Origin of the sequence: Echinicola vietnamensis DSM 17526 (genome assembly GCF_000325705.1) — a bacterium.
Classification (GTDB): domain Bacteria; phylum Bacteroidota; class Bacteroidia; order Cytophagales; family Cyclobacteriaceae; genus Echinicola; species Echinicola vietnamensis.
The window spans coordinates 1,048,242-1,278,927 of the sequence record NC_019904.1 but is presented as its reverse complement, the minus strand read 5'-3'; the positions used below and the strand labels follow the sequence as shown (position 1 = coordinate 1,278,927).

The window sequence follows — 230,686 nt, the reverse complement described above, 5'->3', positions numbered from 1 at the left end:
CCTATAATTTCATAGATCAATTTCATGGTGCTGGTAGCAACTAAACTGGCAAAAGGCGCCACAACAGCATCCGCTGCTACATCCAAAAATGTTTGATTGTCCTGATCTTCATCTCCTGATTGCTGGGAATATTCCACTTGCACAGCCTCAGCAGTACAATCCTCAGCACCCAAAAAATATTGCGAATTGGAAATGATAAAGCAGCAAATAGCCACCAAAAGGACAGCCATCCTTTCGCGAATTATATTTCTATTTGTGCCTTTCTTACCATTCATAGACAGCAAATGTAGGTATTTTTTAAAACAAAAGCATTTTTTACAAAAAAATGTTGTGCCGTCAGCTCCATCAAACCAGATGGGAAAATGGCCTGCGATAATCAGTGCCTTGGGACTACTCCGCTGACTTGGATGGGTTTTAGCGGGAATCTGTGGGGAATAGAAAAGCCCATGCCGCTAAAACAGGAACCCTTGGACCCATGATTTAACCATGGGATTCCCCCATGGCTATTGTCATGACGCCCCGCCGAGGCTGGTGTAAGCAATCTGTGGAAACAATCAATCGACACGAAAAGACATTGGGCACAACCCTTTCATGCCAGGACATGCACTTGGTGACTTTTCGTCTTTGTGGCGTTTTAATGTAGCCGTGGTCTTACCATGAAGCATATTGGCTGTACCAGCCGGATCCGCATGCCGACATTTTAATACCTTCATATCTGTATTCTTCCTTTTTCTCCGCTGACTTGGATGGGTTTTAGCGGGAATCTATGGGGAATAGAAAAGCCCATGCCGCTAAAACAGCAACCCTTGGCCCCATGATTTAACCATGGGATTCCCCCATGGCTATTGTCATGACGCCCCGCCGGGGCTGGTGTATGCAATCTGTCGAGACAATCATACGACACGAAAAGACATTGGGCACAACCCTTTCATGCCAGACCAGGACATACACTTGGTGACTTTGTGCCTTGGTGGCACTTTTATTTAGCCGTGGTTTTACCATGGGGCATGCGGGCTTACCAAACCGTCAGCAAAAGGTGAAAAGATTCCATTCTTCCATCCATGGTTTCCGCATCAGATCACTTACTTTTGGACTATGATTGATTTTGATTTTACACCAAAGAGCTACTTTGATGGCACGGGGCCTTCGGCGCTGCTGGCGAAACTATCCTATCCGGAAAGCCAATGGGGAGAGGAAATCAGCATATATGCCGCTCCACTCGATGGAAAAATCTATTTTGAGGTGGTCGATTTTTATGGGAATGATTTTGCCGTAAAGCCAGAAGAATCCGACCATCCACTAAGCCTTCAGGAGTTTATATTTCTGATCGAGACCTTGGAAGTAATTGACCATGGTGCTAAAGGAGACATGAACATCACCCTTTCTGGAATTCCTGAAGCAAAAAGTAACGTTTACCCCCAATTGCAGGGATATTTTATAGAAAAACGTAAAAACTTTGGAATGCTCTAGGCGCTATACATCCCAAATGGTGGACGTGGTACCGTTTTGTACATGGTTGGTCTGGCACCAATACTCATAGGTCTCAAAATCAATACAGTCCTGAAGTTCCATGCCTTGATAGCTTATTTGCTTGATACTGGAGCCGGGCAAAAAACTTCTCAGGTCATTGGCCTGGTCGATGGTCAGTTGGGAAAGTTGCACGATACGCTTGTTATCGATCAGAATAGGTACAAGTTTCATCATGGTAAGCCGAATTCTTTCCATAAAGAAACAATATAAAATCAAAATATTGATTAACAACAAATTACATTACTGTTAATTTAACCAAAAACTTTTCTTAAACGTTGCTTCATGACCAACCTAATCCTCGTCATTCTTTGCCTCACCATCGGAATACTGCTCCAACGGGTCAAGGAAATGCCCGATAATGCCCCAAAGACCTTAAATACCTACCTTATTTATATTGTACTTCCGGCGCTGGCATTGCTTCATATTCCGGAGACGGCGCTCTCCTTTGAGCTGTTGCTGCCCGTCCTGACCGCTTGGATAAGTTTTGGGCTTTCTTGGCTGATTTTTGGAACCTTGGGCCGGAAGTTTTCCTGGAGCAAAACCACCACGGGATGTCTCATCATCGTCCCCGGACTGGCCAACACCTCATTTATCGGCTTTCCCATCATCGAAGCCCTTTATGGATCAGAAGGGCTAAAGATCGCTTTACTCGTAGACCAAGCAGGTTCATTTATCATCGTGAGCAGCATCGCCATCATTGTGGCATCCATCTACGGTCATGGTAAGCAGCGCAAGCGGGACGTTACCAAAAAAATACTGACCTTTCCGCCCTTCTTGTTTTTCTTGATCGCTATTGCCATGAATATCGACCAAGTAACACTAACGGGAATTCCTCATGAAATTCTGAAAGCATTTGCCGCCACCCTTACCCCCATTGCCCTGATTGCCGTAGGCCTTCAAGTAAAGATCAACGCCCAGACCCTTTCCTTGAAAGCCCTTTGGTATGGCTTAGGCTATAAATTGATCCTTATGCCGGTATTGATTTTCATATCCTACCGCTGGATCTTTAACCCTGATGATATACTCTATAAAGTCAGCGTCATGGAAACCGCCATGGCTCCCATGATTACGGGCTCCATCATCGCCATTAACCACGACCTCAACCCCAAACTGGCCTCATTACTGGTCGGAATCGGGATTCCGCTTTCCTTTGGGACGTTACTGGGTTGGTACTATTTGGTAGGATGATTTTTTTCATCATCCAGCAACGTGGATCATGCGGTTCGGTTGATTTGGATATTGGATAACTGCCAGGCCGCTTGGAATGCCTTAAGCAAAAGAAAGTAAGGCAGCCATACGCCACGTCAAGCGGTTTGGTGAATGGCCGTTAGCAAACAATCAATCGCCCCCTTTTTCACCCCTCACCAATGATCCTTTTGCCCATGGCAACTATCAGAAAAATTGTGTTAGGAGTCCTTCCAAAGAATATTCCATCAATGGATAAAAATTGTCGGATTTTTTCTATTTATTTTTTTACAAACGTTGATTCGCATTCAAAATTGTTTGTATCTTTGACGGGCAAATAGGGTTCCTTAACCAAATTTGCCATGAATCTAAACACCGATAAATTCCTCTTTGAAGCACTTACCTACGATGATGTGCTTCTGGTGCCGGGATACTCAGAAGTATTGCCGCGAGACACCAACACTTCCACTCAACTTACCAAAAAAATCCGGCTGAACATTCCCTTGGTTTCTGCAGCTATGGATACCGTCACTGAAGCGGAGCTGGCCATTGCCATTGCGCTGGAAGGTGGATTGGGTTTTGTCCATAAAAACATGACCATCGATCAGCAAGCCGCTCAGGTGCGCAAGGTGAAGCGTTCCCAAAGTGGGATGATTTTGGACCCAATTACCCTGCAAGTGGATGCCAAAGTAAAAGACGCTGAGGCCATCATGCGGGAGTACCATATTGGTGGCATCCCTGTGGTGGACAAGGATAGAAACCTGAAAGGTATCATTACCAACAGGGACTTGCGTTTTATCAAGGACCAACAAAAGCCTGTAAAGGAGATCATGACGGTGCAAAACCTGATCACTGCCAAAGCTGGCATCACCCTAGAACAGGCTGAGGAAATTCTCCAAGAGCACAAAATCGAAAAACTTCCCATTGTGGATGAGGAAAACAGGTTAACTGGCCTCATCACCTACAAGGATATCCTGAAAAGAAAGGATAAACCGAATGCCTGTAAAGATGAATACGGCAGGTTAAGAGTGGGTGCAGCAGTGGGCGTTACCGCAGATATTGTAGAGCGTGTCCAGGCCCTTAAGGACGCAGGTGTGGACGTGGTATCGATCGATACTGCCCATGGCCACTCCAAAGGCGTAATCGATACGTGCAAAAAAATAAAAGAAACCTTCCCAGACTTGGAAGTAATCGTTGGGAACATCGCTACTCCGGAAGCAGCACTTGCCCTGGCCGAGGCTGGAGCCGATGCCGTGAAAGTAGGTGTGGGCCCAGGAAGTATCTGTACCACGAGGGTCATTGCCGGTGTAGGCGTACCTCAGCTGTCCGCGGTCTTTGAATGTGCCAAAGCGCTAAAAGGTTCTGGTGTACCGGTCATTGCCGATGGTGGAATCCGCTATTCCGGTGATTTGGTAAAAGCAGTTGCTGCAGGTGCCAGCTCCATCATGATCGGATCATTGCTGGCTGGAACCGAAGAAGCACCCGGTGAAATGATCATTTACCAAGGTCGTAAGTTCAAAACCTATCGGGGCATGGGCTCTTTGGAAGCCATGGAATCAGGTTCCAAAGACCGCTATTTCCAAGATGCCGAAGACAATATCAAAAAGCTGGTTCCCGAAGGCATCGTAGGCCGGGTAGCCTTCAAAGGACTCGTATCCGAAGTGCTTTATCAGCTAGTCGGTGGTCTCCAAGCAGGTATGGGCTATTGTGGCACCAGCACGGTGGAAGACTTACAGGAAAATGGCAAATTCGTAAAAATCACTGCTGCAGGTGTGCATGAATCCCATCCTCACGACATCAATGTCACCCGAGAAGCTCCAAACTACAGCTTGAAAGGATAATAAAATTAAGATATTATGGCAAAGAGGCTATCCAAAATTGGATAGCCTTTTTACTTTTTGCTAGCCTTGTTGATCCGTGCTCGTAACGAGGGATCCAGCAGGGAAAATGGGTATGGATAAATGTTTCATTGACGAGGTCACCATAGGTTTCCCCTTTGGCCAAAGATGCCATCCTTTCCTGTGTTGGCTCAGCACATCCCATGCTCAATACTTCTGGGGATGATTTTCGACATGTCTTATGAAAGAAAATTTCACACCGCTAAAACGATGCTTTTCCTCCATCCGCTCGAATGCGGCTAAAACGGAAAACGTTGAATGGGTTAATTCACCATGGGCTTCACCTATGGCTATGAATGTGCCGCCCCTTTGGGGCTAACTTTCGAGTTTACATTATACACAATGCCATGGATTTGCTACGCCTTAAGCATCCTATCTGTGATTATCAATGTTCATCCGTGGCCAAACAGCAGCCAAAGGTAGCAAAGAACATATTTACCCATCGAAATAGGCTACCCCCCATCTTTTCTGCTTGATCTACTTCTACCGCCAACTTCTTACTTGAAACCCCGATATTCCTGCAAGCATCCCTTCGTTTTCACGGATTTTTGACGTTATTTCGAGGCATGGATTGGCAATGGATTATCGATGGTTTTGTCGCAGGGCTTCAGCAAATGACTTGGCTAGAGGCATTTGCAGTGGTTTTTGGCATTGCCAGTGTCTTTTTTTCCATGAAAGAAAATATTTGGGTCTATCCCACAGGCATTATCAGCACGTTGATTTATGTGTGGATTTGTTTGCAGGTGAAGCTTTATGCCGACATGGGCATCAATGCCTATTACTTTTCCATGTCCATTTATGGCTGGTACGTTTGGACCCACCCTAAGCCCGGAAACGCCGTATTGCCGGTCACCTGGCTCAAATGGAAAGGCTGGATCTCCGCCATACTGCTATTGATCGTTTCCTATGGCATCCTCTACCTTGTCCTTTCCACTTATACCGACAGTGATGTGCCGTATTGGGATTCGTTTACGACATCCTCTGCGTTCGTCGGCATGTACCTGATGGCCAAAAAGAAAGTGGAAAACTGGATTGCTTGGATCATTACGGACTTGGTGTCTGTACCCCTCTATTTTTACAAAGGACTGGTGCTTACCTCGTTTCAATTTTTGTTTTTTACGGTACTGGCCGTTATTGGCCTAATCGCGTGGATTAAATCAGCAAAAGCCTATGCCAAAGCAGCCTAAAAAGATTGTCGTCATTGGTCCGGAATCTACCGGCAAGAGCACTCTTTCGGAGGCATTAGCGGCACATTATGGCGTGCCATGGGTTGCAGAATATGCGCGGGAATACATTGAGCAGCTGGACAGGGAATACCGGTACGAAGACCTCTTGGAAATAGCCAAAGGCCAAATCAACCGGGAAGAGCAAAAGTTAAAGCAAGCCAAGTCCTTGCTGTTTTGTGATACCGACCTCCACGTAATCCATGTTTGGAGTGAATACAAATACCACAAAACTGCCGATTGGATCATGGAGCAAATTGCACAGCGACACTATGATCTTTACCTGCTGACGGATATCGACATCCCTTGGGAAGAAGATCCACAGCGTGAATACCCCGATCCCGAAATGAGACGATTTTTCTACGATTGGTATGAGCGCTTGATGAGCACTGCCAATGCTCCCGTGGTCAACATCTCCGGTAACTTGGATCAGCGGCTCAGCAAAGCAATAACCGCCATCCAACATCACCTGGGCAAAGGGGTATGACCTTTCGCGTCCTGTGAAGAAGTCAGGGTTCCATCTGCAAATGCTTCAAAAAATTGACCAATGCCGTCTGCCCATTGGGATCGGCATCCCATTTTGGGCCAATATACAGCTCGTTTCTTACCAAGAATTTGATGTAATATTTAACGACAATCCTGTCCGGATTTTGGAGGCCTGAGGGGTTCAGCCCCATGCTCTCCATCAAGTCGGCTTCCCGGCCTTCCACACGTGTCAGGACAAATTGGACGCGATCATCGATCAACTGTTCATCAGAACGGATTTCTGTAAGAAATTCCGTCTGATGGGGATAATATTGCTCAAAAATACGGGTCAAATTTGCCTTTTCTGCTTTTTGGGCCGCAAGGGCTTCCTCCTCGGACTTACCATAGAGGTCATAGCGGTATTTGGTGAGCAAGGCCGTCTCCCCACTGGCTCCTGATAGCGGAATCCCCAATTTAAAGATGTCCAGGTTTAAGGGATTTTTGGCCACAAAACGTGCCGAAACAGGGATGTTGCTGGATGCGGTATTGCTCGCCGCCTGTCCACCTCCGACGAGAGGAGGCAAGAAAGTGGGCACATCCAATGGCATCAGGTTTTTACTGCGTACGCCCTTTCCTGCTGCGACAAGGCGTTCTTGGAGCGTCTCCAGGTCAGAGGAATGGATGCTCCAAGGGCTCGCTGAAGGGATAATGGTTTCATTTCCGGAATATTCCAGCATGTTCAAGTAAAAATCACCATTCCCGACGCGCGTCAGGATAACGATATTTTTGATCAGGCGCTGGCTGAAGGTCTTGGCATAGGCGCGCTGGATTTCCTCGGAGAGGGTTACTTCTTCCAGTTCATAATAGGCCACTGGATCCCCACCTGCTTCCACCAAGGCGGGATGAATTTCTTTGGCAATGCCCTCCCACTGCATGATAGGCCGCGCACCAGGCGCAGTGGATACAAACACGATGGCCTTTCCATCCAAAAAATAATCAGGCAGTTGACTTTGGCAAAAAATTTGAAATGACACCATAAAAAATGAAATCAGGAGCAAAAGTGATTTTAAGCCGAAAGGCAATAATTCGCTATATTGCATGAAACTTATCCTTGATTTTTTGAGCATATTTGTCAGCAAATGTTCGTTTGGAAAATTCACGGAGGCTTCGCCAGCGTTAGACCTTACCAAAAGACTAAATTAGTATTTTCATTGATATACTTTATCTCTAGCCATGCATAATCCCATGAGAATGCCAAAAATCATCGTTTTGATGCTCTTTATCCTCAGCCCTTTGTGCGTTTCCGGCCAGCGGATCAATCGCGCCCAACTGATGGAGGATTTTCAATTCCTGGCTTCTGATGCCCTGGAAGGCCGGGCACCTTTGACCGAAGGCAGTAAGAAAGCGCAAAAGCTGATCAAAAGTCGGTTTGCTGCCCTTGGGCTGACCAGCCAATACGATGATTTTACCCAGCTCTTTAGCTTTGGGAAAGGAACAAAAGTAGAAAATGCCGCCAATATCGTGGGCTTTGTCCCTGGCACGGAATCGGATAAAATCATCGTGGTCACGGCTCACTACGACCATTTGGGCAAAAAGGACGGTAAAATCTATAACGGTGCAGATGACAATGCTTCCGGAACGGCGGCCTTGATAGCCATGGCCACTTATTTTGCAGAAAACCGCCCGACACATTCCATGATCTTTGCAGCCTTGGATGCAGAGGAGATGGGCCTCCAAGGCGCCAAAGCCTTGGTCCGTGATTTTCCGTTTCCACTGGAACAAGTCATCCTAAATATCAATATGGATATGATAAGTAGAAGTGATAAAAATGAGATTTATGCCTGTGGAACCCATCATTATCCACAGCTAAAACCCATTTTGGAAGAAGCAGCAAAAGGCTCCAAGGTAACACTTAAGCTTGGGCATGACCTCCCCGGATCGGGACATGACGACTGGACGAGTGCTTCTGACCATGCCCCCTTCCATGCAAAAGGCATCCCGTTTGTGTATTTTGGAGTGGAAGATCACCCTGATTACCACCGCGACACGGACACCTTCGATAAGGTAAACCAAGATTTCTATTATCACGTGGTCCAGTTGATCCTCAACAGCGTAATGGATTTTGATCAGGAGATAAATTAAAATTTTTAGTATTTAATATAACTTAAATCAATATATTAACGATTAGTTTACCACTAATCGTTTTTTTATGCCCAAACAGCGGATTCTAGCCCTCGACGTCTTTCGGGGAATCACCATATTTGCCATGATCCTGGTCAATAATCCCGGCTCATGGTCACATGTTTATGCGCCCTTGTTACACGCCAAATGGCACGGCTGTACTCCCACAGACCTGATATTTCCTTTTTTCTTGTTTATCGTCGGAGTGGCCATAGAACTCTCGCTTGGGGGCCAACTAAAAAAAGGGACTCCAAAAGGTTTCCTGCTCAGGAAGTCATTGATCAGGGCACTGAAGTTAATCGGCTTGGGCTTACTGCTGACAGCCATTCCCTATTTTGACTTGGCACATCTTCGGTTTCCCGGAGTCCTTCAGCGAATTGGCCTGGTGTATTTTATCAGTACGGTGATGTATTTGTATTGGTCGCCAAAGGCATTGGTATTTTCCTCTGGCATCCTTCTGATCGGCTATTGGCTATGCATGACCTTTATTCCGGTACCGGGCATAGGTCCTGCCAACCTTGAACCGGGCACCAACCTCGCGGCATGGATAGACCAACAGGTACTTACCGGGCACATGTGGTCCCAGACCAAAACGTGGGATCCGGAAGGCTTGTTTTCTACGTTACCTGCCATTGTCACTTGCCTGCTGGGAGTGGCTTGTGGAAAGATCCTCACCGGAAATTCTTCCCACAAAGCGCGCCTGACCAAATGGGGAATTGCCGGAGTGACCTTGGTCTTTGGGGGCCTCGCTTGGTCGCTGTTTTTCCCCTTGAACAAAGCCCTCTGGACCAGCTCCTTCGTGCTCTATACTGCTGGATGGGCATTTTTGGGATTGGCAGCTTGTTATTGGATCTTAGATGTCAAGGGCTGGAAAAAATGGTCCCTGCCTTTTGTTATTTATGGAATGAATGCCATCACGGTGTTTTTCCTGTCGGGTGTGATCGCCAAACTGTTTGGATTGATAAAAGTGAATTGGGAAGGAACACGCGTCAGTTTGAAGCTCTTCTTACAAGAAGCGCTTTTCAATGGATGGCTCGCGCCAAAAGATGCTTCTCTCTGTGGGGCTATTCTAATGATGATCATCCTGTTTATCCCTGCCTATTTTATGTGGAAAAGAAATATTATCATCAAGGTGTAGTGGATTGGAAGGCTTAAAAGCCAGCTCGGATCATGATAACAGTCCCTGACTTCCCGACTCGAAATCAGGAACGCCTAAGATCGGGATGCTTACTTATGCCAATCCCGCCTCCTGAAAACCAGAACCGCTAATACCGCCAAACAGCCCTATCACTCCGTCCAACTCATAGGATAACGCTTATCCACATATTGGAGGGCTTCTTGGGTCAGCTGCAAGGGCCTAAACGTATCGAGCATCACCGCAGTTTCCTCGGTCTTGGTAGCACCAATGCTCTTTTCCACCATGCCTGGATGTGGGCCATGCGGAAGGCCGCCCATGTGAAGGGTAAAGGATCCCTTTTGAATGCCCTTTCTGCTCATAAATTCCCCATCCACGTAATACAGCACCTCGTCGGAATCTATATTGGAATGATTGTAAGGGGCAGGAATGGATTGAGGGTGATAATCAAATAGCCGGGGCACAAAGGAGCAAATCACAAACCCTGCCGATTGGAAGGTTTGGTGCACGGGTGGTGGCTGGTGAATGCGGCCAGTTATAGGCTCAAAATCGTGAATGCTGAGGGCATATGGATACAAATAACCATCCCAGCCTACTACATCCAAAGGGCTATGTTCGTAATGATACGGATAAAGATGCCCGTTCTTTTTGATCTGAATGAGGTAATCACCCTTTTCTTCCTCCACCACCAACCTATCCGGCACACGAATGTCCCGCTCACAATAGGGAGAATGCTCCAGCAGCTGCCCCACATCATTTCGGTACCTGCGGACAGTTTCTATGGGATTGGAAGCCTCAATGATCAGGAGGCGAACCTTTCCCTTTTCCCATTCAAACCGGTAAATGGTGGTCCTGGGAATTACCACATAATCACCCGCCTTCACGGCTAATCGGCCAAACTGTGAAAAAAGCACTCCGCTACCTTCATGAATAAAAATCACTTCATCTCCATCGGCGTTTTTGAAGTAATGGTCCATTTGTGGATGTTCAGGGATGCAGATTCCCATCATCACATCGTGATTTCTGAGCAGGATCTTGCGGGCACTCAGGTAATCTGCGCCCGTCACGGCCACTGCTGAGGTATCGAGGTGCGTTTGTTGGAGGCCATAGTCGCTTGCAATTTCCCATGAAAAGGGAAAGGGCTGTCCCATCGCCGTCACCCGGTTGGGGTTGTGGATATGGTACAGGGTGGCATAAATACCCGAAAAGCCTTTTGAGCTTACAAGTTCCTCCTTGTAGAGGCTGCCGTCCGGTTGACGAAATTGCGTGTGTCTTTTTGGAGGGATTTCACCTAGTCGATGATAAAATGCCATAGTTTATTTGGGTTTATAGCGCTATTACAATTTACAAAATTCTCACCATCTCTTGCTACCCTCTCTCCAATTTTGTCCATCTATAACCGCTGGTATAATAAATCGAACAAAATCCTTTTACCGCTGAACAAAACCTACATCAAAATGAATTGTTTAACTATAAAGCCATTATGGCACCACCGATTCCAGATGCATCTTTACATGAACCGTCTTGAACCTTTTATACAAATTATACAAAAAAATCAATCCCGCAGGAATTGGCCTCCATGGGCCAAGGTTACACCACCAAATTACCTTGGTGAAAATAGACCATTCCTGAACAGATTGCCTTGCGGAACCTGTTCCATTACTTATCCGTTGGTATTCACCAAGATCCTTCAAATTTCCATTTCACTATTAGCGCCAATCTTAAATAACTGGTTAATTTTACTTTTATGAAACGCTTACCCTATTGCCTATTCCTATTTTTGCTAAGTGCTTTTCCCCTAGCCTTAATGGGCCAAACGTCCCTTACGCTTATCGATGCGGAAAGTGGCGAAGCCATCCCTTCGGCAATCGCCAACTTGGATAATGGAACCAAACACATCTCGGATGAAAGGGGGCAGATCTCACTGGATTTGGCCGAGAAAACCAATGCCTTGTTTACGCATATTTCCTACGAGCCCTTTCGGGGCATCATTATTCCAGACAGTGCTGCCACCATCAAGTTGATCAAAAAGACCAACAGCCTATCAGCGGTCACCGTCACCTCCTTCGAATCAGAACGGGGATTGATGGAACAGGCGGCGGCTGTCAGCAAAGTGGACCAAGCCGAACTATACCGCTTTAATGAAACTGCCATCGTCCATGCATTGAACACCAAGCCTGGCATTCGTCTGGAACAGCGGGCTCCCGGCAGCTATCGCGTTTCCATTCGAGGTAGTTCGCTGAGGGCACCATTTGGCGTTCGCAATGTAAAAATCTACTGGGATGGAATTCCCTTTACCGCACCCGATGGCACGACGGCCCTAAATCTCCTGGACCTTACCAACATCCAGGGCGCTGAGATCATCAAAGGCCCCGCAGGAAGCATCTATGGCGCTGGAAATGGCGGGGTGATTTCCTTTACTCCTGGAAGTGTCACCCAAAATAAAGCGGAAGTTTCCACCATGGGTGGGAGCTACGGCCTGCTAAAATACCGGGTCGGGGTGGACCAAATGCTGGAAAGCGGAAGCCTTTCGGCCAGCTATGTAACACAACAATCAGACGGATATCGGGATCACAGTGCGCTGGACAGGAGCGTGTTTCAGCTGCAGGGAAGGTTTGAGCCATCCGACCACCAACGCCTTACCACACAGCTCCTTTACGCGGATCTGTTTTATGAAATTCCCGGAGGGTTGACAGCAGACCAAGTGGCCGAAAATCCACGACAAGCCCGACCGGGTGCTGCAGAACAAAATGCTTCTATCAAGCAAAAAACCCTTTATGGCACCCTCTCCCATCATTATGAATTTAACGATCACTGGAGCAATCACACCACCTTATACCTTCAGACCACTGACTTCGAAAATCCCTTCAACTTGGATTACAAAAGGGAAACCCAATACGGGTATGGTGCCAGGACCCGGTTTACGCTGGATGACCAGTGGGGTGCATTCCCGGTGCGGGTACTTTTTGGTGGAGAATATCAATTTGCCAATACCAGTGCACAGAACTTTGGCAATCGCAATGGCCAAGCGGACACGATCCGGTTTGCGGATGACCTGATCACCACACAGGGCTTCCTTTTTCAGCAAATTGAGATCAATTGGACGAGTTCCTTGCTGATGACAATTGGTCTAAGTGAAAACTTTTCCCGCTACGATATCACCAGAACGGTAGATGCCAGCCCATCAGGCAATCCGTATGCGGCCGCACGGACATTTGATCCAGTGGTGGTGCCGAGAATCGGGCTGTCTGGGCAGCTGACGGCCAATGCTGCGGTATACGGCAGCATCAGTTCGGGCTTTTCGCCACCTACCATCGATGAAGTCCGCACCAATGAAGGCAGCATCAACCTCGACCTGCAAGCAGAAAAGGGAATCAATTATGAAATTGGCTACCGTGGGGAATACTTGAACGGCAAGGTACAGTTGGATGCCAGTGCCTTTTTCTTCCAGCTGGACGAGACCATCACCACTTATACCAATTCCCAAGGAGTGGTCTTGTTCCGCAATGCCGGCGCCACTGATCAGAAAGGCATCGAGGCGCAGCTGGACTATTACCTGCTCCAGCATCCCATGGGCTTTATCCAAGAACTGAAGTTGGGCCATTCCTATTCCTTTCATCACTTTCGTTTCAAAGATTACGTCAATGATGGGGAAGATTTTTCCGGAAATGCCCTCACAGGGGTGCCCCCACACAATCTGGTCAATAAGTTAGACCTTATTTCCAGAAATGGCCTTTACCTGAATGTGACGTACCAGTGGGTAGATGAAATTCCACTGACCGATGACAACACCGTCATGCAAGATCCCTACCAGCTGATGAATGCTCGGCTGGGATGGCGCAAAAACTTCGGAAGTGCCTGGCAAGTGGAACTCTTCGGTGGGGTGGACAACCTGCTCAACGAACAATACAGCCTTGGAAATGACCTCAATGCCTATGGTGGGCGCTATTTTCAACCTGCTGCAGCCCGCAATTATTACGGAGGGGTAAAAGTAAAAATGAGGTACTAACGTGATCTTGCACATGGCCGCCACACCCATCCACCCTGGAGAATGCGGGTTTTGAATGGAAACGGGTGTGGCGGTCTTATCAACTGAGGAAAACACAATGCCTTGCCATCGCGCCTCCACATTTCTACAGGATTGACCATTCCTAATACCCCATTACCAGAAGGCCATTCCTTGACCGTTTCAGGTTAATAATTGTCTGAATATGGTTATTTTTAACTGTAGTATTGGAAGGCCTTTGGACTAAAAGGCTCAACACCACCATCATCAATCATAACACCACTATGAAGAAGTTAACCTTTATCGCATATTGTACCGCCTTGATGCTGCTTGGTCATCTTGGCCAAGCGCAAGATTCCCTATTGGACATCGACCGGATATATTCTGGAGAATTTCAGCAGGAAGGGATGAGCGCTTACCAGTGGATTGACAATGGAGACGCCTATGCCGTGGTCGAGCGGGCCGCAGATGGCAACCCGCAAATTGCGAAGTACCAAACCTCTTCAGGTGAAAAAAGTCTTTTGGTAACGGGAGAGCAGCTGGTGCCCGATGGTGCCGATGGCTCCATCGGTGTGGAGCGCTTTTCCTTTTCGCCCGACAAGACCAAGCTCTTGATTTTTACCAATAGCTCCCGCGTATGGCGGGCAAATACAAAGGGTGATTACTGGATATTGGATTTGGAGACGGAAGAACTCCGTCAGGTAGGCCGTAAATTTCCAGCGTCCTCCTTGATGTTTGCCAAATTCTCTGCCGATCAACAGCATGTCGGTTACGTTCAGGATTTTAACCTTTATGTGGAAAACATTGCCAGTGGAGAGGTGACGCAGCTCACCAAGCGGGCTAATGAGGCCATCATCAACGGTACCTTTGACTGGGCATATGAAGAGGAATTTGGGGCACGGGACGGCTTTCGCTGGAGTCCTTCCAGTGAGCATTTGGCCTTCTGGAATTTTGATATCTCCGGTGTCGGAACCTTCTATATGATTGATAATATCGATTCCATTTATTCCAAACCCCTTCCCATCCAATACCCCAAAGTAGGCCAGGATCCTTCTGCAGTCAAGCTGGGCATCGCTGACCTGAAAGGAGAAAATATCCACTGGGTGCCGATTCCGGGCACTGCAAACCAAAATTACCTTCCGGGCATGCAGTGGGTGGATGAAGAAACACTGCTCATCCAACAGCTCAACCGCCATCAGAATAAACTAACCGTATGGAAATACGATTTGGGTACCGCTGCCCTGGAGCAGCTTTATGTCGAAACTGAGGACACTTGGGTGGATATCTACTATCCGGATGTTTCGGCAGGAGGATGGGAAGAAAATGACCTAAAGCTAATAGACGATAACAAGGCTTTCTTGCGGATGACGGAAGACGATGACTGGCGTCATGTTTACCGAGTGAATATTGCTACTGGAGAAAAAACACTGCTGACACCTACTGATTTTGATGTAGCCTCTATCGCAGGAGTAACGGATAAGGCCATCTATTTTCATGCCTCTCCGGAGAATACCGCCCAGCGATTTCTCTATCAAGCCAACTGGAAAGGAAAGGTCAAGCGGGTAACGCCAGCCGAAATGGCTGGGATAAACCTGTACAACTGCGCTCCCAATGGGAAATTTGCGATCCAGCAACACGATGAGGCGTTGGCTCCTACGCGATACTCCTTAATCAGCTTGCCAGATCATAAGCCCATTCGGCCATTGGTAACCAATACCCCCTATGCGCAACAGCTGCAAGACCTGGCCCTTCCAGAAGTAACCTTTTTCCAAGTCACCACCGAAGAAGGTGTCCCCATCGATGGGAGAATGATCAAGCCGGTGGATTTTGACCCGGAAAAGGAATATCCTGTGCTTTTTCATGTGTACGGTGAACCTTGGGGTGCGGTGGCGACGGACAATTTTATTGGCCTATGGAACATCATGTTGGCCCAAAAAGGCTATATCATCATCGATATGGACAACCGCGGAACTCCTTGCCTGAAAGGCAGTGAATGGCGCAAAAGTATCTATCGAAAAGTAGGCCGGATCAATGCAAAGGACCAAGCTTTGGCAGCCAAAGCAGTCTTCCAGCAGTTTCCTTTTGTAGACGCTAGCCGTGTCGCCGTCTGGGGATGGAGTGGTGGTGGCTCCATGACGCAAAACCTGCTCTTTAAGTATCCAGAAATCTACCATACCGGCATGGCGGTGGCAGGAGTATCCCTGCAGCTGATCTATGACAATATCTACCAGGAACGGTATATGGGGCTACCCAAAGAAAACATAGCAGATTTTATCGAAGGCTCTCCCATTTCCCACGCCAAAGGCCTGGAAGGTAACCTCCTCTTGGTCCACGGCACCAATGACGACAATGTCCATTACCAAAGTCAGGAATTATTGGTCAATGAGCTGATCCGTCAGAACAAGCAATTTGACATGATTGCCTATCCAAACCGATCCCACGGCATTTATGAGGGCATGAATACGCGTCGCCATCTTTACACACTCTTGACCAATTACCTGATGGAAAAGGTACCGATAAATCAATGATCACAGGGAAATGCGCTTCCGGATCCGGCTGAGGGCTTGGGGAGTAATGCCAATATAACTCGCAATATACTTCAGGGGTATTTTACGAATCAATTCGGGCCGTTCCGAGAAGAGGTTAAGGTATCGTTGTTCTGGAGCATCCTCCAAGAGGGCCAGTTCCCGCTTGGCTTTCTTCAAAAACAACCCTTCGGCTGCATGCCTTCCGATACGCTCTCCTACATCGGTATTCGCATAAACCGCTTGCAAATCAGCATGGGTAATGCTCCAAACGGTGGTTTCTTCAAGCGTTTCAATCGTATAGTTACTTGGCGAATGGGTCAAAAATGCATCGTAGGCACTCATGAATTCTCCGGCAAACGAAAAACCAAATGTCAGTTCCTGTTCTCCCGGAATATAGTACCGCACCATTCCTGTTTGGATAAAGGAAAGGTATTCCTCAGGTTTACCAGCAGCGGTGATGGGGGATTTGGCAGGAAAATGCCTTTCCTTTAGTTTTTGGGCAAAATACAGCCAGTCCTTATCGTTCAAGGGCACTTGTGCTTCGAAAAATCTTCTGATGGCTTCCATGGGACTGGGTAAAATCCAAAGGGCTATGCGATAAGTATGCTATTCTAAAAATGCTTTTTCCACTCGATAATTCACGAGCTCGAGGCCATTGACGACTTTGGTGTTTTCCTGGACCATTCGAAAACCCATCTTTTCAAAAAAAGGCACGGCCGTCTTACTGGCATCTGCTATGATCTCCGCTGAATGATTCTTTTTTGCCTGATGCTCCAATGCTTTTAATAGTCTTTCGGCCAAACCCAAACGCTGATATTCATGCTGGATATACATAAAATCAATGTAATTGTCATCCTTCAATGCACCAAAACCTACGATCTTTTCATCATATTCGGCTACTAGAAAAAACTCTTCTTTGAGGGCTTGCTGCCACCTTGCCTCATTGATGACAGAGGATATCCAAGCTGCAATCTGCTCCTCGGAATAATCGTTCTTACAGGAATTTTGGATCGTTTCCACGTACAATTGCTGGACTTTTATCATATCATTTAGTTCAGCTTGTCGAATAATTATGTCGTAAGCATTCATATCGGGGTGATTTTATGGCTCATGAAAGACATTTACCTGTAGATTATTAGTAAATAATTTCAACATTTTTCCGGTATAAAACCACAAAACCTGGACATTTTTCTCCAACAGGCCAATTATTCACGCTCCATCCCTTTGATTTCCACACTACTTACGGTATTCTAAATAAAAATACGTATATTTACGTATAAATAGTGAGAATATGGAAACGCACAACCCACATTGCTATACGTGTACCAATACCTCTTGCATCATCAAGCGAAACTGTCATCTTCAGGAAATGGCTGTATTTTTGGAGCATAAGAGCACCATTCGCTGTAAGAAAGGGCAAAACTTTATCATCGAGGGAGCGCCCATTCACGGCTTGTATTTTATCAATCATGGGAAGGTAAAAGTGGCAAAAACAGGCTTGAACGGCAAAGAGCAAATTGTCCGGCTTACCAAAGATGGAGACATCATCGGCCACCGGGGATTTGGAGCAGGACAAGCCTACCACATCTCGGCCACGGCACTGGAGGACACGACCCTTTGCAATTTCTCCACCGAAAAGATGAAAGAGATGTTACAGCAGTTGCCGTCATTAAGCTATGATTTGATGACCTTTTACGCAGAAGAACTCAGTAGAAGCGAAACCAAAGTCAAGAAATTTGCTCAAATGACTGTTCGTGAGAAAGTTATTGATGCTTTTTTGTATATTAATAGAAAATTTGGCCAGAAAGATGGCTTTTTCGATGTAAAGTTATCCAGAAAAGAGATAGCTGATTTTGCCGGCACCACGGATGAACAGGTCATCCGAATCATTTCCTCACTGAAAAAAGAAGGACTCATTCAGGCATCAGGAAGAAATTTAGGAATAAAAAACGTAGAATTACTTAGAAAAGAGATTTCGGAACACAATTACTTTATTGATAGCTAAATCCTTTTAAAGTAGTTTATGATGCTTTTATGAATGAAAACCTGCGAAATTGCAGGTTTTTTTATGGTATAAAAAGGGACGACAACCTGCATTTATGCATAGAACCTCTCCACTACGTAGCTTAAGTTTGCATAAACAATACGTAATAATACTTATTCATTTTCATACCACGACAACACAACCCATGAAGAAGATTTATCTCCTAACCATCATTTTATGCAGCTTTTTGGTGACCAATACCATTGCTCAGGTCCGTATTTCGGCCGAAGTACGACCAAGGTCGGAATTTAGAAATGGTTTTAAAACCTTAACAGATGATAGCAAGGATCCTGCTTTTTTTACGGAGCAACGCTCTAGACTTTACCTGGACTATACCAACAGCGACTTTGTATTTAAGTTGGCCTTTCAGGATATTCGTATCTGGGGCGAAACCACGCAAATCTTCAAAAAAGAACCCGGTAACACTTTCATCAGTGAAGCTTGGGGCCAGTATTTCTTCAATCCCAAATTTTCCGTCAAGGTGGGTCGCCAGATCCTGTCCTATGATAACCAGCGCTTCCTCGGTGGCCTGGAATGGGCGCAGCAAGGAAGACGGCACGATGCCCTTCTTTTTATCTACGAAAGTGAAGAAAAAGATACCCAGCTGCATGTAGGACTGGCCTATAATCAAGATGATGATGTGCCAGAGCCAACCTTCCTACAAGGCGATGGAGCCAATTTTTATAGTGTAGCCGGCAACTATAAAACCATGCAATACGCTTGGTTCCATAAGGATTTCAACACTGGGGGTTTCTCGCTTTTGGCCCATAACGCGGGGTACCAAAATGCAGACAGTACCGTATCCAACAAGCAAACCTTTGGCTTCATCCCGAATGTAACCATCGGGCAGGTAACCCTAAAAGGGGATTTCTACTATCAATCTGGCAAACAAGGCACCAATGATGTCAGTGCTTTTTTGGCAGGCATTAATGCGACCATTCCCACCGCAGTCACTCCCTTGACCTTTGGTGTGGAATACATCTCCGGTGACGATGATCTTACAGATGGCAAGAACACAAACTTCAACCCTGACTTTGGCACCAACCATGCCTTTAACGGGTTCATGGATTACTTCTACGTAGGCCCTGCCAATGGCGCTATAGGTGTCAACGACATTTACCTCAAAACCAAATGGAAAATCGGCAAAGGAAGTCTTCAAGGGCACCTGCATCAGTTTTTTACAGGCTCCAGTCAGTATGACACAACGGGTGAATCCCTCTCCAAGGCCATGGGAACAGAAATAGACTTGGTATATGCCATCAAGCTTGCGGAAGCCGTCACCTGGAACATTGGCTATTCCCAGATGTTTGCCACGGACACCATGGAATCCCTTCGCGGTGGAGACCGCACCCACATCCAAAACTGGGCCTGGACCATGATCACTTTCAAACCTACCTTATTCACCTCATCAAAGTAAGTTAACTTAAAAACATAGCAACATTATGAAATATCTACAATCAAAATGGATTGTGGCCAGTATCCTAGTGCCTTTTCTGTCGGCCTCTCTGGCCAGCTGTGGCGGTGGAAATTCGTCCGCATCCAATGAACAAACAACTGATGAATCCTCCAACAGCAATAAACTTGCGATAGAAAAGCCCCAACTGACCTTTGGTTTTATCAAACTGACCGATATGGCTCCACTGGCCATTGCCAAAGAAATGGGCTTCTTCGAAGACGAAGGGCTTTACGTCACCATCGAAGCCCAGTCCAATTGGAAAAATGTCCTCGACCGGGTCATTGACGGCCAACTGGACGGTTCTCACATGCTTGCCGGGCAGCCTATCGCCGCGGGAGCGGGCTTTGGACGCCAGGCCGAACTGGTCACTCCCTTTTCCATGGATCTCAACGGAAACGGCATTACGGTCTCTAACGAAGTGTGGTCAGCAATGGAGCCAAACATTCCTAAAGATGCCGATGGGCGACCTCAACACCCCATCAAAGCGGATGCCTTGGCCCCTGTCATCCAAGACTATAAAACCAGTGGAAGGCCTTTTAAAATGGGAATGGTCTTTCCGGTATCCACACACAACTACGAGATCCGTTACTGGTTGGCAGCAGCGGGGATCAACCCTGGCTTTTATACCGCTGACAACTCCCAAGGCCAGGTGGATGCGGATGTTTTGCTATCCGTAACGCCTCCGCCACAGATGCCTGCTACCCTGGAAGCAGGAACCATTTATGGCTATTGCGTAGGAGAACCATGGAACCAGCAAGCCGTCTTCAAAGGCATTGGTGTACCGGTAACCACCAATTACGACATATGGAAAAACAATCCTGAAAAGGTCTTCGTGATGTCCAAAAAGTTTGTGGACGAAAATCCAAACACGGCCATTGCGGTCACCAAAGCCCTTATCAGAGCAGGAAAATGGCTGGACACTCCAGGAAATCGTCCAGAAGCTGTAGGCATCCTTTCCCGTCCAGAGTATGTGGGAGCAGACTCGGTGGTCATCGCCAATTCCATGACCGGGACGTTTGAATTTGAAAAAGGGGACAAGCGATCCATGCCGGACTTTAACGTCTTCTTCCGTCACCATGCCACTTATCCCTATTATTCAGACGGTATTTGGTTTCTTACCCAGATGCGCCGATGGGGCCAGATTCCTGAAAGCAAATCGGAAGAGTGGTACCACGAAACCATTAAGGACATTTATCGCCCTGATATTTGGGAAAAAGCTGCAGAAATGCTCTTAGCAGAAAGAAACTTGGACGCAGAAGATATCCCAGAAACGGATGGTTACAAACCCGCCACCGATGAATTTATCGACGGCACCATGTACGATGGAAAAGACCCCATCCAATACATCAACAGCTTTAAGATTGGAAATAAGGACTAACACCAAAAAACCAATATGCCATGAAAGATAAAACAATCCACACCATGCGCACCCTAGGCCTTGGCTTTTTGGAGCCACTGGTACGGTTATTTGCAGGAGAAGAACCGAAGAAAAACGGACTGGCATTAGTCAGGGGAACATTGCTTCCCCTGCTTTCCATCCTGGTATTTATCCTGGTATGGCACCTGGGTGCTACGGCACTTTATAATAAAGAAGCCGAAGCTCGGATCGAAAAAGCCAGAACGGAGCAAGGCGATGAAGCTGCCGCAGCCATGGCCGACTGTATCGCATCGGGTGATATCAGCTGCCAGCCAAACACGCTTCCTTCTCCCAAACAGGTATATGCCGCTTACATTTCCCTTTGGAAGGATCACTTGAACATTACGGACAAGAAAAGGGAGTTCCGTGAAAAAGTAGCCGATACCAATGCTGAGCGAGCGGAACAAGGACTCGATCCCATTACTTACACCGGCAGGCCCTCCTTTGTCGATCAAATTGGTACCAGCTTAAAAACCGTCGCGGCTGGCTTTTTACTGGCCTTGGTCATCGCTGTCCCCATCGGGATCATCATCGGCCTAAGTGACGTTTTACGAAATTCCTTCAATTGGCTGATCCAAATCCTCAAGCCGGTTTCTCCGGTGGTCTGGCTGCTATTGGTATTCATGGTGGTCAAAACCCTCATCACCGATCCGCAAATGGACAAGTCATTCATCATTTCGGCCATCAGTGTAGGGCTTTGTGCCATGTGGGCCACTTTGGTAAATACCAGCTTGGGCGTTTCCTCTGTGGACAAAGACTATATTAATGTCGCCAAGGTACTCAAGCTCGGTGTGGGCAAAAAGATTTTCAAAATCATCCTACCGGCTTCCTTTCCTTTGATCTTCACTGGTTTGCGGATTACGGTTTCCGTGGCCTGGATGGTACTCATTGCCATTGAGCTACTGGCCCAAAGTCCCGGCTTGGGAAGCTTCGTTTGGGAAGAATTCCAAAACGGCGCCAGCGACTCCAATGCCAAAATCATTGTGGCCATGTTTATCATCGGCATCATCGGCTTTCTCTTGGACCGCATCATGCTTACCGTCCAGCAACTAATGACTTTCCAAAAAGCATAATCTTATGGCAATCATAGAACTGAACAACGTATCCAAATCCTTTGGCATGGGAGCTTCCCGGGTAGACGTCCTTTCGGATATCAACCTCCAGGTGGCAGAAGGTGAATTTGTGGCCATTGTGGGATTTTCTGGATCCGGCAAAACCACGCTGATCAATCTCCTGAATGGGCTGGCTTTTCCTGATCAAGGAGAAGTGCTCCTGCACGGGCAGCCCGTCACAGGGCCAGGCCCCGACCGAGGTGTGATTTTCCAAAACTACTCCTTGCTCCCTTGGCTTTCTGTTTACAACAACGTCAAGCTGGCAGTGGATGAAGTATTTCCACAGCTGTCCTCCAAAGAAAAAGCAAGCCATATCAAAAAGTACATTGGCATGGTAAACCTCACCCCTGCCATGGACAAACTGCCCAAAGAACTTTCTGGTGGAATGCGCCAGCGGGTATCGGTGGCGCGTGCACTGGCGATGAATCCGGAAATTTTACTGATGGATGAACCGCTAAGTGCCCTGGATGCCCTCACCCGAGGAAGCCTACAGGAAGAAATCATCCGTATCTGGAGTCAGGACAAGAAAACCGCCATTCTCATTACCAATGATGTGGATGAAGGCATCCTGATGGCCGATCGCATTATCCCGCTAACACCTGGCCCCAAGGCCACTTTGGGTCCTGAATTTACCATTGACATCGAACGTCCCCGAGACCTCTCCGCCATCAATCAAAACGATGATTATAAAAAACTCCGAAATGAAATCATCGAATACCTGATAGAAGTAGGAGCCAGTAGGAAAAAATCCGGAGACCAACACTACATTCTCCCCGACCTAAAACCCGTCCTGCCGGGCAGGGTATTTCCTGGAATCAAACGAAAAAGCGAAAAAGTCAAATACTTCTAAATTCCCTCACCATGCAAGCCTTAATAGAACGAAAGCACCAAACCGTCCAACACCTGAAAGATCAACCTGAAATGCTCGTTTGCGATCAGCTCAAAAAGGTCTATCCTACCCCAAAAGGAGACTATGTGGTACTGGATGACCTTAACCTAAGTATTCGCAAAGGAGAATTCGTTTCGATCATCGGCCATTCCGGCTGTGGAAAATCAACCCTCCTCACCATGATCGCTGGCCTAAACGACATTTCAGGTGGGAAAATCAAGGTAGATGGCACCCCTGTCATCGAGGCAGGACCGGATCGGGCAGTCGTCTTCCAGTCCCCTAGCCTATTGCCGTGGCTTTCTGCCTTGGATAATGTCATGATCGGTGTCAAACAAGTATTTCCCCATGCCAGTCGCGCACAGAAACAGGACATCTGTAAATATTACCTCGACAAGGTTGGTCTTGGAGCTGATTTTGACAAAAAGGCCCATTCCCTCTCCCAAGGCATGCAGCAACGTGTGGGTATCGCCAGAGCATTTGCGCTGAAGCCAAAATTACTGCTATTGGATGAACCTTTCGGGATGCTGGACTCCTTGACCAGGGGGGAATTGCAGGATGTCCTGCTGGAAATTTGGCAGCGGGAGAAAATCACGGCCGTGGCCATTACCCATGACGTGGACGAATCCATCTTTTTGGCCGATCGCGTCATCATGATGACCAGTGGCCCCTATGCCAAAATAGGCGATGAACTCATCATTCCATTTGAGCGGCCGCGGGTACGGAAAGCAGTCTTGGAGCATCCCGAATATTACGACTATCGGGGCTATCTCATGAATTTTCTAAACCACTGATTTTTATTCGTACATTCGAGCCAGCAAAAGTTTAAAGAGATCCGCTATGGAAAATCACTGGCTCACGCCCTTAACCCTGAAAGGAGAAAAAGTCACCCTCGTTCCACTACAACAGGCACATCGTGATGGGCTGATCGAGGCGGCTGCTGACGGAAAGCTTTGGGAGCTTTGGTATACGTCTGTTCCTTCACCAGAAACCATGGACCAATACATAGAGCAAGCCCTTCAACAACAAGCTGCCTCCACAAGCTTGCCCTTTGTGATTATTGACAACGCATCAGAAAAAGTCGTGGGCTGCACCCGGTACTGCAACGCCGAAGCCAAGCACAAACGCCTTGAGATCGGCTTTACCTGGTACGCCAAAAGCGTCCAAAGAACCGGCCTTAACCGTGAATGCAAATACCTGCTGCTCCAGCATGCCTTCGAAAAACTGGATTTCATTTGTGTTCAGTTCAAGACCGATTGGTTTAACCTTCCCTCTCGCAATGCGATTGCTAAACTTGGAGCCAAGCAAGACGGCATCCTCCGCAATGACCGGCTGAATGCTGATGGCACCTACCGGGACACGGTTGTTTTTTCCATTATCCAGCAAGAATGGCATGGCGTCAAAAAAAACCTGAGCTACCGAATGAACCATTTTATTGGTTAATTATTGGGCAAATGGATCAGTAAAATGACAGTCGGTGCACACCTCCCAGTTCTGCTGCCTGGTTCGACTTGCCTGCGCTAGCCAACCTTTTTGCTTCCTTGCCGTAATTTCTATTTATTGTCTTAAACAATCTTATGAAGCCTTATACATTTCTTTTCATCATCGCCCTTTTTTGCCATATGAATTTTGTAAATGCACAAGAAACTCGGCCACTTCCATTTGCTGATATCAGCACCTACCCCGACTCTTTTAGCCCAGGTACCGTAGCGGCCAGAATGGTAGAAAGCTTAGGCTTCCGGTACCGCTATGCGACACAGGGCCTGCAGGATGAAAACATGGACTTTAAGGCATCAGATGACGCCAGGTCCATTGGGAAGACCTTGCTCCACATTTATGATTTGAGCATCGTGATCCATAATGCTGTCTTGGAAACACCATACACCAAACTAGCGGAAACGAGCCCCATGGAAGCTCGGGAGGAAAGCCTCCACTTGCTAAAAGCCGTCTATGACCGCCTAGTAAGCATGGATGACGCTGAAATAGCCGCCGTAAAAGTCCGTGGAGAGCACCCCTTGTGGATCCTGATCAATGGCCCATTGGCAGATGCACTGTGGCATAGCGGACAAGTGGCTACCCTTAGGCGAGCAGCCGGCAACCCCATGCCAAAAGGGGTCAATGTCTTCTTGGGCAAATACAGCGGCGAAGTGAAAGAATAGCCATTTACCGAACCGTAATATCGTATTTATCCAATAACCCCGTGACAGTGGCCAAGGAAAATTTGGCCTTTTTGAGCTGGTTTCGTTCTGGATCAATGGAGAAATTCTCCGCTGTCCTAAAATCCGCCTTTTCCAATAGAGCCCGATCAAAGACCGCCTGACGTAAATCACACTGGTCAAATACTGATCCTGTCAGATCAGTCTCCACAAACTCCACTTCTTGCATCTTGCAGGACCTAAACGTCGTCTGCTTCATTTTCAAGCCATAAAAAGAAGCATAATCAAGCTGGCTCTCCACAAAAGTAGCGGTCAGCAGAAATGGATTGCACTTGTCAAATCGCAAGCCCAATAGTTTACAACTGGAAAACTCAACATCCCTGAGGCTGGTATTTTGAAGCTGGGCATTGCTAAGGTTACAATGTTCAAACGTACATTCCGAAAAAACGACGTCACGAAGGTTCACTTCCGCAAAATTGCAGCGCACAAACCTGCATTCCTCGTATTCTCCCGTGGGAAAACCTGTGCTAAAATCTTCTTCAAAAAACTCCTTGGCTTCAAAATAGGCTGTTTTCATGCTTGAATTTAATGAAATTAAATGACCTTTTCCCCTATCATTCCTACCATAAAACCCAAGCAAGCGCCCATGGCGCCCCATTGGTGGTTTTTCATCTGGCTGCTTGGAGCGATATCCTGAAAGAGCAAATATAAAATGCCACCACTGGCAAACACCATCAGGTGGGCTGTAATATCCGGATAATCCCTGAGCAGATAATGACCGATCATGGCGCCTCCTATTCCTGCAAAACTCAAGAAAAACATCATGATCAGCGTCTTGTTCACGGTAAATCCGCTCAGGACCATGTCCCGATAAGAATTAAACGCTTCGGGTAAATTCTGAAGACCAATAAATATGGCCAACAAGGTTCCCGTGGATGGATCACTCGCAAACAAAGCACCCAAGGCGATGGACTCAGGAACGAAATCCATTAGCATCGCCAACAGCTGGGCCATTTTTCCACCTTTTTGTTCCAGGTAGCGATCGATCAAAAAGAAGGTTACGGAGCCAAGTCCAAAAGAAAACAGCATCGGCCATAAAGGCAACTCTTCCAGGCCCTTTGGCACCAAGACCAGTGCTACAGCAGACAAAATTATCCCACCTCCAAAGGCCATGGCAGTATGTGAAATTTCATACTTTACGGTCCGTTTATGAACGTGGTGGTTAAAGGCCTTGCCCAGGAGTGCCCCAATAAAAACGGTAATCCCTGAAAAACCGGCATACACCAAAATCTTACTTATCGTATCCATGAGAATGAAATAGTTAATGTTACTCTAATTAGTGGACCATTAAATATAATGATATATCGGGATTTATCGCTGAATGGATGATTGCCGCTCATCAAGAATCAAGTGGGCGGATGGTAATCCCACGAAATAATTCCCTGCCTGCATTCAGGATTCTTCCCGCTGTTCATTGCCACGACGGGTTTCTTACGTCATTGCGAGTAGAAACGATCTGGCAGTCACCACTTTCAGCGGAACAGCCAATAGAACAATAGCAGCCTGTTTTATGCGCTTGCCTTGCGCTATTTGCCATCAATTCCCGCTAATTAGCTTGTTTCGGCATTACTTAACCTAAGTTCATTGATCGCAACGGTATGGTTTAGGAAATTTGCCAAAAACCTAAAGATGCGATGTTACCGCTATTTGTCTTGCTAATAAGTTTTGGAATGGCAGCAGGAGTGCTGCGGCTGCTGCGGAAAGCGATCCACTGGCCCTTGGTTGGGAGAATTGCCCTCAGTACCATGCTGGTCTTTACCGCCATGGGCCATGTGATGTTTACCGCTGGAATGGCCAAAATGATCCCAGACTTTATACCCTTCAAAATCGCCATGGTCTATTTCACCGGTTTGGTAGAAATCATTGCCGCAGTGGGCATCCACCTGCGCCCTGTCCGGAAGATTACCGGCCTACTGCTGATGATATTCTTCATTTTGATGCTTCCTGCCAATATAAAAGCCGCCGTGGAACAATTAAACTATAAAACTGGCCAATTCGATGGGCCAGGTCTTAACTACCTTTGGTTCAGAATTCCCTTTCAAATCCTGCTTATCGCTTGGACGTATTGGTGGGTACTGGTGAATAAAAAATCAAGTTTACAAAAAACACCAACGGCTAAGAGAGATACATAATTCATAAATATGCGGCGCAATTCGTCACACAATCTACATAAAAAAACATATAAACTACTTTTAAGTACATTTTTTATAAACTTTATTGCCAATTGATGGTTCCCATTACTTTTGTTTAAAAATACCACTATATTTACATCAATTCACCATTATTAAGACAAGCATTTTTTTAAATAAACTTAAGCTTTAGGGAGTTATGCAATGATGTTTGTCCTATGGAGCATTCCTTCCGTAATGGTGAAGATGTAAACGGATTCATGACATTTATTGGTGTAAGTTAAGTGGACAGTCAGGTATTTAGTAATGCCAGGGATGCTATTTTAGCCTTTGATCTAAGGGGCAATGTGGTGTACAGCAACGCCGCAAGCTATAAGTTATTCGAGTATAATCGCTCTTCCCTTCTGGGGATGGAATATGGGGCGTTGGTTCATGAGGCGAAAATGGACTTTGATCAATTGCGGGAAGCTATTCTCTTCAATGAAACCTTGGATCCTTTTAAATTTAACATCGTTTCGAAAGGCGATAGAAAGAAATTGGTATCCGCTCAATTTTCACCTGTAAAAGATGAGGATGGTAAAATAACCGGGATATCGGTGTTTTTCAGGAAAGTCAACCAGTCTGATAAAGTCGCCAGCAAAGCTCAAGCGCTAGTAGAAACCGCTCCTGATGCCATGGTCATTGTCAATTCGGAAGGGCAGATCGTATTGATAAATGCCCAAACAGAAAACCAATTTGGCTATAACAAGGAAGAGCTTATCGGCAGCGAATTGGAAATTCTCATTCCTGACAAGTACATCAGCAAGCACAAGCAAAACAGGAAAAGCTATGCCAAGCAACCCAAACCTCGAAGCATGGGCCAGGGCATGGAACTGTTCGGAAAGCGGAAAGATGGCTCTGTATTTCCGGTGGAGATTTCCCTCAGCCCGCTGAAAACCGAAGATGGGCTATTTGTCTCCGCTGCAATCCGAAATATTACCGACCGGAAAAAAGCAGAAAATAAATTTAAGGGCTTACTGGAAAGTGCTCCAGATGCCATTATTCTTGCCGATAAGGATGGCAACATCCAACTGGCCAACGAGCAAGTGGTCAACATTTTTGGATACAGTAAAAGTGAACTGATAGGGAATAAAATCGAAATGCTCGTCCCCATGCGCTATCACCATCGCCATACCAACCATCGGGATGAATTTTTCCATACTGCCGAGACCAGGCCAATGGCCTCCGGGCTGGAATTATCCGGTGTGCGCAAGTCCGGTGAGGAATTTCCCGTAGAAATTTCCCTCAGTCCCTTGGAAACCGAAGATGGTGCCTTGGCCATTGCGGTCATCCGTGACACCAGTGAAAAAGCGGCCGTAAAAAAAGAAATGCAGGATTTTAATAAAAAGCTGCAAGTCAAAAACAAGGAGCTCGAGCAATTTGCCTATGTGGCATCCCATGACCTTCAGGAGCCCTTACAGACGGTGATGAGCTTTACGGAATTTTTATCCGAAAACTACGGGGAGCATTTTGACGAAACCGGTAAAAAGAGCATGCAGTACATCATGGAAGCCACCGGAAGAATGCGCCAACTCATCAAAGGATTATTGGATTACAGTAGGATTGGCAGAGAGCGAAAACCGGTCATGGTGGATTGCAATTCCTTGATCAGCGATATCAAAGTGGATCTTAGCTCCCAAATTAAAGCTACGAATGCATCGATCCATGCAGATAATCTGCCGCACATCAAAGGAAATTATACTGAGCTCCGCTTATTATTCCAAAACCTTATCACCAACGGAATCAAATTCCACCAAGAAGGGGTTCCTCCTAAAATCCAGATTGGGGTCACCAAAAAGGCCGATCATTGGTTGTTCTGCATCAAGGACAATGGCATTGGGATAGAAAATAAATTTAAAGAACGTATTTTTATCATTTTCCAACGGCTTCATACCAGAAATACTTACGACGGCACGGGGATAGGGCTTGCCCATTGTCAAAAGATCGTGGAACTCCACGGCGGAAAAATATGGGTGCATTCTGAGCTTGGCAAAGGAAGTTCTTTCTTGTTTACCGTTCCAAACTAATAAACTCAATAATCTAATGAATAAAAAAATTAAGTGTGTTTTGCTAGTAGATGATGATGAACCCACCAACTTCATCAACGAAATTATCCTCAAGCGAACCGGATTAGTCGAAAAAATAGTCCCCGTCCAAAGTGGCATGGCTGCATTGGAGTATATCAATAAAGCAGGAGGAAGTGATTATCCACGGCCAGAACTGATCTTCTTGGATATTAACATGCCAGGCATTAGTGGTTGGGATTTTCTGGAGGAGTATAAAAAGCTTCCCCAACATCTCAAAGCTAAAAATGTAATCGTTATGCTTACCACCAGTCTAAATCCTGATGATGATGCAAAAGCCAAAACCTATCAGGAAATTAGCGAATACCGCAGTAAGCCACTTACCTACGAAAAAATTACCGAAATCATCGAAAAGCACTTCGCAGATTAATAAACGCAAGTAGCAGTTTTACCATGAATTGCTAAATAATCCTGTTTTCTTTGGGTGGAAATGCGATAATAAACGTATTAGAAGTATGACCGAAAAAGAAAAAATGCTCCGTGGCCTATCCTACAATACGCTCGATCCCGCACTGATCGCACAGTACCAAAAGGCTCGGAAGTTACTCAAAACGTTCAATGCCCTGGATGCTGATAAAATGGCTGAAAGGGCGGAACTCCTTTCCAAACTATTGGGTAAGAAAGGAGATAATGTCTGGATTGAAGCGCCATTCTACTGCGACTACGGGGAAAACATTTTCATCGGAGCGGAGACTTTTATAAATATGAACTGCACCTTCCTGGATGATAACTTGATCAAAATCGGCAAAAACGGATTGATTGCACCCGGAGTTCAAATCTACACGGCCACGCATCCGCTGAAGGCATCGGAAAGGATAAAAGATCCGTCCGAGCGCCAAGCAGGGGAACCCATTTACCGTACCTCCAGCAAGCCCGTCACAATCGGGGACAATGTCTGGATCGGCGGCAACGTTTGTATCATGCCGGGTGTGAGCATTGGGGACAATGTGACCATTGGCGCAGGCTCGGTGGTGACCAAGGACATCCCCAGTGATGTCTTGGCTTTTGGTAATCCATGCAGGGTCGTGAAGGAGATCTAAATCCGGTTTTACCAGCAGAAATTACCTATGCTTTAGAACAATCTTGTACTGTGCCAAAATAACAACAAAGTGTATATTTTTGTACGTCAATTGATGATTCGTGTTAGCATTTACTAAAACTGACCGCGCCATTTTTATCTATTATCGGTGTAATGGCTACTATAATTACCTATCAGGGCAGCTAAAGCATATCTATCTGAGGTTGTCTCATAAGTCCTCGTCATTGCGATTCCGATGGATATCGGAAGAAGCAATCTCGTCATACGTGCAATGAAAGCACATTGAGATCACTTCACTCCGTTCGTGATGACGGATTATTTATTTATGAGACAGCCTCCCAACTAGCGCTGGTTTTTAATGAGCGGCTTACCGAACAAAGCATTTGTAATGCGCTTGGAAGTTTATGATGCAAAACGCTACTCAGGATTTGGGATCAAGCCGAAAAGTTGGGTGTAGCCTATTCCGATGGGTAAATATGTTCTTTGCCATCTTTGGTTGCTATTTGGCCACGGATGAACGCTGATAAACACAGATAGAATACTTAAAAAATGGCAAATCCATGTTCATATCTTTTATCCGCGGCTTACATGACTTTAATAGTTTACGATGCCCATGCCTTTGGCTATAAAGAGGACTTCTCGGCAAACCTTGGATTTATCCAGTCCACAATTAAAATAGCATCCTTTTAAATAAAGCTGCCCCCATAAATATTGCTTGATCCAGGATTTGCAATCTTTCTAATACATAAATAGGGTTAAAAATCGATTTGTATACAATATATTTTGTATATTATTGTTTTTGAACAATATTTTTACCGTAATACAACATGAAAAGAAGAATTAAACGTTTTGGAGTGGTCCAGACGGCCGCTATGTTTGCCCTGGTTTATTTTGTATTCATGGCCATTTTGATGATTCCGATTGGGCTGTTCATGACGTTGGCCGGATTAAGTCGCTTTTCGGAGCACTATAGTTTTTTGAATGGCTTTGGGAGTGGTATTTTGTTTCTGTTCTTACCATTTGTCTATGCAGTAATTGTCTTTGTGATGACGGCCATTGCCTGTCTGGTCTATAACCTGATCGCCAAGTGGATCGGGGGAATAGAAGTGGAAATCGCTGATGAAATCGATAGGACAAAAAACCCATTTCAATAAAATGAACGTTCATTATAATGCATCGAGTGATACGATCAGTTTTGATGATGCGGGTACGGTCAATAAACAAATGCCCAGAATCCAACTCCTGCTGATCCTACTGATAGCCGCTTTCAATCTACTCTTTTCGAATCAAACGGGAAGCATCCATCGTATGATTTGGATCTTTTTGGCTGGTCTTTGTGGCATTTTCCTTTTTTGGAGCTTTATAGTGCATAAAAACCATCATCTCTCTTTCTATGCCAAGGACATTCAAAAAGTCTTTGCGACCAAATTTATCGGATTCCGCACCATCAAAGTGCTCACTAAGGATGGCCAAAAAAATCAGTGTTTACCCTCTGGCCCGGACCACAGACGGACAAACTAGCCACTCAATTGGCACACCTAAATGTGCCGACTGATTTTTGAGACAACAACCTTGACCCATCAAAATAAAAATCCAAAGGACATAAAAAACTGACAACAAGCGAGAAATATTGATTTTTATGGTTATTATGGCTGTTTATTCCTAAAAACTTTTTGTCATGAAACTAGAACAACAACTCGCTATTTGTAAAACATGCACCAAACGGAAGATGGATCATGAGATTGGCCTCGTCTGCTCTTTGACCAACGCCAAACCTTCATTTATGGACAAATGTGCCGAATATGAAGTGGACGAAGCCGCTCGAATCCAGCTAAATGATGAGGTGGCCTTGGACAACCAATCGCTCCAAAACAAACTTTCCGCTGATGATTATGAAAAGCTCCGCATGGAGCAAAACCTTCCCATGGCCATTTTCGGTGGATTGCTCGTGGGCATCGCCGGAGCGGTATTGTGGGCTGCGATCACCGTCAGCACAAATTATCAGATCGGCTACATGGCCGTCGCCATCGGGGCCATGGTAGGCTTTTCCATGCGTTATGTGGGAAAAGGGCTGGATCAGGTATTTGGAATTTGCGGTGCAATAATCGCTTTGTTCAGTTGCTTGCTAGGCAATTTCCTGAGTATCATTGCCTACTTGGCCAATACCGAGGGGCTCGGATATGCTGATGCCTTATTTATGTTTGATTATGCTTACCTGATTCCTGTGATGACAGAGACCTTTAGCTTTATGGACCTGCTCTTTTATGGCATAGCAGCTTATGCAGGGTTTAGGTATGCCTTTCGGGTAATTACCCAGAAAGATCTTTCCGATTTGCTGGAAGCATCCTAAGACTCCCCCACCAATTTTCCACTGCCCTCCAGCAGCCCCATTTGCGAGCTTTTGGAGGACTTCATTTTTTGGTATAACTTACCATGATTAACCATTTATCTCATGAAACAGCATTTTCCCCTTATCCTACTTCTTCTACTTGCCTTTGCATGTCATCAGCCAACGGATTTTGATACCATTATCCGAAATGGCCAAGTGGTGGATGGCAGCGGAAAGCCTTCTTATATTGCCGACGTGGGTATCCGAGCCGATACGGTGGCCGCTGTAGGTGACTTAGCGGATAAGACTGCCGACCAAGAAATAGATGCCAAAGGCTTGGTCGTAGCTCCCGGCTTCATCAACATGCTCAGCTGGGCAGTGGAATCCCTGATCGAAGATGGCCGCTCCATGAGTGATATCAAACAAGGCGTCACATTGGAAATCTTTGGGGAAGGCAGCTCTTGGGGGCCACTGACTCCTGCTACCCGTCGGGAAATGAAAGCTGATCAAGGAAAAATCACCTATGATATCCCGTGGACGACGTTGGGCGGATACTTGGAATTTCTCGAAAAAAAAGGTGTGTCCACTAACGTCGCCTCTTTCGTAGGGGCCACCACCCTTCGGGTCAATACCGTCGGGTATGAAGATCGGGCACCCAGTCCGCAGGAGCTCGATTCCATGAAAATGATGGTGAGGCAGGCCATGGAAGAAGGAGCACTGGGCATCGGCTCATCGCTGATCTACGCACCGGCTTTTTATTCCAGCACAGAAGAGCTTATCGCCCTCTGTAAGGTCGCCTCGGAATATGATGGCATGTATATTTCCCACTTGCGAAGCGAGGGAAACAAACTGTTGGAAAGCTTGGATGAATTGATAGAAATCGCCAGTGAAGCGAATATCCGCGCAGAAGTTTACCATCTGAAACAAAGCGGTGAGGCCAATTGGAGCAAGTTTGATGAGGTGGTTCGGAAGGTGGACTCGGCCAGAAACGCCGGCCTCCACATCACCACGGATATGTACACTTATACTGCCGGTGCCACCGGCCTGGATGCTGCCATGCCGCCGTGGGTGCAAGAAGGAGGCTACGAGGCTTGGGCCAAACGGCTTCAGGATCCTGAAATCCGAAAAAAGGTCCTGCAGGAAATGAAAAGTCCTGCCATCACTTGGGAGAGCCTGATGCAAGCGGCAGGGTCGGCAGACAAAATGATCTTGGTAGGTTTTAAAAATGACAGCCTCAAACACCTTACCGGTAAAACCTTGGCAGAGGTGGCCGAGCTGAGAGGCAAATCCCCAGAAGAAACGGCCATGGACTTGGTGGTAGAAGACGGCAGCCGCGTAGGAACGGTTTACTTTCTGATGTCCGAAGAAAATGTCCAAAAGCAACTCCAACTCCCTTGGATGAGCTTTGGCTCGGATGCGCAATCCATGGCGGCGGAAGGGGTATTCCTCCAATCCAGCACCCATCCACGAGCCTACGGTAACTTTGCCCGATTGCTTGGAAAGTACGTCCGGGAAGAAAAGGTCATCCCCCTCGAAGAGGCCATTTATAAACTGACCCATTTGCCTGCTACGAACCTTCGCATTGAAAAGAGAGGATTGCTAAAACCAGGATATTACGCCGATATCGCTATTTTTGATCCAGAAAAAATTGAGGACAAGGCTACCTTTGACCAGCCACACCAGTATGCAACAGGCATGGTACATGTATTGGTAAATGGCCAGCAAGTCCTTCGACAAGGTAAACACACCGGTGCCTTTCCCGGTAGGGCAGTCCGCGGTCCCGGTTGGAAAGGAAGCCGTCCATAATCAACTTATCGCGACAATTATCAAATGGAACCTAATTATAAAATCATCTCCTTACGGCCGGAAGACACATGGGCCCTTCGCCATCGTGTGATGTGGCCAGATCAACCGTTTGATGATGTCAAACTTGAAGTGGATCCACATGGCCGACATTTTGGATTGGTACAAGGAGATCAAATCTGTACGGTGATATCCGTATTTGTAAAAAACGGACAGGCACAGTTCAGGAAATTCGCCACGGAAACCTCACAGCAAGGAAAGGGTTATGGCAGCATTTTGCTCCGCTATATCATTTCCCATTTGGAAGAAGAAGGCATCCATCGCATCTGGTGCAATGCCCGTGCGGACAAAACCGCCTTTTACGAAAAATTTGGGCTTCAAAAAACCCAACAAACCTTTGCCAAAAAAGGCATTGACTATATCATCATGGAGAAAACGACGGTGGAAATAGCAGAACATCGGGATTTTACGCTAGAGCAACTACTGCCACTCTACCAAAAAAACCACTGGAGTTCCGCAAATAAACCTGAGGTGCTCTATAAAGGCCTCACCCACTCGGATAGTTTGGTCACCGCTTGGGAAAACGACCAGTTGGTTGGATTGGGCAATGCCATTTCCGATGGCCATTTGGTGGTGTATTTCCCGCATTTACTGGTTTTGCCCAGTCATCAGGGAAAAGGCATTGGCCGCAAAATCATGGAGAGGATGTTCGAAAAATACGCAGGCTTCCACATGCAAATGCTCACTGCGGAGGTCAAGGCAGTACCCTTTTACAAAAAAATGGGCTTCGAACAGGCCGGAAAAACGGTGCCGATGTGGAAATACGAAGGAAAAGAGCACTGAGGATTAAAAGGAAATTAGAGCATCAAAAATTGTTATTAGACGACAACGACATGAAACTATCCAATCGAATCGCTACAAAAGGGAAACTGATCAGTTTCCTTCTGCTGCTCTTGTGGTGCGGACAAGCCTGTACTTCTGTTCGCTTGATCAGCGAATACGATCCCATTACAGATGAAAAAGTAACTGCCCTTGAAGAAAAAGTGACCGCTTATTTTGTGTCGCTAGAAAGGAACATTGGCACTGATGAGGCAGCTTACGAGCATTATCAGGAATTCTTTGACGAGGCCAAAGTGGACCTGAACACCTTGGCGGTCAGGGCTGCAGCAGTGGACAAAAACCGCATTGTGCAAGAGCAGGTAAAAGAACTGCAAAACATGCTGCGCAACCTTGAGTTTTTGCACCAAATGGGATTTGCCTCTGCCGAGCAATTGCCTCCACTGAAGACTGCTTTCAATTCCGCCTTTACGGCCATCATCCGACTGCAAATGGCCCTAAAACGTGGAGAATCTTACGAAAACTGATAACCCTCTCACCTCATGTCACAAATCAACACAGAAGAACTATTCGAGCAAATGGTCGTGGCCGCGCAAGGCGTGCTGAGCAACCATTGGGAAGAAGCCAAACCCTTTGCGGAAAATGAGCTAAAAGTACTCGCCAACAACCTCAAATTGATCGGTGAACTGAAATTGCAAGGCAAAATCACCGAAGAGCAGGCCAAACATTACTTGGAAATCCAAAAGAGCAGTGCCCGCATCGTCTTACTGACCATAGAAGGATTGGGCATATTGGCCGTAGAAGGGGCCATCAATGCTGCATTTGATGTGGTGAAAGGCACGGTAAATACCGCGCTGGGGTGGAAATTGATATAATATCCAACATGACAAAATATAAAGGCCCCAGGGAAAACGCATTTATAGAAATCATCCGCCATTTTCGGTTCTAAGGCTGAAGGCGCCTTCAAGCTTGTTTTTCCCTAACCAACACCAGAAGCCAAAGGCTGAAGGCCTTACTCACCTTAGCCCAAGGCAACACCTTGGGGTGATATGCCAATACCCATTCCCTCCGCAGGCTGAAAGCCTAGCTGAATACTCCCACTAGGTGTTTTTAACGATTATTATTCTTAATTGCCCTTACAGGCCGTAAGGACTTGTTTGTCCTCACCATACTAGCCCAATGGGCTCCATTGGGCTGAATTAAGTTCCCCTTACAGGGGATAATTTCCCTTGTGCTGCAATTACCGCATACTTGGACACGGCAGATTTGTGGACCGACGTAAACTGGATTTTCTAAATGCGTTTGCCCTGGTAAAGGCGCCGACCAAAGACGAAGTGCTTAGAAAAAGCCGTGTCCGCAGCCTTTTCGAATGGAAAGGCTTCCTGATCCTAAAGATCGCAGTGCTTTTGGTCATCATGACGGTATTGATCATTGGCTTGATGAGTTAAGCAATTCTCAAAAAGCCCCATAAGGATGTCATTTACTTACCAATTTGGCCAAATACTGGAAAAAAAACGATCAAGAACACCTGAAAACTACCTCGAAAAACGCATCACCGTAAACTCCCGCTCTACCTCTTCCATCGCTTTGCTCTTGACCGTTTCGGTGACGTCCGATTGCTCCAAGGGCACCAAGCCTACCGCTGCCATCAGCTCAATAACATTCTCATCATCGTAAAAGGTAAACCCATATTTGGTAAAAGGTAGGTTTTCCATAAACCGCTTCTGCGCAAAGGCAATCACCAAGCTTCCTTCATCAGCCAGCAACCGTTTTAGCTCCATCGTGGTTTTCTTCGGCTCGCTCCAAAAGTAAATGGTGTTGACCGTAAAAATCTTATCAAAGCTTCCCGACTCAAAAGGTGCTTTCTTCCCATCATATTGGTAAAAAGCAGCCTTTCCCTCATCGATCCATGTGGTGTTGTGTTTTTTGGCTTCTTCATGCATCAGCTGGGAAATTTCCAGCCCGGCATATTGGAGACCATCGGCTTCAGCCAACAGCGGTCCCACATGCATCGCACTTCCATGACCGAGTTCCAGCACCCGATCCCCCTTTTCCAAATGAAGCAGCTCGATGGCCTTTTCGGTCATGGAGAGGTTTGATTCATGCATGGTAGCGGCAACATCGATGCCCATTTCCCCTTTTGGGTGGCTCAGCTGGGTAGCAATGGCTTTAAGTTCTTCTTCGGTAAATGACTTTTTCATAGGTGAATAAAGTTAGAAAATAAAGTTTGTTTTAGGGCATGGCACTAGCTCATAAACAGGGAAATCGTTTTTAAACTATTAGTAAAGAGATGTCAGCCTGAGCCCTTCGACAAGCTCAGGATAAACTAAAGGCGAAGGCTAGACGTTGGACCTCGACTCTACCTGGAGGATAGACAGGTCCGCTCGGTCTGACGCTTTTTGCTTAAATAAAATAACTTTAAGGGGTTAAAAGCGATTTCCCTGCATTGCGAACCTGTCTGCCCAGGCAGGCCCTTTTTAGGAGGATGTGGATTGGAAAAAGGCCGTGGCAGCTCGCCGCGGCGAGCTGCCACGGCTTTCACCCCTCTAATCTCCCCCTAAGCCCTGCTTGACTCCAGACAAGCTCGCAGCGACGGTTTTATAATCGAACTAAGGTTATTAAATAAATCAAGAACAGGTTTCTATTTGTCGACATAAAATCAGACTTCCTCGTCATATTATAGTTACTTTGTATCTGATAGGATCGATGCTTTATACGCTTTTTAGCAATGGGAACACGCATTTTTATACTGGTTGTTTTTATGGCCTGCTTGGGCGCTTGCCAGCAGACCAATCCGCCCACTGTCTCCTTTTACTATTGGAAAACGACTTTTGACCTTAAAAAGCCGGAATACGATGCCCTCGAAACCAATCAGGTCGACAAACTCTATGTTCGGTATTTTGATGTCGCGCTAAACGCCGACGGACTGCCATATCCTGTCAGTGAGGCGACCCTCGACCATTTTCCCGATACGTTAGAAATCGTCCCGGTGGTATACATCAAGAATGAAGTGATGCTGTCTGCTAATTTGGATGTGGCTGAACTGGCAAAAAAAATCAGCAAATACGTCCATTCTATCTCCAAAAGCAACCGACTTTCCTACGGGGAAATCCAAATTGACTGTGACTGGAGCCTCAAAAGCAGGGACAACTTCATGGCCTTTATCGATAGCCTTGACAAGATCTCTGAAAAGCAACTTTCTGCCACCATTCGCCTCCACCAGGTCAAATACGCCCAACAAACCAAAGTACCGAACGTGGCATACGGTGTATTGATGTATTATAATATGGGCGAAATCAATGCAGGTCCTGGCAGTTCCATTTATGACAAGACCATTGCTGATTTATATACGTATACGTTAAAAGATTATCCATTGCCACTGAAAGTAGCCCTGCCGATATTTGGCTGGGCCATCCATCTTAGGAACGGTCAAGTACTGGGACTACGGCCGAAGGTAACGGCTAATGCGCTGAAAACGGAAGCTGCCTTTTCAGCCCAAAAGCCTGACATTTTTGAGGTAAAACGCGATGTCCTTCGTCACGGAACGTACTACCGCAAAGGTGATGTCCTCAAAATCGAATCGGTAAGCCAAGAACAATTGCTGGAAATGGCGCATGATCTTGGAACACACATGAAAGTAGAAGAAGTCATTTTTTATGACCTTGACGCATTGAACTTAAAAAATTATGAAAAAGATATCTTTTCTCAAGTTAGGGCTGCTTTTTAGTGGCAGTTTGCTGTTGACATACCTCGTGGTAAAAGCCTGCGGGGGGTATTACGATGTTCTGACCTCCAATTTTACTCCTGAAATCTATGTGGACAAAGCCTACGAACCGCTGCTTCTGGAAGAAAATTTCTTCTATTATGATGGTGCTGATGAGCAGCACAATGGCCGGTTTAACGATGAAATAGTCGAAGACTGGTCTGAATACCTGGGAACAGCCGTTCCCAAAGCTGTCATAGATTCACTTTTGCTCCAAGGAAACACGGCGCTCATAGATACCCTTATCCAACGCCCCACCCTTACGGATGTGGATTTACCCGTTTGGACAAAATCAATCGATTTTAACGATTCTAAGACGCGAGCATTCCTCACCTTTTTGACCTTGGCAAAACAAGTAGAATCTGCCTCACTGAATGATGGCTATTGGTCATGGAAACCGCAAAAAAGCACCCCGCTATCAGATGAAGGCTTATTTCGCCAGCTTCAGGAAAAATATGAAGAAGTGAGCGACAATTTCCTAAAACAACGGTATTGGTTTCAAGTAATAAAGGCCTATTTCTACAGTGCCTCTGACAAGGCTAAAGTCATTACGTTCTTTGATCGGACGGCTACAACTGTGCCCAAGAACACTTTATACTACAGGGCACTGGCCTACAAAGCCGGGGTATACTACCAGCAGAAAGACTTCAGCCGCTCTAATCTTTATTATGCCCAAGTTTTCAATGCCTGCGCACCCATGCAAAAAGTAGCCATCTACAGTTATCACCCGCAAGATTCAGTGGTCTTTGAAGAAGAGACCCTTCCGCTTGCCCATTCCACAGCGGAAAAAACCACACTGTGGGCCTTGCAGGGCTATTATACCCGGGAGGAAGTGGCCATTAATCAGATCTTTGCCTTGGACCCGAAAAGTTCCCACCTTAATTTTCTCCTGACCAGACTGATCAATCACCAGGAGCGTTACATCAAAGACCCTTTTTACAATACCGAAACCAATCGGGCTTATGAGGATTTTGACCTTTACAAAAAACAGCAGCATGAAGAAATCAGTAGGGAGGCATTGGAACTGGTGGGTAAAATCGCCCAATCAGGAAAGACGGATAATCCTTTCTTATGGAACATTTCACATGGATATTTACTAACGCTCAATGACCGGTTTGATGCTGCCCAAAAGGTTTTTGACCAGGCAGCAGAAACCCTCCCCAATACCCAATTGGCCAAAAACCAGCTTCGGCTATTACGCCTGATCAACCAGCTCAACAAACTGGAAAATGCCAATCCTGCGGAATTGGAAGCGCTGGTCGGTGACCTAAATTGGTTATACTTTGATCTACCCGACCAAAGCTATCCCAACAGCGGGGTATTCCGGTACGAAAATGCCCAACGCTGGAGCAAGCAATACCTTTCCCTGCTTTACGCCAAATCGGGGAATAGGCTGATGAGCGAACTGTTTTCCAACAGCTATGCGGGATACTTTTATCAGTATGACAACCAGTCTACGTTTTTTGACCACCCTAAGAACACTGAAAACCTCAAGCAATTCCTACTTTCTGATCAGCATAGCGGAATAGAGCGAATTGGTGAAAGCCTCTATCCCATCAACTTAGAAGACATCTATTTTTATGAGGTCATTCAAGCACTTTTTGCCAATCACATTGATGAGGCCGTGGAGATTTATGAAGCCAGGGGATTTGAAAAAGAGTTTCCGGCCAATCCTTTCAATGCCCATATCTGGGACAATCACGATGCGGAACATGCCCTTGGCAAAACCTATCCAATGGACAAATTCCTGCGAACCCTAAAATTGATGCAAGAAAAACTGGATAAGAAAGAAGCGGTTTATCAAAACAGCCTGTTACTGGGAAATGCGTTTTATAATATTACGCATTTTGGTAATGTCCGGGCTTACCAATCGGATATTGTGGGTTATTCGTATAGCCCCTATGGGTTCAGCCCGGCCATGCGTCAGATGATCACCGATTGTTCCCTTGCCAAAAAGTACTACCAGATGGCCCTGGATGCGGCCAACACAAAGGAACAAAAAGCGAAATGCACCTATATGCTGGCCAAGTGTGAGCGAAACGACTATTACTACAAAAAGTACTACAGTCAATATGCCAACGAATGGTCAGAAGAAAATGATGATGTGGATTTTATCGCTTGGCAAAGCTTCCAAAAACTAAAGGAGGAATATTCAGACACCCAATATTACCAAGAGGTAATTGAAGAATGCGGGTATTTCAAGACCTACGTGGAAAAGGAATAGCACTGGCTTATGCTTAGATGGGGATTGCAAATCCCCATTATTTTTGATTCAGGATTACAACTACCGAACAATGGGTTGTGATGAAAAGACATGGTTCGTACCTACGGCACTTGGTGCAATGCTGTTTCTTAACCTCATCAGCAGGCTAAAACCTGCTGCTTCTATATCATCCTCCGCCAAGGGCGGATTAGAGGAGGGACATAAAAAATTGGTTTTCAAATTTTTTAAAGTCTTATCGAAATCATCCCATGAAGAATGGAGCTTGGCACGCAAAGACCCAAGTGCCAGCGGCATGCACGATACAGTAACCCATGGATTTAGCCGTGGGCACACAAAAACCACCACAAAACCACTAGTGCCGTAGGTACGATCGATGGTCTGACAAATGTTTCAAAAATAGATAAAGTAACCTTTCTACAGCATATTAAACATACTGACCCTATCATCATCCGTCAAGGAAAAATTGGATCAGGGCTTCTACAATGTCAGGATTCCAGCTGCCTATATATGATCCTCCGCCAAGGGCGGATTAGAGGATGGATGTTAGAAAAATGGTTTCCACCACAGAAAGTCCTTAGCAACACCGCCCAATGGAAAACAAATCTGTTCATCAGCAATTCCCACAAGTGCCAGCGGCACGAACGATACAGTAACCCATGGATTTAGCCGTGGGTACACAAAAACCACCTTAAAATCCAATAGTGCCGTAGGCACGAATGATATAATACCTGATTCAGTCTTATTATAACAAAATTCAGTAAGAAACAATCATCCCCAAGCAATAGTGCAAAATCGGCTTCAATTTCTGAATTGATATGTTTATCTTCTTTACTTCCTCTTTCTTAAGCTAAATTAATAAAATGGCCAATACCTATCATCAAATTTATATCCAAACAATATTTGCAGTAAAATACAGGAAAGCAACTATCCATAAATCTTGGCGACCAAAACTTTTGAAAGTAATCGGAAACTTGATTAATGAAATGGGCAATAGATGCATCATCATAAATGGTGTTGAGGATCATATCCATTGTTTTTTTACCCTAAAACCGAATATGTCTATATCTGAAGTGATGCAAAAAGTAAAATCCAAATCATCAAAATGGATCAACGAATCCAACTTTGTCAATCACAAATTCGAATGGCAAAAAGGGTTCGGGTGTTTTAGTTACGGTAAATCACAAGTACCAAATGTCTATAAATATATCCAAAACCAAGAAGCTCACCATAGACAATGGGACTTTATAAAAGAATACGTTGCATTTTTGAAGAAATTTGAAATTGATTTTGATGAAAACTACATATTTCATAAGCCGATATGATGTTGGCACCAAAGATATGGTTCGTACCTACGGCACTTGGTGCAATGCATGCTCTTACCCTCATCAGCAGGTTAAAACCTGCTGCCTCTATATCATCCTCCGCCAAGGGCGGATTTGAGGATGGATATTAGAAAAATGGTTTTCACCACAGAAAGTCCGTAGCATCGTAGCATCACCGTCTAATGGAAAACAAATCTGGTCATCAGCAATTCCCCAAAGTGCCAGCGGCACGAATGATACAGTAACCCATGGATTTAGCCGTGGGTACACAAAACCACCACAAAACCCAACAGTGCCGTAGGTACGATCGATGGTCTGACAATTGTTTCAAAATTAGATAAAGTAACCTTTCTACAGCATATTAAACATACTGACCCTATCATCATCCGTCAAGGAAAAATTGGATCAGGGCTTCTACAATGTCAGGATTCCAGCTGCCTATATATGATCCTCCGCCAAGGGCGGATTTGAGGATGGATGTTAGAAAAATGGTTTTCAAATTGCTTAAACCCTTTGCGAAATCATCCCATGAAGAATGGAGCTTGGCACACAAAGACCCAAGTGCCAGCGGCATGCACGATACAGTAACCCATGGATTTAGCTGTGGGTACACAAAACCACCACAAAACCCAACAGTGCCGTAGGTACGATCGATGGTCTGACAAATGTTTCAAAAATAGATAAAGTAACCTTTCTACAGCATATTAAACATACTGATCCTGTAATCATCCGTCAAAGAAAAATTGGATCAGGGCTTCTAGAAAGTTGGGATTCCAGTATTGTAAGTCATTAACAAAACCGTCCAATGGATAACAAATCTGGTCATTGGCAATTCCCACAAGTGCCAGCGGCACGAATGATACAGTAACCCATGGATTTATCCGTGGTCACACAAAAACCACCTTAAAATCCAATAGTGCCATAGGCACGAACGATATAGCCAAAGTGCCGCCACGCCGGAGAGGTTTGGCGTGGACGTGACTACACTTTTTTGGGGGAGCGAAATCTTAATTGAAGTATGGGTACTTGCCTTTGTCGATCATGTGATCAGCGATTTGCCTCCTCAGTGCTTTGGTGTTTTCCGGATCCGCCTTGGTAAAGCGCTTGAGGCCCATCAGCATGACCTTTTGCTCATCTCCAGTGGTAAACGAAGCGATTGCCTCTTTACCAGCAGCCTGAATGATATCCACAGCTTCAGTGAGGTAAACTTTTACCATGGCAATTTGCTGCTTACAAGCTTCTTCCCCTTGAAGGGTAACTCTTTTCTCTGTGCGGAGCAACGCCGATTCTGCAGCGTAGATCTCTATCATGATGTCGGCTAAGTTCATCATGATTTCTTGTTCCTCCTCGATTTTGGGGCCGAAGGTCATGGCTGCCTTTCCGCCGATCATCAGAAACACCTTCTTCAGCTTCTTTAGCAGCTCTTTTTCCGCTGCGAAAAGCTGAGAATTATCCACAGCACCAAAAGAAGGAACCGCTGTCAGCTCATCGGCTACGGCTTTGGCAGGCCCGAAGAGGTCAACCTCTCCTTTCATCGCACGCTTGAGCAGCATGCCGATCATGAGCATGCGGTTGATTTCATTGGTGCCTTCATAGATGCGCGAGATCCGTGCATCCCGATAGGCCCGCTCCATGGGCGCATCGGCAGAATAGCCCATGCCACCGTAAATCTGCACCCCTTGGTCCACCACATAGTCCAACACTTCCGAGCCATGGATCTTTGCAATGGCACATTCCATCGCAAACTGCTCTACCCCTTTCAGCTTGGCTTGGTTTGCCTCCATTCCTGATGCCATGAGCGCATCGATGCGGTCCTCGATGTTCTGGCCAAGACGATAGCACAGGGATTCACTGACATACGTCTTGACCGCCATTTCGGCCAATTTCGATTTGATGGCCCCAAAAGTATTGATGCTCACGCCAAACTGCTTTCGTTCGGATGAATATTGCAGGGCATTTTTGATCACTTGCCTACAGCCTCCCAGCACCCCAGCGCCTAATTTCACACGGCCAATATTGAGGATATTGACAGCGATCTTAAAGCCATTTTGACGATCGGAAAGCATGTTTTCGACCGGCACTTTGCAGTCATTGAAAAACACTTGGCGCGTAGATGAGCCTTTGATGCCCATCTTTTTCTCTTCCTCGTTCATGGTGATGCCACCAAAATCCTTTTCCACAATAAAGGCTGTCAGGTTTTTGTCCTCACCAATTTTAGCAAAGACGATAAACAAATCCGCAAAACCGCCATTGGAGATCCACATTTTCTGGCCATTGAGCAGGTAGTGCTTGCCATCCTCGGTGAGGGTGGCCTTGGTCTTCCCGCTATTGGCATCCGAGCCAGCGTCCGGTTCGGTGAGGCAGTAGCAGGCGGCCCATTCACCGGTAGCCAACTTGGGCAGGTACTTTTTCTTTTGTTCCTCGGTGCCATAATACAAAATCGGCAAGGTGCCAATGCCCGTATGGGCGCCATAGGTCGTCGAAAAGGATCCCGCCGCACCAATGATGTCTGCAATCAGCATGGAAGTATTAAAGCTCATGCCCAATCCTTGGTATTCCTCGGGCACCGAAATACCCAATAGTCCTAGCTCACCGGCCTTTTTCAGAATAGCCGGCACCAAATCAGGATTCTTCATACTATCGATTTCCTCGGATTTTGGCAAAATCTCCGTATCGATAAAATCCTGACAGGCCTGCGCCATCATGCGCTGCTCTTCCGTAAATTCTGCAGGAATAAAAATTTCCGTGGCTGCTGTTTCCCGAATGAGAAACTCCCCGCCGTTAATGGTATTGTTTTTTGTTGTCATGTCGTTAGTATTGAGTCGTAAGTAAAGAGTATTGAGCCTTACTATTGTACGTTTGATCGCTATTTCAAACTTTTAATCAACGAATAGCTCATTTTTTGCATTTCATTGATCTCATTTTCCAATGATTTGAATACGGAATCATTCACTAAATCCAATAGTTTTGCAATACATAACTGTGTATCTAATTCACACAGTGAACCATAAGCTATATCCATAAATCGTCGAAATTCTCGGTCGGAACCTCTTCCTGCACCCTCAGCAATATTTGAGGCCACCGAAACAGCAGACCTCCTCATTTGGGTCACAAGACCATATTTCTCATCGTGTGGAAAAGTAGCTGTCAACACGTAAATGTCTTTGGCCAAAAAAATGCCTCTTTTCCATACTTTTAATTCTTTATAATTATTCATGATGTATGTTTTTAGTTTAAAAATCTCTTTAACTACTCAGCGTGCTGCTCGCAGAACAAAGAGAAGACTCTTTTCAGAATAGCATGCTGAAGACTCACTACTCACGTCTCGAGACTCAAATCTCACACCTCATTACTAATCCCTCACATCTACTTCAGCAATTCCACCACACCGGCTACGCCTTGGCCTCCGCCGACGCAAGCCGTTACCATACCGTATTTTTGGTTTCTCCTGCGGAGCTCGTTGATCATTTGCACTGTGAGCTTGGCGCCAGTACAGCCTAGTGGATGGCCAAGGGCTACCGCGCCGCCATTGACATTGACTGTATTGGGATCCATGTCCAACGCTCGGATGACGGCCAAGGCCTGTGCGGCAAAAGCTTCATTCAGCTCCACCAAACTGATATCGCTCATCTTCATACCTGCTTGTTTCAGGGCTTTGGGAACAGCTTCTTTGGGACCGATGCCCATGATCCGCGGATCCACACCCGCTACCGAATAGCTCACCAGACGTGCTACCGGTTCCAAATTCAATTCTTTGACCATTCGCTCGGACATCACCACCGTGAAGGCTGCCCCATCGGAGGTTTGTGATGAATTGCCAGCGGTCACTTGCCCTCCTTGCTTAAAGGCGGGCTTCAATCCTCCCAGGACATCCATGTTGGTTCCGGGACGGGGGCCTTCATCTGTGTCCACGGTAAAGGTTCTTGTCTGCCGCTTTCCGGATGCGTCCACAAAGGTTTCTTCCACTTCTATGGGAACAATCTCTTCCTTGAACCGGCCTTCTTTGATCGCACTGATCGCCCGCTCGTGGGAAGTCACGGCAAACTGATCGGAATCTTCCCGCGAAATATCATAATCCTTGGCCAGCTCCTCTGCGGTCAATCCCATGCTGAGGTAATAATCCGGATGCTCAGAGGCAATCTTCCAGTTGAGGGCCGTTTTATATCCCATCATCGGTACCATGGACATGGATTCGGTGCCTCCTGCGATGATGCAATCAGCCATTCCTGATTTGATTTTGGCTGTGGCCAAGGCGATGGCCTCTAGGCCCGAGCCACAGTATCGGTTAATGATAAAGCCCGGCACCACCTTTCCCAGTGCCATGAGCGAAATCATCCGTCCCATCTGCATGCCCTGCTCAGCCTCGGGTACGGCATTGCCCACGATCAGGTCATCCACCCGCTCCGCTTCCAAACCGGGGGTATCGGCAATCAGCTTTTTGATCACATCTACGGCCAGGTCATCCGGCCGATAAAAGCGGAATCCACCTTTTTTGGCTTTTCCCACTGCTGTCCTATATCCTTTGATGATGTATGCGTCCATATCGTTTTCGTTTAATAGTTTGTTTGTGCTTAAAGAATCAAGAGAAAAGAAAAAAGAGTCAAGACTCGACTTTCGATTTCAGACCGTTAATCATGCGTTGAATCTCTACTAAATCTTCATGCAGTGAACTTGATTTTTCTTCATTCAGCAATCCCACACGTTTACTAATTTCAAGTTGTGTTTCGAGTTCGTAGCTTTCACCCAAGCTTGTTTCCAATGAATTGCTAAAAGCTTTACCAGAAGATTTTGCACTTCCTTCAGCAATGTTAGAAGGGACAGAAACTCCCGCCCTCCTCATTTGGGAAACCATTCCAAATTTCTCCTCACTTGGAAATTCTTTGGTTTCGAAATATATCTTTACAGCAAAATCAACTGATTTTTGCCACACTTTTAGATTTCTGAAATTATGCATGATACAAGGTTTTGGGTTTCTTTACTCTTTTGTCTTACTTCTTTGCTCTAATTTAATTTCGAAGTGGTTTTCCTTTAAAGAGGATGCTCTGGATGCGTTCTAGGGTCTTTTGTTCACCGGTTAGGCTGAGGAAGGCTTCCCGCTCCAGCTCCAAGAGGTATTGCTCGCTGACTTCATTGGCTTGTGAAAGGTCTCCGCCACTCATGACCCAAGCCAGCTTCCTGGCGATCTTGGCATCGTGTTCAGAAATATAGGCACCGTACCGCATTCCGGTGATGCCTGCTTCAAACAGTGCCAAGGACGTTTTGCCCAGCACCTTGATATTGGTCTGCTGCACCGGCTGGGTGTAGCCTTCGTCGAACAATTCGATGACTTTGGCTTTTGCCTCGGCAAACTGCCGCTTGCGGTTGAGGGTGATGTCATCCTTTGCTTGGAGATATCCCAGACCTCGCGCTTCTTCTGCCGAAGTGGATACTTTGGCCGTGGCAATGTTCATAAAATATTCCTGCAGCCGATTGACTTCCACATCACCGCTGTGGATGGCATTGCTAAAACGAAGGATCATCTCTTTGGTGCCCCCACCTGCTGGGATCAGTCCTACTCCAAATTCAACCAAGCCCATGTACAGCTCCGCATGTGCTTGTACCGCATCTGCATGTAAGGACATTTCACAGCCGCCACCAAGGGCCATATTATGCGGAGCCACGACCACCGGTACGCTGCTGTAGCGGACACGCATCATGGTCTTCTGAAACTGGGCAATCATCAGGTTGATCTCATCAAATTCCTGATCTCCGGCAAACATAAAGAGCATGGCCAAATTGGCGCCAGCAGAGAAATTGGCGCCCTCATTTCCGATGACCAAGCCTTTATAATCCTTTTCGGCCATGGTAATGGCCGTGTTGATCCCTTCGATTACTTCCTGACCGAGGGAATTCATCTTCGTGTGAAATTCCAAACCGATGACCTCATCCCCCATGTCATAGATCGTGGCACCGGCATTTCCCCAGATTTTCTTGTTGGCCGCTTTAAGGGTATCCAAAAGGATAAATTCCTGTTGTCCCGGAATGTCTTTGTAGGATTTGGAGGGAATGTCGTAATACTGTCGCCGCCCATCTTCCACACGATAAAAATGCTCATTCCCGGCATCCAGCATTTCATATATCCACTCCGCTGGGCGCTGATCCGCTTCCTCCATTTTCTTGATGGTATCCTTTAGTCCTAGGATGTCCCAGTTTTCGAAAGGGCCATATTCCCAGCCAAATCCGGCACACACGGCCTGATCAATGCGGTAAAGTTCATCTGAAATTTCCGGTATTCGAAACGAACAATAGCGGAACAAATCGTAAAAGGTAGCCCGGTAAAACGCTCCTGCCTCATCGTCAAAATTGACCAAAAACTTGATGCGCTCCTTCAGGTCATTGATTTCTTTTGAAGCTTCCAAGGCTTTGAATTTTGGCTTCTCGGCCGGTTTGTATTCATGGGTCTGCAGGTCGATTTCCTTGAGCTCTTTGCTTCCGTCCTTGTGGCGAATCATATGGAAAAAGCCTTGTCCCGTCTTATCTCCCAGCCATTTTTTCTCCGAGAGATATGCTACGGTTTTAGGCAGTTTGAACTTGTCCTTGGATTCATCATTTTGGAGTGCTTTGCTGAGGTTATTGGCGACATTGACCATGGTGTCCAGTCCTACCACGTCCATCGTGCGGAAAGTAGCTGACTTGGCGCGGCCAATGACCGTTCCGGTCAATTTATCCACCTCGGAAACGCCCATTTTCATGCTTTCAATGATATGCATGCTGGACATCATGGCATACACCCCAATGCGGTTGGCAATAAAGGCCGGAGTATCTTTACACAGCACCGTCTCCTTACCAAGGTGGCGATCACCATAATCCATAAGAAAATCAATGATGGCCGGATCAGTCTTGGGACCAGGGATGATCTCCAGCAATCGCAGGTACCGGGGTGGGTTAAAAAAATGTGTCCCACAGAAATTGGCCTGAAAATCATCACTTCTCCCCTCACAGAGCATTTGCATGGGAATCCCGGAGGTATTGGAAGTAATGAGTGTGCCCGGCTTCCGGTGCTGCTCCACCTTCTCGTACAGGGATTGCTTGATGTCCAATCGCTCTACGACCACCTCGATTACCCAGTCGTAATCCTTGATCTTGGGCAGGTCATCGTCAAAGTTGCCCGTTTGGATGCGGTCGGCAAATGCCCGATCATAGATCGGAGAAGGTTTGGATTTGAGGGTTTTTTCCAGTGCTTCATTGACCAATCGGTTACGGACGGCTTTGTCCTCCAGGCTCAGGCCTTTTTTACTTTCGGCTTCATTGGGTTCTTTGGGCAAAATATCCAGTAAAAGGACCTTCACGCCGATATTGGCAAAGTGACAGGCTATTCTGGATCCCATTACTCCGGAACCTAAAATGGCTACTTTCTGAATGGCTCGTTTCATTTGGTTTACGTTTATTTAAAATGGTCAAATGGAACCCCGCAATGAACATTTGCTCCTAAAAGAAGCAACCTCGTACAGGCGTGGTTTCATATAATGGTTACGATTATCTTAGAAGGATCCGCCAAAGCGGTACCCCAAAGTCTGTTTATTGTTTTTCGATTACCTTGTTGATCTTCTCAAAAACACGAAAGAACATATCCATTTCCCTTTTCGTGACCACCTCCCGGATGGCGTGGTTAAATGCTTGAATCGTTTGGATGGATTTTTCTTTTTTCCGCTTCCCTTCCGGGGTTAAAAAAATGCGGACCGATCGCTTATCTGCAGGGTCTGGCTGGCGACAAATCAAGCCCCGATCTTCCATGGATTTCAGGATCCGTGTAAGGCTTCTGGACTCCAAGCCCATGAGTGGCGCTATCTTAGTAGCAGGAGTGCCTTCATGTGTGTTGATATTGATCAGGACGAAACCGATAGAGGTAGTGAATCCCTCTTCCACAGCCTTCTGATTGTACATGCGTGAGATGGCATGCCAAGCAGTCTTGATGTGGAAATCTACGGTTTCTTCAGGTTTCATTGCCTCAGTTCATTGCTGTATTAGCTTAACGTAAGATACAAATATTTTTGTATGCATGCATACTATTTTTAGTTAAAAATGTGAGAAGTTTGAAATGTTAAAAAAGGGAAAAGTTTAGGAACCTACTGAGCAGTATTTAGCATCTACAACTGGCACCTCACACTTAAAGGAGGTTTGCTAATTTGTGACATCGCTAGCCCATTCAAAACAAGGATAATATTGCCCTATAAGTTTAAGGAAATCGCTTTTAACCCATTAAGTTATTTAATTCAGGCAAAAAGTCAGACCGAGCGTACCTGTCAATCCTCCAGGTAGAGTCGAGGTCCAAGGTCTAGCCTTCGCCTTTAGTTTATCCTGAGCTTGTCGAAGGGCTCAGGCTGACATCTCTTCACTAATAGTTTAAAGGCGATTTCCCTGCCTATGCGTTTTTGATTTTTTCGTATACTTCTCGTTTTGATACCTCGAATAAGGTCCCTCCAAATTCCTCATTGTCCAACGAAATAACGGTGGTGTCTTTTACTCCCATCATGGTGAAAATAAATTTCAAATAGGTCGTTTGGAAATTCATATGTGCATTCTTTTCTCCTTCTCCATAACCTGTATCCCCTCTGGTCGATAGGATGTAAAGTTGCTTGTTTTTCAATAATCCGACATAGTCACCATCGGGTTTTCCTGACCGGAATTTCCAGGTTTCGTTGATCCGCATAATTTGATCAATATAGGCCTTCAGTCCACTTGGAATGGCCCAGTTGTACATGGGCGTGGCAATGACATAAACGTCATGGGCTTTCAATTCCTTAACCAGCTCATCACTTAACCTGACGCCTTTTTGGTTTTCCTTATTCCTTGCTTCCGGCTTGACAAACGCACTTGCAATCCAGGGCTCATCAATGGGTGGAATGTTGTCCAATCCTACCTCCCGATTAGTAAATGAAACATGGGGATAATTTGCTTGCCAATTTTCGATAAAGCCCCTTGCCAACTTTCGGTTTTGGGATTTTTTGTCCCTAACACTGGCGTTGATAATCAGTACCTTTTTCATAAGATTTTTTCTTTTTGTTATACATGCAAAAATCAGCAACCCCTTACCCTAAAAAATTGATCTAGTTCAATTAACCTTGGTTTCTTTTTCTTATGCGACTGATAAATTCTGGGCTGACGCCCAAATAGGAGGCTATCAAATATTGCGGAACTTTGGCAGCAATTTCAGGATATTTCTGGATGAAATCAATATACTTTTGTTCGGCGTTGCTGGCATTGGTGGTGATGATACGCTGCTGGAGGCTTCCAACATAACTCTCCAAAATACTTCTGAAATAGGTTTCTAGTTTTGGAATTTGCTTTAACATTTCCTGAAAGGAATCCCGGTGGATTTGTAACAATAGGGTATCTTCCAGCGCCTGAATATTGTAAACAGAAGGGCTTTGCTTTTGAAAGCTCAAAATATCTGTAGCCCACCAATCGTCATTAGCAAAATACAAAATCTCCTCATCACCCTTATCGGATAGGTAAAATGCCTTGAGTACTCCAGTGACCACATAATTGTCTGTTTTGGCGATGTCTCCGTTCCTCAGCAGATACTCCCCCTTACGGACCACTTTTTCTTTCCAAAAGTCACCACACAGCGCGATTTCTTCGGGTAGAAGCACTATGTGCTTGGCGATATTATTAAGCAATTGGGCGTTCATGTGGATCGCGAAAACATTAGTTTATTTGGGTCACCATCCATATTTTTTGAGGTTTCCCGTCCTAAAAGCCGTATAAGCCAAGAGTACCGACAACACCAACTGGATCACCACCATCGCTGTAGCAAAATCCACCAAAACCTGGCCTTGCAACACACCTGCCATGATCAAACTGCCACGGGTGGTAAAGAGCAACAAGAAAATGGAAGTGATCATCAATACCAAATTGGCCGGTCCACTGCTGAAAGCCGTGGCGATCACTTTTACCAAATACACCAAAAAGAAACAGGAGACAGCAAATGGCCAGAGGAAATACAGACTGCTCATCGCAAAGTAAGTATCAAATACTTCCACGTCAAACTGCGTACCTGGCTGAAAACCTTCCCCACCAAAATGGAAGAAGTGCAGTACGATCACAAGGATCAAGGTCCCTACTAACCAATAAATTTCTTTTTTCATGGAGCTGCTAGACATAATTGACGAAAATTACTGGATTATTATCTATTCTCCCAAGAATTTTGGTTCTACGCCTACTATCACACTCATAAAAGCCGTTGATTATAGTATAAATTAAGCTTGGCTGATATAGCCAAGCTCATCACGGATTAGATTCCTTAGGTTCAGCCCATATTTCTGGGGAGCTTTCCGAAAAAATGGTTATTTCAACCAAACAAAAGTAACGATGAGTTTTAATAAATGTCAGGTATTTATATAAGCTTTTAAATTCTTCTTCCTTCGGCTACGCTCAGGGACCGATTGAACGGCTACGCTCAGTGAGCAGACTCCGGTGGCTGAGCGTAGCCGAAGCCACGGGCCAAACAATTCACTCCTTTTTGCTATTGTAATATTTGAAATTCGAGTTATTCTGACAAGCTGATAACTCGTGTAATCTATCCAAATCACCATTGATCAAAGCTATTTTCTTGCTTCGTCCCCATCTTTGGATTTGTTTCTCTCGATAAAAAGCTTGGTCTATTCTGGCATATTCTTCGAAATAAACCAGTTTTACTGGTAGGTACCTTTTAGTAAAATTTGCTCCATGACCAGCTTGATGCTTTTCCAATCTCCTATCTAAATCGACCGTACTTCCTGTATAAAAGGCTCCATTTGAGCATTCCAAAATATACATGTATCCTTTCATTGTAATGTTTTTTTTAGGTATTATTCGTCCCTTCGGCTACGCTCAGGGACCGATTGAACGGCTACGCTCTGGGACCAAATGAATGGTTACCTCAGGATCCGAGAGAATGGTTACACTCAGGGTTAGAGTGAAACGATAATGTCAACTTCCGGGATGCATCCAACCAGCCCACTGGATCGTAGACTGCTCTTCTACGAACATACTCCAACGAAGCAATATCGGTGGCCTAGATTGGATAATTTTGAAAGCACGAGCTAAGGGTCGGTGGCTGAGATTGGATAATTTTGACTGCGGTAGCTCAAGGTTGGTGGCCGAGCTTTGATAATTTTGACTACGATAGCTCAGGGTTGGTGGCTGAGCGTAGCCGAAGCCACTTTTGCTATTAGACATATTTTGTTCATCAGAAAAATACTAGTAACCAAATCGATAAATCATCTTGCATAGAACATAGGCATTAATTATCCTATTAAGATACCCTAAATTCCACCGAAATGAACATTTATCCGATCCAAAGATTGTGATATTTAACGTATTATCAGTGCAAATTACTTTTTGGCGGTCCTGTCCATTTGCACAAAATGAAATTCTATTTGAGTCGCTCGAATTTGCTATTGAAATACAACAATTGATAAGCGATCGCATTGTGCCAATATGCTCCGTTATGCACACCTGGACGACTGATAAAATCATGAGGAATATTACGCTCTTCCAACTTGTTGTGCAAGCGAACATTGGCATCATAGAAAAAGTCATGACGACCACAGTCGATGATGATATCCAAGGTCTTTCCATCCAGCAGGTGAACCAGGTTGATCACGGTATTTTCCTCCCAAACCTCCTTATTCTCGGCATAAGGGCCCAGTCTTTTGGCGATGTCCCAATTCAACGGGAAAGGTCGAATATCCACGCCCCCACTGGTACTGCCTACAGCTCCCCAAAGGTCCTGGTGACGAAAGCCCAAGTAAAGGCCGCCGTGTCCGCCCATGCTTAACCCCGTTATGGCACGATAAGCTCGGTCTTGCTTCGTCGCATAATGTTCGTCCACCCAATTGATCAGCTCAGAAGTCACGTAAGTCTCATATTGCATTTTAGGGTCGATAGGGCTGTCGAAATACCAACTGGTGACTCCTGCATCAGGACAGATGATGATAAGGCCGTAGCGGTCCGCATAATGCTGTAAATCGGCAATCTTAGACCAAGAGGTGTAATCACCACCAGCTCCATGCAGCAAATATACCGAAGGATACGATGCGGAGTTGGAATAGTCTTGGGGTGTTACGATTAAATTGGGGACGTCCTTGTCCATGGCATTGCTGTGCACTTGCACCGTATCCGTCTTGGCCAATGCAGTCCATTGTAACCCTATCAAGAGGGCCACGAAGCTATAAATTTTTCTCATGATGAAATGTAAAGGTTTTGGGCAGATCAATCGCTTGATTTCTCAAACTTACCAATGGCAAAATTCAATTTCACATAAAAAGCACTGGGATCAAATGCCGGTGCATTAGATATTATCAAGTCCTTGCGGAGGTCCGGACTAAAGTTTCTCCTGAGCTTGGTCACACTGGAATAAATGTTCAGCATATAGCCCACTTGCAGCCCCATTCTAGAGTACACTCCGATTTGGGTCGTGGGTTTTAAAAAGGCTCCTAATAATTTATCCGCATTCAAGCTCAAGTTAAGTCCAAGGTTTCGCTGGTAAAGGAAACTGGTATTCATATTTCCCAGTAAGTTTTCATTGAAATCGGTGTTCAGGTCCTTTGCGATGAGGTCCAAGGACGTGGTACCGTAATAAATCCCTACTTTTGGATAAAATCTCCAATCTTTGGTAAGGCTATTTTTCCAGTGATATTGCAGGCCCGCCGTGACATGGATGGGCAGATAACGATAATTCACAAAATCATTACTGAACCGTTTTTTGTTGAGATTAAAATCCGCTTCTGCAAAAAAGCCCAATCGTGACATCGCTACATAAGATATTCCCGCTCCCAATGTCGCCGTTTGCTTCTCAAATGTTTGGTATCCTTGCCCACTTAGATAATTATTGAGATCGGTATACGGTTGATTTTTATAACCTGCAGAAATATAAAAATCCGTAAAGTAAATTTTTTCCTGGGAACTCGTATCCTGTGCAAATAGTGCTGAGGAGAAAACCAACACAAGGCTACATATCAAAATGGTTATTTTCATTGTTAGCAGATTTACACAATTCCAGCAACAGCCCAAACTTATGGATCATTGGGCATGCTTTTTTCGAAACTTAAAGATATCTATTTTTTTAAGGTTTTGATATCCTTTTTCCAATTAATTGACCAGCGACTTAGCAGTAGTTAAATGTGGTATGGGCCAACATGAAGACTTGTCAGATTGGAGCATGAATTGCTTGACTTATCAACTTTCCACAGGCTATATATTTATATTATATTCTTTTTTTAAATAAAAAACTATTACAGTTATTAAGCTGTGGATTTGTGGGTAAACTCAATGGTTGATGTTACCCACAAGTTACCCAAGCATTATCCATACATAATTCACTTTTCATCCACATGTTATCAACTTGCAACTATTTGATACTAAGTACCGATCCTTATTTATCTTGATTCTGTGTATAACGTCATTGGTTTTGGAGTGTTCATTAAGTGCTGTGTGTATAAATGTGGATAGACGTTTACAAAATTGTGGTTATCCATAGCCCAAAAAAAAGTATCCCAAATGAGCAATGTCATTTGGGATAAGTCTGTATTTGTCCATAAGTTATAGACACTTATTCACATCGTTTTTCAGAGTTATCTACAGCCCTTCTGCCGAGTTTTGCTCTTTTGGAATGGTATCGGTAGGTGTATTATCAGTAGTTACCTGGAGTATTCCTGAGGCTGGGCTAGGGAGAATGTTGATGTTTTGGTTGGTCCATTTTCCTCTTAGAAGAATGTTATACGACATGTTTTCATTATCGAAATAATAGTAAACAGGTTCAGGTTGTCGTCGTTCAATATAGTTTCCTGGATCCCACTGGCCATTCTTATTACGATCGATAATGGCCCTGACCATGTATTCCCCCGCTTTGATTTTCTTAAAACTGTAGGTTTGTTGGTCCTGCTCTAAGACGGTTTCTCTGATAATGGTGCCGTCCTTTGAGAGGAGTTGGACCAAAATAGGCCATTCTTCAGCCATGACTTTTCCCGTGACTTCGTCCGCTAGATTCTCAGGATCTTGTCTGCTAAAGGTAGTTTTGATAGCCTTTTCGTTTATTTGATCTTCTATGTCAATGAAGGTGGAATCCGAAGCATAGAATTGGAAACTGGTCTTTTGGATACTGTCCAATACTGGGATGTCCATGAGGATGGTAGCCCGTAAGCTGCTGTCTTTAAATGATAGGTACTCCGGCTTGATATTGATATAAGAGGCCGAATCATACTGGATAAACAGGGAATCATAGACGATGTCTTTAATGGGCTTGTTAAAGGAAATCGATGTTTTGATATTGGAAATAAACTCCTTGTTTTTGTCCATGGTGGGGGTTAGGTTTTCACTTCTTCTATCACTTGACATAAATGAAGCATAGAAAGTAGTGTCCACTCCAAAGCCTACTGAATCACGCAAGCTTAACGATACTTGGGTACTGTCATCTCTTAACGTAGTGTGATAAAACCGTATGTTTTTTTCATTGATACGGTAGAATAGTGATTTCCCCAGGTCAGGATGTGTAACGGTAAGTTTAGCTGGGTATTTGCTTAACACCACATCAAAAGTGCTTCCAATGGCAGTGGTCCTGTTGATTTTGAATTCTGATAGGTCCCCTTTGTATAAGTTAAAATAACTGCCCGCCACATCTTTCATGATGTTAATGGTGTCTGCAATAAATCCGTAAGGTTCGCTCTTGTCTTCTGCCTTGGAGGTGTTATTGGCATCATGCCAAGCGTACGCCCGGTATTTTCCTGCTTTGATATTGGTGATTTCAAAGTTTCCTGCAGAGTCTGTTTGGGTGAGATAATAGGGAGGATCAGAAAAGACATCCATGGTGTCATCCTCAATACGATATAATCCGACGATGACATCTTCCATGTCTGGTGTTTTCTGAGGAAATATATAAGCTACTTTTCCTATGAACCGTAGGCTATCTATCATATCTCCAGTAGAAAATACCAATTTTAGGTTTTCGGATGGATTGCTTTCCGAAATGTCCTGAATGCTTTTTTGGAAGTTAAAAACATACGTGGTGCTGTCTTCCAGTTCCTGCCCTATTTTGATGCGGAGTTCATTTTTCAGGGCTAGGAATTCCATTTTGCTTTTGTCCAGGCTCGGAGTGATGATGACATTTCGTTGTGGGTTTTCGGTTTTGATATATTCATCAAAAACCAATGTTACGTTTTCAGGCTTCGTATTTAAGCTTTGATCCTTAGGATTTGAAGAAAGTAGCACTGGTGGATCTTCATCCTTTGGGCCGCCCATGGGAGAACTTTGTTTTGCACAGGCATAACAGAAAATAATGCCTATAAGTAAGGAGAATATGGGGATATAGTGATTTCTATTGCTCATTTCTTTTTCAATATAAACAATATGCTGGAATAGTTATTTTTATTGTTTTTAGCTAATTTATTTGATTTAAAACCAGTAATTATTGATTTAATAAGATTTTTCTTATTATACTTTATACTGTTTGATAAAATGGAGACATAATAACTATCAAAAGGCATGGGCTCTTCTGCTACTATTTTAAGGGCATATTGCTTAGCCAATTGGTGCATGGTTTCCTGAGTGAAGTGGTACAGGTGCCTTGGTACATCTAGTGCTGCCCAATCCTCTTTAAATAACGTGGCGTCGTAAGAGGCATTGTTCGGTACTGCTAAATATAGTGTACCCCGTTTTTTCAACTTGCTGAGAAGAAATTCCATGGTTCCCTTTAAGTCATGGATGTGTTCTAAGACATGGAAAAGGGTGATGGCATCGAACTTTTTTTCTGTGGCCAGTTCCGGTAATTCCGAATAGAGTTTCAGGTTAAACTTTGATTTAGCAACGGCTGCTGCTTCTGTGCTGGGTTCGTAGCCAACAACTTCCCACTGCTTGGATTGGGCATATTCTAAAAAGTGTCCTGTGCCACAACCAAAATCCAGGAGCCTATTCGGATGGTTTGTGTATTTATTGATCCAATTGACTTTTTGCTGCAAGGTTATTTTTCTAACCTGCTTGTATATAAAATTGACCAGATTGGTGGATTTATCCGTATGGGAAATATAATCGTTGGATTGGTAATATTGACTGATACTGGATGCATCTGGTCTGGGATTAGTAAAAAGCAATTGACAATTTTTACACTTGCAAATACTAAAAGATTCCTTGGACACACTGTGATCCTTTACCACCATATGATTAATAAAAAGTCCACTTTGACAAAGTGGACATTTGGTTAATCTTTCGTACATGTTATCTTCCTAAATAAACCGTGAGAATGGACAGGTCTGCTGGAGAAACTCCACTGATCCTGGATGCTTGGCCCAATGTTTCTGGCCGTATTTTATGTAATTTTTGTTTTCCTTCTGCGGACAAAGCAGGAATGGTGAGGTAATCAAACTCGCTTGGAATTCTATAATTTTCCATGCTGTTGAGCTTCTCTACCATTTGCTGTTCCTTTTCGATATAGCTATTGTATTTTACTTGTATCTCCGCTTGATCCAGTACCTCTTGAGGGTATTTGGATAAGTATTGATTTATTTCCTGATCTAAGTCTTTGATGGCGGTTAGGCCCAGTTGAGGTCGTTTAAGGAGTTTTTCTACGGTAATTTTCTCTTTGATCGTTGCCGTATCCTTTTCCTCCAGTCCTTCATTGATGCTGTCCGGACTGAGCTTTTTCTGTTTTAGATCATTGATCAGTTTAGCCGTATCATTTTTCTTGTCCAGCATTTTTTCCAGGCGCTTATCAGAAGCGAGGCCTATGGAGTGACCCAATGCCGTTAACCTTAAATCTGCATTATCCTGACGAAGAAGCAATCTGAATTCTGCTCTGGAGGTAAACATTCGATAGGGTTCTTCGGTGCCTTTATTGATAAGATCGTCGATGAGGACACCGATATAGGCGTCAGATCTTTTTAGTAAGAATGGACTTTCTTCCTTCACTTTTCTTGCGGCATTGATCCCTGCGATCAGCCCTTGGCATCCTGCTTCTTCGTAGCCTGTGGTTCCATTGATCTGGCCAGCAAAGAATAGGTTCTCTACGAGCTGCGTTTCTAAGGTAAGTTTAAGTTGTGTAGGTGGGAAGAAGTCGTATTCGATGGCGTATCCTGGACGGAACATTTTGCAATTCTCGAACCCTGCTATTTTACGAATGGCCTTATACTGGACATCTTCTGGAAGTGATGTCGAGAAACCATTGACATATATCTCTACTGTATTCCATCCTTCTGGCTCCACGAATATCTGATGCCGGTCCCTTTCGGCAAATCGGTTTATTTTATCTTCAATGGATGGACAATACCGTGGACCTAAACCTTGAATGCGGCCATTAAACATTGGAGAACGATCAAATCCTGTTTCCAGTGTTTCATGCACTTCCTTGTTGGTATATGTAATCCAGCAGGTACGTTGTTCTTTAAGCGGTGAGGTTTCGTCCGAGAATGAGAATTTCTCTGGCTTTTCATCTCCATGCTGGACTTCCATTTTAGAATAATCCAAAGACCTTCCATCTACCCTAGGCGGTGTTCCGGTCTTCATTCTTCCTGCTTCAAAGCCCAAGTCTACCAATTGCTCGGTAATCCCTTTAGCTGCAACTTCCCCTGTTCGGCCTCCGCCAAACTGTTTTTCTCCGATGTGAATAAGTCCATTTAGGAAGGTTCCATTGGTTAAGACCACTGATTTGGCTTTGATTTCTAAGCCAATGCCAGTTTTGACTCCCACTACCCTATTATCTTTCACCACTAGTCCTGACACCATCTCTTGCCAGAAATCTACACCTGGGGTTCCTTCTAGGGCAAATCTCCACTCCTCTGCAAAACGCATCCGGTCATTTTGAGACCTTGGAGACCACATGGCAGGTCCTTTTGATCTGTTAAGCATCCGGAATTGGATCATGGATTTATCAGAAATGATCCCGGTCATCCCTCCTAACGCATCTATTTCACGTACAATTTGCCCTTTTGCCACCCCGCCAATCGCTGGATTGCAGGACATTTGAGCAATAGTGTTCATGTTCATTGTGCATAGAAGCACAGAACATCCCATTTTGGCTGCTGCATGTGCTGCTTCACATCCTGCGTGCCCACCACCTACTACTATTACATCATATTCTGGAAACATAAGGCATTTTTGTTAAGTGTTCCACGTGGAACCATAATTGATAACTTTACTGTTCCACGTGAAACATTTGATTTTACTTCTGTGTACTGTTCCACGTGGAACAGTGAGATAATGTTATATAAATTCTATTTTTTTATTTCAATCGATAACCTTTGGTATTCCACGTGGAACGTTAAGGTTGTGTAGAGAAAAAGAGCGAAATGGCTTCATCTTCTTTTTCTCTCATGAGTTTTGCTTCTTCTTTGGTTTTGTCTTTATAGCCGCACAAATGGAGAAGTCCATGACTGATGACTCTAATGGTTTCTTTGTGGCTGTCTACGTTTTGATCTTTGGCATTGTCTCTGATGCGTTCGATGCTTACAAAGATGTCTCCTTCTAGGGTGTCTTGTTCTTCAGAATTATCAAACGTGATAATGTCTGTATAGGTGTCGTGGTCTAAGTAGTCAAGGTTGATTTGATAAAGGTATTCATCAGAGCAAAAGATATAATTTAAGTCCGCTATGACGAATCCTTCCTTTTTGGCGATTTCCCGAAGCCAACGCTTCGTGAGATTTTTCTGAGGTAGTTTGAATTGGATGTCTTCTTCAAAGAAATTGATTGCCATGATCAGTTCATGTAGAAGGTTAAGATGGTTTTTTTGCCGTCGTTTTCAAATGCTACTTCGTCGCTCAAGTGTTTCATGATGAATACACCCCTACCACCAGATTTTTCAATGTTTTCAGGTGCTGTAGGATCTTTTAGATTCTCGTAATCAAAACCCTTTCCTTCGTCTTCAATGATGAATTTCAATTGGTTTTCCAGAAAGTTCACCTCAAGGTTTACGGTCTTATTGGCGTCTCCTTCATTTCCATGAACGATGGCGTTGCTGACGCATTCCGTTACTGAAATCATGATGTTACCATAGATGTCGTCATTGATCTGGAATTTTTCCCTCGCATTGTCAATGAAGCTTTCTACGATCTTGATATTCTCAATGAGAGATGGAATGGAGATTTTGATCGATTTCATCAAGTGTTATGGTTAATTATCCTTTAAATTTCATTTATCCTATTTCTACTAAGACCGGGCAATGATCAGAATGGATGGCGTCGGGCATGATGCTTGCACCTTTTACTCTTTCATTCATTGCCGAGCTGGTCATATGGTAATCAATTCGCCAACCTTTATTGTTTGCCCTGGCATTTGCACGATAAGTCCACCACGAATACTGGTGGGGAGATTGGTTGTATAATCGGAAACTGTCGTCAAATCCATTGCTTGTGAGTTTGTCCATCCAGGCCCTTTCATCCGGTAAAAAGCCGGAGGTGTTTTTATTGGCTATGGGATTATGAATATCGATTGCCTTATGGCAAATGTTATAATCTCCACTTAGGATCAAATTGGGACGGGATTTTATCAAGTCTTGGGTGTATCCGTAGACATCGTCCAAGAACGCATATTTAAAATCTTGTCGTATTCCGCCAGTGGTTCCAGAAGGAAAATAGGCGCTGATAAAGGAAAATTCTCCAAAATCAGCCCGGATCATTCTGCCTTCATCGTCATAATCGGAAACCCCCATTCCATAGGTGATTTCAGAAGGCTTTTCCTTGCTTAAAATGGCTACTCCACTGTATCCTTTCTTTACAGCTGGATACCAATAGCAATGATAACCAAGGTCTTCAAATACACTGGTTTCTATTTGTGCTTCAGTGGCTTTTATTTCCTGTAAGCCGATGATATCCGGAGAGGTTTGAGCCAGCCAATCGGCAAAACCCTTTCTCATGGCAGCACGGATACCGTTGACATTATAGGATACGATATTCATGGACAATGGATTTATTATTTTTATTGGCTTGTCATTATAAATTGATTTATAATTCTAACCAATGTTTTTATTCTAAGTAAATTTCTTATTTAATGTCCATTTCAAATTCTTTTTCGAAATATTCTAATACTTGAATCTTTAAGAGTTTTTCTTGCTCTAATAGATCAAAATGGGGTAATTCCTTCACCAGTTTCCAGTGAGGCCAGCCATCTTGGTCTATAAAATCCAAGGCATAGAAGCCTGCCAAACTCAAGACTTTGCACACGGCGATGTGCATGAGGTCTTGTTTTTGTTCCTTGCTGAAGTTTTTCATGCCTTGACCCAGCTCTTGGACGCCAATGATAAAAAGAACACCATTTAGATCAGCAGGTTTTTTTGCGATCAGGTCCTTTAAACCAAATAGCAGTTTACTCCAGCGCTTCTCAAGATCCAAATCCTTTTTAAACATCTTTCTTTGCTTCGTTTTCGAGCTCTTCCCAATATTCAACGGCTTTTCGCAGATGAGGGATGACAATGGTCCCGCCAATTAAGTTGGCAATGGAGAAAACTTCAAAGACCTGCTCTTTGCTGAGGCCTACTTCATGGCATTTGCCCAAGTGATAGCGGACACAATCGTCACAACGTAACACCATGGAACAGGCCAGGCCGATCATTTCCTTTGATTGGATGTCCACGGCTCCTTCTCGGAAGGCATTGGTATCCAGGTTAAAGATTCTTTTGAGGACTTTATTGTCTTCTCCCAGAATCTTATCATTCATCTTCGCGCGATACTCGTTGAATTCGTTGACTAAATTCATTAACTTATAGGATAGTTTTTATCTAATTAGCAAATATAACAGGTATTTTCCTGTCAATTAGAACTAACAACCCTTTTTCCTAATGCGTTTCACTTTTTTCAATGATTTTCTAGCCCTGGTATTCCCGCAGACCTGTGTGGTATGTCGGCGCAGTCTGTTTGATTTTGAACCGTTGATCTGCAGGTCTTGCTTGGTTCAGCTGCCGGTGACTTCGCATCATCTACGCGCTGATGACAATGATTTGACCGCTAAGATCATGGGATTAAGCCCAGTAACACGGGTTATGGCCTTTTTGCGGTTTACAAAAAAGGGTGTCAGCCAAACCTTGCTTCACCAATTAAAATATCGGAACAGGCCAGAAATGGGCCAGTTATTGGGGAAATTATACGGGCAAGAGCTTAAGAGAAATGGCTACCAGAGCTGCTGGGATGCTGTTTTGGCGATTCCCCTCCATCCTGCCAAGGAAAAACGAAGGGGATATAACCAAAGCTTGATGTTTGCGGAGGGGTTGGCGGAAGAATTGGGAATGCCAGTAGCCGATCACTTGGTTCGTGAGCGGTTTACCAGTACACAAACCAATAAGTCTAGGCTGGAGCGGATCGCCAACGTGGAGAACGTTTTTTCTTTGCAATCCGCAGGGGATGTATCCAAAAAAAAGGTACTTTTGGTCGATGATGTCATGACCACTGGCGCCACTTTAGCTTCCGCAGCCAATGTATTGTTTGAAGCAGGCGCTTCCCAAGTAGACTTAGCAGTCATAGCAGCGGGGAAGTGAGTGCGTCGCTTTTTCTTGGATTATTTACCAAACTATTTTATAAGCGTATGTTATTTTATCAATTTTCAGGATACCTATTGCCGGCAATTATCATCATCGATGTCCTCTTGATTTTAATGTTGGTATGGGGAATGAGTGCTGGCCGTAAAGTGCTACTTTGGATCATTTCTCTTACGGCTATCCTGATGTTTGTGGCCCTAGGCATTTTTAAATGGGGATTTTCAAGGCCTGATTTTATGGTATCCAGTCCAGGGGAAATTATCCTCGAAAACCCAGCGGACGGTCCAAAGAGCATTTACTATTTGGAGGCAGACGGAGGCGTATTTTGGAAGCATGAAGTTGATGGAAATACCAGCGAATCGCATTCCTTGGAATTGGAAAGGGCAGATCCAGACAGTCTGATGATCGTCACCCACTTTGATGATGAATGGTATATTCAACCGCTCGATCTTTCAACTTCTGAAACCAGGACCATTGTCCTTCAGAAAGCGGGTTTCGATAAGAAAGATGTTTCCAAAGCGATCAATAGTTATTATTGGACCGTTTTATGTTGGAATTACGTTTCCTATTCCCTTACCATGATTTTTGTAGCGGTTTTTCTTTTTATGCTATGGAGAAGAAATGTGTAAACCTAATGGCAAATTCAGTCATCAGGTTTATCCTGTATAATTTTTTCTGGTAGGAATGGATTCTTGGGAGATCATCATCCAGACAGCTGGAAAGATCCACCTTGGGTGGGGCCATGAGATAGATAAATGACTATTACTGGAACTTTATCGACTATATAGTTTCACTAAATCGATTAAATGAATAGATTGGGGGCAGCAATATCCCTGACCCCGTATAGCTTTCGGTGATGATACTGCTTGAACTGGGCTGTTGGTTGGATATATGCAAGAAGATCAAATTTGTAAAAAAGAAATTTTCAATAATCGACCCAAAAATGAAATACCTGATTTTAGCTTGCATTGTCCTTGTTTTAGGTTCATGTGGTGAGTCTTCTTCCCAAGTTTCCCAAAAGTCCTCCTCTGCCAAACCGAATATCATTATCATTTACACCGATGACATGGGGATTGGTGATCTTTCGTGCTATAACAGCGGTTGGGTCACCACGCCAAACATCGATAAATTAGCGGCTAATGGGCTGAAATTCAACCATTATTATTCTGCAGCCCCGGTCTGTTCTCCATCACGCGTGGGCATCACCACGGGGATGTACCCTACCGAATGGGGCATCAACACGTTTTTGCATAGCCGAAAGGGGAATGCGAATTGTGAGCAATTTGACTTTTTGGATCCCAAAGCACCTTCCATGGCGCGTGTCCTGAAGACCGCCGGATATCAAACCAGTCATATCGGAAAATGGCATATGGGTGGCGGCCGCGATGTAGACGATGCTCCGCAGATTACGGAATACGGTTTTGATGAATATACAACGACCTATGAAGGTCCCGACCCGGATAAGCTTATCACTGCTTCCAACTGGATATGGAGTGAACAGGACAGCATCGAACGGTGGGAGCGGACAGGGTATTTTGTGGATAAGACCTTGGATTTTCTAAAACGTCATCAGGATCAGCCATGCTTTGTTAACTTTTGGCCGGACGATATGCATGATCCATGGATTCCCAATGAAGAATTTTACGATCAGCGGGATACATGGCCAAGTAAACCCAATTTTATTCCTGTTCTTAAGGAGTATGATCGGCAGATTGGCAGGCTGATGGCCGGACTGGAGGAATTGGGCATTGCCGAAAATACCATGATCATCTTTACCAGTGACAATGGCGCCTATCCCACTTACGAACATATCCGCACCAACAGCCAACGAGGGGCCAAAAACAGTCTTTATGAAGGGGGAATTAGAATGCCGTTTATTGTCAGCTGGCCAGCGGCCATCAAAGCTAATCAGACCGATAATGAGACCATCATAGCAGCGGTGGATTTGTTGCCGAGCTTAGCGAGCCTTACCGGCGCCGAATTGCCCAAAGAGTATGCTTTGGCCGGCCAGGATATGAGCCAGGCATTGGTGGGCAAAAATCCCCAGGCCAGAAAAAATGACCTTTTCTGGGATTTTGGAAGAAATGAGCATTTTAACCGCCCAAGGCAGCCTTATCACCAAAGTCCACATTTGGCCGTTCGCCACGAAAATTGGAAATTGCTGGTCAACTCGGACAGCAGCCGTGTAGAGCTCTATGATTTGGAAAAGGATGTCAACGAGACCACCAACATCGCGGAACAGCATCCGGCATTGGCAGGAAAGCTGAGCCATGAAGTGATCCAATGGTACTGGAACAAACGAAAAATCAGGAAAGATTGATGGTAAATCCGTAGTTTTTTGAAAAGCATACTGGATAGGCAAAATGCTATCTTGTTTAGTTGCCGACTAAAAATGCTGGGATAAATTTCTACGTTTCGATGTGTTTGAAAACGCGGAGCATTGGATAGGATGAGACGATCATTTACCCATATTGAGAACATTTAATATCGATGTCAGCAGCAGAAATCATTAAAGCACTGGAGTTAAAACCACATCCTGAAGGTGGCTATTTCAAGGAAGTGTACCGCAGTGATGGTCAAATAAACCAAAGCTGTTTGGGAGAGGATTTTGAGGGAAATCGAAATTATGCTACGGGCATTTATTTCCTGCTGACTTCCGATACTTTTTCGGCCTTTCACCGGATCAAGCAGGATGAGGCGTGGCACTTTTATATGGGGGCTCCCATTCGGTTGCATACCCTTTCTGCTGCGAATGGTCATGAAGAATTCATCATTGGCAATGCCTTGGATAAAGGAGAAGTGCCACAATTGGTCGTTCCTGCTGGGCATTGGTTTGCGGCAGAAGTATTGGCAGAAAATAGCTTTGCCTTGGTGGGCTGTACTGTTTCACCGGGGTTTGACTTCCGGGATTTTGAATTGGCCGATCGTAATAAGCTAATAAACGTTTTTCCTAATCATCTGGAGCTAGTGACCAAGTTTACACGAGCGTAATATTATTTTGAACCCCATTTTCAAGTTTTGCCTAATCAACGTATTTGGGGAAAGAGGAGGAATATATTTGAGGCAAACAGTATTTAATTGCCGTTCATTTTGGGTCCATGTCCATTTATATGGGAGGCGATATTCTCTTTCATATTTTTAGAGATGATAGCGATACCCATATTTTCAGCTGAATCTTGATCCTTTAGTCCAGGATGCTCCGTTGACCTTTGAAAGTGGAAGATTCAAGAAGCTATAGAAAGTATTTTTATCTCATTTCTTCGTAATTTCATGGAGTACCAAATTTACAAACCATGAAACTCGGCGCATTTTCCATTAGCCTATCGGTCAAGGACCTGCAGGCATCTAAGTCCTTCTACGAAAAATTAGGTTTTACCGTTTTTGGCGGGAGTGAAGACCATCACTACTTGATCATGAAAAATCAAAATGCCTTGATTGGGCTTTTTGAAGGGATGTTTGACAAAAATATCCTTACCTTCAATCCAGGCTGGGATGAAAATGCACAAACCCTAAATGATTATACTGATGTCCGCGAAATTCAACAAAAGCTTAAAGAAAATGGCCTACAACTAGACCAAGAGGCCAATCTATCTACTTCAGGACCAGCCAGCATTGTCCTTACAGATCCCGACGGAAATCCCATTTTGATCGACCAGCATGTGTGATGGTTAGATGATGGTACTTTGCCCAAGGGTTTAAGCATAATTTTGTGTTTTCCGCGCTAACACTAAATACCATTTACTCTCTAACTCAATTAACCTCTAAAACGATCTCAACTTAGATACGCAATACGCACCACTAACTCCTCAATACTTTAAACTAACGACCATGAGCAATTACGTTTGGTATGCCAGTTATGGTTCCAATCTCTTGGAGGAAAGGTTTCTATGTTACATCCAAGGTGGAAAGCCTGCTGGAGCGATCAAGACCTATAAAGGCTGTGTGGATAAGTCACTGCCTACGGCGTCAGAAGGCCTGGAGATACCCTATTCCCTTTATTTTGCTAAGCATGCTGGCATTTGGAACGGTGGCGGAGTGGCTTTTATCCACCACGAAACCACCACTCGTGAAAGGACTTTGGCACGTATGTATAGGATTACGAAAGCGCAGTTTTATGATGTGGTGATGCAGGAAAACAGGCTACCGGATCGCCCTCCAATTGAGCTGGATCAGGTAAAGCACCTGGGCAGTGTAGCGCTGCAAAATGCCGGATGGTATGATTTGCTGCTTTACCTGGGAGAGGAAATGGATGAGCCAATTTTTACCTTTACCGCAAAGGAATCGTTTCGGCCTTTTGTGGCCCCCCATGAGTCTTACCTCGGAACGATTATTCGTGGCATAAGGCAAACCCATGGGCTGACGGATGATGCAATGGTTGATTATTTAGCCCAAAAAGAGGGAATTAGGAATGCCATCGCCCCTGATGCCCTTCAGCAATTGATTTGTACACCATAATTAAAAGTAAATTTATAAACGAAAGATTTTACCATGCATATTACCCTAAAAGACCAACGGATACTGGTGACTGGAGCTTCACGGGGAATTGGCCGGGCCATAGCCGAGCAGCTTTCCGCCTCAGGGGCAGAAGTGCTGATCCACTGTCATAAGCATGAAGCAAAGGCCCGTGAATTACAGCGGTCATTGCCCCACAAGGCACATGTGGTTTCATGTGACCTAAGTGATCTGGAGCAAGTGAAGGGCTGGATTACACGGTTGGTGGATAAATATGGGAAGATCGATGCCGTCATCAATAACGCCGGAATAGCCCTTTCCTGCTCTGATGAGGCTCCTACAGAAGATTGGGCCACGGCCTGGCTTCAAACCATGACGGTGAATGTCAATGCCTTGGCCATTATCACCAAGGAGTTTGTTCAGCATGCACGCCTCAACAACCATGGCAGGGTCATCAATATCAGTTCTAGGGCAGCTTTTCGCGGAGATACGCCCGATTATTTGGCTTATGCCGCTTCCAAATCCGCGCTGGTTGGTTTTACCAGGTCCTTGGCAAGGTATTATGGTAAGGAGGGCATCAGGGCATTTATCATTGCACCGGGTTTTGTCCGTACCGATATGGCACAGGATTTTATGGATCAATATGGAGAAGATTTTGCCTTAAACGATATTGCCTTGACCGAATTGACCGAACCAAAGGATATTGCCCCAATGGTATGCCTCCTCGTTTCAGGTTTGGCCGATCATGCGACAGGAACTACGATTGCGATGAATGCTGCATCTTATGTACATTAGCGAGATGGCACAAAGCATCCGGAGACGATCATTCAGGTTGTTTATAGCCAATACTCCCAGCATTTTTAGCATAAATTAATTGCCTTAAACATACATCAGGACAACCATGAATAATTTTAACCAACGTGTATTGCATCATCTACGGTTTCATGGATGCTTTTAAGCGTAAATGAATGGCCGTGACAAGGCAGCTATGGACAGCATTACCATGGCAAACAAGAAATTAACGTGATATCAGTGTGATAATGGATAAACAAGAATTTAGAAAACGCGCGCATCAGGTTGTGGACTGGATGGCCGATTATATGGAGCAGAAAGCGCACTATCGGGTGACACCAGAAGTGCAGCCAGGAGATATCTTTGGGCAATTGCCGAATCAAGCTCCGGAGCAGCCGGAATCCTTTGACGACATTTTTGAAGATTTTAAGGAAGTGATTCTTCCGGGCATGACCCATTGGCAGCATCCGGCATTTTTTGGGTATTTTCCAGCAAACAATTCCGAACCATCCATTTTGGCTGAGATGCTGATGTCCACCTTAGGTGCTCAGTGCATGTCTTGGCTGACTTCTCCGGCGGCCACAGAACTGGAGGAAAAAGTGATCAATTGGCTTCGGGACGCCAAAGGGCTGGATGCATCTTGGAAGGGAGTGATTCAGGATACCGCTTCCACGGCCACGCTGTGTGCACTTTTGGCCGCTAGGGAGCGTGCGAGTGGATTTTCGATCAATGCCGAAGGATTTAGCGGTCAGGAAAATTATCGCGTTTATAGTTCTGAACACGCGCATTCTTCGGTGGACAAAGCCACGCGCATAGCGGGACTTGGTTTGGCCAACTTGGTGAAAATTCCGGTCGACGAAGATTTTAAAATGCTGCCTGAAGCATTGGAAGAGGCTATTTTAGCAGATTTGGAAAATGGATTTACCCCAATTTGTGTGGTTTCGGCATTGGGAACTACCAGCTCGGGAGCAATAGATCCCATTGAGGCGATCGGGAAAATTGCCCATCGCCACAGTTTATGGCATCATATTGATGCTGCTTATGCGGGCACCGCTCTCCTGCTTCCGGAATTTCGTTGGATGATCAAAGGTCATGAACTTGCCGACAGCTATGTCTTCAATCCGCACAAATGGATGTTCACCAATTTTGATTGCTCAGTACTTTTCATCAAAAATGCCGAAGCATTTATCCACACCTTTTCGATGACGCCCGAATACCTGAAAACCACCCAAGATGATCATGTGCATAACTACCGTGATTGGGGAATTCAGTTGGGAAGAAGGTTCCGTGCACTGAAGCTATGGATGGTCATCAGGAGCTTTGGATTGGAGGGAATCCGGGAAAAGCTTAGGCATCATCTTGCCCTTACAAAAATGGCAAAAAAACGGGTTGAAATTGAAGATAATTTAATCATTGAGGCTCCTACTGATTTGAATGTCATTTGCTTCCGTTTTGTGGAAAAATCTTTGTCCACAACTGTTCTGAATGCCCTAAATCAAGCTTGGCTGCAACGCGTAAATCAGACCGGAAGGGTCTTTTTTACCCATACTGTATTGGATGGAAAATATGTGATTCGCTGGGTCATCGGCCAAACAGATGTTTTGCAGGAGCACATTGACCTGGCTTGGACGGTTCTTATGGAGGAGTTGGAAAAGGTAAAAGCGGCACTTTTGTGACTTCGCATGAGCGTACGGGAATAATGTGGATAACATGTTTAAAACTTTAACATATAACTGATAATAGACCGACTATAAAAGTGATTTATCCAAGGAATGATTTATTGATCAAGTATTCAATAAGATATAGTATCTTTTGGTTTATTGCTTGTGTTATGAAGGTTGAGGTTTCCACTGAATCCAAGATCAGTGCTGCTTAGGACCTTTCGATTTTAAGTTTATGGCATCAGTACGAGTGTTATCCTTTGCCATGGACTTATTTTCCCGAGAGAAATCAGTTTATCCTGTGCAGCAGGAAGATTTTCAATCTTTTTATTTAAAATGAGTCTAAATAAAAAGAATTACTTATATTTGCACATGGTTTTTTTTAAGGCTTAGAACCCATTTAGCAAATGACTATTCAGCAATTGGAATATGTTTTGGCAGTGGATAAGCACCGCCACTTTGGACATGCTGCGGAGGCTTGTTTTGTAACGCAGCCTACGCTCAGCGCTCAGATACACAAATTGGAAAGGGAGTTGGACGTGGTGATTTTTGACCGTTCGAAGATGCCGGTGATCCCTACAGAAATAGGCCAGCAGCTTATAGACCAAGCGAGAAAGGTGGTTTCTGAAAGCAAGGGCATTTATGAAATGATTTCCCAGCTAAAAGGAAATATCAGTGGCGTGATCAAGCTGGGCATCATTCCCACGCTGGCACCGTATTTACTGCATTTGTTTATCCGGGATTTTTTGGAAAAATATCCCAATGTCCAGTTGCAGGTGGAAGAACTGATCACCGAAGAGATCATCCGCCGTATCCGCAATGATGAATTGGACATGGGAATTGTGGTTACCCCCTTGCAGGAACAGGGGATTGTGGAAAAGCCGATGTTCTATGAGCGGTTTTATGCCTATTTATCTCAGGGCCACCGGTTGCTGGCCAAGGACTCCATAGACGTAAAAGACCTGATGGCAGATGATTTTTGGGTACTTCAGCAAGGACATTGCTTCCGTGATCAAGTACTGAGCATCTGTGACCAGTCGAAATTTCAACGCATGAATTTTCACTATGAAAGTGGTTCTTTGGAAGGGCTTAAGAACATGGTAAATCGCTATCAGGGAGTCACGCTTCTTCCCGAATTGGCGACTTTTGACCTTAGTGAAGAGGAAAAATCCAGGGTGAGGCCATTTGCAGGAGAAGAACCTACCCGTGAGGTGAGCATCGTCTTGACGAGGAGCTTTCTCAAGAAGCGTTTGGTGGAATTGCTGTACAATGAAATTACGGGATGCATTCCTGAAGAGATGACCTCCAAAGCACACGGAAAAATAGTAAAGTTTAAGTAAGCAAACATCTTATTTTCCATTGTGGAAAACTCAGTTCCTGAGCCTAGCCAAAGGAAATTTGCTACGCTCAGGAGCCGAATTAGCCATTAAAACTATCCGACGAGAAAGTTTTGTGTCTTTGAATTCCCCAACTTTCGGACAGTAGCTGTCCGCTAGCCTTGGTTTTTCAGGGCATGATCTACCGCCCTGGCAGCAAAAACCATATAGGTAAGTGATGGATTTTGGGTGCTGGTAGACGTCATGCAAGCCCCATCCGTCACGTAAACATTTGGGCAAGCATGAAGTTGGTGGTGTTTGTTTAGCAGGGAAGTTTTGGGATCGTGGCCCATGCGGACACCGCCCATTTCGTGAATATCCAACCCTGGTCGGCGCTCGTCATCCCACGTGCGGATGTTTTTAAATCCTGCTGCATCAAACATCTCTGCCAACTGTTCCCGGTAATCTTTGATCATGTCAAGGTCATTTTGGTCATAATCCACATTGACCTTAAGTTGTGGCATATCCCACTCGTCTTTTTGGGCTGTATCCAGCGCGACATAATTGCTTTCTTTTGGAATGGTTTCGCCCATCATATGGGAACCGATTCTCCACGGGCCGTAAGATGGATTCATTATGTTTTTGACCAAATCAGCTCCTGTACCACTGTAGTCTACATCCTTGGACCGGGTACCGTGAATGCCTGCTGCATAGCCCCGCAAAAACTTCGTTTCTTGTTTATCCACATTTCTGAATCGAGGCATATAGCCGCTGGTGGGCCTTTTGCCTTCGGTGGTAAATGATTTGAGCCCTTCATATTCTCCTGAAACTCCACCTCGGTAATTGTGGAAAGCAATGAATTTTCCCATTAGCCCATTGTCATTGCCCAGGCCATGTGGAAAACGTTTGGAGGTCGAGTTCAATAAAATCAAATTGGTGTTCAGCGCACTGGCATTTACAAAAATAATGGGCGCATAGTACTCGGTTACTTCCTTGGTGTTGGCATCGATTACCCGCACGCCGGTAGCTTTCTGTTGGGTATCATCGTATATAATGGAGTGCACCACCGCGTGATTTTTCAGGGTAAGGTTGCCGGTGCGCTGGGCCCATGGTAAGGAAGCGGAATTCGAACTGAAATAGCCACCAAACGGACAGCCACGCTGACAAATGGTGCGGTGTTGGCAGATTCCCCTGCCCTGCTTCGCATAGTATTCCGCATTTCCGGTGATGTGTGCATATCGGCCACTGATGACGTTTCTCCCGGGATATTTTTCTTCCACCACGGATTTGAAGTATTCTTCTGCAGCCGTCAGTTCGATGCCGGGTAAGAATTCTCCGTCCGGAAGGTGTGGAATGCCATCATGAAAGCCTGCGACACCTACAAACTTTTCCACATAGCTGTACCATGGAGCCAAATCCTTGTACCGGATGGGCCAGTCTACGGCAAAGCCATCCCGTGCAGGGCCTTCAAAGTCATGATCACTCCAGCGTTGGACCTGCCTGGCCCAGAGCAGCGATTTTCCTCCTGTTTGGTAACCACGGATCCAGTCAAATGGCTTTTCTTGGATATACGGATGTTCTTGGTCCTTGACAAAAAAATGTGCTGCATCTTCCCGAAAGGCGTAGCATCGGCTCACCACGGGATTTTCCCGTTGGATGTCTTCAGGTATCTGACCCCGGTGCTCAAATTCCCAGGGCATCATATTGGTGGTGGGATAATCCTTATTGTGGACAACACTCCTTCCCCGCTCCAAAACCAAGGTTTTGACACCCTTATCGCATAATTCTTTGGCAGCAAAGCCACCACTCATCCCAGAGCCAATTACAATGGCTCCAAAACTATTCTCTTCTTTACCTTTTATATTCAGATTAGCCATTGATATTCACTTTTTCTCCTGGTACGATTTCTTTTTTTCCGTTAAAATCCGGCCCTGGGACCAATTGGAAGGGCATTAATTCGGTCATTACATATTCTGATTGTAGATAACCTTGGATGGTGTATTTTTTGGTGGTTTGTAAAAAATAGCGAACATCCTCTGCTTCCTTGTCACTGTTAGTGGTTTCCTCTAAAATGGCTTCGACCGTTTTGGCTGCTTTGGGAGCATCCATTTTGGTAAATCGGGTACCTGCTGTTTTTTTGGTATATCCGTCAAATTCGTGAAGGCCGCTGAGGAACTGGCTTTGCTCATCACTGCTCATGCAATCATTGGCCATGACGAGGACAAAATCATGTACCCCAAGTGCTGCAGCCCCTTTGAGCTCAGTTTCTGGAATAAGGGTATCCACCAGCTTTTGGATCAATTGCAGGTGGCTTTCGGTGATTTTTAATTCATCGTAAGCTGCCAGTACTTTTTCCTCACTTAAATCGCAGGAAGGAATCAGTGCCAGCCCACCTGCCGCCAGGGCGAGTTGTTTTAAGGCTAATCTTCTGTTCATAGGTTTGTCATTAGGGGTATTTTGGGTTGTCTAAGATTTTTGTGAAAAGATAAAACGGTTTAGCCAAAATTTCAATGAATTGATGATTTAATCGTAGATAAGAAAGTGTTTTGGAAAGGCAATTGGGTCATAAAACGATAAATTAATGGCCAATCAATTACCCTTCAAAGCTATTCGCTTGATCGGCATGGTGGATAAAATAATTGTTGCGGAGCAGTTAGGGACCAGGGATCAAGCCATGGAGTTTCAAGGGAACCTTTCGCCCACATAAGATGGATGAGAGCTTTTGAGGTATGCAGGTTAACGGTTTGATATATGGCTGGATTATTATACCATGAGGTTTGGAAGCTTGAAAAAAATAGCCGGAAAGCATAACTGCTCTCCGGCCACAAACTAAATCTAAAAAATTAGCGAATATGGTAGGTTTTGGTTCCGTAATGTTTTTTGCCAAACATATCAGTGGCTTCCACTTCGATGGTGTGAACACCCTTTTCTAATTTGGCATCGATCCCTGCTCGCCACAGGTGTGTACTTTTGACTGGATTGGACGGACGTCTGCCATCCAAGAGTTCTTCGGTGGTATCCCACTTATACACATCCATCATGTAGGTAGGGTCGTATTCTTCCATATAGTTCATTTTTTTCCAAGGGCCATCGTCGATTCGGTAGCGCAACTCGTCATTTTCGGTACCCATAAAGAAGTTGACAAAAATGCCCGCCGAAGTACGCTTGTCCTTCTCCAGTACTTTTGGGGCAAAAATGGCCATTTGGTAATCTTCGTTTTGGTCGACCACCTTGTACCTCACTTCATATTGGTTGCCCGTGAAATCCAAAAATGCATATCCTTTGGGCGTACCGTCCCGCATGGTGGACTTAGGAATGCCCTTTTCATTCAGCTCACCGGAGTACCAGTCTCCTGAAGTAGTCCCTACATTATAGTGGTGATGAGGGTTTTTCTGGTTCCAGCCATCCTTTTCAAAAAAGAAATCCTGTCGCTGCAAGTGCGTATGCGCAGAAAGGGAAAGGGTATGTGGATAATCCTTCAACAGGTCAAAAAGTTGTTGACGTTCTTCATCGTTAAAGGGATCCCCGCTGGGCTCGCTTAACGGAATGTGAAAAGCCAAAACGATCAAGTGATCTTTGGGCACATACTTTAGGTCATTTTTTACGAAAGTCAATTGATCTTGACGGAAGCCTCCCCAATATCCTTTACCATCGCGAGGGTCGGGATACATCACATCGTCCAAAACGATAAAATGAACGTTGCCATGGTTAAAGGCATAATTCGCTGGCCCAAAATGAGCTTCAAACGTTTCATCAGACAAGTGATCTTCTTCCGCATCGAAATTCAGGTCATGATTTCCCAGGACGTTGTACCACGGAACCCCGACTTTAGCGGTGGCAGCAATATAAGGATCAAAGAGATCCAGGTCATTCCCCACAAGATCACCTAGAGACAAACCGAAATCAATGTCTTCGATTCCCTCAACTTCCGATACCACACCATTATCAAAGTGATTGACCTCTTCGATCGTGTACGGTTGTGGATCACCAAAGATCAGCGCCGTAAAGTTACTGTTGTTCGCTACGGGGATTAGGCCAAAATCTACTTTTTTGGGTAATTTTCCAGTGGGGGCCAACCCTTCAAAATCCATTGCTGGAGAACCTTCAGGCTTGTGGATATAGAAATACTGCGGAAGGTTTTGCTCATCTACGGGAGCTTGGTAGCCAGCCGGTTTGATGACAAAAATGATCTGATCATCGGTCACAGGGAGCTCATAGCGCCCCTTTTTGTCCGTCAGGACCACATCTATTCCGTTAGAAACGGCCACTTGTGGGAGGCCCTTTTCCTTGCGGTCCTTTTTGCCGTTGTTGTTCAAATCCTCATAAACCGTTCCTTTGGCCGTTTCTTGGGCGATGGCTGCCCAGGAAGATGCCAAGAGTAAACCGGTGAAAAGCAATTTTTTCATGGTGTGCTGTTCGTTTTTAGTAAGATAATTATGTCTAAATTCTCTGATACAAGTTGCGCCATTAACCTTTCTGGCAGTATTTCCTTACAGGAGCACACATTATCGTTTCCCGTTAATACTGCTTTTCCAAAGCTCAGGCTATTCTGATAATATTATTATTCATATAGTAAGTGTCAAAAAAGGGGTGTTACTACTGAAAATTTTGATTAAAGAATTGTTATCAATAATAAAATTTGGTGATGTAGGCTTAATAGTTGTAAGCTGCTAGGTCCTAAAGGGCAGGAAACCAAGGGATAGCAAAAACTAAAGGACTATGATGCATAAAAATACGACGTCTTTGACGAGTCTGGAAAATGGAAGAGTACGCTCGATATAGGCTGATCTATTTATTTTTCCATTCCTTCATATATTTCCAATTGCGTGGTTTTCCCGCTTCCATGTAGGCAATGGCCGTATGGAGGCGTTTGGTTCTTGTCGCGCTGGTTTTGGCTTCGGTTATCCATTCGATGTATTCTTTTTGATGCGTGTAACTGAATTGTTCAAAAGTATTCAGCGAAGCAGGGTTTTGTTCAAGGGCTGCTTTGAGGTCGTCCGGAACGGTGAGGGCTTTTTTGGAGGCAGGGCTCTTTTTGGGAAGTGGAATTCCTTTTTTATTGATCTCCACTGCTTCATGGAGGTAAGCCAGCATTTTTTCATCAGAAGGCAGGTCTTTTAAATGGGTGATTTTCCCCAAATGCCCCATGGCCGTTTCTTCGGCAGCATTTTGCTGCAAGGCAGGATCCTTCATCAGCGCAGCTTTCCAAAATACGAATGCACAGTGGGCCTTAAAGGCGGCCATGCTACATAGAATTTCGCCATTTAGCATGAAATGAGGCATGCCCCATTTGATGGTTTCTTCCACTTCTGGACAGGCTTGGTGGACCAAGGCCCTGCAATGCCGTAAAATGGGCTCAGCAAACTGCTGGGATGTATGAATATAAGCATCTATACGCTCATCGTGAGAAGGATGGAAGTCTGGCATATTATTTTGCTGAAGATGAGTAGGACTAAAATACAAAATAATCCGGATTTACATGGGGATAAAAGCCTGCGTGGGATGGTGTGAAATTATGCGGTAAGCGTTAGTTTTGTAAAGTACTATTGTAAATAATCACATGATGCTCGATACCCGTCCGACTACCGATCCTACCATGCCACGATATACCATGCCAATGCGAGGAATCATCCTGCTTTCGGGAATGCTTACGGTGGCTTGGGGTGCATTTTTTAAGTGGATGGGAGAACCTTTGGTCTCTTGGCTGGCCATGTTTCCCGACGAGCCAGTCGTATTGGACACCAGTGTTTATGGTAGTTTTGTGTTGATTATTGGCTTTTTGTTGTTTTTAAGTGCTTTTTATCCGATTTCATGGATTTACCTGACCATGGTGGGAATTGGTGGAAAACTCATTTCGGCCATTTGGTTTGTGCTCTATTATGTGGATATCATCGGATGGAACAAGCGTACCATCTTTCATTTGGGCTTTAACGAGCTTTTTTGGTTGATTCCGCTTTCTTACGTCCTTTGGAAGGCATTGGTGGTCAAGGGCTACCTGAAAACACTGGAAGATTAGCGAAGGGTAAAACGGTGGGTTCCCACTAAAGGGTGAGTGATGATTTTAAGAGGTACCATTGGCTGTCGTTGCTTTACGGTTTTTTACCTTTTGTATTTTATAGTATATTAGTCGCCTGACCTCAAATCAACCTTCATTTTTTGATAGGGTTTTGAAGTTTTTGTGGCTGGCCACATGATATATTGTTTGCATATCTATCACTTATCAATACACACAAATGGAAGTAGCTAAAGTAGACCTTTTTATGATGATGAACAGTAAGTATTTTGAAGCGCATCATCTTCCTTTTATCCGCGAACGCTTGCACCTGCTGGATGATCCCGCTTGGGAAGGCATTCAGACCCTGCAGTTTTACGATCCCAATTCGGTGCAAGTCATTTCCCTTGTGGGCGGACAATTGGGAATCGATCGCTTTATGGTGGGCGATACGGGACTTGGCATCCTTAAATTGCTTACCTGTGGTGGCTTTGCGATCTGGTCCATCATCGATTGGTTTATGATTCCAGGAGTAGCAAGGGAAAAAAATGGGATGAAGCTGAAAGAAACCCTGGCTGCATTGCACCGCACAGCGCCAACCACAAATGAAATTGGATCCACTGATCGTGAGCAGGAATAAACTCTATACCATTCTATCGATCGGCTTTGGAATGGGCTATGGATGGTTGGTTTACCAGCTCCATGCAGCGATGAGCCACAGTCATGGCCCTACCTTATGCCTGATCAAAAATGTCACGGGTATCCCGTGTCCTTCGTGTGGCATCACCCGAGCGGTAATGGCCATCATACACGGAGACATGAATGGTGCATTTTACAGTAATCCATTGGGTTTTTTGGTGGCAGTGGGATTGGCGGTTGGTCCGGTTTGGTTGTTAATGGACCTATTGCTGAAGAAAGATTCACTGTGGATAAGTTATCAGCGGTTTGAAATCTGGCTCAGAAACCCCGTCAGGGCCATACCCTTGGGTATGTTGGTGTTGATCAATTGGTGTTGGAATATCTATAAAGGATTATGATACATGTCCGTACATTTGAGTACAAGCCCAGCGAGCACGAAGCAGAAAAAGCTTCCAATAGCTACCTGATGTCGTTGGTGGCTTTGATTGCGGGATTACCATTGCCCATAATCAATTTACTGGCCACCCTGATCTTTTATTTGGGCAACCGCAAAGGAACCTATTTTGTGCGTTGGCACTGTACACAAGCCTTGATTTCACAGTTTACCCTATTTGTTATCAACACCGTTGGTTTTTGGTGGACCCTTTCGTTGATTTTCAAAGACACGGAATTGAGCAACACCTATGTCGCCTATATCATAATGGTTTTAGTGGCCAACTTGACGGAATTTATCGCCACGATATACAGTGCGATCCAAATCAGGAAGGGCATTCACATCGAATGGTGGTTTTATGGATTGCTCACGAATCAAATTTGCAAGGAGTCATGGTGAAAAAGGTATACCTCCAAGGATTTGCGGTGCTGGGATCGTTTTTGTTGGGCTGGTTTATGTTGGCTCAAGTAGATTGGCTTTCCCTTTTCAATTGGGAATCTTCCAGTGATCAGCTGGAGGAAAAGCTGGGTGAAGAGCTGTGGAAAGTATATTCCCGCGAGGCCGACGAAGTCACCAATGATACCTTGGTATTGGCCATGGACAGTATCCTTACCGCCGTCTACGAAGCCAATCAACTCGATGTGGAAAACATCAAATTGCGGATCCTGGACAAGGATGAGGTAAATGCATTTGCCATGCCCGATGGATATTTGGTGCTTTACACGGGGCTGATCAGGAATGTGGATAAGCAAGAAGAGCTTACAGGCGTCATTTGCCATGAAATAGCACATATCGAAGAAAACCACGTCATGAAAAAGCTGGCCAAAGAGGTGGGGATATCCATGTTGGTATCACTAACTACGGGCAGCTCTGGTGCTGGCGTAGCAGAGGTGGCAAAATTACTTTCTTCTAGCGCCTTTGATCGGGATCAGGAGCGAGCGGCGGACCTTAAAGCTGCCGAATACATGGAGAATGCCCAGATTGACCCAGAGCACTTGGCCAATTTTCTTTTTAAAATGTCCTTGGACGACCATGAAGCGCTAAGCTATCTTACGTGGATAAGTACCCATCCTGATAGCGAAGCGCGTGCTACAACTATTGTGGATAACTATCAAAAAAACGAATCAGAAAGGGTAAATAAGCCAGTACTGAGTGATAAGACTTGGCAACAAATACAGCAACTTTTGAACCACCTAAAGGCAAAATAAAACAAGAACATTCCCATGCATGTATTCCTAAATTCCTTGCTACCGGTGGTCTCTATTTGGCCACGGATAATTGCAGATAGGATGTTTAAGGTATTGCAAATCCGTGTTTATCCTTTTATCCGTGAATTGAAATGAGGTTAACGTGGATCAAGCCATTTTTCCAGGGTTATGAATTGAGTTATCGGAAAAATGATACGCTTCAAAGGCTCTCCGCAAAGGGAATGCATAAATGTCACGAGTGACCCCTAATGCTAAAGTTGACTTAAAGTGTTTCTTTAACCGGGTAAAGATTTAAATTAGAAATATTATTCAGTGATTTAAAAGTATTGTATATCAACAAGTTATAAAAAAAGGCTGATCATATGATTAGGATCAGCCTTTTTTGTGGATTTCAGCACCTTATCAGGTTACCAAGATCAAAATCAACAAAATGATGATGATGGCACCCACGGAAAGGTAAATGCCTTGCCCCATGGCCTTGGCTTCCTTTTTCATTCCGCGCAACTCGTTTCTGACGTCCTTGATTTCATCTTTGCTCATCTCGGAGAAATCCATGGCTTTGATTTCGTCTACACGTTCATTGATTTCAGCGAGTCTAGCCTCTTCCTCGGGTGATAATTCGGTCTTGTCTTTGTCTTTTTTCTCGGGCGCTGCCATGGCTGCTGGTGAAAAAGCAGCAAAGCAAAATACGACCGCTAAAAAGTAGGCGATTTTTTTCATATTCATTTTTGATTTAGTGATAAACAGTTAACAATATTTCATTTTGAATTTACGAAAATAAAACGCATTGCAAAATCCACAATCCGCTAATGGTAATGTGCTAATCAAATTTTAAACCAAAATAGCATAGCTTGCCAAAAAAAATGAAGGAGTTGTTATTTTTTGGTGTGGATAAGGTAATTGCTTCCATTTGGTGACGGTCTCATTGGCCTTATTTGTGTTTTGAGATGTAAATGCACCATGGTGTGTGAATTGGTGGAAAAGTGGAACGATGAATTTTGCGAACAGGGCTTTATGGAGGTCTTCCTGTGTGAAGGGAGAAAGTAATACCAATTACCGTTTGAAGACTAGGTTTGCTTTCCATTATAATTTGTAATTTAGCCTTCCCTGAGCTGTTCAGCAGAATGGTGAATAGGATAATTTATACATTTTAAGCAGATTAATCCCATGCCCAGTTCCAACAAGAAAAAACTCTTTCTCTTAGACGCCATGGCCCTGATCTATCGGGCCCACTTTGCTTTTAGCAAAAACCCCCGGATCAATTCCAAAGGACTGAATACCGGAATCATGCTTGGTTTTACCAATACCCTTTTGGAAGTAATTGAGAAGCAATCGCCCAGTCATATTGCCGTCGCTTTTGATACGGCTGCCCCTACTTTTCGACATGAGCAGTTTGAAGCGTACAAGGCAAACAGGCAGGAGCAACCGGAAGATATTACGGTGGGCATTCCATGGGTAAAGCAAATTGTGGATGGGTTTAACATTCCGATCTTGGAACTGGATGGCTACGAGGCCGATGATATTATCGGAACGATAGCCAAAAAGGCAGAGTATAAGGATTTTGAGGTATACATGATGACGCCCGACAAGGATTATGGGCAATTGGTAGAAGAGCATATTTTCCTTTATAAGCCTGCTTTTATGGGAAATGCAGTGGACGTCATGGGGCCGAAGGAGGTTTGTGCCAAGTGGGAGATAGAAGATCCCGATCAGGTAAGGGATATCTTGGGCCTCATGGGTGATGCTGTGGATAACATTCCCGGCATTCCCGGGATTGGTGAAAAAACTGCCAAAAAACTCCTGAAGGCCTATGGTACCATCGAAGGATTGCTGGAGCATGTGGGTGACTTGAAGGGCAAGCAAAAGGAAAATGTGGAAAACTTTGGCCAGCAAGGGCTGCTTTCCAAATCCCTGGCCACGATCAAACAAGATGTGCCCATTGAGTTTAATCCTGAAGATTTGACCTATGATGGCCCTGATGAAGAAAAGCTCAAAGCGCTATTTGCAGAAATGGAATTCAGGACATTGACGCAGCGGGTTTTTGGAGAGAAAATGAAAAAGCCTGCCGTCAAAGTGAATGAGCAATTGGGACTTTTTACGGGACCTGCTGAAGATGCGGAGGAGGAAGAAGTGGAGGAAGCCAATCCTATTCCAGTGCCGGATCAGTTGGCCACAGTGACTTCCATGGTGCATGCATATCATAAGGTGGAAGGGTTGGCCGCCATCAAGGAATTGGTCGAGTACTTGGAAATCCAGGATGAATTTTGCTTTGACACTGAAACCACCGATCTCGATCCCAACAAAGCTGAGTTGGTGGGCTTGTCGTTTGCCTATGTGCCGGGAGAGGCGTTCTATATTCCGGTGCCGGCTGATCAGGAGGAAACCAAAAAGCTATTGGAGCCATTGCGAGGGGTTTTTGAAGATGAAAGCATCACCAAAATTGGCCAAAATATCAAATACGATGCGTTGGTGCTTAAAAACTACGGGATAGCGCTGAAGGGTAAACTTTATGATACCATGCTGGCACATTACCTGATCGAGCCAGAGGGAAAGCACAACATGGATTGGCTGGCGGAGCATTATTTGCAGTACCGGCCCGTATCCATCGAAACCCTGATTGGCAAGAAGGGAAAATCCCAGGGAAACATGCGTGATGCCGATGTGGATAAAGTGGTCGAATATGCCTCAGAAGATGCTGACATCACCTTGCAGCTGGCACAAAAGCTAAATCCAGATTTGAAAGAGCGGGGTTTGGAAAAGCTATTCTATGAAGTGGAAACGCCTTTGATTCCTGTGCTGACGGCGATGGAGTATGAGGGTGTCAAGATTGATAAGGAAAGTTTGGCGGAGTTATCCACAGCCCTTGAGAAAGATATTACGGAGATCGAAGCCCGTGTTTATGATTTGGCAGGAGTGAAATTTAACTTGGCTTCTCCGAAGCAATTGGGAGAGGTGCTCTTTGTGAAAATGGAGCTTGATCCAAAAGCCAAGAAGACCAAGACTGGCCAATATGCTACCGGTGAAGAGGTGCTGTCCAAGCTTGCACCCAAGCATGAAATAGCACGGGCCATTTTGGATTATCGGGAGTTGGTAAAGCTAAAGAACACGTATGTGGATACCTTGCCCACTTTGATCAATCCTAAAACTGATCGCATTCATACTACTTATAATCAGGTAGTTGCTGCTACGGGCAGGCTATCGTCTATCAATCCCAACTTACAGAATATCCCCATTAGGACGGAGCGAGGTAGGGAAATCAGAAAGGCTTTTGTGCCGCGTGATGAAGCGCATGTGATTTTAGCGGCGGATTACAGTCAGATCGAATTGCGTATTATGGCGGCTTTTTCCAAGGATGAGTCCATGATGGAAGCATTTAGGGAAGGAAGAGATATCCACAGTACCACGGCTGCCAAGATCTTCCAGGTTCCCCTGGAAGAAGTGACCAGTGAAATGCGGCGAAAGGCCAAGACGGCCAACTTCGGCATCATTTACGGCATTTCTGCTTTTGGCCTGTCGCAGCGGCTTAACATCCCACGGGGAGAGGCCAAGGAGATAATAGATGCCTATTTCAAGGAATTCCCCGCCGTGAGCCAGTACATGAATGACTGCATAGAAAAGGCACGTAAAAATGAATACGTGGAAACCATCCTTGGCCGACGCCGTTACCTTCGGGATATCAACAGCCGAAATGCTACCATGCGCGGCTACTCTGAGCGAAATGCAATCAATGCTCCCATCCAAGGAAGTGCTGCCGATATGATCAAAGTGGCCATGATCCATGTGCATCAATGGATGCTTGAGAAGCAATTGAAGTCCAAGATGATCCTTCAGGTGCATGATGAATTGGTTTTTGATGCCCATAAGGATGAAGTGGACCTGTTGAAAAAGGAAATTCCAAAACTCATGACCAAGGCATTGGAGATCGAAGTACCCATGCAGGTGGAAGTAGGTGTAGGAAAAGATTGGCTGGAAGCCCACTAGAAAATTAAAATTTATAGCCCAGCGGACTGGATGCTATGCGATTGTACCACGATGATCCCATCCATTAGCTGAGGTACATTTATGAAATGGGTGGACTGCTTTTGCACTAGGTAGTTTCACTAGAATATGTGTTAATAATTAAACAACATGCCTAAAATAAAGACGGCTTACTTTTGCCAAAACTGTGGCGCACAAAGTCCAAAATGGGTAGGCAAGTGTCCTGCTTGTGGTGAGTGGAATACGTACGTGGAGGAGGTTATCCACAAGGAAGAAACGGGCCGAGGAAGCTGGAAACAGGGATCTGAAAAAAACACCCGTCATAATTCACCCAGGAAGTTACAGGAGATCAATTATGAAGAGCATCCGCGATTGGTCACGGCAGATGCCGAATTGGACCGTGTGCTTGGCGGAGGAATTGTGCCTGGATCTTTGACCCTCATTGGTGGTGAACCGGGGATTGGCAAATCGACGTTGATGCTTCAGATTGCCTTGGTCTTACATCAAACCAAGGTGCTTTATGTGTCCGGCGAGGAAAGTGAAAGCCAGATCAAAATGCGTGCGGACCGGATGCAATATCACAGTGAGAATTGTTTTGTCCTCTCCGAGACCAATACCCAGGTGATTTTTCAGCAAATAGAAGCACTAAAGCCAGATGTGTTGGTGATCGATTCGATTCAGACATTGCACAGCAAACACGTGGAGTCTGCGGCGGGATCAGTTTCCCAAGTGCGTGAATGTACGGCAGAGCTGATGAAGTTTGCTAAAGAGACAGGAACTCCGGTGTTCTTGATAGGGCATATCACCAAGGATGGTTCCATAGCTGGTCCCAAGATATTGGAGCATATGGTGGATACGGTCTTGCAGTTTGAAGGTGACCGACACCTCTCCTATCGCATACTGCGGACATCCAAAAACCGTTTTGGTTCTACGAACGAACTGGGCATTTATGAGATGCGGGCGGATGGGCTTCGTGGGGTAGCCAATCCCTCCGAGATTCTCCTTAGCCAGCGAGAGGAAGTGCTCAATGGCGTGGCGATTGGCGCCATGCTGGAAGGAAATCGCCCTTTGCTCATCGAGATCCAATCGCTGATCAGTCCAGCCACTTACGGGACCCCCCAGCGAAGCAGCACCGGTCATGATGCCAAGCGCTTGAACATGCTGCTGGCCGTTTTGGAAAAGCGTGGAGGGATGCGTTTGGGACAGCAGGATGTCTTCCTGAATGTGGCGGGAGGCATGCGTGTGGACGATCCGGGTTTGGATTTGGCGGTATGTGCAGCATTGCTTTCTTCTTATGAGGATACACCGGTATCGCCAGATTTGTGTTTTGCGGGGGAAGTAGGCTTAGGTGGGGAAATACGGGCGGTAAACCGCATCGAAAACCGCATTGCTGAGGCGGATAAGCTGGGATTTAAAAAGATCATTGTTTCCAAATATGCCGTAAAGGGAGTTGACTTATCCACATTTAATATTGAAGTCATTCCAGTTACAAAACTCGAGGAGATGTACCAGCGATTGTTTCATTGATGGGTGGCTGTATTATTTGTTGCCACGGATGAACGAGGATTTTCACGGATTGTTTTTGGTTGATGTAGGATTTGATGGGTAGTTTGTCAGTGGCATCTGTGTTTATCATTTGTATCAGTGACTGTATTTTTTGGCCACGGATGCACATGGATGTTCACGGATGTTTTTTTAGTGGATGTTGGATTTGGTGGAGGAGTTTATGAGGTGGCATCTGTGTTTATCATTTGTAACGGTGGCTGTATTATTTGTTGCCACGGATGAACGAGGATTTTCACGGATTGTTTTTGGTTGATGTAGGATTTGATGGGTAGTTTGTCAGTGGCATCTGTGTTTATCATTTGTATCAGTGACTGTATTTTTTGGCCACGGATGCACATGGATTTTCACGGATGTTTTTTTAGTGGATGTAGGATTCGGTGGAGGAGTTTATGAGGTGGGATCTGTGTTTATCATTTGTATCGGTGGCTGTATTATTTATTGCCACTGATGAACGTGGATTTTCACGGATTGTTTTTGGTTGATGTAGGATTTGATGGGTAGTTTGTCAGTGGCATCTGTGTTTATCATTTGTATCAGTGGCTGTATTATTTGGGGCCACGGATGCACATGGATGTTCACGGATTTCTTTTTTGGATGTTGGATTCGGTGGAGGAGTTTATGAAGTAGCATCTGTGTTTATCAATTTATATCGGTGGCTGTATTTTTTTGTGGTGGTGGATGAATATTGTTCCCTCACATGGCGGCCATTGATTCAATTTGCGGAAGTAGAAATATTAACCTGATCGCTTATTTATATTTCATGACAGGATCACTAAGTTTGTGCTAAGATGAAATTTATTCAGAAAAAACTCTCACTTAGACCTTATTCCCGAGGCTTTCACTTGATTACCGGTGAAGTGGAGGCTGGGATACCTGAAATCAAGGATATTCAAGCTGGCCAGTTGCAGGTATTCATCCAGCATACCTCTGCTGGGCTGACCATCAATGAAAATGCGGATCCTACAGTCCGAAAAGACTTTGAGACGTTTATTAATGACATGATTCCGGAAAGTTATCCACGGTTTATCCACACTTATGAAGGGCCTGACGATATGCCTGCCCATATCAAAAGTAGCTTATTTGGCAGCTCTGTGACGATACCTATTTCCAAGGGAAAACTTGCCCTAGGGACTTGGCAGGGCATTTATTTGGGTGAGTTTAGGGATCATGGCGGTTCCAGAAGGTTGGTGATGACGGCCATGGGCGAATAAAAAAATCGTGTGAAAATCTTTTATCCACAGATTTTTCCACACGATTTCGTTTTTTATATACACATAATTGCTTTTGAAATTATTGTAGCAACTTTTGTACTTTTTCCACGGTGATTTCGTTATAATCTTTAATGTAAATGTCGCAGGGAGGAAGTTCCTCTTTCGTGTGGGATGTCAGGACGCCCACCACTTTCATTCCCGCGTTGATTCCGGCAGAAACTCCTGAATAGGAATCTTCAAATACCACACAATTGGCGGGATTTGTGGATAAATTGTCCGCAGATTTCAGGTAAACTTCTGGCTGGGGTTTGTGGGTGGTCACATCTTCACTGGCCATCAGGGATTCCATGTTGGATCGGATGCCTAGGGTATCGATGATAAGGTCCATATTGGCACGAGGGGCAGAAGTGCCCACGCCCGTTCGGAAACCGTGTCCCTTTAGGCCAGCCAAAAACTCCATATAGCCCGGCACCGGAGTGACTTGTGACGCATAGATTTCCCGGAATAGCCCCTCCTTCTCATTTTCCAATTCGACCAACTCTTCCGCCGTCACCTCTCGCTGGAGAAAATAGCTGAAAATATAACTGTTCGGCTTTCCATACATGTGCTTGGCATATTCCTCTTTGCTGGCTTTCATGCCACGCTTTTCAAAAAAACGATCAAAGGCTTGGGAATGGAAGGGGTTGGTATGGCAGATCACCCCATCCATATCAAATATCACTGCATAATTTTCCATGCCCCAAAATTAGGGCTTTTTACGGGATTGGGAAGGGAATAAAGGTTATTGGTTTGTTAAGGGAGAGAGATTGGAATCCATAGATATGAGATTTTACGTGGTTGGTTTTTTGGAAAGTGTTAAATTTAGTACGGAATTAAAGAAACTTAATATGCAAAAAGGGCAAAGATTGTGGTCAAGAGAGGAACTAATATTGGCTATTAATTTATACTGTAAATTGCCTTTTGGAAAAATCCATACTAGGAATCAAGATGTAATTAACCTTGCAAAGTTAATAAATAGAACTCCCGGATCAGTTGCATATAAATTAGTCAATTTTGCCAGCCTAGATCCTAGTTTGCAAGCAAGAGGAATAAAAGGTGCATATAATACAAGCAAGCTTGATAGGGCTGTGTGGGAAGATTTTTATCAAAATTGGGAAGAAGCAGCATATCAGAGTGAAATTTTGCTTGATAAATATCGAAATGGATTATCAATTCAAAATCAAGAAAATACAGCTTCACTTAAAGAAGGTAAGGATCAGTCAATTTTAAGTAAAACTAGAATTAATCAACATTTTTTTAGAAATACTATTCTCGCTTCTTACAACAATACATGCTGCATAACAGGAATTCAGGAAAAGGAATTATTAATAGCTGGACATATCTTACCATGGAGTCAGAGCAAGGAAAATAGGTTAAATCCAAGAAATGGACTATTAATTAATAATCTTCATGATAAGGCATTTGAGAATGGTTTATTTACCATAACTCCAGATTATAGGATTGTTGTTTCAAATCGGTTAAGACTCAGTAAAAGTAGCGCTATAAAGAGTTTTTTTCTTACCTACCACGATAAACAGATAATCCTTCCATCAAAGTTTTTACCGGACCCAGAGTTTTTGAAATATCATAATAAAGAGAGATTTAGAGAATGATTGTTAGAAGTAGATTAAAATATGGATTTGTGTTCCAATACCCTCCTCACACAAACCCCCAACTCCTTTTTCACTTCAAAATCCCAGAAGCGTAGCACTGTCCAGCCTTTTTGGTGGTAGAGGGCATTGATTTCGTGGTCCCGCTGGATATTACGTTCGATTTTGGGAATCCAGAAGGCACGGTTGGATTTGATGGCTTGTTTGCGCTCGGGCCAGTTGTGCCCATGCCAGAATGCACCATCAACAAAGATGACCAACTTGTATTTGATAAAAGTGAGGTCCGGTTTTCCTGGTAGTTTGCGCTTGTTGCTGCGATGGTGGAGGCCGGTGTGCCAAAGGGCCTTTTTGAGCAGTTTTTCCGGTTTCGTATCTTTTCCCTTGATCCGAGACATCATAAAAGACCGCTGCTTCGTCGTATAGAAGCCATTTTCTTCCTTGAAGCGAGGTACTTTGATCTTTGGTGCTGAATAGGATTTTTTCATCTCGAAGGAATTCCTTAACACGTGATGGACTTTGGCCAGTATCTGTTCCGTTGCTATAGATACGTGGGTTTGACTTCTTTTGATGTGCGAATTACCTCATTAAATCCCAGCCCGTGAATAGCTGGCATGTGGGCAGTGGTCGTAAAGGGTGAAAGATAATAGGCGGATTTAATAAATTATTGCTATCATGCAGCATTGTGGATACACATTATAGATTTTTATCTTTACTCTATGTGCAGTTTTCAACATCTATTAGCCGAATTCCAGGAAAGCCTTGATGACCATGCCTTGTCTCGTTCGGAGAAGCGGGAAATTAAGTCGTATCTGACCGACCTCACTACGCATGACCGTCAGGTGTTAATGGCCGATATTTGCCAGATGGTGCAGGCCAAGGCCAAGGATGTGGAGACGGAAAATCTTATCACTTGGTTTTATGAAGCGGTCAAGGTTTTGCAGGAAAAAGAGACCGCCCAAGCCAGTGCAGATGTGTTTTTCAGCCCCGGAAATGCCTGCAGAGAGGCCATTATGCGGGAAATAAGGCTGGCACATTCGGTTATTCACATATGTGTTTTTACCATTAGCGATGATCAAATTACGGACGAATTGATCCATGCGCATCAGCGCAAGGTGACGGTCAAGGTACTGACTGATGATGAGAAATGTTTTGACCTTGGCTCGGATATCGAGCGGATTAGGCAAGCGGGAATTGCTGTTCAGACAGACCACAGTCCGGCGCACATGCACCACAAATTTGCCATTTTCGATCAGAAGAAAGTCCTGACGGGAAGTTACAATTGGACCCGTTCGGCCGCATCTGCCAATTTCGAAAACATCGTGTTATTGGAAGATATCCACACGGTCAGGGCCTTCGAAAAAGAATTCGATCGGCTGTGGAAAAGCTTTGAAAGTCATCCCTAGCCTTGCTGCAATGAATTTTCGAAAGTACTCGATCCTCAGCTATAAACGGCGATTGCCCCTGACGACTGCCAGGCAGAATCCTTCTTAGACCATAATTTTTTAGCGAAAGGCTTCGCTATTGGCCAGTAATTTGTAATTTTCACTTAAGCCTTGATGCTTTAAGGGCATCTGTGGGCATCGCTTTTATTTTGATAACCATAAACACGCATATCCTATGAATCCTCAAGAACTGGAAAAATTAAAATACCCCATTGGCCAGCACCACGAGCATATAAAATTCACCATGGAAGATGTGGCCAGCTGGATCAGTGATATAGCGCAGTTTCCTGCCCAAATTTCATCCCTTACCGAAAACCTCAGTGCCGAAGAGCTCAATTGGCTTCATCGCCCCGATGGGTGGACCATTAAGCAATTGGTACATCATTGCGCAGATAGTCACATGAACAGTTTTATGCGGTTTAAGTTGGCGCTGACCGAAGACACCCCGAGTATCAAGCCGTATTATGAGGGACGCTGGGCGAAACTTCCTGACGCCAATATGGATGAGGTGTCGGATTCGCTGATGATCATATCGGGCATCCACCGTCGCTGGGCCGTGCTGTTGAATAGTTTGGATGAAAAGCAACTCCACCGGACGTTTTACCATCCCCAACACCGTCAGGAAATGAACTTGGGAACGACCACTAGCATGTACAGTTGGCATTGCAAGCATCATTTGGCCCATATCCAACAGGCTTTGACTCATAAGGGTGCCTTTTGATAAGCTGGGTTATGCGCAGTCTTTTGGTATGGAATCAAATTACAGGGTCGTTGAAATATTCTTGGTGATGAACAGAATACCAGATGGATTCTTTTCCTATTTTTAGGAATGAAAGTCTACCTGCGCACCCTCGAAAATGAGTTTCGACGACACGGGAACAGTGTCATCGCAAAGGGCCAAAAGGCCTACATGAAGAATCATTTTGAATTTATTGGTCTGAAGACCCCTTTGCGGAGGAAGTTGCAGAAGCCCTTTCTGGAAAAGGCAGCCTTACCCGCAAAACATGAGCTGGGAGAAATTGTGGAGGTCCTTTGGCATATGCCCGAGCGTGAATTTCAGCTTTTTGCACAGGAACTGGTGTGGAAGTATTTCAAGAAACCCGAAAAGGGGGATATTGACCTCTTGGAGTACATGATTGTGCATAAATCCTGGTGGGATACGGTGGATTTTATCGCCGTAAAATTGGTGGGCAACTATTTTTGGGTGTATCCGGAGGAAATCCAACCCTATGTGGATAAATGGATGGCGACGGACAATATCTGGCTCCAGCGAACGGCACTGCTTTTTCAGCATAATTATAAAGATAAACTGGATACACAGCTCCTTCAGGATATGATTGACCGGCTTTTGGGTTCCAAGGAATTTTTTATCAACAAGGCCATAGGCTGGATCCTTCGCCAGTACAGTAAAACAGATCCCAAATGGGTAAAAACATTTGTGGATAACACCGATTTGGCCCCGCTCAGCAAAAAGGAGGCTTTGAAAAATGTGGATAAGTATAAGTAATTGAAAATGAGAAGGATGTAATTTTTTATTTATAGTGCTTTAGCGTTAAACTACTACCACTAACTTCACATTTATTATCTTCCCAGAAGCAAGGCTTGCTCCCTGTTCTGCCACCGATATACACCAATAAACACAGATAAGATGCTTTAGCTACAGCGAAACTATGCCCAACCTTCATTTAGCTGTGGATTTAGCCGAAGGTTACCAATGATGTCTTTCCGGAGTACTTGGAGTAGGTAAACTTCCATTGCCATTGGGAAATGTTTGTTTATCAAATGTAATGGATGTAAGGCCGAGCGCCCTCCTACTGAGACCAGGGAGTCGAGACTTGGTGCCATCCTTAGACTCCTTGTTTGCCTGACAGGCAAGCGCCGAGGATGACTATCGAGCTAGATTTCGGATCAAGCTACAACGTTTGGGACTGCCAGTTTTACTTAATGGCAAAACCCCGGATAAATAAAAATGCCACAACGTCCCAAAGGCACCAAGTGGAGGCTGTAACCTGGACATAAAGGAATTTATCATTGTTCCGATAATCATCTAGTCCGCATTTGAAATGTGGACTGTAGGGCAGGGCATTTGTAATGCCCTTGTAAAAGTACTCCATTATCATCGCTTGATCACATTCTACGCCATAGAGTAATCTGGGGAGAGCCAAAGTACAGGATATAATGTATTTTGTAGCTAGCATTATATTCACTCGAAAGCTAGCCCCAGAGGGGCGATACCTTCTTAGCCATGGGTGAAGCCCATGGAAAATTTGCCCATCCAACGTTTTCCGTTTAACCCGCTTTTTGCATTAGGAATCATTATGAGAACTGAAACTACAAGGAAATCAGGCTGTTTGGAGATTGAATCATCCGCCGCGGCGGATGGTGAACCTTTCTGCCGCTAGGTAGAATCGAAAACAGCATTTAATCGTGTGATTTTGAAGTAGTTTCAGGTCGCAATACTTGTGCACCGTGGTGTAGATAGGCTAATGCATAATGCGGGTTTTAGCCGCATTTCCCTTCCTATTCCCCACAACTTCCCGCTAAAACCCATTCGTGCGGATAGCGGAAAACCATCGTTTTATACGGTGTGAAATATTCTTTCACAAGAACATGTCAAAATCCATCTTCCCAGAAACAAGGCTTGCTCCCTGTTCTGCCACGGATGAGCACCAATAAACACAGATAATATCCTAAAGCTTTAGCAAATCAGTTCCTCACCTTCCTTTTCTTTTATAAATTCATGTGTCCAATCGGATAAATACCTTTAAATTTACCTCAATAGGCGATTTCCTAACCCAAAGCTTATCGAAAATGAGTTTACTCCAGCTACATGGCATCAGCAAGAAATTTCCGCAGACCAAGCAGTTTGCGGTGAAAGATATCCACATGGAAATTGAGGAGGGAAGTGTCCAAGCCATAGTGGGAGAAAATGGCTCTGGAAAGACCACCTTGCTGAAGCTGATAGCAGGGCTGGAGCACCCGGATAAGGGAGAGATCGTTTTTTCTGGTCAGACGATAGTGAATGGTAAATCCGCCCTTCCTGCGAATCAGCGCGAGGTTGGAGTGATTTTTCAGGAATATGCGCTTTTTCCACAAATGACACTATTGGAGAATGTCCGGGAAGCCCTGCACCAAGAATCACGCAATGCCCGACAAATCGCCATGGATAGCTTGGCTTTGGCGGGACTGGAAGATAGTTTTAGCGCTTATCCACATCAGCTCTCCTCTGGCCAACGACAGCGTGCCGCGCTGGCCAGGGCACTGGCTTCCCGGCCAAAGCTATTACTGCTGGATGACCCTTTTCGCAGCTTGGACACCCGCTTCAAGAACGAAATCAGTGAAGACATCAGGGATATCGTAAAAGCGACAGGGATTACGGCGATCGTGGCGAGCCATCACGCGAAGGATGCCTTGTCCTTGGCCGATAGCATTGCTATTCTCCATAAGGGGATTTTGCAGCAAGTGGGGACACCTGTAGAGATTTACAAGAAGCCGGCAAATGCCTATGTGGCAAATTTTTTCGGAAAGCGTAATGAGCTTTTGGCCACGCCGACGGAGGATGGGTTTTATGCTGGATTTGGTTTTATTCCCCATCCAGACTCTGCAAGCTATACCGATAAAGTAAAAATCCTTTTCAGGTCTGAAGATGCCAAAATAAAGAAAAGTACCGAACAGCCCCTTAGTGGAATAGTGACAAGGGTATTGTTTTATGGTGATCACCAAATCGTAAAGCTTGAAGACGATGAAGGCAAACAGATTAGTATAAAAGCGGCTCCAGGTAGGAATTTTGAGATGGGAGCTCGCATGTTTTTTACCATTGATAAGTTTGAAATTGAAACTGCCTTTTAAGAGTGCTTGATAAATCCATGGGATAAGGCTATTTTGGGAGAATTATTTTTGTAAACCTACTAATAACCCGAAATATTCATGGATAAAAACACGAAAGCTGGACTTTCCAGAAGAAAATTTATGGGCTCCTCCGCCCTCAGCGCCCTAGGGCTTTCATTTTTGCCGCATCTGGGCCTTGGCAAATCACAAGAACCTTCATTTTCCCCGCTTGGAATCAGCACTGTTCGGCTTGGATTCATTGGCCTGGGCAGGCAATCGTACGGCATCATGCAGGGGATGATGAATATTCCGCATGTGGAAATCATCGCCGGATGTGATGTTTATGGCGTCAAGCGAGAGCGCTTCCAACAGACCGTTTCTGCACGTTATGGCAAATCCCCAGCTGACATTCCCGTGTATGAGCGGTATCAAGATTTGTTGGCCAGAGAGGATGTGGATGCAGTGGTCATTGCGACTCCTGATTTTTGGCATGCCCTGATGGCGATTGATGCGTGTAAAGCCAAAAAGGATGTATACTTGGAAAAACCGCTGACCTATACGATTAAGGAGGGCCAGGCATTGGTCAAAGCGGTTCGGGATAATAGTGTGGTTTTGGCCGTGGGCAGCCAGCAGCGCTCTGAACATAATTTTCAATATGCCGTCAGAATGGTCCAGAAGGGTCATATCGGAAAGGTAAAACAGGTCAAGGCCAATGTCGGTACACCTACTTCTCCCAAGCCATTTGACCTGTCCAAAGAGGAAGTGCCATCCGATTTGAACTGGGATTTATGGCTCGGGCCGATTAAGCCAGTGCCCTATAACCATGAACTAAATCCTCCCATCACGGTAGACCCTGTCCAACATGAACAGCTATGGGCTGCCTGGCGATGGTATTGGGAAACCGGTGGTGGCTTGATGACCGACTGGGGCGCGCACATGTTTGATATTGGCCAGTGGGGCATTGGGATGGATCGGCATGGCCCCGTGGAAATCAGGCCTGAAAAGGAAAATGAGCCCCTGACGTTTATCTATGAAAATGGGATTGTCATGACCGCCGAGCCTTTTGATGGTGATACACGCGGCGTACGCTTTATTGGTGACAAGGGCTGGATACAGGTTTCCAGGGGTGGTTTTAAAGCTTCAGATCCGGAATTGGTCGTGCCGGAAGCCAAAAAATCAAACGTGGACGCCCATCCGCATTACTTGGACTTCATTGAGAGTGTCATCAGGAGAAAGGATCCTATTGCGTCAGTAGAGATTGGGCACAGTACGTGTACGGTTTGTACCCTTGGGAATATTGCCAATAAGCTAGGCCGTCAGCTTCGCTGGAATCCTGCAAAGCAAACGTTTGGGCAGGATGCAGCGGCAGAGGAGTTGCTGCATTATGATTATGAAAATGGCTATTCGCTGAAAACCTAAGGCCATAAACCAACAATCCCTGTGGATAACTCGGTTTTCCACAGGGATTGCTTTTATAACATCGATGCGCTTCAACAGAGGTAAGTGCTAGAAAGCCACACTAAAAGCCACTGCAGCATACGTGCTTACTTGATTCGGAAATTATCCTTGCACGAGCCCTTTACGCTTCAGGATGGTCTCGATAAATTTCCGCTCGTTTTCAGTGTTGAAAATCTTAAACGGTAAATGAACGAACTGGGCTTTTGACATGATCAGCACAAACGCATCCTTATTGATTTCCGCTTTTTTGATCATTCCCCAGTTGATGGGCATGCCTTGCTTGGTATTTATTTTCATCAGGATCTGGCGGCTATCGATCTCATAGGCCAGTTTCTCGAACATTACTTTGTTTTGTTCCATCTGGCTAACGCCAGCAAATTGAATAACCCAAAACAACAAATAGAGCAACAGGGCTACAAAAGCCATGCTGATCCACCACCAGGAAGCAATCCAGAAATAGCCACATCCAATCGCAATGGCAATGAGTACCACCCACCATTGCTCTCTAAGGACATTTTTCATTCCCAGTTTAACATACGTTCCTGTTTCGAGTTTATATTTTTTGGTTTTTACGATCATGACACAAGTTTTTCGAACGGCAAATATCTGATGATATGAGGTATTTAACAAATGGATCAGGAAATAGCCTTGAAAATTTTTGTCTTTTTAGCGTTGATGGCTTTACGAATGGCCTTACCCTAGCGGTGCTATGGAGGGTCATACCATATGGCCGGAGGGATAAATTCCGAGATGTTTAATGAGCTTAGAGTTGCTATAGTATTGAAATGAGGGAAGTTTGGCTGAGCGCCCTCCTATTGCGGTCAGCGAGCGAGGCCATACGCTCTCCTTCGATTGCCTTCCTGCCAAACAGGCAAGCACTTAGGATGACTATCGAGCCATACTTTTCCAGTAACCGTAGAAAGAGCATTTTTACGCTAAATACTGTGTTGTCCTTCGTACGTCACCTATTGTTGGGTGCTGCTATTGACTTATTTTAATATTTCTTGTAAATTATAAACCATCATCAAAGGTTAAGCGCATGAGCATAATGGTAGTAGATATGATTATTTTTGGGGTCGCTTATGTCCTGCTTGTGTATTTTTTAATGACGATGATCAGACCAGCCCATGGGTCTCGGAAAAACCGCAGCGATGATGGTGATGGAGGCATAGAAGTCACTGATCCTCCCAAAATCGACTTGCCACCAGGAGTCATATGGCCTTCGGATGGTCCCAAAACCAAAGAACCTGCTCCTCCCTTGGAAGTTTAGTTGCTGCATTTATTGCAGGTGCCTTGCACCAATAGGCTTTTTTCCTTGATGATGAAGCCATCGGGAAGGTTAATTTGCGGTAGGGAAGTTTCCGCTATGCATTGGGTCTGTCCACAGACATCGCATTTAAAATGAACATGTTCGTGATCATGGTGGTCTTCTGCAGCATCATGGTGACAGAGGGCGTATTTGGTCACCCCCGTATCATCCAGCACCTTGTGAATAAGATCGCTGTCCAAAAAAGTCTTGAGGGTCCTGTAGATCGTCACCCTATCAAAATTCTCTTTTAGCTTTTCTTCCAAATCAGAATGGGACAAGGCAATGTTTTTATGGAGGAATGTGTCCAATACATCCCTGCGGCAACTGGTTACGCGGAGCTGATGGTCCTTGAGTATTTTTGCTGATTTTGTTGACATATATTTTTGGTGTCTTTTGGGCAATGAGATAGGGCAAAAATACGCTAAATCCTGCAAATTACCTTATCTTATCCTTTTACGGCACTTGCCCGCTTTATTACGTTAACCAATTTAGGGTACCGAATCGTTCATAGTGGTATACGGACAAACATTTTTGGATATTAAGCCTGTTTTATCCAGCATAATGATTTTTTCACCCACAATTGTCCAATTTATGCTTTAAAATTTATCTAATTTCATTTAAATTAAGAAGTCTTAATCATTTTATCATCCTTTGGCTGTTTATTTGCAGCTCTAAACTTTATATAAATCTACGTTTTTAACTATTTATTTTATAACCTATGGAAAATCTTAATGCAGAAACATTACAGTCAATGTATGATCAGGGCGTAGCGCTCTTATGGGATATTATACCCAGTATACTTTATGCTATTCTTATCTATATCGTGGGTAAGATGATTATCAGTTTTATTCTGAAGTCCGTTAAAAAAGTAATTGCGACCAGAAATCCAGATCCGTCTTTGACAAATTTTTTAGTTAGCGTAGTAAGTGCTGTGCTCTATATTCTACTTTTCTTGACCATTGCCTATACAGTAGGAATTGATGTGACATCTTTTGTGGCGATTCTCGGTGCTGCCGGTTTGGCCATTGGTTTGGCCTTGCAAGGTTCTTTGGCCAATTTTGCCGGAGGTGTCCTGATCTTGCTCTTCAAGCCATTTAAAGTAGGAGATGTCATAGAAGGACAAGGACATCTGGGAGTAGTAGAATCCATCGATATCCTGTACACTAAAATGCATTCTTTTGATAATAAGGATATCGTCATCCCAAATGGAGCCTTGGCCAATTCGGATATTATCAATATGTCCAATAAACCTACCAGAAGGGCAGACTTCAATGTAGGTGTGGCTTATGGTACCGACCTAAAGAAGGCCAGAGAGATCATTTTGGGTGTATTTGCTAAGGATGAGCGGGTACATAAAGATCCTGCCCCAGTCGTGTTTTTCAATAACTTTGGCGACAGTTCCTTGGATTTGGTCATTCGTGTTTGGACCGATGCGGCTAATTTATGGCCGGTGTATTTCGATAACATGGAAGCCATGAAAGAGGCCTTCGAAGCCAATGATATCGAAATTCCCTTTCCTCAAAGAGATGTGAATCACTTCTATCCTGACGGAAAGCCGCAAGCTTAAATTCGAAGTAGGATGATATAGAAAAGGAGGACCGTTTAGTCCTCCTTTTTTGTTTGCCGTGCATGCTAAACATCAGGAGGGTTTAAGTCCCTTATGGGCGGGTTGGCACGAACCATTAGTTGAGGGCAAGGGTGTTTGGGGTGACCCAAAATCTGAAAGAAGCCTAAAACAAAGCTTTGTCCTAATGAATAAGAACTGGATATAAGGCCTACTTGGAGGATGAGGTGGCAATAGACACCGAAGTCCGAAGTCCAAACGTAATTCAAGGAGGTAAATCCAGTAGTATAAAGTAGGTGATGTTTAGCTTAACACGGGAGGTCTGTATATCCGAGAGGCTATCAGAAGTCAGCAGCGGCCATAGTAGTGAGGAAGCTCCTGTAATGGGAGTGGAGCGAAGGGCCAAATCTTTAAACAAGGAGCAGTTACCGGACAAATTGCAACAACCACAATGAAAGCAGGAAAACGTATAATCGGTCAGATGAGTCTAGCAGGCCTAGACGAATGGTCGAGCGTCCGTGCAGTCAAGGGAGCAGACGTATTCTGCAATCAAGGCGGCAAGGTTAGGCGAGAGTGGTTGTCAAGGTGCACGGAAGAACGAGCCTTGACCAAGGAATTGATGGGGAAGATAGTGTCCCCCTCAAACCTTGTTGCCGCCCTGCGGCAAGTAGTGTCCAACAAGGGCAGTGCAGGAATTGACGGGATGAGTGTGGAGGAGTTACGGCAGTGGTTTTCAAGTCATTACCATGAATTCCAATCGCAAATCATCACGGGTAAGTATCGGGTAGAATCCGTACGTGAGGTACAGATACCCAAACCCAATGGGGGAGTACGAATCCTTGGGATTCCCACGGCCAAAGACAGGCTGGTACAGCAGGCCATCAGTCAGGTACTAAGTTTACACTACGATCCCACGTTCTCGGACAGGAGCTACGGCTTTAGGCCAGACCGAGGGGCACATGATGCCCTCAGACAGGCCGGTCAAGAAGTGTCAGAAGGCCGGGACTGGATAGTAGATATAGACTTGGAGAAGTTCTTCGATACAGTGAACCACGACAGGCTTATGTGGTTGTTGGGGACACGGATTGGAGACAAAACCCTGCTGAAGCTCATTGGCAAGTTCCTTCGGGCAGGTATGCTCAAAGACGGACTGGTGAGCCAAGGGGTAAAAGGCATGCCCCAGGGCAGTCCACTATCCCCACTTCTTTCCAATATTATACTGGATGAACTGGACAAAGAACTGGAAGTACGTGGCCACCGCTTTGTACGCTACGCAGACGACCTGATCGTTATGGTCAAAAGTGAACCCTCTGCAAAGCGAGTGTTATCGAGTCTCACAGCGTTCATAGAGCAGCGTATGCTGCTGAAAGTGAACAAGTCAAAGAGCAAGATAAGCAGGCCATACGAGCTGAATTTTCTTGGCCACAGCATCCTGATCGAAGGCAGGTTGGGGCTTAGCAAGACCAGCGAGCAACGGCTGAAAGCAAAGCTCAAGCAACTTACCCAACGAAATCGGGGGATAAGCCTTGAACAGTTGGTGAAGGAGCTCAATCCCATCCTGAGGGGGTGGCTCAACTACTTCAAAAATGCCCAAATGATCGGAAGATTAAAGGCAATAGAAGGTTGGCTTAACCGCAGGATAAGGTGTTTTCGTCTTAAGCAATGTAAGCGGGCATTTACGATGGCAAAGCTCCTACACCGCCTTGGCGTACCATGGAACAGGAGTTGGGCGACTGCGGGAATTTCGAAGGGATGGTACAGGTTATCAGTGACCCCTGCCGCCCATGAGGCAATGAACCTGAAATGGTTCGGTACTATAGGCCTATACAGCCTCAAGGAAAACTACGTTAAACATTTAAAGAAACCGCCCAGTACGACCCACGTACGCTGGGTGGTGTGAGAGGACAGCAAAGTTAGGGTCGCTCCCTATCTTTGCTTCCTACTCGATTTATACTTTTTCCCACTGCTGGAAGCACAGCCGATAATTTTGGTCAGGTCGATATCGTTTGGAATTCCACCGAATCCTTCGCTTACATCCCAATCTACGGATTCTTCTGGTTGCTTATCTTTTTTCTTTTTGCCCATAAAATGATAAACGATTACTAACAAATGAAAGTTTTCATCACCATGATGAGGGGCCATTTTAGGGGATCAAGCGATATTTAGGGCCTGCTGAAAAACTCAGCCATTTAAGTTATGTAAAACCAGTACAGGTTGTGGCCTGTACTGGTTTTTTGTTATAAAATTGGCCAGGAATATATCCAGCCATTGGAAAAGGTCGTATTTGGAGATCCCTCTTGCTGAAAAACACTGGCACAGGAGTGCCTCCCCGGCCAGTTTGACCAGGTTGAGCACTAGGATAATCGAGGCAATCCACGACTGGCTGGTGTCCTTCAGCCTTGCCCTGATCCGGTTCATGCCGTAACCGTTCTTTGCCTGGCCGAATTTCCCTTCTATCGGGTTCCGCTCTCCTGGACTTACGTGGTTTTCCACTGCCCTGGCCGGTGGCCTGCCCAAGGGCTTGGCCGCCAGTTTTATCCCTTTTTCCTTCAGCCACTTCCTGTTCTCCTGGTTACAATAAATCTTGTCGGCCAGCACCTTGGCCGGATAGAAACCTAACCTTTCCCGGTAGCCTTCCACATAATCGGTCAGGCAGCTGCCCTCGTTGAAGGCATCCCATGATACTGTGTCCAAAAAAGAGTAGCCGTCCACAAGCGTAAGGTGGATCTTCGCCCCGAACTCCGTCCTGGCCCTGGCCTTTCCACGGACTATCGGCCGTACATGGGGCTGGTGAATACTTACTATCCGGTCTGCTACCTGATGGCTGCGGTGCTCGAACATCCATAGCTGTTGCTCATAAAGTGTCCCGATGATCCAATAGCTTCGCTGTGTCCTGTGGTCCAAAGGGAAGACATCAAAATTGTCCAGCTGTTTTTCGATCGTCTTAAAGTTCCTGCAAAGGTATTGGAGCTGTGATTTTATCCCCTTGCGGATCGTCTTTTTCGAGGGGTTCTTGTTCTGGGCTACCTTCAGGTAGTTCTTCCGCGCTACCCTTCTGTAGGTTCTCGGCTTCTTGCCCTGCCGGGCTTTCCTGTGCAGCTCGTCTATGATGGCCTCGGTGATCTCCCTTGCTTTGTTGAGCAGCCCAAGGTCGGTCGGGTAGGCGATATCCTGCGGACAGACCGTCGCGTCATACAGCACCTCCCCCTTGTTGTTTGGAGGTGATCCCCCTGCTCCATCTTTATCTTTACTCCCTTTCTCTATCTTCTTTGTCCTCCTTTCCATCGAAAATCCATGGATCCGCCCGTTCATCTCGGCGATCAGTTCCCCTCCCAGACGCTTTCTGATATCCACGAACAGCGAGGCATCGAAGGGCGCTTCCCTGATATAGGAGCTGTAGCCCAGAAAATACTGGAGATACATGTTTTCGGTAATCTGGGCTACCGTCTCCCGGTCATCAAGGTTGAGGATATGCTTGATGATCACCGCACCGATCAGCACCCTGGGGTTCAGCGAGGGCCTTCCCGTTTGTTTGGCTGGATGGTGTTTGTTGTACAGGCCTACCAGATCGTCCCACGGGATCTGTGCACTGAGCAGCACCCAGCGGTTGTTCGGGTCAAGTTGGTTATGGAACGGGGTCTCAAAACCTGTAATCGACAGCTGATTGGGGCTCGTATATTCATTGCGTGGTGCACGCCTTTTGGTCCGATTTGCCATATTTCCTTGCACTTAGTCTTCCTTAATCTTAAGAAAAAGACCGCTTAATAGCACATCAAAAACGTTTTTTATTTTATCAGCAGACCCTATTTATCGGGACCATCATACGCCACAAAGACCCTAAGGGACATAGCAATTTTAAGTTGCACTGCTTCCACTTACTGCTTTTGGGGCTTTATAGCCTTTTTGGTTAACCAACAAGCCCTCACCGAGCAAGGCATTTGGAATGTGCTTGGAAGTTTATAATGCACAATGCTGCTTCGGATTTGCAATGTCTTGAGCATCCTATCCGTGTTAATCAGCATTCATCCCTGGCCAAATAGAAACCATCGCTAGCCAAGGATAAGATGAGCGATCGAAATGGGCTGGCGCCCCAACTTTTCCGCTTGATGCTCTATCTTCCAGCAGTCTCCGCTAACATCCATTTTGCCATGATCATATTTCTGGAGGAGAAATCAATCAAGTATTCTCCCACTCCACTGCTCAATTCCCTACTAAAAAGACCGCATTGGCCATGATAAGTTTACCATTTTCCCAAAAACTCCTGAAGAGAGGGTTATCCACAAGGTACACTAACTGCCCCTTACCGCGGTTTTCCACACCAAAAACAAGACTTTCCTTCATCTTTGCTTTGGCGCGATAGCCGATAAAGCCACTTCTGTGCTGATCCAGGCTGTGGATAACTCCCGCATTGATGCCATTATTGAGAAAGGCGTATCGGGTGGGGTTGTTTTTTAGGGTGTAGTATTTTCCTCCTGTGCCATAGCCCAAGGCGTAAGTGCTGTCCATGTCCACTTCGAAAACGGCGCCTGCTGCATAATCGGAAATGGCCTGTCTCTCCCTTTCCCGGTAAGGACTGGTCGTGGAATCGTCAGAACTTGCTTCAGGAAGGTAATCTTCTTGCTGTTGATCCGACAAATAGGTGGACAGGTCAAATCCATCTTTATCAACAAAAAGGTCCAATGCACTTTCTATAACAATAAGTTTTCCTCCTGCCTGCGTCCATTCGTTTAGTTTTTCCAAGGCTTTATCATTCCAGTCATAGCTCCCACTGGGAAGGATGAGCTCGTCGTATGCTGTCAAGTTCAGATGATTTATGGCCGAAGCTTCCAGCACGGATATTGGGTATTGCAGCTGTTGCTCAAAGAAATGCCAGACTTCCCCAAAATTTAGTGAAGAAACTCCCTCTCCGCTAAATACTCCCACTTTTGGGGCCTTGATGGTTTTGACCGAGCGCGAACCAAAATCTTTTCCCTTATCCATAAAACCTGTGGAAGCGGTACCGAGGACGATTTGATGGGTGTTTGCCAATGTCACGACCTTTTGATGAAAGTCTTTTACATATTCATTGCCGCCACGGGTAATGATCAAGCTTCCGGTAGGATAGGTCTGGCCATCCACGGTAAAAGGATAGGATGCTGACCTGACCCGGATGTCCTCCTGCAATAAGGCCGCCAGGAAAATGGCTTCAGAGGCATCCTGCCAAGGGACGATGTAGGCTAAAGCAGATTTATCCACATCGTTTTTTACGGGTTCTTGCTGTGGATAAGTAGTATTTCCCTCCAATTTTTCCTGCAGAGCATAGGCTTCCACCCCATACGCATACGGTAAGGCCCAACTGGTGATATCATAAGTCAAGCTGTCCTGAAGCTGGGCCTCGGGTTCGAAAAGCACCTGTGTCAACACTGATTTTGGCTGCCAGGCATTGACGATGATATCGTCTTTTTCCAGGCTAAAGGATGATTTTTGGCCTTTTTGATAGGAAAATCCCTGGAGGTTTGCCGTTTTCCCACTTAAGCGGTACTGGATATGGTTCTTGTCCAAGAGTGAGAGCAATCCGGTAATGCGACCAGCGGAGTTGTCCCCTTTGATGACAAAACTGGTGTATTTCCCCTTAGGAGAGGGCTCAAAGTAACGGCTAAATTCTTCCAGTAACGTTTTGGCATTTTTTGACGCCACTTCGATAGCGGTCATTCCGGTGGTGTGGTGGTGACGGATGCGTTCCTTTAACGTCAAAGTATCCCCTTCTGCGGTGTGGACCCCAATGCCAGCCGCACCTGAGCCGCCTTGCTCGATGGTCATACCAATGGCACCGTTAAACATCGGGTAGGTGTCCCCATAGCTTGGATAGAGCAAGTCAAAGACCTCTTTCGTAAAATAAAACCAGTTGTGCTGATCAAAATAGGCCGCATTTTGCCGACCAAAAGTTTCCTGAAATTCCATCTGGTAATCACTCAGCTGAGGATGTAGTGGAATCGCCGCAGGAGCGAAATAATAGGGGCTGTTAATGCCTTGTTCGTGAAAATCCAAGTGGATGTTTGGCATCCATTGCTGGTAAAGGGTCATACGCTGCTGTGATTCCTGCTGGGTCTGCCAAGCCCAATCCCTATTCAGGTCAAACAAGTAGTGGTTTGCCCGTCCACCGGGCCAAGGTTCTTGGTGTTCGATGGATTGGAGGTCTGGCTGAAGCGGTACATTCATCTTTTGGTTGTACCAATTGACATAGCGGTCCCGGCCATCAGGGTTGACACAGGGATCGATCACCACGAGGTTGTTTTGGAGCCAAGCCTTGTTTTCCCCTTTGGCAGGATCCACCAAAGCCCAAAGGGTCTTCATCGCGGCTTCTGAGGAGACCGCTTCGTTTCCATGGACATTATAGCTCAGCCAAGTGATGGGAACGGAAGTTGTGGGATTGCCCTTTTCAAGCCCGGTCCTGCGCAAGTTATCGATTCGAATCTCTTCCAGTTGGTCGATATTTTCTTGGGCCGAAACCCATACTACCAGCAGCGGCCGATGCTCGAAGGTTTCACCGTAGTATTTCAGTATTACATTTTCATTATGTGCGGCCACATGCTCGAAATAGTCGACGATTCGGTGATGTGGGGTAAATCGCTCGCCGAGTGGATAGCCTAAAAATACCTGTGGGCTTTTGGTCTGGCCATGAGCCAAAAGGCTGAGGAGAAGAAAAGAGAAGATAATCAGTAATCGTCGTTTCATATATCATGCAAATTATAGCCGAAAATGGAAGGAAGCCACAAAATAAGGGCTTTCCCGAAGGAGGGCAACATATCCGTAATGAAAATATTTTAACTATCTTGAGTTTCTCTAAGGTTTTAAACGTCAACCATGAAAAACATCACCATAATTGGCGGCGGTGCCAATGGAATTTCAGCATTTATCGAGTTATTTATCCACATTGTTACATCAGGGTTGGAAAAAGAGGTACAGGTTACGATTGTGGAAAAGGATGAGCGGTTGGGGTATGGCTTGGCTTTTGGAACACCCCAGCCTGGGCATATCCTGAATACCCAAGCGGATTTGATGGGGATTTTTGCACATGAGCCAGGCCACTTTGCAGCATGGCTGAAGAAAAAAGGCCATCGACAAAGAGAAGACCTCAAAGGTACGGATGAGGTGGATAATGCATACACGACACGTATCTTTTATGGAGATTACATTGCCGAGCAGGCTGATCGATACCTGAAAATGGCCCGTTCCCGTGGTTTTGTGGTGGAGGTCGTAAAGGGGTATGCTGTGGATATGGAAATGGACGCGGGATCCTATCGGGTAATGTTGGAAAACGGCGAAGCCATTCCGAGTGATTTTGTGATCTTGGCCTTGGGAACCCCCAAGCCAAACAATTTTTCCAAGTTTCAGAAACGGCCGGAATATGTGGATTTTCCCTGGCCCACCTCCCGGCTCAAGTCGACCATTCCAGGTGACGCGCACGTGGGGGTATTGGGAACTAGCCTGAGCGCCATCGATACCGTGATGACCCTTGTGGATAATGACCATCGAGGAAAAATCTCGCTTTTTTCACCGGATGGACTGCTCCCTCGCGTCCAGCCTTTAGAAAACAAAACTTACCAGCGCATATACCTCACCTTACACAATATCCACAGCATCAAGCGCAAGACGCTTCAAAAGCCTCGCGTGAAGACACTTCTCCGACTTTTTATGGAAGAAGTAGCCCATTACGAGGGGCATCCAGTGGATTGGCGGCAGTTTACGGCCCGTTTATCCTCACCGGAAGCACTGCTCGCTTGGGACATTTCATGTGCCGAAGAGGGCGGCGATGCCCTGCTCAATATTGCCGATGCCTTGCGGTACGATGCCTCCACCATTTGGAGCTGGATGGACACCGACCAAAAGCTGCTGTTCAAAAAATGGGTGGGCAGTGATTGGGCGATCAACAGGCATCCCATGCCGCTGCACAATGCCAAAAAGCTAAGGAAGCTTTTCGATCAAGGGCAGTTGGAGGTTTGTGCGATGAAGGATGGCGATGCGGTTTCGTATCAGCAAGGGACTTTTGGCATCAAGACCAGCCAGAAGGAGCGGGTGACGGTGGATTTTTTGGTCAATGCCACTGGCAGCTCATCGGCATTGGCACAAATGGAAAGTCCACTTATCCACAAGTTACTGGAGCGAAATTATATCCAGCCGTATGAAGTCGGTGGAGCCGTCCTTAACGAGCGAACAATGCAGGTGATTTCTCCAAAAGGGGGGGAAGGCATCTATGCTGTTGGTCATATTGCCAATGGGATTTTAATGGATGTCAATGCCGTATGGTACAATGTGAAGACCATTGGTACATTGGCGCGTGATATCATCTTTCGGTTGGCGGAGGAAGGATAAGGGAAGTTATCCACACGGTCGGTTTGCACTTTGCGAGGGGGATTGCCTTGGAATGGCCATCTTGTTTTTGGAAAGAATCCCGTACATTTGTGTTCTCATCTTCAAGGCATTTATGGATAAGGACACGGTAAGGATAAATAAATACTTAAGTGAAATTGGCTATTGTTCCAGAAGAGCAGCAGATAAGCTGTTGGAGGAAGGGTGCATCACCATTAATGGCAAAGTGCCGGAGTTGGGCACCAAGGTAAGCCCCGGCGATGACGTGCGGGTCAATGGCAAGCTGGTATCCCCTCCCAAGGAGGATTTTATTTATATCGCTTTTCATAAGCCGGTGGGTATCGTTTGCACCACCGATACCAAGAGGGAAAAGGACAATATCATTGATTATATCAATCACCCAAAGCGGATTTTTCCCATCGGCAGGCTGGACAAACCCAGTGAAGGCTTGATCTTCCTGACCAATGACGGTGATATCGTCAATAAAATTTTGCGCGCAAGGAATAATCACGAAAAAGAGTATGTCGTGACGGTGGATAAACCGATCACGCCAAACTTTATCCACAAAATGGCCAATGGCGTTCCGATTTTGGATACGGTAACCAGAAAGTGTAAAGTCGAGCAGATCGGAAAGCGGAAATTCAAAATTGTCCTTACCCAAGGCCTTAACCGCCAAATCAGACGGATGTGTCAATACTTGGACTATGAAGTGACGAAGCTAAAGCGCATCCGCATCATGAATGTCCAGTTGGATATGCCTGTGGGAAAATGGCGTTACCTTACCCCGGCAGAATTGGCAGAGATCAATGCTCTGGTGGCCGATTCCAGTAAGACTTTTGAGGGGTAGCCTGATGCTAGAGACGTTCATTTACATGGTCACGATACCAGCCAATGGGGCACGTCTCGGCATATGCTTTCAGTGAATCATGTAAGTCGATTTTGCCTTTTTTCGCATCGAGGTAGAGCTTGGATAATTTTTGATTCCATTCCAAATGCATGGCTGAAAGGGATTTAATAGCGCTTTTAGGATGCTCTTCAGGAGGTGGAAAACCTGCTTCATCCACCACTTGCTGGATGATAGGCAAATACTTTTCGTCAAATGGCTGGGCGGTAGCCTCCAAGAGCTGTACATATTTTTCAAGCAATCCTAAGCGCTCGAATGCATGGTGTCCTGGGGTGAGGTTGAGCATGGCGGTCTCAAACCAGACCATGGCTGCACGGTAATTTTCCAAGTGTTGATAGCAAGTGATGAGCTGTAGGGTGACGATGTGGTATAAAAAAGGATTATCAGCTGCTTCGAGTTTGGTAAGGGCTCTTTCATAATGCTCGATTGCCCTGCTCCACTCTCCCGCTTCCCAAAGGAAAAAGCCATATTGTTCATGTCTCTTGATGAACAGCACGTCCTCATCGAGTTTGGGGGCCACGCTGTCAAAAAACTCGTCCAAAAGCCGAATTTTATGGATCCAGTCTGTTGGTGGAATGTCCCGATGAAGCTTTAGCACCAGTTCTTTTGGCATGATATCTTTTTTCAATTGGGTCTTGTCCATGATAAAAATTGATTCAATGTGTTTATTTTGCTCATTAAGGTAATGATTTTGCGCTGAACAATGGTGTATTAAGCCAATTATAGGGCAGGCTTTACGTATGACCTACCATTACAGTCATGGTGATTTCTGGAAAGGGTGGGTTGGTCAAAAAGTTTAGGAAGTTTTAACATCCTTTCCTACCAATATATCCATTAAGAATGGCTACATTTGGCACTATACGTTGGTGCCTTGCTTAGGTTAAGGTGCTGACCATTAGTGCGGAATAGTGTCTTGAATCACCTTAAAATGCCTAACCTTGCGATCAGTCGCTTTTGCTTTTCCGGACACAGATACATGTTGAATAAAAACCAAGAAGTATTTTACACACGTTTACAAAGCCTTTAGGATCTATAAATCCTCATAAGAGTTTCAAGAATGTTCGCTTAAAACGGTTCAGTTCTTTTTAAAATCATTAGGTCCTTCAGTAGGAGGTGTTTTTGATTCGCACGCATAAAAATTAATTTACCATTTAATTACATCCAATATCAAGACGATTCGATTTACGGAATCAGCACTGTCTGAATTTTCCATTACACTTAGAAGCCGGGTTAATGCTTACTTTAAGCAATCTCAAAAGTCCAGATATGGCAATCTGGAGATGATCTTAAAAACAATATTTATGCTCAGCCTTTATTTTGTGCCGGTCCTGCTGGTGATCTTAGGGGTGGTGAGTCAGACGTGGCAGCTTTACGTTTGTTTTATTTTAAGCGGTTTGGGCATGGCCGGGATTGGCATGGGCGTCATGCATGATGCGATCCATGGAACCTATTCCAAAAACAAATTGATCAACAAACTGCTGGGCTACACCTTAAATATGGTCGGGGCAAATGCCACCGTTTGGAAGATTCAGCATAACGTTTTACACCATTCTTTTACCAATATCCATGAAGGAGATGATGACATCAACGTCCCTTTCTTCTTGCGTTTTTCGCCCAATGCCAAGAAAAATGGGTTCCACCCTTATCAGCATCTTTATACTTGGTTCTTTTATGGCCTTTCGACACTTTCTTGGGTGACTTCCAAGGATTTTATTCGCCTCCATCGGTACTATAAAATGGGGCTCCTCAGGGGAAAAAATATCTACCGGGACACGATCGTCAAGATCATCGCGTGGAAACTGCTTTACTATGCCTTTATCCTGGGGCTGCCGATAGTGTTCTCTCCGTTTGGAGTGGGACAAATTTTGTTGGCATTCCTGGCGTTACACTTTGTGACGGGCCTGAGCATATCTTTGGTGTTTCAGACCGCCCATATCATGCCGGATGTCACGTTCCCAAAAATGGATGGTGATGGCCAAGTGGAGGGAGAACGTATGATTCACCAATTGATGACCACGTGTAATTACTCGGAAAGAAACAGGGTGTTTTCTTGGATGATTGGGGGGCTGAATTACCAGATTGAGCATCACCTATTTCCGGATATTTGTCACGTGCATTACCGTAAAATTGCCCCAATCGTTCGTCAAACGGCGGCAGAGTACCAGCTCCCTTATTATTCAAAAGTCACCTTTGCGCAAGCATTGAGATCACACTTTAAGATGCTGCATTGGTTGGGAAATACCAAGGTGGCCAGCTAAACGGTGTTTTACAGGCATGTGGAATGCTGAGTGATTAGCATGAAGTCCTCCTGAGCCAGTCCGTACGACATTTGGTCAAGTGCAGGCCGGGTCAGGGAACTTTACAGTCTAGGCCGTCGATTCATGGATGCTGTTACCAATTGTGTGGGTAGCACATTGACGGATCCACGGCTGCGTTATGGCTAATTTTCACAATTGGTATTGGCGAGGTTTTGGTCCCAGCAATGGTATTGGCTATCTCCGAAGAACGATTCGCTTTTCACCCGGCCATATTTTGCCGTACTGTTCCAGCTTATCGAAACGTCACTTTCTGAATAAGCATTGGATAGGATGACTTTTTTGTTTAGGTCCGAAGACTGGTTTTCCTGGTAAATAAAGGAACTTCCTTCGTAATCGCCATCTTTTTGCATCGTATAAGTCACAGTGGTATTTCCGGTCTCTTTATCCAGCTCCCAAGTGTTGGAAAGCCAGACAGCGGGAGATTCGGGGGATTCATAGACCTCCCAATATCCTTCCTCCCCTTGGAAATTGGAAACACCCCTAAACCACACAAACAAATCATCACCGCCCTCACTGGAGATATAGCCCATCCAGCTGACCGATTCATCCCAGATCGATGCTGTCAGTTGGATTTCATAGGATCCTTTATCCGCTATGGTAAAGGCCTTTTTCCATACCCAAATCTTCGCTTCCCTGTCGATCATTGGCTCTGTGCTCAGCACGGCTTTATATGCAGATATGGGCACGATAAGATGTTGGTACAGTACGCCTGAATACACGCCAATATTGAGGGCTGCATAGGCCCAATTGCTGCCCATTTCAGTTCGGGTCATCTCACTTTCGGCTGTTTCGAAGATGTTCAAATCCGGCGCCATGCTGGCTTCAGGGGGTAGCACGGGAATGTCCATTTGCTTTGTCGGTACGGGAATCTCTCCTGTGGTGCACGATGCGATGGTGATTGTTAGCAGGAGAAACAATCCTAGGAGCTTTTTCATGGGTGAAAGTGGTTTGGTAGTGGATCGTGTTGATGTTCTATAAAAGTAGATGATGACACCAAAAATCGCAATCAATGTGAGTATTTTGTAAATATAATAAAATGTGTTTTGTGGCTAATAAATTGTATAAAATGACTATTTGGGGTGTTTGTTACTGTTTTATGGGGTTTTTATTCTAAAAATATAGGGTGCTTAGCTTCATCTGGATTGGGATTTATGGGATGCATTGGATCTTCTTTTGGCTGCATATAGGCTTACTTATAAGAAGAAGTTTATGGATGAAACATGACAGGTTTTTACAGAAATCCAGCAAATAGCTCTTGGTGTTTTGAGCTTTAGCACCTTTTACCAGCTACTATATCCTTTTCAATATCCCTCGTACCTTTCCCTTTTCATGGAACAGTAATATTTCTGATGGCCAAAAACTTCTTTGGTTATCGGAACCATGATAAGCCACCAAGGCTCTAAGGCACACAGCAATGATCAATTCCTTCATGTCCAGGTTACAGCCTCCACTTGGTGACTTTGGACCTTCGTGCTATTTTTATTTATCCGTGGTTTTAGGATCAAGCAATATTTCTGGGGGCAGCTTTATTAAAAAGGATGCTATTACATCTATGGACTGGATAAATCCAAGGTTTGCCGAGAGGTCCTCTTCATAGCCAAAGGCAGGGGCATCGTTAACATTTAAATTCATGTAAGCCGCGGATAAAAGATATGAACATTGATTTGCCATTTCTTAAGCATTCTATCTGTGTTTATCAGTGTTCATCCGTGGCCAAATAGAACCAAAGATGGCAAAAATGATATTTACCCATCGAAATAGGCTACACCCCAACTTTTCGGCTTGATCCTGGTTTTATCATGAAGCAAACTGCCAGTCCCCAAGGTTGTAGCTTGATCCGTTATTCTTTGATCCATGTGGAGGGATAAAAAAAGAAGGCGAAAGGAACTGATATCCTTTCGCCTTTTTCGTGGACCACGTCATAGAGGTGATTATTCGCAACTTATATTTTGAAGGTTGGCATCCCAGCAAAAATAGGCGCTGCTCTCAAAGTGGCTTTCACTTTTTACTTGCCCATATTTGTCTGCTTTGCTCCAATTTACCAAGATTTCATTATCCAGAGAGGTGTTGGAAATGATGACACTTCTGTCCATCTCCATATCATTATCAATGCGGTATGTAATAGAACTGCCAAGATTATCTCCTTCTTTTTCTACATTAAAGGTGGTCGACCCGTTGCCGGTTTCTTTGTCATATTCCCAAGCATTGGATAGCCAAACCGAAGGAGACTCCGGCGATTCGAATAACTCCCAATAGCCAGCTTCGCCCGTCACATTAGAAGTGCCGGTGAACCAAACGAAGTTATCCACATTTCCTTCACCAGAAATATACCCCATCCAGTTTACGTTTTCATCTTGGACATTAGCGGTAAGGCGGATGTCATATGACCCATGACCTTCTACATCAAAATCCTTCTCCCATACCCAAAGACCTGCCTCTTCATCAAAAGAAGCTTCTGTGCCAATGGTGGCTTTAAAAGCTGTCACCGGAACGACCAAGTGTGAATAAAGGATGGAAGAATACACCCCTACATTTACCGCAGCGTATGCCCAATTGGTCACTGCGGAAAGCCGGGCTTGCTCTTGGCCTTCATCATCAAACATCGTCATGTCCGGAGCCATGCTGGCTTCAGGAGGCAATGCAGGCTTTTCTGATTGCTGTGGCATTGGCGCTTCGTCGTTGTTGCATGACGCAAACATCACCATAGCTGCTAGTAAGAATCCTATTGGCTTTCTTATCATAAATAGTTGGTTTAGTTTTCGGATTGGAATAGGCAAACACAATGCCAACCCCGTACCTATTAAAGGTAAATTATACCGGTTATAAACGCAATTAATGCTGCTATTTTGTAGACCAATAAAAAAGTGTCTTGTACCATATTAATTGAAGTGTTGAGATGAAAAGCAAAAGAGAAAGGTGCTAGCTTGCCTGCGGCCGATAATGGTCAGTGTGGAAAATTGGCCATTAACTGTTGAGTAAAATACCAATTAGAGTTGTTTTTTCTTTTTCCATAATCCTTCTACCTTTGCAGCAAGAACAGATCGAATTAGGGGTGCCCAAAAATTACGGGCTGAGATCATACCCATATTACCTGATCCGGGTAGTGCCGGCGAAGGGAAATGCGATTTCCATATTTATGGAACTTCGGGTAAACAACGAATAGGGTCGTCACCCCTGGACGGCACTGATGTTTAACCAGCTTAATCAATTTTGATCATGAAAACTTTATTGCTGATTGCAGCATGGCTGCTGACAGGGATTTGTGCTATGGCGCAACATCAACTTACCGGTACCGTAAAGGATGCCGAAACCGGCGAACCGCTTATCGGTGCCAATGTCATTTTGGAAGGCACGGGTAGAGGAGCCACTGCTGACCTAAACGGTACTTTTACCATCAAAAATGTTCCTTCCGGGAATTACCAGCTCAAGGTTTCCTATGTGGGATACGAGGCTCATGTACAAACAGTAGAAGCCCAAAGTCCACGACTGGAAATCTTGTTGGAACCGAATGCATTGCTGACCGAGGAATTTATCGTTTCGGCCACTCGGGCTTCGGAAACCACGCCAACTACCTTTTCCACCGTCACCAAGGAGGATATTGCCAAAAACAATTTGGGACAGGATATCCCCTTCTTGCTTAACAATACCCCTTCGGTGGTCACCAATTCCGATGCTGGAGCTGGAATCGGTTATACGGGGCTGAGGATTAGAGGATCTGACCAGACCAGGATTAATGTCACCGTGAACGGTATTCCACTCAATGATGCGGAATCCCATGGGGTCTTTTGGGTAAATATGCCCGATTTTGCCAGTTCGGTAGACAATATCCAAATCCAGCGAGGCGTGGGAACCTCCACCAACGGTGCGGCCACATTCGGGGCCAGCATGAACATCCAAACGGATACCAAAAAAGAGGAGGCTTACGGTGAAGTGGCCACTTCTTTTGGCTCTTTCAATTCCCAAAAATATACCGTGCAGGCGGGCTCTGGCCTGCTGAATGATCGTTGGGCGGTGGATGCACGCCTCTCCCAGATCAAGTCGGATGGATATGTGGACAGGGCCTCATCAGATCTAAAATCCTATTTCTTGTCGGGCGGGTACTATGGCGATAATCATGTCTTCAAGGTCAACGTATTTTCAGGTAAAGAGAAAACCTATCAAGCCTGGTATGGCCTTCCAGAAGATAAGTTGGAAACTGACCGGACCTTTAACTACTACACGTACGACAATGAAACCGATAATTACCAGCAGGACCACTACCAGTTTATCTATACTGGAAAGTACGGTCAAAACTGGAAAGCCCATGCTGCCCTGCATTATACCTACGGCCGCGGATATTATGAACAATTCCGTGAGGATGATGACTATGCCAGCTATGGCCTGGATCCTGTCGTGATCGGCAATGAAACCATCGAAAGTACCGATATCATCCGAAGAAGGTGGCTGGACAATGATTTCTTTGGTGGAGTTTTTTCACTGAACTACGTGTCGGATGATGGTCGTTGGGATGTGATCTTGGGAGGTGGAGCCAACCGCTATGATGGAGATCACTTCGGTGAAATCATCTGGGCAAGGATCGCTGGAGAAACGGATATCCGGGATCGCTATTACGATAACAATGCTGTAAAGGATGATCGAAATATTTATGCCAAAGCCACCTATGAAGTAGCAGACCGACTTTACTTGTTTGGGGACTTACAGTTCAGGCAAATCGATTACCGCTTTAAAGGCATCAATGATGACCGCCGCATCGTGGACGGGGCGCAGCATTATGATTTCTTTAATCCGAAGGTGGGGATTAGCTATGAGTCCGGGAAAGGCGAAACCTGGTACGCTTCCTATGCTGTGGCCAATCGCGAACCTGTGAGAAGTGACTTTACGGACAATCCTATCACCGAAATTCCACGACCGGAACGCTTGCATAATGTGGAGGCTGGCATCAGGGCCCAAAAAGGCAATGTTAGCTATTCGGCCAATTTTTATTACATGGGCTATAAGGACCAATTGATCCTTACGGGCCAAATTAACGATGTGGGTGCCTACATCCGGGAAAATGTGGATAACTCTTATCGCGCCGGCATTGAGCTGGACGGGGCGGTGAAGCTATCCCCTAAATGGACTTTGGGGGGAAATATAGCTTTCAGCCGAAATAAGATCGACACCTTTACCGAATATGTGGACGACTATTCCACCGAAGAATTTCAGCAGGAGTCGTTTACCTACGAAGATACGGACATTGCCTTCTCCCCTAACATCGTAGGCTCTGCAATGCTGGATTTCCATCCCGTAAAAAACATGGAGATCAGCTGGGTGGCCAAGTATGTGGATGACCAGTACTTGGACAATACCCAAAACGATGGCCGAAAATTGGATGCCTTCTTTACCAATGACATCCGGTTTGCCTATACCCTTCGGCCAAGGTTCCTCAGGGCCTTGGAATTCAATGTGAAGGTAAACAATGTCTTTGATGTAATGTATGAGCCGAATGGATACACCTTTAGCTATTTTGTGCCCGGTGGTGCCGGCAAGGAATTGGTCACGGAAAACTATTACTACCCCATGGCCGGAACCAATTTTATGGCGGGGGTAAATGTGAAGTTCTAAAAAGGCTTAAATGGCATGCGGATAGTACCGCCCTCGCAGATTATCATTGGAAACCATCCGTGATCGTCTGGTAGCGCCTGTGATCCGCATGCCACTCTTCTTTTTCACTTGAAAGAATAATACTTTTTACGTAGCCAGAATGCGACCCTTACGAGCAGGATCAACGCCGGCACTTCTATCAATGGGCCGATAACGCCCGTAAAGGCCTGTCCTGAATTCAGCCCAAAAACTGCAATGGCCACCGCAATGGCCAGCTCGAAGTTATTTCCTGCTGCGGTAAAGGCCACTGCGGCCGTCTTGTCATAACTGGCTCCCATAGCCTTGGTGACAAAGAAACCGATGATAAACATCAAAGTGAAGTAAACTAACAGTGGAATAGCGATGACGACGACATCTCCGGGAAGTTCCATGATGAGTTCACCCTTTAGCGAGAACATCACGATGATGGTAAACAGCAAGGCCACCAGGGTCATCGGTGAGATGGCCGGTATAAACGCATGCGTGTACCATTCTTCTCCCTTTGCTCGGATCAGAAAGTAACGGCTCAAAATTCCCATTAAAAAGGGAATTCCAAGATAAATGGCCACACTCTCTGCAATGGTCTGGATAGAAATATCCACCAAGACACCGTCAAAACCAAAATATGGCGGCAGGACGGTAATAAACAGCCATGCATAAAAGCTGTAAAAAAAGACTTGGAAAATGCTGTTCAGCGCGACCAATCCAGCACCGTACTCACTGCTCCCCTCTGCCAGATCATTCCAGACCAACACCATCGCAATGCACCGCGCCAATCCAATGAGGATCAAACCAACCATGTATTCAGGATAGTCCCGCAAGAAAAAGATGGCAAGAAAGAACATCAAAACAGGACCGATGATCCAGTTTAGGAGAAGGGAGATCGATAGGATTTTGGTGTTTTGGAAGACCTTGGGCAGCAAGGAGTAATTTACCTTGGCCAATGGCGGATACATCATCAGGATCAGTCCTATGGCTATAGGAATATTGGTGCTTCCATGGCTCAGGGATTGTACCTTTTCAGGAAATGAGGGAAAATAAAAGCCAATGCCTACTCCGATTACCATGGCCACAAAGATCCATAGGGTAAGGTTTTTGTCCAGAAAACTCAGCTTTTTACCGGTACTCATGATTGCTTGTTGATGTTGGAGAATACATAATACATTTCTGAGGCGATCTGAAGGCTCCGTTCCAAATACTTTTTGGATTGTTCGGCAGTGCCGTCAAAAGCTTTGGGGTCTTCATAAGTAATGGCCATCCGTTGCGCTGCACCTGCAATAAAAGGACATCCTTCATCCGCCTGTGAACAGGTCATGATCGCGGCAAAATCCGCATCGGGATTAAACGTATCATCCCACTTTTTGGAAAACCCTATCACCGGATGGGCATTGCCGGCATATTTTAGGCTGTAAACGGGATTTGACCCTTCATCCTGTAACTTGGTTACCTTAAAACCTTGGTTGGAAAGGGTCTCTGCTACGGTAGGAAATAAGGCTGTGGCTGCTGTCCCACCTGAATAACAGGTGACCTGCGGGATGTCCCAATAGTAAGCCATTACTTGGGCCCAGGTCTGGGCCAAATGACTCCTTCTGGAATTATGGGTACAGATAAAATTGAGTTGTATGGACTCGCAATTTTCTGATTTGCGCTGGATATACTCCACCAATGGGACAAGTATTTGTTTGCGATCCTCGGAAATAGGCAGGCTACTTACCTCGGTTATGGATGCATTCAGCGCTTCCAAAAGCATGTGGTTCTTGTTCATCGTTCTTTTATGTTAACAGCAGTTGCCACCAGGAGTACACGTTCCGGATGGGTTGGTAGATATTCTTATCTTGGGCTTTTCCGCAGGAATGCCACATTGATCCTTGGCCAGGCAATCCGTCTGCTTCGTCGTCAAGATAAAGTGGGTACCGTCAAATTCCAGCCCGAATTTGCCAATGGTTTCTCCTTGGTATTCTACCTCGATTTCCGCATCAGGCAAATCCAACGTTTTCTCAGAAAGCGCAATAATGTGCATCAGCTTCTCGGGGTGGAGTCGGTGATCATAGTCATCTGCATTCCAAAGCTGGAAGGAGACCACTTCCTCTTGGCGGACGGTCCCACCACAGTCGATAAAGTGTTTGGAAACTTTACCAACTTCAGTAACATGGAAATGACGCGGCACTAGACTTCCGTCGGGAAGCTTAAAACCGATTTTATCCAAATTGTGTAAAGCTGATTTTACGGCTGATAGTTTCATGGCTTCTTTGCTTTAAGGGGTTGAAATTTATTTAACAACAGTCCTGACTTGGGATATCCTGATCCAAAAAAGGCATCATGGTTTTCTTCATCTTCAACCAGTTTTCTTTATGGATGCAATAGCAAACACTGGTGCCTTCCACATTTCCTTTGATCAAACCAAGCTGTTTAAGTTCCCTGAGGTGTTGGGAGATGGTCGCTTGCGCCAACCCAATCTCTAATACCAAATCACCGCAAACACAGGTATTGATATGGAATAGATGCTGCAAAATGGCCACCCTGGCAGGATGTCCAATTACCTTGGCATAAGTGGCAATGGCATTTTGCTCTTCAGAAAAGATGTCTGTCTTGGAGATTCCCATAGCTGTATTAATTGTTATATCGCAATATTACGATAAAAAGGATTAAGTTCCAAAGAATGATTGATTTGTTTCACTGGTTAAGTCCTTGATCGATTGATGGTTTGGCTTAAACTTGTGTGGAGGAATGGCAAAAGTGCGCTACCCTATCCAGGCCCAGATGAACAGCGGCTAAAGATCTGTGGAAAAAATAAGTTTGCTGTGCGGTAGTTTTTGGGAGTCCTGTGTTTGCAGATACTTACGGCCCGTAAAATGTTAAATGGCCAAAAAATCACTAATCATCTCCACGGTTTCTGCTGGCTGTTCAAACATCCCCATGTGTCCGGCATCAGGAAGTTCGTGATAATGGTCTACATACCCTTGGTGTTTCCTGCTGGCTTCTATGGTAACTGCCCCATCAAGGACGCCTGCTATCATCAGTTTTTTGCCTTTAAAGTCACGTAGTACATCCATGCGGTCCTTGCGGTCACGCATGGCCTTGGTAAAAGAAACCAATCCTTCAAAGGTAGTTTTATGAGCGATTTGGACCACTTCCCGGATGATGGGTTTCATGGATTCACGATGGGCTTCGGTGAACAAGGGAGGCACGAAGGAGTCTACAAATACCTTGACACCGTGTTTCTGCACAAAGGTAAGGGTGCGGTTGCGTACACCGACTTTTTCCTCGTCATCGGCAAAGGCCGTAGAATGAAAAAGCCCCAGTCCACCAAGTTTTTCTCCCATCAGCTCGGCCAAGGCCAAGGCCACATAGCCGCCCAAAGAATGGCCGATGACCACTGGTTTTTCCAACCCTAATGTGTCTATCCAATCTCTAAGCATTTCGGCGGTCTGCTCCAGGGAGATGCTTTCTTCATACCAACGAGACTCGCCAAATCCTGGTAAATCAGGGCAGAGTACACGGTATCTGCCGGAAAAAACCTCAATGAATTTTTTCCACATTTCCTTGGTCTGACAAAAGCCATGGATAAAAATGACGGGCTTACCATGCCCCTGATCGGTGTATTCAATAGTGGTGGTCATAAAGGGAAGTTAAGGATAAAGGAGGAGTAATCATAAAAGTATACCCCGTAAGGAAGATGTTGTTTCCATGAATTGCCAAAAACCTTAATGGTTCCTGCATCAGTGCTTTGCAGCAACAGGCGCTGCAAGGGTCCTGATCGCTTGGGCAATGCCATCCTTATCCATGCCACATTCTTTGTGCAGCTCCAACTGGGTGCCGTGTTCGATGACGGCATCTGGAATGCCCAGTCGCTTAACCTGTGCTTGGTAATCATGATCCATCATCCACTCCAAAACCGCACTGCCAAAGCCTCCCATCAGACAGCCGTCTTCCACTGTAATGACTTTTTTGAACTTGCCAAACACCTCGTGCAGCAGTTCTCCATCAAGCGGCTTGACAAAACGCATGTCATAATGTGCTGGATGTAATCCTTCTTCGGCCAGTTGTTCGCAGGCGTCAACGGCATAATTACCAATATGCCCCAGTGTCAAGATCGCCACATCTTCCCCTTCTTGGACAATGCGTCCTTGGCCTGTAGCAATTTCCCGCATGGGTTTTCGCCAATCGGCCATGACCCCTTGGCCCCTGGGGTAGCGAATAGAATAAGGTCCATCATAAATGGAAGCCGAATACATCATGTTTCGGAGCTCCTCTTCATTCATGGGTGCGGCGACCACTAAATTGGGGATGCACCTGAAATATGCCAGGTCATAGGCACCATGGTGTGTAGGGCCATCCGCACCGGCAAAACCAGCCCGGTCCAAACAGAACACCACGGGTAAATTTTGCAGGCAAACGTCGTGCACCACTTGGTCGTAGGCACGTTGCATGAAGGTACTGTAGATATTGCAAAATGGCTTCATGCCCTGGGTGGCCAATCCTGCAGAAAAGGTAACGGCATGCTGCTCGGCGATGCCCACATCGAATGCGCGGTCAGGCATGGCCTTCATCATGATGTTCATGGAAGACCCTGAAGGCATGGCGGGCGTGATGCCCATGATGTTATCATTCTCCTCTGCCAGTTCTACTAAGGTATGCCCGAAGACATCTTGGTATTTTGGCGGTTGAGGGGTATCGTATACTTTTTTGGCGATTTCACCGGTAATCTTATCGAATTTGCCCGGAGCGTGCCATTTGGTCTGGTCTTTTTCGGCCAAGTCGTAGCCTTTTCCTTTGACGGTCAGGCAATGCAAAATCTTCGGCCCGGGGATTTTCTTCAGGTCGTTCATGACTTCTACCAAGTGGTTTACGTCATGTCCGTCCACGGGACCAAAATAGCGAAGGTTCAGCGATTCGAACAGGTTACTTTGGTTCAAAAGAGCAGATTTTACCGCTCCTTCTACCTTGGAAATTACTTCCTGAGCACTGGATCCGAACTTGCTGAATTTACCCAGAATACGCCACAAGTCATCTTTGAACCGGTTATAGGTCTGGGAGGTGGTGATATCGGTAAGGTAATCTCTCAATGCGCCCACATTGGGATCGATGGACATGCAATTATCATTCAGGACAATGATCATATTGGTGTCCGAAACGCCGGCGTGGTTCATGGCTTCGAAGGCCATTCCCCCGGTCATGGAGCCATCCCCAATGACCGCAACGTGCTGCTTGAGCTCGTCTCCTTTGTATTTGGATGCCATGGCCATCCCAAGTGCAGCAGAAATAGAAGTACTGGAATGTCCTACGCCGAAAGCATCGTATTCACTTTCCTTTCTCTTGGGAAAACCCGAGATGCCTTTATAAAGTCTATTGGTATGGAATTTTTCCCTTCTGCCGGTCAGGATCTTGTGACCGTAGGCTTGGTGCCCCACATCCCAGATGAGCTGGTCAGAAGGGGTGTTCAGGACATAATGCAATGCTACAGTAAGCTCCACGACACCTAAACTTGCTCCGAAATGGCCTCCATAGACGGAGACGCTGTCAATGATGTATTGACGCAACTCTTCACAAATCTGAACGAGCTGATCTTTTCTGAACTGCTTAAGGTCAGCAGGAGAGTTGATCTGGGCAAGTAATTTTCCTGGTTCTATTAACATTGCGGTGTTTATCCCTTCTGTACAATTAACTGTGACGGCAAATGAATGTTTTAATATAGCTAAAATTTAGCCAAACTTTTTATCCACAAGTTTTCTTACTGATTTTGAACCGTCACCTATAGAATTTTGTATTAATGTAATATCTTTGATATTCAATCTGATCGCAAAATTAAGAGAAATTTAATAGTATCCAGTGAGTTTCGAGATCAAATTACCGCTTTTTGAGGGGCCATTCGATTTGCTTCTGTTCTTTATCGAGCGGGATGAGCTGGATATATACGATATTCCCATTTCCAAAATCACCCATGATTTCCTAGATTACCTCAAACACCTGGAACAAATGGAAATAGAAGTGGCCAGCGAATTTATCCTCGTAGCGGCCACACTCATGAAGATCAAGTCAAAACTGCTTATCCCTAGGCCTGAGCTCGATGAGAATGGCGATGAAATCGATCCTCGGGAAGAGCTGATCAGGCACTTGTTAGAGTACAAAAAGTATAAGTCCGTCATCGGTGAGCTCACCGAGATGGAGGCCGCACGCATGACCAAAGAAAAGCGTGGCAACATCGCCGCTGAGCTAAAGGAACTCAGCAAGGCCGATGATGTGGAGAGTGAAATCCAAGATTTGGATTTGTATAAAGTACTCAAGGTTTTTCAGCGTGTGATGGCCCGATATGCTGCACGGACTGATGAAACCAAACACACTGTGGTGCAATATCCCTACACCATTGATCAGCAAAAGAATTTTGTGCTGGATAAAATCAGCTTCAAAAAGCGTATGCCTTTCACGGATTTCATTGACTATAAGCCGGACAAGATCTTTGTGATCTATACATTTTTGGCCATTTTAGAGCTTCTTCAACTGTCCTTGGTGACCATCAAGCTGGGTGAAGGCTTTAATAATTTTTGGGTAGAAAAATTAGAGGAAATCCCAGCCGAGTAAATTTTATGAAGTTAGACAACAAAGAGATTTTCAAGACGCTTAACCCCAACAAGGTATGGATTCCTGTGCTGTTGGGAATTGGGATTGTCTTTGTCATGTTCTACTCAGATCCTTCGATCACCCGCGAAAACCTCCGCAGTGTCTTCGATGCCTCTTGGCCATCTATCTTGCTGGCCCTTTTGGTGATCTTTATGCGGGATGCGGGCTATGTCTTCCGGATACGAGAAATCACCGATAAACGGCTCACTTGGGTCAGGGCCATTTATGTGATCATTCTGTGGGAATTTGCCTCAGCGGTGACGCCCTCCATCGTCGGAGGAACTGCCGTGGCGGTGTTTATCCTGCATAAGGAAGGGATCAAGCTGGGAAAAGCCATTGCTTTTGTGATGGTAACGGCCATTTTGGATAATTTATTCTTTGTAATTGGCGCTCCTATTGTGCTGTATTTTGCCCAAGGTAGTATTTTTCCGGACAGCCATGTGTTGGAGCTGCGGTTGGGAAAAAGCTTAAACTATATATTTTGGGTAAGTTATTCCCTGTATGCCCTTTACTCCCTGATCATGGCGGGGGCATTATTCTATCGCCCAAGGGTTTTCAAGTGGGTATTGCTCAAGATTTTCAGCATCAGTTGGATCCGAAAGTGGAAGTACAATGCCAGCGAATACGGTGATCAGATCATCGAATCCAGCAAAGAACTACAAGGCAAAAATGCAAAGTACTGGATTACCATTGCCGTGGCGACCGTTTTTATTTGGTCTTCGCGGTACCTGATGCTCAATGCCCTGATGACCGCCTATGTTGACCTGAGCTTTACCGAACACATATTGGTGTTTGCGCGGCAGATTATCATGTGGATCGTCATGATGATCTCCCCTACTCCCGGTAGTAGCGGCACCGCGGAATTCTTCTTTGCACAGTTCTTCTACGAGTTCCTGTCAAACTACACCTTCGTGACCAGTATCCTGTGGAGGATGTTCTCTTACTATCCTTATCTGCTGTTAGGAGCGATCTTCCTGCCCCGATGGATTCGGCAGGTCTTTTTTAAGAAGAAGGAGGAATAGTGAGAGTGGTTCTATTTGCGTATAAGAGCCGTTTCAGGTAGGGGCATTACAAATGCCATTTTCAGCCATCCGCATTTCAAAAGTGGATGAGATGCGAAGCTAGCCCTGTAAGGGCGTCACATCAATAGCCATGGCATCTGGCCAGAACAAAAAAACCAAGCCCTCCAAAAATGAATTTGGGGGCTTGGCTCTATGGGATTTTTTTGCTTGGGAAAAGCAGTGCTTATTTTACCCGCTCGATTTGGCTGAAGAAGAAGCTTCCTTCGATCTCGGCGTTTTCGTCTGAGTCAGATCCGTGAACGGCATTTGCCTCGATGGACTTGGCATATAGTTTACGGATGGTGCCTTCAGCGGCGTCTGCAGGGTTTGTAGCGCCGATCAGGGCTCTGAAGTCTGTGACGGCATTGTCTTTTTCAAGGATGGCAGCGATGATCGGGCCGGAAGACATGTAATTGCACAGGTCATTATAAAAAGGGCGTTCTTTATGCACGGCATAGAATTTACCTGCCAGCTCAGCAGTAAGCTGGGTAGCCTTGATGGCGACGATTTTAAAGCCTGCCTCTTCGATCATTTTAAGGATAGCACCTGAATGGCCTTCTGCAAAAGCATCTGGCTTGATCATGGTGAACGTTCTGTTACTTGCCATTTTGTTTGGTTTTGAAAATGAAGGTTTATATTTGGCAGCAAAATTAAGGTTTTTACTGGAAACTCAGAATATTTACAATTATTTGTAAGTTATCTTATTCATTTTAAGAGGCTTATATAAATTTGGGATTTTTAAAAAATTATATAGACCTTTGCGTCTTGTGTACTGTAAAAAGTGCTACTAAAATATTGTAGATGCTAGATTTAGAGTCATTTAAAAAACTACTGTCTTCACCAAAGAAAGTCGTCATCACCACACACCACAAGCCCGATGCCGATGCTTTGGGGTCTTCCTTGGGAATGTCAAATTACCTAAAGAAGAAAGGACATGACGTCACGGTGATCACCCCTTCGGATTATCCTTCTTTCCTGTATTGGATGAAAGGCAATGATGATGTGGTGAACTTTGAGAAAGAGGACTGCCAAAAGGAAGCCATTGAACTGATCAATGCAGCTGATATCATTATATGCTTGGACTTTTCCTGTCTCAGCAGGATAAATGAGCTTGGAGCACTGGTGAAAAAGGCCGATGCTATCAAGGTAAACATCGACCATCACCAAGATCCGGAGGATTTTGCTGATTTTAGGTATTGGAGTACTGATGCGGCGGCCACTTGTGAACTCATCTACGACTTGATCGTGCAGATGGGAGAAACGGAGCTGATCGACAAAGATATTGCTGACTGCCTCTATTCTGGCATCATGACGGATACAGGAGGTTTCAAGCATCCAAATACGACCAAGCATGTCCATATGGTCACTGCAGAGCTGATCGGACTGGGTGCGGATAATTCCAAAATATCCCGATTGATTTACGATACCAATTCCGTAAATCGGTTGAAATTTATAGGGTTTGCGCTGACAAGAAGGCTGGTCATCCATACCGATTTGCATACCGCCTATTTTTGGATCAGTAAGCGAGACTTGAAAAAATACGACTCGCAGACTGGAGACACGGAAGGGCTCGTGAATTATGCACTTTCCTTGGACGGGATAAAAATCGCTGCTATGTTTACCGAGCGAAAGGACGGCGTGAAGATCTCCTTCCGGTCCATCGAAAACGTGGCGGTGAACAAGTTTGCGGCCAAATACTTCGATGGTGGTGGACACCGAAATGCCGCCGGAGGCAGGTCCATGGATTCCCTGAAAGATACCATCGAGCGCTTCGAAAAATTAATTAAAGAAAATCAAGATCGATTATTAAATCAACTAGAATTAGTCAATGAAAAACATTAAAAGTTTGATGTTGTCAGCCGGTATGGTGGCAACATGCTTGGGAGTAGTCTCTTGTCAAAAGACCAAAACTACCGAAGATGGCACGGAATACACTTACATCAAAGAAGGTAGTGAAAAACCCGAAAATGGGCAGTTCGTCATTTATGAATTCACTGCAAAAAACAGCAAGGACTCCACTTTTATCTCCAGTATCGAGAACGGTGCACCGGCTTATATGATGCACAACGATTCTGTCAAAAACTACGACACCACTAAGGTAAGGCCCGCTATTGATGAGATCATGACCGGACTCCGCAAAGGAGACAGTATCCAGTTCAGCGCTGCTGCAAAAGATATTTTTGGTGAAATGAATACTCCTCCATTCTTGACTGCTGAGGAGCAGGTAACCTTGAATATCGGCGTTACGGACATTTTGGATGAGTCCGAAATGCAGGATTTCATGGCCAAGGTACAGGAAAAGCAACGTGCCAAAATGGAGAAGAAAGCCGAAGCCCAGCTGGCAGAAGACATAAAAAAAATCCAGGATTACATGGCAGAGCATAACATCAACGCCACCAAAACGGAGTCTGGATTGTTCTACGTCATCGAGGAAGAAGGTGATGGTGAAGTGGTGGAAGAAGGGAATACCGCTGTGGTAAACTACACCGGTTATGTGCTGGATGGGGAAACCATCTTTGACACCAGCGTGGAGGAAATTGCCAAAGAAAATGATATTTTCAATGAAGGTAGACCGTATGAGCCTTTTGAGGTGATGGTAGGAAAAGGCCGTGTGATCCCAGGATGGGATGAAGGTCTTCAGCTGCTTAAAGGCGGAAGTAAAGCCAAGTTCCTGATCCCTTCTACCTTGGCTTACGGCCCAAGACAAGCCGGTGAAGTGATCAAGCCAAACTCTATCTTGGTGTTTGACGTAGAAGTAGTGGACGTGCAGAAATAATTGAATGAACACAATTAAGAATATAGTGCTGACAGCCCTCCTGGTAGGGCTGTTTGCTTCCTGTATCGAGGATCAGGAGAGTCCACAGGAAATTTTCCAAAAAGACCTCAAGAAGATTGAGGACTATTTGGCCCAAACCGATTATCAGTACATTAAAAAAGAGCAGGATCCTAGTTCCGGAATTGTGATCCTATGGGATTCCCTTTCTTATTCTGGGATAGATGCCCAAGGTGCCGATACGCTAAAAGTACATTATGTGGGAAGGCTGCTGGATGAGACCGTATTTGATACGAATGTAGAAGCAGTGGCAAGGGAAAATGGAATGTATTCTTCCGAAAGGAATTACGCTCCATTGGAAGTGTTTAGCCAAGAATACATTCAGGGGTTCTTATTTGCACTTTCTAAAATGGAAAAAGGCGACCGGGCACGTGCCATCATCCCTTCCGCATGGGCTTATGGCAACCGGGAATATTCAGGAAGAATTCCAGCGAATTCCGTTTTGATGTTTGACCTGGACATGAAGGACGTCATTATAAATGAGGAAGAAATAACGACCGAAGAATAATATGAAAAAGTTAATGATAGGCCTTTTGGTGGCGATTGTAGGGGTAGGAGCCTTTTCTTGTGAACCGAACAATCCATATGATTTTGGTCCGCAATATGATTTTGAGGGCAATATGGAAATAGACAGCACCAAGATTGTTGCTTACTTGGATACGGCACAGATAGATAGCCTTTACCGGATTCATGATCCCAGCGGTACCATCATTATCGTCCAAGAAGAAGGCAACGCCTCCAGACCAAATAATGGAAATATTATATATACTAATTATGTTGGGAAATTAATGGAAGATGGGTTGGTGTTTGATACAAACATTGAATCGGTAGCCATTGAAAATGATCTCCATGAGGAAGGAGATGAATATGGACCATTCACCTTCCAGTTGTCTAATCCTGGTCAACAATCCGCAAATAATGCCATTGCAGGTTGGCAATATGCCTTTAGACATTTAAGAAGTGGCGCCAAGGCTGTACTGGTAGTACCATCTCCTTTGGCCTATCAAGATCAAGAGAGAGGGAAAATTCCTGCCAATTCAATTCTAGTCTTTAATGTGGAGTTTTTAGGGATGGACTAAAACCATTTCCAGAAAATATATCATGCCTAGAACACCTCAGCTTTTGCTGGGGTGTTTTTGTTTTCATAGGGAATAGGATAGACATCCTTCATCTAACGCGTCTAGGAGATAATATTCATTTTCCGAAAAACACTATTTCTCATCCAAACTCAGAGTAAACGCATTTAAAGAAATCATCCCCCATTGTGGTTTTTAAGCCTGTTGGTACCTTCAAGCTTGGGTTTTTTGTCCCTAACCACCGCCAGAAGCCAAAGGCTGAAGGCCTTACTCACCTTAGCTCAAGGCAAGGCTTTGGGTTGATATGCCTAAGCTTAATTGCCCTTACAGGCCGTAAGGAGTTGTTTGGGATCAAGCAATATTTCTGGGGGGATGATTTTCGACATGCTCTTTTGAAAGTAAACTTGACACCGCTAAAACGATGGTTTTCCTCCATCCGCTCGAATGGGTTTTAGCGGGAAGTTGTGGAGAATAGGACGGTCAATGCGGCTAAAACCCGCATTATGCATTAGCCTATCTATTGCGACCTGAAACTACTTCAAAATCAGACGCTTAACTGCTGTTTTCGATTTCACCATAGCGATGCTATGATTCAATCTCCAAACAGCCTGATTTCCTTGTAGTTTCAGTTCTCATAACGATTCCTAATGCAAAAAGCGGGTTAAACGGAAAACGTTGGTTGGGCTAATTTACCATGGGCTTCACCCATGGCTATGAATGTGCCGCCCTTCTGGGGCTGGCATTCGAGTTTACATTTTACACTATACCAAGGATCAAGGAATATTTCTGATCTGAACTGGCTGAATCCAAGCGTTGCCGAGAATCCCTCTTCATAGCCAAAGATATGTCCCAGGTAAATGTTAACCTCATTTCAAGCCACGGATAAAAGGGATCAACACAGATTTGCAATGGTTTAAGCATCCTATCTGTGTTTATCAGCGTTCATCCGTGGCCAAACAGCACCAAAGGTAGCAAAGAACATATTTACCCATCGAAATAGGCTCCCCCCATGGCTATGAATGTGCCGCCCCTCTGGGCTAACTTTCGAGTTTACATCATACACCATACCAAGGATCAAGGAATATTTCTGATCTGAACTGGAAGAAGCCAAGCTTTGCCGAGAAACCCTCTACATAGCCAAAGATATGTCCCAGGTAAATGTTAACCTCATTTCAAGCCACGGATAAAAGGGATCAACACAGATTTGCAATGGTTTAAGCATCCTATCTGTGTTTATCAGCGTTCATCCGTGGCCAAACAGCAACCAAAGGTGGCGAAGAACATATTTACCCATCGAAATAGGCTCCCCCATGGCTATGAATGTGCCGCCCCTCTGGGCTAACTTTCGAGTTTACATCATACACCATACCAAGGATCAAGGAATATTTCTGATCTGAACTGGAAGAAGCCAAGCTTTGCCGAGAAACCCTCTACATAGCCAAAGATATGTCCCAGGTAAATGTTAACCTCATTTCAAGCCACGGATAAAAGGGATCAGCACAGATTTGCAATGGTTTAAGCATCCTATCTGTGTTTATCAGCGTTCATCCGTGGCCAAACAGCAACCAAAGGTGGCGAAGAACATATTTACCCATCGAAATAGGCTCCCCCCATGGCTATGAATGTGCCGCCCTTCTGGGGCTGGCATTCGAGTTTATATTATACACCATACCAAGGATCAAGGAATATTTCTGATCTGAACTGGAAGAAGCCAAGCTTTGCCGAGAAACCCTCTACATAGCCAAAGATATGTCCCAGGTAAATGTTAACCTCATTTCAAGCCACGGATAAAAGGGATCAACACAGATTTGCAATGGTTTAAGCATCCTATCTGTGTTTATCAGCGTTCATCCGTGGCCAAACAGCAACCATAGGTGGCGAAGAACATATTTACTCATCGAAATAGGCTCCCCCCAACTTTTCGGCTTGATCCGTTGTTTGTCCTCACCATTCTAGCCCAATGGGCTCCATTGAGCTGAATTAAGTTTCCCTTACAGAGGATATTTCCCTTATGGTGCTATTAGCGCATACTTGGACACGGCAGATTTGTGGACCGCTGTAAACTGGATTTTCTACATGCGTTTTCCCTAATCCAAAACTCGTCTTACCCTTTCCTTTAGCGTGGGCAGCACCTCTTCTCCAAACCAAGGGTTTTTGGCCTGCCAGATATTATTTCGGGGAGATGGATGGGGAAGTGGCAGGTACTGGGGCAAGTATTCTTGGAAATTTTTGACCGTTTCGGTGAGGGTTTTTCCTGTCCTTCCCTTCAGGTAGTAAGCCTGTGCATAGCTGCCCACCAAAAGGGTCAGCTGAATTTCCTGCATCTGGTTCAGAAGCTGTCCATGCCAAAGTGGGGCACATTCTGGACGGGGCGGCAGATCGCCTGATGTTCCCCTACCGGGATAGCAAAAACCCATGGGCATCAAGGCGACTATGGCGGGATTATAAAAGGTAGCGGCATCCATTCCCAGCCATTTGCGCAGGTTTTCACCACTTTTGTCGTTCCAGGGAATGCTGGTTTCATGAACGATTTTGCCCGGAGCTTGACCGATGATGGCGATCTTGCTTAGCGGGCTAGCCGAAACAATTGGGTTGGCTCCCATCGGAAGCTTATCGATGCATACTTGACAGGACTTGATTTCGCGAAGCAATTGTTGCATGGTCTACAGGTTTTCGTAAAACAAGGTACTTAACCTACGGCATTTTCTAAAGGGATTTTGGCTATTCGGGAAACACGCACATTGCCTTGACGGATTGATGCGATTGGAACGCACCAATTTGGAAACAATTTGTTGCGCCCTTCCACACTTTTTGTTGTGACGTGTAATGTTTTGATCCGACCCAAATATCTTCAAGTGCCCTTGGATGTTTGGCCAAAAGCTAAGGCCGTATTATGACGGGGGCCTAATGGATAACTCGCAATCTTCAAACGTCAAAAGTGTCATTCCGGGAGGATTGGTCGGTAAGAGTGGCATGAATCATGGATAGAAAAAGGTGTTTTAATACGGTTGTTTGAGAAAAAGAAGTTAAAGACCATGAACAGAATTGTGTTAGTGCTAGCCTTTTTTGCATTTACCTTTGCCAGTCCAAAAGTTTCTTCAATGACACAGGGTAAAACCCTAGCGGCTTCCTGCTCAGGTGAAGAAACACGGGAGAAGATTTCCCCAGAGGACTTGCCTAAGAAGGTGGTGGAGACCATTTTGGAAAGCGAAGAAACCAATGGACGGGTGGTGTCAGAAGTTTATAAGGTGACCCAGTCGGACCAAACGGTGTATTATGAGGTTAAATTTGGTACGGAAGCCCAAGCGATGGTCAAGAAGTACGATAAGGAGGGTGAGGAAATCAAAGAGCAGCAAGAGCAGCTGTCCTATTAAAGGGCGACTGGTTTATGATTCTTGCAGTTAAGTGGCAAATGCCGAATCAAGCAATATTTTTGGGGGATGAATGTTGACGTGTTCTTATGAAAGAAAATTTCACCTCGTAAAAACGATGGTTTTTCTCCATACGCACGAATGGGTTTTAGCGGGAATTTGAAGGGAATATAACAGTCAATGCGGCTAAAACGGAAAACAATGGATGGGCAATTATCCATGGGCTGCACCCATGGCTATGGATGTGTTGAGGCTGTCTCATAAATAAATAATCCGTCATCACGAGCGGAGTGAAGTGATCTCGATGAGCTTTCATTGCACGTATGACGAGATTGCTTCTTCCAATATCCATCGGAATCGCAATGACGAGGACTTTTGAGAGAACATCTGGCTTTCGAGTTGACATCATACACCATACAAGGGATCCGATATATTTCTGGGGGAGCTTCCTTAAAAGGATGACATTTTATCTATGGACTGGATGAATCCAAGCATTGCCTTAAGCATCCTACCTGTATTTATCAGCGTTCATTTGTGGCATATAGCAAGCGCTGAGGATAACGATCGAGCGCCCATCAAGTCCGATGCAATGGGAAATTATTCAATGCCGTAAGGTACGGATCTTCTGCAGCAGCTGCCTCACGGGCCATTTTGGGTAGGCTCAGGCAAAGATACTGATGCTCTCCTCGTCAAAATGGGTTTCGACCTTTTGGTTTTGGAGGGGGATAGTAGCTTTTCCTATCATATTTCTGAAGAGCATGGTCAGGCTTTTTTGGACGGTCCGATCTTTGGCCCGGTAATTAGTTCCTTTGCTGTGCTGGATGACCCCAAGGATAGGTTGTCGGGCCTGGGATAATTTTTGGAGGTAGGAATAAAGTGCCTCTCCAAGCAACGTGGAGGTTTTGATATCGACGGAGGTTTCATCGTCATCTGCAGCCAGTGCCGGATAGGCCCTTGCCAGGATGTTTCCAGTATCCACTCCTTGGCTTATATGGTGAATGGTACCTCCGATGTGCTGGTAATCTTTATGGTATAAGGCCCAAAAAAGCGTGTCGTTTCCGCGGTATTCTGGGGCAATGCCGTAGTGGATGTTGATCGTGGCGATTTTGGCGATTTGAGTGATTTCATTGGATAACAAAGGAGCCCGGCAAGTGATCAACAGATCAGGGGAAAGGCGTTTAAGAAATTCTACACCTTCTGGAGCATTTAGTTTTTGCGCATCGAAAGGCACACGATTTAAAATATCGGGATGTTCAATGCCTTTTTCTGCTATTTTTCTTTTCAATCGTTGATAGCGAAATTTTGTCAACAATCTTTTAATCAACATTTCGACACTCCTTTTTTTCTTCTTTTTACCGAAAGTGGGTTGCACTACCACTGTTCTGGGCTGAAACTGGAGGATCTTGTTGATGACGATCATTTCCCTGGCCTTGCACTCGCTGATAACAACTATTTTCATTTCTGGAAGATTATTAGAGTAGTAGAAATACCAATGTTTTGAAGATGGTTGCAGGCCCCATGAATGCTGCCCTTCACCGACTATAATGCCAATATAAACGAATTACGTGCATTTAAAAATGTAATTTACATATATTAATTCCTGTTTTATATAAAACCCATATAATTTTTAAAAGTTTCAATTTTTAGGTTTTTTTTTCGTGTGCTGGGGAGTACTGTCATTTTGGCACGAAAAAAGGTTTGGAACACCCCTTGTTAATTAGCAATTGATTTAATTCAGCAAATAAATAAAAACATCAATAGCTATGCAGGAAAAAGGTACAATCTCGATCCATACCGAGAATATTTTCCCGATTATCAAGAAGTTTCTTTATTCGGACAATGAGATCTTTCTAAGAGAGCTGGTATCCAATGCGGTGGATGCTACCCAAAAGGTAAAGCGACTGGCTACCTTGGGGCAATATGCCGGTGAGTTGGGTGATTTGACGGTTGAAGTGAGTTTTGACAAGGAGAAAAAGACCATCACCATTGCCGATAAGGGGCTTGGTATGACGGCCGAAGAAATCAAGAAGTACATCAACCAGATTGCATTTTCCGGCGCAACGGAATTCGTAGAGAAGTTTAAAGATGCCAAGGATGCCAATGAGATCATCGGTAAATTTGGCTTGGGCTTCTATTCAGCTTTTATGGTGGCGCACCGTGTGGACATCCATTCACTTTCATACCAAGAAGGTGCCGAGCCTGCCAAATGGACATGTGATGGCAGCACTTCTTTTGAGATTTCACAGGGTGACCGTACCGAGCGCGGGACTGAGATTGTCCTTCATATCAACGAGGAATCAGAGGAGTTTTTGGACAAATGGAAGCTTCAGGAGATCCTGGACAAGTACTGTAAATTCCTTCCCATCCCAATCAAATTTGAAACCAAGACCGAAAATGTGGAGGATGGCAAAGATGAAGAAGGCAAACCAACCTATAAATCCGTAGAAGTAGACAACATCATCAACACCACTGAGCCTATATGGACAAAGGCGCCGAGTGACTTGAAAGATGAAGACTACCTGGCTTTTTATAAAGAGCTTTACCCGATGAGCGAGGATCCGTTGTTTTGGATCCATCTCAATGTAGACTATCCTTTTAACCTTACAGGGGTGCTATATTTCCCTAAGGTGAAAAATGAATTTGAGCTTCAGCGTAACAAGATCAAGCTTTTCTCCAGACAAGTATTTATTACTGATGAGGTAAAAGACATTGTTCCGGAGTTCTTGATGTTGCTGCACGGGGTGATCGATTCTCCGGATATCCCCCTAAACGTTTCCAGGAGTTTCCTTCAGGCCGATGGCAATGTGAAAAAGATCAACAGCTACATCACCAAAAAAGTGGCCGATAAGTTGGCAGAGCTCTTCAAGAAGGACCGTGCATCTTATGAGTCCAAGTGGAATGACATTGGCCTGTTCGTAAAATACGGCATGGTCAGTGAGGATAAATTCTATGACAAAGGCAAAGACTTTGCCCTGTTAAAGAACACCAAAGATGAGTACTTTACGATCGCCGAATATCAGGAGAAAGTAAAGGCTACCCAAACGGATAAAGATGATCAGACCATCTTCCTGTACAGCACCGACCCTGAAAAGCAGGATACCTTTATCCAGTCGGCCAATGCGAAGGACTATGATGTGTTGGTTTTAGATTCTCCCATTGACAGTCACTTCATCAATAACCTGGAGCAGAAATTGGAGAAGACTTCCCTGAAGCGTGTCGATGCTGATGTGGCAGACAAGCTGATCAAGAAAGAAGACAGCACCTCCAATGTCCTCACTGAGGAGCAAAGCAAGACAGTGAAGGAAGTGTTCGAAAAGGCCATTGCTAACCAGAGTTATGCTGTGGAAGTGGAAGGGCTAAGCCCAGATGAGCTTCCCGTGACCATCACCATGGAGGAATTTATGCGTAGGATGAAGGACATGGCGCAGACCGGTGGCGGTATGGGCTTCTATGGAGCGATGCCAGACAATTACAAGGTGGCCATTAACGGTAACCACAAGATCATCGATAAGATCCTGAAGGCAGAGGGTGAAGAAGAAAAGACCCGTTTGGCCAAGCAAGCCTTTGATTTAGCGAAGTTATCCCAGGGGATGCTTTCTGGCAAGGACTTGACGGAGTTCGTGAAAAGAAGCGTGGATTTGATTTAAGGTCAAATCATTGATTCATAATAGGCAGCCTCAGGCCACCAAAACCCAATGGGATGTTTGCAGCAACTCTTAGGGGAAGATAGGTGATTATGAGGCTGTCTATTTTTATAATATGTGTATCCGGAATCTTACACGTACTCAATTATGGGCAAAACATCATATCAGGATAAAGTAGGAAAGGATCCCAAACCCATAGAATATTGCTTTGTATGCAACATGGCGAATACTCATATTTTATAATGAGGTATTCCCATTTCCTATAAATTGGGAGATTTTAGAAAAAAATCTTACAAATGGGGGGATTTCAGGAATTATTTTATTTTTGTAAGATGTTATCCAAAAAAACCAAATATGCCTTTCATGCGTTGACCTACTTGGGAAAGCATAAGGAAGATGGCTCAGTATTGATACAAGACATTGCTGCTGAGCACGGTATTTCACACAAGTTTCTGGAAAATATCTTGCTGGAATTAAAGAAGGCAGGCTTTCTGGGAAGCAAAAAGGGCAAAGGTGGCGGTTATTACCTGATCAAAGAGCCGAAGGACATTCCCTTGTCCCGAATCATACGACTCTTGGACGGGCCCATAGCCTTGTTGCCTTGTGTGAGTTTAAATTATTATGAGGCCTGTGAGGAGTGCAGAGACCAGGAAAAATGCGGATTAAATCAAGTGATGATTCAAGTGAGAGACGAGACGCTTAACATACTGGAAAACAAGACGTTAGCTGACATTCTAGATAAAGAATGAAAAAATTTTCCTATAAACCCTACTTTTTTTATAGGTTTTATATACTTTTGTCTTTCAACAAATTATAAAACCTATGATTTTTGATCAGCCTATCAAAAAGTGGTTTGTAGACGAAGAAGGAAAGGACACCAATGTAAAGAGTGTGTTGAAGTCCGTTTCTTGGAGGGTAGTAGGCACCATTGACACGATGGTCATATCCTACTTGATCACGGGCCAGATAAAGACAGCATTGTCCATTGGCTCCATAGAAGTAGTTAGCAAAATGGTGCTATACTATTTTCATGAGCGAGCTTGGGCGCGAGTATCGGATAATAAATAAATGCCATGAAAAAGAACCTTTTGAAAGATTTGTCCACCCGGCTAGATAACCTCTCCATTTCGGAGGCAATGGCACAGCTGTGTGAGCTGTTTCCGGGAAAGGTTGTATTTTCCACCTCCTTGGGCCAGGAAGACCAGGTGATCACAGAAATCATCGCCAAGCATAATCTTCCGGTAAAAATTTTTACCTTGGACACTGGAAGGTTATTTTACGAGACCTATGATCTTTTGGCCAGGACCGAAAGCAGATATAAAATCAAAATCAAGCCCTATTATCCCAATACCGGTTCTGTAGAGAAACTGGTAAGTGATATCGGGATCAATGGATTTTATGAATCACCGGAGAACAGAAAGAGCTGTTGTTATGTTCGGAAAGTGGAGCCTTTGAAGCGGGCCCTTGCCGGCAACAGCATTTGGATTACCGGTCTGCGGGCTGAGCAGAGCAACAACCGAAGTGGCATGCAAAAGCTGGAATGGGACGAAGGTAACCAGATCATGAAATTCAATCCCCTGCTGGACTGGTCCATGGACGAGATGCTCCAGTACATCAGCGACCACAATATTCCCTATAACCCACTTCATGACAAAGGCTTCGTCAGCATCGGCTGCGCGCCTTGTACCCGGGCCATCGAGCCTGGAGAAGACCCACGTGCCGGCAGATGGTGGTGGGAAGCTTCGCACAAAGAATGTGGATTGCATATAAAATAGAAGTTTCGCTTGGAGCTTTGGCCAGAGACTAGCCGTCAAAGCTTCCGATAAAAACAATAATAGCACATGAAAAACACGTTTGTTCCTAATCCGAAAGAAGCCGAATCCATTCACATCATCCGTGAAGTGGCCGCCCAATTCGAAAAACCGGTGTTGATGTTTTCCGGCGGAAAAGATTCCATCACATTGGTGAGATTAGCTCAAAAGGCCTTTTATCCGGCTAAGATTCCATTTCCATTGCTGCATGTGGATACCGGACACAATTTCCCCGAAACCATCGAATTCCGCGACAAGCTGGTAGAAGAGCTTGGGCTGGAGCTGATCGTAGCGAATGTTCAGGACTCCATTGACCAAGGAAAGGTGCAGGAAGAAAGGGGACGTTATTCCAGTAGAAACTCCCTGCAGACCACCACGCTGCTTGATGCCATCGAAGAGCACAAGTTTGACGCCTGTATCGGTGGAGCAAGACGTGATGAGGAGAAGGCCCGAGCTAAAGAACGGGTATTTTCCGTACGTGATGACTTTGGCCAGTGGGATGAGAAAAACCAGCGTCCGGAGCTTTTTGACATGCTAAATGGCAAGATCCATCATGGTCAAAATGTGCGGGCATTCCCGATTTCCAACTGGACTGAACTGGACGTTTGGGAGTACATCAAGACTGAAAACATTAAAATCCCATCCATTTATTTTGCCCACAAGCGGGAGACATTCGTGCGGGATGGCATGATATGGACCGCTTCAGAGCACGTGTACCGTGAAGACCACGAAGCGGTAGAAGAGCGAATGGTACGTTTCAGGACTGTAGGCGATATGACCTGTACGGCAGCGGTACTTTCGGAGGCAGAGACCTTGGAAGAAGTCGTGGATGAAATCCGTGCCAGTACAATTTCCGAACGGGGTGCGAGGATTGATGACAAACGCTCCGAAGCGGCCATGGAAAACCGGAAAAAGGTGGGGTACTTTTAATAGTGGCAAGTACGAAGTAGCAAGTATCAAGATAGGACAAGAGCCTTCTCCGATATGCAGAACTGAATCGGAGAAAAAACAAAGAGACAAGATTTTATGAGCACTGAAAATAGAAAACTGATCAATATTGCGACGGCAGGAAGTGTGGACGACGGAAAAAGTACCCTTATCGGAAGGTTGCTTTATGATACCAAGTCCCTGACCACGGACAAGCTGGAGGCCATAGAGCGAAACAGTAAGCAAAAAGGTTTTGATTACCTGGACTTCTCCTTGGCCACGGATGGCCTGGTCGCAGAAAGGGAGCAAGGGATCACCATCGATGTGGCCCATATCTATTTCAATACGGATAAGACAAACTACATCATTGCCGACACCCCGGGCCATGTGGAGTATACCCGAAACATGGTGACAGGTGCGTCGACCTCTTCGGCAGCGATCATCCTGATCGATGCGCGGAAAGGTGTGATCGAGCAGACTTACCGACATTTTTTCATCAATAACCTCCTGCGCGTGGGGCATGTGATCGTAGCGGTGAACAAAATGGACCTGGTCGATTATGACCAGCAGGCCTATGAGGACATCAAAAAGGATTTTGAAGCCCTGATCGAGAAGAGCAATTACACGAAAGACCAAGTGCGGTTCATTCCGGTCAGCGCCCTACACGGTGACAATATCGCCGGTGGATCCGATAAAATGGATTGGTACCAAGGTCCTTCCCTATTGGATTACCTGGAAGGATTGGAAATCGATGAATCAGAAGACAACAGTGCTGCGAGGTTCCCGGTACAGTATGTGGTAAGGCCTAAGACAGATGCTCACCATGACTTCCGTGGATTTGCGGGGAAACTTTACGGTGGCAAGTTGGCGGTAGGTGACGAGGTAACGGTACTTCCCTCCTTTACCACCAGCAAAGTGAAATCCATCAACTTCTTTGATCAGGAGTTTGATGAGGCCATCCCGGGCAGTTCGATTACCATTACCCTGGAAGACGAAGTCAATGTAAGCCGCGGCGACATGCTGGTAAAATCCAATGAGCTTCCCAAGTCTGAAAAGCAGCTGTCAGCGACCATCTGTCAGGTAAACAGCAAGCCATTGAGAACAGGTGCAAAATATATCCTTCAACATGGCGTAAACCAAGTATTGGCCAAAGTGGACAGCATAGAAGGCTTGGTGCACACCGATTTCTCCGGATCAGAGGGGACGGATGAGTTGAAGTTGAACGATATCGGTAAAGTGAATTTCAGGCTGAGCAAGCCCATTCACTTTGATCCCTACCAAGAGAGCAAGTCAAACGGAAGCTTTATCCTTATCGATGAGGGTTCCTACGACACCACTAGCGTAGGGTTCATCCAGTAGCACCCATTCCGCTTCGGCGGAAGGGCTTTTCACCCATAATCAAAACAACCACTATGCAAAGCTTTAGAACAGAGATAGAAAATCCCGTTGTGGAAAAAGATATTATCGAACTTGAAAAGAAAATTGCGCTTTTCAAGGACGGTAAGATAGATGAAGAGAAATTCAGAAGCCTTCGGTTGGCCAGAGGTGTTTATGGCCAGCGTCAGCCAGGAGTGCAGATGATCCGTATCAAATTGCCCTACGGCAAAGTGACCGGAAAGCAGCTGCACCGGATCTGCAAAGTTTCTGATGAGTATTCCACAGGGAGATTACACATCACTACACGCCAGGATATTCAGATTCACTATGTGAGCTTGGACCGTACGCCCGAGCTATGGGCGGAACTGGAAAAGGACGATGTCACCCTTCGGGAGGCCTGTGGTAATACCGTAAGGAACGTCACAGCATCCGAAACGGCCGGCGTGGATCCCAAGGAGCCATTTGATGTGACTCCTTATGCAGATGCCACCTTCAAGTACATGCTGAGAAATCCCATTTGTCAAGAAATGGGCCGGAAATTCAAAATGGCCTTCTCGGCTACCGATGATGACACGGCCTTGACTTACCTTCATGACTTGGGTTTTATCCCGAAAGTAAAGACGGTTGATGGAGAAGAGGTACGTGGATTCAAGGTGCTCCTTGGTGGAGGATTGGGTTCTCAGCCGCGGCATGCAGATGTGATCGAAGAATTCTTGGCGACGGATAAGCTCATTCCGTTCATTGAAGGAGTGGTACGGATTTTTGATCGTCATGGCGAGCGTGCCAAGCGCATGAAGGCCCGAATGAAGTTCTTGATCAAAGATATCGGTGTAGAGGAGTTTATGAAATTGGTTCATGAGGAGCAAGAGGCCCTGCAATTTCAGTCTTACCCGATCGACTATAAAAGTTATGAAGCGGCCAAGACCCTGCCAAATCCCGATATTCCCGAAGTGGAAACGCCAACTGGCGAGGCCTACGAAAGGTGGTTAAATACCAATGTGCTTCCTCAAAAACAAGAGGGATACGTATCCATTGGTATCAAGGTACACTTGGGTGATTTCTATACCGACAAGGCACGTAAGTTGGCCGATCTGGTAAGCAAATATGCCAATGATGAAATCCGTCTGAGCCTGCGTCAAAATATCCTGATCAGAGATGTGAAGGAAGAAGCCATCCCATTCTTCTACCGGGAACTGGAGAAGTTGGATTTTGTGGCCTATGGCTATGATACCTTGGGGGATTTGACGGCATGTCCGGGCACGGATACCTGTAACTTGGGTATTGCGAGCAGTACCGGAGCGGCGCATGTACTGGAAGAAGTGATCTTCAAAGAGTATCCACAGTACCTGTCCAATAGAAACCTGACCATCAAGATTTCTGGCTGTATGAATGCCTGTGGACAGCATAACATGGCATCCATCGGTTTTCAGGGCATGTCCATCAAGGTGGGCAAATCGGTGATTCCTGCGTTGCAGGTATTGCTGGGAGGAGCCACTCTCGGCCAAGGTCAAGGGCGATTTGCAGACAAAGTCATCAAAATCCCAAGCAAGCGTGCTCCCCAAGCATTGCGTCTGATCTTGGACGATTACGAGCAAAATGCCGAAAAAGATGAGGTTTTTGTCACGTACTATGACCGTCAAGGCCAAATGTATTTCTATGACTTCTTGAAGCCATTGGCCAGCACGGATGATATCGTGGACAGCGATTTTATTGATTGGGGAAATGAGCAAGAATACGTTAAAGCTGTAGGTGTAGGAGAATGTGCCGGTGTGGTCATAGACTTGGTAGCCACCTTGTTATTGGAAGCGAGGGAAAAATTGGCCAATGCAGAAGACAGCTTCAATGCGAAGAAATGGTCAGACAGCATCTATCATACTTATGCCACTTTGGTCAATACGGCCAAGGCTATATTGGTATCCGAAGGCAAAAAAACCAATTCTTATGCGGACATTGTGAAGCAATTTGATGAAACATTTGTAGATTCAGGAAAAATTGCTTTGGAAGGAAGCTTTGCGGATATTGTGTATGAAATCCAGCAGAACGCCCCAACAGAGGCTTTTGCGAAAGCATATTATGAAAAAGCTGAGAAAGTTTACCATACCATCAGCGATTACAGAGCGAAGGAGGTAGAAGCATGATATCACCTGTCACACCGAAATTGACCTTAGTCGGTGCCGGTCCAGGTGATCCGGAGTTGATCACCTTAAAAGGAATATTGGCACTGGGCAAAGCGGATGTGATACTTTATGATGCATTGGTGGATAAGTCTCTCCTCAAGCATGCCACCAAAAATGCCCTCAAGGTATTTGTGGGCAAGCGGCATGGGAGCAAAAGTAATCCACAACAGGATACGAACAAGCTGATCGTGGAATATGCCCTAAAATACGGCCATGTCGTTAGGCTTAAGGGAGGCGATCCATTTGTCTTTGGCCGTGGGGCGGAGGAGATTGATTTTGTGCAGCAGTTTGGGATCGAGACGGAAGTAGTGCCGGGCATCACTTCGTGCATCTCTGTGCCGGCTTATCAGGGGATTCCCGTGACCAAACGCGGTGTCTCAGAGAGCTTCTGGGTGATCACAGGGACCACGTCTGATGGTCAGTTGTCTCGGGATGTTACCTTGGCAACACAGTCCACTGCCACAGTGGTCATTTTGATGGGTACGCGAAAACTACGTGAAATCATCGCGGCGTTTAGTGCAGCAGGAAAGGAAAATACGCCGATTGCGTTGATCCAAAGCGGTACGACAGCCGAGGAGAAAGTAGTTGCAGCCCATATACATGACATAGAACATAAAGTACAAGCATCCGGCATCGGGGCACCAGCCGTCATCATCATTGGCGATGTGGTGCGCGAGAGTCCAAAATTAATGGATGTCTATAGAGCGGCTATCAGTGCATAGCCATCAATAATCACTTAGCACCGGAAAAATCACCCATTTCCGGTGCTCCTTTAACCATAAACCATAACCATCATGAATGAACTTTACCCTGTATTCCTGAAGGTAGCACAACTGGATACGCTGATCGTAGGAGGGGGAAATGTGGGATTGGAAAAGCTTTCCTTCTTGCTTAAGTCCAGCCCAAAAGCAAAGGTTACCGTGCTTGCAAAGGAAATTTCAGCAGAGATAAGAGCCATTGCCGCTAAAAATGATCGGCTTCAGCTTATCGATGCCGCCTATGATAAATCCTATCTTGAAAACCGTCACATCGTGATCGGAGCTACCGATGATAAGGAAGTCAACAAGCAGATCCAGCAAGAGGCCAAAGCGAAACACCTTTTGGTGAATATCGCTGATACCCCAGAGCTGTGCGATTTTTATCTGGGTGGCATCGTGACCAAAGGAAATGTCAAAATCGCCATCAGTACCAATGGCAAATCACCTACCACAGCAAAGCGTCTCCGCCAATTTCTAGAAGAAGTCATTCCCGATGACATCAATGAAATGGTCGAAAACATTCACCAATACCGCGATACCCTCAAAGGGGACTTTGAGTATAAAGTAGAGGCGTTGAACAAACTGACGAAAGAACTCTTGGTAAAATAATGGCCAAGGATATGGTTCCGCTACCGTTGGTAGTTGGAATCCGCTTTTGGCCTAGCAGGCTAGTCATCATCACTGCAGTTTGACGGTTTTTTCCAACCGAACTGCTTGACAGAATTTATATATGCGGTTGATTTAATTTTAAAAAGAACAGGTAGGCTCTATCTGTTTTTTTTATTTGCGAAGTTCCATTCGATTCTGAAAACCGGGGATCAAGCCACTTTTCCAAGGGATGAATGTTGACTGGGTTATTTTACCATGGGTTTCAGCCATGGCTATGGATGTGTCGCCCCTCCGGGGCTGGCTTTCCAAGATATATCATACATAATACCAGGGATCAGCAATATTTTTGAGCGCAGCTTTCTTAAAAGGATGGCATTTTATCGTTGGACTGCATGAATTCAAGCTTTGCCGAAAAGCCCTCTTCACAGCCACAGACATATGCATTGTAAACTTTTAAGTCATGCTAAGCTGCCGATAAAAAAATGAACACGGAATTGCAATGCCTCTAACACCCTATCGGTGTTTATCAACGTTCATCCATGGCAGAATAGCAGCCAAAGGTGGCAAGGAACATATTGATCCATCCCAATAGGTTGATTTGTTACGAAGTCTTTTTTATTGGAAAAAAAATTTTCAATTTGTTGTTTTTAACGTTTTATTAATAGTTCTTTTTGAAAGAAAATTGGGTAATTATCATTTTCATGCTGATGGGCTTATATTTTTCTAATACTAGATAGACTTTTGCAGCTGTGATGGATTTGGGCTACTTTCGAATGTTAATTTTTACTTAAGCCTTTCCTTTTTTAATTAAAAAATTCATAATCGACGCTTTTCATTTGGTACCGGCTATAAGGATAGTTTTGCGACAAAATAAGGCCATGTAAGGTCTTGTTTATATACAAACAGCTGAAATTCAATCATCTACCTCAAAATACAAATCACTCTATGAAACAAGCTTTTACTTTCTTAGGAATCCTGTTTTTGCTCCCTTTTTTAGCCTTGGGGCAGGATCAGGTCACCGGACAGGTCACGGATGCCTCGGGTTTGGGGCTTCCCGGGGTCACGGTCATGATCAAAGGCACCACAAAAGGTACTGTGGCTGATTTTGAAGGCAACTATAGCATCGAAGCTGCTGCTGATGCTACCTTGCAGTTCAGCTTTATCGGGTTTACTACCCAAGAGATCCCCGTAAACGGGCAATCCCAAATCAATGTCACCCTTACAGAGGATGAGAAAAGCCTGGATGAGGTCGTCGTTACGGCGATTGGTATCAAGCAGCAGAAGAAAAAATTGGGTTATGCCACCCAAGAGGTAAACACCGAAGGGCTAGAGCAGGCCAATACCATGAACGTGGGTAACGCCCTTTCTGGTCAGGTGGCCGGATTGACCGTTACCAACCCCACCGGGATGTTTCAATCTCCTTCTTTTTCCCTCAGGGGCAAGACTCCATTGATCGTGTTGGATGGGGTGCCGGTGGAGACGGACTTTTACGATATCTCTCCGGATGACATCGAAAGTATAAACGTGCTAAAAGGTGGTGCCGCTTCTGCCCTTTATGGTGCCCGGGGTAAAAATGGTGCGATCCTGATTACCAGAAAGAATGCGTCCAAGGAAGGGCTTACCGTGACTGCTTCCACCAGCAATATGGTGACTGCAGGTTTTACGGTCTTCCCAGAAACCCAAACGCAATATGGAAACGGTTCGAATGGCAAATATGAATTCTGGGATGGCGCCGACGGCGGGATTTCCGATGGCGATATGATCTGGGGGCCTAAATTCGAGCCTGGGGTGATGGTGCCTCAGTGGAACAGCCCTATCCGCGACAAGCAAACGGGGGAAACCATCGAGTGGTACGGTAATGTGGCCGGAACCATTTATGATGACAAGTCCCGTTATGAGCGCGTGCCGACTCCGTGGGTAAGACACGATAACTTGAATGACTTTTTGCGCACTGGGGTCGTAACCAAAAATGACTTCTCAGTAGCTTACCAAGGGGAGCGTGCACAGTTTTACTTTTCTGGAAACTACTCAAATCAAAAAGGACAAGTGCCAAACACTTCCCTTACGACCGGTGGTTTGACCTTTAATTCTTCCTTTAAACTGTTGGATAACTTGCAGCTAGATGCCACAGCAAGTTATAACAAAGTCTATTCTCCAAACTATCCCCGATACGGCTATGGCCCCAAAAACCACATGTACACCATCTTGATTTGGATGGGGGATGATGTGAACGGGCAAGACCTGAAAGACCACATGTACGTACCGGGACTGGAAGGTTATCGTCAGGCCAACTACAATTATGCTTGGTATAATAACGTGTATTTTGCATCCTATGAGCTCAATCAGCTCTTTAACCAAAATACCTTGGATGGTAAGCTAAAGCTTAAATACCAAATTACTCCTGATTTGTATATTCAAGGACGGATTTCTGCCAGACAGCGAGCAGATTTCAGTGATATGCAGAGCCCAAAATCTTATATGAACTACGGAGATTCCCGAAACGGTGATTATAAGATGTGGAATGACAACCAACTGAACTTGGATACCGACTTTTTGGCCAGTTACTATAAAACGATTACGGACAACTTCTCTTTTGGCGTAAATGCCGGTGCATCCAGCTTCCGCAGGACCTACCAACAGGAATATGCTTCGTCTGATGGGCTGATCGTACCAGGGGTATACAGCCTGAGCAATACCCAAGGTCCAGTACAAGCTTCTAACACCTTCCAGGAAAAGGCCATTCGAAGTGTTTATGGTACGGTAAACTTGGAAATGTGGAACTCCGTGTTCTTGAACCTTACGGGAAGAAATGACTGGTCTTCTACCCTACCGACTACCACCAACTCCTATTTTTATCCTTCCGCCTCACTGAGTGCGATGGTGTCCGAATTCATCACTTTACCGAAGGCCATGGATTACCTGAAGGTGTATACCTCTTGGTCTGAAGTATCCAGTGACCTGAACCCTTACAGCTTGCAGGCTACTTATAACAAAGGTGTTACTTATGGCTCTACACCATCGGTATATTACCCATCCGGACTGGTCAATCCTTCCATTAAGCCAGAAAAGTCCACGACTTTTGAGGCAGGGTTGAGCACTTCATTTGCGCAAAAACGATTGACCCTTGAGGGTACCTATTATAGGATCTTGGACGAAAACCAGATCATCGACCTGAGCATCTCGGAAGCCTCTGGTTTTAATTCGAGAAAGGTGAACGGTAATGAATATACCACCGACGGTGTGGAGATCATGTTGAATTACCTGGCCATTGACCACGATAAATTTGACTGGAATGTTGGCTTAAACTGGACGCGTTTTGTGAAACGTCTGTCTGACATCTATGGCGGTGAGGATCGGTATGGAAACCTAAGGGAAGGGGATCGTTCGGATTCCTATTATGCCACTGTCTGGCAGAAAAGTGCGGACGGCCAAGTGATCCTTGATGCCAACACCGGCCTGCCGACCAAGGACCCTTATCCGACCAAAATCGGCCACTTGGATCCTAGCTGGAGACTGGGCATTCAGAACCGTTTCCGCATTGGCGATTTCAGGGTAGCCATGGATGTGGACGGTGCCTGGGGAGGATTGATCCGGTCACTGACCATCGAAAAGATGTGGTGGGGCGGTAAGCACCCCAACTCCGTACTTTACAGAGACCAAGAATATGCAGCGGGCGAGCCCGTATATGTACCGGAAGGGGTAGTCGTTACGGGTGGTGAACTTACCCGGGATGTAGATGGAAACATCATCTCCGATACGCGTGAATATACGCAGAATACCACGGCGGTGAGCTGGCAGACTTGGTCACAGATCTATCCGTACCAAGCGCAGGTGACCGAAGAAGAAAGCGAGACGTTCGCCAATGTTTTTGACCGCTCTTACTTCAAGTTGAGAAGGTTGGCGGTGACCTATGACCTGATGAACATCATGCAGTCCGAAAAGATTAAGCAGCTGGACCTTTCCTTGTATGGTTATAACCTGGCCATGTGGAAAAAGATGCCGCTCTTGGATCCGGATTATGGAAATGACAACAACCTCCAGGATCCTTCATCCAGGTACGTTGGATTTACCTTGAAAGCCACATTTTAACGGATTTTGCATTTAAGAAATTATAAGACAATGAAAAATATAGTTATCCTTTTAGCGGTTTTGATAGGCCTTGCCTCTTGCGATAATCTCGAGGAGATGAATGTCAATCCCAACCTGCCAACAGAGACGCACCCTCAGCTTTTGCTGACCAATATCGAATGGGAAGCGTTTAGATCTTATCGTGGTACTTCCCCGCTTTACGCGCTCAAAATGCTCGTCCAAACGGATGGCGAAAACACCAACCAATACTATAAGTGGGCCAGGGGAAGTTATGGCGCTTACAGCGATTTGCGTGATGTGACCAAAATGATCGAGGAAGGTGAGCGTATCGGTGATATGACCTACGTGGCCCTGGGCAAGTTCTTCCGGGCCTATCACTTCTATAACCTTACCTTGACCTTCGGCGATGTGCCCTATTCGGCTGCGTTGAAAGGAGAGGCTGAAGAAAACTACGCGCCCCTGTATGACAGCCAAGAGGCGGTGTTTGAAGGGATTCTTACAGAACTTAAGGAAGCCAATGATATTCTGGCAGAGTCCAACAATATCATTGCCGGAGACATCATCTATGGAGGTGATCTTACCAGCTGGAGGAAGTTGATCAATGCCTTTAGGCTAAAGGTGATGCTGACCCTCTCTGAGAAAACCGGTACTGTAAATGTCAGCGAGTTTGCCACGATTTTCCAAAATCAACCCTTGATGGAAAATGTGGAAGATAATGGTCAATTGGTCTTCTTGGACCAGCAAAACAACCGTTATCCAGACTTTAACAGCAGTGGATTCAGCTCTGGGATGTACATGGATTCCACTTTCATCCAGCGCTTACAGGAGCGGGAAGATCCAAGGTTGTTTATTTACTGTACGCAGACCAAGTCCGCCAAAGAGGCAGGGAAAGCCATTAATGACTTTACGGCCTACGAAGGTGGTGACCCAGCAGCCCCGTATGGGGAAGTAAATGAGAAAGCTACCCAAGGAAATGTTTCCAAGGTAAATGAGCGCTACCACCAAGACCCGGTAAATGAACCTTATATGCTCTTAGGCTATTCCGAGCAGCAGTTGATATTGGCAGAAGCTGCCGTAAGAGGCTGGATTTCTGCGGATGCTGGAGCACTGTATGAATCGGCAGTGAAGGCTTCTTTTAAGTTTTATGAGCTGTATTCCGAGGAATACGCTGCTTATGTGACAGAGGAGGCAGCTGAAGATTATTTGGCCCGCTCGATCAATGACTTTGATATGGCCACTTCCGAGGCGGAACAAATCCAACGGATCATCATGCAAAAGTACTTGCAGTCATTTTTCCAGCTGGGCTGGACTTCCTTTTATGAATACCACCGGGTGGGAGGCTATCCATCATTGAGAAGACCTGCAGGTGTGGCGATCCCTTATCGATGGATTTATCCACAGTCAGAATATAACTATAATGCCACCAATGTGACAGCGGCTATTACCCGTCAATTTGGCGAAGGAAATGACCAAATCAACCAAATGCCTTGGTGGCTAGAATAATATAAACCTGAGTTCTATTTAAAAATACCGTCATTGCGAGCGCTTTGCAACCCCAGCTCTGAGCCTCGCAGTGACGGCATTACCATGGTACGAAGACGTGCATTAAGTCAAGTGTAAATATTGGTATCCAACACATTTATCGTCATTGCGAAGGGAGCGATAGCGAAGTGAGGCCATCCCGGTTTCGGGATCCGAAATTGCTTTGCCATACCTCCTCGCAATGACGTTTTTATGAGAGACGGAACCAACCATAAATCCTTCGTACCTTCAAGCCTTTGTAGCCTATATTTACCTGAAATGATTAGTTTTAGGATGTAAACCTGATGAGCATAAGAAAGATGAAAGATTCAAGAAGAGATTTTTTAAAGAAAGCGGCGTTGCTTTCTGGAAGTGCAGGGATGTGGAGCATATTGCCTACATCCATAGAGAAGGCGCTGGCCATAACGCCAGATCCAGGAACCACTTTTTATGATGCAGAGCATGTCGTCATGCTGATGCAGGAAAACCGCTCATTTGACCATTGCTTTGGTACCTTAAAGGGTGTTCGGGGTTTTAACGATCCCCGAGCCATTACCCTCCCGGATAAAAACCCCGTTTGGTTGCAGCCGGATAAAAATGGAAACCGCTTTGCCCCTTTTCGATTTGACATCAAGGATACCAAGGCCACCTGGATGCGTGATATTCCCCATAGCTGGGAAAATCAAGTAGATGCTCGCAACGACGGCAAATACAATGGCTGGATAGAGGCCAAGCGATCCGGCCGCGCCGAATTTCGTGATGTGCCGATGACCATGGGCTACTACAGCCGTGAGGATATTCCCTTTTACTACGCCTTTGCAGATGCCTTTACCGTTTGTGATCAGCATTTCTGTGCTGCCCTGACAGGGACTACGACCAATCGAAATTACTTTTGGGCGGGTAAAACCCATGGGAATGGGGAAAAAGCACGGGTTCGTAACGGAGAGCTGAACTACCAGCATGAAGTGGATTGGGCGACTTTTCCGGACAGGTTAGAGGATGAAGGGATCTCGTGGAAGGTTTACCAAAATGAAATCAGCTTGCCCACAGGAGTGGAGGACAGTTCTTTACTGGCCAATTTTACCGATAACAACCTTGAGTGGTTCAAGCAGTTTGGGGTGCGGTTTAGCAAGGGGCATTATCAGTATTTGAAGGAAAGGCAGCAAGCACTTCCCTCGGAGCTGAAATCGCTAGAGCAAGACCTTAAAAAGCCCGGTGCCGATCAGGATGCCTTGGCGGCAAAGATTTCAGAAAAGAAAGCCGAAATGGCCGAGCTGGAGGAATACCTGGCCAAATGGAATCCCGAGCAATTCAGCAAATTGTCCCAGAGGGAGCAGTCGCTGCATGCAAAGGCCTTTGCCACGAACAGTGGCGACAAGGACTACCATAAGGTAGAAAGCATGGCTTATACGGATGGAAGTGAGCAGCGGGAAACAAAAATTCCCAAAGGAGATATTCTGCATCAATTCCGCAAGGATGTCCAAGCAGGAAAGTTGCCGGCGGTTTCCTGGGTGGTAGCTCCCCAGAAATTCTCCGATCACCCTAGCGCTCCTTGGTATGGGGCTTGGTACGTATCGGAAGTCCTGGATATCTTGACCCAAAATCCCGAGGTATGGAAAAAGACTATCTTTATCCTCAATTATGATGAAAACGACGGATATTTTGACCACGTACCTCCTTTCGTTGCTCCCAATCCAAATGATCCGGATAACGGTAAAGTTTCGGAAGGAATGGATGCCACAGGGGAGTTTGTGACCAAAGAAGAAGAGCTCAAGGCAGGATTTAAGGATGCTGATGCCAGGACCAGCCCGGTAGGTTTGGGCTATCGTGTACCTTTGGTGATTGCCTCTCCCTGGACACGCGGTGGCTGGGTAAATTCAGAAGTCTGTGACATCACCTCTACCATCCAGCTCGTGGAAAAATGGCTTTCCAAGAAAACGGGTAAAACGATCAAGGAAACCAATATCAGTGAATGGAGACGTACGGTCAGCGGTGACCTCACTTCTGCATTTCGTCCGTATAAAGGAGAAGAAATCGATTTGCCGGAATGGGTGGACCGCAACAAGCACGTGCAGCAGATTTACAATGCTAAGTTTAAGGACTTGCCCAAGAATTTCAAGGCTCTTAGCGAGGCGGAAGCCCAACAGGTGGCGGCAGATCCCGGACATGAGGTGTTGCCCCAGCAAGAGCCGGGCACCAAGCCCTCCAATGCCCTTCCATACGAACTTTATGTGGATGGCCGGGTCAGTGGGGATGGAAAGCACTTTTTGGTCAGGTTTGAAGCGGCTGATGATATTTTCGGTGAAAAGGCCCTTGGAGCTCCCTTCAACGTGTACGCTCCCGGTAATTATTGGAACTCGTCTTCCGAATCGTTTGAGCCCGTAAAAACCTGGGCATTTGCGGTAAAGGCGGGTGATGCCGTGGAATATAGCTGGCCGCTGGAGGCTTTTGAAAATGGCCAGTATCACCTCCGGGTCTATGGCCCCAATGGCTACTTCAGGGAATTTATGGGCGATGCCCAAGGACCGCGTGTGGAGGTGACTTGCAAGCCCATCAAGAAACGCAGAAACTACACGGAAAAGCTGAAGATTACCGTAAAAAACAGCAGTGCCTTGCAAGCGCTCCGTCTAAAGCTTGCAGATGAAACCTACCAAAAGTTGGAGAAGCAATTTAAGGTAAATCCTGAGGATGAGGAAAGCTTTACGTTGGATACTGCCTCCACGAAAGGATGGTATGATTTTAAACTCCAAGCTCCAGGAATCAGCGGCTTCGAGGTGCGGTACGCTGGCAGGCTGGAGACGGGCAAAGACAGTATTTCAGATCCGTTTATGGGCAGGGAAGTGTAACAAAATTTACTTCGCTTAACCTGTCCAAACCAACGTCCAATTGGCCTCCCAAATCCCGGTGAAGGAGCCAGTTGGACGTTTTATTTTATCCCATAACACCTTCCAACCCTAAGCCTTTCCAACCTCTATCCGCTTTCGCCAGTAGCCTGTCTTGAAATAGATGAAGGCTACGATGGCCGAGACCCAGTTGGAAATGGGGAATGCCCAGTAGATGCCTACATGGGCCAGGTCCGTATGGTATGCCAGGTAATAGCCTACCGGAAATCGAATGACCCAGAGGTTTAGGAATGAAATAAACATGGAGGCTTTGGTAAAGCCGGCTCCATTAAAGGTACCATTGATCACTTGCTGTACACCGAGGAAGCCAAAGCTCGGCCCCATGATTTTGATAAACAGGGCGCCATCTTCGATCACTTTGGGTTCATTGGGAACGAAAAAGCGCACCAAATCCTCTGCAAAAACAAACAGCAGGATGCCAATGGCCGTCAGCCCAATAAATGCTACTTTTATGCTGAGGAAGCCGGTTTTTTCGGCCCTTTTGAGCTTTCTGGCACCCACATTCTGTCCCACGAGGGTCGTCGTGGCAATGGCCAGTCCCAAGGCCGGTACAATCACAAAACTCAGCATCCTGGCGCCCACGCCATATGCCGCGACCGTTTCACTTCCAAAGCTCGTCACCAACACCACCATCATGGTCATGCCCAAGGCCCTTGCGGATTGTTCCATGCTGGAAGGTAGGCCGAGCTGAAACAGCTTTTTTGCCCAAGGGAGGTCCCACTTCATCTCGGAGAAATGAATTTGGATGCCGTGTTTTCCCTTCCACATCACGTAGATGCCAGCAATTGCTGAAAGTCCTTGTGTGATGACACTGGCCACGGCTGCACCGGCGACCCCAAATCCCGGGACAGGCCCAAAGCCGTAAATGAAAAGCGGGTCGAGGACCAAGTTGAGCAACACTGTCACCAGCACTACATACACCGGCAGCATGACATTGCCGATGCCGCGCATGAGGGATTGGAATACAAAAAACATGAAGAGGAAAACAAACCCTAGTGAGGACACTTTGAAGTAGTCCACCGAGTCTGAGTAGATCTCCGGCCCTGCTCCGATCAGTTTCATCAAAGGCCCTGCGGCAAAATAGCCCACAATAGCCAGTAAAACGGAGATGCAAAACACGACAAAAACCGTTTGGGAAGATGCAGAATTAACCATTTTTTGGTTATTGGCTCCTTTGTGCTGGGAGACCAAGACGGTTCCTGCCAAGGTCAGACCAGCCCCTAAAGACAAGATCAGAAAGAGAATGGGAAAGCTCACACTCACTGCCGCCACTGCATTGGCCCCCAATCTTCCCAGCCAAAAAGTATCAATCAGCTGGTAGGCAGTTTGGAGAACATTGGCCAAAATGATCGGTAAGGCGAGGCTGACAAGGGCAGAAATTAACTTTCCTTCGGTATATTTTTTCTCTTTCGGTGCTTGCATAAAAACAGTTGGTCAAAGATAATTAATCATATAGAAATAGTCCTTGGATAGAGCAGTTTTGTCCTGGCTGGTTTGGGTGTTTTTCGTTTTTGATAGGATTTATTTGTTATCTTTCCACTTTAGGTATAAAATGAAGTTGATGCATTTGCCCATGAAAGCTGCCCCCATGTCGGATATTCCGGCGATCTACCCCAAAATTTTAGCCAAGTCGAAAGAAATTGGTTTTACCATGCCCTCGGATTTGTACATCGGATCCCTGCTGAAGACCCTGATGCTTTCCAAACCGGGCGGTAATTTTCTGGAAATAGGGACTGGAATCGGCTTGTCGCTGGCTTGGATGGTGGAGGGATTGGGCGAAAAGGAATCATTGATCTCTATCGATAATGATCCGGCCCTGACGGCCATCGCAGAGCAGTTTTTTGGACAGGATGCACGGCTGAGGGTGCTTTGTGACGATGGCCGCAGCTGGATCAAAAGCTATTCTGGAGCACCCTTTGATTTGATCTTTGCGGATGCCTGGCCTGGAAAGTACAGCGAGCTAGAAGAGACACTTTCGTTACTAAAGATGGGTGGATTTTATGTCATCGATGACATGGATGTACAGCCCAATTGGCCGGAAGGTCATGGGGAAAATGTCAAGCAGCTTATTGCCACGCTGGAATCTCGGGAGGACTTGGCCTTATGTAAAATGAACTGGTCCACCGGGTTGGTCGTGGGGGTGAAGACGGGGCATTAGGGATAAACCTGAACTGTACGAGGAAGCATTTTAGAAAGGAAATGTAGAATAAAAAAGCACCGAGGATGCTTCGAGGACTGCCTTGGAGAGGGCATCATATCGTTTGGCAGATGGGAAACCTTTGCTTACATGATTTATCACAGCTATTCCTGCTTAAGCAATAGCCCCTGAGCAGGAGATTGGGAATTTCGTGGGGTTTTATTCCCCGTTTACCGGTAATTCACGGTTTCCTTTCCCTATGTGCTCGGTACCGACTTCGATGACTTCATAGACCACATGTTTGCTGGCGCCGCGCCAAGGCAGCTTGCCCAGGTATTCCCGGTAGCGTACTTCCACGAATTTGCCACTGGCCCTTTCCAGCTTTTCGGACACATCTCCATCGACACCACTAAAGCGGAATTCATTGCTCTGCAGGGCTCCGGCAGTAGGGCTTTGGAAGCCTTCCTGTACCAAGCGTCCTTCCCATGTCTTGAAGATAAAGCCCTTTCTCTCGTAATAGTTTAGCGTTCCTCCTTTGACACCTTCAGCAAAAACAAAGAAATATCTCCAGTAGATAAATCCCGCCATGATGATCAGCAGGGAAAAAATAGCAATCTTAACGTACTTATTCATGGTAAAATCAGCTAGTCAGCAGTAAAATCTAAAACATCAAGTGGTTTAATAGTCAAAAGCCTTTAAACAGCGATTTTAAGTTCTGACTATTTCACCAATAAAGCAACAGTTGGTGCCAATTAATCATAAAGGGAGACTTTAAATGTCCATGACCTGGCAACGGGTTTTGCCCCTTCTTGGGCAGCATTTCCCAACTGACATCGGTCCGCTTAAAAGTAGCCAATGGATGATTTGTCTTTCAGCGGGAAGAGTTTTAGGTAGATAGGAGACCACCGATCGTGTTTTACATGTACAGAAAGCTTACATTTGCCATTATTATTTGTAAATTTATTTTCCCGTTTATTTTTGGTGTAAGTAATCAAATGCTTTTAAAGAGTTGATTTTTTGGGTGGATGGAAGGAAGTCATTAAAAATTTGTGGGAATTGTTTTAGTAAACTACTACTCTTTTGGAAACCATACGACCTAATCAAAAAAGGGCCAAACTGGCTCGAATGTTTATTTATTTGGTAATAGTTCTTCATGCCGTAAGCATTGTTTCGGGCTATATGCAGTATGACCTGCTGCTACGTGCCAGGGACATTGGTATTACGGATCAGGAGGCAGAGGTGAATGATTTGAGGCATCAGGTGATTGCTATTTTAATTGTCATGACCTACATCGTATCAACCATCGTTTTTCTGCAATGGTTTAGAAGGGCCTATTACAATTTACATACCTTGCTCCCAGACCGGTTGGACTTCAACGAAGGCTGGGCGGTAGGTGCTTGGTTTGTGCCAATTATCAATCTATACCGGCCTTTGAGGATTATGCGAGAGTTGTTTGAGGAAGCAGCAGCTTTCCTGAAAAAGAAGCAAGTCTCCACTTATGTTCAGGACAATGAATGGCTTATGATCAGTTGGTGGACATTATGGATCCTCGGAGGACTAATTGATAGGATATCCTGGAGGGTTTATGAAGATGCTGAAACCATTGATGAATTGATCAACATGACCCTTACGGACATGGCTACTTCGGGCATTGTGGTGCTGTGTGGAATTTTGGCTGCTCAGCTCATTAACCGTTATAATCAACTGGAAAAGGTGCTGGAGGTTGCTGCTGGAGATGGTGCGGAGTCCATTCCAGCCGTAGAAATAATATCCCGTGAAGACTGAATTTTAATCAATACAAATATAACTCATGGAATACTACAAAAAAGTACTGAATCATTATGCTGATTTTACGGGCCGTGCCCGGCGAAAGGAATACTGGATGTTTGTCCTGGTAAACTTCTTGGTGATGATGGTAGTAGGAATCATATCCGGCCTGCTCTCCACAGCCTTTTCAAGTGAAGTTCCTTTTGTTTTATTTTATGGAGCCTATTCCTTGGCGATTCTTGTACCTACTTTGGCCGTTACCGTCCGCAGGCTCCATGATATTGGAAAGAGTGGGTGGATGTATTTTGTTGGATTGATTCCCTTGATTGGAGGAATATGGCTGTTGGTGCTCCTGGTAACAGAAGGTAACCATGGGCCTAACCAGTATGGGGAAGATCCCAAAAACGCCGAAAAGGTGTTTTAAGCGTTTTGGACAGATGATTCCTGTCTAAAAATCAAAAAATTAGGTGAGCGCAGCTTTTCGCAACGGTGAAGCGAATGGCTGCGCTCATCTTTTTTAGCTTAGCGCAGAAACCGCCTTGGCCTAATTGAATCATCGCACCAATCGCTTTACTTCTTGATGCCGAAAACATTGCATCAAGTGGTCATTGACCAGTCCCGTAGCCTGCATATGGGCATAGATGGTGGTACTGCCGAGGAATTTGAAGCCTTTCTTTTTGAGGTCTTTGGCTAGTTTGTCGGATTCTGCGGTGGTGGCTTTGGCATCTGCCATACTTTTGAGTTGGCCATCGATGGGCTTACCGTTCACAAAATCCCAAATATAACTTGTGAAACTGCCCACTTGGGCTTGGACTTCCATGAAGCGCTTGGCATTATTGATGGCCGCAGCGATCTTGAGGCGGTTACGGATGATGCCTGCATCTTGAAGCAGCTCTTCCACCATGCTATCTGGAAAATCCGCCACTTGCTTATAGTCAAAATCTGCAAAAGCTTTTCGATAGCCCTCTCGCTTCTTTAAAATGGTGGCCCAGCTCAGTCCTGCCTGTGCACTTTCCAGTACCAAAAATTCGAAATGTACCCGGTCGCTGTACACGGGAACGCCCCATTCCTCGTCATGGTATTTGATGTAATCTTCAAATCCGAGGCACCATGGACAGCGGAATTTTTCTTGTTGATTGATTTGGTAATTGGCCATCTGAAAATTGTTTAGGGCATAGTGGAGCTACTATCCTTTTACAATTTAGCATAAAGGTGACGTTAAGCCAAGAAAGCAATAGCAGACGTTATTCAAAAAATTAAGCAACCACCCATGGGTGTTGGCAATCAGTGGATTAGCACAAATTTCGTAAGTTCCTAACGACGGATGACTAACGGCTTTACTCTTGCCAGATTTTGCTGTCTTCTGTGATAAACCATGTTCGATCATGGTGGATAGCAGGTGCCGAGAGCTTAAAGCGGGTAGCACTCACTTCGAACTGCGGATGAAATTCCACCAGGTCATCCACCTCCGGCAACTGCGAAAGTTGGGTGGCGTATTCGCCATGGGTTTTGAAATAACGGTGTTGTTTGTGATAAAGGGCACGTAAAGCATCTTTGACCTTTTCATCCGTTGCCATTTGGAAAAGGACACTGGCCGTGCCCACTGGCTGAGCGGCAAATTGGAGGTAGCCCCAGTTTTCGGGAATGTGCATGTTAATGGCACCCTGCGGGGACCAGACCCAGTTGTATTCCGGGAAATGCTTTCCGGTTTCAGGATTGATCTTCTTTACATACTGGCCATTTTTGGTTTCCAGCTGCCACTGTACCCGGGAGAAATTGATTCGCCACTGCTGGCCATCTTTGGGCGGCGCATAGGCAGGCCCCCGTTGGGAAAGGGCTTTCCAGGGAATGGCCATTTCCACCGTCCAGGCCGTATCCCGGTCTGTAGGATCATTGACGGTACCTTGGAGGTCAAGTCCTTTTTTGAAGCCATTGATGTTCCAGCCATTGATGGGAGCGCCACCATTGCGGTATGGTTTAGTCATCATCAAGTCCCATTCCGTGCCGAGGGCGTTGATCTCCAATTCATAATAGTGATGCGTATCGCCATCGGGATCGATAAATACCTCGATGTCATTTTGGTGAAAGATCACCGACTCCCGCTTGGTATAAGTGGCCCATAAATCAGGCTCTTCCATCCAAATGCCGATGTAGAGGTTTTCGTCATCCCAAAGCATCTTGAGTTTGGAATCATAAAGCGGAGAGGGCTTGGCATCTCCTTCGATGTCCACAAACATATCCGACCAAGCTGCTTCCTGCCAATCTTTTTCGTCCAGCTTTCCGTCCATGTGCAAGGAGCCCGTTGTTTGATAAGTAACATAATGTTTTCTGTCACTAGGCTGCTGCGCAGAGAGATGAAATGGAAGAATTAGTAAAAGGAGGAAGAATCTGATCGGGATCATTTTCGAATATTTTAGGTAATACGTATTTCTTGACAAATATATTTAATTATGTAGGCTCCATTGTGATGGAGTAGGATATTTTCCGCGAATTTTGACCAGTGGTTTTGATTCCTCATGGACATCGGCCAGGTCGTTTGGTCCTGCAGGACGGTAAAGGAGATTTTATCAGGTCATATGGCCATTAATTTAGGAGGGATGATTAATTTTGGGTATGATGAAATGGGAAAAGCTGCTAAGTGCAGGACGAGCGGATTTTAAGCAAAGGGCCCACCAGAGCCAAGAGCAATACAGAAGTGAGTTTGAACGGGACTATGACCGGATCATTTTTTCGGCCCCTTTTCGGAACCTCCAAGACAAGACCCAGGTGTTTCCTTTGCCTGAGGTGGATTTTGTGCATACCAGGCTTACCCATAGCCTGGAAGTGTCCAGTGTGGGCAGGTCTTTGGGCAAGTCGGCAGGGGAATATTTGCTAAAGAAATATCCAGCCCTTTCCGAACGGGGCATCGGTTCCAGTGATATTGGGGCCATTGTAGCGGCTGCAGCGCTTACCCACGATATTGGGAATCCTCCGTTTGGCCATGCCGGAGAAGATGCCATCTCGGACTTTTTTCGGTTTCATCCCTCCGGTCAGCGATGGAAGGACCACTTGCGGGAGGAAGAGTGGATGGACATGACCCATTTTGAGGGGAATGCCCAAGGCTTCAGGATGCTTCTCGACAAGAACAATGGCCTTCAGGTTTGCTATGCTACCTTGGCGGCCTTTACAAAATACCCCAGACCGGCATGGGTGAAGGAAGCGGATCCTGGCCGGCGTAGTCAGAAGAAATTTGGTTTTTTTGCCGATCAACTAGGCCTGTTTAAGCAGGTCGCCGATACTTTAGGCATCCCGCCTTCTGGAGAAAATACCTGGCACCGGCACCCATTGGCCTTTTTGGTGGAGGCAGCAGATGACATCTGTTATAGCATCATCGATTTGGAGGATGGCTGTACGTTGGGATTGGTGCAGCTTGCCGAAACGATTCCGTTATTGGCAGAAATTATCGGAGACAAATTCCAGGAAGATAAACTCCAATCCCTCAAAACTTCCGCACAGAAATTGGCCATCCTAAGGGCCATGGCGATCAGCAAGCTGGTGGAAGAAACAGTGGAGGCTTTTAGAACCCACGAGGAAGAGATGTTGGCCGGGACATTTGATCAGGCATTGACGGAGTGTATTCCTTCCGCTGCGGCGTTGAAAAAGATCACCAAGCTTTCGGTAGCCAAAATATACCGCTCTCAGCCAGTGCTGGAAAAAGAAGCAGCAGGTTTCCAGGTGTTGGAAGGCCTGTTAGAAGTGTTCTCTGATGCGCTTTATAATCAGTATTTTGATACCGAGCGATTCTCAGGAAAGGACAAGAGCATCCTGAGGCTTTTACCTGAGGTGTTCAAGCCCGATAATGAACTCCAAATGCCCTACCTCTTGCTGCGCAATTTGGTGGATTTTATCGCGGGGATGACAGATAAATATGCCCTTTCCCTTTACCGAAAAGTAAAAGGCATTGCCCTTCCCGGTACCTGAGTTTTCCACCCGCACTGCCGCTCAACCAAATGGTAACATTACAGGTAAAACGCAAGCGAAAGTGCCCAAATGGAACCTTGAGGCAGTTCTTAAGATTTATTTGCTTGAGGGTAGGTTTTTGGGACTTCGCGCAAATGGACTTACCGTTTTTTCGGTGGATCAAGATTTTGAAGGGTAGGGATCACTATCGGTTTTTTGTATTAATTTTAGATTAAATTATTGTTTTTTATAAATTTTCGTAGGTGTTTATTGTTAAATAAAACGAAACATTTGCTTAATCAGATTGATTGGTGCTCAGTGTATTTTTGTGAAAACACAAACAACTTTAAAGAGACCAATTATGAGAAAATTATTGACCGCTCAAGCCGTAGCCAGTGCGTTATTTTTGGCTGGTTGTGATAACGATAAAGGTGGGGATACCCCTACTCCCCCAAGCAGCGAGGTGGAATTGGTAAACCATTCCAAGACACCTGTTTTTATGAAATTGAAACCGGGATTTGAGGATGTTGAGATTTATAATGTATTGAGCTCCGAAGATCAATTGGAAAATACGCCAAACTTTGTGTATGGCAGTATGGCAGATGGTGCAGGATTAATGAAGAACAATGATGGCACCTTTACCCTGCTGAACAATATCGAGGCGGACTATTCCGTAGCGCGCATTGCCTTTGATGAGACGTTTAAGCCAGTAGGTGGTGAGTATATCCTAAATGCCGAGGCCACGGCAGCCACGGCACAATGTTCCGGTTCGCTGATCACGATGGAAGAGCACGGTTTTGGGCCCTTGTACCTTTCCGGTGGGGAATGGGGAGGAAACTCCAAAGGGGTTTTCGTGACCGATCCCATGAAAGATCCTGCTGATGCCCAGACGGCCACCATGCTTCCTGCCTTGGGCCAGTGGTCGGTAGAGAATGCCGTAGCCATCGGAAAAGAGGCCTATCCAGGCAAGACCGTGGTTTTTATCGGAGATGATACCAGTGATAATGAAACGCCTTCTGGACAAGTAGCGATGTATGTGGGCGACCAAGGCGACCTATCCAACGGGAAACTTTATGGCATGAAGGTGACCAGTCCGGGAATCATGTACGAAATGGACATGGAAGAAGGAGAAGAGTATACGGTGGAGTTTATGGAATATGAAGAGCGTACCTATGACGAATTGGAGCAGGAATCCAGGGAAAAAGGGTTTATGGGCTTTTCCAGGGTAGAAGATATTGATTGGAGAAGAGGCTCGGCAGAAAATAGCCGTGAGATCTACTTTGCGGTAACAGGCAGAAAAAAAGATGCGCTGCTGAACAAAGGGACTTTTTATGGCCGGGTGTATAAGCTGGTGCTGGACAGCGAAGATCCTACCAAGGCCACCATTACCTGTGTACTGGATGGTGACAAACTGGATGGCAAAGCCAAAGCATTCCATAGCCCCGACAACATCGTGGTGACCGAGAATTATGTGTATATCCAAGAAGATCCCAATGGTTATTTTGACCAGCCTGACAAGATGCACTTTGCGCAGCTGTATCAGTACAACATCAATTCTGGGGAGCTGAAAACAGTGTTGGAGTGTGACCAAGCAGCGGCAGCAGCCCAAAATTATGGCAACGAAGATGATACGTGGGAAATCACAGGTATGATCGATGTATCAGACATCCTGGGCGTGGACGAAACCTTTTTGATGATCACCCAAAATCACGGATGGGAAGACGAAGGATTCACCGACCCCAATGCCAATGCCAACACCGCTTCCAATGAAGGAAGTATGCTTTTCGTAGTGAAAGGGCTAAACCGTTAATTATATGCGTCATTTATTATCCCAAAAGGCTTATGGATTCATAGGCCTTTTGGTTTTTTTATCCTGTTTTATAGCCTGCAACAGGCAAGCTGATACCACCCACGATGAAGCGCCGATCGATCAACTGGCTGCGCAGTATTATGGCCACCTCAGGGCCTCATTTTTACACCTGGACAGCCTTGCCCAATCGCAAGATCCCCAGAAAGTGGAAGGCTATTTCCTGAATGCCCGCAAACATTTTAAGATGGCCGAGCCCATTTTGGCATTTATGGATTCCGAAAATTATAAGTTCTTAAACCAACCCAACATTCCCAAGATCGAAGAAGAGGATTTTACCGATATCAAAATTAAATCCCCAAAGGGCTTCCAGGTTTTGGAAGAAAGCATCTTTGTGGAAAACCCTGATTGGGAGTCGATCAGCAAGACCGCTAACGTGACCGCTGCCCGGATGAAATTGCTCCATGACAACACCTCATTTGATTTTGTTCAGCCTTACCATGTCCTGTGGATGGTGCGGGATGGGTTTGTGCGCGTAGCATTGACGGGAATTACGGGCTTTGACAGTCCGGTGCTGGAGCAATCATTGGCCGAGGCCCGTGATGTATATGCTGGCCTGGAGGAAATGATAACCCTGTACCGAGGCCATTTCAAGGATCAGGCACTTTATGAAAGGGTGATCCAAGCCCTGGACAATAGTGTCACGGCCCTTCAAGGTGATTTTAGTACTTTTGATCGGTACGGCTTTATCAAAGCACATACCCAGCCCATGCTCGGCATGTGGAATGAGGTGGTGAAAGATTGGGGGGTGACGTTTCCTTTTGAAAAGGCCATCCGGAATGATGCGACGTCCCTATTTTCGGACCAAACGTTTAACCTCAGCTATTTTTCGTCTGAGAATTTTGAAGCACTGGACCAGCAAAAAGTGGCCTTGGGCAAAAAACTGTTTCATGAAAAGGCCTTTTCGCTGAATGCCAACATGAGCTGCGCCACCTGCCATCTTCCGGACAAGCAGTTTACCGATGGCCGGAAGACTGCCTTGGGCAATCACCGGAACAGCCCGACGCTGTTTTATGCCGCCCTGCAAAAAGGATTTTTCTATGATAACAGGGCCGGCAGCTTGGAAGGGCAAATAGTGGACGTTACGACCAATGTCAACGAATTTCATACCGACCTGGATCACCTTCAGCAGGTAGCGGCCAGTGATGCGGACTACGTCAAATCTTTCCATGAGCTTTATCAAAAGGATACGGTATTAGAGGGGGATGTGCGCAATGCTATCGCCAGTTATATCAGGAGCTTGGTGCCGTTTAATTCAAAGTTTGACCGAAACATGAATGGACTTGAGCAGACCCTAACGGCAGATGAGCGCCAAGGATTTAACCTTTTTATGGGCAAAGCCAAATGCGCCACATGTCATTTTCCACCGGTATTTAACGGCACCGTGCCTGTGGCATTTAAGGAGTCAGAAGTAGAACTGATCGGAGTGCCAAATGCCAATGACACCATCAATGCTACGATCGATAAGGACCTTGGGCGGTATGAGGTGTATCATACCGAAGAGAGAAAGCATTTTTTCAAAACCCCTACTGTCCGCAATGCGGCATTGACGGCACCATTCATGCATAATGGAGTCTACAACACGTTGGAAGAAGTGATCGACTTCTATGATCGTGGAGGCGGTGTGGGAATTGGCATCGCACTTGAAAACCAAACCTTGCCCACGGACAAGTTGGAATTGACAGAGGCGGAAAAGGCTGCGTTGGTGGCTTTTATCGAGGCCTTAAATGATCCCGTTTCCAAAAGCCCAGAAGCTGCTGGCAAGGAAATGGCGGTGAAGTAGGGTCTGGGGTTCGTTCACCCCAATGCCCCAAACGTGTAGTATGCTTCTTATCTTCTTTTTGATTTTGGAGGAGCTGCATTTGCGACGTAGGAGCATTGGGAGTTTACAAATTGTGATCCCTTGTGGAGAAAAGAAGAACGAGTTAAAGAAATCGTTCAATCACTCGCATCAGTTTTTCCAAGTGCGCTGCGTCAGTGTCGTCGAAGTCGTTTAATTGATCACTGTCGATGTCGAGGACCAAGGCGACCTTGTCGTTTTTAAGGGCAGGTAGGACGATTTCTGACTTGGAGGCACTGCTGCAGGCAATATGACCGGGGAAGGCATCCACATCCGGTACCAGTTGGGTTTTGCCCTCTTTCCAAGCGGCCCCACAGACGCCTTTGCCGTATTGGATACGGGTACAGGCGATCGGCCCTTGGAATGGCCCCAGTACCAGTTGCGCGTCCTTTACCAGGTAAAAGCCCACCCAAAAAAAGCCAAAAGCTTCCTTGAGGGCAGCAGAGATATTGGCTAAGTTAGCGGTAAGGTCGCTTTCACCCGTGGTGAGTGCTTCGAGCTGTGGCAAGAGTGCCTCATATTTTTCTGCCTTGGTGGCAGCTTCGGGAAGGAAAATGGATTCAGCCATATTTTTAATTTTAGGATGATGATGTGTTCCGCTCGAAAATCTCCAGTCGATCTCCCATGATGTCAAGCGTTTCGGAGGCCTGTTGATTCAGCTTGGGAGCCGAAATGCCGTTTTCAAATGTACTTTGGCCAGTAAACACCCGTGCTTCATCCCAAAGTTCACTTTGGATAAACTTTTGTAGCAAATAACTTCCTCCTTCGATGATCACACTTTGTACTTTACGCTGGTGGAGGTCTTTGAGGATGTCGTCGATGCCGAAGTGCTCTTTCAGTTTGACATACGTCAGGTGGTGAGCGGATTCGTCTTTGATGAGGTTATAACAAATCGTGGGGATGCGCTGGTCAAACAGGTGGAGGTTCTTGTCCAGGGTAAGCTGCTTGTCCAGGACGATTCTCAGCGGGTCTTTTCCCTGCCAATCCCGCACATTGAGCCTCGGATCGTCGAAATAAGCGGTTTTGGTGCCCACCATGATGGCATCTTCTTCCGTGCGCCATTTGTGTACGAGCTGTCTGCTGTAGCTATTGGAGATCCATTTGCTGTCGTAATTGGAGCGGGCGATGTATCCGTCCTGGGTCTGTGCCCATTTCAGGATGACATAGGGCCTGTTTTTTTCAATGGCTGTAAAAAAGCGCTTGTTTAGCTTTCTGGAGGCTTGTTCCTGGATTCCCGTGACCACTTCAATCCCGGCCTCTTCGAGGATCTTGATGCCTTTACCGCCTACCAGTGGATTACTGTCCACCGCTGCAATGACCACCTTTTTGACCTGCTTTTCGGCCAAGAGGTTGGCGCAGGGAGGGGTTTTGCCAAAATGCGCACAAGGCTCCAGAGTGACATATACGGTCGCCTCCCGAAGCAATGTCGGGTCGGTGACACTGTTTACGGCATTGGGCTCCGCATGAGGGCCGCCATATTGCATGTGGTATCCTTCGCCGATGATGCGGTCGCCGTAAACGATCACGCAACCTACCATCGGGTTGGGGCTCACATGACCCCTGCCCAATTCCGCCAGTTCAAGTGCGCGAAGCATGTATTTTTCGTCTGCAGTCATAGCCATGGTAAAGGTTATTCCTCAGGGGTTTGGGGGATTGGAAGGGTGATGGTCTCCAGCTGGGATGTGGAGTCTATTTTGGTCGTGACAGTGGTCAAACTGTCCAAATAAGGAGCCCTTGGGGCAATATAAATTTGATACGTTGCCGCTTCCAGTCCTGTAAAAGTGAAGTTGCCCAAGCTGTCGGTAAGGGTGCCCAACGTGTCTTGATCGAGTATGGCGTATACATAAGGCCAAGCCTCGACGGGGGTGACTTTGCCTTCTATCTTGGTCATGTTGATGTTTTCAAAGACCCGCATGACCGGCGAGAACAGGAATCCTTGTTCATCACTTGGGTTGGCCTTTACGGAACGACTGAGGTCAAGGTCCAAGACCAGATCGTAAGACCTGCCACCTGCTAACGGTACATTGGTGTCGTGGATATAATTTTTATCTTCGGGGTCAGCAAACTGTAGCGAAAGTCTTTCATTGTCTTGTATGATGTACTGTCCATCGCCAAATACGAGTTTTACTTGGCTTATTTGGCCCAAGGGAAGCTCTCCCCTGCCCAAGATAAGTTTGGTGTCATTGACCAAGGCACTTACGTTTACCATGTTGCTGAGGGGAAGGTAATCCAGCGGTATCCATTCTTCGGTGCCGGCACTGTTTCCGCTTTCGACAAATACCTCTACCCGTTTGATTTCCAAAAACACTTGATCCCAATCTCCAGGGGCGTCCACCAAGTATACATTGACCAAGGCGTGGTGCTGATTGGAAGCATCATCCAAACAGCTAAAAGTAAGAAGCAGAAGGGGCCAAAATGCCCTAAGGGATCGTGTAAATCTTTGCATTACCTGCATGATTGGTTTAGGTAAACAACGTAACATTGGCGCATTATGATTTTGGATGATGGGTTTTTATCCAAAATTCAACACAAATGTAATGATTTCGAGGCAGTATCTGGTTTCTCTACAGGGATTAGTTCGGGTAGTTCCAGAGCAAACCAGCCGTGTACTTCACCTCCTTTGTGGTGAGTGCCGCCTGCCCAGCGAGGTCAGGGAGTCGAAGGATGACTATTGAACCAAATTTCGGATCAAGGAAGGCTAGCCCATTTTGGTGGCTATGCCGATGCTTTGCCACCTTTGGTTTCTTTTTTGTCACGGATGAACACTGATGTACACAGATGGAGATCAAGTGAAAAAGTTGGAGCTGGCAGTTTGCTTAATGTTAGCACCCCGGATAAAAATAAGGCCATAAAATCCCATAGATACTAGGTGGATGCTGTAACGTAGGTTTATGGAAATTTATAATGGCTTTGTGGCTTAGTGCCTTAGTGGCGTATGAGTGTCCTGATAAACAATGAAACTTATTCCCCGGAAATATGGCTTGATCCTTTTTTGTCACCTTTGGTTTCTGTTTTGCCACGGATGAACACTGATGTATACAGATGGGGTGTTTAAGCCTTGGCACATCTGTGTTCATCCCTTTTATCCGTGGCTTAAAATGAGGTTACCGTTTACTTGCCCATGGCCATGAAGAGGGTTTCCCAAATGGTCGGGATTTAAAATTCGGCTAAAAGAAGATTGTAAATCCTGAGGAGCGTTGTGGATTATAAACTTCCAAGCGCATTAAAAATGCCATGCCCGGTAAGCCACTCGTTGCAAACGAGGGCTTGTTGGTTAACTAAAAGGCCATAAAATCCCAAAGACACTAGGTGGATGCTGTAACGTAGGCTTATGGAAATTTATAATGGCTTTGTGGCTTAGTGCCTTTGTGGCGTATGAGTATCCTGATAAACAATGAAACTTATCCCCCAGAAATATGGCTTGATCTGTTTGAACCTTGGCTTTGTGGATATTGGATGGGCTAAAACACAAAAAGCCGCGATAACGCGGCTTTTCTGTACCAGGAGCGGGACTTGAACCCGCACGTCCTAATGGACACAAGATTTTAAGTCTTGCGTGTCTACCAATTCCACCATCCCGGCTTCTTCTATTTGGCATAGAAGTAATGAGCTAAAACTTGCTCTGACAAAAAAAGATAACTTCAGAAACAAGAAAACCCTTTCTTTCAAGGGTTCTTGAGAGCGAAAGACGAGATTCGAACTCGCGACCCCAACCTTGGCAAGGTTGTGCTCTACCAGCTGAGCTACTTTCGCTTGAGATGAAATCTTGACGGTGACCGTTTTATCTCCGTCATTGTGAGTGCAAATGTACGCAGCTTTTTCAAAACAGCAAATATCGAACTTAATATTTTTTTGATTTTTTCAGCGAAATCCCTTACCCTGCTGATTTTCAAGGGGATTTTTTAATCTAGCTTTTTCTTGATCTCATTGAGTTTAAGCAGGGCTTCCACAGGAGAGATGGTGTTAATATCTATGCTGTCCAATAATTCCTGGGCTTCCTTGAACTTTGGATCGATTTCGAAAAGGCTCAGCTGGAAGTTGTTTTTGGGCACGTCCTTCATCTTTTCTTGCTGTTGGTGCATGTCCTTGTCCTTTTCCAGGTGGCCCATGATTTCTGCGGCTCTTAAGACCACTGGATTAGGCATTCCGGCCATTTGCGCCACGTGGATCCCAAAGCTGTGCTCACTTCCGCCTTCCTTCAGCTTACGCATAAAGATGACCTTATCGGCTACCTCTTTCACGGAAACATTGAAGTTTTTGACTTTGGGGAAGTCTTCTGCCAGCTGATTGAGCTCGTGATAGTGTGTGGCAAACAGTGTTTTGGCATTGAACTTCGGATGGTTGTGCAGGAATTCTACGATGGACCAAGCGATGGAAATCCCATCATAGGTGGAGGTCCCCCGGCCGATTTCGTCCATCAATACCAAGCTGCGGTCAGAGAGGTTGTTGAGGATGCTGGCCGTTTCGGTCATTTCGACCATAAAAGTAGATTCTCCCTTGGAGAGGTTATCCGATGCCCCTACCCGCGTAAACACCTTGTCGATGATTCCGATACGGGCATAAGAGGCTGGCACAAAACTCCCCATCTGCGCCATCAGCACGATCAATGCGGTCTGCCGGAGTAATGCCGACTTACCGGCCATATTGGGCCCCGTGATGATGATGATCTGCTGGGTGCTGTTGTCCAAGTAGATGTCGTTGGGCACGTAATCCTCACCGACGGGCAACTGCTTTTCGATCACCGGGTGACGGCCGTCTTTGATTTCCAGGGTATCGGTATCGGCCACTTTTGGACGGCAATAGCCGTTTCGGGCCGCCACACTGGCAAAGGACAGCAAACAGTCCACCGTGGCTAAGATCCGGGCGTTTTCCTGGATCTGCGTGACGTATTCGCCGGCACTTTGCACGAGCAGGTTAAAGTACTTGTGCTCCAGGACCACCAGTTTTTCCTCTGCATGGAGGATTTTATCTTCATATTCTTTCAGCTCTTCTGTGATATACCGCTCGGCATTGACCAGCGTCTGCTTTCTGATCCATTCGGCAGGAACTTTGTCCTTATGGGTATTGGAGACTTCCAGGTAGTAGCCGAAGACTTTGTTATAGGCGATCTTCAGTGAGCTGATGCCGGTACGTTGGATTTCGCGCTGCTGGATCTGCACCAAGTAGTCCTTGCCGGAAGTGGACAGCTTTCGGTATTCGTCCAGTTCGGCATCTACACCATCGCAGATGATGTTTCCTTGATGGGTGAGCATGGGGGCGTCTTCCTTCAGCTCTTTGTCGATTTTTTCCAGTAGAAATTCACAGGCATTGATTTGATCGCCCAACTTTTTGAGGGAAGGATTTTTTTGCTTTTTAAGCAGCTCCTTAATGGGCAAGGTGCTTTTAAGGGCTTTTTTCAGCTGGTTCATTTCCCGGGGATTGATCCGGGCTACCGCTACTTTACTGATAATCCGCTCCAGGTCACCGATATGTTTCAAGTGGCTGAGGATTTCCTCGGCCAGCTCCTGCTCGGCATGGAAATGGTCCACGACTTTCAGGCGCTCTTCAATGGGCGCTTTTTCCTTTAAGGGCAGCACCATCCATTTTTTCATCATCCGCGAGCCCATGGGGGTGACGGTTTGGTCCAGGATCTGGATCAACGGCACCCCGCCGTCTTGCTGCGGATATACCAGCTCAAGGTTTCGGATGGTAAATTTATCCAGCCAAACAAACTTCTCTTCGGCGATGCGGGAAATCGCCGCGATGTGTTTTACTTCCTTATGTTCGGTTTCTTCGAGGTAGTATAGCACAGCGCCGGCGGCGATGATACCATGCTCCAGGGTTTCGATGCCAAAGCCCTTTAGGTTGGCCGTTTGGAAGTGATCGGTCAGCTTTTCATAGGTGTAATCGTATTGGAACACCCAGTCTTCACAATGGAAGGTGGTGAAGTCGTCTTTGAGCAATTCAGCGGCCTTGGTCTTGTCCGCTTTGGAGTATATGATCTCCGACGGGCTGAAGCTCTGCAAGAGTTTTTCGATGTAGGAGGCGTTGCCCTCGGCACACATAAATTCTCCCGTAGACAAATCCAGAAAGGCAATTCCAAGGTCCTGCTTTCCAAAATAAATGGAGGCCAAGTAATTGTTGCGACGTTTGTCAAGGACATTGTCGTTAAAGGACAGCCCGGGAGTTACGAGTTCGGTGACGCCCCTTTTGACGATGCCTTTGACCTCCTTGGGGTCTTCCAGCTGGTCGCAGATGGCCACGCGATTACCGGCACGCACGAGCTTGGGAAGGTAGCTGTCCAGTGAATGGTGGGGAAATCCGGCCAATTCAATATGGCTGGCGGCACCATTGGCACGCTTGGTGAGGACGATGTCGAGGACTTTGCTGGCCGTGACGGCATCCTCGCCAAATGTCTCATAGAAATCCCCTACCCTAAACAGCAGCAAGGCGCCTGGATGTTTGGCTTTGATGCTGTTGTATTGCTTCATTAGGGGCGTTTCCTTCGCTGCTTTTGCCTTTGCTTTGGCCATCTTCTACCGGATTTAAATCTATTGTGTTACTTTTGGTAATTATATCAAAGGCTGAAATTAATCGATTCAAGAAGGTAAACAAAAACCGAATGAAAAAATTAAGCATGGACGAGCTTAACCGCCTGTCCGTCGATGAGTTTAAATCATCTGATAAGATTCCCTTGGTAATCGTGCTGGACAATATCCGAAGCTTAAACAATGTCGGCTCGGCATTTCGGACTTCGGATGCGTTCCGTATCCAGAAGATTTATCTCTGTGGCATTACCGGAACTCCGCCCCATCGTGATATCCAGAAAACGGCTCTGGGAGCCACGGATTCCGTGGAATGGGAATATGCAGGAAGCACCTTGGATGCTATCGCCAGTTTAAAGCAACAAGGGTTTACCATTTGTTCGATGGAGCAAGTGGAAGAAAGTACCAAACTGAACACGTTCAGTCCGAAGGCTGGCGAGCAGTATGCGTTGGTTTTTGGGAATGAAGTCTTTGGTGTGGAGGAAGAAGTGATCCTGGCCAGTGATCATGTCTTGGAAATCCCCCAAATGGGCACCAAACATTCCCTGAACATTTCCGTGAGCATGGGCATTGCCATCTGGGATTTTGTGTCCAAGCTTGGGGTATTGGCTCCTTTAGGGGAGTAGTGAGTCTTGAGAACGGCGGCGAGCTTTTCATAGCATAGAGGCTGCTAACACAGCAGGTACACGTATCAAAATGTCACAAAGACACCAAGTGTGCGCTGGTCCTGGATGGAAAGGAATGTATCATTGCTCCAATAGACATCTAGTCCGCATTTGAAATGTGGACGGTAGGGCAGAGCATTTGTAATGCCCTCGTATAAGTACTCCATTATTATCGCTTGATCATATTTTACGCCATAGTATAATCTGGGGAGCGGCTGAATACAGGATATAAGGTGTTTTGTAGCTATCATTATGTCTTCTATGTGCTCGAAAGTTAGCTCCAAAGGGGCGACACATTCTTAGCCATGGGTGCAGCCCTTGGTAAATTTGCCCATCCAACGTCTCCCGTTTTAGCCGCATTTCCCTTCCTATTCCCCACAACTTCCCGCTAAAACCCATTCGTGCGAAAAGAGGAAAACCATTGTTTTAACGGTTTGAAATTATCTTTCATAAGAATATGTCAACATTCATCCTCCCATAAGTATTGCTTGATCCGGACTAAGAAAGCATTTCTTGGTCATTGCTGGCAAAACAGATGTTTTGGTAGTAAAAGAGAAAGTCATTATATTGAAAGTCAGATTGTTTTAACCTGTTTTTTATGAATAAACTAACTTTTGTCATCTATTTATTAGTGATTTTTGGATGCTCGGGAAAGGGTTCCCATGAAACGGTTGCTTCCAAAGGTGAACAAACATATTCCCTCAAAGTAGTAGATACCTTAATGGTAGATCCGGGAGAGGAAATCATTCTGGTAGAAAATCAAAGTAGCAGGATAGATGTCAGTGATAATCGGCGGTATTATTTCAATTTTAACTGGAAGTTGAATCATATCGACATGATAGACCTCGATAAGATGGTGCTGGAACAGCAGGTGAAGTTGGAAAGAGATGGCCCAAATGGCACCGGCAGCCAAGTTTCGAGGATTGATTATTATGGTGAGGGGAATTTTATGATCAATGACTTCAATAGCAATATCCGGCTCTTTGATCAAGAAAGGCAACAGATAGATCAGTTCCGGTTGGATCAGGAGACGCTAAAAGGAGACACCTTGGGCGCCTATGAAAGGATCAACACATCTGGAGGAATTGATGCAAAGGGCCGTACTTATTTTTCCTATTATTCGGATTTTTCAAAAGGACCAGAAGGGATAGCAAAGGTAGATATCCCGAGCAGGACCCTCACGAAGATTCCCGTAAAAGGAATTGAGGCGATTAACGCCTACCAAGTTACCTATGAAGTAAATGGAGGCATTTCAAAACGATCAGCCAGTTTTCACTTTCAATATTTACCTGGGAAAATATTGATTTCGAATTCTGCGATCAACGAGCTATTTTTTTACGACACGCGGAAAGATTCATTGTACCACTATCAATATGAGAGTACCATAACACCTAATCGTCAGCAACCTCTAAGGAAAACCAATGCAGGATCACGAGAGGAATTTAATGAAATTGGTAAGGATATTGGGCGTAAACTGAATTTTGGGCAACCTGTATACGATCCAGCGCAAGGCCTGTACTATCGATTAACCGTGTTTAGAGAAGATGTCAACCAATCTAATTGGAATACGGTCCTGACCGTTTTTGATGATCATTTGGAGATGATAGCTGAAAATGAGTTGGAAGATTTTCCAATGGCATGGAGGCCTTCTTTTGTGAAAGACAATATGATTTATTTTGCCGTCAATATAGAGGACGAACTGGCCTTTATCCGTGCAAAAATGGTAGCGGAATAACCTGGGCACTTTTATTGCGTTACGGTATGAACGAACCAAACCGAGTTACAAGATGACACTGAAAGCGATCCTGTTTTTTTGCCTTAACCTAGGGCCCGTCATGGCTTTTGGCCAAGAGCGGGTGGTGGTAAATGATCCCAGTATCCAGTTTAGCTATGACAAGCCTTCTGGCTGGGAAATAAAGGACGACGGCTACACCTACCAACTCCATGCGCCGGGCAATGCTGATGCTTATGTCTCATTTACCTATGTGCAGGGCCCCCAAGGGAACGATTACGTATCGTCGCTGGGAGACACACCGGCTTTTGAGGAAGATTTTAATTTTGAGCTCCAGTATAATGTGGCAGAGGGTGTGGAGGGCTTTAAGGTGATCGAAAAGGGAAAAGTGCAGATAGACGGTACCACTGCCCTCTGGGCAAAATTCAAATCAGAAACCGGCGAAGGGAACTTGATTCATTATTTTTACATGTACCCTCGTTTGGGGCAGCAATTTAAAATCACGACCACGGCACCTGAAGCTACTGCGGAATCCATTCAAAAAGACTTCATGGAGATCATCAAATCCTTTAAAGCCAAAAGGCGCTAGGCCCAGGCTTTTCTTGCTCTTATCTTGTCTCATTTGTAACATTTTTGATACATTTGGCAGCCATGACAGCTGCGACAGTGAAGAGTAAGTTTATTTTAGCCAAGGCCTTTCTCCGGTACTTGACCTGGAAAAAAATCGTAAACGTATTTTTATTGTACGGGTCGTTTCATTGGTCCAGGTTGGTGAAAAGGCCCCATATGCAAGGCCTTCCCACGGCCTTATCGGTGGAGCCTACCACTGGCTGTAACTTACGCTGTCCGGAATGCCCGTCAGGTTTAAGGAGTTTTACACGGCCGACTGGCATGCTGGATAAGGCCCTGTATCAAAAGATCATCCAAGAAAGCCAAGGTCACCTTTCTTACCTACACCTTTATTTTCAGGGAGAGCCTTTTTTGCACCCCGAATTGCTGGACCTGGTGCGCTACGCGGACGAGCGTAAGATATTCACCGCGACTTCTACCAATGCCCACTTTTTAACCAAAAAGACGGTGCCCAAGGTTTTGGCATCTGGGCTAAAACAGCTGATCGTTTCCGTGGACGGGGCATCACAAGGGGTATATGAACAATACCGGATCGGCGGAAAATTGGACCGGGTGAAAGAAGGCATTGCATTGCTTCTTCAGGAGCGAAAGGCATCTGGAAAGCGATTTCCTCAAGTGATCTTTCAGTTTTTGGTTACCGGGAAAAATGAACATGAGCTTCCCGCTATCAGGGCACTGGCTGCTGCGCTAGCGGTGGATGAACTTCAACTCAAAACTGCCCAAATTTACGATTACGAGAAGGGGTCGGAGTTAATCCCCAAGGATCTCCGTTATTCCCGGTATTTGCCACAAAAAAATGGCAAATGGATCCTCAAAAAGCCCATTCGTAATAAATGCTGGCGCATGTGGCAGGGGGCTGTGGTGACTTGGGATGGCGATGTGGTGCCGTGCTGCTTTGATAAAGATGCCAGCCATAAAATGGGAAATCTTGGAGAAACGGCGCTCTCACATATTTGGTCCACTGGTGCTTATAATACCTTTAGAAAGCAGTTGCTGGAAGACCGGAAGCAAATCGAGATCTGTAAAAACTGTTCTGAATGATGAAGTTTCGGTTTTTGATTCCTGAAACCATTATACTTTCCCTTTAAAAGGTACATATAAAGGAGCAAGTTTGTTTTTTAACCGATCAATCGCAAAATGGCAATATCTACCCTTAGCCTTGGGAAAAAAACACCCATGCTGGTGTGAAATATCAATGATGTATTGATTGTACTTATTTCAAAATATTCCTATTATCACTTGCAATAAGGCAAAATGTAAATAAAGCTTTTTTGGAAAAGTCTGATTTTTGAAAGCGTAGAATTCTATAATTCATGTGTTTTATCCACGCATTTTCGTGGTCTTAAAGATAATAATTGTTAATTTTTCATAAATAATTAATAAAAACTACCTTATATTTCCATATGAGTTATTCATGATAGAATGAATAGTCTACTGAATAATTCTACAAAGACAACATTAAATATTTAAAATCAATCGTATGAGGAAAAGTTTACTAAGTCTCATCTTAGCTCTCTTTACTATTTCCTCGGTTTGGGCCCAAAGCCGGACCGTAACGGGAAAAGTGACTTCTGAAGAGGAGCCAAATGGAATGCCAGGCGTAAACGTACTGGTAAAAGGAACCACTGTGGGTGGCATCACCGATTTGGATGGTGTGTATACCATAGAGGTACCTGCAGGCCAAAATACCTTGGTATTTAGCTTTATTGGCTATAGCAGCCAAGAAATAAACATTGGCAACCAATCTACTGTCAATGTCACCCTCTCTCCAGATACCCAAAACCTGGAAGAAGTAATCGTTGTGGCTTATGGTTCTGCTGAAAAAGGCAATTTTGCCGGCTCTGCAGTGGCCATCAAGGAAGCCAAAATCGCCAATCGTCCCATCAACAGTGTGACCAACGTATTGGAAGGACAGGCTGCTGGTGTGATCACCACTTCTGCCAGCGGTCAGCCAGGCGAAAGCCCCACTGTCCGGATCCGAGGTATCGGTTCTGTAAATGCTTCCCAAAACCCGCTTTATGTCGTGGATGGCGTTCCCTATTCCGGGGACATCTCTAACCTTAACCCGAATGATATCGCAGATGTAACGGTGCTGAAAGATGCCTCTTCTTCGGCCCTTTACGGTGCCCGTGCAGCCAATGGGGTCATCATGATTACCACTAAAAAAGGTGGCGCCAAAAAATCTACCTTTAACCTTTCGGTAAGACAAGGTGTTTCTTCCCGCGCATTGCCAGAATACGACCGGGTAAATGCCGCACAGTACTATCCACTGGTATGGGAATCCCTCAAGCATGGACAAATGACTTCAAATGGCCTTGAAGATGGTGCTGCAAGCCAGTATGCTTCTGAAAACTTGATCGAACAACTTGGATATAATATCTATAATGTTCCAAATGATCAAATCGTAGGCTTAGATGGTACCTTGAACTCCAATGCCGTCAATAACTTTACCGATCTTGATTGGTACGATGAATTGATCGGAACCGGTAACCGTGGAGAATACAACATGACGTACTCAGGAGGAACAGAAAAGACAGATTTCTATACCTCTGTAGGTTACCTGAACGAAAAGGGTTTCTTGCTTAAAACCGATATTGAACGGTTTACCGGTCGTATCAATGTGAATACGCAGGCCACCGATTGGTTTAAAACAGGTATCAACCTTTCCGCCACCATGGCAGATGGTAACAATTCCCGTACCTCTGGTAACTCCAGTTATGTCAACCCATTCTTTTTCGCCAGAAATATGGGCCCGATCTATCCGGTTTACCTTCAAAACCAACAGACCGGTGGTTATATCTTGGATGCCAATGGTCAGCGTATTTATGATACAGGAGACATGACCGACCTAGGATCCGTTAGACGTGGTCCAGGTGCTTCGGTAGGTCGTCACGTGGTGCAAGAAACGTTATTGAACGAAGACCTGTATGACCGGGACGTAATCAGTGCGCGGGCGTATGCAGAAGTAAGTTTCTTGAAAGACTTTACCTTACGTACGAACATATCGACTGATATGATTTCGCATCTTGGCATCGAATACGATAACAAAATTGTCGGTGATGGTGCACCTGCCGGTAGGGCCAATCGTACCAATGTCCGAAGAAACGCCTTGACCTTCAACCAGATTTTGAGCTATGCGAATACCTTCAATACCAAACACTATTTTGAAGGATTGGTGGCGCATGAGAATTATGATTACAAATACAATTACCAGTATTTGGCCAAGCAAGAACAAATCTTGGATGGCAATATCGAGCCGGATAACTTCGTGGTGACCAGCGCTGCAGATGGCCGTGTAGACACTTACCGAATCGAATCTTATTTCTCTAGGTTTAACTATGTTTATGATGACAAGTACTCCCTATCTGCTTCGATCAGGACAGACGGATCTTCCAGGTTTTACGAAGACGTACGATGGGGTACCTTCTGGTCTGTGGCCGGTGCATGGAACATCGAGAAAGGAGCATTCTTCAATGCCGATTTCTTCGACATGCTGAAGCTTCGGGCTTCCTATGGTGAAGTAGGTAATGATGGTTTGCTTTCGGGATCATCCCAAAATTACTACCCTTGGCAAGCGCTTTATAACTTGGACAATAACAACGCCTTGGAGCCAGGTATTCTTCAAGGAAGTTTGTCTGCTTTAGAGCTGCTATGGGAATCCAACAATACTTTTGATGTCGGTTTGGACTTTGCTTTCGCAAAACGTTTCTCCGGTACCTTGGAGTATTACTACCGAGTTTCTGAAAACTTGTTGTTTGATGTACCATTGTCCCTTACGACTGGTTTGGAAAGCAGACCGATCAATATCGGTACCATGGCCAATAGCGGCGTGGAATTCCAAATCCAAGGGGACATCATCCGAAACCAGGACTTTACTTGGAATGCTAACTTGAACGTTTCGACCTTTACCAATAAGTTCAAGAAGTTGCCATTTGATGAGCAGATCAACGGCACCAAAAAATATGTCGTAGGCCGATCGATTTACGACTACTGGCTGAGAGACTGGAGAGGTGTGGATCCAGAGACAGGGTATGGGCTTTATACCGCTAATGAATACCTCAACCAAAATGGCGAGGTGCGGGATGATGTCATGATTGTAGGTACAGATACCCTGACGACTGAATACGACAATGCCAAACAGCATTTTGCCGGTACGGCGATTCCAGATTTCTCTGGTGGATTGGCGAATACATTCTCTTACAAAAACTTCGAGTTAAGTGTATTGGTGAGTTTCTCCGTGGGAGGTGAGATTTATGATGGCCTTTATGCCAGCCTAATGAGCTCCAGCCCTGATGGGGATGCGCTTCACACCGATGCGCTGGGTAGATGGCAGCAGCCTGGTGACGTGACGGATGTGCCAAGGATGGACAATATCAATTCGACTGAGACCAATGGGTCTTCAGACCGGTGGCTCATCGATCGCTCTTACCTGAACCTAAGGTCCATTAACCTGAGCTACCGATTACCAAAAGACATCCTAGGCAAGGTAGATGCTTCCCAGGCCACGGTATTTATTGCCGGAGAAAACCTTGGTTGGCTTTCAAAAAGAAAGGGAATGTTTGTATCGGAGAGTTTCAATGGAACGACTTCCAATACTTACTCTCCAGCCAGGACGTTCACGTTGGGTCTTAATGTAAGCTTCTAAATGAGAATTAACATGAAAAAATTAATCCATAAAATATTTCTATTGGGCTTGATGGTAAACATTGGCTGTGCCAGTGATTACTTGGATACTACACCGACTGATGCGGTGTCCGAAGAGTCTGCATTTGCCACTACCGGCAACGCAATGGCGGCGCTAAACGGCATTCACCGTGCTATGGCACTCCGTTATGATTCCCAAGGGCAACCGGGCGAACATGGCGTGATGATCATGCGTGAAGTGTTGGGAGAAGACTTGGTCATGACCAGTCAGGCAAACGGTTGGTTTGTATCTATGGCCTCTTGGCAGCGGCACATTTCTGAAACACCATCTGATGTGGAGTTTGTCTGGAAATTCTATTATAAGATTATCGGTAACGCCAACATGCTGATCGATAAAATTGATGCGGCAGAAGGAACTCAGGAAGAACGCGACGAAATCAAAGGGCAGGCTTTGGCTTACCGGGCCTGGGGACACTTTAACTTGGTGCAAATATTTGCAGAGCGCTATGCCTATAATGGCAATAATGACCAAATGGGTGTGCCAATCGTATTGGAGCCCATCACGGAAGGCGGTCCACGTAATTCCGTAGAAGAGGTTTATGCGCAGATCAACCAGGATTTGGACGATGCCATTGCCCTTTTGGATGAAAGCAGAAACAATGCTTCCCACCTGAACATCAACGTGGCCAGGGGAATCAAAGCCAGGGTATTGCTGACGCAAGGTAGGTTTGCAGAAGCCGCGACGGTAGCCAATGCGGCAAGAGATGGTTTTGACTTGATGGGTGAATCTGACCTGCTTGCAGGCTTTAACGATTATACCAATCCCGAATGGATGTGGGGTTTCCATCAGATCGAAATTCAGCAAACCTATTTCGCTTCTTTCTTTGCCTATATGTCGGTAAACTTTAGTTCTACCAATATTCGAGGAAATCCTAAGGCGATTTTCCAACCACTTTATGACCAAATCAGCGAGACGGATTATAGAAAAAGATTGTGGGATGCCAATGCCTCTGATCCTGAATTAAGGGATCCGTTTATCGATGAGGTGACCTTGGGGTCTTTCTCGAAAGAGGATTACATGAACCGCAAGTTTGTGGCGCAAGCAAATGGTAGCTCTGTGGGGGATGTGCCCTATATGAGGGCAGCAGAAATGATCCTGATCGAGGCAGAAGCCTTGGCAAGATCAGGCGATGATGCCGGTGCTGCAGCAGCCTTGTTTGAACTGGCCTCTGCCAGGGATCCAGAATACACCCAAAGCACCAATACCGGCCAAGCCCTGATCGACGAGATCATGATCCAGCGTCGAGTGGAGCTGTGGGGAGAAGGCTTCAGGTTCTATGACCTTAAGCGTTTGAACCTGCCTTTGGACAGAAGAGGCGGTAACCATGTAGCAAATGTCATCAACAGCAAGTTCTTTGAAGAAGCTGGAACGGTCAATTGGCAGTGGCAAATCCCTATTGATGAGTTGAATGCCAATGATAACATCATTCAAAATCCAACGACTGAATAAGACTGGATTTGCTTTATACAACCTATTCAAAGCCCGGACATTTCGTCCGGGCTTTTTTTGTTGTTTCTATTCTACCACGGATAAACACGGACAGGATGCTAAAGCCATAACAAATCTGTGTTAACTTATAAAATTTCCCCTGACTAAACGGCATGGAAGCTTATGCAGCGGCGGATCAGGTGGCAATTCCGGTTACAGGTCTAATTTGATTAGCATAAGCAGGGCATTTCATTGCAAAGATTGCCCTCAATCACAGGGAATAATTATCTTTACGGTGGTTTTCTATTTTCGTGATTAGATGATGGAAATTGATGCATTGGTCACTAATGATGGGGGTGACGTGGCGAAGCTGTGTCTACTGCCCACAATAATTTAAACAAATCAGGAATAATGATAAAATTTTTGAATTTGGTGCTGGTACAGGCCATGATGGGCTTGGCCTTGCTTTTGGCAATTCCCCAAGAAGCGGCTGCACAATCCATCTCGGATGTAGCTTCCATCAAAGTAGATGAGCTATCCGATGATCAGGTAAAGGCACTGGTCAAAAAAGCCCAAGATGCCGGATTGGGAAAAGAAGCACTGTTGGAAATGGCACGCTCCCGCGGCATGGCGGAGGCGGAAGTGGAAAAGCTGTCGGACCGGATCGAGGAAGTTGCGATGGACAGTGCTCCAGCAAGAAGCAGTTCGTCACTTTCCAAAAGGGAACCTAGGCAGCAGAAGGATTATACAGAAATTCAGCAAGGTACCATTGCCCATCAAGGGCCTGCTGCGGAGGAAAAAAACAACCCATCATATTTTGGACTGGACCTCTTTTACCAGAAAGAGCGTGAGCTGACCTTTGAGCCCAACCTAAACATGGCCACGCCGTCCAGTTATGTGCTGGGGCCGGGAGATTTGCTCTATGTAGATGTGTATGGTGCTTCCGAAAACTACTACGAGTCCACCATCACGCCGGAAGGCAATTTGATTTTAGAAAATATTGGCCCCATTGGCCTTTCAGGGCTTTCCATTTCGGAGGCTACCAAGGTGGTCAAAAATCGGCTTTCACGGTTTTATGCTGATATGCAAGGGGATAATCCCAGTACTTTTATGCAACTCTCACTGGGCAATGTGCGGAGTATTAAAGTGCACTTGGTCGGGGAATTAAGGCTCCCGGGGACCTTTACCCTGAGTGCGTTCAGTACGGTGTTTAACGCGCTCTATGCAGCAGGTGGCCCCAATACCAACGGCACCATGCGAAACATCAAGGTATTTCGGAACAACCAACAGGTGGCCACGGTGGATGCCTATGACTTTTTGGTCAATGGAAAAGCCAATATGGGCTTTCAGCTTCAGGACCAGGATGTCATCATGGTGGAGCCTTATGCTTCCCGTGTTACGTTGCGTGGTGCTGTAAAGCGTCCGATGACCTTTGAAGTCCAGCCTGGGGAAACCTTTGAGGATGTGCTTGCCTTTGCCGGAGGCTTTACCGATAATGCCTATACCAACAAGGTCAGTGTTACGCGGTTTACGCAAAAGGAAAAGACGGTTTCTGACATCTACAATGGCCAGTTCGGAATATTTACCGTAAAGGCAGGTGATGAATATACCATCGGTACGGTCCTCAACCGCTACAACAACCGCGTCCAGCTGAAAGGTGCCGTGTTCAGGGCGGGGAATTATGCCTTGTCCGAAGGGCTGACCCTTTCCCAGCTCATCACCCGGGCGGATGGATTGCGCGGGGATGCATACCTGGACCGGGCGAGTATTTTGAGGACCCATGAAGACCTTTCCACATCGGTGATTCCGGTAAACTTAAAGGCCGTGATGGCAGGGGACCAAGATGTCTCGTTGGAGGCCGATGATATCATCCGCATCTCCTCCATTTATGATTTGAAAGATGAATATTACCTGAAAATTTCCGGAGAAGTGCGGGATCCAGGGATTTATCCTTATTCCGAGGGAATGACCGCCGAAGACTTGATCCAGCAGGCCGGTGGCTTTACCGAGTCGGCTTCCCGCCAAGATGTGGAAATTGCCCGAAGAATCCAGGATGGGCGAGAAAACGGCGAAATTGCGGAGCTTATCCCGGTGAATTTACAGGATGGATTGGCCATTGACGGGAATGCCATTTCCCTGAAACCGTATGATAACCTCATCGTCCGCCGCAAGCCCAACTTTGCATTGGAGCGCATTGTACAGGTACAAGGCCAGGTGAATGCACCAGGGGAGTTTGCCCTTCGAGATACTGAGGAGCGTATTTCAGACGTCATTGGCCGTGCAGGTGGGCTGACAGGCTATGCTTATCCGGCTGGTGCCACCTTGATCCGCAGGACAGAATATTTCAATACCGAATCGGAGCAATACAGGCGACAAAAGCACCTCGAAAAGCTTTTGGACCGCATCATCAGCCAAGATCCGTCGGAGGCCCAAGCCCGCCAAATGGACCGACTGGCGCAAGAGACCAAGCGGGGAATGACCGAAGAGGAAAGAAGGAGCCTCATTGCCCAAAGCCGGGAAGAAACCCTCCATGATATCAGCCAAGGAGAAGGTACTTCGATTAAGATCAAAGAAACCGAGGCGATCGCCATCGATTTGGAGGCAATCATGGAACAGCCAGGGTCAAAATTTGACCTTATCTTGGAAGAAGGTGACATCATCAGCGTGCCCAAGCAGCTACAGACGGTTCGCATGCGCGGGGATGTTATCTATCCTACGACCGTTCGCTATGAAAATGGCCGTTCCATGAAGTACTATATCGACCGGGCAGGTGGTTTTGACAGCAGGGCCAAGCGAAAGCGGACCTACGTGGTCTATGCCAATGGCGAAGTGGCACGTACCAAAAGCTTCCTAGGGCTCAAATCCTATCCAAAGGTGGCTCCTGGATCAGAGGTAATTGTGCCTTCCAAGGGCCCTCGGGTGCCCTTAAGGATCGGTGAAATCATCGGCTTGACTTCTGGATTGGCCACGTTGGCACTGGTCATCTCCCAGATCAACTTTAACAACGGATCAGGAAACTAATGGCAGATCAAAAGCACATCATCGACGATAAAATTACCTTCCGCGAGCTAATCCTTCGTGGAAAGGGCTGGTTGCACTATTTTCGGAGCAAAGCCAGGCTCATCATCTTGGCCGTTTTGGTAGGTGCCGTACTGGGCTTAGTCGCTTCATGGCTGAAAAAGCCAAAGTACACCGCCGCTACTTCTTTCGTTCTGGAAGAATCCAGTGGAAGCAGTATGGGAAGTTTATCCGGATTGGCCAGCTTGGCAGGCATCAACTTGGGTTCCTTGGGAAGCAGCAGCGGACTCTTCCAAGGTGACAATATCATGGAACTTTACCGCTCGGACAATATGCTCATCAAGACCTTGCTCAGCCCTGCAGAGGACATCGATGGTCAGCGCTTGGTAGAACGGTACATTTCATTTCATGAGCTAGATGATAAATGGGCGGATAAGGTGGATTTTGAAGCCTTGGACTTTAACTTGCCCAGAGAAGCCTTTTCCGTGGAGCAGGACAGTGTCATGAAAGAAATCGCCCAGCTTATTCGAGAGAGCGAACTGGGTGTGGACAAGCCAGACCGTAAGCTCAGCATCATCAAGGTGACGACCACTTCCAAGGATGAGTCCTTTGCCAAGGCCTATAATGAAAAACTGGTCGAGAATGTCAACCAGTTTTACTTCGAAACCAAGACCAAAAAGACCGCCGAAAACCTTCAAATCCTCCAATCCCAAGCGGATAGCGTCCGCAAAGTATTGGACCATGACCTCCAGGAATATGCCAAGCTGCAGGACAAGCGTCCCAACCCCAATCCCCTCATGCAACAGGCAGTGGTGGATGCAGAACGCAAGCAGGTGGATATCCGTGTATCCAGCAGTGCCTACGAAGAGATTATCAAAAACCTCGAAGTCGCCAAGATCAATCACCGTAACAATTCCCCCCTTATCCAGATCATCGACCGGCCCCGCTATCCTTTGGAAGAAAGCAAGCTAAAATGGTACGTGGGCATCGTAGCCGGTGGAGTTATTGCCTTTGTTCTTATGCTCTTTTACCTGTATATCACCCGGCTTTATCAGGCGAATATTAGAGAAGCTAGTAGGTAGATTTGAGTCTTGAGTCTTGAGATATGAGATCCAATCTTCCAACCCTTTAGGATGATCGAAAAGTACATTACCATTCCTTTTTCACAACTTGTCCGGCACAAGTCTGTCCAGAATTTTATTTTTCTGCTGATCATCCAATCATCCAATATCCTGATTTCGTTGATTGTCATGCCGCTGTTGATCCAGTCCATTGGCGTGGATCGATTTGGGTTGGTGAGCTTGGCCCTATCGGTTATTTTGATTGCCAATGTCTTTGTGGGCTTTGGCTATAACCTGAGCGGTCCCAAGGATGTGGCCTTGAACCAAAAAGACAGAAAAGCCCTTTCGGCGATCCTATCCAGCGTGATTTCCAGTAAGTTGGTGTTGGCATTGCTGGCGAGCGTGTCACTCCTGGTGGCCGTGAAGGGCTTTGGCTTGTTTCCGGAATATCAGGTGATCTTGCTGTATTCCCTGCTGATGCTCTTTTCAGAGGCGACCTTACCGGTGTGGTTTTTTCAGGGGATGGAAAAGATGAAGCTGGTGTCCGCTGCAAATGTCTTTAGCAAGCTGCTTTACCTTACGGGAATCGTCTTGTTTATCCAAGGTCCAGCAGATGCCAAGTGGGTGAACTTCTTCTTTGGAGGGTCGGCGGTGTTGATCAACCTGCTCTTGCTCGCCTATGTACATTTCCAGTTTCGCATTGCCCTGGCATTTTCCAGTTGGCAGCGGATCATGGGTTCCTTAAAGGAGAATATTTACCTGTTTCTGTCGTCCTTCGCAAACCATATCGCGGTGAATGGAGGTATTGTGGTGTTGAGTTTCTTTGCTCGTGCTGAAGTGCTGGGCATGTACAGCTTGGCAGAGCGGGTGAGCTTGGTGCTGCGGATTGTTCCGGCGTTGATCGCCCAAGCGATTTATCCCAATGCCGCCAAACTCTATGAAGCGGATGTTCAGGGATTTTTTCGGTTTATGAAAAAAGTATATGCCACCACGCTGATCCTTTGCGGACTGATGGTGAGCATCATTTGGATATTGGCTCCCTTTATCATCCAGCTTTTGGCAAAAGAACCCTTACCGGAAAGCGTTTTATATTTGCGAATACTGGTCTTGGTGCCGATGATTGCTAGCTTAAATGCCGGCAATACCGTTTTGCTGTTGATAGCCAACAAGAAATACCTCTTGTTTAACGCTTCTTGGATCATGTTGACGGTGATGCTGCTGAGCACAGTAGCGGCCACCAGCCTGTTTGGGACGGTAGGATTATGCGTGGCCATGGTGATGAGTGAATTGTTTGTTTTCCTTTTCACCTGCTGGATTATCCTGAAAAAGTGCCCTGAGCTGATCAGAGGGTTTTATGGAAATGCCCGGTAGCCCTCGCCCCGTAAGCCAAGGAAATAGGGAATAATTTTCGATGCATGCTGTTCAGGAGGTGTCCGGTAAGCCGTCACCAAGCCCCAATGCCCATCGCGCACCAATCGCAGGTGTACCGAGATTGAATTTAAAAAACATAATCGTAATGGCATCCGGGGGCAATATTTACGAATACACCCAAATAAAAGAAAAGAGGTTGTCTCATAAGTCCTCGTCATTGCGATTCCGATGGATATCGGAGGAAGCAATCTCGTCATACGTGCAATGCAAGCACATCGAGATCACTTCACTCCGCTCGTGATGACGGATTATTTATTTATGAGACAGCCTCGTAAAACACTAAAGATGAGTTTGATTGAAAAAGAGGCCTTTATTGCAGCCCTGAAAAGTGAAATTACAGCCACGGGCAATGAAGGGGACATGTCCTATTTTGAGGTGCACCACAAGCGGTTTGGCCGGGTGTATGATTTTCTTCGAAAAAAGGCAGAACATAAACAGTTGAAAGTGCTCGACATCGGCAGCCATTACCTGCATACCTCCGTCCTGGCGAAGGAATTGGGGTGTGCGGTGGACAGCATGGATGTATCAGCCTTTTGGTCGCTGCCCTTTGTGAAGGAACGTGCTGCCAAGCATGGCCTTAATCCCATCATTGAAGATGATTTGAGCACCTTGACCGTGCCTGCGGGAAAGGAAGAGCATTATGATATCGTGCTTTTTACGGAGATCATGGAGCATATTACCTTTAATCCCATCAACTTCTGGAAGGCCATTCACGGCATGGTAAAGGACGGTGGATTGATCTATATTTCCACACCAAATAGCTTGAGCCTGCCGGGCTATGTCAGGACATTGAAGAATCTGTTGGGTTTTCGAGGAGTGGGAATTGGCGTAGAGATGATCCATCACAGCGTGACTTATGGTCATCACTGGAAAGAGTACAGTGCAGGAGAGATCAAGGAATATTTTGAGATGCTGAGTGATGATTTTGAGGTGAAGGTCAAAAAGTATAGCTATCGAACGTACGACCTCTCTGGCCCGCATAAGGGATACCGGCTACTGGCCAACTTGGGCAATCGCCTTGGTTTTTTTGCGGAGGACCTGGAAGCAGTGGTCACGGTAAACAAGGGAAGTGGGTGGAAATTGGCCTCGCCAAACTACTAAAGGATGGCCATGGGAAAAGCGACACCTTCTGTGGCCATTATCGTCCTAAATTGGAACGGTTATGGGCATACCAAGAACTGCCTGAAATCACTGCAAGTCGCTGAAATGGAAGATGCGGAAGTGATCGTGGTCGACAATGCTTCTGAAGATGGATCCGCAGCACGGCTACAAGCCGAATTTCCGCAACATACCTATCTCCTAAACGATCAAAATTTAGGCTTTACCGGAGGCAATAATGTGGCCATCAAGCACGCCTTAGAAAGAAACATCCCCTATATCATGCTGCTGAACAATGACACCGAAGTGGTTCCGGGTTTTTTGACGTACTTGATGGATGAGCTTAAGGGCAATGCTAAGCTGGCGGCCGTTCAGCCCCTGATGTATTACCTTCACGATAGGGAAAAGGTATGGAATGCCGGTGGCAGGTACCATAGGTGGACCGGTGGATCTACCTCCATTACCCAAAAACAAGCCCTTTCTTCCCCCTATCCCACGGATTGGATCACGGGCTGCTGCATCTTGGCAAGGGCGGAGGTAATCCGGGAAGTAGGCCTGCTAAATGAGCACTATTTTGCGTATTTTGAGGACGTGGACTGGTCCTTGAGGATGCGGAAACATGGATATGGCCTGGCCGTGGTTCCCGCTGCTGTCATCTACCACGAGGCAGGCGCTTCTTCCAAAGCCAAAAAGAAGGGAAAAGAAGGTGTCCTAAGCCCCAAGGTCCATTACCTCAATACCCGAAACCAACTGTTCCAATTGCGAAACCACGTTCGCTTTCCCCATGGACTGGTAGCTTGGCCCGTCCAGTTGGCTAAACTGGCCCTATATGCCCTTTACTTTCTGGTTCGACGTAGAATGGAGAAATTAAGGGCGTTGGGAAAAGGCCTCAGTGACGGCTTATCGCTAAAATGTTGATCGTTTAAATTTATATTTACGCGTTGTGCTTTTTTTAATTGTACTGATCTATATCATACCCTTGCTGATGGTGACGATTTATCAAATTGTTTTCAAAGGCAAATGGGAATGGGTGATTTTTTTTATGATCCTTTTTCTTCCTGCCTATACGGTGATCTTGAGCATTACCTATCAAGCGACCACTTCAGTGCTGCTAACCAATGTTTTTAAATATATGAAGGAGCTGGTGCTGTTATTGGCATTGCTTTCCTTTATCCTATACCGAAAGAATATTTTTGATGATGCATACCGGCTAAGGATTACCGACAAACTGTTCCTCCTCTTTTACTTACTCTGTGCAATTTTCTTGATCCTTCCTATTGGAACAGCCGATTTCACGACGAAAGCGATCTACTTTAAGAATGTCCTGATTATGGGGTTAATGTACTTCTTTGGCAGGAACACTACTTTAAAGGACGGAGAGTTCAGAACCATGTTTATGTTGATTATGGTCATTTTTGTTAGTGCATTTGGGTTAAATATTTTTGAAAAAATCACCCACCTCCACTTTCAGCATATTTCGGGATATGCCCTATATAATCGTGTCATTAATGATGTAGAGCCCTCTGGGAATTATGGATTAACTTGGACGTTTGAAACGCAAACCGCAGGGATGAGACTGGCATCGTTTTTCTCGGATCCTTTGGATTTGGCCAGTTCATGTTTGATCGGCTTTTCGGTGGGGTTGATCGGGTATTTGACGTCTAAGCGAGAGCAGTCTTGGCTGTTTATCTCAATTATGGTCTGTGCTTTGGGCAGTTTGTTTTTTGCTGCATCCCGGGCATCTTTCGCTTCTTTCTTTATCATGCTTTGTTTTATTGCGATGATTTTTAGGCTTTATGGATTGATCAAATTTGGGTTAATGCTGATATTGGGCTTTGTTATATATGTCGTTTATTTTTCCTCAGATGAATTTTATTACTTCGTAGTGGATACCCTGACTTTTGAAAATGCATCTAGCATGGGGCACCTTTTAGCTTGGATAGAGGCCTTTAACCAAATGGTGATCGCTCCCCTAGGATCTGGATTGGCCACAAGTGGTAATGCCTCTGGTGTGACAGATGAATTAAGAATTGGAGGTGAAAACCAGTTTCTGATATTTGGCGTTCAGCTCGGGGTATTGGGAATGTTGTTATACATTGCCATCTTGGCCACGGGAATTTGGACGGCCATACAAGCTTTTCGATATTCCAAGGATACCCATTTGGCCAGAATTGCCTTCGTCGCAGCAACAGTGAAAGTGGGGCTTTTGCTTCCATTATTTACGGCGAATGCTGAATTGTATGCCTTTGTATCTTGGGTAAGTTGGTGGATGATAGGGCTGAGTGTTAAAACCTACAATGAAACCGCTTACAATAGACAATTAATCCTCCAGCACAATTAAGAGCATGCGGGCATGAAAAAGAGGATTCTCATCGATATCTATTACCTCCATGTAGCACAGACGGGTATTCGGACATATACCGAATCCTTGATCGAAGCCACTGAGCGTAGTGGGAAGGATGGGCCTTTTGACTATATTATCAGCCCGAAGTACTCTTCCCTTAAGTCCAGCACTTTCTTTAAAGGCAAAACCCCTAAATGGAAAAACCTGCTCTTTCAGTTACTTTATTTTTTACGGAAAGCAGTGGTGTTGCCTATTTTGACGTATTGGCATCGTAGTGACATGGTCTTTTCTCCAGATATCCTTTCTCCATTGTGGGCTCGGGGAGTGAAGGTTTCAGTACTTCATGACGCCTTTTTTTGGGAAAATCCTGACCATTATAATCCCCACTGGCGAAAGTATTTTCTGGGACTACTGTCATTTTCACTTCGTACCAATGCAGAAGTGGTCACCATCACGGAATATTCAAAAAAGCAACTTCAGCACTATTTGGACCTTCCCAAATTGCCCATTCATGTGGTTTATCCGGCTACCAATGTGGCGGCAAAACCTGAATCTAACGTTCCATCTCCATTGGCCTCCCCCTACTTTCTCCATGTGGGGGTGATGGAAAAGCGAAAAAATTTGGTCACCCTTATCCAAGCGTTTGATCACTTCCGGAAAGCGGGCGGTTATCCAGATTTTAAGCTTGTTTTGGTAGGTCAGCGTGGACCGCGGAGGGATTTGGATGACTATGAAAATGTGCTTCAAGAAATCGATCGATTAGCTTTAAAAGAACAGGTGATCCTGCCCGGTTTTGTAAGCCGAGAAGTATTGGAAAGCTATTATCATCATGCTTCGGCTTATGTCTTTCCTTCATGTAGTGAGGGCTTTGGGATGCCCGTGCTAGAGGCATTTTCTTATCAGCTGCCCGTGATTATCTCCCGGCAGGGCGCCTTGATGGAGGTGGGTGGTGATGCCGTGATCTACCCTAGAGATCACTCGGCAGATGCTTTTGCGGAAGTGATGAGGCGCGTAGTACAAGACGTTCCGCTAAGGACATCCCTGATCGAAAAAGGGAATAAGCGACTTGCGAGCTTTGGAGGTCAGCGGTTTTTAGACGACTTGGAGAAGTGTTTTTTAAGGATGTTGTAGTGCTGTACCCCCGGTACATGAGGAACAGTCATTACTCTCTGTTACCTGCCTTTCATCCCTCAGGGCATGAGAGGGCGAGTACGCAACGGGCAAGTGCGGATAAAAGGCTGATGGTCAAAGGTGCTTGCTGCATTTATCTCCCCATATCATTCCTTCTCACCGACCCATCCACCTTAGGCTCATTACTTCGTTGGCCGAGAAAAAAAAGTGGCAATAAAACCATTGATTCCTGTAGCACTATACGCTAAGTTTACGTACAGGCAGTATAACATTTCAAATTTTAACCTTTTATACCATGAAAAAATTATCCTATTTGTTTTTGGCTTGTTTTTTAGTTTTATCGGTTTCCTGTAAGGAAGAGGAAACACCCGTATCCTTTCCATGTGGTGTAGAAAACCCCACGGAAGAACTGGAATGGATGAAGGAATATATTGCTCAGATGGAATCTTCCGAAATCGATAGAAAATATAGCGCTATTCACAGCGGATATTATGAAGGAGATTTTTATTATTTTAACACCTCTTGCTGTCCAGATTGTTTAATCGACCAGAAAATTTTCAATTGTGAAGGAGAGCCACAGGAAGACTTGGACATCGAGGTAAGTGAGATGACGGATATCGAATTGGTATGGAAATCCGAAGAAAATGAGTGCAGCTTTGAGGAGTAAGTAGCTTGCTTTAGCTAGGTACTTCGAGCATAGTGTTGTACCTCCGGCACAATTGTGGATAAATCAACCGACCTCAAGTTACCAAGCTTTTGTGCCGATGGCACAGGTGGATATAGTAACGAATGGTGGTGGGAAACGGTACTATTTGCCTCCCTATACCCAAACCTCCACCGTAGGTGGTTAAGCTTGGTAACTATGAAAGGTCCCTTTGAATGATCCGATGTGCCGTAGGTACATTACTTCAGTGATCATGAACTTAAATAAGTGGCAATAATGCCATTGATTCCTGTAGCACTATACGCTAGGTTTACGTACAGGGAGTATAACATTTCAAATTTTAAGCTTTTATACCATGAAAAAATTATCTTATTTGTTATTGGTTTGTTTTTTAGTTTTGTCCGTGTCCTGTAAGGATGATGAAGATAATAATCCCAATATCGTCCTGGGAACTTGGGAAGACTCCAATGAGGAGGCAAATGAAGGAGAAGATTATTATGCGGTTGAAACGTTCATTTTCAGAGCAGACGGCACCTATGAAAATAGCGTGACGGGTCGTGATTCGGAAAGTGGAGAAGTGACGTGTTATTATCGAATGTCATCTGGGACGTATACCAGATCGGGGGATAAATTGATTCTTGATGGGTCAGGCTATGCACATTTATATCACCCTTCAGGGTGCGGTACAATGGAAGAATTGGTGGATTATGATCCTGCGGAACCAGTTGAGCCAAGAGAAATTACTTTTGAAATCACCAATCAAGGTACTGAGCTTACCCTTGATTATGGACCATGCAATGATACATGTCCACCCAATGCCTATTGTATCTGTATAGGCCCCCAAACTTTCATTAAAGTAGATTGATGTATCATAAAAGTTGATGTCGTCCGATTAAGTATGACCTACTCTTAAAAGTAGGGTTAAAGAAAAAGATTTTTTCCATTTCCTAAAACCATCCTATTCTATGAAGTGGTAATAAGAAGGTCCCCTTTAGGGGATTTAGGAGCAGAATTGGACGAATTTCCTTCTGAAGCGAATCCTTTACTCGGACGTAATTAATTAAAAGTCTACGCTTAAACGACGGGAATGTCTACAATATTAGACATTCCCGTCGTTTTACCATCTTACAGATTCCTGCTCAATACCTGGGTGCTTGCCCGGTAACCTCTAAACTCTCCCCATTGACAAACACGATGATGGGTCCGAGTAAGAGGTCTTGCTCGGTATAGAAGGTTACTGCATAATTCCCCTCTTTGGTTTTTACCTCTGCCTCCTGCCAAGGGGTAACGACCGATTCGCGGCCAAATTCTCCTTCTTCAATGCTGTTCCAAGCTACTTCTCGCACTTGCATCAAGTCTGGTTCATCATCATTGCTACAACTCACAGTTCCCAAGCAAAGGATCATCAGTATAAAAAGCCCTAATTTTTTCATGCCATGTGTAAGTTTAATGGTTAAAAATCAATCATATCATTAAAATTAACCATTTTTGTGATTTATAGAAAGTAACACTCCTATTTCAGTAGTGGGAAAAGTCGTATAATGGAGCATCATGGCAAATTTTATCCAACGAACCCTTACTAACCTCACAGGAATAGACTTGTCGGACAGGTTTGATGAGAATTGGGACAGTCTATCTACTCTTGGAGTCTTATGGCGTATGAGTGGATGGTTTATTAGGGGGTGTTTCCGCAGGTTGTGGTTTAAGTCCTCCGAGGGAATGCTACTGATCGGCAAAAGAGTGACGATCCGGCAAGCCCGCTACCTGTCTGTAGGCAAGAATTTTATCGCCCAGGATAATTGTGAGATCAATTGTCTATCCCAAAAAGGCATTGTATTTGGGGATAAAGTGACCGTGGGGAGTTATGCCATTATCCGGCCTACCAATCTCTACGGCGGTGAAGCCGGAGTGGGGTTAAAAGTCGGAAACAACTCCAGCATTGGCCCATATGCCTATATCGGATGTTCGGGGTACATTGAGATCGGTGATAACGTGATGATGTCCCCCAGAGTTAGCATTTATTCCGAGAACCATAATTTTGACGATACCGAAAGCCCGATGATCGAACAGGGGGTGACCAGGTCCTTTGCCAAGATAGAGGATGATTGTTGGATTGCCAGTAATTCCATAATTTTGGCAGGAGTAACGGTCGGTAAAGGATCAGTGGTGGCTGCCGGAAGTGTGGTGACCAAAGACGTGCCGCCTTACTCCATTGTAGGTGGTAATCCCGCAAAACTTTTAAAAACTAGATTTGAGCAAAAATCAGCAGGTAAAACAGCAAATGATCAATAAGAAAACTGCTTTGATCTTACACAGTTCATCAGATCTGTACGGGGCAAGTAGATGTGTGTTCAGAACGGTAGATGCCCTAGAAGCAAGTGGATTTCAATCCATCGTTGTCTTATCAGATGAAGGACCATTAGCTGCTATGCTGAGGGAAAAAGGAACCGCCGTGTCCATTGTCAAACTAGGCATTATGAGGCGGAAGTACATGAATCCAAAAGGTCTCCTGAATCGATTAAAATGCCTTTACAAGGCGAATGGTGCACTGTCAAAATTAATCAAGAAAGAAAACGTATCGCTAGTTTATTCCAATACTGCTGCTGTTTGGATAGGTGCTTGGTTAGCCAAAAAGAAAAGGCTGAGGCATATTTGGCACATACATGAAATTATAGTCACTCCAACTTGGTTCAAGAAATTTATCGAAAAGTATGTCACCTATACGGGGGATTTAGCCCTTTGTGTTTCCCAGGCAGTAATTGAAAACATGAAACCCAATGTACCAGCTTATATGATGAAGCTGGTTTACAACGGCATCGACTACCTTCCCTTCAAGGAAGCGCATTACGACCTGAAGGCCGAGTTAGGGATTGCTAAGGACACCATTTTGATCGGGATGATCGCCCGGGTACATTTCTGGAAAGGGCAGCCCTATTTTCTGGACGTCGCCAAAGCCTTGGCCGCGCGGCATGACCATCTTCACTTCGTCATGGTAGGGGATGCTTTTGAGGGCTACGAATATCTCTATGATGAAATCAATGCCAAGGTGGAAGCCAATGGCTTGACCGATAAAGTTTCCAACTTGGGCTACCGTACAGATATCCCCAAGATCATGAGCGGACTGGACATCTTTATGCTGCCTTCTGTCCTTCCCGACCCTCTTCCCACCACTGTGCTGGAGGCCATGGCCGCTGCCAAACCGGTCATCGCTACTGCCCATGGCGGGGCTACCGAAATGGTCATCGATGGTGAGACGGGATACTTGGTGCCTTGGGATGAGGCAGAAAAAGCATCCCTTGCATTTGATGAGCTGATCGAATCCCCTTCCAAACGGCATTCCATGGGGCAGGCAGGGCAGGAAAGAGTGATCGAGCATTTCTCCATCGAAGCCTATAAGGAAAATATGGGAAAAGTATTTAGGGAAGTTATGAATGTGAAGAACCAAGAGTAAAGAATCAAGAGTAAAGAGTAAAGAACCAAGAGGTTGGAAGTACTGGAACCGTCAGTGGACTGTGGACCTTCCAGCAGTGACCAGTAACACGCAAAAAATTAGTGTAATCAGTGGACCAACCATAAAGTAACAAGATTTGAGTGTTTTGACCAATATAACAATCTTTCAATCTTAAAATTTTCCAAGCCAAAGAACATGCAAAACAAACCACTTCACGTCGCCATTTTCGGAGCCAAGGGGTATCCCTATGTGTATGGAGGGTACGATACCATGGTGAAGGAGCTGTGTGAAAGATTGGTAAAAAAGAATGTTCGGGTGACCGTTTACTGTCACCGGTCCCTGTTCAAGGAGCGGCCACCGCAGGTAAATGGCATCGACTTGGTCTATATGCCCGCCATCGAGTCCAAGAGCTTTACGCAGCTGACCCATTCATTTTTCTGTATGATCCATGCTTGCTTTTCCAGTGCAGATGTGATCTTTGTGGTCAACAGCGGCAATGGCCCATTTGGGCTGATCTCCCGAATGATGCGTAAACCTACTGCCATCAATGTGGACGGCCTGGAATGGCTCCGCCCAAAGTGGAAAGGCATCGGCGGCAAGTACTTTTATTGGGCGTCCAAGATGGCCACGAAATTTTATGACCAGTTGATCAATGACTCCGACGAGATGCAGCGGGTCTATCAAGAACTCTTCCAAGCCCCTTCCAAAGTCATTGCTTACGGCTCCAACCCGGGATTGCAGGCGGATCCTGCCCTGATCCAAAAATGGCAGTTGGAAAAGGAAGGTTATTACCTGATCGTCGGCCGGCTAATTCCCGATAACAATGCCGATTTGATCATCGAAGGCTTCACCAAATCTGCCAGTAAGCGGAAACTGGTAGTCGTAGGTGACGTTCCCTACAAGGATGAATTTGCCGAAAGGCTCAAAAATATCCCCGATGACCGGCTACTTTTTACAGGATATGTCAAAGACCAACAGGAATTGGCAGCGCTGTACCGGAACTGTTATGCCTATTTCCACGGGCATGAATACGGGGGAACCAACCCTGCCATGCTCAAGGCATTGGGCTATGACTGTGCCATCCTCGCACTGGACACGCCTTTTAATCAAGAAATGCTCCAGCAGGGGAAACATGGCTGGTATTTTCAGAAAGATACGGAAGATATCGTCGCAGTGGTGGAGAAGGCTGAAAGCAGCCCAGAAGCGATGCTTCAGCTCCGCCAAACCTCCCGTCAGGGGCTTACCCAGAAGTACGATTGGGACCATGTCACCGAGCAGTATTTGGAGGTGTTTAGGCAATTGGCGGGCAGGTAGGCTTAAGTGTTAGGTCAAGCTTAAGTGGGAAAGTAGGCGCTATTTTTACGTCTTTCCTGCCTTATCTCTTTACTACCGGCTGGGTCCAGGCCACCTCTTTGTCCCCGATTTGATAGGGATTTTGCTTGGGTTTGGAGGAGATCACTTTTGCCCTGACGTACAGATCATCTTCCTGAAGCTTGTAGGTACCACGGGTGCCCTTCACCTCATGCAGAAGCATTCCATATTTTTCAGGAGTAGTTTTTTTAGTGCCAAAAAACTGAATGGTATAGGCAATTCCTTCCTCTGCTGCCACACGGACTTCCAGCTGCTGGCCATCAAACTGGACCGCATCCAACGTGACGCCCGTAGAGGCATAAAATTCCCCCGCTTCCATGGCTTCGATCAACGCGGCTGCTGAAAGGTCCTTGGCTTTTACCATCACCCAGCCACGGCCGGGATTGCTGCTTTTTTCGTTAAACACATGGTAATTGTGGGCATCATCCACCGCTAAGCCGTAAAGTAAGGGCTTTCCGTCTTGGCGATAAGCGACTTGCACCTTGTCCCAAAGTGCCTCCATGCTGGGGCGCAAGGAATCCCCGTAGTTGTGCACCAACGGGTGGCCATTGTACACCTCAAAGAAGCGTTCTCCCTCCAGCTGGATGATGTCTTCCGGAGAAATGGCCCAGACGAAGTTGGGGTGATTGATGTGCAAAAACATAGAAACACCGGTTTCTGTCCGCTGTGCTTTTACCTTGTCCAGGTTTCGCTGCAAGACATCTGCTACGGATGTGCCCCCTTGTGGCTCGATCTTTTGCTGGATATTTGTCACGTTCATGTGAAGCGGTTTTTGCTCGAAGCTGTCACTGATTTCCTCCGATTGGATGATGAGAAATTTTCCTTCCTCCTCAAAAAGAGGCCGGTATTCCTCCAAGGTTTTTAGCCGCACTTCTGTCCTGCCAGCGCTGTCCTCCCTGTGCTCCACCCATGCTTCCCCAAACTGCTCTAAATACTTCTCAAAAGCACCTTCATGAACAGGAGATTTTGGAATGCGTTTCCACTTCTCCCCTTTTGCCAGTACATTGTGATCTGAGAGGACGATGAAGTCGTAGTCGTGGGATTTGTACCAGTCCATGATCATTTCGGGATAATCATCACCGTCACTCCAGTAAGAATGGGTGTGGAGGTTGCCTTTGTACCATTGCTTTTCAGGAGCATCGGTACGCTGCTGTTTACATGAAAAAGTTAACAACAATAAGCAGCTGACAAGGGTTAAGTTTTGCATGACGTTAGTGGTGCTTAAGGATCAATGGAACGATGAAATATAGGATGAGCTACTAGAAAATAACACTTTAGACAACTCAAAACGATTAAAAACCATGGAAAATAACAAATTGGTAATAGAGACCATCAAGCATGCTGTATTTCGGTTGGAGGAAAATAACGCTAAGATCGTTAGTTGCTTGGAGTGGTTGTCAGAAGATGAAGTATGGGAAAAGCCCAATGAAGCCTCTAACAGCATGGGGAATTTGGTCTTGCACCTTTGTGGAAACTTGACGCAGTATTTGTTGTCCGCTTTGGGCAAGCGCAAGGATGAGCGGGACCGGGATGCTGAATTTAGTGCCAGCAAAATCATGAATAAGCAAGCCCTGATCGAAAAGTTAACTGCCACCGTGGGCCAGTGTGTGGATTTATTGCAAAGCCTGGATCAAAATAGCCTGGAGACCAAATATACCGTTCAAGGCTATCATTATTCGGGCGTAGGCAATGTCATCCATGCTGTGGAGCATTTTGCCTACCACACCGGACAGATTGCCTTTTGGACCAAGATCCTGAGAAGAAAAGACTTGGGATTTTATGCGGGAATGAACCTTAACAAGAAGAACGAGGGATGATTAGTATCAAGTAGCTAGATTTGAGTATTGAGACGTTAGACATGAGATTTTAGCACAAATGAGAAATGATGAGCTTCCATGCCCGGCAGTGGACAGTAGACCGTTGAGGCTGTGTAAAAACGTGTCATTTCTACGGTAGGATAAATTTATTCTGATGATCAGGGGTTTGAGATTCCCCGCCTACTGGCCGGCAGGTTCCTTTCGTCAGAATGACATCTAAGTCCGTTTTTTTTTACACAGCCTCCGTTGACCGTGGACATTCCACCAATAACCGATCAAAAAAAATAGTGAAAATTCACATAAATAGTGGACGAAAAGTACAAGGTACGAGTAAGGCGTCAGCTATAAAATAAAAATCCGAACGGCATGGTTAGTCCTGCAATTTCCAATTTTCCAATCTTGTAATTTTCCAACCTTAAAACCTCCAACATGTTAACCTCCCCACCTTCCTGCATAAAAGCGGATCATCATAAAAGTGGGCCATCCCCTGCCGAAGCGGCAAAAGAATCCTTAACTTGCCAAAAATAATTTTTAATTAAAATCCTTTTTGAACGTTATGAAAAACCACCATCTTTTATTGCTTTTGTGCGTGCTGATGGCTTCCTGTCAATCCAAAAAAGTGCTTTTACAACTTGATTTGGCCGAAGGCGATACCTATTACCAAAAATCCACCATGGATTCCCATATTAGTCAGGTTTTTGGTGAAAACACCATTGATATTGACATGGGCATTGTGGGCGATATGTCCTTGAAGGTAGTGGCGGAAGAAAATGATTATTACATCATGGAAGCCAAGTTTGAGCGGATGAGCATGGAAATGACCATGCCGATGATGAACATGGCGATCAGCTCTGAAGATGCGGACAAACCCGACAGCAACCCGTTGAGTAAGATGTTTGGAAGGATGGCCGATAAGCCGTTTACCATCAAAATGAACAATAAAGGAAAAATCCTGGAAGTAAGCGGCATGGACGAAGCCTTTTCATCGGCAGTGGACGAGATAGCTGCGGAGCTTGGTGATGATCAGTTGGACAAGGTAAAAGCCCAGATGAAGCAGAATTTTGGTAAAAATGGCATGCTAGGCAACCTACAGCTGACGAGTCCTATCTTTCCTGAAAATAAAGTGGCCCCCGGAGATACGTGGAATGCCTCCATTACATCTTCCATGAACGGGGTGGATGCCGACCATACGATTACCTATACTTACGTCAAAGAAGAAAATGGCCGTTATTATTTGGAAGCGACTGGCCATACCGATATGGGAGAAAGTGAAAAAACTGCTCAAAATCTAATGCCTTTTCCCATGAAATATGATGTAGATGGAAGCTTACAGGCGACCTTTACCTTAGATGCGACCACTGGCTGGATCAAAGCCATTGACCTCAAGCAGGACTTGGACGGCCAGGTCGAAATTCAGAAAAATGAGCAACTACCTGAAGGGATGCTCATGGACATGAAAATCGACATGGATACCAAAGTGACGGACTGAGCCATTCAGCCAAGTACCCACCTGGTCTTAGTCTCCACCTGGTCTTAGTCTTCAGACTGAGACCCAGACTCCTACAAGTCTCCAGACTAGTGCATTATATTTGGAAAGAGTAAAGAAAAAAGAGCCAAGAGCAAAGTATCTAGTAGTTAGACTTAAGTATCAAGTACGGCGTACAAAGTACGAAATCAAAACAAGTCTCCACGGGATTACAAACCCGAAACAGCTTATACCAGGATTGAATTGAGTAGGAAACTCATAAACCATAAAGTAAGGTGACAAATGCGATAAAATACGAATTCCGTAAGACAAGGTTAATACCTAAGGTTGTGCTTGGGCTCTGCCGCAGCACGGTATAGTTTTGAGTCGCTGACTCAAATAGGCTGTTTCCGATTCCTGTCCAGAGCTTAGCCGAAGAATAAAGATCCCTGAGCGTAGTCGAAGGGGGCTTCTCCCACCTGGTCTTAGTCTTCAGACTGATACCCAGACTCCTACAAGTCTCCAGACTTGTACATTATATTTGGAAAGAGTAAAGAAAAAAGAGCAAAGTATCTAGTAGTTAGACTTAAGTATCAAGTACGACGTACAAAGTACGAAATCAAAACAAGTCTCCACGGGATTACAAACCCGAAACAGCTTATACCAGGATTGAATTGAGTAGGAAACTCATAAACCATAAAGTAAGGTGACAAATGCGATAAAATACGAATTCCGTAAGACAAGGTTAATACCTAAGGTTGTGCTTGGGCTCTGCCGCAGCACGGTATAGTTTTGAGTCGCTGACTCAAATAGGCTGTTTCCGATTCCTGTCCAGAGCTTAGCCGAAGAATAAAGATCCCTGAGCGTAGTCGAAGGGGGCTTCTCCCACCTGGTCTTAGTCTTCAGACTGATACCCAGACTCCTACAAGTCTCCAGACTTGTACATTATATTTGGAAAGAGTAAAGAGAAAAGAGCCAAGAGCAAAGTATCTAGTAGTTAGACTTAAGTATCAAGTACGACGTACAAAGTACGAAATCAAAACAAGTCTCCACGGGATTACAAATCCGAAACAGCTTATACCAGGATTGAACTGAGTAGGAAACTCATAAACCATAAAGTAAGGTGACAAATGCGATAAAATACGAATTCCGTAAGACAAGGTTAATACCTAAGGTTTTGCTGGGTCTCTGCCGCAGCACGGTCAAGCTTTCGGTCGCTGACTCAAATAGGCTGCTTCTGATTCCTTTCCAGAGCTTAGCCGAAGAATAAAGATCCCTGAGCGTAGTCGAAGGGGGCTTCCATCTATTCCTCAAAGATCCCCGTATTCCCCTTTTCCCAGATCGGCATAAGTTGCTGTACTACTTTTGGCAGGTCCTTTGCCACGTTTTTACTTTCATGTGGGTCGTTTAGGTGATCGTATAGCTCCACGGCTGGAGGCTGATCTCGGAAATATTTGGTCAATCTATATTGTGGGGTTCGTAGGGAAACACCTCTACTGAAATAGCTGTAAGCAGTGTTCCTCCATTCTTTAGCAGAAGGATTGTCCATAAGGGACACCATACTCTCTCCATCCAAGGTCGATTGGGAAGGGACATTGGTAAGCTCCATGACAGTCGGATAGATGTCTGTAGTGCTGACGACCTGCTTTATCCGCTGCCCTTCTTTTCCAGGCCGCTTGATCATCAGGACACTTTTCAGGGCATTGTCAAAGACCGTATGCTTGCCCCAAGTTTTTTGGTCGCCCAAATGCCAGCCATGGTCGCCCCAAACCACTACTATGGTATTATCGGCCAGGCCTTGCGCTTCTAGTTCGTCCAATAGTTTGCCCACCTGGGCATCGATATAACTTACCGCCGCCAAATACCCATGACGCAATTTTCGGGCATAGGCATCAGAGGCGGCCTGTTCCAAGTTAGGCTTTTCTTCCCCGAGTCGGTATTGGTTTAGCTCCCCGCTGTTATGAAGGCTGGCCTTGGCACTGTTTTCTGGAATAGCCGCAAATGGGGCCAAAGGAATGTCTACTTCATCATAGAGGTCCCAGTATTTTTTTGGGGCGGTGAAGGGCAAGTGGGGTTTAAAAAAGCCCACTCCCAAGAAAAAAGGCTTTTGTTGCTGCTTTAGGGATTTTAGCTTTTGGATGGCCAGGTCAGCGGTAAGCCCATCCGGATACCCTTTGTCGTCGACCTCTGCGGCTTCATAAGGCTTGACCGCTTTGTCCATTTCGTTGCGGTTTGAGCCATCTGCATACCCAAAAAAGGCATGATGTCCCGTGCCCCATTTACCGTTATTGAAGTGCATTTCGTCCCAGCTGCCCGGAAGTTCGATTTTATCGCTTTTAGGGTCAAGGTAGCCATATACATATCCATCGGGATGATGGGAGATTTTTCCGATCCCTACGGTGTAATAGCCATTTTGCCTTAATGCTTGCATAAAGGTAACAGGCCTTTCGTCTTCTGGCTTATTTGCAATATTGGTCACAGAAGCCTGGTTGCTCAGGTCTCCCGGGCTTTTGGGGAGTCTTCCGGTGATCAGGTTGTAACGGGAGGCTCCACAGGTAGGTACCGTCACAAAGTGGTTTTCAAAAAGGCTACTTTCAGCCGCTAACTGATCAAAATTGGGGGAATGGACATATGATTTTCCATAGCAAGCCAATTCTGGCCGAAGATCATCCACGGCAATAAAAAGAATATTGGGTGGGGTGGTGGTTTCTTCTTTGCATGAAAAATAAAAGATAAGGGCAAATAAAAGCAGATGGGCCGGAAATCTCATGGATAGGTTCGTTCAGGTAAGTGAGCCAAATATATAAGCTCATCCCAATTATTAAAAACGCTCTTCCCTTTAATTTACGGTGAGGAGAAAAATGTTGGGGGGTAGGCAAAGGAAGCACCATCTGAAGGCCCTTCCTCCTACTACATCGTAAAGAGTGTGTCCAAGGGCAAGGAGGAGCTTCTTTCCTTGGCTATTTTAAGGCCTTGGTCACTATCTTATGCTCTTGACTATACCTTTTCGATAATGTCGTGGTAATTGATGCCCATGTGACTGGTGTCATAATAGGCCATGCCGTCTTTGAGAAGGATTACTTGGGGCGATTCATGGTCCACCGCAAACTCTTGGGCGATGGCGTTTGAAATCTCACGGTAGGTAAGAAGGTCCAGCACGTAAGGGCTGACTTTTGCGAAATCCCCTTCCTGCCAATTGCGTTGCAGCCGGTTCCAAGCCATGCCACTGATGCTGCAGCTGGTAGAGTGCTTGAAGATCAATACCGGTTGGGTTTTGCTTTCTTCTTTGATTTTTTGGATTTGCTCTAGGTGATCAATTGCTTTCCAAGCCATAGTTTCTTTTCGTTTGGTCTGTAACAATCCTTTAGTGGATTTCGGTTCGAAGATAAGCGAAAAAAGTAGCAAGTGACAATAGGGAAATTAGGAATGATGAAGTCCGGGGTTGCGTTGGGGCCCTGTCCCACTGTGAAGAAATTAGTGGAAGAAACCGAATACCTGAGTCGGGAGACTCAGTTTTCGTGATCCCATGTCAGAGACAGTGGGATAGCTGGGTTCGGTTGCCGTAGTTGTGCCGGGTCTCTGCCCCGGCACAGGCAAAGGGTGAGTCTCCGACTCAATACTTGCTTCGTATGAGGCTCAGGTTCTCCATATCCCTTTTCAGGCTTAAATTATCCTTGTTCAGCCTTTTGTTAGGGGGTTCAGCAGGATAGTTCAGGAAGGTTTGCCTACCTTATTAAGTAACTTTACATCAGCAATATGGAGAAAATGGAGGCGTTGATCAGGTTTTTTTCCTATTGGTTAGATTAACACTGGTGGGGTGCTTTTGGCAAACACCAAAAACCTAAAATTAACTGAAAATGATAACGATAAAGCAATCTTTTTGGCCGAAAGGCTTCTTCATTTTGACGGTAGCAGCCCTGATAAGCGTGGAGGCTTTTGCCCAATATCCCGAGATTCCCCCGGCCTTACAGGCCAAAACTGATTCGATCATGGCCTTGGAAGAAGCAAGGCTGGACGAGGTTTGGAACGAAATTTATCCCACCATTCAGCAGGAAGCTACAGAAGGAAGGCCCTATATGCGCTGGGCTTCCTATCCCAATGATTTTGTAAAAGCTGATATTCCTGCTTTCCCGGGAGCAGAAGGCGGAGGGGCTTTTACGCCCGGTGGCCGTGGAGGAAAGGTCTTTGTCGTGACGAGCTTGGCCGACAGTGGTCCCGGCACGCTCCGAGAGGCTTGTGAAGCTGGGGGCGCCAGGACCATCGTCTTCAATGTGGCCGGCATTATCCAACTGGAAAAGCCCATCAGTCTGCGGGCACCGTATGTGACCATCGCGGGACAGACCGCCCCGGGAGATGGGATTTGTGTAGCGGGAGAGACCTTTGCCGTGGACACCCATGATGTGATCATCCGGCACATGAGGTTCCGAAGAGGAGCTACGGACGTGACACGGAGGGACGATGCCCTGAGTGGTGATCCCATGGGAAATGTGATCATCGACCATTGCTCGGTGAGCTGGGGACTGGACGAAAACATCTCCCTGTACCGTAACATGTTCACAGCCAATGAAAATTCCGATCGCGAAAAGCTGCCGGCTGCCAATATTACCATTCAGAATACCATTTCCTCTGAAGGGCTTGATACGTATAATCACGCTTTTGGCAGTACCATTGGCGGCCTGAACAGCACTTTCATCCGTAACCTGTGGGCCAACAACATCTCCCGAAACCCATCGGTGGGCATGTACGGGGATTTTACCTTTGTGAACAATGTGCTGTTCAATTGGTGGAACCGGTCCGTGGATGGGGGCGATTACCGTTCGCTCTTCAATATCATTAACAATTACTATAAGCCAGGGCCGATGACGCCTGAAGGTAAGCCCATCAGCTACCGGATCATCAAACCAGAATCCGGATACTTGGATCCGAAAACCTTTGGAAGGGCTTATGTCGAGGGCAATTTCGTCGAAGGAAACCCCAAGGTTTCAGCAGACAACTGGGCCGGAGGAGTACAGCCGTCTGACCTAAGCCTCGAAGAGGCGCAGCAGCATTTTGCCTACATGCGCCAATCCAAGCCGTTTGAAATGGCTCCCATCAAGATCGTATCTGCCAAAGCCGCGTATGACTTTGTGATGGAGCATGCCGGTGCCACCTTGCCCAAAAGGGATGCAGTGGACAAAAGGGTCATCCAAATGGTGAAAACTGGAGAAATCAATGCTCCGGAAGGGAAAGAAATGGAAATCGGCGCGGAGTTTATCAATAGGAGGTTGCCAATAGATTCTTATAAAAAGGGCATTATCGTTCATCCCGATCAAGTGGGGGGCTATCCTGAGTACAAGGGGCAGCCGTATGCCGAAACGGATGGTGATGGCATCCCGGATGCTTGGGAAGTGAAGTATGGGCTGGATCCCAATGATCCTTCCGATGCCAATGGCGACCTGAACGGTGACGGCTACACCAACCTTGAAAAGTACATCAACGGAATCGATCCTACCAAAAAGGTGGATTGGACCCAGTGGGAAAATAGCCACGATACCCTACTGGATGTTGCCATGAACGGTGGGCTTTTGCAAAAGTAGTTTAGAAGAAAGAGTAAAGAATAAAGAACCAAGATAGAATTCCTAGAATTCCTCCCCTTTAGGGGAGGTTAGGAGGGGGTTTATCTTACACTGTTCGGGATTTAAAATCCCCTTCAAACAAAAAATATAATTACCATGAACAAGAATATAAAATCATTCCTTTTGGCTGTCATTTTGATTACGGGTTTGGCAGCAGTAGCCCATGCACAGGGCTTTGATCCTGAATATGTGAAGGTAACCAACGAGCGGGCCGACAAGATTTTGGAAAACATGGATATTGCTGATCCACAGAAAGCGGACAAAGTCAGTGACATCATTGCAAAGCAATATCGGAACCTCAGCCTGATTCATGACGAGCGCGATTCACAGATCGACGCGGCCAAGGAGATGTATGATGGCAAAAAGGAAGAAAAGAAAATCAAAAAAGCTGAAAAGAGGGCAAATAAAGCCATGGCCAAGTTGCATAAAAAATACCTGGCCCAACTTTCTGCTGAGCTGACCGATAAGCAGGTGGAAGCGGTGAAAGATGGCATGACCTATAACGTGGCACCAAACACGTTTAAGGTTTATCAGGAGATGATCCCAGACCTTAACCAGGCACAGCAGGATAAAATTTGGGATTGGCTGGTGGAAGCCAGAGAACGTGCGATGGACGCAGGTTCTTCCCATGCCAAGCACGCTTGGTTTGGCAAATACAAAGGTAAAATCAACAACTACCTTTCCGACTTGGGATATGACCTTAAGCAAGCCGAAAAAGAAATGTTTGAGCGAAAAAAGGCAGCCAACAATCCGTAATGTAACGACCAACGTGAAACAGTTTAATAGCATAAATAGAAGGTTGATAAGTATGCAAAATTCTGGGAGAAGGTTCTTCCAGAATTTTGTGGTACTTGGACTATTCCTTTCGTGGGGCCAACTCGTCCTCGCAAGGCAAGCCCCCAAACCCATTAGCCAGCAGGACGGAGCATTGGTTTACCAGACATCCGAGAATGGGGACCGGATTCCGGACTTTTCGTTTTGCGGCTACGAGGCCAGTGAGAAAGCGATTCCCTCGGTGCCGGCCAAAGTGGTGATGTCACCCAGGGAGGGTGATGTAACGGCCCAGCTTCAGTCGGCCATAGACCATGTAGGCACATTGGCCATGGATGAAAATGGTTTTAGAGGAGCCGTACTGTTGGAGCCGGGCATTTATGAGATCGGCGGCCAGCTGGTATTTTCGAAATCAGGCGTGGTGCTCAGGGGGAGTGGCCAGGGTAAAACCACGCTGCTCGGAACGGGAAAAACCCGTGAAACCCTCGTCCGTGTGCTGGGGCAGGATGATCGCGAATACGGCGATACGCTGAAGATCACGGATGCATACGTCCCCGTCAATGCCCGTGAGCTGACGGTAGCGTCCGCGCTTTCGGCCGGATCTCAAGTGATGGTGGTCAGGCCATCTACCCAAGCTTGGATCGATGAACTCTCCATGAATGAATTTGGTGGCGAAACGGGCTGGATTGGCTGGAAGCCCGGAGGACATGACCAATATTGGGACCGGACGATATCAAAAACCGATGAAGGAAAAGTGGCTTTCGATGTGCCCTTGACCAATGCTATTGACCAAAAATATGGAGGGGGATTCCTGGTGAGCTATGAGTGGCCCGGAAGGATCCAACATGTGGGAATCGAACACCTCAGCATGCAGTCCACCTATGACCAAAGCAATCCCAAAGATGAAGACCATCGCTGGTCCGCCGTATCGATGGAAAGTGTCCAAGATGCTTGGGTGCGCCAAGTGGATTTTAGGCATTTTGCGGGCTCGGCTGTGGCGGTGTATAAGACGGGCAGGAGGATCACGGTAGAGGATTGTCGCTCCCTAGCTCCAGTCTCGGAGGTGGGAGGTGAACGGCGAAATACCTTTTTTACAGAAGGCCAGCAGACCCTTTTCCAGCGATGCTATTCGGAGTACGGTTACCATGATTTCAGCACTGGACTGGCCACTGCAGGTCCGAATGCTTTTGTGCAGTGCAAGGCCTATTTGCCTCATAGTTTTAGCGGGGCACAGCAAGGCTGGGCATCGGGAGTGTTGTTTGACATGGTGAGGATCGATGGTCATGCATTGGTTTTTGCGAACCGGATGCAGGAAGGCCGCGGTGCCGGATGGACCGCAGCCAACAGTGTCTTTTGGCAGTGCGATGCAGCGGAAATTCGCAACTACAGCCCCCCGACCGCACAAAACTGGGCCTTTGGTGCCTGGGCGCAGTTTGAGGGGAATGGCCAGTGGATCGAGACCAACAACCACGTCAAGCCACGGAGCCTCTATTATGCCCAGCTGGAAGACCGACTGGGCGATTTGCCCTTCGAGCCATTCTTGATGCCTGTGGGGTCAGAGCCGAGCAGCAGCCCCACGGTGGAGCAGGCAACAGAGATGACCGTTTTGGCCCGAGAGCCCTTGCTGACGATGGAGAAATGGATCCAGCAAGCAGCGATCCGAAATCCTATTGATCCAGCAGCAGGCAGCGCAAAGTCCTTGGAAGCTCTTGGAATTGAACCGAAGGATCAGACGAGTACTGCTGCTCCTAAAGTGGCAGTCATAAAGGGTAAACTGACCTGGGACGGACAGCTCCTCACTGGCAGCACACAAACGGTGCAGTGGTGGCGTGGAAGCTTACGGCCAAGGGATATTGGGCGGTCTCGACCGCATGTTACCCGTTTTGTGCCCGGAAGGTACGGAACAGGCTACACGGATGTAATTCCTGAGGTAGTCGCCACCATGAAAGCGGAAGGCAGCGTGGCGCTGGACCATAATTATGGGCTGTGGTATGAGCGAAGAAGGGACGATCATGAGCGGGTCAGAAGACTTGATCCGGACGTATGGCCCCCGTTTTATGAACAGCCATTTGCGAGGAGTGGCCAGGGAGAAGCTTGGGATCGCTTGAGCAAATACGACCTGACCAAATACAGCCATTTCTATTGGAGTCGATTGGATCAATTTGCAGACTTGGCAGAGCAGGAAGGGATTATCCTGATGCACCAAAATTATTTCCAGCATAATATCCTGGAAGCCGGTGCACACTGGGCCGATTCTCCTTGGCGATCTGCAAACAATATCAACGACACCGGATTTCCAGAACCACCCCCATATGCGGGGGACAAGCGGATCTTTATGGATGAATATTTCTACAATGTCGACCACCCGCAGCGAAGGGAGCTTCACCGAAAATTTATCCGGCAGTGTTTGGGTAATTTCGCCGACAACAGCAATGTTATGCAATTCACCAGTGCGGAATATACCGGGCCTTTGCACTTTACGGAGTTTTGGGTTGATGTAATTGGGGAATGGGAAGCCGAAACGGGGCATGATGCCTTAGTTGCCTTGAGTGCCACCAAAGACGTGCAAGATGCTATTTTGGCAGATCCCGTGAGAAAAGAATTGGTAGAGGTGATCGATATCCGGTATTGGCATCCTTCTGAAAGCGGGGATTATGCCCCACAGGGAGGCAAGCACATGGCGCCAAGACAACATGCCCGAAAGATGAAGCAAGGCAAAGAAACTCCAGCAGCGATTTATGAGGGGATCAAAAGGTATCGTGATCAATTTCCTGACAAAGCAGTCATCTATTCCACCCCCGCAGGAAGCCGCATGGGATGGGCGGTGCTGTTTGCCGGTGGTTCTTTGCCCAATTTACCAGCGGTAGATGCCCCCGCTTGGAAGGAAAGTCTGGCCACCATGCATCCAATGGAAAGTCAAAATGGCCATTGGATCATGCAGAATGACCAAGGAGAATTACTGGTGTACATAGCAGAAAAAGAGGCAATGGGAAGTGCGGGTTATCACGAACTGGCCCCAAAAGACGGAGAAGCGGTATTTATCCACGCTGGAAGTGGTGCCATCATCAAAGAAGTCAAAACTCTCAGCGAAACCACTTCGGGTCTTGACATTGGAGCGGACGCCCCACTGATTCTTTGGATAAGGAAAAAATAGGAGAATTGCAGCGTTGATTCAGCTGCCCAGCTTTCTAAAGTGGAAACGGATTAGAGGAGGCTTCCTGCAATAACCTTAACACATTGAAACATTAAAAACCTTTCAACAATTATACAATGAAACGCAACATCACACTAGGCATAGCAGCCCTTGTGCTAGGCACGCTACTAAGCTGTCAAAGCAACAAAACCGAAACCCAAACGGCCGCAAAGCCGGCTGAAGGGCCGAAGGGCTTACCTTTTTTAAAAGTGTCAGAAAACGACCGCTATTTTGTAACGACCAGTGGAGAACCGTTTTTTTGGCTGGGCGATACCGGATGGCTGTTGTTTAACAAGCTGAAGCGGGAGGAAGCCTTGGAATATTTCGATGACCGCCAAGAAAAGGGTTATAATGTCATCCAGGTGATGGTCCTGCACACGCTAGGTGCTGTCAATGCTTATGGTGACAGCGCTTTGGTGGATCAAAATGTGGCTACTCCCCTGACCCATCCGGGAAGTGATTTCTCGGATTCCGTGGCGTATGATTTTTGGGACCATATTGATTATTTGGTGAGAGAGGCGGAGAAGCGAGGCCTTTACATGGCCATGGTACCCGTATGGGGTTCCAATGTCAAGGACGGTGGTGTGACCGTGGAGGAAGCAAAGAAATATGCCAAGTTCCTTACCCTTCGCTACAAAGACCGGCCAAACGTCATTTGGCTAAATGGGGGTGATACCTTTGGCAATGAGCACACGGATGTTTGGAATGCCATTGGAGAGACCTTAGACAAAAATGACCGTAACCATCTGATTACCTTCCACCCAAGAGGCCGTATGCAGTCTTCAGACTGGTTTGCAGATGCCCCATGGATGGACTTTCATATGTTTCAGTCCGGCCACCGGCGCTACGATCAGGACGATACCGAAAGGGCTTATGGCGAGGACAACTGGAAATATGTGCAGGCGGATTACAAGTTGGAGCGCAAAATGCCCACGGTGGATGGAGAGCCTTCCTATGAGGGTATTCCTGAAGGGCTCCATGATCCTGAAGAAGGGTTTTGGGATGCCGCTGCGGTAAGAAGGTATGCGTATTGGGCCGTATTTTCAGGAGCAGCAGGCCATACTTATGGGCATAGTGCAGTGATGCAGATGCACCGTCCCGAGGATGGCGAAGTAGGTGCCTATGGCAATACCAAATTATGGACAGCGGCGATCAATGATCCAGGAGCCAAGCAAATGCACCATTTGAAAGACTTGATCATGCAATTTCCTTATTTGGAGCGTGTTCCTGATCAGTCCCTGATTGCAAACCAAGGGGAGCGACACGATCACCTGGCGGCTACCCGAGGAGAACAGTACGCCCTGATTTATACCTATACCGGAAGGCCTATCCAAGTAAACATGGAGGTAATCAAAGGGAATAAAGCCACCGCCAGCTGGTTTAATCCGCGAAATGGAGAAATGACCGAAATCGGTGAGGTGGATGCCCAAGGTGTCCAAGAGTTCAAGCCGGACGGGAAGGTGCAGGATGGCAACGATTGGGTATTGGTGTTAAATTACAAGTGAGAGTAGTGAGTAGTGAGTCTTGAGACTGGAGTATGCACTTAAGCTGTTCGGAATTTGGATATCCGAGCCAATTCATGAGGCTCACCTGTTCTGGATTTGTAATCCCGATGTTTGGGATTTGTAATCCCGAACTAACAATAATGGGGATTTGAAATCCCCAACTACCTATCAAAATAACCTATGAAAAGACTAACAAAATTACTGTTTGTAGTATGCCTTTTTGCCTTCAGTCAATCGTTGACTGCGGCGAATCCGGGCTGGACGAATATTTTGGATGTTGGTGGCAACAACGAAGGCCAGCTTTGTACGGAAGCCATCCAAAGTGCCATTGACAAAGCCGCTGAGGCAGGTGGGGGAACGCTTTTTTTTCCGGCGGGGGATTACCTCACGGGTGCCATTCACATGAAAAGCAATACCACCCTTCATTTGGATGCGGGAGCGGTGTTGCGATTTTCCACGAATTTTGACCATTACCTGCCTTTTGTGCAGATGCGTTGGGAAGGGACTGTGATGAATAACTTCTCCCCATTGATCTACGCCTATGAGGCAGAGAATATCACCATTACCGGTAGGGGAAAGATCGACGGTCAAGGCAAAGACTGGTGGATGGAAATGTACCGGATTCATGAAGCGGCTCCCGAGACCCTCGAAGAGAGCAAATACCAGAAGATGTGGACCGCTGCAAATGAAGGGCTGGAGACTTCTCCAAATTATCAGAAAACCATGCGACTGAAGTTTTTCAGGCCGCCGTTGATTCAGCCTTTTCGCTGCAAAAATGTTCGTATCGAGGGGGTGACCATTGTAAATTCCCCCTTTTGGACGGTAAATCCTGCTTTTTGTGACAATGTCACCATCACGGGTGTTACGATCGAAAACCCTCCTTCTCCCAATACCGATGGCATCAACCCGACTTCCTGTCGTAATGTGCACATCTCTGACAGCCATATCAGCGTGGGCGACGACTGTATCACGATCAAGTCCGGTAGGGATATGGACGGCCGGAAGTGGGACACTCCTACCGAGAATGTCACGATTACCAATTGCACCATGCTCAGCGGACATGGCGGTGTGGTCATCGGAAGTGAGGTCTCCGGCAGCATCCGAAAAGTGACCATCTCCAATTGCGTATTCGATGGCACCGATAGAGGTATTCGGCTAAAAGCAGCCAGAGGACGTGGCGGTGTGGTCGAAGAAATCCGGGTGGACAATGTCGTCATGAAGGATATCCAGCTAGAAGCCATTGTGATGAACCTTTTTTATGACAAGAACACCAAGGAAGGCCCTGTAACCGAAGAAACACCTGCATTCCGCAACATCCATATTTCCAATGTGACCGGAAGCCAAATCAATGTGGCCGGCAAGATCTTAGGAATTCCCGAGATGCCGATCGACCAGATCAGCTTTTCCAATATCAACATGGATGCTAAAGAGGGCATTTCCATCCATACGGCCACCAATGTGGAGTTGCATGATGTGCAGATCACGACCGAAATGGGCCCTTCCATAAGTGTGGAAGATACCGAAGGGATCATCTTGGACAATATCAAAAGTCGCCGGCCCCATGCAGATCGCCCCGTGGTGGAGCTCATGAATGTCAGCAATGCCTTGGTGACCAACAATTTCCCTATGGTCAGCACCCCAAATTTCCTGAAGATAAATGGAGAAAAGAGCTTGGACATCTTTATTCAAAACAACCAATGGAACAATGTCACCGAACCGGTGATCAAAGGAGAAGAGGTGAAAGGGATAAATTAAATAGTGATGTAGTGTAAAGGAGGCGAGATTGCTTTGCTCACTATTGTTCCGCTCGCAATGACGGTCCTTTATTTCGTCATTGTGATGACCGGAGGGAAGAAGCAATCTTGTGTTCCGAAGAAGAGATTGCTTCGTCATACTTCCTCGCAATGATGTGAGATATGGATTTCTTGAACAAAAGATTATCAATGAAAATTACTGAGAGAACGAGCTTTATAAAGATAGCCTTATTCGTTTTGGGCAGCCTGATGCTGAGCTGCCAATCAGAAAAGGAATATTACATTTTTACTTCCTTTCGAGAACCAGCAGATGAAGGGCTTTACTTGGCGTACAGCGAAGATGGCTACCATTGGGAAAGTCTTGGAGGCCCTTTCCTGCCGCCAAAAGTCGGCAAAAGCCACATCATGCGTGATCCTTCTGTGGTAAAAGGGCCCGACGGAACCTACCACATGGTATGGACCACTGATTGGAGGGGGGGCAAGGGTTTTGGCTATGCCAGCACACAGGATTTTGTGGATTGGTCGGAGCAGCAGTTTATTCCTGCTATGGCCCATGAACCCGATGTAGTGAACGTTTGGGCACCAGAGATCTTTTATGATGATGAAGAAGACCGCTACATCATCATTTGGGCATCCACTATCCCTTTCCGGTACGAGAAGGGTGAGGAAGAAGAGCGAAACAACCACCGGATGTACTACACCACGACCAAGGATTTCAAGGATTTTACGCCGACAAAGCTCTTTTTGGAGCCGGGTTTTAGCGTTATTGATGCGGTGATCGTGAAGCGCAAAAAAGATGATTATGCGCTGGTATTGAAAGATAATACCCGCCCCAACCGGAATATCCAAGTGGCTTTTGGCAAATCTCCGCTAGGCCCTTGGAAGGATTATTCGGAGCCATTTTCGGATTTCCTCACCGAGGGGCCTACGGTGCTGAAAGATGGGGATAAGTGGCTGATCTATTTTGACAGCTACGGTGCCAAGACCTATCAAGCAGTCAGTACGGCAGATTTCAAGACCTTTACCAATATCGATGATCAAATCAGCCTGCCGGAGGGACATAAACACGGCACGATCAGTACGGTTTCCAAAGAAGTGTTGGACAACCTAAAAGCCAACGCAAAAACAAAATGAAAATGCATTTTAGAGGAAAGAACATAGAGGAAAGAATAAAGAGCGGGACAGTGGGCCAAGGCTTAAAAGACTTGCTGTTCCGGATTTGCAATCCGGAGCTTGACATAAAGGGAATTTGTAATCCCCTAATCTTAGGTGCTTTTTCGATCTTGTGCATGATCGTGGCTACCCCAGCCTCGCTTTTGGCCCAGGATACGCTACACTACAGTGGAAGTACCTTGTCCAGGGTAGATTATCACCACGGGCAGTTAAAGCCGGCCATTGGTGTGCATGCTGTGCAGACCATGCGGGCCAACAGGGAACAACCGGATAAGGGAGATGGCTTTGGCTGGACCTATAACCACGCGCCGATGTTGGCCTATTGGAAGGGAAAATTCTACATGGAATACTTGAGTGACCCGGTTGGGGAGCACATTGCTCCGAGCCAGACGCTTTTGCAAGTTTCCGAGGATGGGTACGACTGGACCAAGCCGCAAGTGATTTTCCCTCCCTATCGTATTCCTGATGGCACGAGCAAAGCGGGGCACGAAGGGGTGGCCAAAGACTTGGATGCCGTGATGCACCAGCGCATGGGCTTTTATGTCGCTGATAATGGAAAATTCCTGGCACTGGCCTATTATGGGATAGCTTTGGATGCCCACGATGGGCCGAATGATGGTAACGGCATTGGCCGGGTGGTTCGGGAAATCAAGGCGGATGGCAGTTTTGGGCCGATCCATTTTATCCGGTATAACCACGGCTGGGATGAACAAAATACCGATTATCCGTTTTACAAGTCCAGCAAAGACAACGCCTTTGTGGAGGCCTGTGATGAGCTGCTCGGCAAACCGCTGATGATGCAACAATGGGTTGAGGAAGCGGATCGCGATGATCCGTTGATTCCCTTGAAAAAACAATATAAAGCGTTTAGTTATTACCACCTTCCCGATGGCCGTGTGGTAGGATTGTGGAAGCATGCCCTTACGAGCATCAGCCATGATGAGGGAAAATCGTGGGAATACAATCCCCTGAGGGCGCCCGGCGTGGTCAATGGAAATGCCAAAATTTGGGGGCAGCGAACAGCGGATGGCGCTTATGCGACGGTCTATAACCCTTCCGAATACCGGTGGCCGTTGGCTGTTTCTACCAGTCAGGACGGAATCAATTATACGGATTTGCTGCTGGTACACGGCGAGATCACGGCCATGCGATACGGCGGAAATTATAAATCCTACGGCCCCCAATACGTGCGAGGGATTTTGGAGGGCAATGGTACCCCTACAGCAGGTAAAATGTGGCTCACATACAGTGTCAACAAAGAAGACATATGGGTGGCCTCTGTGCCCACGCCCATCACGGCGGAAGCAGCGGGTCATGCCAATGAAGTGTTTGACGCGTTACCGGAAGGACAGGAACTGGCCCTTTGGAATACGTATAGCCCGCAGTGGGCAAAGACGGAAATCACTGCTAAGGATGGCAAGAGATACTTGACCTTTAAGGATAAGGATCCCTTTGATTATGGCAAGGCACAGCGAATAGTGCCCAGCAGTAAGCAGCTGCATGTGGAATTTACCGTGATCCCAGGGCAAAGTGATCATGGAAAATTCCAGGTCGAAATCCAAGATGGCAAAGGCCGTCCAGGCGTGCAGTTGATCTTTGATGAAGATGGATTGTTTAAGACACGGGCAGGATACCGCATGAATACCCTTACCGAATATGAAGCAGGAGAAAGCTATCATGTGAAATTGGAATTAAATGCCGAAACCCGCTTTTACCAGATCAAGGTAAACGGCAAAGAGAAAGGGCCAAAGCTCTTCTTTGCGCCTTTGGATGCCATGGAAAGGGTGGTGTTCCGAACCGGTACACAGCGGTACTTCCCGAATGCCGAAACCCCAACGGACCAGGATTATGACTTGGACAATGCCGGTGATGAAGATCCAGAGGCGGTGTTTTACTTGGAGTCGTTAGTGACGTATTAGGTGGTTGGATAGAACGTGATTGAGTAAGAAAATAGTTTGTGGTTGTACCAAGTATGTGACTTGGTACTTCTTATCATTGAGTCTCTGACTCAAAAGATTGGAATCGGTGGTAAAGCAAAGCTGAGCTGAGTCGGGAGACTCAATTTTCACCGTCCCGCATCAGAGATGACGGGACAACTGGGTACCGAGTTAGAGACAGCGGTACAATTAGGCCTATGGCAAATAGAACGTCGTGCCGGATCTCCGCTCCGGCACCTTGCACAGATAGCCATTTAAATTTCATTAACTGAACAGTATTAATTTCGAGTTAAATACTAAAAAATTGAAAGTAGAAAAGAATTATACGGAACCTTTAGCCCTCATGCAGGCATGGCTGTTTTTATTGATAGCGGTAGTACTGTTTTCTGGCTGCGATTCCGGACCTAGGGGTACCCTTCTTCAGGTGACCAACATCACCACGGAATTGGCCGATAACCCGATGAACATTGAAAAGACGGCGCCACGATTTGGATGGGAATTGGTCAGTGATGCGAACGGTGCCCGGCAAACCGCTTATCAGGTGGTGGTGTCCCATTCTGCCAGCGAGGATGAAGCGGCGGTAGTTTGGGACAGTGGTAAAATCACCAGCGGTCAGAGCCAATTGATTCCCTATGAAGGTGGCCCCTTGATCAATGGAGAGCGGTATTTCTGGAAAGTAAAAGTGTGGAATGAAGCAGGTATTTCCTCTGATTGGAGCAACATGGCTTTTTTCGAAATGGCACCATATGAGCTGGAAAAAGGAGCTCAGTGGATCGGCGCCATCACCCGTGCGGAAAGTGGATTGCCGGCTGGCAGAAATTATCATGAGCCGGATATGCGCCGGGAGGAAAATAAGGAAAAATGGTCCAAGGTGAAGCCATTGGCAAAGCGGAGTATCCAATTGCGGAAACCGTTTGAGGTGGAAAGTGAAATTGAAAAAGCGACAGTTTATATCAGTGGACTTGGCCATTATGAGCTCAAGCTCAACGGGGAAAAAGTGGGCAACAGTGAATTTGCACCCTTGTGGTCAGATTATGACAAAACGGTTTATTACAATGCTTACGATGTCACCGAGCGCCTTGTAAGCGGGGAAAATGCCATTGGCGTCTTACTGGGCAATGGGATGTACAACGTGTCCGGTGATCGTTATGCAAAGTTCCTGATCAGTTTTGGTCCTCCCACCCTATTTTTTCACCTGAAAATCACCTATGCTGATGGTGAGGAACAGCTGATATCGTCGGATGATTCATGGAAGTGGTCGGAGAGTCCGATTACCTTCAATTGTGTTTTTGGTGGCGAGGATTACGATGCCACTTTGGAGCAAGACGGTTGGGCGCAGCCTGGATTTGATGACCGCAACTGGAAGCCTGTGGTCATCCAAGAAGCCCCTAAGGGAAAACTTTGTCCGCAGCATGCATCACCGGTACTTGTCCAGAAGCAATATGACATCAAAGCAACTGCCGAGCCTGAAGAAAACACCTATGTGCTGGACATGGGGCAGAACTTAGCCGGTTTTCCATCCATCAAGGTGAAAGGTCAAAAAGGTCAGAAAGTAAAGCTGGTCGTGGGAGAGCACCTCAAGGAGAGTGGTTTGGTAGGCCAAGGTAGAACCGGAGGTCCGCATTATTACGAATACACACTCAAGGGCGACGAAGAGGAATCCTGGCAGCCGAGGTTTAGCTTTTATGGTTACCAATACATCCAAGTGACAGACGTGAATGTGCCCGGCCAAGAGCAGCAAGCAGATAGGCCCACCATTACCGAGATAAAATCCAATTTTATCTATAACGACGCCACGGAAGAGGGAACCTTTGAAAGCTCCAATGAGATTTTCAACCAGACCCATTTGCTGATCAATAATGCCATCAAGAGCAATATGCAAAGTGTTTTTACCGATTGTCCACATCGGGAGAAGTTGGGCTGGCTGGAAGAGACACACCTAAATGGTCCCGGGTTGTTTTATAATTATGACCTTACCCAGCTGGTGCCTAAAGTCATGCAAGACATGGCAGATGCCCAGCGGGAAAATGGCCTGGTGCCAAACATCGCCCCCGAATATGTGGTCTTTGGAGGTGACTTTACGGATTCCCCTGAATGGGGCGTGGCTTCTGTGGTACTGCCTTGGATGTATTACGATTATTATGGCGACAGTTCCTTGATTCAGGAGTATTATCCGATGATGAAAAAATACATCGACTATTTGGGGACGACAGCCGATAACCATATCGTTTCCCATGGTTTGGGGGATTGGTATGACTATGGCGAGCATGCTGCGGGCTATTCCAAGAACAGTCCGATTGCCCTTTCGGCCACTTCGCACTATTATTTTGGGGTGAAATTATTGAAAAAGGCTGCTTTGATGCTCCAAAAAGGGGTGGATTACCGGGAATACAGCCGGCTGGAAAAGCAGGTGAAAGAAGCCTTTAACCAAACCTTTTTTGATCCCGAGACCAACCAATACGGTACCGGAAGTCAATTTTCCAATGCCGTGCCGCTGTTTTTGGACATGGTCGATTCGACCAAGCGGGAAGCGGTGTTGGCGCATTTGGTGCAGGACATTGAAGCGCATGGTTACCGATTGACCACCGGCGATGTGGGCAACCGGTATTTGTACCAGACATTGGCCAGAAACGGGCTGAATGAAGTGATGTTCAAGATGCACAACCATTACGACACGCCCGGATACGGTTTCCAGATCAAGTTTGGGCTGACGACATTGACCGAACAGTGGGATCCCCGCAAGGGCAACAGCTGGAACCATTTTATGATGGGGCAAATCGAAGAGTGGTTTTACCGTGATTTGGCCGGCATCCAGCCGGATCCTGATCAGCCTGGTTTTAAACACTTCCTATTAAAGCCGCAGTGGGTGGGCGATATGACATTCGTCAAGGCCAGCTATGAAAGCATTTACGGGACCATTGCTTCCTCTTGGAAAAAGGAAGAGGGAAATGCCCAATTCCACTTTGACATACCAGCCAATACAAGCGCCACGTTGGTGCTGCCCGTGGAGCAATCCGCAGAAGTAAGGATCAATGGCAGCAGGACTGAGAAAGCCAAGGGAGTGAGCAAGGTGCAAGCCGATGGGCATCCATCTTTTGAGCTGGGCTCGGGGAAATATAGTATTGAAGTTAAGTTTTAGTATTGAGTAGTGAGATGTGAGTAGTGAGTATCAAGTAGGGAGAAATGAGACGGTGGATTGGAGCAAGGAGCAAAATAAGAATGCAAATAGCAAAAATATATGGTTGAGTCGGGAGACTCAGTTTTTGTGGTCCCGCGTCAGAGACGGCGGGACAACGCGGGAGACATGAGTAGTGAGACGATTTTCTTCCCCTTTTTGGGGAGGCTAGGTGGGGTTTACTTACACTGTTCCTGATTTGCAATCAGGAACTACAGATCAAGGGGATTTGTAATCCCCTCCGCTAAGATCAAAAAAGATAAAAGATGAAAAAGCAATATCAAGGTGTGGTGGTGCCGATGGTGACGCCGCTCACCGCAAAAGGTGCCATCGACCAAGAGGCAGTGGCCAGGATCATGGCCGAGTTTGCCCAAAATGATCTTTCCCCGCTAGTGCTGGGCACCACGGGAGAATCCGCCTCCTTTTCTGAGCAAGACAGCTTGGAAATGATCAAAGCCACGGTGGCCGCCAAGGCTGCCAACCAACAGGTTTATGCGGGCGTGGTAAGCAATTTGGTGGAGGAGCAATATCACCGTGGCAGCGACTATTTGGCACAGGGTGTGGATGCGATCGTGGCCACATTGCCTGCCTATTATGTCCTTTCTGATGATCAAATGAAACGTCATTTTGAAGGGCTTGCCGATCATCTTGCCGGGCCGCTGCTGATGTACAATATCAAGGCCACGACCCAAATGTCCATCCCCCTTTCGGTGGTGGAAGAGATGAGCCACCATCCACATATTTGGGGGCTGAAGGACTCCGAGCGGGATTTCTCCAGGATGCATGCGGCGATTGACCAGTATCGGGAAAGGCCTGATTTTTCCTTTTTCTGCGGCTGGGGAGCCCAATCGGCCAGCAGTATCAGGACAGGGGCAGATGGTATTGTGCCGAGTACGGGTAATATTGTCCCTGAGCTTTACAAAGCGTTGTATACGGCTACGCAGGAAGGCGATGAAGAAAAGGCCGTGCATTATCAGGAATTGACCGATGAAGTGGCCAAGGTATACCAAGGAGGAAGAAGCCTTGGTGCTTCCCTAGCAGCCTTGAAGGTACTGATGCATCAAAAAGGATGGTGTCAGCCTTTTATGAAGCCGCCTTTGACCGAATTGGACAAAAGCGAAGTGGAAAAGGTGCTAAACGAATGGCAGAAGGTGATGGAGCAGGTGAAGTGAGGAATGTGAAATGAATAATGAGGAATTACCGGATCGTAATACGAAAAGTTATCTTGTAGTTCTGTCAGCTGTTCTGCGGATGATGGTAAATGAGTCGGGAGACTCAGTTTTTGTGGTCCCGCGTCGGAGACGGCGGGACAACAGAAAAAGGTGCTAAACGAATGGCAGAAGGTGATGGAGCAGGTGAAGTGAGGAATGTGAAATGAATAATGAGGAATTACTGGATCGTAATACCAAAAGTTACCTTGTAGTTCTGTCAGTTGTTCTGCGGATGATGGTAAATGAGTCAGGAGACTCAAATTTTCACAGTTCCGCGTCGGAGACGGCGGGACAACAGGAAAAGGTGCTGAACGAATGGCAGAAGATGATGGAGCAGGTGAAGTGAGGAATGTGAAATGAATAATGAGGAATTACCGGATCGTAATACGAAAAGTTATCTTGTAGTTCTGTCAGTTGTTTTGCGAATGATGGTAAATGAGTCAGGAGACTCAAATTTTCATTGTCCCGCGTCGGAGACGGCGGGACAATAGGGCAAAGTTGTTCGGGATTTATAATCCCAAATTCAATTGAAGGCAACGATGCTTTACAAACCTTTGAACCTTAAAACTTTAAACCTCTAAACCTTTAAACTAAAAACAACCAATTAACCCAATAACCAAATGGACGCATCATTACACTGGATAGATTATTTGCTGATCGTCGTCTCGATTTTAGGGACCATATATATGGGCATCTATTTTTCCAAGAGACAAAAGAGCAGTGAGGATTATTTTGCCGGAGGAGGAGGAATACCCTCATGGGCCATTGGGATGTCTATTTTTGCGACGCTCATCAGCAGCGTGACCTTTTTGGCCTATCCCAGTGCAGCATATAAGTCCAACTGGATCTTACTGGTGCAAGGGTTGATGGTGCCCATTGTTCTGGTGTGCATGATTTGGGTGATCGTGCCCCTTTTTAGGAGGGTGATTGGGTTGAGTACTTACGAATATTTCGAAAAGCGTTTTGGCTTCTTTGCCAGATTGTACAGTTCTTTGGCCTTTGTGCTGACCCATTTTTCCAAAATGGGAACGGTGCTTTACCTGGTGAGCTTGGCCTTGAGCAGCATGATGGACGTCAATATCTTTATGGTCATTGGGGTGCTGACCTTTGTCATCATCGTATTGACCTTGCTGGGGGGCATTGAAGCGGTGATCTGGATGGATGTGATCCAAGGGTTTTTGCTTATTGGCGGGGGCTTGTTCTGTTTGGGATTGCTGCTTTTTGTGCCCGAAGGAGGCCCCGAGCGGGTGATGGAAGAGGCCATTAGCATGAAGAAAATAGGTTTCGGTCCATATGACATTGATTTTACCCAACTCACTTTTATCGTCATGGTCGTGAATGGCATCTTTTACGCCATCCAGAAATACGGCACCGACCAAACGATCGTCCAGCGGTACCTGACGGCCAGAAACGACCGCGAGGCCAAAAAGGCAGCCTATATGGGCGTGTTCCTAAGTGTGCCAGTGTGGGCCCTGTTTATGCTGATCGGTTCCCTGCTGTTTGTGTTTTATCAGATCTCGGGTTCTGTACTGCCGGAGGGCACCAGTGTGGATGCGGTATTCCCGTATTTTATCATGACAGAGCTTCCTCCAGGAGTTACGGGCTTGGTATTGGCGGCCTTGGCGGCAGCGGCAATTTCCAGCTTGGATTCCGATATGAACTGCCTCGCAGCAGTGGGGGTGGAAGATTACTACAAGCGCTTTAATCCCAACTGTAATACCCACCAAAAACTAAAAGTAGGCCGTATCCTGGTGCTGATTTCCGGCTTGGCGGCCGCAGGGGTGGCCGTCTTATATGTGCTTTGGCAGGGAGAAGGGGTCTTGGGAGCGGTCTTTGGGCTGTACGCGATTTTCTCTGCCGGTATTGTGGGCATATTCTTACTCGGGCTTTTTAGCCGTAGGGCAAATAAGGAAGGGCTTTATGTCGGAATTGTGGCCTGTATCCTCTTTACCGCTTATGCCCTGTTGACCTCCACGCCGATGAGCTTTGGTGGCGGAGAGAAGACCTTGCTGCTGGACTTAGGCAAATTCAACTTCAACCAACACAAATACATGTTAGGGGTATACAGCCACTTGATCGTGCTTATTGTGGGCTATATAGCCAGTTTGTTCTTCAAACGCCCACCAGCCGATGAGAACCTGACCATTTACGGCTATTTCAAGCAAAAGCAGAAGATGGAAAGGGCGAAGGAAGTAGTCTGATATCAGTTCAGATAATCAAGAGGGTACTACCAAGTCAACGGCACCTGTCGCACCACGGCAAACCAGCCTATCAAACCAGTGGTTTTGCGTTTCCGTTCTGGTGGCTTCGGCTCCGCTCAGCCACCGAAGGCGAGGCCACCGGAAAGGGACCGAAGCTACCGAAGCCGCATACTACTGACCATAAATGAAAACAAATAACAAAAACAATAACGAAATAAGATGAGGGCGATAACATTATTACAACCCCAAAAACTGGTATTTGGCGTGGGCGGCTTTTCCCGATTTGTGGAGGATACCGTAGCTGCGAGCCACAAGCGAATTTGGATCTTGGTGGCCCAGCCGCTGCTGGATACCTTGGATGGTGGGTTGCAGGAGATGAAAAGTGCCGGTTTGGAAGTAGAAGTAGCGGTCTATGATGCCGGAGAGCCCACTTTTAGTCATTATGAGGACTTTTTAAAGCAAGTGAAGGATTTTGGAGCCGATACGATCGTGGGCATCGGCGGGGGCAGTGTGTTGGACTTGGCCAAACTTTTAGCGGCCATGCAGGACAGTACTGGGCAGTTATCTGATTTTGTAGGTATAAATTTGTTAGAAAGCAGAAACACACATATGGTGTGTATACCGACGACAGCAGGAACCGGCAGTGAGGTTTCGCCCAATGCCATCTTGCTGGATGAGGCGACCTTGGAGAAGAAGGGCATCATCAGTCCGTTTTTGGTGCCGGATGCGACCTATATCGATCCAGCATTGACGGTGGGCTTACCGCCAAAGATCACGGCAGAAACGGGGATAGATGCATTGTCACATTGCATAGAGGCTTACACGAATAAGTTTAGCCATCCGCTGGTGGATGATTATGCATTGCGGGGAATAGCCCTCATCGGGCAAAACCTACACCGGGCATTTGAAGTGCCAGAGGACATGGATGCCCGGACAGCTGTGGCCCTTGGTAGCATGTACGGAGGATTGTGTTTGGGGCCTGTAAACACGGCCGCAGTACACGCCCTCTCCTATCCGCTCGGGGGAAAGTACCATGTGCCCCATGGCCTTGCCAATGCAGTGTTGCTTCCGGAGGTCATGGCCTATAACCTGTCTTCCAATATCCAAAAGCACGAGCAGATTGCCTTGGCAATGGGAGCGGAACAGGGAAATTCGCCTGAGGAAACGGCCAGCAATGGCGTCCAAAAGGTGAAGGAGCTGGTGAAGCGCTGTGACATTCCGCAGGACCTTACCACGCTGGGCGTTCAGCAGGAGGATGTGCCGGAATTGACGGCTTTGGCCATGAAGGTGACCCGCCTGCTCAAGAACAACCCTCGGGAAGTAACCTTTGCCGATGCGGAAGAGATTTATGGCCGCTTGTTTTGAGGGGGATGAGACTTGATACTTCAGATATGAGTATTGAGTATTGAGACTTGAGGCTTGAGGCTTGAGAAACAGGAGTAGCGAGGGCGTTGCCTCGGTAAAACGGAACGAGGTAAAGTACTTATGAAAAAATAAATTAGATTAGTGAGGAGACCAATACCAAAAGTCTTGTGTCTTTTATCTAAAATCTAATGTCTAAATAGAAGAAAATGGAAAGACCAATTATAGCCATCACCATGGGCGATCCAGCAGGAATCGGGCCGGAGATTATCGTGAAGAGCTTCCGGGATGGTGGATTGCATGCCAAATGCAAACCTTTGGTAGTGGGTGATGCCACGACCATAGCACACATGGCCGAGCAGCTGCAGGCGCCCTTGACCGTAAAGCCGATAGAAACGGTGCAAGCGGCCAATTTTGACCCGCAAGTGATAGAGGTATTGGACTTGAAAAATGTAGATCACGATCTGCTGGAGATGGGGAAAGTCAGTGCAATGGCAGGTGCTGCGGCTTTTCAGTCCGTGAAAAGGACTATTGAGCTGGCTTTGGCGGAAGAGGTAGATGCCACCGTGACCAGTCCGATCAACAAAGAATCGATTAACTTGGCCGGCCACCATTATGCTGGCCATACCGAAATATATGCAGAGTTTACCGGTACGGAGAAATTTGCCATGCTGCTGGTAGAGCAAAACCTTCGGGTGATCCACGTCACCACCCATGTGCCGCTGCGCCAAGCCTGTGATTTGGTGAAGAAAGACCGTGTGCTGGATGTGGTGCGATTGCTGCACCACGCCTGTGTGCAGTTTGGGATTGAATCGCCCCGCATTGGGGTGGCGGGGCTTAATCCCCATGCGGGAGATGGCGGACTCTTTGGGACGGAAGATGATGAGGAGATTTTACCAGCTGTACAGGCTGCCAAGGCTGAAGGATTCGAAGTGGAGGGCCCTGTACCTCCAGACACGCTTTTTGCCAAAGCCGTACAAGGATATTACGATGGCTGTGTGGCCATGTATCATGACCAAGGGCATATTCCTTTTAAGATGGTGGGGTTCAAGTGGAATAATGAATCCAAAACCATGGAAAGTGTAAAAGGGGTAAACATTACACTTGGTTTACCGATCATTCGTACTTCTGTGGACCATGGCACGGCATTCGAAATTGCCGGGCAGGGAATCGCCTCAGAGGATGCGTTGAACTTAGCGATTGACTATGCCATTCCGATGGCTAAAAACAGAAAGAAACATGATAGCAGTTATAGCCGATGATATTACCGGGGCAGCCGAGATAGCAGGAGTATGCCTGAGATGGGGAATCCCTGTATCGTTTTCGCTGGATGCCAGTCCAGCAAGCGGTGCCGATGTGATGGTGATCGCAACCGACACCCGCTCCATGACCGAGGCCGATGCCCTGAAAGAAACCGATCGGATCGCCTCTGCCCTGATGGACATGGGGGTGACCTGGATTTTTAAGAAATCTGACTCCGTCATGCGGGGACATGTGGCCAAAGAACTAAAAGTCTTGGCCAACATCCTGCATAAGGAGAAAATGCTGCTGGTTCCGGCCAACCCGTATACCGGCAGAAGTATCGTGGATGGGGTTTATTATGTCAAGGGAAAACCGCTGAACGAAACAAGCTTTAAAGATGACCCTACCTTTCCGGCCTTTTCGGCCAATGTAAAAGACCTGTTGCGAGAAAAGGAGCTATCGGTGGCTTATGGCAAGTTTTCGGAAGAAGAAGACCTTCAGGCAGGGTTTAACATTCCCGATTCCCAGACCATGCAAGACCTGTACACTTGGGCCAGCTTGATGGACGATACGGTATTGCCAGCAGGGAGTGCGGCCTTTTTTGAAATGTGCCTCAAGCGCAATTTCCCGGAATGGATGCTTGGCCAAGAGCCCGATCCGCTTTCCTTTGTGGGCAATAGCCTGATGATCGCTGGAAGTAGCCACCAAAACAGTAAGGACTTTGTAGAGAAAGCGGTGGAAAAAGGCGTGCACCTTAGCGAAATGCCCGAGCTGCTGATGGAAGAAAAATATAATCCTGCTGGTACCGAACAATGGGTGCATGATGTCAGCAGGGGACTGAAAGATGGGGATAGGGTGATCATGGCTTATGGAAAGAAAAAAGTACGCTTTGAGAATTATCCGGCCATTTTAAAGAAACGCACGGCCCAGGCGGTATCCAGGGTCATCGAAGAGGTGCCGGTGCGCGAGCTGCTGCTGGAAGGTGGCGCCACCACTTGTGCGGTGATCGAGGAGCTTTCTCTCGGAGCATTGATTCCCATGCAGGAATTGAGTCCAGGGGTAGTACGCCTCAAAGCCGTTGACCTTGACATGGTATTGACCATCAAACCGGGCAGTTATGCTTGGCCGGAGGCCGTTTACAACTATTTTGAGCTGGAAAAGCCAATGGTGTGATGGCGGTAGCAAGATGTTTTCCTTTTGACTTAGCCAAAAAGAGCAGCCCACGGCTAACGATCCATCGTCAGTTATGGACCAGTGTGCTGGCTTCTCCTTTAAGGTTTCAAGGTGTTTGGGAGGGAAAACATCGTTTTGTTGGCATGGCGATTTTAGTGGGAATCTTTTTGCTATTGGGCACCACCCGCAGCCTTTATGCCCAAGATTCCGATCACGGCTACCAAGAGACCTTGAAGGAAACCTTGGACCGGATAGAAACCAGTTTTCAGGTTACCCTGCAATATGACCCAAAGCTGGTGGCTGATAAAAAACTGGATTATGCCTTTTGGCGCATTCGGCCAGGGAATTTGGAACTTTCCTTGACAGCCGTATTGGCTCCCTTTGACCTTACCTATTACCAAGAGGGCGCATCAACTTATTCCATCAAACCTTTTCAGTATCACAAGAAGTCCATTTCTGCGGCTAAAGAAGAGCTGGAGTATTTCGAGCGTCTTTATCATGACCGGGTCAGCTGGGAGGACAGAAAGTCCCAATTGCGCCAGTGCATGCTAGAGGCTTTGGGGTTATTAGCGCTCCCAGAGAAACCTGCTTCGGAGCCCATTATTTCCAATAAGCGGAAATACAAGGGCTATTCCGCGGAGAATGTGGCCTTGGAAGTTTTGCCGGGTATTTTTACCACCGGGACAGTTTACCGACCGCGGCCGCTGAAAAAGGAATATCCTATCATCATCATGCCCAACGGCCACTTTGGGCAAGGCCGGTATCGGGAAAGCGAACAAATCCGAGCAGCCATTTTGGCGAGGATGGGTGCGGTGGTCGTCACGTATGATTTGTTTGCCTGGGGAGAATCCCAGTTGCAGTTTGCTTCCGAAGACCATCGGCTAAGTGCTGCCCATACCCTCCAGACATGGAATGGCCTCCAGTGGATCGATTACCTTTCTTCGCTTCCAGAAACCGACGCAGCTCGCGTGGGGGTTACGGGCGGATCCGGAGGAGGCTCCCAGACGATGCTGCTCACCGCCATTGACGAGCGTATCACGGTAGCCGTACCAACGGTGATGGTCTCTTCCCACTTTTCGGGTGGATGTCCATGTGAAAGCGGTAAGCCCATCCATCTTTGCGGTGGAGGCACCAATAATGCCGAGATTGCAGCCATGGCTGCTCCTAGGCCCATGCTGATCATCTCGGATGGTGGCGATTGGACCCATACGGTGCCCCAACTGGAATTTCCCTTTATTCAGCGGACTTACGGGTTTTATGGTGCACAGGACAAGTTTGCCAATGCCCATTTCCCAGCCGAAGGACATGACTATAAATACTCAAAACGCCAGGCCATGTATCCTTTTATGGCGGAATATTTGGGATTGGAGATCGATAAGTACAGGAATGAAGAAGGAAAAGTGGATGAAACCAATATCACCATAGAGATAGAAAATGACCTGAAAGTCTTTGGTGAAAACGGAGAGCGCTTGCCGGAGAATGCGATTGAGGGGAGGAAAGCGCTGTTTAATTTATTAGAATAAAGAATAATATGGGAATTGTCAGTGTCATAGCTACTGTGGCCCCTTTTTTAACGCACCCCTATCCTCGCCGCGGCGGGAAATGTGGAGCCGAAAGCGTTGACAAGTGAGGTCCTCGTGACAAACGGGGCCCTGTCAGAGCGGACAGGTTTTTGTTCTTTTTTATCAAGAAAAAAGGCAAATAAGCTCAAATGACATGGACAAAAAATACTGCTCATTAAGATAACCAAAGCAAAACAACTAACCAGATTACAAATTAGGATTAGCATAGCATAACTCCATAACCAAAAAACCTAAACCAAATGCGTTGGACCAAACTATTACTACTCGTTTTTTTTGTAAATATAATGACCCTTCAGGCGCAAGAGACCGCTTGGAAGCTTTGGTATGACCAACCAGCATCCAATTGGAATGAAGCCCTGCCCCTTGGCAATGGCCGTTTGGGAGCGATGGTTTTTGGGGTGCCGGCCATGGAGCGCTTGCAGCTGAATGAAGAGACGATCTGGGCAGGTTCGCCCAACAGTAACGCTCACACGAGTGCCAAGGAGGCCATTCCATATGTTCGACGGCTGATTTTTGATGGTGATTATCAAGCGGCCCAAGAGCTGGCCAATGAAAAAATCATGTCCCAGACCAATGATGGGATGCCGTATGAGACCTTTGGCAATGTTTATATTTCTTTTCCGGGCCATCAGGATTACCAGGATTATTACCGAGACTTAAACCTAGAAGACGCCACCAGCACGGTACGCTATTCGGTGGACGGTGTGCAGTATACCCGTGAGGTGCTCAGTGCCTTTGAAGATGACGTCATCATGGTGAAGCTGACGGCGGATCGTCCCGGCAGCATTACCTGTAATGTTCACATGACCAGCCCTCATGACAATGCCGAAGCACGGGTGAGAGGCGATCAGCTGACCCTGTCCGGCGTTTCCCAAACCCATGATCATCAACGCGGAGGAGTTAAATTCCAGGGAAGGATAAAGGCGACCAACAAAGGTGGTCAGTTGGCGGTCAAAGATGGCCTGATCAGTGTTGATGGAGCCGATGAAGTCACCTTGTACATTTCCATTGCGACGAATTTTAAGAACTATAATGACCTTTCGGTCGAATATGAACGGAAGGCTGAAGCTCTTTTGGATGCCGCATTGCAAAAGGACTTTGCGGCGATCAAAAGGGAGCATATCGAGCATTATCAGCAATTTTATGATCGCGTGGCCATTGACCTTGGCAGCACCGAGGCGGCAGAAAAGCCAACCGACCAGCGGATACAGCAGTTTTCGGAAGTCCATGACCCGCAGCTGGCAGCCCTATATTTTCAGTTTGCTCGGTACCTGTTGATTTCCTGTTCCCAACCGGGCGGCCAGCCGGCCAACCTACAGGGCATTTGGAACGATATGCTTTTCCCACCGTGGGAAAGTAAATATACCGTCAATATCAATGCTGAAATGAACTATTGGCCAGCAGAGCTCACCAATCTCAGCGAGATGCACGAGCCCTTTCTGCAAATGGTGCGAGAGGTCAGCGAAACCGGCCAACAAACTGCTAAAATGATGTACGGTGCCCGAGGCTGGGTACTCCATCACAATACTGACATTTGGCGTATCACCGGGCCGATCGATTATGCGGCATCAGGCATGTGGCCAAGTGGCGGAGCATGGCTGAGCCAGCACCTTTGGGAGCGGTACCTGTACAGTGGTGACGAAGATTTTCTGAAGGAGGCTTATCCGATCATGAAGGGAGCCGCACAGTTTTTTCTGGATGTGTTGATCGAGGAGCCGGTAAATGGCTGGCTGGTCGTGTCCCCGTCCAGTTCACCTGAAAACAGCCATGTGCATGGCGCCACCATTGCCGCAGGGGTGACGATGGATAACCAGCTCCTATTCGACCTGTTTTCTAACCTGATTCGTTCCAGTGAGATTTTAGGAGAAGACCAGGCGTTTGCGGATACGCTAAAAGCCACCCGCTCCAAGTTGGCCCCTATGCAGGTGGGGCAATATGGACAACTTCAAGAGTGGATGCACGATTGGGACGATCCAGCTGACAAGCACCGTCATGTGTCTCATCTTTATGGCGTGTTTCCGAGTAACCAAATTTCACCATTCCGGACCCCGGAACTGTTTGATGCGGCCAGAACTTCCCTGATGTTTAGGGGGGATCCATCTACTGGATGGTCCATGGGCTGGAAGGTAAACCTTTGGGCAAGGTTTCTGGACGGTGACCATGCATATAAACTACTGCAAAATCAGTTGAGCCTCGTCACGCCATCTACCCGTGGTGGTGGGACGTATGCCAATATGTTTGATGCCCATCCTCCTTTTCAGATTGACGGGAATTTTGGCTGTGCAGCAGGAATCGCCGAGATGCTGATGCAAAGCCAAGAAGGTGCCATCCACCTGTTGCCGGCACTGCCAAGTGTTTGGGGTAAAGGAAGTATTGAAGGGCTGCGGGCAAGAGGCGGATTTGAGATCGTGGAACTGACCTGGAAAGACAATAAGGTGGATAAACTGGTGATCAAGTCTACCTTGGGAGGAAACTTAAGGCTGCGCGCTGCCAATAAGCTCAAAGCAAAAGGGTTGACGGCAGCATCAGGAGAAAATCCTAACTATTTCTTCGATCTACCCGAAGTGCAGCAACCCTTGATCTCCGAGAAAGCTACCTTGAATCCAGTGGAATTGCCGGAATACTATGAATATGACTTGGCAACAGCGCCTGGCGAAGTATACGAAATTTCGGGGAGGTAGGGTAAATGTGTTGAATGTTGGAAGGTTTGAAAATTGAAAGATTGGAAAATTTCAATATTGTCAAAAGGGCATTTCAAATGCCCGTGCTCATGAGGCGGCTCGTTACAAACGAGCGCCAGTGAGGGACGCCATTTGGGTTCTATTCCCCCTTTAGGGGGTTAGGGGGTGAAACAGACTTTAAATTTAAGAAGTTGATAAATAGAGAAATGAATAAGATAAATAATGTAGTGGCGACTGTAGGAGCAGCGATTCTGCTGTTTTCCTGTGGGGCTAAAAAGGAAAGCAACGAAAAACAGCAGGAAGCAGTTGCGCCAGTAGAAAAAAAATGGTCGGTAAGGCTAGCTGATTCAGATATGACACGCTTGGAAGATTGGATCGTGGGAGACCCGTATTGGGGCTACCATGAAGGGTTGGTGTGCAAAGCGATGCTGGACATGTGGCATTACACAGGCGATGACAAGTATTTTGAATTTGTAAAAGATTTTGGGAATAATATCATTGAGGACGATGGTACCATCAGAACCTATAAAATGGAGATTTACAATATCGACAACATCAACTCCGGAAAAGTACTGATTCCGCTCTATCAGGAAACTGGGGAGGAAAAATTCCGCAAGGCTTTGGATACCTTGATTCAGCAATTGGAGAAGCATCCACGGGTTTCTGATGGTGGATTTTGGCACAAGAAAAAGTATCCCCACCAAGTTTGGCTGGATGGCCTGTACATGGCAGGACCATTTATGGCGGCTTATGGTGCGGCGTTTGACCAGCCAGCGCAAATTGATGATGCCGTACACCAGTTGATGGCTGCCTACGAGGTTCTTTTTGATCCTGAGAAGCACCTGCTCTATCACGGTTGGGACGAGAGTCGGGAGCAGGACTGGGCGGATAAGGAAACCGGCCTTTCGGCCAATTTCTGGAGCCGTGGCATGGGATGGTTTGTGATGGCCATCGTGGATGTGTTGGATTTCATGCCACAAGATCATCCCGACCGTGCCAGGCTAATCGACATGGCCAATAATATTGCCGTAGGTATCAAGGATTTTCAGGATCCGCAAACTGGGGCATGGTATCAAGTGACGGACCAGGGAGACCGCGAAGGGAACTATCTGGAGGCCTCAGGTACGGGGATGTTTGTGTATTTTCTTTACAAAGGTGTAAGGAAGGGATATTTGCCAGATAGTTATTTAGCTACCGCCGATAAAGGCTACAATGGCTTGGTCAACCAGTTTTTTAACGTGGAAGAGGATGGTACTGTATCGGTAACGGATGTCTGCTCGGTGGCGGGCCTTGGAGGAGATGGAAATCGAGATGGAAGTTTTGAGTACTATATCTCGGAGCCTATCAAAGAAAATGACCCGAAGGGCACCGCTCCAGCTGTGATGGCCAGTATAGAGCATGAAAGAGCTTCGGTAGAAAATCAATAAATTGGATCATGCAATACTCAAAAAACCTTCACGCTTTGGTATCGTATTTTCTTGCAACACGTCATTGCGAACGAAGTGAAGCAATCTCCCATAAAGAAAAGGGTATTGCTTCGTCGTCCCTCCTCGCAATGACATTTGGTAATACAGGGCTATCGTTGATGAAAATTAAACTCCTCAGCTTAGTTGCTCTGATGTGCTGTTTAGGTAGCTGTGCCACTACTGCGGAAGCCCAAGGGCCGGCGCTGCTCAAGAAAGAGGACTTCAAGCATTATGCGGATTATTTTAACCGCATGGAGGATGAAAACATCACCCAGGCCATTTCCAATGAAGATTCTTGGGCTTGGATGGAGGAGAACATTCCGCTTTTTGAAGCACCCCAAAAGAATTTTGAGGAGATTTTTTACTATCGCTGGTGGTCGCTTCGGAAGCACATCAAGAAGACTCCGGTGGGCTATGCCATGACAGAGTTTTTGGTAGAGCGGTCTTATTCGGATAAGTATAACCTGATCAGTTGTGCGCTCGGACATCATATCTATGAATCCCGCTGGCTGCATGATCCCAAATACCTGGACCAGATCGTGCACACCTGGTACCGCGGCAACGACGGTCAACCCATGGAAAAACTGCATAGCTTTAGCAGTTGGACAGCAGATGCCCTTTATCACCGCTACTTGGTGACGGGAGACGAGCAATATTTGCTGGACATGCTGCCAGATTTGCTGAAGGAGTATCAATGGTGGGAAGACAACCGGCAGCGGGAAGATGGGCTGTTTTGGCAGATCGATGTGAAGGATGGCATGGAAGAAAGCCTCAGTGGTGGAAGGCATGTCAAAAACGTCCGACCGACCATCAATAGTTACATGTACGGCAATGCCAAAGCCATCGCCAAAATCGCTGCACTCAAAGGTGATGAGGCATTGGCCAAAAACTATGAGGATAAGGCCAGTACGATCAAGACGCTGGTACAAGAAAATTTATGGAATTCTGAAGACCTGTTTTTTGAGACAGTGAAAGAGGAAGGAGGCTTTGCCCAAGTTCGGGAAGCCATTGGATTTATTCCTTGGTACTTCAACCTGCCCGAGGACAAGAACCCATATCATGCTGCCTGGGATCAGGTAACGGATGAAGGGGGCTTTTTGGCTCCTTTTGGCCTGACTACCGCCGAATGTCGCCACCCCGATTTCAGGACACACGGGTGCTGTAATTGTGAATGGGACGGGGCCATTTGGCCTTTTGCCACCAGCCAGACCATGACTGCGATGGCCAATTTGCTAAACAATTACCACCAAGAAATGGTCGATAAATCCGATTACTTTAGCCTGATGGAGAAATACGTGGAGTCCCAGTATTATCGGGGAAGGCCCTATATTGGAGAGTATTTGGATGAAAAAACAGGCTTTTGGCTGAAAGGAGACCAAGAGCGTAGCCGATATTACAACCACTCCACCTTTAACGACATGATCATCACGGGACTGGTAGGGTTCAGGCCTGGAGCCAATGGCCAGTTTGAAGTGAACCCATTGGTGCCTGAAGAAACGTGGGATTGGTTCTGTTTAGACAATATTGCTTACCAAGGCAATATCGTCACGATATTCTGGGACAAGACGGGTGAAAAGTACCAAAAAGGCAAGGGGCTACATGTACTGGTCAACGGGCAGGAAGTGGGCCGTTCAGAAGGCTTGGAGCCGTTGGCATTGCAAATGCCCTGATCGTATGTTCCACGTTTCAGTAGGTTCCTCGTTTCAAACGAGGAACAGTGTATTTTGGTGAGGAGCTTTGGGGTTTAAATAATGTGACTCTCCGCTACTT

Annotated in this window: 192 protein-coding genes, 2 tRNA genes and 1 riboswitch (1 of these 195 running past the window's edge); of the genes, 125 read left to right on the top strand and 69 right to left on the bottom strand. The window is 46.1% G+C overall.

The annotated features are described in order from the left end of the window. Window positions 1-230: the 5' portion of a hypothetical protein gene (locus tag ECHVI_RS05425; RefSeq protein WP_245553432.1), read on the bottom strand. 103 nt of this gene lie to the left of the window's left edge; 230 of the gene's 333 nt are visible here — the first part of the coding sequence; its start codon is at window positions 228-230; the stop codon falls past the left edge of the window. Window positions 231-1,095: 865 nt separating this feature from the next. Between ECHVI_RS05425 and ECHVI_RS05420 the strand changes: the two genes are divergently transcribed. After that, window positions 1,096-1,470 carry a hypothetical protein gene (locus tag ECHVI_RS05420; protein WP_015264949.1) on the top strand — a complete coding sequence of 125 codons (375 nt, stop codon included), beginning with the start codon at window positions 1,096-1,098 and terminating at the stop codon, window positions 1,468-1,470. A gap of 3 nt (window positions 1,471-1,473) precedes the next feature. On the opposite strand, the gene ECHVI_RS05415 is transcribed toward ECHVI_RS05420, so the two are convergent. Then, window positions 1,474-1,704 carry a hypothetical protein gene (locus tag ECHVI_RS05415; protein WP_041739481.1) on the bottom strand — a complete coding sequence of 77 codons (231 nt, stop codon included), beginning with the start codon at window positions 1,702-1,704 and terminating at the stop codon, window positions 1,474-1,476. A gap of 108 nt (window positions 1,705-1,812) precedes the next feature. Here ECHVI_RS05415 and ECHVI_RS05410 point away from each other — a divergent pair, with 108 nt between their 5' ends. The 4 genes from ECHVI_RS05410 (at window position 1,813) to ECHVI_RS05390 (ending at window position 6,323) form a co-directional block, all read left to right on the top strand. Beyond that, window positions 1,813-2,718: an AEC family transporter gene (locus ECHVI_RS05410; protein WP_015264947.1), complete on the top strand. Its 906-nt coding sequence runs from the start codon at window positions 1,813-1,815 to the stop codon at window positions 2,716-2,718. A 359-nt stretch (window positions 2,719-3,077) separates the two neighbouring features. Continuing rightward, window positions 3,078-4,556, top strand: coding sequence for an IMP dehydrogenase (gene guaB, locus ECHVI_RS05405; RefSeq protein ID WP_015264946.1), 1,479 nt, complete (start codon window positions 3,078-3,080; stop codon window positions 4,554-4,556). 623 nt (window positions 4,557-5,179) lie between these two features. After that, window positions 5,180-5,800, top strand: coding sequence for a nicotinamide riboside transporter PnuC (gene pnuC / locus ECHVI_RS05395; protein ID WP_015264945.1), 621 nt, complete (start codon window positions 5,180-5,182; stop codon window positions 5,798-5,800). Beyond that, window positions 5,784-6,323, top strand: a complete 540-nt coding sequence (locus tag ECHVI_RS05390) for an AAA family ATPase (protein ID WP_015264944.1) — start codon at window positions 5,784-5,786, stop codon at window positions 6,321-6,323. Before pnuC ends, ECHVI_RS05390 begins: the two co-directional genes overlap by 17 nt. A 22-nt stretch (window positions 6,324-6,345) precedes the next feature. On the opposite strand, the gene ECHVI_RS05385 is transcribed toward ECHVI_RS05390, so the two are convergent. Beyond that, window positions 6,346-7,401, bottom strand: a complete 1,056-nt coding sequence (locus ECHVI_RS05385) for a hypothetical protein (protein ID WP_015264943.1) — start codon at window positions 7,399-7,401, stop codon at window positions 6,346-6,348. A 151-nt stretch (window positions 7,402-7,552) separates the two neighbouring features. Here ECHVI_RS05385 and ECHVI_RS05380 point away from each other — a divergent pair, with 151 nt between their 5' ends. Both ECHVI_RS05380 and ECHVI_RS05375 read left to right on the top strand, forming a co-directional pair. Further along, entirely contained in the window at window positions 7,553-8,443 is an 891-nt protein-coding gene (locus ECHVI_RS05380) for a M28 family peptidase (protein ID WP_015264942.1), read from the top strand. A 67-nt stretch (window positions 8,444-8,510) separates the two neighbouring features. Next, on the top strand, window positions 8,511-9,620 hold the full coding sequence (locus ECHVI_RS05375) for an acyltransferase family protein (RefSeq protein WP_015264941.1): 1,110 nt from the start codon (window positions 8,511-8,513) through the stop codon (window positions 9,618-9,620). Window positions 9,621-9,769: 149 nt separating this feature from the next. On the opposite strand, the gene ECHVI_RS05370 is transcribed toward ECHVI_RS05375, so the two are convergent. Then, on the bottom strand, window positions 9,770-10,930 hold the full coding sequence (locus ECHVI_RS05370) for a homogentisate 1,2-dioxygenase (RefSeq protein ID WP_015264940.1): 1,161 nt from the start codon (window positions 10,928-10,930) through the stop codon (window positions 9,770-9,772). Window positions 10,931-11,364: 434 nt separating this feature from the next. On the opposite strand from ECHVI_RS05370, the gene ECHVI_RS05365 reads away from it, so the two are divergent. Then, entirely contained in the window at window positions 11,365-13,626 is a 2,262-nt protein-coding gene (locus ECHVI_RS05365) for a TonB-dependent receptor family protein (RefSeq protein ID WP_015264939.1), read from the top strand. Window positions 13,627-13,907: 281 nt separating this feature from the next. Next, window positions 13,908-16,151: a S9 family peptidase gene (locus ECHVI_RS05360; RefSeq protein WP_015264938.1), complete on the top strand. Its 2,244-nt coding sequence runs from the start codon at window positions 13,908-13,910 to the stop codon at window positions 16,149-16,151. On the opposite strand, the gene ECHVI_RS05355 is transcribed toward ECHVI_RS05360, so the two are convergent. Then, window positions 16,152-16,718 (bottom strand): Crp/Fnr family transcriptional regulator, encoded by a 567-nt coding sequence (locus ECHVI_RS05355; RefSeq protein WP_015264937.1) that lies wholly within the window; start codon window positions 16,716-16,718, stop codon window positions 16,152-16,154. A gap of 39 nt (window positions 16,719-16,757) precedes the next feature. Further along, window positions 16,758-17,240 (bottom strand): GNAT family N-acetyltransferase, encoded by a 483-nt coding sequence (locus tag ECHVI_RS05350; protein ID WP_015264936.1) that lies wholly within the window; start codon window positions 17,238-17,240, stop codon window positions 16,758-16,760. Between the two features lie 202 nt (window positions 17,241-17,442). On the opposite strand from ECHVI_RS05350, the gene ECHVI_RS05345 reads away from it, so the two are divergent. The 8 genes from ECHVI_RS05345 (at window position 17,443) to ECHVI_RS05310 (ending at window position 25,225) form a co-directional block, all read left to right on the top strand. Beyond that, a complete protein-coding gene (locus ECHVI_RS05345) occupies window positions 17,443-18,156 on the top strand; it encodes a Crp/Fnr family transcriptional regulator (protein ID WP_015264935.1) in 714 nt (237 codons plus the stop codon). Window positions 18,157-18,340: 184 nt separating this feature from the next. Next, window positions 18,341-19,612 (top strand): alginate export family protein, encoded by a 1,272-nt coding sequence (locus ECHVI_RS05340; RefSeq protein WP_015264934.1) that lies wholly within the window; start codon window positions 18,341-18,343, stop codon window positions 19,610-19,612. A 25-nt stretch (window positions 19,613-19,637) separates the two neighbouring features. After that, complete coding sequence (locus ECHVI_RS05335; protein ID WP_015264933.1) at window positions 19,638-21,029, top strand: CmpA/NrtA family ABC transporter substrate-binding protein; 1,392 nt, start codon at window positions 19,638-19,640, stop codon at window positions 21,027-21,029. A gap of 20 nt (window positions 21,030-21,049) precedes the next feature. Beyond that, a complete protein-coding gene (locus tag ECHVI_RS05330; RefSeq protein ID WP_015264932.1) occupies window positions 21,050-22,141 on the top strand; it encodes an ABC transporter permease in 1,092 nt (363 codons plus the stop codon). 4 nt (window positions 22,142-22,145) lie between these two features. Further along, the gene (locus ECHVI_RS05325; protein WP_015264931.1) at window positions 22,146-23,030 is read left to right on the top strand and encodes an ABC transporter ATP-binding protein; all 885 of its coding nucleotides are present in this window, start codon (window positions 22,146-22,148) and stop codon (window positions 23,028-23,030) included. Window positions 23,031-23,041: 11 nt separating this feature from the next. Further along, window positions 23,042-23,860, top strand: coding sequence for an ABC transporter ATP-binding protein (locus tag ECHVI_RS05320; protein ID WP_015264930.1), 819 nt, complete (start codon window positions 23,042-23,044; stop codon window positions 23,858-23,860). A 46-nt stretch (window positions 23,861-23,906) separates the two neighbouring features. Beyond that, window positions 23,907-24,509, top strand: coding sequence for a GNAT family N-acetyltransferase (locus ECHVI_RS05315; protein ID WP_015264929.1), 603 nt, complete (start codon window positions 23,907-23,909; stop codon window positions 24,507-24,509). A gap of 134 nt (window positions 24,510-24,643) precedes the next feature. After that, complete coding sequence (locus ECHVI_RS05310) at window positions 24,644-25,225, top strand: hypothetical protein (RefSeq protein WP_015264928.1); 582 nt, start codon at window positions 24,644-24,646, stop codon at window positions 25,223-25,225. Window positions 25,226-25,229: 4 nt separating this feature from the next. Here the strand turns inward: ECHVI_RS05310 and ECHVI_RS05305 are convergent, their stop codons facing one another. Both ECHVI_RS05305 and ECHVI_RS05300 read right to left on the bottom strand, forming a co-directional pair. Further along, window positions 25,230-25,799: a pentapeptide repeat-containing protein gene (locus tag ECHVI_RS05305; RefSeq protein WP_015264927.1), complete on the bottom strand. Its 570-nt coding sequence runs from the start codon at window positions 25,797-25,799 to the stop codon at window positions 25,230-25,232. Window positions 25,800-25,816: 17 nt separating this feature from the next. Beyond that, on the bottom strand, window positions 25,817-26,530 hold the full coding sequence (locus ECHVI_RS05300; RefSeq protein WP_015264926.1) for a ZIP family metal transporter: 714 nt from the start codon (window positions 26,528-26,530) through the stop codon (window positions 25,817-25,819). Window positions 26,531-26,916: 386 nt separating this feature from the next. On the opposite strand from ECHVI_RS05300, the gene ECHVI_RS05295 reads away from it, so the two are divergent. From ECHVI_RS05295 to ECHVI_RS05275, 5 genes are all read left to right on the top strand, one after another. Then, on the top strand, window positions 26,917-27,414 hold the full coding sequence (locus ECHVI_RS05295) for a DoxX family protein (protein ID WP_015264925.1): 498 nt from the start codon (window positions 26,917-26,919) through the stop codon (window positions 27,412-27,414). 281 nt (window positions 27,415-27,695) lie between these two features. Further along, on the top strand, window positions 27,696-29,477 hold the full coding sequence (locus ECHVI_RS05290; protein ID WP_015264924.1) for a PAS domain S-box protein: 1,782 nt from the start codon (window positions 27,696-27,698) through the stop codon (window positions 29,475-29,477). A 16-nt stretch (window positions 29,478-29,493) separates the two neighbouring features. Further along, a complete protein-coding gene (locus ECHVI_RS05285) occupies window positions 29,494-29,904 on the top strand; it encodes a response regulator (RefSeq protein WP_015264923.1) in 411 nt (136 codons plus the stop codon). An 85-nt stretch (window positions 29,905-29,989) separates the two neighbouring features. Next, window positions 29,990-30,574, top strand: coding sequence for a sugar O-acetyltransferase (locus ECHVI_RS05280; RefSeq protein WP_015264922.1), 585 nt, complete (start codon window positions 29,990-29,992; stop codon window positions 30,572-30,574). A gap of 826 nt (window positions 30,575-31,400) precedes the next feature. After that, complete coding sequence (locus tag ECHVI_RS05275; protein WP_015264921.1) at window positions 31,401-31,727, top strand: DUF3566 domain-containing protein; 327 nt, start codon at window positions 31,401-31,403, stop codon at window positions 31,725-31,727. 118 nt (window positions 31,728-31,845) lie between these two features. Here ECHVI_RS05275 and ECHVI_RS05270 read toward each other — a convergent pair whose 3' ends face one another. Next, a complete protein-coding gene (locus tag ECHVI_RS05270; RefSeq protein ID WP_041738339.1) occupies window positions 31,846-32,046 on the bottom strand; it encodes a hypothetical protein in 201 nt (66 codons plus the stop codon). 205 nt (window positions 32,047-32,251) lie between these two features. Here ECHVI_RS05270 and ECHVI_RS05265 point away from each other — a divergent pair, with 205 nt between their 5' ends. From ECHVI_RS05265 to ECHVI_RS05240, 6 genes are all read left to right on the top strand, one after another. Continuing rightward, the gene (locus ECHVI_RS05265) at window positions 32,252-32,923 is read left to right on the top strand and encodes an ABC transporter permease family protein (RefSeq protein WP_015264919.1); all 672 of its coding nucleotides are present in this window, start codon (window positions 32,252-32,254) and stop codon (window positions 32,921-32,923) included. Window positions 32,924-33,025: 102 nt separating this feature from the next. After that, complete coding sequence (locus tag ECHVI_RS05260; protein WP_015264918.1) at window positions 33,026-34,708, top strand: N-acyl-D-amino-acid deacylase family protein; 1,683 nt, start codon at window positions 33,026-33,028, stop codon at window positions 34,706-34,708. Between the two features lie 24 nt (window positions 34,709-34,732). After that, entirely contained in the window at window positions 34,733-35,548 is an 816-nt protein-coding gene (locus ECHVI_RS24015) for a GNAT family N-acetyltransferase (protein WP_015264917.1), read from the top strand. A 50-nt stretch (window positions 35,549-35,598) separates the two neighbouring features. Further along, window positions 35,599-36,069, top strand: a complete 471-nt coding sequence (locus tag ECHVI_RS05250) for a hypothetical protein (protein ID WP_041738338.1) — start codon at window positions 35,599-35,601, stop codon at window positions 36,067-36,069. A gap of 15 nt (window positions 36,070-36,084) precedes the next feature. Continuing rightward, window positions 36,085-36,417, top strand: a complete 333-nt coding sequence (locus tag ECHVI_RS05245) for a hypothetical protein (protein ID WP_015264915.1) — start codon at window positions 36,085-36,087, stop codon at window positions 36,415-36,417. Between the two features lie 393 nt (window positions 36,418-36,810). Continuing rightward, window positions 36,811-36,990, top strand: a complete 180-nt coding sequence (locus tag ECHVI_RS05240; RefSeq protein WP_041738337.1) for a hypothetical protein — start codon at window positions 36,811-36,813, stop codon at window positions 36,988-36,990. 87 nt (window positions 36,991-37,077) lie between these two features. Here ECHVI_RS05240 and ECHVI_RS05235 read toward each other — a convergent pair whose 3' ends face one another. Further along, window positions 37,078-37,743: a class I SAM-dependent methyltransferase gene (locus ECHVI_RS05235; protein ID WP_015264913.1), complete on the bottom strand. Its 666-nt coding sequence runs from the start codon at window positions 37,741-37,743 to the stop codon at window positions 37,078-37,080. A gap of 527 nt (window positions 37,744-38,270) precedes the next feature. Between ECHVI_RS05235 and ECHVI_RS05230 the strand changes: the two genes are divergently transcribed. From ECHVI_RS05230 to tnpA, 4 genes are all read left to right on the top strand, one after another. Next, the gene (locus tag ECHVI_RS05230; RefSeq protein ID WP_015264912.1) at window positions 38,271-39,269 is read left to right on the top strand and encodes a hypothetical protein; all 999 of its coding nucleotides are present in this window, start codon (window positions 38,271-38,273) and stop codon (window positions 39,267-39,269) included. Further along, the gene (locus ECHVI_RS05225; RefSeq protein WP_015264911.1) at window positions 39,229-41,529 is read left to right on the top strand and encodes a hypothetical protein; all 2,301 of its coding nucleotides are present in this window, start codon (window positions 39,229-39,231) and stop codon (window positions 41,527-41,529) included. Before ECHVI_RS05230 ends, ECHVI_RS05225 begins: the two co-directional genes overlap by 41 nt. Before the next feature lie 43 nt (window positions 41,530-41,572). Continuing rightward, window positions 41,573-41,893 (top strand): hypothetical protein, encoded by a 321-nt coding sequence (locus ECHVI_RS05220; RefSeq protein WP_157501229.1) that lies wholly within the window; start codon window positions 41,573-41,575, stop codon window positions 41,891-41,893. A gap of 496 nt (window positions 41,894-42,389) precedes the next feature. Then, window positions 42,390-42,851 carry an IS200/IS605 family transposase gene (gene tnpA, locus ECHVI_RS05210; protein WP_015264910.1) on the top strand — a complete coding sequence of 154 codons (462 nt, stop codon included), beginning with the start codon at window positions 42,390-42,392 and terminating at the stop codon, window positions 42,849-42,851. 1,007 nt (window positions 42,852-43,858) lie between these two features. Here the strand turns inward: tnpA and ECHVI_RS05200 are convergent. From ECHVI_RS05200 to ECHVI_RS05105, 20 genes are all read right to left on the bottom strand, one after another. Continuing rightward, window positions 43,859-45,658 carry an acyl-CoA dehydrogenase family protein gene (locus ECHVI_RS05200; RefSeq protein WP_015264908.1) on the bottom strand — a complete coding sequence of 600 codons (1,800 nt, stop codon included), beginning with the start codon at window positions 45,656-45,658 and terminating at the stop codon, window positions 43,859-43,861. A gap of 59 nt (window positions 45,659-45,717) precedes the next feature. Then, window positions 45,718-46,068, bottom strand: a complete 351-nt coding sequence (locus tag ECHVI_RS05195) for a four helix bundle protein (RefSeq protein ID WP_015264907.1) — start codon at window positions 46,066-46,068, stop codon at window positions 45,718-45,720. 149 nt (window positions 46,069-46,217) lie between these two features. Next, complete coding sequence (locus ECHVI_RS05190; RefSeq protein ID WP_015264906.1) at window positions 46,218-47,393, bottom strand: thiolase family protein; 1,176 nt, start codon at window positions 47,391-47,393, stop codon at window positions 46,218-46,220. A 58-nt stretch (window positions 47,394-47,451) separates the two neighbouring features. Next, window positions 47,452-47,805, bottom strand: a complete 354-nt coding sequence (locus tag ECHVI_RS05185; protein WP_015264905.1) for a four helix bundle protein — start codon at window positions 47,803-47,805, stop codon at window positions 47,452-47,454. A 52-nt stretch (window positions 47,806-47,857) separates the two neighbouring features. Further along, window positions 47,858-50,263: a 3-hydroxyacyl-CoA dehydrogenase/enoyl-CoA hydratase family protein gene (locus ECHVI_RS05180; RefSeq protein ID WP_015264904.1), complete on the bottom strand. Its 2,406-nt coding sequence runs from the start codon at window positions 50,261-50,263 to the stop codon at window positions 47,858-47,860. 145 nt (window positions 50,264-50,408) lie between these two features. Then, window positions 50,409-50,834, bottom strand: a complete 426-nt coding sequence (locus ECHVI_RS05175; protein WP_015264903.1) for a MarR family winged helix-turn-helix transcriptional regulator — start codon at window positions 50,832-50,834, stop codon at window positions 50,409-50,411. 418 nt (window positions 50,835-51,252) lie between these two features. Further along, entirely contained in the window at window positions 51,253-51,876 is a 624-nt protein-coding gene (locus tag ECHVI_RS05170; RefSeq protein ID WP_015264902.1) for an FMN-dependent NADH-azoreductase, read from the bottom strand. 70 nt (window positions 51,877-51,946) lie between these two features. After that, entirely contained in the window at window positions 51,947-52,522 is a 576-nt protein-coding gene (locus tag ECHVI_RS05165; protein WP_015264901.1) for a Crp/Fnr family transcriptional regulator, read from the bottom strand. Between the two features lie 30 nt (window positions 52,523-52,552). After that, on the bottom strand, window positions 52,553-52,978 hold the full coding sequence (locus tag ECHVI_RS05160) for a hypothetical protein (protein WP_041738333.1): 426 nt from the start codon (window positions 52,976-52,978) through the stop codon (window positions 52,553-52,555). Between the two features lie 364 nt (window positions 52,979-53,342). Continuing rightward, window positions 53,343-53,660 (bottom strand): GIY-YIG nuclease family protein, encoded by a 318-nt coding sequence (locus ECHVI_RS05155; protein WP_015264899.1) that lies wholly within the window; start codon window positions 53,658-53,660, stop codon window positions 53,343-53,345. 586 nt (window positions 53,661-54,246) lie between these two features. Then, window positions 54,247-55,059, bottom strand: a complete 813-nt coding sequence (locus tag ECHVI_RS05150) for an alpha/beta hydrolase (protein ID WP_015264898.1) — start codon at window positions 55,057-55,059, stop codon at window positions 54,247-54,249. A gap of 26 nt (window positions 55,060-55,085) precedes the next feature. After that, window positions 55,086-55,850, bottom strand: coding sequence for a hypothetical protein (locus tag ECHVI_RS05145; protein WP_015264897.1), 765 nt, complete (start codon window positions 55,848-55,850; stop codon window positions 55,086-55,088). Between the two features lie 600 nt (window positions 55,851-56,450). Continuing rightward, window positions 56,451-58,196, bottom strand: a complete 1,746-nt coding sequence (locus tag ECHVI_RS05140) for an Ig-like domain-containing domain (RefSeq protein WP_015264896.1) — start codon at window positions 58,194-58,196, stop codon at window positions 56,451-56,453. Continuing rightward, on the bottom strand, window positions 58,193-58,825 hold the full coding sequence (locus tag ECHVI_RS05135) for a class I SAM-dependent methyltransferase (protein WP_342662036.1): 633 nt from the start codon (window positions 58,823-58,825) through the stop codon (window positions 58,193-58,195). Before ECHVI_RS05135 ends, ECHVI_RS05140 begins: the two co-directional genes overlap by 4 nt. Before the next feature lie 256 nt (window positions 58,826-59,081). Next, window positions 59,082-60,947, bottom strand: coding sequence for a tRNA uridine-5-carboxymethylaminomethyl(34) synthesis enzyme MnmG (mnmG, locus tag ECHVI_RS05130; RefSeq protein WP_015264894.1), 1,866 nt, complete (start codon window positions 60,945-60,947; stop codon window positions 59,082-59,084). A gap of 172 nt (window positions 60,948-61,119) precedes the next feature. Beyond that, window positions 61,120-61,551, bottom strand: coding sequence for an rRNA maturation RNase YbeY (gene ybeY, locus ECHVI_RS05125; RefSeq protein WP_015264893.1), 432 nt, complete (start codon window positions 61,549-61,551; stop codon window positions 61,120-61,122). Window positions 61,552-61,553: 2 nt separating this feature from the next. Continuing rightward, window positions 61,554-61,955, bottom strand: coding sequence for an ATP-binding protein (locus ECHVI_RS05120; RefSeq protein ID WP_015264892.1), 402 nt, complete (start codon window positions 61,953-61,955; stop codon window positions 61,554-61,556). A gap of 34 nt (window positions 61,956-61,989) precedes the next feature. After that, the gene (locus ECHVI_RS05115; protein ID WP_015264891.1) at window positions 61,990-62,751 is read right to left on the bottom strand and encodes an exodeoxyribonuclease III; all 762 of its coding nucleotides are present in this window, start codon (window positions 62,749-62,751) and stop codon (window positions 61,990-61,992) included. Between the two features lie 85 nt (window positions 62,752-62,836). Further along, on the bottom strand, window positions 62,837-63,199 hold the full coding sequence (locus tag ECHVI_RS05110) for a hypothetical protein (protein ID WP_015264890.1): 363 nt from the start codon (window positions 63,197-63,199) through the stop codon (window positions 62,837-62,839). Continuing rightward, entirely contained in the window at window positions 63,192-63,548 is a 357-nt protein-coding gene (locus tag ECHVI_RS05105; RefSeq protein WP_015264889.1) for a carboxymuconolactone decarboxylase family protein, read from the bottom strand. Before ECHVI_RS05105 ends, ECHVI_RS05110 begins: the two co-directional genes overlap by 8 nt. Window positions 63,549-63,630: 82 nt before the next feature. Between ECHVI_RS05105 and ECHVI_RS05100 the strand changes: the two genes are divergently transcribed. The 9 genes from ECHVI_RS05100 to ECHVI_RS05060 all read left to right on the top strand — a co-directional run bounded on the left by ECHVI_RS05100 (window position 63,631) and on the right by ECHVI_RS05060 (window position 72,568). Continuing rightward, a complete protein-coding gene (locus tag ECHVI_RS05100; RefSeq protein WP_015264888.1) occupies window positions 63,631-64,323 on the top strand; it encodes a ComF family protein in 693 nt (230 codons plus the stop codon). Window positions 64,324-64,370: 47 nt separating this feature from the next. Then, window positions 64,371-64,952: a hypothetical protein gene (locus tag ECHVI_RS05095; RefSeq protein WP_015264887.1), complete on the top strand. Its 582-nt coding sequence runs from the start codon at window positions 64,371-64,373 to the stop codon at window positions 64,950-64,952. 314 nt (window positions 64,953-65,266) lie between these two features. Then, window positions 65,267-66,643, top strand: a complete 1,377-nt coding sequence (locus tag ECHVI_RS05090) for a sulfatase family protein (protein WP_015264886.1) — start codon at window positions 65,267-65,269, stop codon at window positions 66,641-66,643. A gap of 170 nt (window positions 66,644-66,813) precedes the next feature. Next, window positions 66,814-67,314, top strand: coding sequence for a cupin domain-containing protein (locus ECHVI_RS05085; protein WP_015264885.1), 501 nt, complete (start codon window positions 66,814-66,816; stop codon window positions 67,312-67,314). A 302-nt stretch (window positions 67,315-67,616) separates the two neighbouring features. Next, on the top strand, window positions 67,617-67,988 hold the full coding sequence (locus tag ECHVI_RS05080; protein ID WP_015264884.1) for a VOC family protein: 372 nt from the start codon (window positions 67,617-67,619) through the stop codon (window positions 67,986-67,988). Between the two features lie 163 nt (window positions 67,989-68,151). After that, window positions 68,152-68,778, top strand: coding sequence for a hypothetical protein (locus ECHVI_RS05075; protein ID WP_015264883.1), 627 nt, complete (start codon window positions 68,152-68,154; stop codon window positions 68,776-68,778). Between the two features lie 33 nt (window positions 68,779-68,811). Further along, window positions 68,812-69,570, top strand: coding sequence for an SDR family NAD(P)-dependent oxidoreductase (locus tag ECHVI_RS05070; RefSeq protein ID WP_015264882.1), 759 nt, complete (start codon window positions 68,812-68,814; stop codon window positions 69,568-69,570). Between the two features lie 245 nt (window positions 69,571-69,815). After that, on the top strand, window positions 69,816-71,243 hold the full coding sequence (locus ECHVI_RS05065) for a pyridoxal phosphate-dependent decarboxylase family protein (protein ID WP_041738331.1): 1,428 nt from the start codon (window positions 69,816-69,818) through the stop codon (window positions 71,241-71,243). Window positions 71,244-71,635: 392 nt separating this feature from the next. Beyond that, complete coding sequence (locus tag ECHVI_RS05060; RefSeq protein ID WP_015264880.1) at window positions 71,636-72,568, top strand: hydrogen peroxide-inducible genes activator; 933 nt, start codon at window positions 71,636-71,638, stop codon at window positions 72,566-72,568. Window positions 72,569-72,720: 152 nt separating this feature from the next. On the opposite strand, the gene ECHVI_RS05055 is transcribed toward ECHVI_RS05060, so the two are convergent. Together ECHVI_RS05055 and ECHVI_RS05050 are read right to left on the bottom strand one after the other, a co-directional pair. After that, window positions 72,721-74,421 carry a GMC oxidoreductase gene (locus tag ECHVI_RS05055; protein WP_015264879.1) on the bottom strand — a complete coding sequence of 567 codons (1,701 nt, stop codon included), beginning with the start codon at window positions 74,419-74,421 and terminating at the stop codon, window positions 72,721-72,723. Further along, window positions 74,414-74,980: a gluconate 2-dehydrogenase subunit 3 family protein gene (locus ECHVI_RS05050; RefSeq protein ID WP_015264878.1), complete on the bottom strand. Its 567-nt coding sequence runs from the start codon at window positions 74,978-74,980 to the stop codon at window positions 74,414-74,416. The genes ECHVI_RS05055 and ECHVI_RS05050 overlap by 8 nt, the downstream gene beginning before the upstream one ends. 145 nt (window positions 74,981-75,125) lie before the next feature. Between ECHVI_RS05050 and ECHVI_RS24225 the strand changes: the two genes are divergently transcribed. Continuing rightward, window positions 75,126-75,251, top strand: a complete 126-nt coding sequence (locus ECHVI_RS24225) for a hypothetical protein (RefSeq protein WP_015264877.1) — start codon at window positions 75,126-75,128, stop codon at window positions 75,249-75,251. Window positions 75,252-75,387: 136 nt separating this feature from the next. Here ECHVI_RS24225 and ECHVI_RS05045 read toward each other — a convergent pair whose 3' ends face one another. After that, a complete protein-coding gene (locus ECHVI_RS05045) occupies window positions 75,388-76,950 on the bottom strand; it encodes a calcineurin-like phosphoesterase C-terminal domain-containing protein (protein ID WP_015264876.1) in 1,563 nt (520 codons plus the stop codon). Window positions 76,951-77,332: 382 nt separating this feature from the next. Then, the gene (locus ECHVI_RS05040; RefSeq protein ID WP_015264875.1) at window positions 77,333-77,971 is read right to left on the bottom strand and encodes a YdeI/OmpD-associated family protein; all 639 of its coding nucleotides are present in this window, start codon (window positions 77,969-77,971) and stop codon (window positions 77,333-77,335) included. A 133-nt stretch (window positions 77,972-78,104) separates the two neighbouring features. Between ECHVI_RS05040 and ECHVI_RS05035 the strand changes: the two genes are divergently transcribed. The 5 genes from ECHVI_RS05035 to ECHVI_RS05015 all read left to right on the top strand — a co-directional run bounded on the left by ECHVI_RS05035 (window position 78,105) and on the right by ECHVI_RS05015 (window position 80,816). Continuing rightward, window positions 78,105-78,560 (top strand): hypothetical protein, encoded by a 456-nt coding sequence (locus ECHVI_RS05035; RefSeq protein ID WP_245553430.1) that lies wholly within the window; start codon window positions 78,105-78,107, stop codon window positions 78,558-78,560. Between the two features lie 217 nt (window positions 78,561-78,777). Further along, window positions 78,778-79,176: a TM2 domain-containing protein gene (locus ECHVI_RS05030; protein WP_157501226.1), complete on the top strand. Its 399-nt coding sequence runs from the start codon at window positions 78,778-78,780 to the stop codon at window positions 79,174-79,176. After that, window positions 79,142-79,573: a DUF2752 domain-containing protein gene (locus ECHVI_RS05025; RefSeq protein WP_015264872.1), complete on the top strand. Its 432-nt coding sequence runs from the start codon at window positions 79,142-79,144 to the stop codon at window positions 79,571-79,573. The genes ECHVI_RS05030 and ECHVI_RS05025 overlap by 35 nt, the downstream gene beginning before the upstream one ends. After that, window positions 79,570-80,007 carry a magnetosome magnetite crystal formation protein family gene (locus ECHVI_RS05020; protein WP_015264871.1) on the top strand — a complete coding sequence of 146 codons (438 nt, stop codon included), beginning with the start codon at window positions 79,570-79,572 and terminating at the stop codon, window positions 80,005-80,007. The genes ECHVI_RS05025 and ECHVI_RS05020 overlap by 4 nt, the downstream gene beginning before the upstream one ends. Next, a complete protein-coding gene (locus ECHVI_RS05015; protein ID WP_015264870.1) occupies window positions 80,001-80,816 on the top strand; it encodes a M48 family metallopeptidase in 816 nt (271 codons plus the stop codon). The genes ECHVI_RS05020 and ECHVI_RS05015 overlap by 7 nt, the downstream gene beginning before the upstream one ends. A 402-nt stretch (window positions 80,817-81,218) precedes the next feature. Here ECHVI_RS05015 and ECHVI_RS05010 read toward each other — a convergent pair whose 3' ends face one another. Then, window positions 81,219-81,536, bottom strand: a complete 318-nt coding sequence (locus ECHVI_RS05010; RefSeq protein WP_015264868.1) for a hypothetical protein — start codon at window positions 81,534-81,536, stop codon at window positions 81,219-81,221. Between the two features lie 447 nt (window positions 81,537-81,983). On the opposite strand from ECHVI_RS05010, the gene polA reads away from it, so the two are divergent. From polA to ECHVI_RS04990, 3 genes are all read left to right on the top strand, one after another. After that, complete coding sequence (polA, locus tag ECHVI_RS05005; RefSeq protein ID WP_015264867.1) at window positions 81,984-84,797, top strand: DNA polymerase I; 2,814 nt, start codon at window positions 81,984-81,986, stop codon at window positions 84,795-84,797. A gap of 147 nt (window positions 84,798-84,944) precedes the next feature. After that, window positions 84,945-86,321, top strand: coding sequence for a DNA repair protein RadA (radA, locus tag ECHVI_RS05000; RefSeq protein ID WP_015264866.1), 1,377 nt, complete (start codon window positions 84,945-84,947; stop codon window positions 86,319-86,321). An 827-nt stretch (window positions 86,322-87,148) separates the two neighbouring features. Beyond that, entirely contained in the window at window positions 87,149-87,571 is a 423-nt protein-coding gene (locus ECHVI_RS04990; RefSeq protein ID WP_015264865.1) for a secondary thiamine-phosphate synthase enzyme YjbQ, read from the top strand. Between the two features lie 79 nt (window positions 87,572-87,650). Here ECHVI_RS04990 and ECHVI_RS04985 read toward each other — a convergent pair whose 3' ends face one another. After that, window positions 87,651-88,307 (bottom strand): HAD family hydrolase, encoded by a 657-nt coding sequence (locus tag ECHVI_RS04985; RefSeq protein WP_015264864.1) that lies wholly within the window; start codon window positions 88,305-88,307, stop codon window positions 87,651-87,653. A gap of 151 nt (window positions 88,308-88,458) precedes the next feature. Here ECHVI_RS04985 and ECHVI_RS04980 point away from each other — a divergent pair, with 151 nt between their 5' ends. After that, window positions 88,459-89,223, top strand: a complete 765-nt coding sequence (locus ECHVI_RS04980) for an HNH endonuclease (protein WP_015264863.1) — start codon at window positions 88,459-88,461, stop codon at window positions 89,221-89,223. 14 nt (window positions 89,224-89,237) lie between these two features. On the opposite strand, the gene ECHVI_RS04975 is transcribed toward ECHVI_RS04980, so the two are convergent. Beyond that, complete coding sequence (locus tag ECHVI_RS04975) at window positions 89,238-89,705, bottom strand: very short patch repair endonuclease (RefSeq protein WP_015264862.1); 468 nt, start codon at window positions 89,703-89,705, stop codon at window positions 89,238-89,240. Window positions 89,706-89,936: 231 nt separating this feature from the next. Here ECHVI_RS04975 and ECHVI_RS04970 point away from each other — a divergent pair, with 231 nt between their 5' ends. From ECHVI_RS04970 to ECHVI_RS04945, 5 genes are all read left to right on the top strand, one after another. Next, window positions 89,937-90,623: a phospholipase D-like domain-containing protein gene (locus tag ECHVI_RS04970; protein WP_015264861.1), complete on the top strand. Its 687-nt coding sequence runs from the start codon at window positions 89,937-89,939 to the stop codon at window positions 90,621-90,623. Between the two features lie 214 nt (window positions 90,624-90,837). Further along, window positions 90,838-91,383 carry a YfiT family bacillithiol transferase gene (locus ECHVI_RS04965; RefSeq protein WP_015264860.1) on the top strand — a complete coding sequence of 182 codons (546 nt, stop codon included), beginning with the start codon at window positions 90,838-90,840 and terminating at the stop codon, window positions 91,381-91,383. 108 nt (window positions 91,384-91,491) lie between these two features. After that, window positions 91,492-92,169 (top strand): DNA alkylation repair protein, encoded by a 678-nt coding sequence (locus tag ECHVI_RS04960; protein WP_015264859.1) that lies wholly within the window; start codon window positions 91,492-91,494, stop codon window positions 92,167-92,169. 1,304 nt (window positions 92,170-93,473) lie between these two features. Next, the gene (locus ECHVI_RS04950) at window positions 93,474-94,511 is read left to right on the top strand and encodes an ABC transporter ATP-binding protein (protein ID WP_015264857.1); all 1,038 of its coding nucleotides are present in this window, start codon (window positions 93,474-93,476) and stop codon (window positions 94,509-94,511) included. Window positions 94,512-94,589: 78 nt separating this feature from the next. Beyond that, window positions 94,590-95,909, top strand: coding sequence for a Gfo/Idh/MocA family protein (locus ECHVI_RS04945; RefSeq protein WP_015264856.1), 1,320 nt, complete (start codon window positions 94,590-94,592; stop codon window positions 95,907-95,909). 141 nt (window positions 95,910-96,050) lie between these two features. Here ECHVI_RS04945 and ECHVI_RS04940 read toward each other — a convergent pair whose 3' ends face one another. Further along, entirely contained in the window at window positions 96,051-96,527 is a 477-nt protein-coding gene (locus ECHVI_RS04940) for a YcxB family protein (RefSeq protein ID WP_015264855.1), read from the bottom strand. 460 nt (window positions 96,528-96,987) lie between these two features. Here ECHVI_RS04940 and ECHVI_RS04935 point away from each other — a divergent pair, with 460 nt between their 5' ends. Then, window positions 96,988-97,218: a hypothetical protein gene (locus ECHVI_RS04935; protein ID WP_041738327.1), complete on the top strand. Its 231-nt coding sequence runs from the start codon at window positions 96,988-96,990 to the stop codon at window positions 97,216-97,218. On the opposite strand, the gene ECHVI_RS04930 is transcribed toward ECHVI_RS04935, so the two are convergent. After that, on the bottom strand, window positions 97,215-97,634 hold the full coding sequence (locus ECHVI_RS04930; protein WP_015264853.1) for a Fur family transcriptional regulator: 420 nt from the start codon (window positions 97,632-97,634) through the stop codon (window positions 97,215-97,217). The genes ECHVI_RS04935 and ECHVI_RS04930 overlap by 4 nt on opposite strands. 341 nt (window positions 97,635-97,975) lie before the next feature. On the opposite strand from ECHVI_RS04930, the gene ECHVI_RS04925 reads away from it, so the two are divergent. Next, window positions 97,976-98,824 carry a mechanosensitive ion channel family protein gene (locus ECHVI_RS04925; RefSeq protein WP_015264852.1) on the top strand — a complete coding sequence of 283 codons (849 nt, stop codon included), beginning with the start codon at window positions 97,976-97,978 and terminating at the stop codon, window positions 98,822-98,824. A 478-nt stretch (window positions 98,825-99,302) separates the two neighbouring features. Then, window positions 99,303-100,721, top strand: a complete 1,419-nt coding sequence (gene ltrA / locus ECHVI_RS04920) for a group II intron reverse transcriptase/maturase (RefSeq protein WP_157501223.1) — start codon at window positions 99,303-99,305, stop codon at window positions 100,719-100,721. A 26-nt stretch (window positions 100,722-100,747) separates the two neighbouring features. On the opposite strand, the gene ECHVI_RS23825 is transcribed toward ltrA, so the two are convergent. From ECHVI_RS23825 to ECHVI_RS04905, 3 genes are all read right to left on the bottom strand, one after another. Then, window positions 100,748-100,906 carry a hypothetical protein gene (locus ECHVI_RS23825; protein WP_015264849.1) on the bottom strand — a complete coding sequence of 53 codons (159 nt, stop codon included), beginning with the start codon at window positions 100,904-100,906 and terminating at the stop codon, window positions 100,748-100,750. Between the two features lie 96 nt (window positions 100,907-101,002). After that, window positions 101,003-102,538, bottom strand: coding sequence for an IS5 family transposase (locus ECHVI_RS04910; RefSeq protein ID WP_015264848.1), 1,536 nt, complete (start codon window positions 102,536-102,538; stop codon window positions 101,003-101,005). Window positions 102,539-103,021: 483 nt separating this feature from the next. Next, entirely contained in the window at window positions 103,022-105,535 is a 2,514-nt protein-coding gene (locus ECHVI_RS04905) for a M14 metallopeptidase family protein (RefSeq protein ID WP_015264847.1), read from the bottom strand. A 129-nt stretch (window positions 105,536-105,664) separates the two neighbouring features. Here ECHVI_RS04905 and ECHVI_RS04900 point away from each other — a divergent pair, with 129 nt between their 5' ends. Both ECHVI_RS04900 and rluF read left to right on the top strand, forming a co-directional pair. Beyond that, on the top strand, window positions 105,665-107,173 hold the full coding sequence (locus ECHVI_RS04900; RefSeq protein WP_015264846.1) for an FAD/NAD(P)-binding protein: 1,509 nt from the start codon (window positions 105,665-105,667) through the stop codon (window positions 107,171-107,173). Between the two features lie 112 nt (window positions 107,174-107,285). Continuing rightward, window positions 107,286-108,017 carry a 23S rRNA pseudouridine(2604) synthase RluF gene (gene rluF, locus ECHVI_RS04895; protein ID WP_015264845.1) on the top strand — a complete coding sequence of 244 codons (732 nt, stop codon included), beginning with the start codon at window positions 107,286-107,288 and terminating at the stop codon, window positions 108,015-108,017. Between the two features lie 7 nt (window positions 108,018-108,024). Here the strand turns inward: rluF and ECHVI_RS04890 are convergent, their stop codons facing one another. Next, window positions 108,025-108,717 (bottom strand): hypothetical protein, encoded by a 693-nt coding sequence (locus tag ECHVI_RS04890; protein WP_041738325.1) that lies wholly within the window; start codon window positions 108,715-108,717, stop codon window positions 108,025-108,027. 658 nt (window positions 108,718-109,375) lie between these two features. On the opposite strand from ECHVI_RS04890, the gene ECHVI_RS04885 reads away from it, so the two are divergent. Beyond that, window positions 109,376-110,332, top strand: coding sequence for a fatty acid desaturase family protein (locus ECHVI_RS04885; RefSeq protein ID WP_245553428.1), 957 nt, complete (start codon window positions 109,376-109,378; stop codon window positions 110,330-110,332). 182 nt (window positions 110,333-110,514) lie between these two features. On the opposite strand, the gene ECHVI_RS04880 is transcribed toward ECHVI_RS04885, so the two are convergent. From ECHVI_RS04880 to ECHVI_RS04875, 3 genes are all read right to left on the bottom strand, one after another. Then, a complete protein-coding gene (locus tag ECHVI_RS04880) occupies window positions 110,515-111,327 on the bottom strand; it encodes a hypothetical protein (protein ID WP_015264842.1) in 813 nt (270 codons plus the stop codon). Between the two features lie 544 nt (window positions 111,328-111,871). Beyond that, window positions 111,872-112,024, bottom strand: coding sequence for a hypothetical protein (locus ECHVI_RS23240; RefSeq protein ID WP_245553426.1), 153 nt, complete (start codon window positions 112,022-112,024; stop codon window positions 111,872-111,874). Between the two features lie 299 nt (window positions 112,025-112,323). Further along, a complete protein-coding gene (locus ECHVI_RS04875; protein WP_015264840.1) occupies window positions 112,324-113,133 on the bottom strand; it encodes a hypothetical protein in 810 nt (269 codons plus the stop codon). Between the two features lie 297 nt (window positions 113,134-113,430). Further along, a riboswitch (TPP riboswitch) is annotated at window positions 113,431-113,527 on the top strand. Window positions 113,528-113,608: 81 nt separating this feature from the next. On the opposite strand from ECHVI_RS04875, the gene ECHVI_RS04870 reads away from it, so the two are divergent. Further along, window positions 113,609-115,996 (top strand): TonB-dependent receptor, encoded by a 2,388-nt coding sequence (locus tag ECHVI_RS04870; RefSeq protein WP_015264839.1) that lies wholly within the window; start codon window positions 113,609-113,611, stop codon window positions 115,994-115,996. A 104-nt stretch (window positions 115,997-116,100) separates the two neighbouring features. On the opposite strand, the gene arsB is transcribed toward ECHVI_RS04870, so the two are convergent. The 6 genes from arsB to dxs all read right to left on the bottom strand — a co-directional run bounded on the left by arsB (window position 116,101) and on the right by dxs (window position 121,650). After that, window positions 116,101-117,144, bottom strand: coding sequence for an ACR3 family arsenite efflux transporter (arsB, locus tag ECHVI_RS04865; protein ID WP_015264838.1), 1,044 nt, complete (start codon window positions 117,142-117,144; stop codon window positions 116,101-116,103). Further along, window positions 117,141-117,779, bottom strand: coding sequence for an arsenate-mycothiol transferase ArsC (locus ECHVI_RS04860; protein ID WP_015264837.1), 639 nt, complete (start codon window positions 117,777-117,779; stop codon window positions 117,141-117,143). The genes arsB and ECHVI_RS04860 overlap by 4 nt, the downstream gene beginning before the upstream one ends. 12 nt (window positions 117,780-117,791) lie before the next feature. After that, window positions 117,792-118,256, bottom strand: a complete 465-nt coding sequence (locus ECHVI_RS04855; RefSeq protein WP_015264836.1) for a DUF6428 family protein — start codon at window positions 118,254-118,256, stop codon at window positions 117,792-117,794. 31 nt (window positions 118,257-118,287) lie between these two features. Next, window positions 118,288-118,617, bottom strand: a complete 330-nt coding sequence (locus ECHVI_RS04850) for an ArsR/SmtB family transcription factor (RefSeq protein WP_015264835.1) — start codon at window positions 118,615-118,617, stop codon at window positions 118,288-118,290. 252 nt (window positions 118,618-118,869) lie between these two features. Then, window positions 118,870-119,634 (bottom strand): alpha/beta fold hydrolase, encoded by a 765-nt coding sequence (locus tag ECHVI_RS04845; protein ID WP_015264834.1) that lies wholly within the window; start codon window positions 119,632-119,634, stop codon window positions 118,870-118,872. Between the two features lie 99 nt (window positions 119,635-119,733). Continuing rightward, window positions 119,734-121,650 (bottom strand): 1-deoxy-D-xylulose-5-phosphate synthase, encoded by a 1,917-nt coding sequence (gene dxs, locus ECHVI_RS04840; protein ID WP_015264833.1) that lies wholly within the window; start codon window positions 121,648-121,650, stop codon window positions 119,734-119,736. 193 nt (window positions 121,651-121,843) lie between these two features. Here dxs and ECHVI_RS04835 point away from each other — a divergent pair, with 193 nt between their 5' ends. Both ECHVI_RS04835 and ECHVI_RS04830 read left to right on the top strand, forming a co-directional pair. Then, window positions 121,844-122,593 carry a segregation and condensation protein A gene (locus ECHVI_RS04835; protein WP_015264832.1) on the top strand — a complete coding sequence of 250 codons (750 nt, stop codon included), beginning with the start codon at window positions 121,844-121,846 and terminating at the stop codon, window positions 122,591-122,593. A 5-nt stretch (window positions 122,594-122,598) separates the two neighbouring features. Then, window positions 122,599-123,654, top strand: coding sequence for a lysylphosphatidylglycerol synthase transmembrane domain-containing protein (locus ECHVI_RS04830; RefSeq protein ID WP_015264831.1), 1,056 nt, complete (start codon window positions 122,599-122,601; stop codon window positions 123,652-123,654). 223 nt (window positions 123,655-123,877) lie between these two features. Here the strand turns inward: ECHVI_RS04830 and ECHVI_RS04825 are convergent, their stop codons facing one another. Further along, the gene (locus ECHVI_RS04825; RefSeq protein WP_015264830.1) at window positions 123,878-124,300 is read right to left on the bottom strand and encodes a nucleoside-diphosphate kinase; all 423 of its coding nucleotides are present in this window, start codon (window positions 124,298-124,300) and stop codon (window positions 123,878-123,880) included. A gap of 194 nt (window positions 124,301-124,494) precedes the next feature. On the opposite strand from ECHVI_RS04825, the gene ECHVI_RS04820 reads away from it, so the two are divergent. From ECHVI_RS04820 to ECHVI_RS04805, 4 genes are read left to right on the top strand one after another with little or no spacing between them, the layout of a single operon-like run. Further along, the gene (locus tag ECHVI_RS04820; protein WP_015264829.1) at window positions 124,495-125,535 is read left to right on the top strand and encodes a DHH family phosphoesterase; all 1,041 of its coding nucleotides are present in this window, start codon (window positions 124,495-124,497) and stop codon (window positions 125,533-125,535) included. Further along, entirely contained in the window at window positions 125,522-126,469 is a 948-nt protein-coding gene (locus ECHVI_RS04815; RefSeq protein ID WP_015264828.1) for an FKBP-type peptidyl-prolyl cis-trans isomerase, read from the top strand. The genes ECHVI_RS04820 and ECHVI_RS04815 overlap by 14 nt, the downstream gene beginning before the upstream one ends. Window positions 126,470-126,473: 4 nt before the next feature. Then, complete coding sequence (locus tag ECHVI_RS04810) at window positions 126,474-127,034, top strand: FKBP-type peptidyl-prolyl cis-trans isomerase (RefSeq protein ID WP_015264827.1); 561 nt, start codon at window positions 126,474-126,476, stop codon at window positions 127,032-127,034. Window position 127,035: 1 nt separating this feature from the next. Next, on the top strand, window positions 127,036-127,605 hold the full coding sequence (locus ECHVI_RS04805; protein ID WP_015264826.1) for an FKBP-type peptidyl-prolyl cis-trans isomerase: 570 nt from the start codon (window positions 127,036-127,038) through the stop codon (window positions 127,603-127,605). A 2,084-nt stretch (window positions 127,606-129,689) separates the two neighbouring features. Here the strand turns inward: ECHVI_RS04805 and ECHVI_RS04795 are convergent. Continuing rightward, window positions 129,690-130,262, bottom strand: a complete 573-nt coding sequence (locus ECHVI_RS04795) for a uracil-DNA glycosylase family protein (RefSeq protein WP_015264825.1) — start codon at window positions 130,260-130,262, stop codon at window positions 129,690-129,692. Between the two features lie 375 nt (window positions 130,263-130,637). Between ECHVI_RS04795 and ECHVI_RS04790 the strand changes: the two genes are divergently transcribed. Further along, the gene (locus ECHVI_RS04790; RefSeq protein ID WP_015264824.1) at window positions 130,638-130,976 is read left to right on the top strand and encodes a hypothetical protein; all 339 of its coding nucleotides are present in this window, start codon (window positions 130,638-130,640) and stop codon (window positions 130,974-130,976) included. Between the two features lie 658 nt (window positions 130,977-131,634). Here ECHVI_RS04790 and ECHVI_RS22895 read toward each other — a convergent pair. Then, window positions 131,635-132,432 (bottom strand): formyl transferase, encoded by a 798-nt coding sequence (locus ECHVI_RS22895; RefSeq protein ID WP_015264823.1) that lies wholly within the window; start codon window positions 132,430-132,432, stop codon window positions 131,635-131,637. Between the two features lie 304 nt (window positions 132,433-132,736). On the opposite strand from ECHVI_RS22895, the gene htpG reads away from it, so the two are divergent. From htpG to ECHVI_RS04725, 12 genes are all read left to right on the top strand, one after another. Further along, complete coding sequence (htpG, locus tag ECHVI_RS04780; RefSeq protein WP_015264822.1) at window positions 132,737-134,620, top strand: molecular chaperone HtpG; 1,884 nt, start codon at window positions 132,737-132,739, stop codon at window positions 134,618-134,620. A 329-nt stretch (window positions 134,621-134,949) separates the two neighbouring features. Then, on the top strand, window positions 134,950-135,366 hold the full coding sequence (locus ECHVI_RS04775; RefSeq protein WP_041739447.1) for an RrF2 family transcriptional regulator: 417 nt from the start codon (window positions 134,950-134,952) through the stop codon (window positions 135,364-135,366). 73 nt (window positions 135,367-135,439) lie between these two features. Further along, window positions 135,440-135,685 carry a DUF2061 domain-containing protein gene (locus tag ECHVI_RS04770; RefSeq protein WP_015264820.1) on the top strand — a complete coding sequence of 82 codons (246 nt, stop codon included), beginning with the start codon at window positions 135,440-135,442 and terminating at the stop codon, window positions 135,683-135,685. Between the two features lie 5 nt (window positions 135,686-135,690). Next, window positions 135,691-136,392, top strand: a complete 702-nt coding sequence (locus tag ECHVI_RS04765; RefSeq protein WP_015264819.1) for a phosphoadenylyl-sulfate reductase — start codon at window positions 135,691-135,693, stop codon at window positions 136,390-136,392. 66 nt (window positions 136,393-136,458) lie between these two features. Next, the gene (gene cysD / locus ECHVI_RS04760; RefSeq protein ID WP_015264818.1) at window positions 136,459-137,358 is read left to right on the top strand and encodes a sulfate adenylyltransferase subunit CysD; all 900 of its coding nucleotides are present in this window, start codon (window positions 136,459-136,461) and stop codon (window positions 137,356-137,358) included. A gap of 96 nt (window positions 137,359-137,454) precedes the next feature. Further along, a complete protein-coding gene (locus tag ECHVI_RS04755; protein ID WP_015264817.1) occupies window positions 137,455-138,714 on the top strand; it encodes a sulfate adenylyltransferase subunit 1 in 1,260 nt (419 codons plus the stop codon). Window positions 138,715-138,767: 53 nt separating this feature from the next. Beyond that, window positions 138,768-140,870: a HEPN domain-containing protein gene (locus ECHVI_RS04750; protein ID WP_015264816.1), complete on the top strand. Its 2,103-nt coding sequence runs from the start codon at window positions 138,768-138,770 to the stop codon at window positions 140,868-140,870. Next, window positions 140,867-141,631 (top strand): uroporphyrinogen-III C-methyltransferase, encoded by a 765-nt coding sequence (cobA, locus tag ECHVI_RS04745; protein ID WP_015264815.1) that lies wholly within the window; start codon window positions 140,867-140,869, stop codon window positions 141,629-141,631. Before ECHVI_RS04750 ends, cobA begins: the two co-directional genes overlap by 4 nt. Window positions 141,632-141,703: 72 nt before the next feature. Next, window positions 141,704-142,276: a precorrin-2 dehydrogenase/sirohydrochlorin ferrochelatase family protein gene (locus ECHVI_RS04740; RefSeq protein ID WP_015264814.1), complete on the top strand. Its 573-nt coding sequence runs from the start codon at window positions 141,704-141,706 to the stop codon at window positions 142,274-142,276. Window positions 142,277-143,221: 945 nt separating this feature from the next. Beyond that, window positions 143,222-146,365 carry a SusC/RagA family TonB-linked outer membrane protein gene (locus tag ECHVI_RS04735; RefSeq protein WP_015264813.1) on the top strand — a complete coding sequence of 1,048 codons (3,144 nt, stop codon included), beginning with the start codon at window positions 143,222-143,224 and terminating at the stop codon, window positions 146,363-146,365. 30 nt (window positions 146,366-146,395) lie between these two features. Then, entirely contained in the window at window positions 146,396-147,868 is a 1,473-nt protein-coding gene (locus ECHVI_RS04730; protein ID WP_015264812.1) for a SusD/RagB family nutrient-binding outer membrane lipoprotein, read from the top strand. Window positions 147,869-148,206: 338 nt separating this feature from the next. Continuing rightward, a complete protein-coding gene (locus ECHVI_RS04725; RefSeq protein ID WP_015264811.1) occupies window positions 148,207-150,732 on the top strand; it encodes a phosphocholine-specific phospholipase C in 2,526 nt (841 codons plus the stop codon). Window positions 150,733-150,840: 108 nt separating this feature from the next. Here the strand turns inward: ECHVI_RS04725 and ECHVI_RS04720 are convergent, their stop codons facing one another. Next, window positions 150,841-152,211, bottom strand: coding sequence for an MATE family efflux transporter (locus ECHVI_RS04720; RefSeq protein WP_015264810.1), 1,371 nt, complete (start codon window positions 152,209-152,211; stop codon window positions 150,841-150,843). A gap of 139 nt (window positions 152,212-152,350) precedes the next feature. On the opposite strand from ECHVI_RS04720, the gene ECHVI_RS04715 reads away from it, so the two are divergent. Further along, on the top strand, window positions 152,351-152,947 hold the full coding sequence (locus tag ECHVI_RS04715) for an O-methyltransferase (RefSeq protein WP_015264809.1): 597 nt from the start codon (window positions 152,351-152,353) through the stop codon (window positions 152,945-152,947). A 198-nt stretch (window positions 152,948-153,145) separates the two neighbouring features. Here the strand turns inward: ECHVI_RS04715 and ECHVI_RS04710 are convergent, their stop codons facing one another. Beyond that, window positions 153,146-153,559: a hypothetical protein gene (locus tag ECHVI_RS04710; RefSeq protein ID WP_015264808.1), complete on the bottom strand. Its 414-nt coding sequence runs from the start codon at window positions 153,557-153,559 to the stop codon at window positions 153,146-153,148. Window positions 153,560-154,051: 492 nt separating this feature from the next. Between ECHVI_RS04710 and ECHVI_RS04705 the strand changes: the two genes are divergently transcribed. Continuing rightward, window positions 154,052-154,711, top strand: coding sequence for a DUF4328 domain-containing protein (locus tag ECHVI_RS04705; protein WP_157501219.1), 660 nt, complete (start codon window positions 154,052-154,054; stop codon window positions 154,709-154,711). A gap of 25 nt (window positions 154,712-154,736) precedes the next feature. Next, the gene (locus ECHVI_RS04700; RefSeq protein WP_015264806.1) at window positions 154,737-155,117 is read left to right on the top strand and encodes a DUF805 domain-containing protein; all 381 of its coding nucleotides are present in this window, start codon (window positions 154,737-154,739) and stop codon (window positions 155,115-155,117) included. A gap of 129 nt (window positions 155,118-155,246) precedes the next feature. On the opposite strand, the gene ECHVI_RS04695 is transcribed toward ECHVI_RS04700, so the two are convergent. Continuing rightward, entirely contained in the window at window positions 155,247-155,849 is a 603-nt protein-coding gene (locus ECHVI_RS04695) for a DNA-3-methyladenine glycosylase I (RefSeq protein ID WP_015264805.1), read from the bottom strand. 181 nt (window positions 155,850-156,030) lie between these two features. Continuing rightward, window positions 156,031-157,095 (bottom strand): carbohydrate-binding family 9-like protein, encoded by a 1,065-nt coding sequence (locus tag ECHVI_RS04690; RefSeq protein ID WP_015264804.1) that lies wholly within the window; start codon window positions 157,093-157,095, stop codon window positions 156,031-156,033. A gap of 211 nt (window positions 157,096-157,306) precedes the next feature. Here ECHVI_RS04690 and ECHVI_RS04685 point away from each other — a divergent pair, with 211 nt between their 5' ends. From ECHVI_RS04685 to ECHVI_RS04670, 3 genes are all read left to right on the top strand, one after another. Beyond that, on the top strand, window positions 157,307-158,653 hold the full coding sequence (locus ECHVI_RS04685) for a deoxyguanosinetriphosphate triphosphohydrolase (protein ID WP_041738320.1): 1,347 nt from the start codon (window positions 157,307-157,309) through the stop codon (window positions 158,651-158,653). A 340-nt stretch (window positions 158,654-158,993) separates the two neighbouring features. Further along, the gene (locus ECHVI_RS04675) at window positions 158,994-160,442 is read left to right on the top strand and encodes a PhoX family protein (protein WP_015264802.1); all 1,449 of its coding nucleotides are present in this window, start codon (window positions 158,994-158,996) and stop codon (window positions 160,440-160,442) included. A 4-nt stretch (window positions 160,443-160,446) separates the two neighbouring features. Then, the gene (locus ECHVI_RS04670) at window positions 160,447-162,282 is read left to right on the top strand and encodes a cytochrome-c peroxidase (RefSeq protein ID WP_015264801.1); all 1,836 of its coding nucleotides are present in this window, start codon (window positions 160,447-160,449) and stop codon (window positions 162,280-162,282) included. Window positions 162,283-162,424: 142 nt separating this feature from the next. Here the strand turns inward: ECHVI_RS04670 and ECHVI_RS04665 are convergent, their stop codons facing one another. The 6 genes from ECHVI_RS04665 to mutS form a co-directional block, all read right to left on the bottom strand. Next, window positions 162,425-162,907 (bottom strand): GAF domain-containing protein, encoded by a 483-nt coding sequence (locus ECHVI_RS04665; RefSeq protein ID WP_015264800.1) that lies wholly within the window; start codon window positions 162,905-162,907, stop codon window positions 162,425-162,427. 10 nt (window positions 162,908-162,917) lie between these two features. Then, window positions 162,918-163,955 (bottom strand): bifunctional diaminohydroxyphosphoribosylaminopyrimidine deaminase/5-amino-6-(5-phosphoribosylamino)uracil reductase RibD, encoded by a 1,038-nt coding sequence (ribD, locus tag ECHVI_RS04660; RefSeq protein ID WP_041739437.1) that lies wholly within the window; start codon window positions 163,953-163,955, stop codon window positions 162,918-162,920. 14 nt (window positions 163,956-163,969) lie between these two features. Continuing rightward, window positions 163,970-164,785, bottom strand: a complete 816-nt coding sequence (locus ECHVI_RS04655; RefSeq protein ID WP_157501216.1) for a DUF4382 domain-containing protein — start codon at window positions 164,783-164,785, stop codon at window positions 163,970-163,972. Window positions 164,786-165,837: 1,052 nt separating this feature from the next. Beyond that, window positions 165,838-165,921 (bottom strand) — tRNA-Leu (locus tag ECHVI_RS04650). A gap of 98 nt (window positions 165,922-166,019) precedes the next feature. Next, window positions 166,020-166,092, bottom strand: a tRNA-Gly gene (locus tag ECHVI_RS04645). A 149-nt stretch (window positions 166,093-166,241) separates the two neighbouring features. Beyond that, complete coding sequence (mutS, locus tag ECHVI_RS04640) at window positions 166,242-168,851, bottom strand: DNA mismatch repair protein MutS (RefSeq protein ID WP_015264797.1); 2,610 nt, start codon at window positions 168,849-168,851, stop codon at window positions 166,242-166,244. An 89-nt stretch (window positions 168,852-168,940) separates the two neighbouring features. Here mutS and ECHVI_RS04635 point away from each other — a divergent pair, with 89 nt between their 5' ends. The 15 genes from ECHVI_RS04635 to ECHVI_RS04565 all read left to right on the top strand — a co-directional run bounded on the left by ECHVI_RS04635 (window position 168,941) and on the right by ECHVI_RS04565 (window position 189,635). Beyond that, a complete protein-coding gene (locus ECHVI_RS04635; RefSeq protein ID WP_157501213.1) occupies window positions 168,941-169,489 on the top strand; it encodes an RNA methyltransferase in 549 nt (182 codons plus the stop codon). Between the two features lie 637 nt (window positions 169,490-170,126). After that, the gene (locus ECHVI_RS04630; RefSeq protein WP_015264795.1) at window positions 170,127-171,263 is read left to right on the top strand and encodes a DUF4221 family protein; all 1,137 of its coding nucleotides are present in this window, start codon (window positions 170,127-170,129) and stop codon (window positions 171,261-171,263) included. A 52-nt stretch (window positions 171,264-171,315) separates the two neighbouring features. Then, window positions 171,316-171,849, top strand: coding sequence for a hypothetical protein (locus tag ECHVI_RS04625; RefSeq protein WP_015264794.1), 534 nt, complete (start codon window positions 171,316-171,318; stop codon window positions 171,847-171,849). A 62-nt stretch (window positions 171,850-171,911) separates the two neighbouring features. Beyond that, a complete protein-coding gene (locus ECHVI_RS04620; protein ID WP_015264793.1) occupies window positions 171,912-172,931 on the top strand; it encodes a radical SAM/SPASM domain-containing protein in 1,020 nt (339 codons plus the stop codon). Window positions 172,932-173,370: 439 nt separating this feature from the next. After that, window positions 173,371-176,535 (top strand): SusC/RagA family TonB-linked outer membrane protein, encoded by a 3,165-nt coding sequence (locus ECHVI_RS04615; protein WP_015264792.1) that lies wholly within the window; start codon window positions 173,371-173,373, stop codon window positions 176,533-176,535. A 12-nt stretch (window positions 176,536-176,547) separates the two neighbouring features. Further along, window positions 176,548-178,044 (top strand): RagB/SusD family nutrient uptake outer membrane protein, encoded by a 1,497-nt coding sequence (locus ECHVI_RS04610; protein WP_015264791.1) that lies wholly within the window; start codon window positions 176,548-176,550, stop codon window positions 178,042-178,044. 390 nt (window positions 178,045-178,434) lie between these two features. After that, complete coding sequence (locus ECHVI_RS04605; protein WP_015264790.1) at window positions 178,435-181,044, top strand: SLBB domain-containing protein; 2,610 nt, start codon at window positions 178,435-178,437, stop codon at window positions 181,042-181,044. Further along, window positions 181,044-182,123: a GumC domain-containing protein gene (locus tag ECHVI_RS04600; RefSeq protein WP_015264789.1), complete on the top strand. Its 1,080-nt coding sequence runs from the start codon at window positions 181,044-181,046 to the stop codon at window positions 182,121-182,123. Before ECHVI_RS04605 ends, ECHVI_RS04600 begins: the two co-directional genes overlap by 1 nt. A 51-nt stretch (window positions 182,124-182,174) precedes the next feature. Continuing rightward, the gene (locus tag ECHVI_RS04595) at window positions 182,175-183,473 is read left to right on the top strand and encodes an oligosaccharide flippase family protein (protein ID WP_015264788.1); all 1,299 of its coding nucleotides are present in this window, start codon (window positions 182,175-182,177) and stop codon (window positions 183,471-183,473) included. Window positions 183,474-183,818: 345 nt separating this feature from the next. Beyond that, the gene (locus tag ECHVI_RS04590; RefSeq protein WP_041738317.1) at window positions 183,819-184,634 is read left to right on the top strand and encodes a class I SAM-dependent methyltransferase; all 816 of its coding nucleotides are present in this window, start codon (window positions 183,819-183,821) and stop codon (window positions 184,632-184,634) included. A 9-nt stretch (window positions 184,635-184,643) separates the two neighbouring features. Then, window positions 184,644-185,549 carry a glycosyltransferase family 2 protein gene (locus tag ECHVI_RS04585; protein WP_015264786.1) on the top strand — a complete coding sequence of 302 codons (906 nt, stop codon included), beginning with the start codon at window positions 184,644-184,646 and terminating at the stop codon, window positions 185,547-185,549. Window positions 185,550-185,574: 25 nt separating this feature from the next. Next, window positions 185,575-186,972 (top strand): O-antigen ligase family protein, encoded by a 1,398-nt coding sequence (locus tag ECHVI_RS04580; protein ID WP_245553424.1) that lies wholly within the window; start codon window positions 185,575-185,577, stop codon window positions 186,970-186,972. Window positions 186,973-186,984: 12 nt separating this feature from the next. Next, window positions 186,985-188,106, top strand: coding sequence for a glycosyltransferase family 4 protein (locus tag ECHVI_RS04575; protein ID WP_015264784.1), 1,122 nt, complete (start codon window positions 186,985-186,987; stop codon window positions 188,104-188,106). Window positions 188,107-188,401: 295 nt separating this feature from the next. Then, window positions 188,402-188,773 carry a hypothetical protein gene (locus tag ECHVI_RS04570; RefSeq protein WP_015264783.1) on the top strand — a complete coding sequence of 124 codons (372 nt, stop codon included), beginning with the start codon at window positions 188,402-188,404 and terminating at the stop codon, window positions 188,771-188,773. 352 nt (window positions 188,774-189,125) lie between these two features. Next, window positions 189,126-189,635, top strand: a complete 510-nt coding sequence (locus ECHVI_RS04565; RefSeq protein ID WP_015264781.1) for a hypothetical protein — start codon at window positions 189,126-189,128, stop codon at window positions 189,633-189,635. Between the two features lie 274 nt (window positions 189,636-189,909). Here ECHVI_RS04565 and ECHVI_RS04560 read toward each other — a convergent pair whose 3' ends face one another. Next, window positions 189,910-190,203 (bottom strand): hypothetical protein, encoded by a 294-nt coding sequence (locus ECHVI_RS04560; protein WP_015264780.1) that lies wholly within the window; start codon window positions 190,201-190,203, stop codon window positions 189,910-189,912. Window positions 190,204-190,321: 118 nt separating this feature from the next. On the opposite strand from ECHVI_RS04560, the gene ECHVI_RS04555 reads away from it, so the two are divergent. The 3 genes from ECHVI_RS04555 to ECHVI_RS04545 all read left to right on the top strand — a co-directional run bounded on the left by ECHVI_RS04555 (window position 190,322) and on the right by ECHVI_RS04545 (window position 193,535). Further along, window positions 190,322-191,062, top strand: a complete 741-nt coding sequence (locus ECHVI_RS04555) for an acyltransferase (protein WP_015264779.1) — start codon at window positions 190,322-190,324, stop codon at window positions 191,060-191,062. Next, complete coding sequence (locus tag ECHVI_RS04550; protein ID WP_015264778.1) at window positions 191,052-192,221, top strand: glycosyltransferase family 4 protein; 1,170 nt, start codon at window positions 191,052-191,054, stop codon at window positions 192,219-192,221. Before ECHVI_RS04555 ends, ECHVI_RS04550 begins: the two co-directional genes overlap by 11 nt. A 195-nt stretch (window positions 192,222-192,416) precedes the next feature. Further along, window positions 192,417-193,535: a glycosyltransferase gene (locus tag ECHVI_RS04545; protein WP_015264777.1), complete on the top strand. Its 1,119-nt coding sequence runs from the start codon at window positions 192,417-192,419 to the stop codon at window positions 193,533-193,535. Window positions 193,536-193,596: 61 nt separating this feature from the next. On the opposite strand, the gene ECHVI_RS04540 is transcribed toward ECHVI_RS04545, so the two are convergent. After that, a complete protein-coding gene (locus ECHVI_RS04540; RefSeq protein WP_015264776.1) occupies window positions 193,597-194,799 on the bottom strand; it encodes a CehA/McbA family metallohydrolase domain-containing protein in 1,203 nt (400 codons plus the stop codon). Window positions 194,800-194,893: 94 nt separating this feature from the next. Here ECHVI_RS04540 and ECHVI_RS04535 point away from each other — a divergent pair, with 94 nt between their 5' ends. Both ECHVI_RS04535 and ECHVI_RS04530 read left to right on the top strand, forming a co-directional pair. Continuing rightward, window positions 194,894-195,409, top strand: coding sequence for a DinB family protein (locus tag ECHVI_RS04535; protein ID WP_015264775.1), 516 nt, complete (start codon window positions 194,894-194,896; stop codon window positions 195,407-195,409). Between the two features lie 556 nt (window positions 195,410-195,965). Beyond that, window positions 195,966-196,898 (top strand): DUF6263 family protein, encoded by a 933-nt coding sequence (locus ECHVI_RS04530; protein ID WP_015264774.1) that lies wholly within the window; start codon window positions 195,966-195,968, stop codon window positions 196,896-196,898. Between the two features lie 1,279 nt (window positions 196,899-198,177). On the opposite strand, the gene ECHVI_RS04525 is transcribed toward ECHVI_RS04530, so the two are convergent. Together ECHVI_RS04525 and ytxJ are read right to left on the bottom strand one after the other, a co-directional pair. Continuing rightward, a complete protein-coding gene (locus ECHVI_RS04525; RefSeq protein ID WP_015264773.1) occupies window positions 198,178-199,644 on the bottom strand; it encodes a sulfatase in 1,467 nt (488 codons plus the stop codon). A 227-nt stretch (window positions 199,645-199,871) separates the two neighbouring features. Then, window positions 199,872-200,207: a bacillithiol system redox-active protein YtxJ gene (gene ytxJ / locus ECHVI_RS04520; protein ID WP_015264772.1), complete on the bottom strand. Its 336-nt coding sequence runs from the start codon at window positions 200,205-200,207 to the stop codon at window positions 199,872-199,874. Between the two features lie 524 nt (window positions 200,208-200,731). On the opposite strand from ytxJ, the gene ECHVI_RS04515 reads away from it, so the two are divergent. From ECHVI_RS04515 to ECHVI_RS04430, 17 genes are all read left to right on the top strand, one after another. Further along, window positions 200,732-202,450, top strand: coding sequence for a hypothetical protein (locus ECHVI_RS04515; protein ID WP_015264771.1), 1,719 nt, complete (start codon window positions 200,732-200,734; stop codon window positions 202,448-202,450). A 135-nt stretch (window positions 202,451-202,585) separates the two neighbouring features. Further along, window positions 202,586-203,245 (top strand): DUF3826 domain-containing protein, encoded by a 660-nt coding sequence (locus tag ECHVI_RS04510; RefSeq protein ID WP_015264770.1) that lies wholly within the window; start codon window positions 202,586-202,588, stop codon window positions 203,243-203,245. Window positions 203,246-203,297: 52 nt separating this feature from the next. After that, a complete protein-coding gene (locus ECHVI_RS04505; protein WP_015264769.1) occupies window positions 203,298-206,414 on the top strand; it encodes a DUF6298 domain-containing protein in 3,117 nt (1,038 codons plus the stop codon). Window positions 206,415-206,530: 116 nt separating this feature from the next. Beyond that, a complete protein-coding gene (locus ECHVI_RS04500; protein ID WP_015264768.1) occupies window positions 206,531-207,958 on the top strand; it encodes a glycoside hydrolase family 140 protein in 1,428 nt (475 codons plus the stop codon). A gap of 180 nt (window positions 207,959-208,138) precedes the next feature. Beyond that, window positions 208,139-209,713: a glycoside hydrolase family 28 protein gene (locus tag ECHVI_RS04495; protein WP_015264767.1), complete on the top strand. Its 1,575-nt coding sequence runs from the start codon at window positions 208,139-208,141 to the stop codon at window positions 209,711-209,713. 188 nt (window positions 209,714-209,901) lie between these two features. After that, window positions 209,902-210,846: a glycoside hydrolase family 43 protein gene (locus ECHVI_RS04490; RefSeq protein ID WP_015264766.1), complete on the top strand. Its 945-nt coding sequence runs from the start codon at window positions 209,902-209,904 to the stop codon at window positions 210,844-210,846. 2 nt (window positions 210,847-210,848) lie between these two features. Next, window positions 210,849-212,804: a sialidase family protein gene (locus ECHVI_RS04485; RefSeq protein WP_015264765.1), complete on the top strand. Its 1,956-nt coding sequence runs from the start codon at window positions 210,849-210,851 to the stop codon at window positions 212,802-212,804. Window positions 212,805-213,126: 322 nt separating this feature from the next. Further along, window positions 213,127-215,961: a glycoside hydrolase family 78 protein gene (locus ECHVI_RS04480; RefSeq protein ID WP_015264764.1), complete on the top strand. Its 2,835-nt coding sequence runs from the start codon at window positions 213,127-213,129 to the stop codon at window positions 215,959-215,961. A gap of 302 nt (window positions 215,962-216,263) precedes the next feature. Continuing rightward, window positions 216,264-217,169, top strand: coding sequence for a dihydrodipicolinate synthase family protein (locus tag ECHVI_RS04475; RefSeq protein WP_015264763.1), 906 nt, complete (start codon window positions 216,264-216,266; stop codon window positions 217,167-217,169). Between the two features lie 659 nt (window positions 217,170-217,828). Next, window positions 217,829-219,409 (top strand): sodium:solute symporter family protein, encoded by a 1,581-nt coding sequence (locus tag ECHVI_RS04465; protein WP_015264762.1) that lies wholly within the window; start codon window positions 217,829-217,831, stop codon window positions 219,407-219,409. Between the two features lie 219 nt (window positions 219,410-219,628). Next, complete coding sequence (locus ECHVI_RS04460) at window positions 219,629-220,774, top strand: iron-containing alcohol dehydrogenase (protein WP_015264761.1); 1,146 nt, start codon at window positions 219,629-219,631, stop codon at window positions 220,772-220,774. A gap of 206 nt (window positions 220,775-220,980) precedes the next feature. Further along, window positions 220,981-222,033 carry a 4-hydroxythreonine-4-phosphate dehydrogenase PdxA gene (gene pdxA / locus ECHVI_RS04455; RefSeq protein ID WP_015264760.1) on the top strand — a complete coding sequence of 351 codons (1,053 nt, stop codon included), beginning with the start codon at window positions 220,981-220,983 and terminating at the stop codon, window positions 222,031-222,033. Beyond that, window positions 222,011-223,186: a four-carbon acid sugar kinase family protein gene (locus ECHVI_RS04450; RefSeq protein ID WP_015264759.1), complete on the top strand. Its 1,176-nt coding sequence runs from the start codon at window positions 222,011-222,013 to the stop codon at window positions 223,184-223,186. Before pdxA ends, ECHVI_RS04450 begins: the two co-directional genes overlap by 23 nt. Continuing rightward, window positions 223,186-224,709: an alpha/beta hydrolase gene (locus ECHVI_RS04445; protein ID WP_015264758.1), complete on the top strand. Its 1,524-nt coding sequence runs from the start codon at window positions 223,186-223,188 to the stop codon at window positions 224,707-224,709. The genes ECHVI_RS04450 and ECHVI_RS04445 overlap by 1 nt, the downstream gene beginning before the upstream one ends. 299 nt (window positions 224,710-225,008) lie before the next feature. Then, entirely contained in the window at window positions 225,009-227,450 is a 2,442-nt protein-coding gene (locus ECHVI_RS04440) for a glycoside hydrolase family 95 protein (protein ID WP_015264756.1), read from the top strand. A 206-nt stretch (window positions 227,451-227,656) separates the two neighbouring features. Then, on the top strand, window positions 227,657-228,877 hold the full coding sequence (locus ECHVI_RS04435) for a glycoside hydrolase family 88/105 protein (protein ID WP_015264755.1): 1,221 nt from the start codon (window positions 227,657-227,659) through the stop codon (window positions 228,875-228,877). Between the two features lie 158 nt (window positions 228,878-229,035). Further along, the gene (locus ECHVI_RS04430) at window positions 229,036-230,586 is read left to right on the top strand and encodes an MGH1-like glycoside hydrolase domain-containing protein (RefSeq protein WP_041738315.1); all 1,551 of its coding nucleotides are present in this window, start codon (window positions 229,036-229,038) and stop codon (window positions 230,584-230,586) included. The last annotated feature ends 100 nt before the right edge of the window (window positions 230,587-230,686 follow it).

What these genes read in the sequence shown, in the direction of transcription:
- ECHVI_RS05420 (WP_015264949.1), top strand. Translation starts at nt 1,096, where the DNA reads ATGATTGATTTTGATTTTACACCAAAGAGCTACTTTGATGGCACGGGG.
- ECHVI_RS05415 (WP_041739481.1), bottom strand. Translation starts at nt 1,704, where the DNA reads ATGATGAAACTTGTACCTATTCTGATCGATAACAAGCGTATCGTGCAA.
- ECHVI_RS05410 (WP_015264947.1), top strand. Translation starts at nt 1,813, where the DNA reads ATGACCAACCTAATCCTCGTCATTCTTTGCCTCACCATCGGAATACTG.
- guaB (WP_015264946.1), top strand. Translation starts at nt 3,078, where the DNA reads ATGAATCTAAACACCGATAAATTCCTCTTTGAAGCACTTACCTACGAT.
- pnuC (WP_015264945.1), top strand. Translation starts at nt 5,180, where the DNA reads ATGGATTGGCAATGGATTATCGATGGTTTTGTCGCAGGGCTTCAGCAA.
- ECHVI_RS05390 (WP_015264944.1), top strand. Translation starts at nt 5,784, where the DNA reads ATGCCAAAGCAGCCTAAAAAGATTGTCGTCATTGGTCCGGAATCTACC.
- ECHVI_RS05385 (WP_015264943.1), bottom strand. Translation starts at nt 7,401, where the DNA reads ATGCAATATAGCGAATTATTGCCTTTCGGCTTAAAATCACTTTTGCTC.
- ECHVI_RS05380 (WP_015264942.1), top strand. Translation starts at nt 7,553, where the DNA reads ATGCCAAAAATCATCGTTTTGATGCTCTTTATCCTCAGCCCTTTGTGC.
- ECHVI_RS05375 (WP_015264941.1), top strand. Translation starts at nt 8,511, where the DNA reads ATGCCCAAACAGCGGATTCTAGCCCTCGACGTCTTTCGGGGAATCACC.
- ECHVI_RS05370 (WP_015264940.1), bottom strand. Translation starts at nt 10,930, where the DNA reads ATGGCATTTTATCATCGACTAGGTGAAATCCCTCCAAAAAGACACACG.
- ECHVI_RS05365 (WP_015264939.1), top strand. Translation starts at nt 11,365, where the DNA reads ATGAAACGCTTACCCTATTGCCTATTCCTATTTTTGCTAAGTGCTTTT.
- ECHVI_RS05360 (WP_015264938.1), top strand. Translation starts at nt 13,908, where the DNA reads ATGAAGAAGTTAACCTTTATCGCATATTGTACCGCCTTGATGCTGCTT.
- ECHVI_RS05355 (WP_015264937.1), bottom strand. Translation starts at nt 16,718, where the DNA reads ATGGAAGCCATCAGAAGATTTTTCGAAGCACAAGTGCCCTTGAACGAT.
- ECHVI_RS05350 (WP_015264936.1), bottom strand. Translation starts at nt 17,240, where the DNA reads ATGAATGCTTACGACATAATTATTCGACAAGCTGAACTAAATGATATG.
- ECHVI_RS05345 (WP_015264935.1), top strand. Translation starts at nt 17,443, where the DNA reads ATGGAAACGCACAACCCACATTGCTATACGTGTACCAATACCTCTTGC.
- ECHVI_RS05340 (WP_015264934.1), top strand. Translation starts at nt 18,341, where the DNA reads ATGAAGAAGATTTATCTCCTAACCATCATTTTATGCAGCTTTTTGGTG.
- ECHVI_RS05335 (WP_015264933.1), top strand. Translation starts at nt 19,638, where the DNA reads ATGAAATATCTACAATCAAAATGGATTGTGGCCAGTATCCTAGTGCCT.
- ECHVI_RS05330 (WP_015264932.1), top strand. Translation starts at nt 21,050, where the DNA reads ATGAAAGATAAAACAATCCACACCATGCGCACCCTAGGCCTTGGCTTT.
- ECHVI_RS05325 (WP_015264931.1), top strand. Translation starts at nt 22,146, where the DNA reads ATGGCAATCATAGAACTGAACAACGTATCCAAATCCTTTGGCATGGGA.
- ECHVI_RS05320 (WP_015264930.1), top strand. Translation starts at nt 23,042, where the DNA reads ATGCAAGCCTTAATAGAACGAAAGCACCAAACCGTCCAACACCTGAAA.
- ECHVI_RS05315 (WP_015264929.1), top strand. Translation starts at nt 23,907, where the DNA reads ATGGAAAATCACTGGCTCACGCCCTTAACCCTGAAAGGAGAAAAAGTC.
- ECHVI_RS05310 (WP_015264928.1), top strand. Translation starts at nt 24,644, where the DNA reads ATGAAGCCTTATACATTTCTTTTCATCATCGCCCTTTTTTGCCATATG.
- ECHVI_RS05305 (WP_015264927.1), bottom strand. Translation starts at nt 25,799, where the DNA reads ATGAAAACAGCCTATTTTGAAGCCAAGGAGTTTTTTGAAGAAGATTTT.
- ECHVI_RS05300 (WP_015264926.1), bottom strand. Translation starts at nt 26,530, where the DNA reads ATGGATACGATAAGTAAGATTTTGGTGTATGCCGGTTTTTCAGGGATT.
- ECHVI_RS05295 (WP_015264925.1), top strand. Translation starts at nt 26,917, where the DNA reads ATGTTACCGCTATTTGTCTTGCTAATAAGTTTTGGAATGGCAGCAGGA.
- ECHVI_RS05285 (WP_015264923.1), top strand. Translation starts at nt 29,494, where the DNA reads ATGAATAAAAAAATTAAGTGTGTTTTGCTAGTAGATGATGATGAACCC.
- ECHVI_RS05280 (WP_015264922.1), top strand. Translation starts at nt 29,990, where the DNA reads ATGACCGAAAAAGAAAAAATGCTCCGTGGCCTATCCTACAATACGCTC.
- ECHVI_RS05275 (WP_015264921.1), top strand. Translation starts at nt 31,401, where the DNA reads ATGAAAAGAAGAATTAAACGTTTTGGAGTGGTCCAGACGGCCGCTATG.
- ECHVI_RS05265 (WP_015264919.1), top strand. Translation starts at nt 32,252, where the DNA reads ATGAAACTAGAACAACAACTCGCTATTTGTAAAACATGCACCAAACGG.
- ECHVI_RS05260 (WP_015264918.1), top strand. Translation starts at nt 33,026, where the DNA reads ATGAAACAGCATTTTCCCCTTATCCTACTTCTTCTACTTGCCTTTGCA.
- ECHVI_RS24015 (WP_015264917.1), top strand. Translation starts at nt 34,733, where the DNA reads ATGGAACCTAATTATAAAATCATCTCCTTACGGCCGGAAGACACATGG.
- ECHVI_RS05250 (WP_041738338.1), top strand. Translation starts at nt 35,599, where the DNA reads ATGAAACTATCCAATCGAATCGCTACAAAAGGGAAACTGATCAGTTTC.
- ECHVI_RS05245 (WP_015264915.1), top strand. Translation starts at nt 36,085, where the DNA reads ATGTCACAAATCAACACAGAAGAACTATTCGAGCAAATGGTCGTGGCC.
- ECHVI_RS05235 (WP_015264913.1), bottom strand. Translation starts at nt 37,743, where the DNA reads ATGAAAAAGTCATTTACCGAAGAAGAACTTAAAGCCATTGCTACCCAG.
- ECHVI_RS05230 (WP_015264912.1), top strand. Translation starts at nt 38,271, where the DNA reads ATGGGAACACGCATTTTTATACTGGTTGTTTTTATGGCCTGCTTGGGC.
- ECHVI_RS05225 (WP_015264911.1), top strand. Translation starts at nt 39,229, where the DNA reads ATGAAAAAGATATCTTTTCTCAAGTTAGGGCTGCTTTTTAGTGGCAGT.
- tnpA (WP_015264910.1), top strand. Translation starts at nt 42,390, where the DNA reads ATGGCCAATACCTATCATCAAATTTATATCCAAACAATATTTGCAGTA.
- ECHVI_RS05200 (WP_015264908.1), bottom strand. Translation starts at nt 45,658, where the DNA reads ATGACAACAAAAAACAATACCATTAACGGCGGGGAGTTTCTCATTCGG.
- ECHVI_RS05195 (WP_015264907.1), bottom strand. Translation starts at nt 46,068, where the DNA reads ATGAATAATTATAAAGAATTAAAAGTATGGAAAAGAGGCATTTTTTTG.
- ECHVI_RS05190 (WP_015264906.1), bottom strand. Translation starts at nt 47,393, where the DNA reads ATGGACGCATACATCATCAAAGGATATAGGACAGCAGTGGGAAAAGCC.
- ECHVI_RS05185 (WP_015264905.1), bottom strand. Translation starts at nt 47,805, where the DNA reads ATGCATAATTTCAGAAATCTAAAAGTGTGGCAAAAATCAGTTGATTTT.
- ECHVI_RS05180 (WP_015264904.1), bottom strand. Translation starts at nt 50,263, where the DNA reads ATGAAACGAGCCATTCAGAAAGTAGCCATTTTAGGTTCCGGAGTAATG.
- ECHVI_RS05175 (WP_015264903.1), bottom strand. Translation starts at nt 50,834, where the DNA reads ATGAAACCTGAAGAAACCGTAGATTTCCACATCAAGACTGCTTGGCAT.
- ECHVI_RS05170 (WP_015264902.1), bottom strand. Translation starts at nt 51,876, where the DNA reads ATGAAAAAGGTACTGATTATCAACGCCAGTGTTAGGGACAAAAAATCC.
- ECHVI_RS05165 (WP_015264901.1), bottom strand. Translation starts at nt 52,522, where the DNA reads ATGAACGCCCAATTGCTTAATAATATCGCCAAGCACATAGTGCTTCTA.
- ECHVI_RS05160 (WP_041738333.1), bottom strand. Translation starts at nt 52,978, where the DNA reads ATGAAAAAAGAAATTTATTGGTTAGTAGGGACCTTGATCCTTGTGATC.
- ECHVI_RS05155 (WP_015264899.1), bottom strand. Translation starts at nt 53,660, where the DNA reads ATGAAAGGATACATGTATATTTTGGAATGCTCAAATGGAGCCTTTTAT.
- ECHVI_RS05150 (WP_015264898.1), bottom strand. Translation starts at nt 55,059, where the DNA reads ATGAGAAAAATTTATAGCTTCGTGGCCCTCTTGATAGGGTTACAATGG.
- ECHVI_RS05145 (WP_015264897.1), bottom strand. Translation starts at nt 55,850, where the DNA reads ATGAAAATAACCATTTTGATATGTAGCCTTGTGTTGGTTTTCTCCTCA.
- ECHVI_RS05140 (WP_015264896.1), bottom strand. Translation starts at nt 58,196, where the DNA reads ATGAGCAATAGAAATCACTATATCCCCATATTCTCCTTACTTATAGGC.
- mnmG (WP_015264894.1), bottom strand. Translation starts at nt 60,947, where the DNA reads ATGTTTCCAGAATATGATGTAATAGTAGTAGGTGGTGGGCACGCAGGA.
- ybeY (WP_015264893.1), bottom strand. Translation starts at nt 61,551, where the DNA reads ATGGCAATCAATTTCTTTGAAGAAGACATCCAATTCAAACTACCTCAG.
- ECHVI_RS05120 (WP_015264892.1), bottom strand. Translation starts at nt 61,955, where the DNA reads ATGAAATCGATCAAAATCTCCATTCCATCTCTCATTGAGAATATCAAG.
- ECHVI_RS05115 (WP_015264891.1), bottom strand. Translation starts at nt 62,751, where the DNA reads ATGAATATCGTATCCTATAATGTCAACGGTATCCGTGCTGCCATGAGA.
- ECHVI_RS05110 (WP_015264890.1), bottom strand. Translation starts at nt 63,199, where the DNA reads ATGTTTAAAAAGGATTTGGATCTTGAGAAGCGCTGGAGTAAACTGCTA.
- ECHVI_RS05105 (WP_015264889.1), bottom strand. Translation starts at nt 63,548, where the DNA reads ATGAATTTAGTCAACGAATTCAACGAGTATCGCGCGAAGATGAATGAT.
- ECHVI_RS05100 (WP_015264888.1), top strand. Translation starts at nt 63,631, where the DNA reads ATGCGTTTCACTTTTTTCAATGATTTTCTAGCCCTGGTATTCCCGCAG.
- ECHVI_RS05095 (WP_015264887.1), top strand. Translation starts at nt 64,371, where the DNA reads ATGTTATTTTATCAATTTTCAGGATACCTATTGCCGGCAATTATCATC.
- ECHVI_RS05090 (WP_015264886.1), top strand. Translation starts at nt 65,267, where the DNA reads ATGAAATACCTGATTTTAGCTTGCATTGTCCTTGTTTTAGGTTCATGT.
- ECHVI_RS05085 (WP_015264885.1), top strand. Translation starts at nt 66,814, where the DNA reads ATGTCAGCAGCAGAAATCATTAAAGCACTGGAGTTAAAACCACATCCT.
- ECHVI_RS05080 (WP_015264884.1), top strand. Translation starts at nt 67,617, where the DNA reads ATGAAACTCGGCGCATTTTCCATTAGCCTATCGGTCAAGGACCTGCAG.
- ECHVI_RS05075 (WP_015264883.1), top strand. Translation starts at nt 68,152, where the DNA reads ATGAGCAATTACGTTTGGTATGCCAGTTATGGTTCCAATCTCTTGGAG.
- ECHVI_RS05070 (WP_015264882.1), top strand. Translation starts at nt 68,812, where the DNA reads ATGCATATTACCCTAAAAGACCAACGGATACTGGTGACTGGAGCTTCA.
- ECHVI_RS05065 (WP_041738331.1), top strand. Translation starts at nt 69,816, where the DNA reads ATGGATAAACAAGAATTTAGAAAACGCGCGCATCAGGTTGTGGACTGG.
- ECHVI_RS05060 (WP_015264880.1), top strand. Translation starts at nt 71,636, where the DNA reads ATGACTATTCAGCAATTGGAATATGTTTTGGCAGTGGATAAGCACCGC.
- ECHVI_RS05055 (WP_015264879.1), bottom strand. Translation starts at nt 74,421, where the DNA reads ATGGCTAATCTGAATATAAAAGGTAAAGAAGAGAATAGTTTTGGAGCC.
- ECHVI_RS05050 (WP_015264878.1), bottom strand. Translation starts at nt 74,980, where the DNA reads ATGAACAGAAGATTAGCCTTAAAACAACTCGCCCTGGCGGCAGGTGGG.
- ECHVI_RS24225 (WP_015264877.1), top strand. Translation starts at nt 75,126, where the DNA reads ATGGCCAATCAATTACCCTTCAAAGCTATTCGCTTGATCGGCATGGTG.
- ECHVI_RS05045 (WP_015264876.1), bottom strand. Translation starts at nt 76,950, where the DNA reads ATGAAAAAATTGCTTTTCACCGGTTTACTCTTGGCATCTTCCTGGGCA.
- ECHVI_RS05040 (WP_015264875.1), bottom strand. Translation starts at nt 77,971, where the DNA reads ATGCCAGACTTCCATCCTTCTCACGATGAGCGTATAGATGCTTATATT.
- ECHVI_RS05035 (WP_245553430.1), top strand. Translation starts at nt 78,105, where the DNA reads ATGATGCTCGATACCCGTCCGACTACCGATCCTACCATGCCACGATAT.
- ECHVI_RS05030 (WP_157501226.1), top strand. Translation starts at nt 78,778, where the DNA reads ATGGAAGTAGCTAAAGTAGACCTTTTTATGATGATGAACAGTAAGTAT.
- ECHVI_RS05025 (WP_015264872.1), top strand. Translation starts at nt 79,142, where the DNA reads ATGAAATTGGATCCACTGATCGTGAGCAGGAATAAACTCTATACCATT.
- ECHVI_RS05020 (WP_015264871.1), top strand. Translation starts at nt 79,570, where the DNA reads ATGATACATGTCCGTACATTTGAGTACAAGCCCAGCGAGCACGAAGCA.
- ECHVI_RS05015 (WP_015264870.1), top strand. Translation starts at nt 80,001, where the DNA reads ATGGTGAAAAAGGTATACCTCCAAGGATTTGCGGTGCTGGGATCGTTT.
- ECHVI_RS05010 (WP_015264868.1), bottom strand. Translation starts at nt 81,536, where the DNA reads ATGAAAAAAATCGCCTACTTTTTAGCGGTCGTATTTTGCTTTGCTGCT.
- polA (WP_015264867.1), top strand. Translation starts at nt 81,984, where the DNA reads ATGCCCAGTTCCAACAAGAAAAAACTCTTTCTCTTAGACGCCATGGCC.
- radA (WP_015264866.1), top strand. Translation starts at nt 84,945, where the DNA reads ATGCCTAAAATAAAGACGGCTTACTTTTGCCAAAACTGTGGCGCACAA.
- ECHVI_RS04990 (WP_015264865.1), top strand. Translation starts at nt 87,149, where the DNA reads ATGAAATTTATTCAGAAAAAACTCTCACTTAGACCTTATTCCCGAGGC.
- ECHVI_RS04985 (WP_015264864.1), bottom strand. Translation starts at nt 88,307, where the DNA reads ATGGAAAATTATGCAGTGATATTTGATATGGATGGGGTGATCTGCCAT.
- ECHVI_RS04980 (WP_015264863.1), top strand. Translation starts at nt 88,459, where the DNA reads ATGCAAAAAGGGCAAAGATTGTGGTCAAGAGAGGAACTAATATTGGCT.
- ECHVI_RS04975 (WP_015264862.1), bottom strand. Translation starts at nt 89,705, where the DNA reads ATGAAAAAATCCTATTCAGCACCAAAGATCAAAGTACCTCGCTTCAAG.
- ECHVI_RS04970 (WP_015264861.1), top strand. Translation starts at nt 89,937, where the DNA reads ATGTGCAGTTTTCAACATCTATTAGCCGAATTCCAGGAAAGCCTTGAT.
- ECHVI_RS04965 (WP_015264860.1), top strand. Translation starts at nt 90,838, where the DNA reads ATGAATCCTCAAGAACTGGAAAAATTAAAATACCCCATTGGCCAGCAC.
- ECHVI_RS04960 (WP_015264859.1), top strand. Translation starts at nt 91,492, where the DNA reads ATGAAAGTCTACCTGCGCACCCTCGAAAATGAGTTTCGACGACACGGG.
- ECHVI_RS04950 (WP_015264857.1), top strand. Translation starts at nt 93,474, where the DNA reads ATGAGTTTACTCCAGCTACATGGCATCAGCAAGAAATTTCCGCAGACC.
- ECHVI_RS04945 (WP_015264856.1), top strand. Translation starts at nt 94,590, where the DNA reads ATGGATAAAAACACGAAAGCTGGACTTTCCAGAAGAAAATTTATGGGC.
- ECHVI_RS04940 (WP_015264855.1), bottom strand. Translation starts at nt 96,527, where the DNA reads ATGATCGTAAAAACCAAAAAATATAAACTCGAAACAGGAACGTATGTT.
- ECHVI_RS04935 (WP_041738327.1), top strand. Translation starts at nt 96,988, where the DNA reads ATGAGCATAATGGTAGTAGATATGATTATTTTTGGGGTCGCTTATGTC.
- ECHVI_RS04930 (WP_015264853.1), bottom strand. Translation starts at nt 97,634, where the DNA reads ATGTCAACAAAATCAGCAAAAATACTCAAGGACCATCAGCTCCGCGTA.
- ECHVI_RS04925 (WP_015264852.1), top strand. Translation starts at nt 97,976, where the DNA reads ATGGAAAATCTTAATGCAGAAACATTACAGTCAATGTATGATCAGGGC.
- ltrA (WP_157501223.1), top strand. Translation starts at nt 99,303, where the DNA reads ATGAGTCTAGCAGGCCTAGACGAATGGTCGAGCGTCCGTGCAGTCAAG.
- ECHVI_RS23825 (WP_015264849.1), bottom strand. Translation starts at nt 100,906, where the DNA reads ATGGGCAAAAAGAAAAAAGATAAGCAACCAGAAGAATCCGTAGATTGG.
- ECHVI_RS04910 (WP_015264848.1), bottom strand. Translation starts at nt 102,538, where the DNA reads ATGGCAAATCGGACCAAAAGGCGTGCACCACGCAATGAATATACGAGC.
- ECHVI_RS04905 (WP_015264847.1), bottom strand. Translation starts at nt 105,535, where the DNA reads ATGAAACGACGATTACTGATTATCTTCTCTTTTCTTCTCCTCAGCCTT.
- ECHVI_RS04900 (WP_015264846.1), top strand. Translation starts at nt 105,665, where the DNA reads ATGAAAAACATCACCATAATTGGCGGCGGTGCCAATGGAATTTCAGCA.
- rluF (WP_015264845.1), top strand. Translation starts at nt 107,286, where the DNA reads ATGGATAAGGACACGGTAAGGATAAATAAATACTTAAGTGAAATTGGC.
- ECHVI_RS04890 (WP_041738325.1), bottom strand. Translation starts at nt 108,717, where the DNA reads ATGGACAAGACCCAATTGAAAAAAGATATCATGCCAAAAGAACTGGTG.
- ECHVI_RS04885 (WP_245553428.1), top strand. Translation starts at nt 109,376, where the DNA reads ATGCTCAGCCTTTATTTTGTGCCGGTCCTGCTGGTGATCTTAGGGGTG.
- ECHVI_RS04880 (WP_015264842.1), bottom strand. Translation starts at nt 111,327, where the DNA reads ATGAAAAAGCTCCTAGGATTGTTTCTCCTGCTAACAATCACCATCGCA.
- ECHVI_RS23240 (WP_245553426.1), bottom strand. Translation starts at nt 112,024, where the DNA reads ATGAATTTAAATGTTAACGATGCCCCTGCCTTTGGCTATGAAGAGGAC.
- ECHVI_RS04875 (WP_015264840.1), bottom strand. Translation starts at nt 113,133, where the DNA reads ATGATAAGAAAGCCAATAGGATTCTTACTAGCAGCTATGGTGATGTTT.
- ECHVI_RS04870 (WP_015264839.1), top strand. Translation starts at nt 113,609, where the DNA reads ATGAAAACTTTATTGCTGATTGCAGCATGGCTGCTGACAGGGATTTGT.
- arsB (WP_015264838.1), bottom strand. Translation starts at nt 117,144, where the DNA reads ATGAGTACCGGTAAAAAGCTGAGTTTTCTGGACAAAAACCTTACCCTA.
- ECHVI_RS04860 (WP_015264837.1), bottom strand. Translation starts at nt 117,779, where the DNA reads ATGAACAAGAACCACATGCTTTTGGAAGCGCTGAATGCATCCATAACC.
- ECHVI_RS04855 (WP_015264836.1), bottom strand. Translation starts at nt 118,256, where the DNA reads ATGAAACTATCAGCCGTAAAATCAGCTTTACACAATTTGGATAAAATC.
- ECHVI_RS04850 (WP_015264835.1), bottom strand. Translation starts at nt 118,617, where the DNA reads ATGGGAATCTCCAAGACAGACATCTTTTCTGAAGAGCAAAATGCCATT.
- ECHVI_RS04845 (WP_015264834.1), bottom strand. Translation starts at nt 119,634, where the DNA reads ATGACCACCACTATTGAATACACCGATCAGGGGCATGGTAAGCCCGTC.
- dxs (WP_015264833.1), bottom strand. Translation starts at nt 121,650, where the DNA reads ATGTTAATAGAACCAGGAAAATTACTTGCCCAGATCAACTCTCCTGCT.
- ECHVI_RS04830 (WP_015264831.1), top strand. Translation starts at nt 122,599, where the DNA reads ATGAAGTTAGACAACAAAGAGATTTTCAAGACGCTTAACCCCAACAAG.
- ECHVI_RS04825 (WP_015264830.1), bottom strand. Translation starts at nt 124,300, where the DNA reads ATGGCAAGTAACAGAACGTTCACCATGATCAAGCCAGATGCTTTTGCA.
- ECHVI_RS04820 (WP_015264829.1), top strand. Translation starts at nt 124,495, where the DNA reads ATGCTAGATTTAGAGTCATTTAAAAAACTACTGTCTTCACCAAAGAAA.
- ECHVI_RS04815 (WP_015264828.1), top strand. Translation starts at nt 125,522, where the DNA reads ATGAAAAACATTAAAAGTTTGATGTTGTCAGCCGGTATGGTGGCAACA.
- ECHVI_RS04810 (WP_015264827.1), top strand. Translation starts at nt 126,474, where the DNA reads ATGAACACAATTAAGAATATAGTGCTGACAGCCCTCCTGGTAGGGCTG.
- ECHVI_RS04805 (WP_015264826.1), top strand. Translation starts at nt 127,036, where the DNA reads ATGAAAAAGTTAATGATAGGCCTTTTGGTGGCGATTGTAGGGGTAGGA.
- ECHVI_RS04795 (WP_015264825.1), bottom strand. Translation starts at nt 130,262, where the DNA reads ATGCAACAATTGCTTCGCGAAATCAAGTCCTGTCAAGTATGCATCGAT.
- ECHVI_RS04790 (WP_015264824.1), top strand. Translation starts at nt 130,638, where the DNA reads ATGAACAGAATTGTGTTAGTGCTAGCCTTTTTTGCATTTACCTTTGCC.
- ECHVI_RS22895 (WP_015264823.1), bottom strand. Translation starts at nt 132,432, where the DNA reads ATGAAAATAGTTGTTATCAGCGAGTGCAAGGCCAGGGAAATGATCGTC.
- htpG (WP_015264822.1), top strand. Translation starts at nt 132,737, where the DNA reads ATGCAGGAAAAAGGTACAATCTCGATCCATACCGAGAATATTTTCCCG.
- ECHVI_RS04775 (WP_041739447.1), top strand. Translation starts at nt 134,950, where the DNA reads ATGTTATCCAAAAAAACCAAATATGCCTTTCATGCGTTGACCTACTTG.
- ECHVI_RS04770 (WP_015264820.1), top strand. Translation starts at nt 135,440, where the DNA reads ATGATTTTTGATCAGCCTATCAAAAAGTGGTTTGTAGACGAAGAAGGA.
- ECHVI_RS04765 (WP_015264819.1), top strand. Translation starts at nt 135,691, where the DNA reads ATGAAAAAGAACCTTTTGAAAGATTTGTCCACCCGGCTAGATAACCTC.
- cysD (WP_015264818.1), top strand. Translation starts at nt 136,459, where the DNA reads ATGAAAAACACGTTTGTTCCTAATCCGAAAGAAGCCGAATCCATTCAC.
- ECHVI_RS04755 (WP_015264817.1), top strand. Translation starts at nt 137,455, where the DNA reads ATGAGCACTGAAAATAGAAAACTGATCAATATTGCGACGGCAGGAAGT.
- ECHVI_RS04750 (WP_015264816.1), top strand. Translation starts at nt 138,768, where the DNA reads ATGCAAAGCTTTAGAACAGAGATAGAAAATCCCGTTGTGGAAAAAGAT.
- cobA (WP_015264815.1), top strand. Translation starts at nt 140,867, where the DNA reads ATGATATCACCTGTCACACCGAAATTGACCTTAGTCGGTGCCGGTCCA.
- ECHVI_RS04740 (WP_015264814.1), top strand. Translation starts at nt 141,704, where the DNA reads ATGAATGAACTTTACCCTGTATTCCTGAAGGTAGCACAACTGGATACG.
- ECHVI_RS04735 (WP_015264813.1), top strand. Translation starts at nt 143,222, where the DNA reads ATGAAACAAGCTTTTACTTTCTTAGGAATCCTGTTTTTGCTCCCTTTT.
- ECHVI_RS04730 (WP_015264812.1), top strand. Translation starts at nt 146,396, where the DNA reads ATGAAAAATATAGTTATCCTTTTAGCGGTTTTGATAGGCCTTGCCTCT.
- ECHVI_RS04725 (WP_015264811.1), top strand. Translation starts at nt 148,207, where the DNA reads ATGAAAGATTCAAGAAGAGATTTTTTAAAGAAAGCGGCGTTGCTTTCT.
- ECHVI_RS04720 (WP_015264810.1), bottom strand. Translation starts at nt 152,211, where the DNA reads ATGCAAGCACCGAAAGAGAAAAAATATACCGAAGGAAAGTTAATTTCT.
- ECHVI_RS04715 (WP_015264809.1), top strand. Translation starts at nt 152,351, where the DNA reads ATGCATTTGCCCATGAAAGCTGCCCCCATGTCGGATATTCCGGCGATC.
- ECHVI_RS04710 (WP_015264808.1), bottom strand. Translation starts at nt 153,559, where the DNA reads ATGAATAAGTACGTTAAGATTGCTATTTTTTCCCTGCTGATCATCATG.
- ECHVI_RS04705 (WP_157501219.1), top strand. Translation starts at nt 154,052, where the DNA reads ATGTTTATTTATTTGGTAATAGTTCTTCATGCCGTAAGCATTGTTTCG.
- ECHVI_RS04700 (WP_015264806.1), top strand. Translation starts at nt 154,737, where the DNA reads ATGGAATACTACAAAAAAGTACTGAATCATTATGCTGATTTTACGGGC.
- ECHVI_RS04695 (WP_015264805.1), bottom strand. Translation starts at nt 155,849, where the DNA reads ATGGCCAATTACCAAATCAATCAACAAGAAAAATTCCGCTGTCCATGG.
- ECHVI_RS04690 (WP_015264804.1), bottom strand. Translation starts at nt 157,095, where the DNA reads ATGATCCCGATCAGATTCTTCCTCCTTTTACTAATTCTTCCATTTCAT.
- ECHVI_RS04685 (WP_041738320.1), top strand. Translation starts at nt 157,307, where the DNA reads ATGATGAAATGGGAAAAGCTGCTAAGTGCAGGACGAGCGGATTTTAAG.
- ECHVI_RS04675 (WP_015264802.1), top strand. Translation starts at nt 158,994, where the DNA reads ATGAGAAAATTATTGACCGCTCAAGCCGTAGCCAGTGCGTTATTTTTG.
- ECHVI_RS04670 (WP_015264801.1), top strand. Translation starts at nt 160,447, where the DNA reads ATGCGTCATTTATTATCCCAAAAGGCTTATGGATTCATAGGCCTTTTG.
- ECHVI_RS04665 (WP_015264800.1), bottom strand. Translation starts at nt 162,907, where the DNA reads ATGGCTGAATCCATTTTCCTTCCCGAAGCTGCCACCAAGGCAGAAAAA.
- ribD (WP_041739437.1), bottom strand. Translation starts at nt 163,955, where the DNA reads ATGACTGCAGACGAAAAATACATGCTTCGCGCACTTGAACTGGCGGAA.
- ECHVI_RS04655 (WP_157501216.1), bottom strand. Translation starts at nt 164,785, where the DNA reads ATGCAAAGATTTACACGATCCCTTAGGGCATTTTGGCCCCTTCTGCTT.
- mutS (WP_015264797.1), bottom strand. Translation starts at nt 168,851, where the DNA reads ATGGCCAAAGCAAAGGCAAAAGCAGCGAAGGAAACGCCCCTAATGAAG.
- ECHVI_RS04635 (WP_157501213.1), top strand. Translation starts at nt 168,941, where the DNA reads ATGAAAAAATTAAGCATGGACGAGCTTAACCGCCTGTCCGTCGATGAG.
- ECHVI_RS04630 (WP_015264795.1), top strand. Translation starts at nt 170,127, where the DNA reads ATGAATAAACTAACTTTTGTCATCTATTTATTAGTGATTTTTGGATGC.
- ECHVI_RS04625 (WP_015264794.1), top strand. Translation starts at nt 171,316, where the DNA reads ATGACACTGAAAGCGATCCTGTTTTTTTGCCTTAACCTAGGGCCCGTC.
- ECHVI_RS04620 (WP_015264793.1), top strand. Translation starts at nt 171,912, where the DNA reads ATGACAGCTGCGACAGTGAAGAGTAAGTTTATTTTAGCCAAGGCCTTT.
- ECHVI_RS04615 (WP_015264792.1), top strand. Translation starts at nt 173,371, where the DNA reads ATGAGGAAAAGTTTACTAAGTCTCATCTTAGCTCTCTTTACTATTTCC.
- ECHVI_RS04610 (WP_015264791.1), top strand. Translation starts at nt 176,548, where the DNA reads ATGAAAAAATTAATCCATAAAATATTTCTATTGGGCTTGATGGTAAAC.
- ECHVI_RS04605 (WP_015264790.1), top strand. Translation starts at nt 178,435, where the DNA reads ATGATAAAATTTTTGAATTTGGTGCTGGTACAGGCCATGATGGGCTTG.
- ECHVI_RS04600 (WP_015264789.1), top strand. Translation starts at nt 181,044, where the DNA reads ATGGCAGATCAAAAGCACATCATCGACGATAAAATTACCTTCCGCGAG.
- ECHVI_RS04595 (WP_015264788.1), top strand. Translation starts at nt 182,175, where the DNA reads ATGATCGAAAAGTACATTACCATTCCTTTTTCACAACTTGTCCGGCAC.
- ECHVI_RS04590 (WP_041738317.1), top strand. Translation starts at nt 183,819, where the DNA reads ATGAGTTTGATTGAAAAAGAGGCCTTTATTGCAGCCCTGAAAAGTGAA.
- ECHVI_RS04585 (WP_015264786.1), top strand. Translation starts at nt 184,644, where the DNA reads ATGGGAAAAGCGACACCTTCTGTGGCCATTATCGTCCTAAATTGGAAC.
- ECHVI_RS04575 (WP_015264784.1), top strand. Translation starts at nt 186,985, where the DNA reads ATGAAAAAGAGGATTCTCATCGATATCTATTACCTCCATGTAGCACAG.
- ECHVI_RS04570 (WP_015264783.1), top strand. Translation starts at nt 188,402, where the DNA reads ATGAAAAAATTATCCTATTTGTTTTTGGCTTGTTTTTTAGTTTTATCG.
- ECHVI_RS04565 (WP_015264781.1), top strand. Translation starts at nt 189,126, where the DNA reads ATGAAAAAATTATCTTATTTGTTATTGGTTTGTTTTTTAGTTTTGTCC.
- ECHVI_RS04560 (WP_015264780.1), bottom strand. Translation starts at nt 190,203, where the DNA reads ATGAAAAAATTAGGGCTTTTTATACTGATGATCCTTTGCTTGGGAACT.
- ECHVI_RS04555 (WP_015264779.1), top strand. Translation starts at nt 190,322, where the DNA reads ATGGCAAATTTTATCCAACGAACCCTTACTAACCTCACAGGAATAGAC.
- ECHVI_RS04550 (WP_015264778.1), top strand. Translation starts at nt 191,052, where the DNA reads ATGATCAATAAGAAAACTGCTTTGATCTTACACAGTTCATCAGATCTG.
- ECHVI_RS04545 (WP_015264777.1), top strand. Translation starts at nt 192,417, where the DNA reads ATGCAAAACAAACCACTTCACGTCGCCATTTTCGGAGCCAAGGGGTAT.
- ECHVI_RS04540 (WP_015264776.1), bottom strand. Translation starts at nt 194,799, where the DNA reads ATGCAAAACTTAACCCTTGTCAGCTGCTTATTGTTGTTAACTTTTTCA.
- ECHVI_RS04535 (WP_015264775.1), top strand. Translation starts at nt 194,894, where the DNA reads ATGGAAAATAACAAATTGGTAATAGAGACCATCAAGCATGCTGTATTT.
- ECHVI_RS04530 (WP_015264774.1), top strand. Translation starts at nt 195,966, where the DNA reads ATGAAAAACCACCATCTTTTATTGCTTTTGTGCGTGCTGATGGCTTCC.
- ECHVI_RS04525 (WP_015264773.1), bottom strand. Translation starts at nt 199,644, where the DNA reads ATGAGATTTCCGGCCCATCTGCTTTTATTTGCCCTTATCTTTTATTTT.
- ytxJ (WP_015264772.1), bottom strand. Translation starts at nt 200,207, where the DNA reads ATGGCTTGGAAAGCAATTGATCACCTAGAGCAAATCCAAAAAATCAAA.
- ECHVI_RS04515 (WP_015264771.1), top strand. Translation starts at nt 200,732, where the DNA reads ATGATAACGATAAAGCAATCTTTTTGGCCGAAAGGCTTCTTCATTTTG.
- ECHVI_RS04510 (WP_015264770.1), top strand. Translation starts at nt 202,586, where the DNA reads ATGAACAAGAATATAAAATCATTCCTTTTGGCTGTCATTTTGATTACG.
- ECHVI_RS04505 (WP_015264769.1), top strand. Translation starts at nt 203,298, where the DNA reads ATGCAAAATTCTGGGAGAAGGTTCTTCCAGAATTTTGTGGTACTTGGA.
- ECHVI_RS04500 (WP_015264768.1), top strand. Translation starts at nt 206,531, where the DNA reads ATGAAACGCAACATCACACTAGGCATAGCAGCCCTTGTGCTAGGCACG.
- ECHVI_RS04495 (WP_015264767.1), top strand. Translation starts at nt 208,139, where the DNA reads ATGAAAAGACTAACAAAATTACTGTTTGTAGTATGCCTTTTTGCCTTC.
- ECHVI_RS04490 (WP_015264766.1), top strand. Translation starts at nt 209,902, where the DNA reads ATGAAAATTACTGAGAGAACGAGCTTTATAAAGATAGCCTTATTCGTT.
- ECHVI_RS04485 (WP_015264765.1), top strand. Translation starts at nt 210,849, where the DNA reads ATGCATTTTAGAGGAAAGAACATAGAGGAAAGAATAAAGAGCGGGACA.
- ECHVI_RS04475 (WP_015264763.1), top strand. Translation starts at nt 216,264, where the DNA reads ATGAAAAAGCAATATCAAGGTGTGGTGGTGCCGATGGTGACGCCGCTC.
- ECHVI_RS04465 (WP_015264762.1), top strand. Translation starts at nt 217,829, where the DNA reads ATGGACGCATCATTACACTGGATAGATTATTTGCTGATCGTCGTCTCG.
- ECHVI_RS04460 (WP_015264761.1), top strand. Translation starts at nt 219,629, where the DNA reads ATGAGGGCGATAACATTATTACAACCCCAAAAACTGGTATTTGGCGTG.
- pdxA (WP_015264760.1), top strand. Translation starts at nt 220,981, where the DNA reads ATGGAAAGACCAATTATAGCCATCACCATGGGCGATCCAGCAGGAATC.
- ECHVI_RS04450 (WP_015264759.1), top strand. Translation starts at nt 222,011, where the DNA reads ATGATAGCAGTTATAGCCGATGATATTACCGGGGCAGCCGAGATAGCA.
- ECHVI_RS04445 (WP_015264758.1), top strand. Translation starts at nt 223,186, where the DNA reads ATGGCGGTAGCAAGATGTTTTCCTTTTGACTTAGCCAAAAAGAGCAGC.
- ECHVI_RS04440 (WP_015264756.1), top strand. Translation starts at nt 225,009, where the DNA reads ATGCGTTGGACCAAACTATTACTACTCGTTTTTTTTGTAAATATAATG.
- ECHVI_RS04435 (WP_015264755.1), top strand. Translation starts at nt 227,657, where the DNA reads ATGAATAAGATAAATAATGTAGTGGCGACTGTAGGAGCAGCGATTCTG.
- ECHVI_RS04430 (WP_041738315.1), top strand. Translation starts at nt 229,036, where the DNA reads ATGAAAATTAAACTCCTCAGCTTAGTTGCTCTGATGTGCTGTTTAGGT.